The organism is Rhodococcus sp. UYP9 (assembly GCF_040547235.1).
Lineage (GTDB): Bacteria > Actinomycetota > Actinomycetes > Mycobacteriales > Mycobacteriaceae > Rhodococcoides.
The window spans coordinates 1-230,686 of record NZ_JBEPPH010000007.1 but is presented as its reverse complement, the minus strand read 5'-3'; the positions used below and the strand labels follow the sequence as shown (position 1 = coordinate 230,686).

210 protein-coding genes and 5 tRNA genes (1 of these 215 cut by a window edge) are annotated in these 230,686 nt (G+C 62.0%); 74 read left to right on the top strand and 141 right to left on the bottom strand.

Annotated features, from left to right (window positions below; genetic code table 11):
* Positions 1-878, bottom strand: partial view of a sensor histidine kinase gene (locus ABIB36_RS19270; RefSeq protein ID WP_084348916.1) — the 5' portion only. Its footprint begins 280 nt before the window's first position; only the first 878 of its 1,158 coding nucleotides appear in the window; its start codon is at positions 876-878; its stop codon lies beyond the left edge, outside the window.
* Positions 879-895: 17 nt separating this feature from the next.
* Here ABIB36_RS19270 and ABIB36_RS19265 point away from each other — a divergent pair, with 17 nt between their 5' ends.
* Genes ABIB36_RS19265 through ABIB36_RS19255 form a run of 3 tightly spaced genes read left to right on the top strand, consistent with a single transcriptional unit; the run spans position 896 to position 4,559 of the window.
* Positions 896-1,663 (top strand): TSUP family transporter, encoded by a 768-nt coding sequence (locus ABIB36_RS19265; RefSeq protein ID WP_084348915.1) that lies wholly within the window; start codon positions 896-898, stop codon positions 1,661-1,663.
* Positions 1,645-3,201 carry a TldD/PmbA family protein gene (locus ABIB36_RS19260; protein WP_354562320.1) on the top strand — a complete coding sequence of 519 codons (1,557 nt, stop codon included), beginning with the start codon at positions 1,645-1,647 and terminating at the stop codon, positions 3,199-3,201. Before ABIB36_RS19265 ends, ABIB36_RS19260 begins: the two co-directional genes overlap by 19 nt.
* Positions 3,198-4,559 carry a metallopeptidase TldD-related protein gene (locus tag ABIB36_RS19255; RefSeq protein ID WP_084348913.1) on the top strand — a complete coding sequence of 454 codons (1,362 nt, stop codon included), beginning with the start codon at positions 3,198-3,200 and terminating at the stop codon, positions 4,557-4,559. The genes ABIB36_RS19260 and ABIB36_RS19255 overlap by 4 nt, the downstream gene beginning before the upstream one ends.
* Here ABIB36_RS19255 and ABIB36_RS19250 read toward each other — a convergent pair whose 3' ends face one another.
* The 3 genes from ABIB36_RS19250 to cobN form a co-directional block, all read right to left on the bottom strand.
* On the bottom strand, positions 4,560-4,985 hold the full coding sequence (locus ABIB36_RS19250; RefSeq protein WP_084349020.1) for a VOC family protein: 426 nt from the start codon (positions 4,983-4,985) through the stop codon (positions 4,560-4,562).
* 159 nt (positions 4,986-5,144) lie between these two features.
* On the bottom strand, positions 5,145-5,522 hold the full coding sequence (locus ABIB36_RS19245) for a PPOX class F420-dependent oxidoreductase (protein ID WP_354562324.1): 378 nt from the start codon (positions 5,520-5,522) through the stop codon (positions 5,145-5,147).
* Positions 5,523-5,539: 17 nt separating this feature from the next.
* Complete coding sequence (gene cobN, locus ABIB36_RS19240; protein WP_354562327.1) at positions 5,540-9,148, bottom strand: cobaltochelatase subunit CobN; 3,609 nt, start codon at positions 9,146-9,148, stop codon at positions 5,540-5,542.
* Between the two features lie 212 nt (positions 9,149-9,360).
* Between cobN and cobG the strand changes: the two genes are divergently transcribed.
* Genes cobG through cobJ form a run of 3 tightly spaced genes read left to right on the top strand, consistent with a single transcriptional unit; the run spans position 9,361 to position 12,669 of the window.
* Positions 9,361-10,509 carry a precorrin-3B synthase gene (gene cobG, locus ABIB36_RS19235; RefSeq protein WP_354562558.1) on the top strand — a complete coding sequence of 383 codons (1,149 nt, stop codon included), beginning with the start codon at positions 9,361-9,363 and terminating at the stop codon, positions 10,507-10,509.
* Between the two features lie 31 nt (positions 10,510-10,540).
* The gene (locus ABIB36_RS19230; protein WP_084348909.1) at positions 10,541-11,167 is read left to right on the top strand and encodes a precorrin-8X methylmutase; all 627 of its coding nucleotides are present in this window, start codon (positions 10,541-10,543) and stop codon (positions 11,165-11,167) included.
* Positions 11,164-12,669, top strand: coding sequence for a precorrin-3B C(17)-methyltransferase (gene cobJ, locus ABIB36_RS19225; protein ID WP_354562328.1), 1,506 nt, complete (start codon positions 11,164-11,166; stop codon positions 12,667-12,669). Before ABIB36_RS19230 ends, cobJ begins: the two co-directional genes overlap by 4 nt.
* On the opposite strand, the gene ABIB36_RS19220 is transcribed toward cobJ, so the two are convergent.
* From ABIB36_RS19220 to dprE2, 3 genes are read right to left on the bottom strand one after another with little or no spacing between them, the layout of a single operon-like run.
* Positions 12,666-13,424 (bottom strand): cobalt-precorrin-6A reductase, encoded by a 759-nt coding sequence (locus ABIB36_RS19220; RefSeq protein WP_354562330.1) that lies wholly within the window; start codon positions 13,422-13,424, stop codon positions 12,666-12,668. The two genes, cobJ and ABIB36_RS19220, sit on opposite strands and share 4 nt — an antisense overlap.
* Entirely contained in the window at positions 13,403-14,635 is a 1,233-nt protein-coding gene (cbiE, locus tag ABIB36_RS19215; RefSeq protein WP_502944946.1) for a precorrin-6y C5,15-methyltransferase (decarboxylating) subunit CbiE, read from the bottom strand. The genes ABIB36_RS19220 and cbiE overlap by 22 nt, the downstream gene beginning before the upstream one ends.
* Positions 14,614-15,396: a decaprenylphospho-beta-D-erythro-pentofuranosid-2-ulose 2-reductase gene (dprE2, locus tag ABIB36_RS19210; RefSeq protein ID WP_502944947.1), complete on the bottom strand. Its 783-nt coding sequence runs from the start codon at positions 15,394-15,396 to the stop codon at positions 14,614-14,616. The genes cbiE and dprE2 overlap by 22 nt, the downstream gene beginning before the upstream one ends.
* 22 nt (positions 15,397-15,418) lie before the next feature.
* Here dprE2 and ABIB36_RS19205 point away from each other — a divergent pair, with 22 nt between their 5' ends.
* Positions 15,419-15,832 carry a pyridoxamine 5'-phosphate oxidase family protein gene (locus ABIB36_RS19205; RefSeq protein WP_084348905.1) on the top strand — a complete coding sequence of 138 codons (414 nt, stop codon included), beginning with the start codon at positions 15,419-15,421 and terminating at the stop codon, positions 15,830-15,832.
* Between the two features lies 1 nt (position 15,833).
* On the opposite strand, the gene ABIB36_RS19200 is transcribed toward ABIB36_RS19205, so the two are convergent.
* The gene (locus ABIB36_RS19200; protein ID WP_354562333.1) at positions 15,834-16,979 is read right to left on the bottom strand and encodes a M24 family metallopeptidase; all 1,146 of its coding nucleotides are present in this window, start codon (positions 16,977-16,979) and stop codon (positions 15,834-15,836) included.
* Between the two features lie 27 nt (positions 16,980-17,006).
* On the opposite strand from ABIB36_RS19200, the gene ABIB36_RS19195 reads away from it, so the two are divergent.
* Complete coding sequence (locus ABIB36_RS19195) at positions 17,007-17,981, top strand: 5'-3' exonuclease (RefSeq protein ID WP_084348903.1); 975 nt, start codon at positions 17,007-17,009, stop codon at positions 17,979-17,981.
* Between the two features lie 82 nt (positions 17,982-18,063).
* Here ABIB36_RS19195 and ABIB36_RS19190 read toward each other — a convergent pair whose 3' ends face one another.
* The 7 genes from ABIB36_RS19190 to pafA form a co-directional block, all read right to left on the bottom strand.
* A complete protein-coding gene (locus ABIB36_RS19190; protein WP_354562336.1) occupies positions 18,064-18,900 on the bottom strand; it encodes a DUF4333 domain-containing protein in 837 nt (278 codons plus the stop codon).
* 46 nt (positions 18,901-18,946) lie between these two features.
* The gene (locus ABIB36_RS19185; protein ID WP_084348901.1) at positions 18,947-21,670 is read right to left on the bottom strand and encodes a DEAD/DEAH box helicase; all 2,724 of its coding nucleotides are present in this window, start codon (positions 21,668-21,670) and stop codon (positions 18,947-18,949) included.
* 9 nt (positions 21,671-21,679) lie between these two features.
* Positions 21,680-22,642 carry a twin-arginine translocase subunit TatC gene (gene tatC, locus ABIB36_RS19180; protein WP_084348900.1) on the bottom strand — a complete coding sequence of 321 codons (963 nt, stop codon included), beginning with the start codon at positions 22,640-22,642 and terminating at the stop codon, positions 21,680-21,682.
* Between the two features lie 68 nt (positions 22,643-22,710).
* The gene (gene tatA / locus ABIB36_RS19175) at positions 22,711-22,992 is read right to left on the bottom strand and encodes a Sec-independent protein translocase subunit TatA (RefSeq protein ID WP_084348899.1); all 282 of its coding nucleotides are present in this window, start codon (positions 22,990-22,992) and stop codon (positions 22,711-22,713) included.
* A 122-nt stretch (positions 22,993-23,114) separates the two neighbouring features.
* Positions 23,115-24,086, bottom strand: coding sequence for a helix-turn-helix transcriptional regulator (locus ABIB36_RS19170; RefSeq protein ID WP_084348898.1), 972 nt, complete (start codon positions 24,084-24,086; stop codon positions 23,115-23,117).
* Positions 24,083-25,072: a helix-turn-helix transcriptional regulator gene (locus tag ABIB36_RS19165; RefSeq protein ID WP_084348897.1), complete on the bottom strand. Its 990-nt coding sequence runs from the start codon at positions 25,070-25,072 to the stop codon at positions 24,083-24,085. Before ABIB36_RS19165 ends, ABIB36_RS19170 begins: the two co-directional genes overlap by 4 nt.
* Before the next feature lie 31 nt (positions 25,073-25,103).
* Positions 25,104-26,462, bottom strand: coding sequence for a Pup--protein ligase (gene pafA / locus ABIB36_RS19160; protein WP_179142432.1), 1,359 nt, complete (start codon positions 26,460-26,462; stop codon positions 25,104-25,106).
* Between the two features lie 88 nt (positions 26,463-26,550).
* Between pafA and ABIB36_RS19155 the strand changes: the two genes are divergently transcribed.
* Positions 26,551-28,020, top strand: a complete 1,470-nt coding sequence (locus tag ABIB36_RS19155) for a bifunctional phosphatase PAP2/diacylglycerol kinase family protein (RefSeq protein WP_306294127.1) — start codon at positions 26,551-26,553, stop codon at positions 28,018-28,020.
* A 24-nt stretch (positions 28,021-28,044) separates the two neighbouring features.
* Here ABIB36_RS19155 and prcA read toward each other — a convergent pair whose 3' ends face one another.
* The 6 genes from prcA to ABIB36_RS19125 form a co-directional block, all read right to left on the bottom strand.
* On the bottom strand, positions 28,045-28,800 hold the full coding sequence (gene prcA / locus ABIB36_RS19150) for a proteasome subunit alpha (RefSeq protein WP_084348895.1): 756 nt from the start codon (positions 28,798-28,800) through the stop codon (positions 28,045-28,047).
* Positions 28,797-29,684 carry a proteasome subunit beta gene (prcB, locus tag ABIB36_RS19145; protein WP_084348894.1) on the bottom strand — a complete coding sequence of 296 codons (888 nt, stop codon included), beginning with the start codon at positions 29,682-29,684 and terminating at the stop codon, positions 28,797-28,799. Before prcB ends, prcA begins: the two co-directional genes overlap by 4 nt.
* Positions 29,681-29,875, bottom strand: a complete 195-nt coding sequence (locus ABIB36_RS19140; protein ID WP_084348893.1) for a ubiquitin-like protein Pup — start codon at positions 29,873-29,875, stop codon at positions 29,681-29,683. Before ABIB36_RS19140 ends, prcB begins: the two co-directional genes overlap by 4 nt.
* A gap of 282 nt (positions 29,876-30,157) precedes the next feature.
* Complete coding sequence (gene dop / locus ABIB36_RS19135; protein WP_084348892.1) at positions 30,158-31,657, bottom strand: depupylase/deamidase Dop; 1,500 nt, start codon at positions 31,655-31,657, stop codon at positions 30,158-30,160.
* Between the two features lie 203 nt (positions 31,658-31,860).
* A complete protein-coding gene (arc, locus tag ABIB36_RS19130; protein ID WP_084348891.1) occupies positions 31,861-33,633 on the bottom strand; it encodes a proteasome ATPase in 1,773 nt (590 codons plus the stop codon).
* Between the two features lie 383 nt (positions 33,634-34,016).
* A complete protein-coding gene (locus ABIB36_RS19125) occupies positions 34,017-34,994 on the bottom strand; it encodes a tRNA (adenine-N1)-methyltransferase (RefSeq protein ID WP_256895940.1) in 978 nt (325 codons plus the stop codon).
* Between the two features lie 151 nt (positions 34,995-35,145).
* On the opposite strand from ABIB36_RS19125, the gene ABIB36_RS19120 reads away from it, so the two are divergent.
* Both ABIB36_RS19120 and ABIB36_RS19115 read left to right on the top strand, forming a co-directional pair.
* The gene (locus ABIB36_RS19120; protein WP_084348890.1) at positions 35,146-36,018 is read left to right on the top strand and encodes a RecB family exonuclease; all 873 of its coding nucleotides are present in this window, start codon (positions 35,146-35,148) and stop codon (positions 36,016-36,018) included.
* Positions 36,015-36,902 carry a thioesterase family protein gene (locus ABIB36_RS19115; protein ID WP_084348889.1) on the top strand — a complete coding sequence of 296 codons (888 nt, stop codon included), beginning with the start codon at positions 36,015-36,017 and terminating at the stop codon, positions 36,900-36,902. The genes ABIB36_RS19120 and ABIB36_RS19115 overlap by 4 nt, the downstream gene beginning before the upstream one ends.
* 17 nt (positions 36,903-36,919) lie before the next feature.
* Here the strand turns inward: ABIB36_RS19115 and hisG are convergent, their stop codons facing one another.
* From hisG to metH, 4 genes are read right to left on the bottom strand one after another with little or no spacing between them, the layout of a single operon-like run.
* On the bottom strand, positions 36,920-37,771 hold the full coding sequence (gene hisG / locus ABIB36_RS19110; RefSeq protein ID WP_084348888.1) for an ATP phosphoribosyltransferase: 852 nt from the start codon (positions 37,769-37,771) through the stop codon (positions 36,920-36,922).
* Between the two features lie 48 nt (positions 37,772-37,819).
* Complete coding sequence (locus ABIB36_RS19105; RefSeq protein WP_179142431.1) at positions 37,820-38,101, bottom strand: phosphoribosyl-ATP diphosphatase; 282 nt, start codon at positions 38,099-38,101, stop codon at positions 37,820-37,822.
* Positions 38,098-38,796 (bottom strand): HAD family hydrolase, encoded by a 699-nt coding sequence (locus ABIB36_RS19100; RefSeq protein ID WP_084348887.1) that lies wholly within the window; start codon positions 38,794-38,796, stop codon positions 38,098-38,100. Before ABIB36_RS19100 ends, ABIB36_RS19105 begins: the two co-directional genes overlap by 4 nt.
* Positions 38,789-42,358 carry a methionine synthase gene (gene metH / locus ABIB36_RS19095; RefSeq protein ID WP_084348886.1) on the bottom strand — a complete coding sequence of 1,190 codons (3,570 nt, stop codon included), beginning with the start codon at positions 42,356-42,358 and terminating at the stop codon, positions 38,789-38,791. Before metH ends, ABIB36_RS19100 begins: the two co-directional genes overlap by 8 nt.
* A gap of 172 nt (positions 42,359-42,530) precedes the next feature.
* On the opposite strand from metH, the gene ABIB36_RS19090 reads away from it, so the two are divergent.
* From ABIB36_RS19090 to ABIB36_RS19070, 5 genes are all read left to right on the top strand, one after another.
* On the top strand, positions 42,531-43,445 hold the full coding sequence (locus ABIB36_RS19090; protein ID WP_354562562.1) for a PAC2 family protein: 915 nt from the start codon (positions 42,531-42,533) through the stop codon (positions 43,443-43,445).
* 135 nt (positions 43,446-43,580) lie between these two features.
* Positions 43,581-43,928: a molybdopterin oxidoreductase gene (locus ABIB36_RS19085; RefSeq protein WP_084348885.1), complete on the top strand. Its 348-nt coding sequence runs from the start codon at positions 43,581-43,583 to the stop codon at positions 43,926-43,928.
* Positions 43,929-43,942: 14 nt separating this feature from the next.
* On the top strand, positions 43,943-46,438 hold the full coding sequence (gene nirB / locus ABIB36_RS19080) for a nitrite reductase large subunit NirB (protein ID WP_084349015.1): 2,496 nt from the start codon (positions 43,943-43,945) through the stop codon (positions 46,436-46,438).
* The gene (locus ABIB36_RS19075) at positions 46,435-46,734 is read left to right on the top strand and encodes a Rieske (2Fe-2S) protein (RefSeq protein WP_354562352.1); all 300 of its coding nucleotides are present in this window, start codon (positions 46,435-46,437) and stop codon (positions 46,732-46,734) included. The genes nirB and ABIB36_RS19075 overlap by 4 nt, the downstream gene beginning before the upstream one ends.
* 271 nt (positions 46,735-47,005) lie before the next feature.
* Complete coding sequence (locus tag ABIB36_RS19070) at positions 47,006-47,272, top strand: hypothetical protein (RefSeq protein ID WP_354562354.1); 267 nt, start codon at positions 47,006-47,008, stop codon at positions 47,270-47,272.
* Positions 47,273-47,568: 296 nt separating this feature from the next.
* Here the strand turns inward: ABIB36_RS19070 and ABIB36_RS19065 are convergent, their stop codons facing one another.
* Together ABIB36_RS19065 and ABIB36_RS19060 are read right to left on the bottom strand one after the other, a co-directional pair.
* Positions 47,569-48,189, bottom strand: a complete 621-nt coding sequence (locus ABIB36_RS19065) for an RES family NAD+ phosphorylase (protein ID WP_354562356.1) — start codon at positions 48,187-48,189, stop codon at positions 47,569-47,571.
* A complete protein-coding gene (locus tag ABIB36_RS19060; protein WP_084348881.1) occupies positions 48,186-48,710 on the bottom strand; it encodes a hypothetical protein in 525 nt (174 codons plus the stop codon). The genes ABIB36_RS19065 and ABIB36_RS19060 overlap by 4 nt, the downstream gene beginning before the upstream one ends.
* 201 nt (positions 48,711-48,911) lie before the next feature.
* On the opposite strand from ABIB36_RS19060, the gene ABIB36_RS19055 reads away from it, so the two are divergent.
* The 4 genes from ABIB36_RS19055 to ABIB36_RS19040 are packed head-to-tail and all read left to right on the top strand — an operon-like array spanning position 48,912 to position 57,248.
* A complete protein-coding gene (locus ABIB36_RS19055) occupies positions 48,912-50,408 on the top strand; it encodes a TIGR02677 family protein (protein WP_354562564.1) in 1,497 nt (498 codons plus the stop codon).
* Entirely contained in the window at positions 50,405-51,847 is a 1,443-nt protein-coding gene (locus tag ABIB36_RS19050; protein WP_354562359.1) for a DUF2398 family protein, read from the top strand. The genes ABIB36_RS19055 and ABIB36_RS19050 overlap by 4 nt, the downstream gene beginning before the upstream one ends.
* Complete coding sequence (locus ABIB36_RS19045) at positions 51,848-56,029, top strand: TIGR02680 family protein (RefSeq protein WP_354562361.1); 4,182 nt, start codon at positions 51,848-51,850, stop codon at positions 56,027-56,029.
* Positions 56,019-57,248 (top strand): DUF2399 domain-containing protein, encoded by a 1,230-nt coding sequence (locus ABIB36_RS19040; RefSeq protein WP_354562363.1) that lies wholly within the window; start codon positions 56,019-56,021, stop codon positions 57,246-57,248. The genes ABIB36_RS19045 and ABIB36_RS19040 overlap by 11 nt, the downstream gene beginning before the upstream one ends.
* Positions 57,249-57,314: 66 nt before the next feature.
* Here the strand turns inward: ABIB36_RS19040 and mshC are convergent, their stop codons facing one another.
* The 5 genes from mshC to ABIB36_RS19015 form a co-directional block, all read right to left on the bottom strand.
* Positions 57,315-58,556 carry a cysteine--1-D-myo-inosityl 2-amino-2-deoxy-alpha-D-glucopyranoside ligase gene (gene mshC, locus ABIB36_RS19035; RefSeq protein WP_084348876.1) on the bottom strand — a complete coding sequence of 414 codons (1,242 nt, stop codon included), beginning with the start codon at positions 58,554-58,556 and terminating at the stop codon, positions 57,315-57,317.
* Between the two features lie 24 nt (positions 58,557-58,580).
* Positions 58,581-59,375 (bottom strand): SCO1664 family protein, encoded by a 795-nt coding sequence (locus ABIB36_RS19030; RefSeq protein ID WP_179142447.1) that lies wholly within the window; start codon positions 59,373-59,375, stop codon positions 58,581-58,583.
* A gap of 35 nt (positions 59,376-59,410) precedes the next feature.
* The gene (locus ABIB36_RS19025) at positions 59,411-60,004 is read right to left on the bottom strand and encodes a DUF3090 domain-containing protein (RefSeq protein ID WP_084348874.1); all 594 of its coding nucleotides are present in this window, start codon (positions 60,002-60,004) and stop codon (positions 59,411-59,413) included.
* A gap of 71 nt (positions 60,005-60,075) precedes the next feature.
* Entirely contained in the window at positions 60,076-60,765 is a 690-nt protein-coding gene (locus tag ABIB36_RS19020; protein WP_354562366.1) for a histidine phosphatase family protein, read from the bottom strand.
* Between the two features lie 26 nt (positions 60,766-60,791).
* Complete coding sequence (locus tag ABIB36_RS19015; protein ID WP_179142446.1) at positions 60,792-61,634, bottom strand: undecaprenyl-diphosphate phosphatase; 843 nt, start codon at positions 61,632-61,634, stop codon at positions 60,792-60,794.
* 215 nt (positions 61,635-61,849) lie between these two features.
* Here ABIB36_RS19015 and ABIB36_RS19010 point away from each other — a divergent pair, with 215 nt between their 5' ends.
* Positions 61,850-62,782, top strand: coding sequence for an aldo/keto reductase (locus ABIB36_RS19010; RefSeq protein WP_084348872.1), 933 nt, complete (start codon positions 61,850-61,852; stop codon positions 62,780-62,782).
* An 8-nt stretch (positions 62,783-62,790) separates the two neighbouring features.
* On the opposite strand, the gene ABIB36_RS19005 is transcribed toward ABIB36_RS19010, so the two are convergent.
* Positions 62,791-63,129 carry a hypothetical protein gene (locus ABIB36_RS19005; RefSeq protein ID WP_084349013.1) on the bottom strand — a complete coding sequence of 113 codons (339 nt, stop codon included), beginning with the start codon at positions 63,127-63,129 and terminating at the stop codon, positions 62,791-62,793.
* A gap of 330 nt (positions 63,130-63,459) precedes the next feature.
* On the opposite strand from ABIB36_RS19005, the gene ABIB36_RS19000 reads away from it, so the two are divergent.
* The 3 genes from ABIB36_RS19000 to ABIB36_RS18990 are packed head-to-tail and all read left to right on the top strand — an operon-like array spanning position 63,460 to position 65,880.
* A complete protein-coding gene (locus ABIB36_RS19000; protein WP_084348871.1) occupies positions 63,460-64,485 on the top strand; it encodes a YncE family protein in 1,026 nt (341 codons plus the stop codon).
* A gap of 30 nt (positions 64,486-64,515) precedes the next feature.
* Complete coding sequence (locus ABIB36_RS18995) at positions 64,516-64,764, top strand: DUF5703 family protein (protein WP_084348870.1); 249 nt, start codon at positions 64,516-64,518, stop codon at positions 64,762-64,764.
* Between the two features lie 42 nt (positions 64,765-64,806).
* Complete coding sequence (locus tag ABIB36_RS18990) at positions 64,807-65,880, top strand: quinone-dependent dihydroorotate dehydrogenase (protein WP_084349012.1); 1,074 nt, start codon at positions 64,807-64,809, stop codon at positions 65,878-65,880.
* Positions 65,881-65,943: 63 nt separating this feature from the next.
* Here ABIB36_RS18990 and ABIB36_RS18985 read toward each other — a convergent pair whose 3' ends face one another.
* Together ABIB36_RS18985 and ABIB36_RS18980 are read right to left on the bottom strand one after the other, a co-directional pair.
* Entirely contained in the window at positions 65,944-66,474 is a 531-nt protein-coding gene (locus ABIB36_RS18985; RefSeq protein WP_354562370.1) for a YbhB/YbcL family Raf kinase inhibitor-like protein, read from the bottom strand.
* A gap of 17 nt (positions 66,475-66,491) precedes the next feature.
* A complete protein-coding gene (locus ABIB36_RS18980; RefSeq protein WP_084348868.1) occupies positions 66,492-67,853 on the bottom strand; it encodes a M20/M25/M40 family metallo-hydrolase in 1,362 nt (453 codons plus the stop codon).
* Between the two features lie 155 nt (positions 67,854-68,008).
* On the opposite strand from ABIB36_RS18980, the gene ABIB36_RS18975 reads away from it, so the two are divergent.
* The 7 genes from ABIB36_RS18975 to ABIB36_RS18945 all read left to right on the top strand — a co-directional run bounded on the left by ABIB36_RS18975 (position 68,009) and on the right by ABIB36_RS18945 (position 75,470).
* Positions 68,009-68,097, top strand: a tRNA-Leu gene (locus tag ABIB36_RS18975).
* Between the two features lie 124 nt (positions 68,098-68,221).
* Positions 68,222-69,739, top strand: coding sequence for an SDR family oxidoreductase (locus tag ABIB36_RS18970; protein ID WP_179142430.1), 1,518 nt, complete (start codon positions 68,222-68,224; stop codon positions 69,737-69,739).
* 88 nt (positions 69,740-69,827) lie between these two features.
* Positions 69,828-71,324 (top strand): glutamate-cysteine ligase family protein, encoded by a 1,497-nt coding sequence (locus tag ABIB36_RS18965; protein ID WP_354562374.1) that lies wholly within the window; start codon positions 69,828-69,830, stop codon positions 71,322-71,324.
* A 25-nt stretch (positions 71,325-71,349) separates the two neighbouring features.
* Positions 71,350-71,724 carry a DUF2784 domain-containing protein gene (locus ABIB36_RS18960; protein ID WP_084348865.1) on the top strand — a complete coding sequence of 125 codons (375 nt, stop codon included), beginning with the start codon at positions 71,350-71,352 and terminating at the stop codon, positions 71,722-71,724.
* A 55-nt stretch (positions 71,725-71,779) separates the two neighbouring features.
* Entirely contained in the window at positions 71,780-73,051 is a 1,272-nt protein-coding gene (locus tag ABIB36_RS18955) for a saccharopine dehydrogenase family protein (RefSeq protein WP_354562376.1), read from the top strand.
* Positions 73,048-74,442, top strand: coding sequence for a CoA transferase (locus ABIB36_RS18950; protein ID WP_306294125.1), 1,395 nt, complete (start codon positions 73,048-73,050; stop codon positions 74,440-74,442). The genes ABIB36_RS18955 and ABIB36_RS18950 overlap by 4 nt, the downstream gene beginning before the upstream one ends.
* On the top strand, positions 74,439-75,470 hold the full coding sequence (locus ABIB36_RS18945) for a nucleoside hydrolase (protein ID WP_084348864.1): 1,032 nt from the start codon (positions 74,439-74,441) through the stop codon (positions 75,468-75,470). The genes ABIB36_RS18950 and ABIB36_RS18945 overlap by 4 nt, the downstream gene beginning before the upstream one ends.
* A gap of 49 nt (positions 75,471-75,519) precedes the next feature.
* Here ABIB36_RS18945 and meaB read toward each other — a convergent pair whose 3' ends face one another.
* From meaB to mutA, 3 genes are read right to left on the bottom strand one after another with little or no spacing between them, the layout of a single operon-like run.
* A complete protein-coding gene (gene meaB, locus ABIB36_RS18940; RefSeq protein ID WP_354562380.1) occupies positions 75,520-76,542 on the bottom strand; it encodes a methylmalonyl Co-A mutase-associated GTPase MeaB in 1,023 nt (340 codons plus the stop codon).
* Positions 76,543-76,557: 15 nt separating this feature from the next.
* Complete coding sequence (gene scpA / locus ABIB36_RS18935; RefSeq protein WP_084348862.1) at positions 76,558-78,846, bottom strand: methylmalonyl-CoA mutase; 2,289 nt, start codon at positions 78,844-78,846, stop codon at positions 76,558-76,560.
* Positions 78,847-78,849: 3 nt separating this feature from the next.
* Positions 78,850-80,724 carry a methylmalonyl-CoA mutase small subunit gene (gene mutA, locus ABIB36_RS18930; RefSeq protein WP_354562383.1) on the bottom strand — a complete coding sequence of 625 codons (1,875 nt, stop codon included), beginning with the start codon at positions 80,722-80,724 and terminating at the stop codon, positions 78,850-78,852.
* Between the two features lie 165 nt (positions 80,725-80,889).
* Between mutA and ABIB36_RS18925 the strand changes: the two genes are divergently transcribed.
* The 3 genes from ABIB36_RS18925 (at position 80,890) to ABIB36_RS18915 (ending at position 82,824) form a co-directional block, all read left to right on the top strand.
* Positions 80,890-81,567, top strand: a complete 678-nt coding sequence (locus ABIB36_RS18925) for a TVP38/TMEM64 family protein (RefSeq protein WP_179142429.1) — start codon at positions 80,890-80,892, stop codon at positions 81,565-81,567.
* 74 nt (positions 81,568-81,641) lie between these two features.
* Entirely contained in the window at positions 81,642-82,247 is a 606-nt protein-coding gene (locus ABIB36_RS18920; RefSeq protein WP_084348860.1) for a hypothetical protein, read from the top strand.
* Positions 82,248-82,305: 58 nt separating this feature from the next.
* Positions 82,306-82,824, top strand: a complete 519-nt coding sequence (locus tag ABIB36_RS18915; protein WP_084348859.1) for a hypothetical protein — start codon at positions 82,306-82,308, stop codon at positions 82,822-82,824.
* An 85-nt stretch (positions 82,825-82,909) separates the two neighbouring features.
* On the opposite strand, the gene ABIB36_RS18910 is transcribed toward ABIB36_RS18915, so the two are convergent.
* From ABIB36_RS18910 to ABIB36_RS18900, 3 genes are read right to left on the bottom strand one after another with little or no spacing between them, the layout of a single operon-like run.
* On the bottom strand, positions 82,910-84,103 hold the full coding sequence (locus ABIB36_RS18910; protein WP_084348858.1) for an SPFH domain-containing protein: 1,194 nt from the start codon (positions 84,101-84,103) through the stop codon (positions 82,910-82,912).
* A 4-nt stretch (positions 84,104-84,107) separates the two neighbouring features.
* Positions 84,108-84,539, bottom strand: coding sequence for an NfeD family protein (locus tag ABIB36_RS18905; RefSeq protein ID WP_084349008.1), 432 nt, complete (start codon positions 84,537-84,539; stop codon positions 84,108-84,110).
* Positions 84,540-84,580: 41 nt separating this feature from the next.
* Positions 84,581-85,390 (bottom strand): DUF3097 domain-containing protein, encoded by an 810-nt coding sequence (locus ABIB36_RS18900; RefSeq protein ID WP_354562567.1) that lies wholly within the window; start codon positions 85,388-85,390, stop codon positions 84,581-84,583.
* A gap of 75 nt (positions 85,391-85,465) precedes the next feature.
* On the opposite strand from ABIB36_RS18900, the gene ABIB36_RS18895 reads away from it, so the two are divergent.
* Positions 85,466-86,287 (top strand): Rv1486c family protein, encoded by an 822-nt coding sequence (locus tag ABIB36_RS18895; RefSeq protein WP_179142428.1) that lies wholly within the window; start codon positions 85,466-85,468, stop codon positions 86,285-86,287.
* Here the strand turns inward: ABIB36_RS18895 and ABIB36_RS18890 are convergent.
* The 8 genes from ABIB36_RS18890 to ABIB36_RS18855 form a co-directional block, all read right to left on the bottom strand.
* Positions 86,284-87,351, bottom strand: a complete 1,068-nt coding sequence (locus tag ABIB36_RS18890; protein ID WP_084348857.1) for a ferrochelatase — start codon at positions 87,349-87,351, stop codon at positions 86,284-86,286. The two genes, ABIB36_RS18895 and ABIB36_RS18890, sit on opposite strands and share 4 nt — an antisense overlap.
* A gap of 113 nt (positions 87,352-87,464) precedes the next feature.
* Entirely contained in the window at positions 87,465-88,289 is an 825-nt protein-coding gene (inhA, locus tag ABIB36_RS18885; protein ID WP_084348856.1) for an NADH-dependent enoyl-ACP reductase InhA, read from the bottom strand.
* A gap of 72 nt (positions 88,290-88,361) precedes the next feature.
* Entirely contained in the window at positions 88,362-89,084 is a 723-nt protein-coding gene (gene fabG1 / locus ABIB36_RS18880) for a 3-oxoacyl-ACP reductase FabG1 (protein WP_084348855.1), read from the bottom strand.
* Between the two features lie 66 nt (positions 89,085-89,150).
* Positions 89,151-90,143, bottom strand: a complete 993-nt coding sequence (locus ABIB36_RS18875; protein WP_354562391.1) for a VWA domain-containing protein — start codon at positions 90,141-90,143, stop codon at positions 89,151-89,153.
* Complete coding sequence (locus ABIB36_RS18870; protein ID WP_084348853.1) at positions 90,140-91,132, bottom strand: DUF58 domain-containing protein; 993 nt, start codon at positions 91,130-91,132, stop codon at positions 90,140-90,142. Before ABIB36_RS18870 ends, ABIB36_RS18875 begins: the two co-directional genes overlap by 4 nt.
* The gene (locus ABIB36_RS18865; RefSeq protein ID WP_143542252.1) at positions 91,129-92,373 is read right to left on the bottom strand and encodes an AAA family ATPase; all 1,245 of its coding nucleotides are present in this window, start codon (positions 92,371-92,373) and stop codon (positions 91,129-91,131) included. Before ABIB36_RS18865 ends, ABIB36_RS18870 begins: the two co-directional genes overlap by 4 nt.
* Before the next feature lie 224 nt (positions 92,374-92,597).
* Positions 92,598-94,070 (bottom strand): NlpC/P60 family protein, encoded by a 1,473-nt coding sequence (locus ABIB36_RS18860; RefSeq protein WP_354562569.1) that lies wholly within the window; start codon positions 94,068-94,070, stop codon positions 92,598-92,600.
* A 477-nt stretch (positions 94,071-94,547) separates the two neighbouring features.
* Positions 94,548-95,138, bottom strand: coding sequence for an Rv1476 family membrane protein (locus ABIB36_RS18855; protein WP_354562395.1), 591 nt, complete (start codon positions 95,136-95,138; stop codon positions 94,548-94,550).
* Positions 95,139-95,488: 350 nt separating this feature from the next.
* Between ABIB36_RS18855 and acnA the strand changes: the two genes are divergently transcribed.
* A complete protein-coding gene (acnA, locus tag ABIB36_RS18850; protein WP_084348851.1) occupies positions 95,489-98,299 on the top strand; it encodes an aconitate hydratase AcnA in 2,811 nt (936 codons plus the stop codon).
* Between the two features lie 157 nt (positions 98,300-98,456).
* On the top strand, positions 98,457-99,029 hold the full coding sequence (locus tag ABIB36_RS18845) for a TetR/AcrR family transcriptional regulator (protein WP_084349004.1): 573 nt from the start codon (positions 98,457-98,459) through the stop codon (positions 99,027-99,029).
* 12 nt (positions 99,030-99,041) lie between these two features.
* Here the strand turns inward: ABIB36_RS18845 and ABIB36_RS18840 are convergent, their stop codons facing one another.
* Positions 99,042-99,302, bottom strand: a complete 261-nt coding sequence (locus ABIB36_RS18840) for a helix-turn-helix domain-containing protein (protein WP_084348850.1) — start codon at positions 99,300-99,302, stop codon at positions 99,042-99,044.
* 93 nt (positions 99,303-99,395) lie between these two features.
* Positions 99,396-101,027: an ABC-F family ATP-binding cassette domain-containing protein gene (locus ABIB36_RS18835; RefSeq protein WP_084348849.1), complete on the bottom strand. Its 1,632-nt coding sequence runs from the start codon at positions 101,025-101,027 to the stop codon at positions 99,396-99,398.
* Positions 101,028-101,234: 207 nt separating this feature from the next.
* Here ABIB36_RS18835 and ABIB36_RS18830 point away from each other — a divergent pair, with 207 nt between their 5' ends.
* The 3 genes from ABIB36_RS18830 to ku are packed head-to-tail and all read left to right on the top strand — an operon-like array spanning position 101,235 to position 104,209.
* Positions 101,235-102,026 (top strand): SDR family oxidoreductase, encoded by a 792-nt coding sequence (locus ABIB36_RS18830; RefSeq protein ID WP_084348848.1) that lies wholly within the window; start codon positions 101,235-101,237, stop codon positions 102,024-102,026.
* Positions 102,023-103,189 carry a lycopene cyclase family protein gene (locus tag ABIB36_RS18825; protein ID WP_354562401.1) on the top strand — a complete coding sequence of 389 codons (1,167 nt, stop codon included), beginning with the start codon at positions 102,023-102,025 and terminating at the stop codon, positions 103,187-103,189. The genes ABIB36_RS18830 and ABIB36_RS18825 overlap by 4 nt, the downstream gene beginning before the upstream one ends.
* A gap of 45 nt (positions 103,190-103,234) precedes the next feature.
* Positions 103,235-104,209 (top strand): non-homologous end joining protein Ku, encoded by a 975-nt coding sequence (ku, locus tag ABIB36_RS18820; RefSeq protein WP_084349002.1) that lies wholly within the window; start codon positions 103,235-103,237, stop codon positions 104,207-104,209.
* A gap of 125 nt (positions 104,210-104,334) precedes the next feature.
* Here the strand turns inward: ku and ABIB36_RS18815 are convergent, their stop codons facing one another.
* The 7 genes from ABIB36_RS18815 to ABIB36_RS18785 all read right to left on the bottom strand — a co-directional run bounded on the left by ABIB36_RS18815 (position 104,335) and on the right by ABIB36_RS18785 (position 110,806).
* Entirely contained in the window at positions 104,335-104,649 is a 315-nt protein-coding gene (locus tag ABIB36_RS18815; protein ID WP_256895966.1) for a metal-sulfur cluster assembly factor, read from the bottom strand.
* A gap of 122 nt (positions 104,650-104,771) precedes the next feature.
* A complete protein-coding gene (sufU, locus tag ABIB36_RS18810; protein ID WP_354562404.1) occupies positions 104,772-105,248 on the bottom strand; it encodes a Fe-S cluster assembly sulfur transfer protein SufU in 477 nt (158 codons plus the stop codon).
* Position 105,249: 1 nt separating this feature from the next.
* Positions 105,250-106,524, bottom strand: coding sequence for a cysteine desulfurase (locus tag ABIB36_RS18805; RefSeq protein WP_354562407.1), 1,275 nt, complete (start codon positions 106,522-106,524; stop codon positions 105,250-105,252).
* Between the two features lie 2 nt (positions 106,525-106,526).
* Positions 106,527-107,303, bottom strand: coding sequence for a Fe-S cluster assembly ATPase SufC (gene sufC / locus ABIB36_RS18800; RefSeq protein WP_084348845.1), 777 nt, complete (start codon positions 107,301-107,303; stop codon positions 106,527-106,529).
* Positions 107,304-107,345: 42 nt separating this feature from the next.
* On the bottom strand, positions 107,346-108,569 hold the full coding sequence (gene sufD, locus ABIB36_RS18795; RefSeq protein WP_354562410.1) for a Fe-S cluster assembly protein SufD: 1,224 nt from the start codon (positions 108,567-108,569) through the stop codon (positions 107,346-107,348).
* The gene (sufB, locus tag ABIB36_RS18790) at positions 108,570-110,033 is read right to left on the bottom strand and encodes a Fe-S cluster assembly protein SufB (protein WP_084348843.1); all 1,464 of its coding nucleotides are present in this window, start codon (positions 110,031-110,033) and stop codon (positions 108,570-108,572) included.
* Entirely contained in the window at positions 110,030-110,806 is a 777-nt protein-coding gene (locus ABIB36_RS18785; RefSeq protein WP_256895963.1) for a helix-turn-helix transcriptional regulator, read from the bottom strand. Before ABIB36_RS18785 ends, sufB begins: the two co-directional genes overlap by 4 nt.
* 282 nt (positions 110,807-111,088) lie before the next feature.
* Here ABIB36_RS18785 and mptB point away from each other — a divergent pair, with 282 nt between their 5' ends.
* The 4 genes from mptB (at position 111,089) to ABIB36_RS18765 (ending at position 115,560) form a co-directional block, all read left to right on the top strand.
* Positions 111,089-112,744, top strand: a complete 1,656-nt coding sequence (gene mptB, locus ABIB36_RS18780; protein WP_256895962.1) for a polyprenol phosphomannose-dependent alpha 1,6 mannosyltransferase MptB — start codon at positions 111,089-111,091, stop codon at positions 112,742-112,744.
* Complete coding sequence (locus tag ABIB36_RS18775; RefSeq protein ID WP_373270569.1) at positions 112,735-113,685, top strand: ABC transporter ATP-binding protein; 951 nt, start codon at positions 112,735-112,737, stop codon at positions 113,683-113,685. The genes mptB and ABIB36_RS18775 overlap by 10 nt, the downstream gene beginning before the upstream one ends.
* On the top strand, positions 113,682-114,482 hold the full coding sequence (locus tag ABIB36_RS18770; protein ID WP_084348840.1) for an ABC transporter permease: 801 nt from the start codon (positions 113,682-113,684) through the stop codon (positions 114,480-114,482). Before ABIB36_RS18775 ends, ABIB36_RS18770 begins: the two co-directional genes overlap by 4 nt.
* A gap of 79 nt (positions 114,483-114,561) precedes the next feature.
* On the top strand, positions 114,562-115,560 hold the full coding sequence (locus ABIB36_RS18765; protein ID WP_354562572.1) for a COX15/CtaA family protein: 999 nt from the start codon (positions 114,562-114,564) through the stop codon (positions 115,558-115,560).
* 96 nt (positions 115,561-115,656) lie between these two features.
* Here ABIB36_RS18765 and ABIB36_RS18760 read toward each other — a convergent pair whose 3' ends face one another.
* Both ABIB36_RS18760 and ABIB36_RS18755 read right to left on the bottom strand, forming a co-directional pair.
* Entirely contained in the window at positions 115,657-116,052 is a 396-nt protein-coding gene (locus ABIB36_RS18760; protein ID WP_354562414.1) for a hypothetical protein, read from the bottom strand.
* A gap of 114 nt (positions 116,053-116,166) precedes the next feature.
* Positions 116,167-117,189 (bottom strand): heme o synthase, encoded by a 1,023-nt coding sequence (locus tag ABIB36_RS18755; RefSeq protein ID WP_354562416.1) that lies wholly within the window; start codon positions 117,187-117,189, stop codon positions 116,167-116,169.
* Positions 117,190-117,508: 319 nt separating this feature from the next.
* Between ABIB36_RS18755 and tkt the strand changes: the two genes are divergently transcribed.
* Genes tkt through pgl form a run of 5 tightly spaced genes read left to right on the top strand, consistent with a single transcriptional unit; the run spans position 117,509 to position 123,939 of the window.
* Positions 117,509-119,605 (top strand): transketolase, encoded by a 2,097-nt coding sequence (tkt, locus tag ABIB36_RS18750; RefSeq protein ID WP_354562418.1) that lies wholly within the window; start codon positions 117,509-117,511, stop codon positions 119,603-119,605.
* A 5-nt stretch (positions 119,606-119,610) separates the two neighbouring features.
* The gene (gene tal / locus ABIB36_RS18745; protein WP_084348999.1) at positions 119,611-120,735 is read left to right on the top strand and encodes a transaldolase; all 1,125 of its coding nucleotides are present in this window, start codon (positions 119,611-119,613) and stop codon (positions 120,733-120,735) included.
* Between the two features lie 3 nt (positions 120,736-120,738).
* Positions 120,739-122,295: a glucose-6-phosphate dehydrogenase gene (gene zwf, locus ABIB36_RS18740; protein ID WP_084348835.1), complete on the top strand. Its 1,557-nt coding sequence runs from the start codon at positions 120,739-120,741 to the stop codon at positions 122,293-122,295.
* Positions 122,292-123,200 carry a glucose-6-phosphate dehydrogenase assembly protein OpcA gene (gene opcA / locus ABIB36_RS18735; RefSeq protein WP_354562422.1) on the top strand — a complete coding sequence of 303 codons (909 nt, stop codon included), beginning with the start codon at positions 122,292-122,294 and terminating at the stop codon, positions 123,198-123,200. The genes zwf and opcA overlap by 4 nt, the downstream gene beginning before the upstream one ends.
* Positions 123,193-123,939, top strand: a complete 747-nt coding sequence (gene pgl / locus ABIB36_RS18730; RefSeq protein WP_354562424.1) for a 6-phosphogluconolactonase — start codon at positions 123,193-123,195, stop codon at positions 123,937-123,939. The genes opcA and pgl overlap by 8 nt, the downstream gene beginning before the upstream one ends.
* Before the next feature lie 356 nt (positions 123,940-124,295).
* Here pgl and ppc read toward each other — a convergent pair whose 3' ends face one another.
* The 18 genes from ppc to fmt all read right to left on the bottom strand — a co-directional run bounded on the left by ppc (position 124,296) and on the right by fmt (position 143,510).
* Positions 124,296-127,118 carry a phosphoenolpyruvate carboxylase gene (gene ppc, locus ABIB36_RS18725; RefSeq protein ID WP_084348832.1) on the bottom strand — a complete coding sequence of 941 codons (2,823 nt, stop codon included), beginning with the start codon at positions 127,116-127,118 and terminating at the stop codon, positions 124,296-124,298.
* A gap of 70 nt (positions 127,119-127,188) precedes the next feature.
* The gene (secG, locus tag ABIB36_RS18720) at positions 127,189-127,422 is read right to left on the bottom strand and encodes a preprotein translocase subunit SecG (RefSeq protein ID WP_084348831.1); all 234 of its coding nucleotides are present in this window, start codon (positions 127,420-127,422) and stop codon (positions 127,189-127,191) included.
* A gap of 180 nt (positions 127,423-127,602) precedes the next feature.
* Positions 127,603-128,388 carry a triose-phosphate isomerase gene (gene tpiA, locus ABIB36_RS18715; protein WP_084348830.1) on the bottom strand — a complete coding sequence of 262 codons (786 nt, stop codon included), beginning with the start codon at positions 128,386-128,388 and terminating at the stop codon, positions 127,603-127,605.
* A 3-nt stretch (positions 128,389-128,391) separates the two neighbouring features.
* Positions 128,392-129,603: a phosphoglycerate kinase gene (locus tag ABIB36_RS18710; protein WP_354562429.1), complete on the bottom strand. Its 1,212-nt coding sequence runs from the start codon at positions 129,601-129,603 to the stop codon at positions 128,392-128,394.
* 5 nt (positions 129,604-129,608) lie between these two features.
* Entirely contained in the window at positions 129,609-130,628 is a 1,020-nt protein-coding gene (gap, locus tag ABIB36_RS18705) for a type I glyceraldehyde-3-phosphate dehydrogenase (protein WP_084348828.1), read from the bottom strand.
* Between the two features lie 189 nt (positions 130,629-130,817).
* The gene (gene whiA / locus ABIB36_RS18700) at positions 130,818-131,801 is read right to left on the bottom strand and encodes a DNA-binding protein WhiA (protein WP_084348827.1); all 984 of its coding nucleotides are present in this window, start codon (positions 131,799-131,801) and stop codon (positions 130,818-130,820) included.
* Positions 131,792-132,817: a gluconeogenesis factor YvcK family protein gene (locus tag ABIB36_RS18695; RefSeq protein ID WP_084348826.1), complete on the bottom strand. Its 1,026-nt coding sequence runs from the start codon at positions 132,815-132,817 to the stop codon at positions 131,792-131,794. Before ABIB36_RS18695 ends, whiA begins: the two co-directional genes overlap by 10 nt.
* Complete coding sequence (gene rapZ / locus ABIB36_RS18690) at positions 132,814-133,797, bottom strand: RNase adapter RapZ (RefSeq protein ID WP_502944948.1); 984 nt, start codon at positions 133,795-133,797, stop codon at positions 132,814-132,816. The genes ABIB36_RS18695 and rapZ overlap by 4 nt, the downstream gene beginning before the upstream one ends.
* Positions 133,748-135,856 carry an excinuclease ABC subunit UvrC gene (gene uvrC, locus ABIB36_RS18685; RefSeq protein ID WP_084348824.1) on the bottom strand — a complete coding sequence of 703 codons (2,109 nt, stop codon included), beginning with the start codon at positions 135,854-135,856 and terminating at the stop codon, positions 133,748-133,750. Before uvrC ends, rapZ begins: the two co-directional genes overlap by 50 nt.
* 51 nt (positions 135,857-135,907) lie before the next feature.
* Complete coding sequence (locus ABIB36_RS18680; RefSeq protein ID WP_084348998.1) at positions 135,908-136,375, bottom strand: PH domain-containing protein; 468 nt, start codon at positions 136,373-136,375, stop codon at positions 135,908-135,910.
* Positions 136,372-136,869 carry a 6,7-dimethyl-8-ribityllumazine synthase gene (gene ribH, locus ABIB36_RS18675; protein WP_084348823.1) on the bottom strand — a complete coding sequence of 166 codons (498 nt, stop codon included), beginning with the start codon at positions 136,867-136,869 and terminating at the stop codon, positions 136,372-136,374. Before ribH ends, ABIB36_RS18680 begins: the two co-directional genes overlap by 4 nt.
* Positions 136,866-138,119 carry a bifunctional 3,4-dihydroxy-2-butanone-4-phosphate synthase/GTP cyclohydrolase II gene (locus tag ABIB36_RS18670; protein ID WP_084348997.1) on the bottom strand — a complete coding sequence of 418 codons (1,254 nt, stop codon included), beginning with the start codon at positions 138,117-138,119 and terminating at the stop codon, positions 136,866-136,868. Before ABIB36_RS18670 ends, ribH begins: the two co-directional genes overlap by 4 nt.
* 70 nt (positions 138,120-138,189) lie before the next feature.
* A complete protein-coding gene (locus tag ABIB36_RS18665; RefSeq protein WP_084348822.1) occupies positions 138,190-138,801 on the bottom strand; it encodes a riboflavin synthase in 612 nt (203 codons plus the stop codon).
* 73 nt (positions 138,802-138,874) lie between these two features.
* Complete coding sequence (ribD, locus tag ABIB36_RS18660) at positions 138,875-139,918, bottom strand: bifunctional diaminohydroxyphosphoribosylaminopyrimidine deaminase/5-amino-6-(5-phosphoribosylamino)uracil reductase RibD (protein WP_502944945.1); 1,044 nt, start codon at positions 139,916-139,918, stop codon at positions 138,875-138,877.
* Positions 139,915-140,595, bottom strand: coding sequence for a ribulose-phosphate 3-epimerase (gene rpe / locus ABIB36_RS18655; protein WP_084348821.1), 681 nt, complete (start codon positions 140,593-140,595; stop codon positions 139,915-139,917). The genes ribD and rpe overlap by 4 nt, the downstream gene beginning before the upstream one ends.
* Positions 140,596-140,605: 10 nt before the next feature.
* A complete protein-coding gene (locus ABIB36_RS18650; protein ID WP_084348820.1) occupies positions 140,606-140,989 on the bottom strand; it encodes an MmcQ/YjbR family DNA-binding protein in 384 nt (127 codons plus the stop codon).
* A gap of 65 nt (positions 140,990-141,054) precedes the next feature.
* Entirely contained in the window at positions 141,055-142,590 is a 1,536-nt protein-coding gene (locus ABIB36_RS18645) for an RsmB/NOP family class I SAM-dependent RNA methyltransferase (RefSeq protein ID WP_084348819.1), read from the bottom strand.
* The gene (gene fmt / locus ABIB36_RS18640; RefSeq protein WP_354562440.1) at positions 142,587-143,510 is read right to left on the bottom strand and encodes a methionyl-tRNA formyltransferase; all 924 of its coding nucleotides are present in this window, start codon (positions 143,508-143,510) and stop codon (positions 142,587-142,589) included. Before fmt ends, ABIB36_RS18645 begins: the two co-directional genes overlap by 4 nt.
* A 411-nt stretch (positions 143,511-143,921) precedes the next feature.
* Between fmt and ABIB36_RS18635 the strand changes: the two genes are divergently transcribed.
* On the top strand, positions 143,922-145,757 hold the full coding sequence (locus ABIB36_RS18635) for a diguanylate cyclase domain-containing protein (protein WP_354562442.1): 1,836 nt from the start codon (positions 143,922-143,924) through the stop codon (positions 145,755-145,757).
* Here ABIB36_RS18635 and ABIB36_RS18630 read toward each other — a convergent pair.
* The 17 genes from ABIB36_RS18630 to ABIB36_RS18550 form a co-directional block, all read right to left on the bottom strand.
* On the bottom strand, positions 145,673-146,524 hold the full coding sequence (locus tag ABIB36_RS18630; RefSeq protein ID WP_354562444.1) for a cyclase family protein: 852 nt from the start codon (positions 146,522-146,524) through the stop codon (positions 145,673-145,675). The genes ABIB36_RS18635 and ABIB36_RS18630 overlap by 85 nt on opposite strands.
* Positions 146,525-146,625: 101 nt before the next feature.
* The gene (locus ABIB36_RS18625) at positions 146,626-148,650 is read right to left on the bottom strand and encodes a primosomal protein N' (RefSeq protein WP_354562446.1); all 2,025 of its coding nucleotides are present in this window, start codon (positions 148,648-148,650) and stop codon (positions 146,626-146,628) included.
* A 48-nt stretch (positions 148,651-148,698) separates the two neighbouring features.
* Positions 148,699-149,913 (bottom strand): methionine adenosyltransferase, encoded by a 1,215-nt coding sequence (gene metK / locus ABIB36_RS18620; RefSeq protein WP_084348818.1) that lies wholly within the window; start codon positions 149,911-149,913, stop codon positions 148,699-148,701.
* Between the two features lie 227 nt (positions 149,914-150,140).
* Complete coding sequence (gene coaBC / locus ABIB36_RS18615; RefSeq protein WP_354562449.1) at positions 150,141-151,382, bottom strand: bifunctional phosphopantothenoylcysteine decarboxylase/phosphopantothenate--cysteine ligase CoaBC; 1,242 nt, start codon at positions 151,380-151,382, stop codon at positions 150,141-150,143.
* Between the two features lie 24 nt (positions 151,383-151,406).
* Positions 151,407-151,712 carry a DNA-directed RNA polymerase subunit omega gene (gene rpoZ, locus ABIB36_RS18610; protein WP_084348816.1) on the bottom strand — a complete coding sequence of 102 codons (306 nt, stop codon included), beginning with the start codon at positions 151,710-151,712 and terminating at the stop codon, positions 151,407-151,409.
* A 137-nt stretch (positions 151,713-151,849) separates the two neighbouring features.
* Positions 151,850-152,446 carry a guanylate kinase gene (gmk, locus tag ABIB36_RS18605; RefSeq protein ID WP_084348991.1) on the bottom strand — a complete coding sequence of 199 codons (597 nt, stop codon included), beginning with the start codon at positions 152,444-152,446 and terminating at the stop codon, positions 151,850-151,852.
* A 30-nt stretch (positions 152,447-152,476) separates the two neighbouring features.
* Positions 152,477-152,797: an integration host factor, actinobacterial type gene (mihF, locus tag ABIB36_RS18600; RefSeq protein WP_084348990.1), complete on the bottom strand. Its 321-nt coding sequence runs from the start codon at positions 152,795-152,797 to the stop codon at positions 152,477-152,479.
* Between the two features lie 154 nt (positions 152,798-152,951).
* Positions 152,952-153,776, bottom strand: coding sequence for an orotidine-5'-phosphate decarboxylase (gene pyrF, locus ABIB36_RS18595; RefSeq protein WP_084348815.1), 825 nt, complete (start codon positions 153,774-153,776; stop codon positions 152,952-152,954).
* Positions 153,773-157,138, bottom strand: coding sequence for a carbamoyl-phosphate synthase large subunit (gene carB, locus ABIB36_RS18590; protein ID WP_084348814.1), 3,366 nt, complete (start codon positions 157,136-157,138; stop codon positions 153,773-153,775). Before carB ends, pyrF begins: the two co-directional genes overlap by 4 nt.
* Positions 157,138-158,268, bottom strand: a complete 1,131-nt coding sequence (gene carA, locus ABIB36_RS18585; RefSeq protein WP_354562455.1) for a glutamine-hydrolyzing carbamoyl-phosphate synthase small subunit — start codon at positions 158,266-158,268, stop codon at positions 157,138-157,140. The genes carB and carA overlap by 1 nt, the downstream gene beginning before the upstream one ends.
* Positions 158,265-158,801 carry a PH-like domain-containing protein gene (locus ABIB36_RS18580; protein ID WP_354562457.1) on the bottom strand — a complete coding sequence of 179 codons (537 nt, stop codon included), beginning with the start codon at positions 158,799-158,801 and terminating at the stop codon, positions 158,265-158,267. Before ABIB36_RS18580 ends, carA begins: the two co-directional genes overlap by 4 nt.
* 5 nt (positions 158,802-158,806) lie before the next feature.
* A complete protein-coding gene (locus ABIB36_RS18575) occupies positions 158,807-160,108 on the bottom strand; it encodes a dihydroorotase (RefSeq protein ID WP_354562458.1) in 1,302 nt (433 codons plus the stop codon).
* Positions 160,105-161,052 carry an aspartate carbamoyltransferase catalytic subunit gene (locus ABIB36_RS18570; protein WP_084348810.1) on the bottom strand — a complete coding sequence of 316 codons (948 nt, stop codon included), beginning with the start codon at positions 161,050-161,052 and terminating at the stop codon, positions 160,105-160,107. Before ABIB36_RS18570 ends, ABIB36_RS18575 begins: the two co-directional genes overlap by 4 nt.
* On the bottom strand, positions 161,049-161,648 hold the full coding sequence (pyrR, locus tag ABIB36_RS18565; protein WP_084348809.1) for a bifunctional pyr operon transcriptional regulator/uracil phosphoribosyltransferase PyrR: 600 nt from the start codon (positions 161,646-161,648) through the stop codon (positions 161,049-161,051). Before pyrR ends, ABIB36_RS18570 begins: the two co-directional genes overlap by 4 nt.
* Positions 161,649-161,765: 117 nt before the next feature.
* On the bottom strand, positions 161,766-162,341 hold the full coding sequence (gene nusB, locus ABIB36_RS18560; protein WP_354562460.1) for a transcription antitermination factor NusB: 576 nt from the start codon (positions 162,339-162,341) through the stop codon (positions 161,766-161,768).
* Position 162,342: 1 nt separating this feature from the next.
* A complete protein-coding gene (gene efp / locus ABIB36_RS18555) occupies positions 162,343-162,906 on the bottom strand; it encodes an elongation factor P (protein ID WP_084348807.1) in 564 nt (187 codons plus the stop codon).
* Positions 162,907-162,960: 54 nt separating this feature from the next.
* Complete coding sequence (locus ABIB36_RS18550; protein ID WP_354562463.1) at positions 162,961-164,064, bottom strand: M24 family metallopeptidase; 1,104 nt, start codon at positions 164,062-164,064, stop codon at positions 162,961-162,963.
* Positions 164,065-164,169: 105 nt separating this feature from the next.
* Here ABIB36_RS18550 and ABIB36_RS18545 point away from each other — a divergent pair, with 105 nt between their 5' ends.
* Positions 164,170-164,808, top strand: a complete 639-nt coding sequence (locus ABIB36_RS18545) for a B-4DMT family transporter (protein ID WP_354562465.1) — start codon at positions 164,170-164,172, stop codon at positions 164,806-164,808.
* A gap of 85 nt (positions 164,809-164,893) precedes the next feature.
* On the opposite strand, the gene aroB is transcribed toward ABIB36_RS18545, so the two are convergent.
* The 10 genes from aroB to ABIB36_RS18495 all read right to left on the bottom strand — a co-directional run bounded on the left by aroB (position 164,894) and on the right by ABIB36_RS18495 (position 176,507).
* The gene (gene aroB / locus ABIB36_RS18540; protein ID WP_084348804.1) at positions 164,894-166,006 is read right to left on the bottom strand and encodes a 3-dehydroquinate synthase; all 1,113 of its coding nucleotides are present in this window, start codon (positions 166,004-166,006) and stop codon (positions 164,894-164,896) included.
* A gap of 10 nt (positions 166,007-166,016) precedes the next feature.
* The gene (locus tag ABIB36_RS18535; protein WP_354562468.1) at positions 166,017-166,580 is read right to left on the bottom strand and encodes a shikimate kinase; all 564 of its coding nucleotides are present in this window, start codon (positions 166,578-166,580) and stop codon (positions 166,017-166,019) included.
* Positions 166,577-167,764, bottom strand: a complete 1,188-nt coding sequence (gene aroC, locus ABIB36_RS18530; protein ID WP_354562470.1) for a chorismate synthase — start codon at positions 167,762-167,764, stop codon at positions 166,577-166,579. Before aroC ends, ABIB36_RS18535 begins: the two co-directional genes overlap by 4 nt.
* Positions 167,765-167,776: 12 nt before the next feature.
* On the bottom strand, positions 167,777-168,367 hold the full coding sequence (locus tag ABIB36_RS18525; RefSeq protein ID WP_354562472.1) for a prepilin peptidase: 591 nt from the start codon (positions 168,365-168,367) through the stop codon (positions 167,777-167,779).
* A gap of 95 nt (positions 168,368-168,462) precedes the next feature.
* Positions 168,463-169,272, bottom strand: a complete 810-nt coding sequence (locus tag ABIB36_RS18520) for a shikimate dehydrogenase (protein ID WP_084348800.1) — start codon at positions 169,270-169,272, stop codon at positions 168,463-168,465.
* Positions 169,273-169,278: 6 nt separating this feature from the next.
* Positions 169,279-170,613 carry an endolytic transglycosylase MltG gene (locus ABIB36_RS18515; protein WP_084348799.1) on the bottom strand — a complete coding sequence of 445 codons (1,335 nt, stop codon included), beginning with the start codon at positions 170,611-170,613 and terminating at the stop codon, positions 169,279-169,281.
* Positions 170,610-171,146 carry a Holliday junction resolvase RuvX gene (gene ruvX / locus ABIB36_RS18510; RefSeq protein ID WP_179142423.1) on the bottom strand — a complete coding sequence of 179 codons (537 nt, stop codon included), beginning with the start codon at positions 171,144-171,146 and terminating at the stop codon, positions 170,610-170,612. The genes ABIB36_RS18515 and ruvX overlap by 4 nt, the downstream gene beginning before the upstream one ends.
* Positions 171,147-171,148: 2 nt before the next feature.
* Positions 171,149-173,818, bottom strand: a complete 2,670-nt coding sequence (gene alaS, locus ABIB36_RS18505; protein ID WP_084348797.1) for an alanine--tRNA ligase — start codon at positions 173,816-173,818, stop codon at positions 171,149-171,151.
* A 69-nt stretch (positions 173,819-173,887) separates the two neighbouring features.
* Positions 173,888-175,306: a replication-associated recombination protein A gene (locus ABIB36_RS18500; protein WP_354562476.1), complete on the bottom strand. Its 1,419-nt coding sequence runs from the start codon at positions 175,304-175,306 to the stop codon at positions 173,888-173,890.
* A gap of 31 nt (positions 175,307-175,337) precedes the next feature.
* Positions 175,338-176,507, bottom strand: coding sequence for a protein kinase family protein (locus ABIB36_RS18495; protein WP_084348795.1), 1,170 nt, complete (start codon positions 176,505-176,507; stop codon positions 175,338-175,340).
* Between the two features lie 332 nt (positions 176,508-176,839).
* Here ABIB36_RS18495 and ABIB36_RS18490 point away from each other — a divergent pair, with 332 nt between their 5' ends.
* Together ABIB36_RS18490 and ABIB36_RS18485 are read left to right on the top strand one after the other, a co-directional pair.
* Positions 176,840-177,478, top strand: coding sequence for an RDD family protein (locus tag ABIB36_RS18490; protein ID WP_256895927.1), 639 nt, complete (start codon positions 176,840-176,842; stop codon positions 177,476-177,478).
* 153 nt (positions 177,479-177,631) lie between these two features.
* Positions 177,632-178,684, top strand: a complete 1,053-nt coding sequence (locus ABIB36_RS18485; protein WP_354562480.1) for a DUF2189 domain-containing protein — start codon at positions 177,632-177,634, stop codon at positions 178,682-178,684.
* Positions 178,685-178,756: 72 nt separating this feature from the next.
* Here ABIB36_RS18485 and aspS read toward each other — a convergent pair whose 3' ends face one another.
* On the bottom strand, positions 178,757-180,565 hold the full coding sequence (gene aspS, locus ABIB36_RS18480) for an aspartate--tRNA ligase (RefSeq protein WP_084348793.1): 1,809 nt from the start codon (positions 180,563-180,565) through the stop codon (positions 178,757-178,759).
* A gap of 161 nt (positions 180,566-180,726) precedes the next feature.
* On the opposite strand from aspS, the gene ypfJ reads away from it, so the two are divergent.
* Complete coding sequence (gene ypfJ / locus ABIB36_RS18475) at positions 180,727-181,656, top strand: KPN_02809 family neutral zinc metallopeptidase (protein ID WP_084348792.1); 930 nt, start codon at positions 180,727-180,729, stop codon at positions 181,654-181,656.
* A gap of 3 nt (positions 181,657-181,659) precedes the next feature.
* On the opposite strand, the gene ABIB36_RS18470 is transcribed toward ypfJ, so the two are convergent.
* Positions 181,660-182,691 (bottom strand): Rv2578c family radical SAM protein, encoded by a 1,032-nt coding sequence (locus tag ABIB36_RS18470; protein ID WP_084348791.1) that lies wholly within the window; start codon positions 182,689-182,691, stop codon positions 181,660-181,662.
* Positions 182,692-182,831: 140 nt separating this feature from the next.
* On the opposite strand from ABIB36_RS18470, the gene ABIB36_RS18465 reads away from it, so the two are divergent.
* Positions 182,832-183,299, top strand: coding sequence for a DUF3237 family protein (locus ABIB36_RS18465; protein ID WP_084348988.1), 468 nt, complete (start codon positions 182,832-182,834; stop codon positions 183,297-183,299).
* A gap of 4 nt (positions 183,300-183,303) precedes the next feature.
* Here ABIB36_RS18465 and ABIB36_RS18460 read toward each other — a convergent pair whose 3' ends face one another.
* Genes ABIB36_RS18460 through ABIB36_RS18450 form a run of 3 tightly spaced genes read right to left on the bottom strand, consistent with a single transcriptional unit; the run spans position 183,304 to position 185,892 of the window.
* Positions 183,304-183,867 carry a hypothetical protein gene (locus ABIB36_RS18460; protein ID WP_354562485.1) on the bottom strand — a complete coding sequence of 188 codons (564 nt, stop codon included), beginning with the start codon at positions 183,865-183,867 and terminating at the stop codon, positions 183,304-183,306.
* Between the two features lie 58 nt (positions 183,868-183,925).
* The gene (gene hisS, locus ABIB36_RS18455) at positions 183,926-185,197 is read right to left on the bottom strand and encodes a histidine--tRNA ligase (protein WP_354562487.1); all 1,272 of its coding nucleotides are present in this window, start codon (positions 185,195-185,197) and stop codon (positions 183,926-183,928) included.
* A complete protein-coding gene (locus ABIB36_RS18450) occupies positions 185,194-185,892 on the bottom strand; it encodes an MBL fold metallo-hydrolase (RefSeq protein WP_084348788.1) in 699 nt (232 codons plus the stop codon). Before ABIB36_RS18450 ends, hisS begins: the two co-directional genes overlap by 4 nt.
* 215 nt (positions 185,893-186,107) lie before the next feature.
* On the opposite strand from ABIB36_RS18450, the gene ABIB36_RS18445 reads away from it, so the two are divergent.
* Positions 186,108-186,965: a peptidylprolyl isomerase gene (locus tag ABIB36_RS18445; protein ID WP_354562490.1), complete on the top strand. Its 858-nt coding sequence runs from the start codon at positions 186,108-186,110 to the stop codon at positions 186,963-186,965.
* Positions 186,965-187,750 carry a peptidylprolyl isomerase gene (locus ABIB36_RS18440; RefSeq protein ID WP_256895959.1) on the top strand — a complete coding sequence of 262 codons (786 nt, stop codon included), beginning with the start codon at positions 186,965-186,967 and terminating at the stop codon, positions 187,748-187,750. Before ABIB36_RS18445 ends, ABIB36_RS18440 begins: the two co-directional genes overlap by 1 nt.
* A gap of 58 nt (positions 187,751-187,808) precedes the next feature.
* Here the strand turns inward: ABIB36_RS18440 and ABIB36_RS18435 are convergent, their stop codons facing one another.
* The 12 genes from ABIB36_RS18435 to ABIB36_RS18380 all read right to left on the bottom strand — a co-directional run bounded on the left by ABIB36_RS18435 (position 187,809) and on the right by ABIB36_RS18380 (position 201,079).
* Entirely contained in the window at positions 187,809-190,184 is a 2,376-nt protein-coding gene (locus tag ABIB36_RS18435; RefSeq protein ID WP_354562492.1) for a RelA/SpoT family protein, read from the bottom strand.
* Positions 190,185-190,264: 80 nt separating this feature from the next.
* Positions 190,265-190,828 carry an adenine phosphoribosyltransferase gene (locus tag ABIB36_RS18430; protein ID WP_373270564.1) on the bottom strand — a complete coding sequence of 188 codons (564 nt, stop codon included), beginning with the start codon at positions 190,826-190,828 and terminating at the stop codon, positions 190,265-190,267.
* Positions 190,825-192,507: an ABC transporter substrate-binding protein gene (locus tag ABIB36_RS18425; protein WP_354562494.1), complete on the bottom strand. Its 1,683-nt coding sequence runs from the start codon at positions 192,505-192,507 to the stop codon at positions 190,825-190,827. The genes ABIB36_RS18430 and ABIB36_RS18425 overlap by 4 nt, the downstream gene beginning before the upstream one ends.
* Before the next feature lie 37 nt (positions 192,508-192,544).
* Entirely contained in the window at positions 192,545-193,738 is a 1,194-nt protein-coding gene (secF, locus tag ABIB36_RS18420; RefSeq protein WP_354562496.1) for a protein translocase subunit SecF, read from the bottom strand.
* A gap of 1 nt (position 193,739) precedes the next feature.
* Positions 193,740-195,485, bottom strand: coding sequence for a protein translocase subunit SecD (gene secD, locus ABIB36_RS18415; RefSeq protein WP_354562499.1), 1,746 nt, complete (start codon positions 195,483-195,485; stop codon positions 193,740-193,742).
* Positions 195,486-195,661: 176 nt separating this feature from the next.
* Positions 195,662-196,078 carry a preprotein translocase subunit YajC gene (gene yajC, locus ABIB36_RS18410; RefSeq protein WP_354562501.1) on the bottom strand — a complete coding sequence of 139 codons (417 nt, stop codon included), beginning with the start codon at positions 196,076-196,078 and terminating at the stop codon, positions 195,662-195,664.
* A gap of 204 nt (positions 196,079-196,282) precedes the next feature.
* Positions 196,283-197,365: a Holliday junction branch migration DNA helicase RuvB gene (gene ruvB / locus ABIB36_RS18405; RefSeq protein WP_084348782.1), complete on the bottom strand. Its 1,083-nt coding sequence runs from the start codon at positions 197,363-197,365 to the stop codon at positions 196,283-196,285.
* The gene (gene ruvA / locus ABIB36_RS18400; protein WP_084348781.1) at positions 197,362-197,970 is read right to left on the bottom strand and encodes a Holliday junction branch migration protein RuvA; all 609 of its coding nucleotides are present in this window, start codon (positions 197,968-197,970) and stop codon (positions 197,362-197,364) included. The genes ruvB and ruvA overlap by 4 nt, the downstream gene beginning before the upstream one ends.
* Entirely contained in the window at positions 197,967-198,632 is a 666-nt protein-coding gene (ruvC, locus tag ABIB36_RS18395) for a crossover junction endodeoxyribonuclease RuvC (RefSeq protein WP_354562505.1), read from the bottom strand. Before ruvC ends, ruvA begins: the two co-directional genes overlap by 4 nt.
* A gap of 109 nt (positions 198,633-198,741) precedes the next feature.
* Positions 198,742-199,497 carry a YebC/PmpR family DNA-binding transcriptional regulator gene (locus tag ABIB36_RS18390; RefSeq protein WP_084348779.1) on the bottom strand — a complete coding sequence of 252 codons (756 nt, stop codon included), beginning with the start codon at positions 199,495-199,497 and terminating at the stop codon, positions 198,742-198,744.
* 131 nt (positions 199,498-199,628) lie between these two features.
* Entirely contained in the window at positions 199,629-200,231 is a 603-nt protein-coding gene (gene pdxT, locus ABIB36_RS18385) for a pyridoxal 5'-phosphate synthase glutaminase subunit PdxT (protein ID WP_354562508.1), read from the bottom strand.
* Positions 200,228-201,079, bottom strand: a complete 852-nt coding sequence (locus tag ABIB36_RS18380; RefSeq protein WP_084348777.1) for an acyl-CoA thioesterase — start codon at positions 201,077-201,079, stop codon at positions 200,228-200,230. The genes pdxT and ABIB36_RS18380 overlap by 4 nt, the downstream gene beginning before the upstream one ends.
* Positions 201,080-201,177: 98 nt before the next feature.
* Between ABIB36_RS18380 and ABIB36_RS18375 the strand changes: the two genes are divergently transcribed.
* Positions 201,178-201,813 carry a nucleoside/nucleotide kinase family protein gene (locus ABIB36_RS18375; protein WP_354562510.1) on the top strand — a complete coding sequence of 212 codons (636 nt, stop codon included), beginning with the start codon at positions 201,178-201,180 and terminating at the stop codon, positions 201,811-201,813.
* A gap of 31 nt (positions 201,814-201,844) precedes the next feature.
* Here ABIB36_RS18375 and pdxS read toward each other — a convergent pair whose 3' ends face one another.
* The 9 genes from pdxS to ABIB36_RS18330 all read right to left on the bottom strand — a co-directional run bounded on the left by pdxS (position 201,845) and on the right by ABIB36_RS18330 (position 210,106).
* Positions 201,845-202,780 (bottom strand): pyridoxal 5'-phosphate synthase lyase subunit PdxS, encoded by a 936-nt coding sequence (gene pdxS, locus ABIB36_RS18370; protein ID WP_084348775.1) that lies wholly within the window; start codon positions 202,778-202,780, stop codon positions 201,845-201,847.
* 205 nt (positions 202,781-202,985) lie between these two features.
* Positions 202,986-204,011 carry an NUDIX hydrolase gene (locus ABIB36_RS18365; RefSeq protein WP_084348774.1) on the bottom strand — a complete coding sequence of 342 codons (1,026 nt, stop codon included), beginning with the start codon at positions 204,009-204,011 and terminating at the stop codon, positions 202,986-202,988.
* Positions 204,011-205,135, bottom strand: coding sequence for a glycosyltransferase family 4 protein (locus ABIB36_RS18360; protein ID WP_354562513.1), 1,125 nt, complete (start codon positions 205,133-205,135; stop codon positions 204,011-204,013). Before ABIB36_RS18360 ends, ABIB36_RS18365 begins: the two co-directional genes overlap by 1 nt.
* Positions 205,132-206,037: a phosphatidylinositol mannoside acyltransferase gene (locus ABIB36_RS18355; protein ID WP_084348772.1), complete on the bottom strand. Its 906-nt coding sequence runs from the start codon at positions 206,035-206,037 to the stop codon at positions 205,132-205,134. Before ABIB36_RS18355 ends, ABIB36_RS18360 begins: the two co-directional genes overlap by 4 nt.
* A 2-nt stretch (positions 206,038-206,039) precedes the next feature.
* The gene (gene pgsA / locus ABIB36_RS18350) at positions 206,040-206,723 is read right to left on the bottom strand and encodes a phosphatidylinositol phosphate synthase (protein WP_084348771.1); all 684 of its coding nucleotides are present in this window, start codon (positions 206,721-206,723) and stop codon (positions 206,040-206,042) included.
* A 25-nt stretch (positions 206,724-206,748) separates the two neighbouring features.
* On the bottom strand, positions 206,749-207,291 hold the full coding sequence (locus ABIB36_RS18345; protein WP_084348770.1) for an ATP adenylyltransferase: 543 nt from the start codon (positions 207,289-207,291) through the stop codon (positions 206,749-206,751).
* A gap of 2 nt (positions 207,292-207,293) precedes the next feature.
* Positions 207,294-209,351 (bottom strand): threonine--tRNA ligase, encoded by a 2,058-nt coding sequence (gene thrS / locus ABIB36_RS18340; protein ID WP_143542246.1) that lies wholly within the window; start codon positions 209,349-209,351, stop codon positions 207,294-207,296.
* Between the two features lie 105 nt (positions 209,352-209,456).
* Positions 209,457-209,915, bottom strand: coding sequence for a TIGR02611 family protein (locus ABIB36_RS18335; protein ID WP_084348768.1), 459 nt, complete (start codon positions 209,913-209,915; stop codon positions 209,457-209,459).
* Positions 209,916-210,034: 119 nt separating this feature from the next.
* Positions 210,035-210,106 (bottom strand) — tRNA-Val (locus ABIB36_RS18330).
* Positions 210,107-210,333: 227 nt separating this feature from the next.
* On the opposite strand from ABIB36_RS18330, the gene ABIB36_RS18325 reads away from it, so the two are divergent.
* The 3 genes from ABIB36_RS18325 (at position 210,334) to ABIB36_RS18315 (ending at position 210,611) form a co-directional block, all read left to right on the top strand.
* A tRNA-Gly gene (locus ABIB36_RS18325) sits at positions 210,334-210,405 on the top strand.
* A 19-nt stretch (positions 210,406-210,424) separates the two neighbouring features.
* Positions 210,425-210,495 (top strand) — tRNA-Cys (locus ABIB36_RS18320).
* A gap of 41 nt (positions 210,496-210,536) precedes the next feature.
* A tRNA-Val gene (locus tag ABIB36_RS18315) sits at positions 210,537-210,611 on the top strand.
* 184 nt (positions 210,612-210,795) lie between these two features.
* Here ABIB36_RS18315 and ABIB36_RS18310 read toward each other — a convergent pair.
* On the bottom strand, positions 210,796-210,957 hold the full coding sequence (locus ABIB36_RS18310; protein ID WP_354562517.1) for a hypothetical protein: 162 nt from the start codon (positions 210,955-210,957) through the stop codon (positions 210,796-210,798).
* On the opposite strand from ABIB36_RS18310, the gene ABIB36_RS18305 reads away from it, so the two are divergent.
* On the top strand, positions 210,956-211,159 hold the full coding sequence (locus ABIB36_RS18305; protein ID WP_354562519.1) for a hypothetical protein: 204 nt from the start codon (positions 210,956-210,958) through the stop codon (positions 211,157-211,159). The two genes, ABIB36_RS18310 and ABIB36_RS18305, sit on opposite strands and share 2 nt — an antisense overlap.
* Before the next feature lie 309 nt (positions 211,160-211,468).
* Positions 211,469-211,819, top strand: coding sequence for a hypothetical protein (locus ABIB36_RS18300; RefSeq protein ID WP_354562521.1), 351 nt, complete (start codon positions 211,469-211,471; stop codon positions 211,817-211,819).
* 1,283 nt (positions 211,820-213,102) lie between these two features.
* On the opposite strand, the gene ABIB36_RS18295 is transcribed toward ABIB36_RS18300, so the two are convergent.
* Both ABIB36_RS18295 and ABIB36_RS18290 read right to left on the bottom strand, forming a co-directional pair.
* Positions 213,103-213,384 (bottom strand): hypothetical protein, encoded by a 282-nt coding sequence (locus tag ABIB36_RS18295; RefSeq protein WP_354562523.1) that lies wholly within the window; start codon positions 213,382-213,384, stop codon positions 213,103-213,105.
* Positions 213,384-213,710: a hypothetical protein gene (locus ABIB36_RS18290; RefSeq protein ID WP_354562526.1), complete on the bottom strand. Its 327-nt coding sequence runs from the start codon at positions 213,708-213,710 to the stop codon at positions 213,384-213,386. Before ABIB36_RS18290 ends, ABIB36_RS18295 begins: the two co-directional genes overlap by 1 nt.
* Before the next feature lie 395 nt (positions 213,711-214,105).
* On the opposite strand from ABIB36_RS18290, the gene ABIB36_RS18285 reads away from it, so the two are divergent.
* Both ABIB36_RS18285 and ABIB36_RS18280 read left to right on the top strand, forming a co-directional pair.
* Complete coding sequence (locus ABIB36_RS18285; RefSeq protein ID WP_354562528.1) at positions 214,106-214,372, top strand: hypothetical protein; 267 nt, start codon at positions 214,106-214,108, stop codon at positions 214,370-214,372.
* 108 nt (positions 214,373-214,480) lie between these two features.
* Complete coding sequence (locus tag ABIB36_RS18280) at positions 214,481-214,747, top strand: hypothetical protein (protein ID WP_354562530.1); 267 nt, start codon at positions 214,481-214,483, stop codon at positions 214,745-214,747.
* A gap of 50 nt (positions 214,748-214,797) precedes the next feature.
* On the opposite strand, the gene ABIB36_RS18275 is transcribed toward ABIB36_RS18280, so the two are convergent.
* The 6 genes from ABIB36_RS18275 to ABIB36_RS18250 all read right to left on the bottom strand — a co-directional run bounded on the left by ABIB36_RS18275 (position 214,798) and on the right by ABIB36_RS18250 (position 220,323).
* On the bottom strand, positions 214,798-215,634 hold the full coding sequence (locus ABIB36_RS18275) for a phage major capsid protein (RefSeq protein ID WP_354562532.1): 837 nt from the start codon (positions 215,632-215,634) through the stop codon (positions 214,798-214,800).
* Positions 215,635-215,895: 261 nt separating this feature from the next.
* Positions 215,896-216,402, bottom strand: a complete 507-nt coding sequence (locus ABIB36_RS18270) for a hypothetical protein (RefSeq protein WP_354562534.1) — start codon at positions 216,400-216,402, stop codon at positions 215,896-215,898.
* Entirely contained in the window at positions 216,399-216,752 is a 354-nt protein-coding gene (locus ABIB36_RS18265; protein ID WP_354562537.1) for a hypothetical protein, read from the bottom strand. Before ABIB36_RS18265 ends, ABIB36_RS18270 begins: the two co-directional genes overlap by 4 nt.
* Positions 216,749-217,048 (bottom strand): hypothetical protein, encoded by a 300-nt coding sequence (locus ABIB36_RS18260; RefSeq protein WP_354562539.1) that lies wholly within the window; start codon positions 217,046-217,048, stop codon positions 216,749-216,751. The genes ABIB36_RS18265 and ABIB36_RS18260 overlap by 4 nt, the downstream gene beginning before the upstream one ends.
* A gap of 253 nt (positions 217,049-217,301) precedes the next feature.
* Complete coding sequence (locus ABIB36_RS18255; RefSeq protein WP_354562541.1) at positions 217,302-218,126, bottom strand: helix-turn-helix domain-containing protein; 825 nt, start codon at positions 218,124-218,126, stop codon at positions 217,302-217,304.
* 1,072 nt (positions 218,127-219,198) lie between these two features.
* The gene (locus ABIB36_RS18250) at positions 219,199-220,323 is read right to left on the bottom strand and encodes a tyrosine-type recombinase/integrase (protein WP_354562543.1); all 1,125 of its coding nucleotides are present in this window, start codon (positions 220,321-220,323) and stop codon (positions 219,199-219,201) included.
* A gap of 324 nt (positions 220,324-220,647) precedes the next feature.
* Here ABIB36_RS18250 and ABIB36_RS18245 point away from each other — a divergent pair, with 324 nt between their 5' ends.
* The 4 genes from ABIB36_RS18245 to ABIB36_RS18230 all read left to right on the top strand — a co-directional run bounded on the left by ABIB36_RS18245 (position 220,648) and on the right by ABIB36_RS18230 (position 222,662).
* A complete protein-coding gene (locus ABIB36_RS18245) occupies positions 220,648-220,911 on the top strand; it encodes a hypothetical protein (RefSeq protein WP_354562545.1) in 264 nt (87 codons plus the stop codon).
* The gene (locus ABIB36_RS18240; RefSeq protein WP_354562548.1) at positions 220,908-221,582 is read left to right on the top strand and encodes an alpha/beta hydrolase family protein; all 675 of its coding nucleotides are present in this window, start codon (positions 220,908-220,910) and stop codon (positions 221,580-221,582) included. The genes ABIB36_RS18245 and ABIB36_RS18240 overlap by 4 nt, the downstream gene beginning before the upstream one ends.
* Positions 221,583-221,676: 94 nt before the next feature.
* Positions 221,677-222,129, top strand: a complete 453-nt coding sequence (locus ABIB36_RS18235) for a ribosomal protein L7/L12 (RefSeq protein WP_256895922.1) — start codon at positions 221,677-221,679, stop codon at positions 222,127-222,129.
* Complete coding sequence (locus tag ABIB36_RS18230) at positions 222,126-222,662, top strand: GNAT family N-acetyltransferase (RefSeq protein WP_084348765.1); 537 nt, start codon at positions 222,126-222,128, stop codon at positions 222,660-222,662. Before ABIB36_RS18235 ends, ABIB36_RS18230 begins: the two co-directional genes overlap by 4 nt.
* A 39-nt stretch (positions 222,663-222,701) precedes the next feature.
* Here the strand turns inward: ABIB36_RS18230 and zapE are convergent, their stop codons facing one another.
* Entirely contained in the window at positions 222,702-223,715 is a 1,014-nt protein-coding gene (zapE, locus tag ABIB36_RS18225) for a cell division protein ZapE (RefSeq protein ID WP_084348764.1), read from the bottom strand.
* Between the two features lie 34 nt (positions 223,716-223,749).
* Here zapE and ABIB36_RS18220 point away from each other — a divergent pair, with 34 nt between their 5' ends.
* The 5 genes from ABIB36_RS18220 (at position 223,750) to ABIB36_RS18200 (ending at position 230,385) form a co-directional block, all read left to right on the top strand.
* Complete coding sequence (locus ABIB36_RS18220) at positions 223,750-224,568, top strand: pyrimidine reductase family protein (RefSeq protein WP_354562552.1); 819 nt, start codon at positions 223,750-223,752, stop codon at positions 224,566-224,568.
* 13 nt (positions 224,569-224,581) lie between these two features.
* On the top strand, positions 224,582-226,144 hold the full coding sequence (locus tag ABIB36_RS18215) for an alpha/beta hydrolase (RefSeq protein ID WP_084348762.1): 1,563 nt from the start codon (positions 224,582-224,584) through the stop codon (positions 226,142-226,144).
* A 91-nt stretch (positions 226,145-226,235) separates the two neighbouring features.
* The gene (locus ABIB36_RS18210) at positions 226,236-227,492 is read left to right on the top strand and encodes a glycosyltransferase family 87 protein (RefSeq protein ID WP_084348761.1); all 1,257 of its coding nucleotides are present in this window, start codon (positions 226,236-226,238) and stop codon (positions 227,490-227,492) included.
* Between the two features lie 9 nt (positions 227,493-227,501).
* Positions 227,502-227,930 (top strand): peptide-methionine (R)-S-oxide reductase MsrB, encoded by a 429-nt coding sequence (gene msrB, locus ABIB36_RS18205; RefSeq protein WP_354562554.1) that lies wholly within the window; start codon positions 227,502-227,504, stop codon positions 227,928-227,930.
* 1,198 nt (positions 227,931-229,128) lie between these two features.
* Positions 229,129-230,385, top strand: coding sequence for a toll/interleukin-1 receptor domain-containing protein (locus ABIB36_RS18200; RefSeq protein ID WP_354562556.1), 1,257 nt, complete (start codon positions 229,129-229,131; stop codon positions 230,383-230,385).
* The last annotated feature ends 301 nt before the right edge of the window (positions 230,386-230,686 follow it).

Here is a 230,686-nt window from a genome sequence, read left to right as displayed (position 1 = left end):
GCGGGACTGATGTCGTCCAGATTCCCGGTTTGTTCGAGTTCTACGTTCAATCCGGCTCGCGACATCATGTCGACCACTTTGGCCAGCCCCGCAGTCCCGTACATGGGCATGTCCTCGGAATAGGGAGTGGTTCGGAGCAGTGCGACCGTGCGCCGTAGTTCCGCGAGCGCCTGCCTGCCGGTAGCAGAGATGTTCGCGACTGCTTCTTCTGCTCGATCCGGATCCCGCCGGATCGCATACGACGCCCCGTCGGCCTGAACGATCATCACGCTGACACCGTGTGCGATGACGTCGTGCAACTCCCGAGCGATGCGGGTGCGCTCGTGTGCAACGGCTTCCTCGGCGCGCCTGTCCCGATCATAGTCGGCGACAAGCAGTTTCGCCTCGACTGCCTCGTCGTACGCACGGCGAGCTCCGAGGAACTCGGCAGCGATCCAGGCGAATCCGTACAGCAGAACAGTGAACAGCATCGAAAGAACCGCATCGTCGTCCAGCGCCCATACCGCCAGACCTCCATCGAGCAGTACCCCGCCCAGATAGATCAGCCCTTCTCGGCGGCCCACGTACGCGATAAGTGTGTAGAGCATGATCGGCAAGGCCAGTGCAGCAGGATGAATGTCGGTTTGCTCCCCGACGGCAAGTCCGCCGAGCGTGATGAGCAGCGAACCTGCCAGCACCGCCCACGCCACGGTCCGCGGGTGCCGTCGTCGCCATGCGATCGGAGCACTCAACGCCGCCGCCCCGACGACGAACAACATCGGGCTTCTCATGTCGACGTTGCTGAAAAATGACACAACCTCGAAGGAGAACAGAGTGCCCGCTAGCAGCATGTCGGCGATGAAGGGCTTCCCCCTGAGCCACAAGCTGAATCTACGCATGTGATTGAGTTTGCCGCATGACTGCCGCCGACTGGGGATTGTTGATGGTCGCAGCGACAGCGGCAGGTTGGGTCGACGCCGTAGTCGGTGGTGGTGGTCTCATTCTCCTACCCGCTATCTTGCTCGTCGCGCCACAGCTGGCCCCACAGGCGGCGCTCGCCACGAACAAGATGACTGCCGTGTTCGGTACTTTCGCAGCCGTAGTCACCTTCTCCCGTCGAATCGCACTCGACTGGCGAATGCTCGTTCCCGCCGGAGCCCTCGCAGCCGTCGCGTCGGCGGCAGGTGCCGCGGCGGTGTCCTTGATCGACCGCGAGTTGTTCATCCCGATCATCATGGTCGTACTGATCGCGGTCGCGGCCCTGGTGACCGCTCGACCCACGATCGGCTCGGCTGCAGGCTCACACGCCCCGAGCAAGCGGAAGACGCTGACCGTCGTCTTCCTCGCAGCCGGCGGATTCGGGTTCTACGACGGCATACTCGGGCCAGGCACCGGGACGTTCTTCATCATCGCCTTTGCGACGTTGCTCGGAACCGAGTTCGTGCGCAGTGCAGCAATGGCGAAGGTGCTCAATCTCGGCTCCAATCTCGGCGCACTGGCGTTCTTCGCCGTCACCGGTCACGTGCTCTGGCAGCTGGGAGCAGCGATGGCTGTCTGTAATGTGATCGGCGCAGTATCGGGCTCACGCATAGCGCTCGCTCGTGGTTCCGGATTCGTGCGAGTGGTGTTGCTGGTGGTCGTGTTCGGGATGGTCATCCGACTCGGATGGCAACAGTTCGGCTAACCTCGATTCCTGTGACCCAGCAGCGGCAAAGACTTGTGGACCCGGACTTTCTCGAGCTCCCCCTGCGCGAACTTGCCGCGGCAGTACTCGATACCGCGCGGCGAGCGGGTGCCGTCCACGCCGATCTTCGCGTGCACCGGCTGACCACGCAGTCTCTCAATCTTCGCGACGGTGCGGTTCAATCCGCGGTCGACGGCTCCGAGATCGGTCTGGCAGTTCGCGTGGTGATCGACGGTACCTGGGGATTCGCCTCGCACAGCGACTTGTCCGTTGCCGCTGCTGTACGGACGACCAAGACGGCCGTCGACGTCGCCACTGCTCTGCGCGTCCTCAATCGTGAGCACGTCGAGTTGGCAGGCGAACCGATCTATGCGGACGCAACCTGGGTGTCGGACTACGAGGTGGATCCCTTCGACATCGCTACCCGTGACAAAGTCGAGCTCCTTGCCGAATACTCGACGCGACTGGCAGCGTCCGACGGCGTCGACCATGTGACGGCTTCGGTTCAACAGGTCAAAGAACAGACGTTCTACGCGGACTCGGCGGGCAGCTCGATCACCCAGCAACGCGTTCGACTGCATCCACAGTTCGAGGCGACCACGGTCGACTCCGACGCCGGTGCCTTCGAGACGATGCGGACTCTTGCGCCACCGGTCAGTCGTGGGTGGGAGTACCTGGCTGCGGACAGCACGTGGGACTGGGCCGACGAGCTCGCGCGCATACCCGACTGGCTCGGTGAGAAAGTGAAGTCCCCCTCGGTAGTAGCCGGTCCGACGGACCTCGTGATCGACCCGACCAACCTGTGGCTCACGATCCACGAATCGATCGGCCACGCTACGGAATACGACCGCGCCATCGGATACGAGGCAGCCTACGCCGGTACATCTTTCGCGACGCCGGACAAACTCGGCACACTGAAGTACGGCAGCGAATCCATGCATGTAACAGCCGACCGCACCGAAGTTCACGGGCTGGCAAGCACGGGTTACGACGACGAAGGTGTCGCCGCCCAGAAATGGGACCTGGTGCGCGACGGCGTACTGGTGGGGTACCAATTGGATCGCGTATTCGCACCACGACTCGGGCTTTCGAGGTCCAACGGGTGCTCGTACGCCGACTCCGCACACCACGTTCCGATTCAGCGCATGGCCAACGTCTCCTTGCAACCCGACCCGAATGTCGATCGCAGCATCGACGACCTGGTGGCGGCAGTCGAGGACGGACTCTATGTCGTCGGCGACAAGTCATGGTCGATCGACATGCAGCGGTACAACTTTCAGTTCACCGGTCAGCGGTTCTTCCGTATTCGACATGGACGACTCGTAGGCCAAGTACGCGATGTCGCCTATCAAGCGACCACCACCGACTTCTGGGGCTCGATGGACCTGCTGGGTGGTGAGTCGACCAGGCGGCTCGGTGGCGCATTCAATTGCGGCAAAGCGCAACCCGGTCAAGTTGCTGCGGTCAGCCATGGCTGTCCGGCAGCTCTCTTCCGAGGCGTCAATGTACTCAACACCCGATCGGAGGGGGTCCGATGATTCGAGCTCAGGACGTCGTCGAGCAGGTTCTACGTGCCGCCACAGTCGACGAGACCCTGGTGATCGTCACCGACTCAAGTGAGTCCTCACTCCGATGGGCCAACAATTCGATGACCACAAACGGCGTCGGAGTGTCCAGACGATGGACGGTCGTCTCCATCGTTCGCGGGGACGATGGCACGCGGGTTTCCACGTCTTCGTCCAGCAGCGTCGACCCGAAAGACATAGTAGTGACGGTCCGCGCCTCCGAAAATGCCGCTCGCACAGCTGAATCGGCCGAGGATGCAATGCCCCTCGTCGAGGGGGGCGCGGCGGCACCGGATTGGGATGCCGATCCCGCGCGGACCGACATCGGGGTGTTCGAGTCCCTCACCGGTCCCCTGTCGACCGGTTTCGACGGGCAGGACCAGCTCTACGGTTTCGCCCACCACCAGATCGAAACGGTGTGGCTCGGGTCGTCGACGGGCATCAGACGGCGATACACGCAGCCGACGGGATCGATCGAGATCAACGGAAAGCGTTCGGACGCCAGCGCGTGGGTCGGCGCGAGCACGAAGTACTTCGACGACGTATCGATCGAAAAGCTGCTCGAGAACCTGTCCACCAGGCTCGACTGGTCCAAGAACCGAATCGATCTACCCGCAGGTCGGTACGAGACTCTACTGCCGCCGTCCGCGGTTGCCGACATGATGATCTATCTGATGTGGTCCATGGAGGGACGTGGCGCACAGGAAGGACACACGGCGCTTTCTCGGGCGGGCGGAACTCGCCTAGGTGAGAAGCTGGGCCGGTTGCCGCTGACGTTGTTCTCGGACCCTCGGCAGGAGGGGCTCGAGTACTCGCCGTTCGTCGCAACGGGCTCTTCGAACGACTCGGTATCACTGTTCGACAACGGTGTGTCCACCTCGCGCGTCGAGTGGATCCGAAACGGAACGATCAACGCACTCACCTACCCGCGCTTTCTCGCGGAGAGATACGACACCGAGCTCACCGTCCCGGGCGACAACCTCGCCCTTACCGGTGGGTCGGACACCACCCTCGAAGAGATGGTCGCGCGAACTGAACGTGGATTGCTGCTGAGCACCCTCTGGTACATCCGCGAGGTGGACCCTGCAACTCTACTTCTGACGGGTTTGACTCGCGACGGCGTCTACCTGGTCGAAAACGGCAAGGTTGTCGGAGCGGTCAACAACTTCCGCTTCAACGAAAGCCCACTGGACCTGTTGCGCCGGGCCACGGAGGCCGGGGCAACGGAGAAAACGCTGCCCCGGGAATGGAAAGACTGGTTCACGCGAACGGCTATGCCGCCGTTGCGGATTCCGGATTTCCACATGTCCTCGGTGAGTGAAGCGCAGTAGCTACTCGCTGGGACCCGCGATTTCCAGGGCAATATTATCGGGGTCGCGGAACTCGAGAATCGACAAGCCAGGGCCACCGCTCTTGATCGGCTCGTGTGCGATGCCGAGCTTGTCCAGCGTCGCCACTGCGTCCTGCAAGTCCTGGTGCTTGTCGACACTGAAGGCCAGATGATCGAGTCCCGTTCGATTTTCGTCGAAGGAATCCCCCTCGGGTGCGACCGGGCGCAAGCCGAACAATCCGCCGGGAAACTTGTAGATCACTCCGCCGAAGAGAAACCACAGAGACTTCTTTGTTTCCTCGTCTGCATTGGGATCGAAGGCGAAAGCAACTTCGAAGCCGAACACCTCGTCGTAGAACTTGCGCGACACAGCGATGTCGCTGACCGTGAGGCGAACATGGTTGTAGTCGGATACTGAGATCGGCATTGTGAAATCTCCGTTCTGGCGACTCAACTCGTCACCGATTGTCGAGCACTCGTACAAACATTCGGAACTGGCGCCGCACACGATTGCCGGATGAGCAAAATCCGTATCGACCAGCGCACGACCGAAGGCGAAAGCATCGGTGGCTGCTGTGTTCGTCGACTATGCCGGCACGATCGAGATGCCGACCGTGCCGGATTTTCCTCGACGAAGCGAGCTTCCCTTCACCGTGAGCCAACCGAGAATGCCGTACTTGGACGATATTGCCGAGCGCGCCTTCTCGGTACCCGCGGCGTCCAGAACCTCGGCAACACCGTCGACTGCGTCGCCTTCGACCTTGCCCCGGGCCGAACACGGGGCGATGGTGACCGAGGGATTGCGCTTGATGCGCTTGACCTTCCACGAGTCGGTCGTCGTCCACACGAGCAGGCGATCGCCGTCGCGAGCACCCCACAACGGCGTCGCGACGGGAGTCCCGTCCTTCTTGAAGGTGGTCAGTGACACGTATTTTCCGTCGGCGATGTTCGCAAAGGTGGTCATGCCGATAAAGGGTACGGCTACTCCCCTTCCAGGTCGCCTTCGGTTTCGAGGTACACCTGGCGTAGACCGTCGAGGATTGCGGCGTCTGGCTCGGCCCACATCTTTCGTTCCGCTGCTTCGAGCAACCGCTCGGCGATCCCGTGCAGTGCCCACGGATTGGACTGCTGCATGAACTTCTGATTCTGCTCGTCCAGGACGTACGTCTCGGCCAGCTTTTCGTACATCCAGTCGGCGACGACATCTGTGGTGGCGTCGTACCCGAACAAGTAGTCGACCGTGGCCGCCATCTCGAACGCGCCCTTGTAGCCGTGTCTGCGCATCGCTTCGAGCCAGCGAGGATTGATCACCCGCGCGCGGAACACGCGGGCGGTCTCCTCGGACAGCGTTCTGGTCCGCACGGATTCCGGCCTCGTACTGTCACCGATGTACGCCTCGGGAGACTTACCCGTCAGGGCACGAACAGTTGCGACCATGCCGCCGTGATACTGGAAGTAGTCGTCCGAATCGGCGATGTCGTGCTCACGAGTATCGGTGTTCTTGGCGGCAACAGCGATGCGGCGGTACGCACTGCGCATATCGCCGGCAGCGGGTACTCCGTCGAGACCTCGCCCGTATGCGAAACCGCCCCACGTTGTGTAGACCTGCGCCAGATCCTCGTCGCTACGCCAGGTCTTGCTGTCGATCAGTTGCAGCAGCCCAGCGCCGTACGTTCCAGGCTTCGAGCCGAAGATACGGGTCGTCGAGCGACGCTCATCGCCATGCTCGGCGAGATCTGCCTGAGCGTGCGCGCGAACGTAGTTCTGATCGGCCGGTTCGTCCAATGCCGCAACGAGGCGCACCGCGTCGTCGAGCATCGCCAGCACGTGGGGAAAGGCGTCACGGAAGAAACCACTGATTCGCACCGTGACGTCGATACGTGGGCGTCCCAGTTCGGCCAGCTCGATGACCTCGAGCTTGGTGACGCGTCTGGAAGCCTCGTCCCACACCGGTGCGACGCCGAGAAGTGCGAAGACCTCTGCGACATCGTCACCCGAGGTCCGCATGGCTGAGGTGCCCCACACCGACAGACCCACGGACTTGGGCCACTCCCCGTGGTCCTTGCGGTAGCGCGCGAGAAGCGACTCGGCCATTGCCTGCCCGGTTTCCCACGCCAGGCGCGACGGCACTGCCTTGGGATCAACCGAGTAGAAGTTCCTGCCGGTGGGCAGAACGTTGATGAGTCCGCGCAGCGGGGACCCGCTCGGGCCGGCAGGAATAAACCCGCCGTCGAGTGCGTGGAGGATTTGATCGATCTCGCGAGAGGTTGCCCGGAGCCGGGGAACCACCTCGGTGGCCGCGAAGCGAAGGATCTCGGCGACGACCGGTCCGTGCTCTCCCGCCACCCGTTCGGCGGCGTCGGGTTCCCACTGCTCCGTCTGCATTTTCGCCACGAGAGCGTGCGCGATCGACTCGATGGCGTCGACTCGTGTTCGCTCCTCGTCCCCGTCTTCGCTCAGTCCCAACGCTTCGCGAAGTCCGGGCACGGTTTGTTCGCCGCCCCACATCTGACGTGCACGCAGCATGGCCAGCACCAACTCCACCTCGGCGTCGCCGACCGGTTCCTGGCCGAGGATGTGCAGACCGTCCCGGATCTGGACGTCCTTGATCTCGCAGAGCCAACCGTCGACGTGCAGCAGCATGTCGTCGAATACTTCTTCGTCGGGACGCTCCTCCAATCCGAGGTCCTGATGCATCTGGGCCGCGGTCATCAACGTCCAGATCTGCTGCCTGATAGCAGGCAGTTTGGCCGGGTCCAAAGCCGAAATGTTGGCGTGCTCGTCGAGCAACTGCTCGAGCCGGGAGATGTCGCCGTAGCTTTCGGCGCGGGCCATCGGCGGGATGAGGTGATCGACCAAGGTGGCGTGGGCACGACGCTTGGCCTGAGTTCCCTCGCCCGGATCGTTGACGAGGAACGGGTAGATCAGCGGCAGGTCGCCGAGCGCGGCATCGGTGCCGCACGAAGCGGACATCCCGAGGGTCTTACCTGGCAGCCACTCGAGGTTGCCGTGCTTTCCGAGGTGGACCATCGCGTCGGCACCGAAGCCGCCGTCCTGCCGTGAGGCCTGGATCCAGCGATACGCCGCGAGATAATGGTGACTGGGAGGCAGATCCGGATCGTGATAGATCGCGACGGGTCGCTCGCCGAATCCGCGAGGCGGCTGAACCATGATGACGACATTGCCGAACTGCATTGCTGCGATGACGATCTCGCCGTCGCGATCACTCGAACGGTCGACGTACAGATCACCGGGAGCCGGTCCCCAATGCTTCTCGACGGCGGACGTCAGATCCTCCGGAAGCTCGGCGAACCACGACCGGTACCGCGCCGCCGAGATGCGGATCGGATTGCCCTCGAGCTGTTCGTCGGTGAGCCAATCCGGGTCCTGTCCACCGCGCGCGATCAGTGCGTGAATGAGTGCGTCGCCATCGCGGGCGGTCAAGCCCGGAACGGCGTCGGGCCCGTCCTCGGGTCCGAGATCGTATCCCGCTGTGCGCATCTCGGTCATGAGCGAAATCGCGCTCGCCGGCGTATCGAGGCCGACGGCATTTCCGATGCGAGCATGTTTGGTCGGGTACGCCGAGAACATCAGGGCAATCCTGCGGTCCGATGCAGGAATATGGCGAAGTCGTGCATGACGCACCGCGATTCCGGCTACCCGAGCGGCACGTTCATGATCGGGTACGTAGGTGGTCAGACCGTCGCCGTCGATCTCTTTGAACGAAAACGGAACCGTGATGAGTCGACCGTCGAACTCGGGAACTGCAACCTGGGTCGCAACGTCGAGCGGCGACATGCCATCGTCGTTCGCGTCCCAGGTGGCCCGACTGCTGGTCAAGCAGAGCCCCTGCAGGATAGGAACGTCCAGTGCGGCTAGTTCGGCAACGTCCCAGGCTTCGTCGTCGCCGCCTGCGGACGCGCCTGCAGGCTTGGTTCCACCCGCGGCCAACACGGTCACGATCATCGCGTCGGCCGACTTCAAAGCGCCCAGTAGTTCCGGTTCCGCGGCGCGCAACGATGCGCAGAAGATCGGCAGCGCCTTTCCACCTTTCGCCTCGACGGCCGCGGCGAGAGCTTCGATGTAGGCAGTGTTTCCGGCCAGGTGCTGCGCTCGGTAGTAGAGGATCGCGATGGTCGGTCCATCTGCATCGGCGGGTGTCACCGAAGATTCCAGCACTCCCCACGTGGGGGTGTGGACGGGCGGAGCAAACCCATGACCGGTGAGCAGAACGGTGTCGGACAGGAAGCCGAAGAGTTCGGCAAGATTCTCCGGGCCACCTTCTGCCAGGTAATTATGAGCCTGAGCTGCGACATTGCCTGGAACGGTCGACAACTCCATCAACTCCGCGTCCGGCGCCTGCTCCCCACCGAGAACAACCACGGGAACGCCCGAGGCGAGTACCGCGTCGACGCCTTCTTCCCAGGACCGCTTCGACCCCAGTATCCGGAGGACGATCACATCGACGCCCTCGGCCAGCCCGGCGACATCGTCGGCGAGCAGGCGGGAGGGGTTTCCCCACTGGTAGTCGGCGCCGCTGGCACGCGCACTGAGCAGGTCGGTGTCCGATGTGGACAGAAGCAGGATCACGGGTACTGCCCTCCTCGGGGTTTTCGCGCCCCGCATTTGTCTTGCGTGTGGGCTCACGGGAGAGGGTCTGGCTTTCACAGTGGCGCGACCGCGCCGGACTTACACCGGCTTCCTCTCGGCCGAAGCCGTTCGAAGGGGATGCTACCGAAGAAACCTTCTGGCTCGTAACATCGGGAAACGCCGACAAGATGCACTTGTAGCCTGGACAGGTGATGTCGAGCGACCCGAGAACGACCCCCGACCGCTGCCCAGGCGCACTGACCTTGCACCAAGCAGCCGATGGCGCTCTGGCCAGGGTGCGGCTGCCCGGCGGAATGGTCAACCCTTCCCACATGCAGGTTCTCGCGAAGGCTGCCGGCGATCTCGGCAACGGGTCGATGCAGCTGACATCCCGCGGCAACATTCAATTCCGCGGGGTTCGGGACAGCACCGAGCTGGCTCGACGGCTCGCGGATGCCGGTATGTTGCCCTCCCCGTCGCACGAGCGTGTGCGCAACATTCTTGCCTCGCCTTTGACTGGTCGGGTCAATGGTGTCACCGATGTCCGAACCTTGATCACCGCACTCGACCGAGCCTTGTGCGCCCGTGCCGAGCTGGCGGATCTTCCCGGCCGCACACTGTTCGCCCTCGACGACGGCCGAGGCGATGTCACCGCTCTAAACCCGGACTTCGGTGTCCAAGCGCTCTCGCCCGAGTTGTTCGCCCTGATCCTCGGTGGCGCTGATACGGGTGTCCGGGTCTACCGCGACAGCGTCGTCGACGTTTTGGTGGACGCCGCCCGAATATTCGTCTCGTTGCGGGGCACGGAGTGGCGACTGACCGAGCTAGCCGACGGACCCGCACGAGTTCTCGCAACGCTGGGCCTCGATTCATCCGGTTACGACCCGACAAGTACGGGCCCACTGGCCACTCGACCGTCCGATACGCCCCCGATCGGGTGGCTGTCGCAGGGCGACGGACTCGTCGCGCTGGGCGGAGTTCTTGCGCTCGGAGTCCTCGACGCACGGCTCGCCGAGTTTCTCGCTGCAATCGGCAAGCCGCTCGTCGTCACGCCGTGGCGCGGGATCGTCGTGTGCGATCTCGACGAGGGCGCTGCCGAACAGGTGGTCCGAGTACTGGCTCCGATGGGCTTGATCTTCGATGCCGACTCACCCTGGGTGAACCTCAGCGCCTGCACCGGCGCACCTGGGTGCGAGAAGTCGAATGCCGACGTGCGGGGGGATCTACGTGACGCCGTGGCCGCCGGCCGAAATCTGGCTGACCAACGCGAACATTGGTCAGGATGCGAGCGTCGATGTGGCAGGCCGAAAGGCGAGATCGTGGACGTCGTCGCCACCGGCGCCGGATACCGGGTGTCATGAGGGGTCTCCGTTCTGACCTATCGTGAACTCCATGTACGACTACATCCGCGACGGTGCGGAGATCTATCGACAGTCCTTCGCGACTATTCGAGCCGAGGCGGATCTTTCGGCGTTCGCCCCTGACGTTGCGCAGGTCGTCGTTCGGATGATCCATGCCAGCGGTGAAGTCGACCTCACCGAAGTTGTCGGTGCCACACCGTCGGTTGTTTCCAACGCCCGCTCAGCCCTTGCTGCAGGTGCACCGGTTCTGTGCGATGTGAAAATGGTCGCAGCAGGTGTCACGCGCCGACGGTTGCCCGCCGACAACGAAGTGATCTGCATGCTGTCGGATCCGAGAGTGCGTGATCTCGCGGCCAAGATGGGTACGACTCGAACTGCAGCCGCGCTCGAATTGTGGGGAGATCGGCTCGATGGCGCCGTAGTTGCGATCGGTAATGCGCCGACAGCGCTGTTCCATTTACTCGAGATGCTGGCTGCAGGCGCGCCCAAACCCGCCGCGATCGTCGGGGGTCCGGTCGGTTTCATCGGTGCTGCCGAATCCAAGGAGGACCTCATCACCTCGAACTTCGGTCTCGAGTATCTGGTGGTTCGGGGGCGGCGTGGCGGTAGCGCCATCACAGCTGCCGCAGTCAATGCCATTGCAAGCGAGGAAGAATGAGCATAATTCCAGGCAAGTTGTGGGGCGTCGGCATCGGGCCCGGGGATCCCGAACTGGTGACGGTCAAAGCTGCGCGGGTCATCGGTGAAGCCGATGTCGTGGCATTCCACAGCGCCAAGCATGGCAAATCCATCTCACGCGGAGTCGCCGCCGGCTATATGCGCGAAGGTCAGATCGAAGAGCACCTGGTCTACCCGGTCACCACGGAGGCCACCGATCACCCAGGTGGCTATCAGGGAGCTATCGACGAGTTCTACGCCCAGGCAGCCGAACGCCTTGCCGCACATCTCGAGTCCGGACTCTCGGTGGTCCTTCTCGCCGAGGGCGACCCGCTCTTCTACAGCTCCTACATGCACATGCACAAGCGGCTCTGCGACCGATTCGACGTCGAGATCGTACCGGGTGTGACGTCGGTGAGCGCCGCCTCGGCCGCATTGAAGACACCACTGGTCGAGCGAGACGAAGTCTTCACGGTGCTACCCGGAACGCTGCCTGTCGCCGAGCTGACCAGACGGCTTCGAAACACCGATGCGGCCGCAATCATGAAGCTGGGGCGCACCTACCCCAATGTTGCAGCTGCACTGAAAGACTCAGGACGACTCGACGAAGCTTTCTACGTCGAACGCGCCAGTACCGGTAGCGAACGGGTCCTTGCCGCTGCCGACGTCGTCGCCGACGAGGTGCCGTACTTCTCCATCGCAGTCGTACCGAGCCCGGCGAACAATCCCGTCGAATCGCGCACGCTGGGTGAAGTGGTCGTCGTCGGGCTCGGTCCGGGCGCAGACAGGTGGACGACGGACGAGGTTCGTCATGAGCTTCGCGCTGCCACCGACCTCGTCGGTTATGTGACGTACCTCGATCGAGTCCCGTTGCAGGCCGGACAGATTCGGCATGCAAGCGACAACAAGGTCGAGTCCGAACGCGCTGCCTTCGCATTGGATCTCGCGAAGCGGGGTCGACGGGTTGCCGTGGTGTCCTCCGGCGATCCTGGAGTGTTCGCAATGGCCTCGGCGGTAGTGGAAATTGCCGCCGAAGATCAATGGTCTACCGTGCCGGTGCGGATCGTTCCCGGAATGACCGCCGCCAATGCGGTTGCAAGCCGCGTCGGTGCACCACTCGGACACGACTATGCCGTGATTTCGTTGTCGGATCGACTCAAACCCTGGGACGTCGTGGCCGCCCGCTTGTCGGCTGTGGCCGAAGCGGACATGGCGATTGCCATCTACAACCCCGCCTCGAAATCGAGGACATGGCAAATCTCGGCGACACGCGACATCCTCCTCGAGCATCGTGGACCCGACACCCCGGTGGTCATCGGCCGCGCGGTGGGAAGCGAAGACGAGTCGGTGACCACCGTACGGTTGGCCGATCTCGCCGAAGCGAGGATCGATATGCGATGCCTCCTCATCGTGGGATCCTCGCTTACCGAGATCATCGACACGGGAAGTGGCGCAATGATCTTCACGCCACGCAGGTATCCCGCGACAAAGGGACGGGCCTAGCCGGAGAGCGAACCCAGCCAGGTGACGACGTCGTCCACGGTGTGGACCACACGTCGATCGGGCGGCACTGTCGGCCGGGCGATCATGATCACTGGAATACCCAGTTCTCTCGCTGCGGTGATCTTCGCTTCGGTCATCACTCCGCCGCTGTTTTTGCTGATGACGGCGTCGATCCCACGGCGACGCATCAGTTCGATCTCGGAGTCGAGGTCGAACGGCCCTCGCGCGAGCAGTAATTCGTGATGGATAGGAAGTACCGGGTCCGGTCGATCGATACTACGAATCAGAAACCAGCTGGATTCGACCGCCGCGAATGCCGCTACCTCCTGACGCCCGATCGTCAGCAGGACGCGACCGACGTCGGCTGGAATCGCCGCCGCTGCTTCGCCTGGGGTGAATACCTCTATCCACTGGTCACCGGGCCTGCGGGACCATGGCGTGCGATGCAGTCCGAGAAGCGGGATGCGATGGTGTGCAACTGCGATGGCGGCGTTGTTCGAGATCGTGGAGGCGAAGGGATGCGTCGCGTCCACCATCGCGTCGATCTCGTGATCGTGCAGCCAACGGGTCAGCCCGTCGGCCCCGCCGAACCCGCCGACGCGCGAAGTGCCGAGCGGGAGTTTCGGGTCCCGGACGCGGCCGGCGAGAGAGGTGACGACGTCGAATCGATCGTCGCCGGACAACCGTGCGGCCAGCTCTCGCGACTCGGAGGTGCCTCCGAGTACCAGCACCCTCACTGCTTGATCGATATCCACTGCGCAACCGGAAGCTGCGGGCGCCAACTCGTGAACGAGCCCAACGGCTCTCCCCGGTAGATCTGGAACTTCCTCAACGACCCACCGTACCGATCCACGCAGTGGAGAAGAAGCGCCTCGGATTCGGCCGTCACCGCATTCGCGACGAGTCTCCCCCCTGCTCGCAGTTGTGACCAGCAGGCTTCGACCATCTCTCTCTGGGTCAGTCCGCCACCGATGAACACGGCATCGGGCTGCTCACCGTCGCCGAAGCAGTCGGGTGCAGCGCCTCGAACCTGAAGTCCCGGAACACCGAGCGCATGTGCGTTGACTTCGATCTGTGATCGCCGTGCCTCGAGAATCTCGAATGCGACTGCGGTGCACCGTGGATCCGTTCGCATCCATTCGATACCGATCGATCCGGACCCGCCTCCGACGTCGAACAACACTTCTCCCGGCGTCGGGGCAAGCGCGCTGACCGTCAAGGCGCGAACCTCGGATTTGGTCAGCTGACCGTCACCGGCGTAAACAGCGTCGGGCAGCCCTGGGATCCGACTGATCCGAGTCGAAGTGGGCGAGAACACGCACTCGACAGCGACGACGTTGAGCGGATCTCCGGGCGACTCGCCCCACGTGCGCGCAGTACCGGTCACGGACCGTTCGGCGTGTCCACCGAGTTGTTCGAAGACTGTGACAACCGAGTCCGCGAACCCCGATTCGCGCAGCAACGACACCACCTGAGCGGGGGTGTGCCGGTTTCGGGAAAGGACGATCACTCGGCTGCCGTGAGCCAAGGCGGGTAACAGCGTCGCGGCTTCGGAGTTGACGAGACTGACTGCGGTGGTGGTGTGCACCGCCCAGCCCAGCCGCGCACAGGCCAATGACATCGACGACGGGGCAGGCATCACATGCAACCGCTGGGCGCCGAATTCCCTCGCCAGCGTGACTCCGATGCCGTGGAACATGGGATCCCCGCTGGCGAGTACGCATACCCGCTTACCGTCGAACTCGTCGATCGAGGCTCGCAGGCCGGGCAACATCGGGGACGGCCACGGACGTACACGATCGTCCGGTATGGGAAGCGTCGCCAACTGCCGAGTCGAGCCGAAGACCACGTCCGAGGACAAGATCACAGCCCTGGCGGATTCGGCTACACCTTCCCAACCGTCCGCTCCGATACCGACGACGGCGATACGACCGACAGGGAGCATCAGCGAGGCATCTTTCGCCAGAGCCACGACGGCAGCAGCTTCAATCCGGCGTACAGGGGTCCGAGAATGCCGGGCACCCACACCCGAGACTTCTTTCGTGCCAGTGCATGCACGACGGCATCAGCAACTTGGTCCGGCGTACTGGAAAACGGTGCGGGAGACATCCCCTCGGTCATCGATCCGATGACGAATCCTGGGCGAACCAGTAGCAGTGATACCCCAGACCCATGCAGTGCATCCGCTAGACCGCCCGCGAAACCGTCGAGGCCGGCCTTGGCCGAGCCGTACACATAGTTGGCTTTGCGCACGCGAACGCCTGCCACGGAGGAGAACACTACAAGTTCGCCGCTCCCCTGTTGGCGCATCATCCGAGCCGTATGAGTGAGAACGGAAACCTGGGCGACGAAGTCGGTATGCACTATCGCCATCGCATGCTCGGCGTCCGATACCGCCCGTGAATGATCGCCGAGGATTCCGAATGCCAGAACAACGGTCGCCAACGGGCCGTACTCCTGCGCGACGGATTCGAGAAACTCGCCGTGCCGGCTCACGTCGTCGGCATCGAACTCCACCGTTGCGACGCTGTGTGCACCACCGGCCCGCAATCGCCCTACCTGCGAGGAAAGCTGGTCGCTCCGCCTCGCGGCAAGTACGACGGTCCGACCCGGTGCGAGCCGCGTCGCCACCTCCATACCGATCTCGCTGCGGCCCCCTAGAAGCAGGACTGTGCCGACATGGCGCGGAAAAGTGTCACTGGGTGGAGTGGACGTCACGACTGACAGTCTCGCCGATTACGGTCGTAGCATGGCCACCACCCCCGCAGACCCCGCAGCCCTCACCGCCGAGGCGACCGAATTTCTCACCCAACGTCATCTCGCCACGCTGACGACACTCCGCGCCGACGGCACTCCCCACGTCGTCGCTGTTGGGTTCACCTGGGATCCCGAAGCTCGCCTTGCGCGCGTGATCACCGGCCGAACGACACAGAAGGCGATCAACGCTGCACGAGGTGGATACGCAGCTGTCAGTCAGATCGAAGGACCGCGATGGCTGACTTTGGAAGGGCCGAGCACCGTGCTGACGGACCGAGACGACGTCCACGAGGCCGAGCGGAGATATGCCGAGCGCTACCGAGTCCCTCGGGAGAATCCAGAACGCGTCGTCATCACGATCGCCGTCCAACGGATACTCGGCTCCCGGTCACTGCTCGCGCGCTGATCTACGTGGTCGGCAATACCGCCAGCCCGTGCGGCCGAAGATTGACCGACTCACACCCGTCCGCGGTGACGATCACGATGTCCTCGATGCGCGCACCCCACTGGCCCCGAAAATAGATCCCGGGTTCGATGCTGAAGGCCATCCCCTCGACCAATTCGATGTCATTGCCTGCCACGATGTAAGGCTCCTCGTGAACCGACAGACCGATTCCGTGGCCGGTGCGGTGCAGGAACACATTTCCTAGTCCCTCGGCGGACAGCACGTCGCGCGCTGCCGCGTCGATGGTCTCGGCTCGCGCACCGGGCCTGACTGCGTCGACTGCCGCCTGTTGTGCTCGCTCGAGAACGGCGTACTGCTCGGCAACTTCGGCAGAGGGCTCGCCCAGAACGTAAGTCCGCGTCGAATCGGAGTTGTACCCCGGCGCGACGGGCCCGCCGATGTCGATCACAACGACATCTCCTGCCTCGATGATGCGCTCCGACACCTCGTGATGCGGATCCGCGCCGTGGGGACCGGAACCGACGATGATGAACGCTGCCTCGGTGTGTCCCTCCTCCACGATCGCGGCGCCGATGTCGTGCGCAACTGCAGCCTCAGTTCGGCCGACCCTGAGGAAGTCCCCCATTCGGGCGTGCACCCGGTCGATTGCATGGCCGGCGCGCCGAAGCGCCTCGATCTCGGCGCTGTCCTTCGACATTCGCAGTTGCCGCAACACCGCGGTCGCCAAAATCGGTGTCCGCCCCATTTTCTCGGCCAACGGCACGAAGTGCAATGCCGGCATGGCGTCGTCGACCGCGGTCTTCGCACCGGACGGCAAGATGGCGGCGACAAGTGCGTAGGGACTGACTCCATCCACCCAATCGGTAATGACGAGACCGAGATCACCGACCGCGGAATCCCGCAAGGCTGCCAACTCGATCCGCGGGACGATCAGGGTGGGGCTCGAGCCATCCGCAGGGATCACCAGGCAGATCAGCCGCTCGAACGAACTAGCCCGCGAACCGACCAGATATTGCAGATCTGGACCAGGGGTGACCAGCAAGGCATCCAGACCCGCCTGCCCGGCGTACTCGGCCGCGCGAGCCAGCCGCGAAGCATAGATTTCTGTCGCGAATCGGGTGGGTGACGACGTGGAATCGGAACTCATGACTTCAGGTTAACGGCGTTTGGCAAGATGATGTCCATGACAGCCCCGGGAACGTCACCTCTTCTCCTTCTCGACGGAGCCAGCCTGTGGTTTCGGGCCTACTACGCGCTACCCGAATCGATCACGGCCCCGGATGGGCGACCGGTCAACGCCGTGCGGGGATTCATCGACATGGTCGCCGCTCTGATGGCTCGAACCGAGCCGCGCCGTCTCGCCGTCTGCCTCGATCTCGATTGGCGCCCACAGTTTCGAGTGGATGCAGTGCCGTCGTACAAGGCGCATCGCGTCGCAGAAGTACTGCCCGACGCCGGATCGAGCGAGGAAGTACCCGAAACACTGACACCGCAGGTCGAGATGATCATGAACGTTCTCGCTGCCGCGGGGATCGCCACTGCCGGATCGGTCGGACTCGAAGCCGACGACGTACTCGGAACTCTGGCCGCGCGCGAGCGAGAAGATCCGGTCGTCGTCGTCAGCGGAGATCGAGATCTGCTGCAGGTTGCATCCGATGAACCCAACCAGGTCAGGGTGCTCTACGTCGGGCGGGGGTTGGCGAAGGCCGAGTTGTTCGGCCCCACGGAAGTGGCAGACAAGTACGGGGTTCCCCTGCACCGGGCGGGCGAAGCATATGCCGAACTCGCCCTTCTACGCGGTGATGCCTCGGACGGGCTCCCGGGCGTGAAAGGCGTCGGCGAGAAGACGGCGTCGACGCTCATGCTGCGCTACGGCTCGGTGGCCGACCTGCGCGCAGCGGTGAACGATCCAGCATCCGATCTAGCGAAGGGCATCCGAGCAAAACTGACCGCGGCGAGTGACTACCTGGACGCAGCACTGCCCGTAGTTCGCGTCGTCACCGATGCCGAGGTCGAGTTCTCACGGCCGGACATCATCCCAGCTGTGCCCGCCGACCCGGATCGGCTGTCGCAGCTGGCTTCCGAACTCGGAATCGGCAGCGCCGTGGATCGACTGACCTCGGCACTGGGCACCTACGGACGTTCCTGACGTACGAAACCCAGCTGCACTCCGTATCTCAGCTGGGTTTCGTACGTCAGTTGGTCCCAGTACGTCAGTTGGTCCCGGTATGTCAGCGCGGACGTGATACCTCGTAGGTTCCGGTGTCATCGGTGAACGTCAACGTCACCTTCTTGTCGATGCCATCGACTCGCACCGAGCAATCGAAGGATGCACCTTTTTCGACGGCCTGGCCGCTGGGGCAATCTACGTTCGAAACGCTTGTGGCGCCGTAGGTTCCGGAGACAATCTCTTCGATTCCGGCCTCGGCTGCGTCAGCATCGAGGGTCTTCGTTCCACCCAAGGTCGCAAAAAGCACCCCACCGATGAGAAGAATTGCGACGACCAACCCGCCGATCACGAACAGGGGTGTCTTCGACTTGGTGCCCTGAGGTGGTTGTTGACCTGGATTCCACTGCTGCTGACCGGGCTGCTGCTGACCTGGATACATGCTGCCGTACTGGGCCTGCGGGTTTTGACCTTGTAGATACTGCCCCTGCGGATACTGGCCCTGCGGGGACTGACCTTGCGGGAACTGACCCTGGGGAAATTGGCCTTGTGGGAACTGGCCTTGCGGGAACTGGCCCTGGGGAAATTGCCCCTGCGTGAACTGGCCCTGCTCGAAGGACTGAGTTGGATAGTTACCCTGCCCCTGGGGCTGCGCTGGGTATTGCCCCTGTGAATAGGGCGGCTGCTGCGGGTAGCCCTGAGTCGGTTGGCCAGATGTGGGTCCGGCTTGGCCCCATGCTTGCTGACCAGGTGCTTGCTGACTGGGTCCCTGTTGCTCCCATGGCTGACCGGTCGTCGGGAATTCAGAACCAGAATGGGTCTCCGACGCTGGTTCTTCCCGTTGCCCCTGATTACGCGACCACTGCTCATCAGGGTTGTTCGGACCGTAAGGGCCGGTCATCTCGCCTCCACTTGAATCGATGTCGTCACACCTTAACGGAATTACCTCAAGCCGCATCGACTGCGACAACACCACGTCGTAAGGCAGTAACTGCGCGAGCAGCCGTCTTGGATATCTCCGGATCCGGCGAAGCGAGACGTACTTGATCGAGTAGATCGATGACCTGTCGGCACCATCGAACGAAATCGCCCCCGGACAGAGCTTTTCCGTTGTCTCCTGCAGCTACGAGAGCATCTACGAGCGAGCTGTCGCTGGCCCAGCGATACACGGCTTTCACGAACCCCATATCGGGTTCACGTGTCGGCGGTAGAGAGTGTCGAATCTCGTCGGCGCGCAATTCCGTCCATACCCGGACCGTCTCGGTCAGCGCATGACGCACGGGTCCGGTTGGCCCCTGCGGAGTCGAGTCGCCTTCTTGTCGTGACTCGAACACGACCGAGGACACAACGGCTGCAAGTTCGGCGGGAGCAAGGCCGAGCCAGAGGCGTTGCCGCAGGCACTCGGCGACAAGCAGGTCCGATTCGGAGTAGATGCGGCTCAATCGCGAACCGTTGCCCGTCACCTCGGGTGTACGACCGGCAGTGATGTACTCCCTTTCGGCAAGCAGCGACAAAATCCGATCGAATGTACGCGCCAACGAATTGGTCGTGGCGGACACCTTGCGTCGCATCGATTCGTTCTCCCGAGCAAGCCTGTTGTACCGCTCGCCCACTCGGCCGAGTTCCTCACGATCGGACCTCGAATGAACTGGATGCGAACGTATGCTCCGCCTCAACGTGGCGAGTTCGCGGTCGTCGGCCGCCGTGGATTTACGGCGTCGGTGATCCGATGGCACGGAGATGCCGGTCGAACGCAACGCCGCCGCCAAATCACGCCGAGTCCTCGCTGTTCGATGATCGACGTAACGAGGCAAACGCATCGCGCCCAAGGAGTCTGCAGGAGAGGGGAAGTCGGCAGCCGACACTCGTCCGGCCCACTTGTCCTCGGTCAGAACCAGGGGCCGAGGATCGGTGAGGTCGTCATCGGGCTCGAGGACAACAGCCAACCCGCTGCGTTTGCCGCTGGGAACGGATACGACGTCGCCACGCTTGAGAGTTCGTAGCGATTCGACGGCATTGTCCCTTCGGTCCTGCCGTCCCTGACGCTCGAGGGTTTTCTCGCGGTCCTTCAGTCGTTCCCGCAGTTTGGCGTACTCGAAGTATTCGCCCTCCGGTCCACCCAGTCGCGCACCCAACTGGGTCAGAGTCACATCGTTGCGCTCGATGCCGCGAACGAGACCGACGACAGATCGGTCCGCTTGAAACTGGGCAAACGAGCGTTCCAGCAATGCGCGCGAGTCGGCAGCTCCGAACTGTTCGACCAGATTGATCGACATGTTGTAACCCGGGCGGAATGAACTCCGCAGCGGAAAGGTGCGGGTCGATGCCAGACCCGCTACTTCGGTCGGCTCGGTTCCCGGCTGCCACAACACGACCGCATGACCTTCGATATCGATGCCGCGGCGGCCCGCTCGACCCGTCAGCTGGGTGTACTCCCCCGGAGTCAACTCCGCATGAGTTTCGCCGTTGAACTTGACCAGCTTCTCGAGCACGACGGTGCGTGCAGGCATATTGATGCCCAGAGCCAAGGTTTCGGTGGCAAACACTGCCCGGACCAGGCCTTTGACGAACAGCTCTTCGACCGTATGTCGGAAGACCGGCAGCATGCCCGCATGATGGGCAGCGAGACCCCGCTCGAGGGCCTCGCGCCACTCCCAGAAGCCGAGTACTTCGAGATCCTGACGGGGAAGCTCGGAAGTGTGCTTTTCGACAATGTCGCGAATCTCTTCGACCTGCTCCGGCGTCGTGAGAACCAACCGGGAACGCAGACATTGCGTCAGCGCGGCGTCACAACCGGCACGGCTGAAGATGAAAGTGATCGCCGGGAGTAGACCTTCCTGATCTAGCCGAGCGATAACTTCGGGCCGCGGCAGAGGGCGATTGTTCGCACTCGCTCCGTGTCCACCACGCCCGCGCCCTCTTCCATGGGGCGCTTGCCATCTGTCGACGTAATCGAGTGACTGCCGTTCCTTCACATGGCGGACCAGATCGCGGTCGACGACAGGTTTTGCCGCACCCCCGCTGGAGTGAGAGCGATTGTCGAACAAATCGAACAACCGGCGGCCGACCATGATGTGCTGCGACAACGGCACCGGTCGATTCTCGTCCACCACGACGGTGGTATCTCCCCGGACCGTCTCCATCCACGCGCCGAACTCCTCGGCGTTGCTCACGGTCGCCGACAGGCTGACCAGTCGAACGTCCTGCGAGAGATGAAGAATCACCTCTTCCCACACCGCACCCCGGAACCGATCCGCGAGATAGTGAACCTCATCCATGACCACGTGGGACAGTCCCCGAAGGGCATTCGAGTTGGCATAGAGCATGTTTCGCAAGACTTCGGTCGTCATCACGACGATCGGAGCATCGGGATTGATGCTCGAGTCACCGGTCAACAGGCCGACAGTCGACCGGCCGTACCGTGCCGTCAGCTCGGCGAACTTCTGATTGCTCAGTGCTTTGATCGGAGTCGTATAGAAGCACTTGCGACCCGATGCGAGGGCGAGATGAACGGCGAACTCACCGATAATCGTTTTACCCGCACCGGTGGGAGCGCACACCAGCACGCCGTGGCCTGCCTCCAACGCCGTACAGGCATCGATTTGGAAACGATCGAGTGGAAAGCTCAGCTCACCGGCGAACTTCTGCAATTCGGACGTCGAGGCGCTCACTCGATCACGTCAGATCGTGTCGGTGAAGTCCTGCTGGGGTTGACGGGGTGCCTCGACCTTGCTCGGTGCCTCGACCTTGTTCGGTGATTCGATGGATCCAGTGAAATCGATCGACGATGCTTCGTCATCGGATACATCACCCCATTCCTCGCTACTCTTGCGCAATTTACGCCTGTCGTGAATGCGAGCGATCTGCACTGCCATCTCGAACAGGATCGTAAGTGCCAACGCCAATGCCAACATCGAGAACGGGTCTTGTCCGGGCGTTGCGATCGCAGCGAAGACGAACAGTCCGAAAATCAGTCCGCGGCGCCATGCTTTCAATCGTTCGTAGGTCAAGATGCCCACGAAATTCAACGCCACCACCAGAAGCGGAATCTCGAAGCTGACACCGAAAATGATCAGCAAATTGATCAAGAACCCGAAGTACTGGTCACCGCTGAGCGCCGTGATCTGAACGTTGTCACCGATGGACAACAAGAAGTGCAGGCCCTTGGCCACGACGAAGTACGCGAGAATCGCACCTGCGACGAACAGTGCAGCCGCGGACGACACGAACGCGATCGCATAACCGCGTTCCTTCGCGTAGAGACCTGGGGTGATGAAGGCCCACAGCTGGTAGAGCCATATAGGACATGCCAACACCACGCCGGCGGTGAACGCGACCTTGAATCGGAGGAGGAACTGATCGAATGGGCCGGTAGCCAGCAAGCGGCACGAATCGTCGTTGCTCAGATTCGCTCTCAAACTTGGATCGAGCGAGCAATAAGGACCGCGTAGGAGGTCACCGAGGCTCTCGAAGCCGAACAAGGTGTGCGAGTACCAGAAAAAGCCGAAGGCCGTCGTCACGGCAACGGCGAGCAGAGCCCACATCAACCGAGTCCGCAACTCGTACAAGTGATCGACCAACGACATCGTGCCGTCGGGATTCAGTCGGCGCTTGCTTCGCCTTGGGTCGAACGGGATTCGCATTCTCTGTCTTCGCTCAGCAGTGAACCGGGGTGCTGATCAGCACCCCGGTTAGCTACGTATCGTTCTTCTCAGGCCGACTTGGTGTCAGGTCGGCTGCTCACACCGTCGACGGGATGAGCGTCCACGGCGTGCGGGTCGACCGGCACCGCAGGATTGAGCTGCGTCGGCGCGGCAGGTTGAGCGGCAGGAGCTTCGGCCTTGCCGTCGTTCTGCATCTCCTTCACTTCGCTTTTGAAGATGCGCAGCGAGCGGCCCAGTCCCCGAGCTGCTTCGGGCAGCTTCTTGGAACCGAACAGAATTACGACGACCACCGCGACGATGGCCCAGTGCCACGGGCTCAAGGCTCCCATGTGTACCTCCCAGAATCAGATACCTCGAGCGTACCCGACATCAGACCTAGTCGGACCCGAAGAAACCGAGTGTTAACGGCAAGTTCATTGATATTGAGCAGTGCGAAACAACCTCGCTCGAATCATTCACCGAGCTCAGCATAAGCAGCCAGCGCGGTCTGGGCGCGTTCGTTGACGCTGCGCTGCAGTTCCGGCGGTCCGAGCACCGCGATACCCGTACCGAAACCAAGCGTCAAACGGGTCATCCACGCCAAGGTCGCGAATCGCATCGTCACCGTGATCGAGCCATCTGCCGCAGCACCTATCTGAGTCATCGGGTAGTAGTCCATCACCCACACGAAACTGGGTTGGATCTCGAGTAGAGCCTGTGGGAGCGAGGGGTCGTCATTGAAGATCTCGAAACTGTCGTCCTGTGGCACGCCCTCGGGAGGGCGCGACGGCTCGGAAAGCTCGACTGCGCTGTCGATTCGATCGAATCGAAACAGTCGCACTCCCTCGGCGCGACGGCACCAAGCCTGCAGGTAGCTGTGATCGTCGATCAGGACAGTTCGGATCGGATCGACGATTCGTTCGGACACGGCGTCACGCGAAGCGGAGTAATAGGTCAATTCGAGCGCATGTCGATTCCGAAGGGCAGAGCGGATGGCGGCCGCCGCCTCGCTCTCCGGTACCGATGTCGCCGTATCTTGCCCGGATGATCGGGGGACGTTGGCGGCAGCAGCTCCCGCCGCATCCTCGATCTTCGCGATCGCGCGCTGCGCAGCTGACGGATCCACCATCCCCGGCATCGAGGTCAATGAACGAAGTGCGACGAGCAGGGCCGTGGCTTCGGTCGACGTCAACCGCAGCGGACGATCGATTCCGGCAGAGAACGTCACCTCGATGCTCTCCTCGGAGAAGGACAGGTCGATGAGATCTCCGGGACCGTAGCCGGGCAATCCGCACATCCAGAGCTGATTCAGATCGGTCATCAGGGTCGTGGTGGATACGCCGAGCTCGCGCGCTGCTTCGGCTGCGCTCAGGCCCGGATTGGCCAGGAAGAAAGGCACCATGTTGAGGAGTCGGGCCAACCGCACCGACAGTCGCGCGCTCACCGTGACGCCGCGACCGCTGCGGAACGCAGCGCACGAATGACGTCGGCACGTAGCTCCGGCGGATCCAGTACCAAAGCATCACCCCCGTGCCCTGCCACGAGACGGGTCACCCATTCCCACGAACGTACCGGGATCTGTACGACCGATCCGCTTCTTCCGCCGACTGTGCGGTCCTCCAGCGCAGTTCCCAGTCTTCTGATCTCGAATGCGGCATCGTCGACAACCCAAACGGTTGCCGATCCGCTGACCTCCGCGGTTCCGGCAACTCGTTCGACAATGGACTGAAGATCGATGCCCTCGGGCTTACGGACACTTCCGGTGCGCCCGAACGTGGAAACGTCATCGCCGATCCGCGACAACCGGAACGTCCGAATGTCGTCGCGATCGACGTCGTGCCCCACCAGGTACCACCGTCCGCGAAACGTGACTACGCCCCACGGTTGCACGGTGCGAGTGACGTAAGGGTCTGTGGTCGAGCCTCGATGCTCGAAACGGACGGACCGCCCCGCGTCGATTGCCGAAAGCAAGGCACCGAGCGCAGGTTCGGAGCCTCTGGTCCGCGCTGGAACCGCGGTGACCGACGCCGCCGATTGGTCCTGATCGACCTGAATGCCGGCGGCACGTAGCTTGAGGAGCGCGCTTTGCGCTGCGGAAGTCAACTCTGGGGACTCCCACAACTGCACGGCGACTGCGACGGCGGCGGCTTCTTCTCGGCTGAGATCGATGGCCGGGAGCTCGTAGGCATCACGATTGATCCGATAGCCCTCGATCCCTCCCGAGCCGGCAGCCAGCCCGGTCTCCAACGGCACGCCGAGATCGCGGAGTTCGTTCTTGTCTCGCTCGAACATGCGACTGAACGCTTCGTCGGTCCCCGAGTCTCCGTACCCTGCGACGCTGTCTCGGATCCGCTCCGCGGTCACGAACTGCCGCGTCGACAGGAGACAGATGACCAGGTTCATCAATCGCTCGACTTTGGTGATCGCCACTATGGCAGCCTAATGGTCGATGCGTGACCCGCTACATCGAAGCGATCAGACGCTCCACGCGTTCGTCGACCGAACGGAACGGATCCTTGCACAGCACGGTGCGCTGTGCCTGGTCGTTCAGCTTGAGATGTACCCAGTCCACGGTGAAGTCGCGTCCTGCTTCCTGCGCGGCGGTGATGAATTCGCCTCGTAGCTTCGCGCGAGTCGTTTGCGGTGGCACATTGACCGCCTCGTCGATTTGTTCGTCTTCGGTGATGCGTTTGACCAAGCCTTTGCGTTGAAGAACGTCGAACACCCCGCGACCGCGCTTGATGTCGTGATACGCCAAGTCGAGCTGAGCGATCTTCGGATCCGACAGCTCCATCGAGTAGCGATCCTGGTAACGCTGGAACAGCTTGCGCTTGATCACCCAGTCGATCTCGGTATCGACCTTCGCAAAGTCCTGCGCTTCCACGGCGTCGAGAGTGCGGCCCCACAGATCGACCACTTGCTCCACCTGTGGATCGGGTTCTCGGGACTTCAGGTGTTCGACGGCTCGCGCGTGGTACTCACGCTGGATCTCCAGTGCACTGGCCTGACGGCCACCGGCCAGGCGGACAGGCTTCCTGCCGGTCAGATCGTGGCTTACCTCGCGAATCGCCCGAATCGGGTTGTCCAGAGCGAAGTCTCGGAAGGAGACGCCGGCCTCGATCATTTCCAGAACGAGCGCAGCGGTACCGACCTTGAGCATGGTGCTCGACTCGGACATGTTCGAGTCACCGACGATGACATGCAGACGCCGGTACTTCTCGGCATCGGCGTGTGGTTCGTCTCGGGTGTTGATGATCGGTCGAGAGCGCGTAGTCGCGGAGGACACACCTTCCCAGATGTGTTCGGCCCGCTGAGAGAGGCAGAACGTCGCAGCTTTGGGGGTCTGCAAAACCTTGCCGGCCCCACAGATCAATTGGCGAGTCACCAGGAAAGGCAGCAAGACGTCGGAGATTCGGGAGAACTCCCCTGCGCGTGCCACCAGAAAGTTCTCGTGGCAGCCGTAGGAGTTACCGGCCGAATCGGTGTTGTTCTTGAACAGGTAGATATCGCCGCCGATACCTTCTTCGGCGAGACGCTGTTCCGCATCGATCAGCAGGTCTTCGAGCACGCGCTCACCGGCTCGGTCGTGCGTGACGAGCTGCAGAAGGCTGTCGCACTCGGCCGTCGCGTACTCCGGATGCGAACCTACGTCGAGGTACAACCGCGCACCGTTACGAAGAAAAACGTTGGAGCTACGGCCCCAGGACACGACTCGGCGAAACAGGTAGCGGGCCACCTCGTCGGGACTCAGCCGCCTGTGCCCGTGAAATGTACATGTCACACCGAACTCGGTCTCGATGCCCATAATTCGTCGTTGCACACTTCGACAGTACAACGACCCAGCACCCACCTGGGGTCCGAACGTCCCGACTTCTGTCGTGTCACCTCGCTCCGCATAGGCTTGAACTGTGAAGCACAGGCCATCGCGACTACCCGACCTGATCCATACCTGGGACGTAAGAGTGTTCGATCGCATTGCTGTGAGCCGCGCGTCCGCTGCCGATCCACTGTTGCGCGAACTCAGTACGGCCGCGAATCACAGTCTTCTGTGGGCAGCCTCGGCAGGACTGCTCGCTGCCCGCCCCGGCCCGACGCGTCGTGGCGCTGTTCGCGGACTTCTTGCCGTCGCCGGCGCAAGTGCAGTCGCAAACGGCGTTCTCAAGCCACTCCTACCGCGTACCAGGCCAGGGTTCGAGCGGACTCCACTCGTCCGGCGCCTGCTGTCTCCACCCGAGTCTTCCTCATTCCCGTCCGGACACTCCGCGTCGGCGGCAGCATTCGTTGTCGGGGTTTCCCTCGAATCACCGCTCGCAGGAGCGCTTGTGGCTCCGCTCGCAGCCGCAGTCTGCTATTCAAGGGTGCACACGGGCGTCCATTGGCCATCCGACGTCGTCGCAGGCGCTGCTCTGGGTGCGGGTATCGCCCTGTCGACCAGGAGGTGGTGGGCGGTTCGCACAGAGGAAGCAGCAGAGCTCGGCACTTCCATCGAAGCACCCGCGTTGCCGAAGGGAAGAGGACTACTCATCCTCACCAATCCGGGTTCCGGGACGAACGACGACATGTCGGCCGTAATCAGCGAACTGCTCCCCGAGGCCGAACAATTCGCCCCGGATGTCGACACCGATTTCAACGAACAACTCGAGAAACGCATCAGCGAAGGCAGACCGCGAGCGCTGGGAGTGTGCGGAGGTGACGGCACGATCGTCAGTGTGGCGGAATCAGCTGTTGCACACGGACTCCCGCTTGCAGTGTTCCCTGGAGGAACGCTCAACCATTTTGCCAGAGACGCCGGGGTCGCCAGCGTCGAAGCGACAGTGCATGCCATCGAGAGTGGATACGCATCGCGGGTCGATCTCGCATCGGTGATCGTCGACGGTTCTCGGTCTGTTCATTTCGTCAATACGGCAACGTTCGGCGGGTATCCGGATTCCGTACGACTTCGAGAACGCTTGGAAGGCAAGATCGGTAAATGGCCGGCAGCGGCGGTAGCGATGATCCGTGTTCTGGCAGCGGCGGCACCCTTGAAGATTTCCCTCGACGGCCAGCCGAAATCGGTGTGGATGCTGTTCGTCGGCAACGGCCAGTACCACCCCAGTGATCAGGTTCCGATGTCTCGACGCTCCATCGGTTCTGGCACGCTCGATGTTCGGTATCTTCCATCGAAGCCGTTTCTGTCGCGCACGAGACTGCTGATCGCAGCGTTGACCGGCACGCTCGGAACTTCGGCAACCTATGTGCATTCCGTTACTAGAACGTTGAGTGTGAAGGTCACCGGCTCGGAGGTTGCACTCGCGACCGACGGCGAAGTAACCGCTGACGGTAGTGAATTCACGTTCTCCACCGACGACAATGGCCTCGTACTCTACCGCGACAGGTAGCGCACGAGGCCGGCCCGCAACAACTCAATCAGCCGTCGAGGACTCGGAAGTCGATGCGAGATTGGGCAACATTTCCTGCAACGCCGGGCCCGCTATGCGTCGAAACGCACGCCGGGGGCGAGCTTGGTCGAGAACGGCGACTTCGAGGGAACTGACTTCGAGAACTTTCTTCTCGGAGTCGACTCCGGTCGTAGTCGTCGACACCGTGCCCTGAGCAAGTGCGTCGACTGCGATATTCACCGCAGCGCTGAGGTCGAGCCCCCGCCGGTAGGACGTCCGAAGCGCGGTGACTATCGGTTCGGTAGTGCCGCCCATGACGACGAACTCCTTCTCGTCGACGATCGAACCGTCGTAGGTGATTCGGTACAGCTGCGTCGACGACGGCTCATCGGAGTGACCTACCTCGGCAACACAGATCTCCACCTCGTACGGCTTGAGTTGCTCGGTGAAGATCGTACCGAGCGCCTGGGCGTAGGTTTTGGCGAGAGAACGTCCGGTGACATCACGCCGGTCGTAGGTGTAGCCCTTGGTATCGGCGTGCAGAATCCCAGCCTTGCGGAGGTTTTCGAACTCGTTGTACTTGCCTACGGCTGCGAAACCGAGTCGGTCGTAGAGTTCGCTGACCTTGTGGAGTGCCGAAGAGCGGTTCTCGGCGACGAACAACACACCCTCGGCGAAGGTCAAGACGATGACACTTCGACCTCGTGCGATGCCTTTGCGTGCCAGCTCCGAGCGATCGCGCATGATCTGCTCGGCTGATGCGTAATACGGCATCGTCATGACGAAAGCCCCCCGTCCTGAGCGCGTTCGGCTATCACTGCCCGAGCGGCATCGGTAATTCGTGATTCGGCAACGTCGACCGCACCGACACTCGTGATGGTGACAGCGGTCGGATAGATGCCACGTGTCACATCCGGTCCACCAGTCGCGGAGTCGTCATCTGCTGCGTCGAAGAGGGACTCCACGGCTGCACGCAGCGCGGCTTCCTCGTCCATGCCCGGTGAAATCAGCTTCTTCAGTGCCGATTTCGCGAACAGCGATCCCGAACCCACCGAGTGATAACCGGATCGCTCTTCGTACCTGCCGCCGACCACGTCGTATGAGACGATGCGACCAGCAACCTCGGGATCGGCTGCGTCGACGTCGAATCCGACCAGCAGGGGCACTGCTGCCAGGCCCTGCATTGCGGCACCCAGGTTGCTACGGACCATCGAAGACAGCTTGCTCGCCTTACCGTTGAACGTTAGCGGAACGCCCTCGATCTTCTCGTAATGTTCGAGTTCGACGGTGAACAGACGCACGAGTTCGATTGCGATGCCTGCAGTCCCGGCAATGCCCGCCGCCGAGTATTCGTCGGTGACGAAGACTTTCTGCATGTCTCGGTTGGCAATGAGATTGCCCTGAGTCGCACGACGATCGCCGGCGATGAGAACGCCACCGGCGAAGGTGACCGCGACGATGGTCGTACCGTGGGGCGCCAGATCCGACATCGTCACGAAATCGCCTGCACTTCCGCGTGGATCCGCACCTGCTTCCGGCGAAAATCGATTTCCCGGAAGCAGGTGCGGCGCATGATCACGTAGGTGGTCGGTGAACGAAGAATGATGCGAGCCGAATGTCGGCAGCAGATCATCGAGCACAGACGCCGTCCGGTCCAACCTCACTGGCCGCCCTTCTGAACGTAAGCACGTACGAAGTCTTCGGCGTTTTCCTCGAGCACGTCGTCGATCTCGTCGAGTAGGTCGTCGGTTTCCTCTGCCAGCTTCTCGCGCCGTTCCTGACCACCGCCGGCCTCACCGGGGACCTCGTCGTCGCCGTCGCCACCGCCAGAGCGTCGTGTCTGCTCTCGAGCCATAGTCGCCGACCTCCTTACGTATTCGCAGTACCTGCTCGGACCTTCACCCTACCGATTCGGCGCTGAGACGGGTGGCAAGACACCAGATCAGGCAGGAGCGGAGCCCGCGGAGTGACCGACGTCAGGCAGGAGCGGAGCCCGCGGAGTGACCGACGTCAGGCAGGAGCGGAGCCCGCGGAGTGACCCAGGTCAGGCAGGAGCGGAGCCCACGGAGTGACCCAGGTCAGGCAGGAGCGGAGCCCGCGGAGTGACCGAGATGAACAGGAGTGAGAGCTGGGTGGATCAGGTGGTGAGTTGTTCGACGAGCTCTGCGGCGGTGTCGGCGGACTCGAGGAGTGCCCCTACATGCGCTTTGCTGCCCCGCAGCGGTTCCAGGGTCGGTATTCGTACCAAGGAATCGCCACCGAGGTCGAAGATCACCGAGTCCCAGCTTGCGGCTGCGATGTCGGCCCCGAATTTGCGGAGGACCTCTCCGCGGAAATAGGCCCTGGTGTCGGTCGGCGGGTTGGTCACTGCGTCGAGGATCTGCTGTTCGGTGACGAGACGCTGCATGGATCCGCGCGCCACGAGTCGGTTGTAGAGACCCTTGTCGAGCCGCACATCCGAGTACTGCAGATCCACGAGATGCAGTCGCGGCGCTGACCATCCGAGGCCTTCGCGCTGCCGAAACCCCTCGAGCAGGCGGAGTTTCGCCGGCCAGTCGAGCAGATCCGAGCATTCCATCGGGTCGCGTTCGAGTAGGTCGAGGACCATCGCCCATTTCTCGAGGATGTCCGCAACCCGTGGGTCGTCGTTGCCTTCTCCGGCTACGAACTTGGCGACGCGTTGATGGTAGATCCGCTGCAGTGCCAAGGCAGTCAGTTCTCGACCGTCTGTAAGTGCGACGGTCTGCCGCAATGTCGGGTCGTGGCTGATCTGATGAACTGCGGTGACGGGACGCGCCAGCTGAAGATCCGAGAGGTCGACGCCTGCCTCGATGATGTCGAGGACGAGCGCTGTCGTTCCGACCTTCAAATAGGTCGCCATCTCGGCAAGATTGGCGTCGCCGATGATGCAGTGAAGTCTCCGATACTTGTCTGCATCTGCATGCGGTTCGTCCCGGGTATTGATGATTCCGCGCTTGAGTGTCGTTTCGAGGCCGACTTCTACCTCGATGTAGTCGGCGCGCTGCGAGAGCTGGAAGCCTGCTTCGTCACCGGATTGACCTATTCCTACCCGGCCCGACCCGGTGAAGACCTGACGGGATGCGAAGAACGGAGACAGACCGGCTATGACAGCCGAGAAAGGTGTCGCGCGGGACATGAGGTAGTTCTCGTGAGTTCCGTACGAGGCGCCTTTGCCGTCGACGTTGTTCTTGTACAGCTGGAGTCGCGGGGCACCGGGCACGCTGGAGGCATGCCGTGCCGCGGCCTCCATCACCCTCTCGCCTGCCTTGTCCCAGATGACTGCATCGAGCGGATCGCGTACTTCTGGTGCCGAGTATTCCGGATGTGCGTGGTCGACGTACAGCCGTGCACCGTTGGTGAGAATCATGTTGGCGGCGCCGATCTCGTCGGCATCGATGATCGGTGCGGGTCCGCTGAAACGACCGAGATCGAACCCACGAGCGTCACGCAGGGGTGACTCGACCTCGTAGTCCCAGCGGGTTCGCTTCGCCCGAGGCACTCCGGCCGCGGCTGCATAGGCCAGCACTGCCTGAGTGGACGTGAGAATCGGGTTGGCCGTTGGATCGGTTGGGGAGGAGATTCCGTACTCGACCTCGATGCCAATGATGCGCTCCATACATCCGAGCCTAGGTGATGGCCGGATCTACAATCGAACGACCAGGCCGGTCCGGATCGATACCGTCGCATCATTGCGTCGTAGCACCGAGGGCGAAGTGCCGTTTCCTCGCGTAATCAGAACTGCTCGACGCACCTACCGAACGAGCGGCGTGTGCGTCGAGCAGTTCTGATTGACGATCTTGCTTTCGAGAAACTCGGTTGCTACAGGTACTGCCCCGTGTTCGATTCGGTGTCGATTGCGCGGGAAGCACTTGCGTTCTTGCCGGTGACCAGGGTGCGAATGTAGACGATGCGCTCGCCTTTCTTCCCCGAGATTCGAGCCCAGTCGTCCGGGTTGGTGGTGTTGGGCAAGTCCTCGTTCTCGGCGAACTCGTCGACGATCGAGTCGAAGAGATGCTGAACGCGAAGTCCGGGGGTCCCCGACTCGAGAACAGACTTGATCGCGTACTTCTTCGCACGGTCGACGATGTTCTGGATCATGGCACCGGAGTTGAAATCCTTGAAGTACAGGACTTCTTTGTCTCCATTGGCGTAGGTCACTTCGAGGAACCGATTGTCGTCGCTTTCCGCGTACATGCGGTCCACCACACGTTCGATCATCGCCCGAATGCAGGCAGTCCGATCTCCGCCGAATTCTGCGAGGTCATCGGCATTGACCGGGAGTGAATCGGTCAGGTACTTCGAGAAGATGTCCTGAGCCGACTCGGCGTCGGGGCGCTCGATCTTGATCTTCACATCGAGACGGCCGGGACGAAGAATTGCTGGATCGATCATGTCTTCACGGTTGGACGCACCGATGACGATGACGTTCTCGAGTCCCTCGACGCCGTCGATCTCGGCGAGAAGCTGTGGGACGACCGTTGTCTCGACATCCGAGGACACCCCAGAGCCGCGGGTACGGAAGATGGAATCCATCTCGTCGAAGAACACGATGACGGGCGTACCCTCCGAAGCCTTTTCACGGGCACGCTGGAAGATCATCCGGATATGACGCTCGGTTTCACCGACGAACTTGTTCAGCAGTTCGGGACCCTTGATGTTCAGGAAGAACGATTTTGCTTCCTTGGCATCCTGGCCGCGAGATTCGGCAATCTTCTTCGCGAGCGAGTTCGCGACGGCCTTGGCGATCAGAGTTTTACCGCAGCCGGGTGGGCCGTAGAGCAGTACTCCCTTGGGTGGCCGCAGGGAGTACTCGCGGAACAGATCCTTGTGAAGGAACGGAAGCTCCACCGCGTCGCGGATCTGCTCGATCTGGCGGCCGAGACCACCGATATCCTCGTATCCGACGTCCGGCACTTCTTCGAGCACCAAATCCTCGACCTCGGCCTTGGGTACACGCTCGAACGCGTACCCGGCTTTGGTATCGACCAGGAGCGAATCGCCGGGCCGCAGTTTGCGGGACGGCTCGTCCGGATCTTGGGGAAGGGTGTCGTTGACCATGTCGAACAGCGGCTTTGCGAGCCACACGACTCGCTCTTCGTCCGCGTGACCCACGACCAGAGCGCGGCTGCCGTCACCGAGCAACTCTCGGAGCGAACAAATCTCCCCGACTTGCTCGAACGATCCCGCCTCGACGATCGTCAGTGCCTCGTTCAACCTCACCGTCTGGCCGGGTGCGAGTAAGACTGCCTCGACGTTGGGCGAACACGTCAGCCGCATTTTGCGACCGGAAGTGAACACGTCCACCGTGTCGTCCTCGTGCACTGCCATCAAGATGCCGTAACCGCTGGGGGGTTGTCCGAGCCGATCGACTTCTTCGCGCAGCGCGATGAGTTGCTGACGCGCCTCCTTGAGGGTGTCCATCAATTTCGAGTTTCGTAGCGACAGCGAGTCGATACGGGTCTCGAGTTCGCGGACACGCTCCGGTGATTCCCCGAGTTGACCGAGTTGTCGCCGTAATGCCGCAGCCTCGGTACGTAGCTCGTCGAGTTCCGCCCGTGCCGCAGCCGATTCTGGATTGTCTGTTGAGCTCATGAGCGACTCCTCCCAGTCCGATCTTTCAACGCTACCGGCACAGCGACCAAAGCGCGTGTGGACGCGTTCGAGTGTTGTCGGCCGGGTGACGAATGGAGCCATCGAAGACTACGTAAAGCCATGTTAGCCTCGCCTGACCTCGTGACCCGAGAGCCCCGCCAGAAAGAGGCTCCACCAGTGCCGATGCGAGGTTTCGCGGTGCTGATTGCACCCGCACAACAGGGATGGCCGTTGCCGGTTCAGCGACAACGAAGGTTCCGATCACGCTGATCACAGTTCGGACTCCACCGTCGAGACACCCGACAACAGCATCCAGCGCGTGCGGCGCCGACAGTCACGCAACTTCGACCTGGCATTGGGCCAGGAGCCTTCACCGAGAGCCGTCAGCCCTTCCCGGATCGACGCTGCGGCTTCGGGGTAACGGTCCCGGCTGCCAGTTTGCGAGCACTGATCAAGAATGCGGTGTGCCCCTGCATACGATGCTCGGGCCGCACAGCCAATCCCACAACGTGCCAACCGCGGACGATGGACTCCCACGACTTCGGTTCGGTCCAGCATTCTTGGCCGCGCAGAGCTTCGACGACGCGTGAGAGCTGCGTTACCGTCGCGACGTAGACGATCAACACCCCGCCAGGGACGATCGCATCCGCGACGGCCGGCAGGGCATCCCACGGCGCGAGCATGTCGAGAATCGCGCGGTCCACCGTCTCACCTGGATGATCCGCGGCGAATTGATCGATGTCTGCCACCGTCAAATCCCAGTTCGACGGCCGCTCACCGAAGAAAGTTTCGACGTTCTTCACGGCATAGTCGGCGTGGTCCTGCCTGATCTCGTACGAGATGACGGTGCCCTCCGATCCGACCGCCCGAAGCAGCGAACACGTCAGTGCGCCGGAACCCGCTCCTGCCTCCAACACGCGTGCACCGGGAAACACATCGCCCTCGTGGACGATCTGCGCAGCATCCTTGGGGTAGATGACCTGTGCGCCGCGCGGCATCGATAGGACGTAGTCGGTCAACAGCGGGCGCAGCGCCAGGTATGGCGTGCCGTTCACGGACGTGACTACGCTGCCCTCGTCGGCACCGAGGAGCTTGTCGTGGGTGATTCCGCCGCGGTGAGTATGGAACTCCTTGCCGGGCTCGAGTACCACCGTGTAGTGCCTGCCCTTGCCGTCGGTCAGCTGGACTCTGTCGCCGGTGCGGAACGGTCCGCTCCTGGCGGGTCCGGCATTCTCGGTGGGCTCAGGAGCTGCATCGTGTGCGGGAGCTGGGTCGGATACAGGAGCTGGGTCGGATGCGAAAGCCTCCTCGGATGATTCGATTTCGCCCGAAGACACGCTCTCGTCCGAAGACACAGCCATTCCCACTTTCTAGTACTTGCACCTCAACCATCCGCCCGCGCGTAAATCTGCATGGGAAGGCGGCCGCCGATCCGAGAATTCGGAAGCGACTCGACCGCCCAGACTACGGCCTTCCCCGATTCTGTCGGGGCAGGGGCTTACCCTGCCCTATGTGAGTATTTTGGAATTGCCGGCGCAGCCACGTCCGCGTCGGAGTAGGCCCGCACTGTCGCCCTCCCGCGCGAACGACTTCAAACAGTGTCCTTTGCTCTACCGATTTCGAGCAGTGGATCGTCTTCCCGAGAAGTCCACCACAGCTCAAGTCAAAGGAACCGTCGTTCACGCTGCACTCGAAGCGCTGTACGCAATGCCCACCGAAACAAGGGATTCCGTCGCTGCGGTCGAGTTGGTGTCCCCCGCGTGGGATCGGGTGCTCGAAGAATCACCGGAACTCGACGCACTGTTCGAGGGTAAAGATCGCGAGGCACTCCTCGACCAAGCGCGGACGCTGGTGGCCGGGTACTACGAGATGGAAGATCCGACCAGATTCGATCCGGAGTCCTGCGAACAACGAGTGGAGATCGAACTGTCCGACGGCACTCCTCTTCGCGGATTCATCGATCGAATCGATGTTGCACCCAATGGCATGATCCGCGTCGTCGACTACAAGACCGGTAAGTCTCCTCGTGAGTTCACCGAGGCCAAGGCCCTCTTCCAGATGAAGTTCTACGCACTGGTGATCATGCGTATGCGCAGCGTAGTACCCTCCCAGCTCAAATTGATGTACCTGGGCGACAAGAAGTCGCTGACCTACACACCCGACGAGGAAGAATTGATTCGGTTCGAACGGATGCTGTCGGCGATATGGAAAGCAATTCTCGAGGCAGGGCAGTCCGGCGACTTTCGACCGAAAAAAACCAAACTGTGCGGGTGGTGCGATCACCAGGCCCTGTGTCCAGAGTTCGGTGGTACTCCCCCGGTCTATCCAGGGTGGCCTGACGAACTTCAGGACCGGAACTTGCTCGTGTCGGAGATGAGCCTGTGACCTCGAGCGAGCACACCCCGAACTCCGAGACCCCCGCTACCGAGACCGAGCCGGAGGCATTCTTCGTGCCCCTCGGTCTCAATGCCCGAGGCAACGAGGTGTTCTCCACGACTCGTCGTACGGTGAGCTTGTGGGCACCGACCATGCAGCACGGCGCACCCCCGTCAGCCTTGCTCGTTCGCGCTCTCGAGCGCGTCTCACCGCGCGAGGACGTACGCGTGAGCCGGGTCGTCGTCGAATTGCTCGGCCCGGTGCCCATCTCGGACATCGAGGTTCGTTCCTGGGTCGATCGACCGGGCGCGAACATCGAACTTGTCGTCGCCGAATTATGGGCTCGGTCTCCTGACCGTGTCGATCAGAACGGTGTCGTCCGCGAGGGTGTCGAACGCGCGGTTGCCCGGGGCACAGCGTGGCGCATGACCACCGTCGACACCTCGAGCGAGTCCCACCAAGCCGACGCGTCCTTGAAACCCCTGTCGGAGGGGACAAGTCACAACTGGGGAGGAATGTGGAAGTCCGGGTATCTCGACAATATCGAGATCTTCGCGCTCACCGAACTGGGCGGTAACGGACCGGGGCAGGTATGGGCAAGGCCTACACCGGCTTTGGTATTGGGCGAAGAGATGACGCCCCTCGAAAGACTGTTCTCGATTGCCGATATCGCAAACGGTATCGGTGCCAAACTCGACCTGAACCGGTGGACCTTCCTCAATACCGATCTCACCGTCCACATCTTCCGCGTACCGGAGGGTGATTGGGTCGGGATTTCGGCCGAGACGTCCACCGGACCAGATGGGTTCGCAATGTCTGCGGGTGTGCTGCACGACGAACGAGGGCCGATCGGACGTATCGCACAGACAGTGCTGGTCAGACCGCGCCCGTAGGGACGAGAGCCGACCGGTCAGAAGGCGCGGCAGGACCTGATGTCCGAAGCGAGAATAGCTTTGGCTCCCAGGTCCGCCAGCTCGTCCATGACGCTGTTGTGCACCTTGCGAGACACCATTGCCCGCACGGCTACCCAGTTGTCGTCGACCATCGGCGAAAGCGTCGGGGATTCGATGCCAGGCGTGATTTTCACGGCTTCGTCGAGGATGGACTTCGGGCAGTCGTAATCGAGCATGAGGTATTGCTGAGCGAACACGACACCCTGCACGCGAGCGATCAACTGCTTGCGAACCTTGTCGGTGTCCTCGCTACCTGCCCGCGAAATCAGCACACCTTCCGAATCGCACAGGGACTCACCGAACGCGACCAGATTGTGTTGCCGCAAGGTGCGACCGGAGCCCACGACGTCGGCGATGGCGTCGGCGACACCGAGCTGGATGGAGATCTCGACGGCGCCGTCGAGTCGAATGACCTCTGCCGTCAGTCCGCGACGAGCAAGGTCTGCACGTACGAGATTCGGGTACGAGGTTGCGATTCGGAGTCCGTCGAGGCTTTCCGCAGTCCACTCTTTTCCTGCCGGCGCAGCGTATCTGAAGCTGGATCGCCCGAAACCGAGGGCCAAACGCTCATCGACGGGTGCACCTGAATCGAGAGCGAGATCGCGGCCGGTGATGCCAAGGTCGAGTTCGCCGGAGCCGACGTAGATAGCGATATCTTTCGGGCGCAGAAAAAAGAACTCGACCTGGTTGGCTGGATCGAGGACCGTGAGATCACGAGCGTCGGTCCGGCGCCGATAGCCGGCCTCCGACAGAATCTCAGCGGCAGATTCGGAGAGCGAGCCTTTGTTGGGAACTGCTACACGCAACATGGAGTTTTCCTGTTCGGGGGTGTCGGTCGGGATTCGTCGGGGCGGAGCTCACAGATGTCGGTAGACATCTTCGAGTTCGAGGCCCTTACCCACCATCAACACCTGAACCCAATACAGAAGCTGAGAGATCTCCTCGGCGAGCGCTTCGTCGCTCTCGTGTTCTGCGGCGATCCACACTTCGCCTGCTTCTTCGAGGATCTTCTTTCCTTGCGCATGCACGCCTGCATCCAACGCAGCGACGGTGCCGGAACCCTCAGGACGTGTCGCGGCGCGATCGGTGAGCTCGGCGAACAGGGATTCGAAGGTCTTCACGGGTTGTGATTCTTTCATGACGAAGTAGTGGAACGCGCATCGCACCACGCCGACGAGAGTTCGTCGGCGGTGAGCCCGACGAGCGAGCTGCGTACGACATAGCCCGCACGAGGGGTTACTGCGAGTTCGGAGGGCACATAAAGCACGGAACAACCTGCGCGATGAGCGGACAACGATCCGGTCGGTGAGTCCTCGACAGCGAGACAGTCCTCCGGAGCGACACCGAGCAACGATGCCCCGCGGAGATAGGGCGCAGGATGCGGTTTGCCGGCCTCGACTTCGTCGCCGCTCACCGTGGCGTCGAAGTAGTCACGGCCGACGGTGTCCAATGCGTACTCGACCAGACCCCGCTCGGTGTTGGTCACCAGAGCAGACCCGAGACCGAGATCGCGGACCAGCGCAAGAGCGTCCTTGGCACCGGGGCGCCACGAGATTCCCTCGGCGAACAATACAGCGACACGGTCGGTGAGCCAGTTCCTTGCGGTGGCCAGCGACTGGTCGGTCACCTCGGTACCGGTGTGGGCGAACACTGTGCGAAGGGCGTCCTGCATCGAATTTCCGAGTGTGCTCTCGCGGACCTCCGGCGTCAGTTCACGCCCGAGTTCGAGGGACAGTTCCTCGACCGCGACGTCCCAGATCTTCTCGGAATCGAGCAAAGTTCCGTCCATGTCCCACAGCACAGCCCGCAGACGGCGGTCAGAAGAGTCAGACATTGAAATACTTGGCCTCCGGGTGATGAAGAACGAATGCGTCCGTGGACTGCTCTGGATGCAGTTGTAGTTCTTCCGACAGCTTGACGCCGATCCGTTCGGGTTCGAGAAGTGCAGCCAACTTGATACGATCCTCGAGGTCCGGGCACGCACCGTAGCCGAACGAGTAACGCGCACCACGGTATTCGAGCTTGAAATACCCCTCGGCCTCGGTCGGGTCCTCGGCCGCAACACTCGCGCCACTGGAAAGCTTCAGTTCTTCACGGACGCGGCGATGCCAATACTCGGCGAGTGCCTCGGTCAGCTGCACACCGATGCCATGCACTTCGAGGTAGTCACGGTAGGAGTCCGCAGCGAACAGTTCGTTGGCGAAATCCGCGATCGGCTGCCCCATCGTGACCAGATTCATCGGAAGGACATCCACCTGACCAGATTTCGTGGCGTCTTCCCGCGACCGAATGAAGTCGGCGATGCACAGGAATCGATCGCGATTCTGACGTGGGAAGGTGAACCGGAATCGTTCGGGCGCATCGACGCGCGGCTCGGTCAGTACGACGACGTCGTCACCTTCCGAGACCGCCGGGAAGTATCCATAGACGAGAGCGGCATGCGCGAGAATGCCGTCGGTGCTGAGCCGATCCAGCCAATACCGCAGTCGCGGTTTGCCTTCCGACTCGACGAGGTCCTCGTACGTTGCTCCTTCGCCCTTGCGTGCACCACGCAAACCCCACTGGCCGAGAAAGAGTGCACGCTCGTCGAGGAGTTCGGAGTAGTCGGACAACGACACGCCCTTGACGATGCGAGTCCCCCAGAACGGCGGAGTCGGAGTCTCGATATCCGTCGCGACGTCCGAACGCTCCGGCACCACGATAGGAACCTCGTTCGCCTTGCGCTGCTCGGCAATTCGACGTGAACGTTCGTGGCGGGCCTTGCGCTCTTCGGTTTTCGCCTTGGCCGCCAACGCCTCCGGGCTGTCCGGCGCCGGCCCACCTCCACGCTTGGTCGTCATGATGGTATCCATCAGGCTCAGACCCTCGAACGCGTCGCGGGCATAGTGGACGTCACCTTGGTAGACGTCCTGCAGATCGTTCTCGACATAGGAGCGCGTCAAGGCTGCGCCACCGAGCAGCACCGGAAACTTCTCGGCGACTCCCCTGTTGTTGAGCTCGATCAGGTTGTCCTTCATGACAACCGTGGATTTGACCAGCAGCCCCGACATACCGATGACGTCGGCACGCTTGTCGATCGCCGCTTCCAGAATAGTCGCGATCGGCTGTTTGATCCCAAGGTTGACGACCTCGTACCCATTGTTGCTGAGAATGATGTCGACGAGGTTCTTGCCGATGTCGTGAACGTCGCCCTTGACGGTGCCGAGGACGATCCGCCCCTTCCCGTCGTCGTCCGACGCTTCCATGTGGGGTTCGAGGTACGCGACAGCGGCCTTCATCACCTCAGCGGACGCCAACACGAACGGGAGTTGCATCTGACCGGAGCCGAACAACACACCCACGGTCTTCATGCCCGACAGGAGCGTTTCGTTGATGATCTCCAGCGGCGGCTTTTCCTTCATCCCCGCATCCAGATCTGCTTCGAGTCCGTTGCGTTCGCCGTCGACGATGCGCCGCTCGAGCCGCTCGAACAGCGGCAATCGGCCAAGTTCTTCGGCACGAGATTCCCGCGCCGACGCCGCCGAAACCCCTTCGAACAGCTGCATGAGCTTCTGCAGCGGGTCGTATCCCTCGGATCGACGGTCGTAGACCAGATCGAGTGCGATCTCGCGATGCTCGTCGGGGATCTTGTTCATCGGCAAAATCTTCGACGCGTGCACGATGGCCGTGTCCAACCCTGCCTGGGTGCACTCGTGCAGAAACACCGAGTTGAGGACCTGCCGTGCAGCGGGATTCAAACCGAAAGAGATGTTCGATAATCCGAGCGTGGTGTGAACCCGGGGATAGAGTTTCTTGAGCTGACGGATGGCCTCGATCGTTTCGATTCCATCGCGTCGAACTTCTTCCTGCCCCGTGGAAATCGGGAAGGTGAGGGTGTCGACAATGATGTCTTCCTGACGCAGACCCCAGTTGCCGGTGATGTCCTCGATCAGGCGTGCGGCGACGCGGACCTTCCACTCGGCGGTGCGTGCCTGACCTTCTTCATCGATGGTCAACGCGACGACAGCAGCGCCGTGCTCCTTGACGAGCCGCATGATCTTCTGAAAACGCGAGTCCGGGCCTGCTCCGTCTTCGTAGTTGACCGAGTTGACTGCGCTGCGGCCACCGAGATGCTCCAATCCGGCTTTCAGTACGGCAGGTTCGGTCGAGTCGAGCATGATCGGCAACGTGGATGCCGTCGCCAGCCGACTGGCGAGTGCAGCCATATCAGCGGCCCCGTCCCGGCCCACGTAGTCGACGTTCAGGTCGAGCATGTGTGCGCCGTCGCGAGTCTGGTCCTTGGCGATGTCGAGGCACTTCTCGTAGTCCTCGGCGAGCATCGCGTCGCGAAAAGCTCTGGAGCCGTTGGAATTAGTACGCTCGCCGATCACCAGGATGCTGGAATCCTGTTCGAAGGACACAGCCGAATAGAGTGAGGAAACTCCGGGTTCCGGGGTGGGCGTGCGCTCCGCCTGGCGGGTGCCGTGAACGAGATCGGCGACCTGACGAATGTGCTCGGGCGTCGTTCCGCAGCATCCGCCGACCAGCGACAGACCGTATTCGGAGACGAAGCCGCTCAGTGCGATCGCCAGCTCGGGTGCGGTCAGTGGATATTCGGCTCCCCTGGCTCCCAGAGTGGGCAGCCCGGCGTTCGGCATGACGGACACCGGCAACCGCGAGTGCTTCGACAGATGCCGAAGATGCTCACTCATCTCTGCGGGTCCAGTTGCGCAATTGAGCCCGATCATGTCGATACCGAGCGGCTCCAGCGCAGTCAGCGCGGCGCCGATCTCACTTCCGACGAGCATGGTGCCGGTGGTTTCGACGGTGACGTGCGTAATGATCGGAATGCGCGCACCCAGCTTGTCCATCGCGTGTTGGCTTCCGATGATCGCCGCTTTGACCTGTAGCAGGTCCTGGCAGGTTTCGATGAGAATTGCATCGGCACCGCCGTCGATCATGCCGAGCGCGGCCTCGGTGTATGCGTCACGTAGGCGCGCGAACGGCGCGTGACCCAGCGTGGGAAGTTTGGTACCCGGGCCCATCGAGCCCAGCACGAATCGGTCCATCCCGTCACGGCCGGGGCCCATCTCGTCGGCCGTTTCGCGCGCGAGGCGTGTCCCCTTCTCCGCCAGCTCGCGGATCCGATCCTCGATGTCGTAGTCCGCCAGGTTCGGAAGGTTGCAACCGAAGGTGTTGGTTTCGACGGCGTCTGCGCCCGCATCGAAGTAGGCGCGGTGGATCTCACGAAGTACATCGGGACGAGTGTCGTTGAGAATTTCGTTGCAGCCCTCGAGACCGATGAAGTCGTCGAGCGTCAATTCGGCGTCCTGCAACATAGTCCCCATCGCACCGTCGCCGATGACAACGCGCGAACGAATCGCTTCCAGCAGGCCGGTCTTATGTAGCGCAGGCATTGCTACAGCCTAGTGGTCACACAGCGATACCCAAGACGGGCCGGGCTGGTCGTAGGCTGTCGTGGTGAGTCCCCGAAACAGCGACGGCAATATTCCAGCTGACAACAACGTCACAGAACGCGACAATTCAGACAACGCTGCAGAAGCGCTGCTCGAAGCCGTCTCCGACGCTGTGTCCAATGCCACATCGTTTTCCGTCCCCGAAGACGAAAATTCGGACGTCGAGCCGGATCTTCCCACGCTGCGCGATCCGATCCTGGTGGCCGCATTCGAGGGCTGGAACGACGCGGGCGACGCAGCGAGTGGCGCCGTCGAGCATCTGGAATTGATCTGGGATGCCAGTCCGTTGGCTGAGCTGGACTCCGAGGACTACTACGACTACCAGGTGAACCGTCCGACGATTCGACAGGTCGAGGGTGTCACGAGAGAAATACAGTGGCCGTCGACGCGCTTGTCGGTGTGCTCGCCCCCCGGCAGCAGCAGGGACGTCGTGTTGCTGCGCGGTATCGAACCCAACATGCGCTGGCGGAGCTTTTGCGACGACCTGCTCGAGTTCATCGAGCAACTCGGCGTGGACACCGTGGTCATCCTCGGCGCTCTGCTCGCAGACACCCCGCACACCCGACCGGTACCGGTGACGGGAAGTGCGTACAGCGTCGAAGCCGCCGAACGTTTCAACCTCGAGCAAACTCGTTACGAGGGGCCGACCGGCATCACCGGTGTCCTACAGGACGAATGCGTCAAGGCAGGCGTTCCGGCCGTCTCGTTCTGGGCAGCCGTGCCGCACTACGTCTCGCAGCCACCCAACCCCAAGGCGACCGTGGCGTTACTCCAGCGCGTCGAGGACGTACTCGATATCGAAGTTCCGCTCGGTGAGCTCCCTTCCCAAGCCGAGGACTGGGAAGAAGCCGTCAACGAGATGACCGCGGAGGACGAGGAAATCAGCGAATACGTTCGAACGCTCGAAGAGCGCGGAGATGCCGAGGTGGACATCAGTGACGCGATCTCGAAGATCGACGGCGACGCCATCGCGGCCGAGTTCGAGCGTTACCTCCGACGTCGCGGACCCGGGAACTTCGGGCTCTAGCGGTAGTCGGTCCGGGGCGCAGTTGCAGGCCCGAGCACGACCGCACAGCGACAGAACGATCATCGTGAGATCTTTCTGACCCCTACGTAACGTCAACGCAGCGGGAGTGCAACCCCGACGCGGCACCGTGGCGTCATGGCCAGCACACCGCGATTTCTCCAGGGCGTCTTCCCGTTCACCGGGCACGGGCTGAACAAGCCCGAGTCGATAGATCCGTCGACCAAGTTCGTCGTTCCATCCGGAGCTACCGCTCAACCGCTGTATTTCCGTGGCGGTAATTCGAGCGAAGAGCTGGTGGTCGTGACCTTGCTGAGGGATGGGCAGCCCATGCGAATGTTCCCCATGGGCTCCAAGAGCGGGGTCAACATCGCGCTTCGTGTCGTCGAGGACGTCGATCCGGATTCCGTCCTCGAGCTCGTCGTCGCGGCGCCGGAAGGAACGACCGGTGAAGTCGTCGTCGACTTCGGTTTGGTGCTGATCTGATGAGTGCAGACGCGATGGGTGGAGAGTCCGGCGTGAGGAAGTTGGTCGTGGTCGGGAACGGTATGGCGGGCGCGCGCACAGTCGAGGAGATCCTCAAACGCGGCGGAAGCGCACTGTTCGACATCACGATGATCGGCGACGAGCCGTACGGCAACTACAACAGGATCATGCTGTCGCACGTGTTGTCCGGTGAAGCCGGCATCGACGACGAAGATCTGCTTCTCAATCCCATGAGCTGGTATCGCGAAAACGGTGTCACGCTCTATGCAGGCGACCGTGCCGTCTCGCTCGACCGGTTCGCCAAGTCCGTGGTGTGTGAAAGTGGCCGAACCGTCGCGTACGACGTCCTGATCATCGCCACCGGCAGCAACACGTTCTTTCCGAACATGGACGGGCTTCGTGAGAGCGACGGTCGCCTCGCCCGCGGTGTGTTCGGATTCCGGACCATCGCCGACACGAACGGAATGTTGCAGATGGCGGAGGCGCAGGACGACGTCGCCGCGGTCGTGATCGGCGGCGGTCTCCTGGGATTGGAAGCCGCGTACGGACTCCGAACGCAAGGCTTGGACGTCGATGTCGTGCACTCGCCCGGACACTTGATGAACCAGCAGTTGGACGAACGCGGTGGGCGCGTCCTCCGCAACAAGATCGAAGCACTCGGTGTCGGTGTGCACACCTCCAAACGCACGACTTCGGTGTTGCGTACCCGCGAGGGCGCAGTGGCCGGTGTGGGCTTCAACGACGGCACCTCACTTGCCGCCGACATGATCGTCGTGACCGCCGGAATCCGTCCCAATGTCGAATTCGCACGCGGGGGCGGATTGGTGATCGAACGCGGAATCGTGGTGGACGATCAACTGCGCTGCGAGGACGAGGGGTCGATCTTCGCCGTCGGTGAATGCTGCCAACATCGCGGCGAAGTGTACGGCCTCGTAGCGCCCCTGTGGGAACAGGCCGTCGTCCTCGCCGATCATCTGACAGATACGAATCCTACTGCGGCATATCATGGTTCACGTCTGACGACCAAGCTCAAAGTGGCCGGTGTCGACGTGGCAGCCATGGGAGTGAAGGGACCCGAGCGTGAGGACGACGAGTTCGTCCAGTTCTACGAACCACGCAGCGGAACGTACAAGAGCGTCGTCGTCCGCGACGGCAAACTCATCGGTGCCACGCTTCTCGGGGACATCAGCAAAGCAAACTTTCTGACGCAGGCGTTCGACGAGAAGGTTCCGCTCCCCGAAGAACGAATCAGCATGTTGTTCGACATGGGAACCCCGACGGCGGCAACCGGTGCAGCCGAACTCGCCGACGACGTCCAGGTGTGCAACTGCAACGGCGTCACCAAAGGTCAGATCGTCGACTGCGTTCACGCAGGTGCCACGACGATGAGCGACGTCACCGCCAAGACCCGCGCAGGTAAGGGGTGTGGTTCCTGCAAAGGACTTGTCGCCGATATCTTGGCCTGCGCTGCCGGAGGCGCGGTCGCACCCGACCCCGCCGCCGACTGGTATGTGCCGTCCATCCCGTTGGCCAAGCCGGCCTTGATCGAGATCATCCGCGAGCGCGACCTACGTTCGGTGTCGCAGGTTTTCAGCGAACTCGCTGCAGGTGGCCGTGAAGATGCGAGCGCGAAGATGCCACTCGCATCTTTGCTGCGAACGATCTGGGGACCGGACTGGGTAGACGAACGAGGTGCGCTCTTCATCAACGATCGCGTCCACGCCAACATTCAGCGTGACGGCACCTTCTCGGTCGTACCGCAGATGAAGGGCGGGGTCACTACCCCGGATCAGCTTCGCAAGATCGCCGACGTCGCCGACAAATATCACGTTCCGCTGGTCAAGGTTACCGGCGGGCAGCGCATAGATCTGCTCGGAATCAAGAAGGAAGATCTACCGAAGGTCTGGGGTGACCTCGACATGCCGTCCGGGTTCGCGTACGGCAAGAGCATGCGAACCGTGAAAACCTGTGTCGGCAGCGACTTCTGCCGCTTCGGACTCGGCGATTCGACGGCGCTGGGCATCGCACTCGAAGAGCGCTTCCAAGGGCTCGAGACCCCCGGCAAACTGAAGCTGGCCGTCGCCGGATGCCCACGAAACTGTTCCGAGGCACTGTGCAAGGACTTCGGTGTCGTGTCCGTCGGCGAGGACAAATGGGAGCTCTATGTCGGCGGTGCCGCAGGTGCCCACATCCGGAAGGGCGATCTACTGGCCACTGTCGTCGGCGGCGAGGAAGTTCTGCGCATGGCTGGGATATTCATCCAGCACTACCGCGAAACGGCGCAGTGGCTCGAGCGAACATACGCGTGGGTCCCCCGGGTCGGACTGGACGAGCTTCGACGAATTCTGGTCGAGGACGGTGACGGAATCGTCGCTGGACTCGAACAACGCATGCAAACTTCGGTGGACGGCTACCGGGATCCCTGGCAGGACCGGGCCGAACCCAAGTCGCCTGCGCAGTTCACACCGTCGTTGCCGCTCCTTCCGCTCCCCCAGGTACCGGTCCGATGAGCGTGCCCGTAGGTCCCGTCGAAGACCTGACACCGGGTGAGGGCCGCGCCTACGTCGTCGACGGCAGGCAGGTAGCGGTATTCCTCCTCCAGGATGGGAGTGTGCGCGCCATGGACGCAGTGTGCCCGCACAAGGGTGGGCCATTGGCGGACGGTCAGATCGACGGCTCGGTCGTGATGTGCCCGATGCATCAGTACGCGTTCTCTCTCGACGACGGCACCTGTCCGAGCGGAATCGCCTCCGTACGAACGTATCCCGCAGTCATCGTCGATGGAAAGGTCATGGTGGAGGTGTAGCTGGACTCGCTTTCTTTCGCGACCGGCCCCATACCGATCGCCGTCAGCCGATCGAGGTGCCGTCCGGCATGATCGCCCCGGTGAGATCGGCACCGTCCGAGTGATACATACCGTCGAAGAAAACGGACGAAACTGGCTGTTCGTCAGGTTCGAATCGTACGATTCGAACGTCGGTGTCGTTCGGCACGTTCGAGTACAAGATTTAGTTCTGGACGAACGACGCCGAGGGTAGGCCATATTTCTTCGTTTCGTGATTTCGGAAGGATCAACCATGCCATCGCCGTATTCGAACGAACGGCTCGCCGGCGTCGAGGCGGTCCTGTGGGCGATCGACAACCGCTGCGAGTTGCAAGATCTGGCCGTGGAGTCGGCCGATCAAGCAGAACTGATCGCATCGTTAATGCAGCATTACGGATTCGACGAAGATCAATGCAACTTCGTGATCTCGCTCTCCGCCGGGCACATGACGAAGAAGTATCGAGTTCATCTGTCCGAGGGGCGAAAACAACTGCGCAAAGAACTAGCAGATGGCCAGTGACTCCTCCATCATGCGAGAACCGACGCTGGCATAGAAGACCTTCGCGAGCCTCAGCCGAAATGGTTTCCGCCAGCCTTGTGGAGGCTGCGGTCAAGGACCCTGTCGCGGATCCTCGATGGAGCTAGTTCCGACCACCAACGGCGTCGCACTTGTGCTGTTGCACTTAGGCTTTGGTCAGTTCGTTCCATGAACACAAAGTGTCTGCTCGGGGAATGTTGAGTCGTTGGCGCGGGAGCGTGGCTCGAACGGTGATTTTCAAAGGCGCCCGCACCTTGTGGTGGGTGGTTCGGGCCGAATCAGTTCACGGGCGGCGGGACGATGCGTACCGATCGCGGCGGACTGGCAACGGTGAAGCCGCACCGACGAGCGGCCGCCACCAGCGGCTCGGGTTTCGCGTCGGTCGACCAGGTGGCCTCCCCCGCTTCCCCGAACAGTCCGACGGCGTTGGGGTTCGGCCCGGTGGTGAACCGTGTCTGGTAACGGATTCCGGCGAAGGTGGCCGAGAACGCTGCCGCCCATTCCTGCGGCACTCCGTACGGGGTCATGGACACAAGTTCTCTGGTCAGGCCGAAGTCTGCAGCGGTACCCGCGCACGTGTCGGCGAGCTGATGCTCGTGCGGCACGGTCAGGGTAGACAGGCATCGGGTGGCGGCGAACGCGTCACTGACGACCCCAATTCTCGCCAACGTCTCTCCGACGGTTTCCCGGATCGCGGTGAGTTCGTCGAATGCGAGGTAGCAGGTGCCGCGTGGCGGTGTCAGGTCGAAGCGGCCACCGCCGGAGGAGGCAAACCACCATGGTCCGTTCCCGGTGCTGTGTCCACGGATCAGTGGCTGCGCGGCGGTGAGCTCGCAGCCGGGGAACCCGAGCAGCGAGCGCAGCGGCGGGCCGAGAGCGACAGTGTCGCGGTGGCTCACGCAGCCCACCGTCGTGCGTCGGCGCTGGCAAGCGCCATGACGCTCTCGTGAGGGTGGCCGTCGGCGATCCACTCGGCTGCGCTGCGGCCATCGAGTTCGGGCTGCGGGCTGCGTAACCACACTGCGCAGGTCCAGGGGTCGGCGGCAGCACGCAGCGTCGACCACAGGGTGATCAGGCGCGGGTGCACAGTTCCCGAATCCGTGAACTGCCAGGTGGGATAGACCCATGAACCTCCGTCGAGTCGGCAGGCGATCACGGTGCCGGCGGCGACAGCCTTGTTGACTGCTTGGCGGCTTATGCCCCACCACTGGGTTAGGCCGGTGGTGTCGTAGAACGGGCCGACTAGCTGGTCGTAGGTACCGTTGGTGGGCAGTGCAGCGGTCATGGAGCGAGCGATCGATTCGACGTCGTCGAAGACGTCGGTGGGAACGCCGGCAGCGCGGGCCTCTGCAAATGTCTGGTGGACGCGGCGGGCGAGCAGGTCCATGAGCTTGCGTTCCTGCTCGACTAAGGTGTTCATACGAGGCCTCCTGGCGGTCAACCGTGACAACCTCATTGTTGTCATTGCCGTCAACCATGTCAACGACAAGGCGGTGTGGGATGCCTCAAAGGCAGCGAACTGCAGTACACGGCAACCCTCGATGCACGGCGCGCGCATTTCACTCACCCCCCGGCCAACGCCTACCCTGTTCCAGTGAGCGATTCAGACGACAACGCACGGCTGGGTGCCGCGACAGCGTTTTTGCAGGAAGATCGCCTCAAACTCTTCGCATTCACGGTCGCGGAGAAGCACAACGAGTACCTCTGGGTGCTTCGTGCCTTCGACATCGCCCGTGCCAACTACGTCGTTCTTCTACATGCGGCCGAGATTGCGGACACGCTGGCCAGGCATGCCCCCGAAGACGCATGGCTCACCCTGACCGACATCGCACCGCTGCTCGAGCAGCTTCACACCTGGGAGCTTCTCGAGCGCAGCTACGACGGCTCACGCGCGGCTACCTTGGCCGAGTACCGCAACCGCCATTACGTCTATCAATTCAGCCAGGCCGGTTACAAGGCGTTTCGTGCCGTCGAGGACGTGCTCGGTGCCAGGCTCGACGACGCATCCCTGTCTCGGCTCGTCCTTCCCGAGCTGCTCGCCGACATGCACGAGTTGGCCGAGGCGAACCGTCAGGCCGACGGCGACCGCATCTACCGCAAACTCAGCCGACTCGACTCGACCCTCTCCGAAATGGCCACTCGGGCGGCGCATTTCTATCTGGTCCTCGGCGACCTCGTCCGCACCACCGAGATCACACCCGAATCTTTTCTGGTCCACAAAGATGCACTTCTGACGCATATGCGTGAGTTCAGCTCGGACCTGACGCGTTACGCCCCGAAGTTGGCGGAGGCTATCGCCGTCGTCGAATCGACTTCCATCTCGACGCTGATCGAGCGCGCCGCGATCAGTGACGAGCGGGTCTTCCTGACCATCGACGAGCGTCGTGCCGACTGGCAGGCGCGGTGGTCGGGTCTATCTCATTGGTTCGTGGCTGCGGAGGCCGAACTCAGTGAGTCCGAACGGCTACGTGAAGGCACGATGAGCGCCATTGCCGCGGTGTTGTCGCTGCTTCGACGGGTAACCGAGACGCGCAGAGGTGGTGTGAGCCGCGAGAGTCAACTCCGTCACCTCGCAGGTTGGTTCGCCAACACTGCGACCGAGGACAGTGCGCACGCTCTTTTCCATGCCGTGTTCGGTCTCGGCAGACCGCGTCATCTGTCCATGGTCCACCCGGATGCGGACATCATTCCCGCATCTCGATCCTGGTGGGAAGCCTCTCCCGTCGAAATCTCTCGTACCTTGGCGGAAACCGGTCGCGCGCCGTCGCCCGGCCTGCCTGGCCGCGTTCAACGCAACGACGGCGGGATTCGTCGCCTCCGTGAACAGCAGCTCGCCGCGCAACGCACTCGCAGTGCCGCAGCTCGATCTTTGGCCTCGGTAGGTGTGTACGACCGGACGCTGAACGAGGAGGAGACCGAAGTGTTGCTGAGCTTGCTCAATGCGGCGCTCACCGCCCGGGTCCGGGTGAGTGGTCGTACGTCCGGTTCGACGGGTTCGGACAGTGGTGTGAAATTGACACTGACCGACTCCGAAATATCGACCGTCGTCCGGACGACGCGTGGACGGTTACATCTGGATCGGCTGCAACTCGAGGTTGCGGATGTGACCCGCCGGTGAGAGCACGCGAAATACCTTCTCTGGCACTCGATTCCTATCAGCGTGCGGCGCGCGTTGCGTTGGCGAACCATCTGGTGACGGCGACGTATCCGGACCGTATCGCTCTTCCGCTTCTCCGTAGATGGGCAACCGAGCTTCGCGAGGATCTACTCGACTTGTTCGGCTATCGCCTCGAGGTCACCGAAACGACAGCCCGCTTGTTTCCGGTTCTCGACGCGCTCGATTCGACCCAGCCTGCACGAACCGCCTCGGACCGCGTCTTCGATCGACGCAGATACGCCTACCTGGCGTTGTCCTTGGCTGCGCTCGGCCGAGCAGGCAATCAGATCACGCTCTCCGAACTCGCCGACCACGTAGCCGCCGAGGCAGGCCAGGTGGACGGGGTGGAACTTGCGACCGACCGCGCTGCGGACCGAGACGCGTTCGTCGACGCCGTCGGCTGGCTGGCCGCGCGGGGCGCAATATCGCTCGCCGATGGTGACGCCGGCGGCTGGGCGAACAATCCGGCTTCGGGTGAAGCTCTCTACGACATCGAGCGATCGGTGGTCGTGGCGATGTTCCGTCCACCCAGAGCCGTGCAGCACCTCCGTTCGGTCACCGGTCTGCTCGTGGGATCCGAGGTCCCGACCGAAGACAGCGAAGAGGACGGGGAATCGCAGCCGCCGATAGATCCCAAGGAGACTCTCAAAAAGGTGCGCCGTGCGTTGGTCGAGCATCCCGTCGTCTATTTCGACGATTTCGATCAGGACGGTCGCACCGCACTCGCTGCGGTACGGACAGTCGCCGACGTCGAACTTCTGACCGGTCTGATCGCCGAGCGTCGCGCCGAGGGCGTCACGTTGATCGATACATCCGGGCGGATGTCGGACCTCCGATTCCCCAGCACGGGAACGATCGCTCAAGTCGCGCTGCTTCTGGCAGGTGAGATATCCGACCGGGTGATCGACCCCGATGCCCTCGAATTGCCACGCCATCCGATTCCCGATGACGGCGACCTGATCGACCTCGTCGACTCGGCAATACCTGGAGGTGGGGTGTTCGACGACCTCGCCGAGTTCGGTGGGCGAGGTCGAACCGTCGAAAACTCTGCTACCGAGCTCTACCCTTTCGTCGAGAACAGTTGGGTGAACGGGGCGGTCTCAGACCTGGTCGAGAGGTACGGACGCACGTTCGCCGCCCAATGGCAGGCCGACCCGATCGGTCTCGGTGAGCGAGCGGTCGGCATACTCCATCGACTCCGGCTGGTGCACATCATGTCCGGCGGGATACTCGTTCTCCCCGTCATCGCTCGCTACCGCGATGTGGTGATCAGTGTGCGGGACCGGGTACCCCAGGATTCTCTCTTCGAGTCCATGGACTTGAACGGCACGGAAGTCAATGGCACAGAACCGAGTGACCCTGATTCGCATTCTCACACCACGGAAACCGAGGCGCACTAGATGACCGCACATGCTCAGCGCTTCCGCCCGACCCGCGCCGGAATCATCAATCTGTGGGACTACCGCGATCAGGAATTTTCCTTTGCCGACGGTCGCCTCGTATTGCGCGGACCGAACGGCTCGGGAAAGACCAAAGCACTCGAGGTTCTGTTTCCGTTCGTGCTCGACGGACGAATCGAGCCGAGGCGGTTGAACCCGTTCGCCGGTGAAGAGCGAACGATGAAGTCCAATCTTCTCTATCGCGGCCAGGAGAGCGCGCACTCCTACGTATGGATGGAGTTCGGGCGGGGCTCACGCGAAGATCCCGAGTCCGTCACCGTCGGTATCGGAATGCGCGCAAGCCGACAGAACGACAAGGTCACCCGCTGGTACTTTGTCGCCGACGGCCGTGTCGGCGTGGACTTTTCGCTCCTGGGATCCGACGATCGGCCGCTGACCAAGAAGCAGCTTGCCGATCGACTCGGCAGCGACGCGCTGACCGACCGGCCGGTCGACTACCGAGCGGCCATCGACGCTCGGATGTTCGGTCTCGGCGCGCAGCGTTACGACCAACTGATCAATCTGATCCTGACGTTGCGTCGTCCGCAACTGGCAAAGAACCTGGATCCGAAGGGGCTCTCCCAGGCACTGACCGACGGTCTGCGCCCGCTGGACGAGCAACTGGTTCTCGAAGCAGCGCGCTCGTTCAGTGACATGGAAGAGGTCGGTCGAGCGCTCGAAGGCTTGACTCGGGCAGATCACGCCGCCACAACCTTCGTCGGCGTGTACGCGAAATACCTTCGAGTGCAAGCTCGCTCGGACGTGGAACAGATCAGTCGCAGACTCGAGTCCGTTACCCATGCAACCACGGCGCACTTCGCGGCCGCGGCACTGAAGGAACGCCGACTGTCCGAGCGCACTGCAGCGGAGAAGCGATTCGACGACGCCGAACGAGGCCTGGACCAAGCTCTTGCCGACCGCGAAACACTGCAGCGATCGAGTGCCTACGAGGGCAAACAGCAACTCGACGATCTCGCCGAATCGGCAGCGAAGCTGAAGATCTCCGCCGCCCAGCAGTCCGAGCGTGCCGGTAAAGCGCAGGCGGATCTGGCACAGCGTTCCACCGAGGCCATCGACGCCGAAAGCTCGGTACGCGACTCGGTCGCCGCACTGACACGCGCCGAGGACGATCTCCAGATTGCGGCCGAGGATGCCGGCATCGCGTGGGCGTCGATGCCGGCCAGTGCGCGCACCGACCAGTTCAGCACGACACTGCGCGGTCATGCCGAGGAACGTGACGGTGATGTGCGTGCCGTCCGCGACGCTCTCAGCACCGTCGAGAAGGCTATGACCGAACGCGCCCGTGCAGACAGAAGTGCTTCTCGGGCAAGAGAATTGCTCGAAGCTGCTCGCGCGTCCGTTACCGAAGCCGAAGCTGCCGTGGAGTTGGCTCGTGCGCAGTATGCGTCGGGACTGCGGTCCTGGTGGGCCGAGAACTCGACCCAGTACTCGGCTGCCGGAATCACCGTCGCCGCATTCGATTCCCTCGACGCTGCTGTACCGCACATCGGCGAGGACGACGCACCGAGCCTCGATGCCATCCTTGCCGAGGCTTCGGCCGAGGGGCTCGAGAACGTGCGCGGACGACGGACGCAGGCGGGTGTGGCCGCTGCGGCACTGACCGAAGAGCTGGCATCGATGCGTGCCGAACACGATCTCGTCAGTGCTCAACGCGACGATGCTCCCCCACCGTTCGCCGCTCGCACGTCCTCGCGTGACGGGCTGGTCGGAGCGCCGCTGTGGCAGCTCGTCCGATTCGCCGACGGCGTGGAACCTGCTGTAGCTGCCGGTGTCGAAAGCGCATTGCAGGCCGCGAATCTTCTCGACGGTTGGATCTCGCCGACCGGCACTCTCGGGTCCATGGAGTCGGACCAATTTCTGGTCGGCGTACCGGAAGCCGAACGTCCGACGGGCCGCACGCTGGCTGACGTCCTCGAGGTCGAACCTGGAACCGATGTGCCAGAGGCTGTGGTGCGAGATGTACTGACCTCGATCGCACTGCTGGAGGACACTGGCGCATCGAAGAATGCGGTGACCTCGATCGGCATCGACGGGCGCTACTGGCAAGGCGTTCAACGGGGACGTCACGTCAAGCCGGATGCCGAGTACATCGGGGCTACTGCCCGTGCTCGTCGTCGGGCTACGCGGCTCGCCGAACTCGACGCGTCGATCGAAACAGCCGGCATGTCCTTGGCGGCCACCCGCGAGGAAGAGCAGTCGACGGCCGAACTCCTGCGCGGCCTCGTGGTTGCCGCGAAGAATTTGCCGAAGGTCTCCGGAATCGTCAAGGCGCAGAAGACGGTCACCGAGTCGGCGGGGGCCCTTCGTACCTCACAGGCTGGTTCCACGGCCGCGGACAGCGAGCTCGACCAGGCTATCGCGGAGCTCTCGGCAAAGGAGAGACATCTGCGGAGTACCGCAGTCGCCCACCGAACTCCCCATACTGCACGGGATATCGACTCACTCGCCGCAGCGATCCGGCACTTCGAGAATCAGGGCGGACTCGTCCTTCGTCGCCGAGGCGAACACGTTCGCGAAGCCGAGCGGGCACGCGAAGCACAGAACCGATTGGAAGAGACCACCGGCCTCGCCGAAGAGTTGGCCGAGGAGTCCGCGATCGCACAGGAAAACCATCTCCAGCAGGTTCAGCGGTTGGACATCCTCACCGAGAAACTCGGATCCACCGCCGAACAGATCAACGCCGACCTGGAGAAGGCACGCGAAAAGATCGAGGCATGCAAGGTCGAGCAACGCGCAGCACGCAAAGCGGACAAGGAAGCCGGAGAGGCGATCGGTAAGGCCGAAGGTGCATGCAACACAGCGCAGGAGGGTCTGCGCGCCGCACTCACCGAGACGCTCGACGACACTGCGCGCCTCGCCCCATATGCCCGCAAGGATCTACTCGCCATCCTTGGCGTGCACGAGCTCTATTCGTGGCCCTCGTCCGACTCCGCGTGGCTCACTGTCGAACAGATCCTTTACCGAATTCAGAGCGCCTCGTCCCCCGATGAAGAGATTTCGGTGCTGCCACCGGTGGTGCACCAACTCCACTCGGCGCTCGACGCCGCCACCGCGTCGGTCAAGGCCGGCGACTCCTATCGCAAGAGCACACGGACCGCGTTGACCGGTGCTCTGCAGGAATTCGACTCACAGCTGGCGTCGTCCGGGCAGGACTACCGGTTGCAGTGGGACGCACCAGACGGATTGACCATCGTTCGTGTGCAGGACGAGCAGGGATTCACCTCGGTCGGCGAGTTCGCGCACCGTATCGGTGACGCGCGGTCGAATCAGGAGACGTTGCTCACCGAACACGAGCGTCGGATTCTCGAGGATGCGCTGTTGACCGGCTTGGCGCAGCAGATCCACGAACGCACCGTAGATGCCCGCGAGCTCATCGCGCAGATGTCCTCCGAGATGAAGCAACGGAAGATGTCCTCTGGCAACACGATCGGTGTGCATTGGGTCCTCGCGGACAATCTGGACGAAGGCGCACGAGCAATCTCGAAGCTACTCGATCGTGACGCATCCGGACTGAATTCGGACGACCTCGCCTCCATGCGAGCACATTTCGCGTCCGAGATCAGAATCGCCCGCGCGGCACACCCGGAGCGTTCGTACCCCGAGATTCTGGCCTCCACGCTCGACTACCGTCGTTGGCGGGTCTTCTCGTTCACGCTCATTCGCGGTGACGGTACCGAGGATCGATTGACGGTCGCGCGACACAGCGCGTTGTCCGGCGGTGAGCAATCGGTGTCTCTACATCTGCCGTTGTTCGCGGCCGCGCACGTCATGCTGTCCTCGGCCGATCCGCACGCACCACGGTTGCTGGCACTCGACGAAGCCTTCGCCGGCGTCGATGACAACGGTCGTAGTGAACTGCTCGGGCTCAGCGTGCAGTTCGATCTGGATCTGTTCATGACGGGCTACGATCTGTGGATCACCTACTCCGATGTCCCCGGATGTGCGCACTACGACCTTGCGCATTCGACAGCGGAAAACACTGTCAGCGCAGCGTTACTCGTCTGGGAGAACGGTGAACTGTTCGCCGAACACGATGGTTCCGATCTAGCCGCCGCTCTGGGTTCGCCGTTGACACGACGCGTGCCCACTCACGCCGAAGGCGGTCTCGAATTTGTCCGGTAACGAAGAACTCGGATGGCGGAACACGCCGGAACTCGACGCACTCTTGGCCGCTGCGCGCAAGAAGTTGGAGTCGAACTACTTGTTGGTCGGTGGCAACATCACCGTCCACCTGGGTGAGCAGGCAGAGCTGTGGCGATTGTGCAGTGCAATCTCTCGATCCAGCACCGGCCTGCACAGCCGCGCCCAGACTACGAAACTCGATCTCGCCCGATTCGACGAATGGCTCGCCCACCCACGAAACGGTGGGATCGGCTTGATCGCAACTCTCGACGCCGTCGCTCCGCTACAGGACAGAAAACAGATCGCATCCGACAAGGCCGAGGTAAAGGCCACTGCACTCGCCGACGCGCGCGCTCTACTCGCCGAAACAACCGACGACGACTGGGCCGAGCATTGGTTGTCCTCGTTGCTGAATCAGGACGGCACACTCGGAGGACGCGTGGCCGTCGACGCCCTACGGGTGGCTGCACGGGTGTTGGCGATCCTTCCCGTCGACGGCTTGTCGTTGACCGAACTCGCCGAATACGCGTGCGGTGACACCAAGGCACTGTCCTCCGGTGGTGCACCCCGTCTTGTTCTCGACGCACTCTCGCTCCGCGAAGGAATACCCCGTCCAGTCGACCCCGTCGGCATTCGGTTGCTGTGGGAAACTGCCGGAGTCTCGGTCGACGCGCTGTCGAGCAGGGTTCTGGTGTTCGGGTATCGAGTCGACGAATCGCATACCGTCGGACGGTGGCTGAACGACGCTGCAGACGCCGGGATTCCGTTCCCACTCACCCTCGACATGGTCTCGCGCGGCCCGCTCACCAATGTCGCAGATCGAATCTACGTGTGCGAGAACGTCGCAGTCGTCGCGGCCGCCGCTCGATCGTTGGGAAGTCGTTCCGCAACTCTCGTCTGCACCGATGGCCAGCCGTCGGCTGCGCTGCACAAACTACTCTCGGGCGTGCGGGCAGGAACGGAACTCCTCTGGCGCAACGACTTCGATTGGCCAGGCCTGCAGATGACCGCCCGCGCCCGCTCGCGCTACAACGCCGTCCCCTGGCGGATGGATGCGCAGTCGTATGTTCGTGCGCTCGACGCACGAAATTCCGAACCACTGAAGGGCCATCCGGGGCCGAGTGAGTGGGATCCTGATCTTGCCGCGGCGATGCACGAGTCGGGCCGCGCGGTAATGGAAGAGCGTCTCGTGCCCGACCTTCTTCTCGACCTGGCGTAGTCCTGTGTGGACGGTTGATCCCGGGTGCCGAAACGCCCCAGGATCACTGCCAGTTCGAAAGATGTATCAGCGCAACGGCACGCCGAGGAGTGCGTCGACGGCGTCGGCGAATGCACCGGGAGCGGTAGTGTCCGATCCCCCGCGCTCGACGGCGAAACTTGCCCACGCATCAAGAGCATCGAGAGCCCTCGGTGTGTCCAGATCGTCGGCCAAGTGCTGACGTAGGCGAACTACTGCGTCGTCGGCGCTGGCGGCCGACTCCAGTGCAGCTGCCTTGCGCCACAACGCCAACCGGGTATGTGCACGTTCGAGAACTTCGTCCGTCCACGGGCGATCCTGACGGTAGTGCCCGGACAACAGACCCAACCGAACCGCAGCCGAATCGACGTTGTCGGCGCGGAGCTTCGACACGAACACGAGGTTGCCGCGACTCTTCGACATCTTCTCGCCGTCGAGACCGATCATCCCAGTGTGCACATAATGCCGAGCGAATCGGCCGCCACCGGACACTGCTTCGGCGTGCGCGGCCGAGAACTCGTGGTGCGGGAAGATGAGGTCGCTGCCGCCACCCTGTACGTCGAAACCGGTCCCGATGCGATTGAGAGCAATTGCCGAGCACTCGATGTGCCAGCCCGGGCGGCCAGGCCCGAACGGAGACGGCCACGACGGCTCACCCTTGCGCTCTGCACGCCACAGGAGAGCATCGATCGAGTCCTTTTTTCCTACTCGGTCCGGGTCGCCTCCACGCTCGGCGAAGAACGTGTCCATCGTCGCCCTGTCGTAACCGGACTCGTAGCCGAACTCGGACGTAGCGTCCGCACGGAAGTACACATCGGGATACTCGGCGTCGTCGACGACATACGCCGCACCCGACGCGACCAGCTTCTCGACCATGTCGATGACCTCGTCGATGGATTCGACAGCACCGATGTAATCGCGCGGCGGCAGGACTCGGAGAGCCTCCATGTCCTCACGGAACAAAGCGATCTCACGATTACCGAGCTCGATCCAGCTTTCGCCGTCGCGGTCGGCTCGTTCGAAAAGTGGGTCGTCCACATCAGTGACGTTCTGCACGTAATGCACCTCGTGACCCGCGTCGCGCCACAGTCGGTTGACCAGATCGAAAGTCAGATAGGTCGCGGCATGCCCGAGATGCGTCGCGTCGTACGGGGTGATTCCACACACGTACATCTTCGCCACTTTGCCGGGTGTGACCGGTCGCACTTGCCGATCTGCCGTGTCGTAGAGCCGGAGCGTAGGCCCCTGGCCGGGGATCGAGGGAACGGCTGGTTCGGACCAAGACTGCATGAAGACGAGCCTAACGGAGAGGCTTCAGAAGGCGGGCCACGGTATCGGCCTGCTCGATCGCGGCTCCGGCATCACCGGATGTGCCACGAGAGCACGGGCTCGGCCGAGCAGGGCATCGATCTCTTCATCGGTGATGTGCCCACGAATTCGTGGTTCGACGACAGTGGCGAACGACTCTACGAAAGCGACGACATCGGACATCGCAGCGTCGTCGATAGCGGTGCCGGCCCAACCCCACAGCACCGTCCGAAGCTTGTTCTGCGAGTGCAGGCAGATGCCGTGGTCGACGCCGTACACATATCCGTCCACGCCTTCGAGGGCGTGGCCGCCCTTCCGGTCCGCGTTGTTGATGAGTACATCCAGCACTGCCATCCGCTGCAGCCGAGGATCGTCGGCATGAATGAGCGAGACTTCCTCGCCATCGCCGTCGTAAGCCTGCATGACCGGTATCCATCCGGTGGGCACAAGGTCCGGCCTGCAGATATCGACCAGGTCGAGCGTGCGGCCGTGCTCCCCGTCGCGGTCCGGCGTGTCGATCCACCGCTGCACCATCCCCGGGCCGAACGGACCATCCCGAAGAATCGTGGTCGGAATCACATTCCAACCCAGAGAGTCCGACACCTCGTACGACGCGATCTCTCGCCCTGCCAAGGTCCCATCGGGAAAGTCCCAGAGCGGCACTTCTCCGCGAACAGGCTTGTAGACGCACCGAACCGTGGACGTCTCACCGTCGTCGCCGCTGCCCGTTGCCTCGCAGACCAACGTCGCGTTGCTGGCCGACACCACTCGACCGATGATGGTCAGCTCACCGGTTTCCATCACCTTGCGGCCCGCGAACGGCGGCCGGTCTTCGGTCAAAGCTCTTCGCCAAGTTCGCCGGCCGAGCCGAAGGTGGCATCTCGTTTGTATCCATTCGATCGAATACAGGTGTGTCCGTCCTGAGTCAGCGGCTCACCACACAAGGGGCACGGCGCACGGCCGGCAGCAATCACCCGCTCGGAACGAAGTGCGAACTCCCGGGCCGCGAGCGGCGTCAGGAAGACGCGGACTGCATCGGGACCTTCGTCGGTGTCATCGAGGACGACGGACTCGTCGACCTCGACCTCACTGATAGCCAGGAGTTCTACCACCACTGCGTTCGCATCCGCGTCCCAGCCCAGACCCATGGTCCCGACCCGAAACTCGGTATCGATCGGAGTCATCAACGGACTCGTGTCGCCCAGTTCGGTTTCCTCGGGCGGGAACTCCGCGCCGAACCGTCGTTGAACTTCGTCCAGCAGCAAACCTATCCGGTCTGCGAGAACCTGCACCTGCTGCTTTTCGAGCGCGACCGAGACGACGCGAGCGTCGTGGACTGCCTGCAGAAAGAACGAACGATCGCCTGGCTCTCCCACGGTTCCCGCGACAAAACGATCAGGGGTGCGGAAAACATGTATTGCGCGTGGCATTGCACCTCCTGGAGCTTCATTCTCGGATCCGAAAACTCGGACCCGAACTTCATTATCCGCTATCGGCGGGACTACGTTCCGGAACCGCCACCGGGCACCGCGTCGGAGTCCATGCTCGGGGCCGTCGGCACCGCAGGTACCAACGCCGTCAAGTCGAGACCGGTGTCGTTCGTCCGAAGCACGAACGGCCTGGTCGAGCTGTACCGCACGACACTGACAGAGGCAGGATCGGCAACGATACGTTGGAACGAATCCAAGTGGCAGCCCAAGGCGTCGGCGAGGATCGATTTGATGACGTCACCGTGTGAGCACGCCACCCAGAGGACATCGCGGCCGTACTCCTCCGCAAGACGCGCGTCGTGTTCCCGGATTGCGAACACCGCCCGCGACTGCACCTGAGCCAGTCCCTCGCCACCAGGGAACACCGCCGCGGACGGGTGTTGCTGGACCACCTTCCACAGCGGCTCCGTCACAAGATCCTTGATCGATCTTCCCGTCCACGACCCGTAATCGACCTCGATCAGCCGTTCGTCGACCCTCGGAGTCAGACCGCGCCGGGCGGCAAGAGGTGCCACCGTTTGCTCACACCGCTGCAGCGGTGAGTGCACGATCTCCTCGACCGGAAGCCCGCCCAATCTCTCCGCAACATGAGCGGCCTGTTCCAGTCCGCGGTCGTCGAGTGCGACACCGGCCGACCGCCCTGCCAGAGCGCCCGCAGTATTCGCCGTCGAGCGGCCATGTCGCAGCAAGATCACCGTCATGGAACCAGCCTAGGGCGTCTGGCGAATCAGGTGGCAGACACCACGCCCGCAGACAGCAGCGCCATCACGCCGATGCCGAGCACGATGCGATAGCCGACGAACCAGTACAGCGAGTGATTTGCAACGAACTTCAGCAGCCATGCAATCGAGGCGTAGCCGAGTGCGAACGCGACGACGGTCGCGACCAGCAACTGTGGGCCGGAGGCGTTGAGACCTTCACCGGCCGGCTCGAATGCATCGGGCAGCGAGAAGAGGCCGGACGCAGTCACAGCCGGTATGGCGAGCAGGAACGAGAACCGCACGGCTGCTTCGCGTTCGAGGCCCATGAACAGGCCTGCACTTGTGGTGGCACCCGACCGGGACACACCGGGAATCAACGCCAAACATTGTGCGGCACCCATCACGAGCCCGTCCCGTGTGGTGATTTTTTCGAGTGGTCGCTTCTTGGAACCGAGGTACTCGGCGACTGCGATGACGATGGCGAACACGATGAGCATCGTTGCGATGAGCCACAAATTACGTGCCCCGGTTCGGATCTGATCTTTGAACAAGATCCCCAACAGCCCGATCGGGATGGTGGCGATGATCACATACCAACCGAGCCGATAGTCGAGATCGCGCGCAGTCTTGTCACGTATGCCGCGGAACCATGCCTTGACGATTCTCACGATGTCGCGCCAAAAGAACACGAGCACTGCCGCTTCGGTTCCGAGCTGTGTGACCGCGGTGAACGAAGCTCCTGCATCGGACCCGAAAAAGACGCTCGAGACGATTCTCAGGTGTCCTGACGACGAGATCGGCAGGAACTCGGTCAGCCCCTGCACAGCGCCGAGGATGATTGACTGAAGCCAACTCATGGACTCACCGATCATCCTCGAACCTCCCCGAAGGTCGATGAGAGCAGAGGGGTTCGGCTGAGGAAAGGTGCGCGATTCACGGCCCGACGGTACCTGGCGCGGCTCGCCCGGATCGACCGACACTCGCACCGCTGCCACCGGCGCACTACTCTGCTCACCTGGCGCCGTTTTCGTGACCGACTCAGAAAACCGACACCATCACAATCGACAAGGAATGTTGAAAAACTATGAAGCAGCGATCAGTCGGCTCCAGTGGCCTGCGCGTGTCGAGGATCGGGCTCGGCACGCTCGGATGGGGCAGCGGCACCGACGGTGACGACGCGGCTGCCCAACTCGCTGCCTTTGCCGACGCCGGGGGAACCCTCGTCGACACCTCACCCGTTTACGGGGATGGACGAGCGCAACGTGTGCTCGCGGAGGTCCTCGACGACGTGGTCCCGCGTACGAACCTGATCGTGAGCAGTGCAGCCGGTATCGAAACCGCCAGCGGGCACTACCGCATCGACTGCTCTCGTCGCGCACTGCTCGGTCAACTCGATGCAACGTTGCGCGATTTGGGTACCGACTACCTCGATCTGTGGCAAGTGGCGGCATGGGATGCGAGCACGCCCGTGGACGAGATCGCGTCCACCCTGGACTACGCCGTATCGAGCGGGAAAGTCCGGTATGTCGGTGCACGTGGCTATCTCGGCTGGCAACTAGCGACTGCGGCTGGAGCTGCGGGCGCAGGCCGCATCGTCGCGACGCAGGCCGAGTACTCGCTTCTGGCTCGCGGCATCGAGGACGAATTGCTGCCGGCGGCGCGTCATCACGGTGTCGGCATCCTCGCTGCGGTCCCATTGGCCGGCGGGGTACTGACCGGAAAATACCGAAACGGCACGCCTGCGGACTCACGGGGTGCCGACGATCTCCACGCAGGATCGCTTTCCGGCTACCTCACCGACGCTGCCGTCAACGTCGTCGATGCAGCCGTCATGGCCGCAAGTGGCCTGCAGACTTCACCTCTGGCAGTGGCCTTGGCCTGGGCTCGCGATCGCCCGGGTGTGAGTTCGGCGATAGTCGGAGCCAGGGACCTCGCGCAATTGACCGGGGTACTCGTCGCGGAAGACCTCGAGTTGCCTGCCGCTATCACTTCGGCGTTGGACGACGTCAGTAGCTGACCGCGTGCCTACGCCGTCACGTTCTGCCGCGTGCGAATCCGGTCGAGGATCGACCCGGCGCGCTGCAGACACGACCGGACTCTCGACAACTCCGGCGAGTCCGGGATCAGCTCGTCAGCATCTGTCACCGCGTCGCGGACGGCAGCGACGATGCTGCGCTCATCGGTCACATCGATTTCGGTGACCGGTTGCTCCACGACGGCGATGACATCCGACTTGTCCGGAACCTGCTCGAGCAGGTCCTCGCGATATATTTCCACGGACAGCGTCGACTTGTGCACCCGAAAAGTAAACTGTCGGCCGTCCGCGTTTCGACCGAACCCATTCGCGTGTGCGCCGACGGTGATCTGTTCGACGACGAACCCGCTGTCGGCAGAGTCACAGGAAGTCCCTGTCCGCCCAGGAAGAACTGTCCGCCCGAAATCAACAGGACGACTCGCTGCAACGGGGCGATGAAAACCCTCCGGTCGAGTGAAATCCTCGGTAGTTACCATCTCGACTCCTCGTTCTTTGGTCGGAAAATACGGTACTGCCACCTCGCCTCGACCGCACTCGGGTAGTCCGAGAGTGTCGACTTCTGACCCATCAGGCAGGGTGGACTCGACACTTCGTTCCGCTACGCCACACCATGGCACCCCTCGAACGCACGAACACAGTATCCAGGAGCAGGCATTCCCATGAGAGACAGACGTTTGCGGTGGCGAACTCTCGCCGCGGTCGCGGCCACCTCGACGATCTTGTTGGCGGCCGGTTGTTCGGGCGACGGAGCCGACGAGCCCGATCAGGTGAGCATCGAGCCCCTGGCCGGGGTCAGCTCTCCAGAAACCTCGACTCCCCCAGTAGGAAGCATCACCGCGTCTCCATCGGGGATCCACTTCACCACGTTCGACACTTCCACGCGCAGCGTCCTCGCGCTCGACGACAGTTTTTCGAACCTGCTGGTGTTCGATACATCCGACGGCAACGCCGAACCTCGCGCAATATCGCTACCGGGCAAGGCAGCAACCATAGTGGCCCCCGGCGACGGCACAGTTGTGCTGCCGATGAATGGAAGCCTCGCACGCGTCGATATAGGCGACTCGAAGGTCACCTCGACGAAAGTCGCGGCGAATCTACTCAGCGCTGCTGTTCTCGAGGACGGCAGAACAGCAGCAGGAGATGATCGTGGCGCGGTCCACATTCTCGAGCAAGACGGGACCGAATCGAAGGTCATAGACGGGTTGACCTCGGTTGATGCGCTCGCCTCGACCATGTATGGGCTCACCGCTCTGGATCGCGATCAGACCTCCGTCACCGTCGTCGACATCGACGACGGTTCCCTCGGCATTGCCCTCCGCGCCGGCGAGGGTGCAGCCGAGCTGGACACCGACCGGTTCGGGCGAATCCTGGTGACCGATGCCACCGGAAAAGAACTTCTCGTGTTCTCCTCGGACGACTTGTTGTTGCGTCAGCGCTTTCCTGTCGATGCGCAGCCATGGGCTGTCACCTACGACGACGAGACCGACGTCGTCTGGATCAGCGTTCCCGCTCTCAACGAAGTTGTCGGATACACGCTCGACACGGGAATTCCTGTCGAGGTTTCCAGGTTCCCGACCGTAAGGCAGCCGGACTCTCTCGCGATCGACTCCGCGACGGGTGACTTGATTGTGGGGTCGGCTGCCGGTGAGGGATTACAGCGAATACCGGTTGGCGAGCCCCGGTAGAGGCAACGAGAGTCGAGGCGATAACCCACGGTGTCGAAGAACAGCTACGGGAGCGGGCGCTTCCCGCGAGAGTGGGACCTGACATCCGAGGAGTGGGAATACGTTCCACTCCGCCTACCGCCGGATGTCACACGGGTGACGGCCTCGATGCGGCTTGCGATCCAGGCCGAGTTCGGCGGTTGGGAACTCTCACGCATGCGCGTGTATACCGATGGAAGTCGGCGGGTGCTGCTCAAGCGAAAGAAATCTGCCCAGCACATACCCGATCCTGGAATATGAGACCCGAGTACCAAGACGGAAAGAAGAACCGTGGGCCAGACCTTGTACAGCGCACTGCTTCGGTTGATGTTTTTGCTGCAGCCGGAGCGAATCCACCATCTCGCGTTCGCGACCATGCGCACGCTGACGGCCTTCACACCGACGAGAAAGCTTCTCTCGCGAGTATTCGTCGTCGACGATCCACTACTTCGAAGCACAGTTTTCGGCGTGGACTTCCCCAGGCCACTCGGTCTTGCTGCCGGCTTCGACAAGAACGCGGACGGTGTGGATGCCTGGGGGCCACTGGGCTTCGGGTTCGCCGAGGTGGGCACGGTCACCGCACAACCGCAGCCCGGCAATCCGACTCCCCGGCTGTTTCGGCTGCCTGCGGACCGCGCTCTGATCAACCGAATGGGCTTCAACAACCACGGCGCCGGCAACGCCGCCAACGTGCTGCGGAACCGCCGAGGCGGTGTACCGATCGGCGCGAACATCGGGAAGACCAAGGTCACGCTCCCCGCCGACGCCGCTGCCGACTACACCGCAAGCGCAACGCTGCTCGGGCCACTGTCCGACTTCTTGGTGGTGAACGTCAGCTCGCCGAACACTCCAGGCTTGCGGGATCTTCAGGCTGTCGCGTCTCTACGGCCCATCCTCGAGGCTGTGCAAAGTGTCGTCACGGTTCCCATCCTGGTGAAGATCGCACCCGATCTGTCCGATGAGGACATAGACGCCGTCGCCGACCTTGCAGTCGAGTTGGGACTCGACGGGATCGTCGCGGCCAATACGACGATCGACAGGTCGGGTCTGCGCACTTCGGCCGAGGAAGTCGAGTCCATCGGGGCAGGTGGTTTGTCCGGAGCACCGTTGGCCGACCGCTCGCTCGAGGTTCTACGACGGCTGTACGCCCGAGTGGGGACACGCATTGCCATCATCTCGGTCGGTGGGATCGAGTCGGTGGATCAAGCGTGGGAACGCATCACCGCGGGCGCGTCACTGATCCAGGGTTACACCGGTTTCATCTATGGGGGCCCGTTCTGGATGCGTCGAATCAACAAGGGAATTGCCCTCCGATTGCGAGCGCACGGATTCACCTCGTTGTCGGACGCGGTCGGATCGGATCACCGCCGCAGCTGACACAGCAAAATGGCCGTGTTGTGCGACGATCCGCACAGCACGGCCTTTCTTGTGCACTGGGCCCTATCGAGCCTCGTAGACACCCGTCAGGACAGCTCGTCCGATCGCGTGTGAGAACAGGTTGAAACCGAGAAACGCCGGCGTTGCCGTTTCGTCCACTTCCAGTCGCTCGACGTCGACCGCATGGACCACGAACATGTAGCGGTGCGGTCCATGACCCGCTGGAGGTGCCGCACCGATGTACCGAAACAGACCCGCATCGTTCTTCAACGTGACAGCAGCACTAGGCACACCCGTACCGCCGTCGTCACCGGCACCCGCGACGAGCGAAGTCGTGTCGACTGGGATGTTCGCCACCGCCCAGTGCCAGAAACCCGAGGCCGTCGGTGCGTCCGGGTCGAAGACGGTGAGCGCAAAGCTTTTGGTGCCTTCGGGAAACCCGGACCAGGACAGTTGCGGTGAATTATCGTGGCCGCCGGCGCCCATGATTCCACTCAACTGCTGGCTATCGAGAGTTCCACCGTCCTCCACATCCTCCGAGGTGAGTTCGAAGGAAGGCAGTGCGGGAAGTGCGTCGTAAGGGTTGTACGCCATCAAAAGATCCTTTCGATTCAGCTGTGCAGCAGAAAGTGTTCCAACACCTGTGTACCGAACTCCAGTGAACTGACCGGTACCCTCTCGTCCACGCCGTGAAACAGGGCTGCGAAGTCGAGTTCGGGCGGCAATTTGAGCGGCGCAAAACCGAAGCATCGAATACCCAAGCGCGCGAAGGCCTTTGCATCCGTACCACCCGACAGCATGTACGGAACCGTACGTCCGTTCTCGTCGTGTGCAAGTATCGCGTCGTTCATGGCGTCGACAAGGTGCCCGTCGAATGTCGTCTCGTAGGAGTCGAGCTTGGTGACCCATTCGCGTTCGACGTTGGGCCCGATCAGTTCGTCCACTTCCCGCTCGAACGCGGCCTGACGCCCGGGGACCACCCGGCAATCGATCATCGCCTCGGCGGTCTGCGGAATCACGTTCGCCTTGTATCCAGCTTTGAGCATCGTCGGGTTGGCGGTATCTCGCAGCGTGGCGCCCACGATCCGCGCGATGCTGCCGAGTTTGAGCAAAGTGCCGTCGAGATCCGGGCTGGTCGGGTCGAAATCGAGTCCGGTTTCCTCGGCCACTGCTGCGAGGAACTCCGCTACCGAATCGGAGATCACCAACGGGAATGTGTGGTTGCCGAGCTTGGCCACAGCTTCTGCCAGATAGGTCACCGCATTCTCGTCGTGCAGAAACGACCCGTGTCCGGCTCGCGCCTTCGCAGTAAGTTTCATCCAGCCGAGACCCTTCTCTGCGGTCTCGACCATGTACAGCCGCTTCTCGGTGCCGTCAGGTCTGGCGACGGTCAACGAGAAGCCACCGACCTCGCCGACGGCTTCGGTGACACCTTCGAACAGGTCGGGACGATGCTCTACGAGCCACTGCGAGCCGTACTTCCCACCGTTCTCTTCGTCGGCCAGGAAGGCGAAGAGAATGTTTCGCGGCGGGACAGTGCCGTTGGATTTGAATTGTCGCGCCAGTGCCAGCGCCATGCCGACCATGTCTTTCATATCGATCGCGCCGCGACCCCACACGTACCCGTCTTCGACAGCGCCGGAGAACGGATGCACACTCCAATCCGCAGGCTCTGCCGGAACGACGTCGAGATGCCCGTGGATCAACAAGGTTCCGCGGCTCGGGTCCGAGCCCGGCAACGTGGCGAATACATTCCCACGACCGGGGGCACCGGATTCTACGTACTCGGTCTCGTAACCGACCTCGCGAAGTTTCTGCGCCACCCACTCGGCGCACTCCTTTTCCCCCTTGGTCGTTTCGAGTTCACCGGTGTTGGAGGTGTCGAATCTGATCAAAGAGCTGACGAGGTCGACGACCTCGTCGAGCGCGGTCGTCGGGACAGGGTCGGGATGGGGATGATCGGCGGAAGACACCCCACTTTCCTACCACCCGAGCCGCGGCTACGGGCGAACTGACGTGGGGATTTGGGCGATAGGCCACCCGTCGTATATCTTTGTCCAGCACGCAGCGAGCAGGCGTGCGAACAAGATGTGTACACCGTGTTGCTGGTAATTGCAGTGCACAACTGGTCCGAGTGGCGGAATGGCAGACGCGCTAGCTTGAGGTGCTAGTGTCCTATTAACGGACGTGGGGGTTCAAGTCCCCCCTCGGACACCAGGGAATTGCACAAGATCTTGTGTGCGAGTTCCAGAAGTTCTGCGTTGAGACAGACGACATAAGCCCCGATTCCCCGGAATCGGGGCTTATGTCGTTTTCGCACGTAGCAAGGAGAGGAAGACGGATGGTCGACGGGAACGCTGTTGTCGATTCGGAGTTGCTCGGCTCGTCGACCGAGTGCTCGGCGATCGAGCCGGCCGATCTCGCGATCTGCCTCCGTGTCATCGCCCAGGCTGGGTCGCTGGATAAGAATCATCCTGATTCGATCGCTGTGCAACGCGCCTCGGGGCAACTTTTCAAGGACCTGAAACGAGCACGCCGTGTCGCTGCACGTTCGGCCAAGTCGGATGCCGATCGGGCAGTTGTCGAAGCAACCGCCACCGGGTCACCGGATCGCATCGACGACGAGACCGCGGGCATATCTCTGACCTCGCGGACCGAAACCGAATTCGCAGGCACTTTGATTCGCCCTCGCCCTTGCTACATCTGCAAGCAGCGCTACACACTGGTCGACTCGTTCTATCATCAGCTTTGCCCGGACTGCGCAGCATTGAACCGGAGCAAACGTAATGCAACTACCGATCTGACCGGGCGCACCGCGCTTCTCACCGGCGGGCGAGCCAAGATCGGCATGTACATCGCGCTGCGCCTGCTGCGGGACGGCGCTCATACGACGATCACGACGCGTTTCCCCAATGATGCCGTCCGCAGATTCGCGGCGATGCCGGACAGTGACAAGTGGCTCCACCGGCTCCGTATCGTCGGAATCGATCTGCGTGACCCGGCTCAGGTTGTCGCACTTGCAGATTCGGTTGCCGCTCATGGACCACTCGACATCCTCGTCAACAACGCAGCGCAAACGGTGAAGCGCTCGGCAGGTGCATACAGTGCGCTCGCAGACGGTGAGTCGACACCGCTGTCCCTGGACTTCATCCCAGCCGGGTCTCGGCCGGAAGTAACCAAGTTCGGCACGACGAGTGATGCGCATCCCGCGTCGCTGGCGAGTTCGCTGCCGGAGACCGCTATCACGGCGGGCGGTCGAGAATCTCTCACCGCCGAGGCCGTCGCATCTCTTGCGTTGGTTGCGGGATCGGCGAGCGCTGATCGAATCGACCAGGGCATCGCTATCGACGCCGGTGGACTCGTGCCGGATCTGGCAGATACGAACAGTTGGATACACACCGTCGAGCAGGTCGATCCGGTGGAACTGCTCGAAGTTCAGCTCTGCAATTCGGTGGCACCGTTCATTTTGGTCTCCCGTCTGCGCGCAGCCATGGAAGCCTCGACTGCCCGCCGCAAGTACATCGTGAACGTCTCGGCGATGGAGGGGCAGTTCAGTCGGGCTTACAAGGGTCCCGGGCACCCGCACACCAACATGGCCAAGGCCGCACTCAATATGCTCACCCGAACTAGCGCCAAAGAAATGCTCGATCACGGAATCCTGATGAGCGCCGTCGATACCGGGTGGATCACCGACGAGCGACCCCACCCGACGAAGATGCGGTTGGCGGACGAGGGATTCCACGCGCCACTCGATCTTGTCGACGGTGCGGCACGTGTCTACGACCCAATCGTGCAAGGCGAGGCGGGTATCGATCTGTACGGCCAGTTCCTCAAGGACTACGGCCCCTCACCCTGGTGATGTCGACACGTTTGTGCTGCGACACTCGAGGGAATACCGGTTTGCGAAGATTCGGTCTCGGGCGTGGTGACGGATAGGTGGTTGGGGTATGGGCGACGATGTCGAACAGCGGAAGTTCACCAGGGAGGACCGTCATCGATTCCGACAGAAGGTTCAGGACTGCCTCGATGCACTCGCGACCATGCTCGCGGAGCAGACATTCGAGGTCGGGCAGCCGCAAATAGGGATGGAGATCGAACTCAATCTCGTCGACGACGCCATGGCACCTGCGATGGCCAACGCGACCGTCCTCGACGCGATTGCCGACCCGGACTATCAGACCGAACTCGGCCAGTTCAACATCGAAATCAATGTTGCACCACAGCCGTTGCGCGGCGCCAGCATCGAAGATCTCGAACGCAATCTGCGGACTTCACTCAATTCTGCTGACGAGCGTGCACGTTCCTCGGGTAGCAGACTCGCGATGATCGGGATGCTTCCGACGTTGACCGAGAAGCACTTCGAACATCGCTGGTTGTCGGCGAATCCCAGGTACGACCTGCTCAACCAACAGATCTTTGCTGCCCGCGGCGAGGATATCGAACTCGATATCCTCGGGGTCCGACTACCCGGAGCAGATTCTGCCGAGAATCTTTCGGCGATCACGGACACGATCCTGCCCGAAGCGGCCTGCACGTCGGTGCAACTCCACCTGCAGGTGGCCCCGGAGGAATTCGCCTCGCATTGGAATGCCGCGCAGGCGCTCGCCGGCGTACAGGTGGCGCTCGCGGCCAATTCACCGTTCCTTGCCGGCCGTGCACTGTGGCACGAGACGCGTATCCCGTTGTTCGAGCAGGCAACCGACACCCGGCCGAAGGAATTGGTGAATCAGGGAGTGCGGCCGAGGGTCTGGTTCGGTGAACGATGGATCACCTCGATCTTCGACCTGTTCGAGGAGAACTCACGATACTTCCCAGCGCTGCTGCCGGTCTGCAGCGACGAGGATCCACTGGCAGCGTTGGCCGAGGGCGTGACACCGAACCTGTCCGAGTTGCGCATGCACAACGGGACCGTCTACCGCTGGAATCGGCCTATCTACGATCGCTCTTCCGGCGGTCACCACATTCGCCTCGAGAACAGGGTGCTTCCCGCCGGCCCGTCGATCGTGGACACGCTGGCCGATGCCGCGTTCTACTACGGGACCGTCCGTTCGCTAGCTGACGCCGACAGGCCACTGTGGTCGCAGATGTCGTTCGATGCAGCTGAGGAAAACTTGCATTCAGCAGCTCGAAGTGGATTCGACTCTCGGCTCTACTGGCCGGAAGTAGGTTCGGTGAGTCCGCAGGAATTGGTCCTTCGACGGCTACTGCCGATGGCCGACGCCGGGCTCGCGTCCTACGGCGTGGATGTCACCGTGCGCGAAAAGTATCTCGGCATAATCGAGGGTCGCTGCTTGGCTCGACGTTCGGGCTCGGTCTGGCAACGCGAGGCAGTAGTGGCACGCGAGCGTGCCGGAGAGGACCGAGAGTCCGCGTTGGCCGGGATGCTCGGTGACTACATCACGTTGATGAACGAAGGCGAACCGGTCCACACCTGGTCTTTCTGACCAGCTGGGGGCATAGGATCGGTTCATGATGTTCCGGGCGCTGGCCGACATCACGGTAGCGGCGCACCTCGCGTTCGTCGTGTATGTCGTCGCGGGCGGGTTTCTCGCCTGGCGTTATCGACGCACGATCTGGCTCCACGGCGTCGCAGTGGCGTGGGGGTTCGTCTCGATAGTGATCGGCGTCGATTGCCCACTGACCCAACTCGAAAGCTGGGCCCGAGTGCGTTCGGGCGAATCTGCACTTCCCTCTACTGGTTTCATCGACTACTACCTCACCGGGGTCATTTACCCCGAAAGCATGCTCGGCGTGGTTCGGTTTGCGGCAATCTGCGCCGTCGCCATCTCGTGGGCAGGGTTTGTGCTGCTCCGATCACGGTCGCGGCACTTCAGCGCGAGCTGATCGAGGATGGTGGGCGTCGTCGACTCTTGCCGTGATGCACGTTACTGTCGAGTACATGACTTCGAGTGTTCCCGAACCCGCTGAGACTGCTGACACAACCCGCTTGTACGACATCGTCGTCTACGGCGCAACAGGCTTCGTCGGGCGTCTTACTGCCGACTATCTGGCCCGCCACGCACCGGAAGGTACGGCCGTAGCTCTTGCCGGCCGGTCTGCTTCCCGTGTCGAGGCGGTTCGACGCACTCTCCCCTCCGCTGCAGCGCAGTGGCCCATCGTCGAGGCCGACGCTGCGGACGAAGAGGCGCTCCAAGCTCTCGCCGAGTCCACTCGTGTCGTGATCACTACCGTCGGCCCCTACGCGAAGTTCGGACAGCCGCTGGCTGCCGCATGTGCTCTCGCCGGCACCGACTACGTCGATCTGACCGGTGAAGTGCTTTTCGCTCGTCAAAGTATCGACAAAAACCACGAGATCGCCCAGAAGTCGGGCGCCCGCATCGTCCATTCCTGTGGGTTCGACTCGATCCCCTCCGATATCGGTGTCCACGTCCTGCACGCAGCCGTCGTCGCCGATGGCGCCGGTGAACTGACCGACACCACCCTCGTGGTCTCCTCGATGCGCGGCGGCGTCAGCGGCGGTACCGTCGACTCGGTTCGGACACAACTCGCCGAGATGAAGAAAGACGGCAAACTTCGCAGGCTTGCCGCTCGCCCTTATTCTCTGAGTCCGGACCGTAGCCTCGAGACCGACTTCGGTCGCCAACTCGATGCCCAGGTCGTCAACGGCACCCAGATCTCCCCCAGCGTTCGAGGATGGAAAGCGCCGTTCTTCATGGCGTCGTACAACACCCGCGTCGTCCGGCGAAGCAATGCTCTTCGAGATTGGGCTTACGGCAAGCAGTTTCGTTACCGAGAGGTGATGAATGTCGGCACCTCGTTCGCGTCTCCCGTCGTTGCCGGTGCAGTCTCCGTCGGGCTCGGCGCCGCGTTGGTGGGAATGACAATTCTGCCCCGCAAGCTTCTCGACCGCATCCTGCCCGAGCCCGGCAAGGGGCCGAGCACCCAGGCGCAGGAGAACGGTCACTTCACGATGGACGTGTACACGACCACGACGTCCGGTGCTCGATACCGGTCGCGAGTGAAGGCCGACGGCGATCCAGGCTACAAGGCCACCGCGGTGATGCTCAGCGAGTCAGCACTCGCTCTTGTCCACAACCGCGACAGCCTGCCCGAGGCTGCTGGAGTACTCACTCCGGCAACAGGAATCGGTGATGCACTGGTGACTCGCCTCCAGGATGCGGGTCTGGAAATCTGGGCTCGCAAGGAGTGACGGTAGCGGACGGGACCGATGCCTACACCGATCTCGTGCGGGCGTACGAGAAATCGGTGGGGGTGTCCGGCCACGGCAGCGAGTTCGTGACGGCGCCGTGGGGCGATCGACTGTCGGCGGTCTTGCCGGTACGCGAACTCGCATCCGGTGCTGTCGCAGCGTTCGCGTCATCAGTGGATCGGTATCGGCGAAGCGTGGGACTCGATACCACTGCATGGAAACTCAGCCCTGATCGCATTTCCGCGTCCTTCAGCGGTGACCGCATGTACCGGGAAAACGGTGAGCCGGTACTCGCCTTTGCCGAACTCTCCGGGTTCTTCGAATGCGCGGACGGTTGGGTACGCACGCACGCCAACTATCCGCACCATCGACGTGCGCTGTTGCGGGCGATCGGCCTCGACGAAGCAGCCACCGTGGACGCAGCCCGGACACGCATCGGATCGCTCGACAGCGACATCATCGAGGGCAGATGCGCACGCGCCGGCGCGATAGCGGTCCGGGTCCGCACCGAGCAGGAGTGGGCCGAACACGAGGTAGGCGCAGCGGTTGCGTCCGAGCCTCTCGTTCGATCCATTCCTCGATCCGATGCCGCGCCACGCTTCAACTTCGCTGCGACACAACAGCATCCGCTGCGAGGACTTCGGGTACTCGACTCGACCCGCGTAATCGCAGGTCCCGTTGCATCGCGCGCCCTTGCGCTTCTCGGCGCGAGTGTTCTGCGCATCGACCCACCCGACCTGCCCGAGATCGGGTGGCAACACATGGAAAACGGCCAGGGCAAACGTAGCGCCCTACTCGATATGAAAACTGCTGAAGGATTGAATACGGCTCGACACTTGTGCGCCCAGTCCGATGTCTTTCTCTCAGGTTACCGACCGGGCGCCATCGAGAACTTCGGCTTCCTACCCAGCTCGTTTCGGCCGGGGATCGTGTGTGGATCGGTCTCGGCGTGGGGGCACGGTGCTAGGGAAAGCGCTTCGTGGCTCCAGCGTGGTTTCGACAGCATCGTCCAAGCCGCGAGCGGGATAGCGGTGATCGAGGGATCCGAGAACCATCCTGGCACCCTGCCCGCGCAGGCACTCGATCATGCCAGTGGTTACCTTCTGGCCGCGGGCATCGTGGATGCACTCACCGCGACACGCACGTCGGGATCAGGCTGCGATGTATCGGTGTCACTGGCGCGAACCGCGTCCTGGCTCACCTCCGCAGGAGGTCGGACCGAACACCCTGACGCTGCGTCGTTACCCGGACCGGACTCCACCGTCACACACGGATCTACGACGACGGCCTTACCTGCGCTCGCGGACTACAGCGACTACCCGTTTCCAGCACACCCGCTCGGTTCGCACGCCCCGAGCTTCGACGACGACAGAGGACCCACTTCCGCATGACCATTCCACTGATCGTCGACGTCGACACCGGAATCGACGACTCCCTGGCTCTGCTCTACCTGTTGGCCAGCCCCGAGGCCGAGATCCTGTCGATCGCATCGACCGCAGGCAACGTTTCGGTGAACCAGGTGGCTGCAAACAACTTGGCGTGGCTCGACCTGTGCAAGGCAACCAACATCGAGGTGACGCTGGGTGCACAGGTGCCGCTGGCTTCCCCGCTCATGACGACCGAAGAAACGCACGGCCCACGCGGCGTCGGGTACGCCGACCTTCCGGTTTCCGATCGCTCACTGTCGAACCGTGATGCAGCAACTGCCTGGGTGGAACTGGTACGCGAACGGCCAGGCGAGATCGTCGGATTGGTCACCGGGCCGATGACCAATCTCGCACAGGCTGTTCGCATCGATCCAGACCTCCCGCGACTGTTGAAGCGACTCGTGTTGATGGGTGGGGCATTTCAGCACCCCGGTAACACGACACCGACAAGCGAATGGAATATCGCAGTCGATCCGGAGGCAGCATCGGAAGTGTTCGCGGCATTCTCCGGCCTTCCAGAGGCACGTCTTCCCATCGTGTGTCCACTCGACATCACCGAAACCATCGAAATGCTCCCCCACCACATCGCGCGGTTGGCCGAACGCGCGGGAAGTACACCGCGCGAGATCATTTCGGAGACAGATGGATCCGATATCAGATCCACCGCGTCCAACGCGGTAGTGCGCCACCTTTCCGATGCAGTCCGCTTCTACATGAAGTTTCATCGCGATCACGACCAAGGATTCCTGGCGCACATGCACGATCCGTTCGTCGCTGCCGTAGCCCTGAATCCCGCGATCGCAACCCTGCGCACAGCCACCGTCGATATCGAACTGGACGGAACCCTCACCCGCGGAACAACGGTCGCGGACTGGAGAGGGATGTGGGGCCGCCCGCTCAACGCAGCCATCGCATCGACAACAGATCCGGAAGCATTCTTCGACGACCTGATCGAACGCATCGGAGCGATGGCCGCACGCCTGTACCCCTGAGCTACCGATTCCTCGGCACGGTCAGGGGTACAGGATGTTCACGGTCGAACTACGTCCACGCGGGCGGCGCGGCAGCATCGAAGGTATCGAGCAACTCCTGCGCTGCCAATGCCGCAGTCAAAGATCCGTCGCGAACACGCTCTTCGACGCCGAGACGAATAGCTTTCACCGCAGGATTCTGTGCGATCCGGCGCAGCATCTGATCGTTGACCATCGTCCACATCCAGTCGACCTGCTGGCGTCGACGCTTTTCGGCGAACTCACCGGCATCGGTGAGCACCTGCTGATGTCTGAGAACGGTGTTCCAGAAGTCGTCGAGCCCGGTCCCTTCCATCGCGCTGATAGTGAGAACCGGTGGCTTCCACATCGCATCGTGCGGATAGATCATCCGAAGCGCGCCGGCCAACTCCCTCGCCGCGCTCTTGGCCTCCATGATGTGTTTGCCGTCGGCCTTGTTCACTGCTACCAGATCGGCGAGCTCGAGGACACCCTTCTTGATGCCCTGCAACTGATCTCCGGTCCTGGCCAGAGTCAAGAACGCGAAGCAGTCCACCATGTTGGCAACCGACACCTCCGACTGACCGACACCGACGGTCTCGACGAGGATCACGTCGAATCCAGCGGCTTCGAGTAGCACGATGGTCTCGCGGGTCGCCCGCGTCACTCCCCCGAGAGTGCCGGACGTCGGAGAAGGCCGAATGTAGGCGTCCTTCTCCACCGACAGCCGAGCCATTCTGGTCTTGTCGCCCAGAATCGACCCACCGGTACGGGTGGACGAGGGATCGACGGCCAAGACCGCGACCCGATGACCCTGTTCGATCAACCGCATGCCGAGCGCGTCGATGAACGTCGACTTCCCTACCCCGGGAACTCCGGTGATGCCGACGCGATGCGCGCCACCGGCCTTCGGCAGCAGTTGCAGAAGCAGTTGCTGTGCCAGGTCGCGATGATTCGCTCGCGTCGACTCGACCAACGTGATCGCCCGAGCAAGCCCGGAACGATCATTGGCGAGGACCGACTTCGCCACTGCGTCGATATCGATATTCAGCGGCGTTCTGGTCGCGCTACTCATCCGAGTACGTCGCGATCACGCCGTCGCCTCTTGCGGCTCCGGCCCGTTGCCGTGACCGAGCTGTTCGGAGATCTTCTGGACAAGCCCGATAGCGGCATCGGCGATGACCGTCCCGGGCGGGAAGATCGCGGCAGCGCCTGCGGCATACAACTCCTCGAAGTCGCCGGGCGGGATGACGCCACCGACGACGATCATGATGTCGGGCCGATCGACTGCTGCGAGCGCTTCCCGAAGTGCAGGCACCAACGTCAAGTGGCCTGCGGCGAGTGAGGACACACCGACGACGTGTACGTCGTTGTCGGCCGCCTGCCGCGCAACCTCTTCAGGAGTCTGGAACAGCGGTCCGACGTCGACGTCGAATCCGATATCGGCGAACGCAGTCGCAATGACCTTCTGGCCACGATCGTGGCCGTCCTGGCCCATCTTGCACACCAGAACGCGGGGACGTCGACCTTCGTCCTCGGAGAACTTCTCCACCAACTCTGTCGCCTTGATCAGGTTCTCGGACTTTCCTGCTTCGTCGCGGTACACACCACTGATTGTCCGGATTTCGGCCTGATGCCGCCCGTAAACCTTCTCGAGTGCGTCGGAAATCTCTCCGACCGTGGCCATCTTGCGGGCAGCGTCGATCGCCAGATTCAGCAGGTTGTTTTCCATACCGGGCTCGTCGGACGCCGCTGCACGCGTCAGGTTCGCCAACGCAGCCTCCACCTCTTCGGTGTTTCTTTCCTCGCGCAGGCGCTTCAGTTTGTCGATCTGTTCTTTGCGGACCTTCGAGTTCTCGACCTTGAGAACCTCGATGGTGTCGGGCTCGTCCGGCACGTACTTGTTGACGCCGACGAGCGGCTGGCGCCCGGAGTCGATACGCGCTTGGGTTCGTGCAGCTGCTTCCTCGATCCGCAATTTCGGAATGCCTTCGCCGATAGCCTGCGCCATTCCTCCTGCGGCTTCGACCTCGGCGATGTGTGCCCGTGCGCGGTTCGCGAGCTGGTGAGTGAGCCATTCGACGTAGTGAGAGCCGCCCCACGGGTCGATCGGTCGTACCGTGTTCGACTCCTGCTGAATCAACAACTGCGTGTTACGGGCGATTCGAGCTGAGAAGTCAGTAGGCAGCGCCAGTGCTTCGTCGAGTGCGTTCGTGTGTAGCGACTGCGTGTGCCCCTGGGTTGCGGCCATCGCCTCCACACACGTGCGTGCGACGTTGTTGAACACGTCCTGGGCAGTCAGAGACCATCCTGAAGTCTGCGAATGTGTGCGCAGTGACAACGATTTGGCGCTCTTCGGCTCGAATTTCGCCACCAACTCTGCCCACAGCAACCGGCCTGCACGCAGCTTGGCAACCTCCATGAAGAAGTTCATCCCGATGGCCCAGAAGAAGGAAAGCCGAGGCGCGAACGTATCGATGTCCATTCCCGCGGCCAGTCCGGCGCGGATGTACTCGACGCCGTCGGCAAGGGTGTACGCCAATTCGAGATCGGCTGTCGCACCGGCCTCTTGGATGTGATAGCCCGAGATCGAGATCGAGTTGTACTTCGGCATATTCGCACTCGAATACGCGAAGATGTCCGAGATGATCCGCATCGACGGTTTCGGCGGATAGATATAGGTGTTGCGGACCATGAACTCTTTGAGGATGTCGTTCTGAATGGTCCCGGCAAGTTTCTCCGGCCCGACGCCCTGCTCCTCGGCCGCAGCGACGTACAGCGCGAGGATGGGAAGCACCGCACCGTTCATCGTCATCGATACCGAGACGCTGCCGAGATCGATACCGTCGAACAACTGCCGCATGTCGTAGATCGAATCGATCGCTACACCGGCCATACCCACATCGCCTTGTACGCGCGGATGATCCGAGTCGTACCCGCGGTGGGTCGCCAGATCGAACGCAACCGACAGACCCTTCTGTCCGGCTGCGAGATTTCGCCGATAGAACGCATTCGATTCCGCCGCAGTGGAGAATCCGGCGTACTGACGAATCGTCCACGGCTGGTTGACATACATCGTCGGGTAGGGCCCACGAATGAACGGCGGCGTGCCCGGATAGCTGTCGAGCGGGTAGCCCTCGGCTTCGGCGGCATCGCGATCGGCCTTGGTGAACACAGGCTTGACGTCGATACCTTCGGGAGTCGACCACACAACCTGCTCGGCGGCGTAGTTGTTTGCCTTTGCACCCGCCGCAATGTGCTCCGATGCTTCTTCGGCCGTGGGCGAGGACGGAGGCGGCGACTGCGGATCCTTCAGTGGAACATCGGCGAAACTACCGATGACATGAGTTACCCGTGGTTCGGCTTCGTTGGTGGTCATTTCTCAGGCCCCCAGATTGGTGAGAAGATCGGACAGAACTGCGATGGCGTCGACCTTGGCGGTCAAGAAATCGTCCGGCCGACCTTGGCCGGTGATATCGGTGAACAGCTTTTCGGGCCCGGCGAGAAGTACCCGTTCGATGCCGGCAGCGCGGAGCGCGCTCACTGCGGACGAGGCCTCTTCGGTGTATCGCTTGTCGGTGCCGCACACGACCGCGATACGAGCGCCGGCCGTGCGTACGGCTTCGGCGATGCTCGACTCGGTCAACGGCCCTGGATTCTGCGACTCGATTCCGCCCGAAGCCAATAGGTTCGCAGCGAAAGTCGTCCGTACGTTGTGCTCGGCTACCGAACCGAGCGGCACGAGCAGCGCCAGTGGCCGCGCATCGTGCTCGGCGAGATATGCATCCGAGCGGTCACGTAGAGCTTCGAAAGCAGCTCCGTACCGAGCAACCCGTGGCGCTGTGCCCGCCTGCTCCGGGCCTACCGGCGCAAGCGGCGCCTCGGCCAGGTTGGGGAACTCGTTGACACCCGTGAGCGGCGTCCGGCGGTGAGCGACATCGGAATCACGAGCGGCTTTGGTCTCCGCGATCGACGACGCGAGGGTCCCCGACTCGAGTGCAGCACGGTAACCACCGTCGGCTTCGATCTTCTGGGTGAAAGCCCATGCCTTCTCGGCGATGTCATCGGTGAGTTGCTCGATGTACCAAGAGCCGGCACCCGGGTCGAGAACGCGCCCGAGATGAGACTCCTCGAGGAGTAAAAGCTGCGTATTTCTTGCGATTCGCGCCGCGAAAGTCTTCGACACTCCGGCCGCTCCCCCCTCCAGCGCCACATCGAACGGAAGGACGGTGATCGCGTCGGCTCCGCCGATACCCGCGCCGAATGCCGCCAAAGTGGTGCGAAGCATGTTGACCCACGGATCGCGCTGCGACATCATCGCTTCCGATGTGACCGCATGCTGCGGAGCGCCGCCGGCGTCGGGCGCACCGGATACCTGCGCGACGCGTGACCACAACACGCGTGCCGCGCGGAACTTCGCGATCGTCTGGAACTGGTCGTCGGTCGCTGCAAAGCGGAACTCCAGTTGCCCGAGTGCATCTCCGATGGAGAGACCACTCGACGTCAGAGCACGGAGGTATTCGAGGCCGGCAGCAACTGCTGCACCGAGTTCCTGTGCATCGCCGGCTCCGGCGTTGTGGAACACGGTGCCGTCGACGGTGATCGCGCGAACGGTCTCTGCGCGGGCGTCCGACTGTGCGGCCAGGTCTACGAGTGTTGCGAGTTCGGGTGCGGGTGCCCCTGAGAACTGTGAGGTGAGCGTGGCACCACCCAATCGAATGTCCACCGCTTCCGTATTCTCGGCGGTGATCCGGTCGAGCAATTCGAACACTGCGTGAGCGGCTGCTTCGGTGGCGTTGCCGGCGTCCACGACCAACGGTGCGAGATCGAGCAGGACGCCGTCGACTGCTTCGGCGATCGAAGCTGCCGGAAGATCGCTCTCGCCGACGCGGAGCCAGAGTGCGCTGACACCGTTGTTCAAGCCGTCCAGTATCGACCGGTTGACCTTCGCTGCGTCCGACTCACCGACACCGAACCTGGCACTGACCTTCCACCCAGCGTTGACGTCTCGGGCCGCATCCCGGCCACGTACGAAAGGGAACACTCCAGGGAGTGCGTTCTCGGGGTGCTCGTCACGAGAACCGTAGAGAGGTGAGATCGTCACCCCGTCGTAGGTCGTGGTCTCGAGGAGACGCTCAGGATCCTCTGGCAGATCTGCGACGTCGACTCTGCGCGACTTCGCCAGAACTCCGGCAACCGCCTTCTGCCAGGCGGCATACGCAGTGCGTGAGGCGTCTTCTTGTGAAGCAATGGGCACGATGACTGCTCCCTCAACTCGATCGACGAGAGTCGGTCGACAATAGCGACTTTTGTGATGTGAAACCCGATCCCTCCGACAGTATCGTGAGGATCACCTCATGTTCGAATCGGAGGTAGTTTGGTCGCGGCGCGAAACGCTTCGACGCAGGTAGGCTCGTTGATCGTGACGAGGCGATTGCGAGATCCACGGTTGATCGGCATCCTGGTTCTTCTCGCAACCCTGGCAGTAGCAGCGGTGTCGGCACCTCATCTGTCGGCAGAACAGCTTCGGCACTGGGCGCTGTCGATCGGGCCCGTCTTTCCGCTCGTGTTCTTTCTCGTCCACGCGATCGTGACCATTCCGCCTGTGCCGCGAACGCTGTTCACCCTCACTGCCGGAGTTCTGTTCGGTCCGGTCACCGGCATCGCTGTCGCGGTGGGTGCGTCGACCCTCAGCGCCGTTCTTGCATTGTTACTCGTTCGGATAATCGGTCGAGAGTGGTTCGCCGCGAGGATGACCCATCCTGCCGTTCGCGCGATCGACGACAGTCTGATTCGACGCGGATGGCTGGCGGTGGGATCTCTCCGGCTGATCGCACCGGTTCCGTTTTCGGTCGTCAACTACTGCTGTGGCGTTTCTTCGATTCGGCTCGTACCGTTCGCCGTGGCCACCGCGATAGGCATGGCGCCGGGAACGGTGGGCATCGTCGTCCTCGGCGACGCCATCGGCGGACACACGAATGCAGTACTACTCGTGCTCTCCGGTGTGTGTATTGCTGCCGGGGTGAGCGGCCTCTACATCGATTGGCGCCTCTCGGCGTCGACTCGGTTGCCGAAAAGGAATTCCGAATCCTCCAAGTAAACTCCTGTAACTTGACTTTACTTAATCAACCTCTATACGTTGACTATCAGAAATCAAGCACCTAGGCTTGACTCATGTTCGTAATGACGGTGGATCAACGTCGAAGCCGACGCGATATCGACAGAGTTGAAGCCGTGCTGGAACTGACGCGAAACGCTCCCCTCCTTCGAGGTTTCGAACGTACTGCAGGCGATGAAATCCAGGCGGTGGCAACCGACGCGCACACTGTCGTGGACCTCACGCTGACACTGGTCAGACTGGGCACGTGGAGCGTCGGCATCGGCATCGGACAGGTCGAAGAGCCGCTGCCCGACTCGACACGCGCCGGCCGGGGCCCGGCTTTCGAGGCAGCACGTGACGCGGTCACCCGTGCCAAGAACGCTCCCGCCGCCGTCGCCGTCACGGCTGCGAATCGAGATCTCGATACGCCATGCCGAGATGCCGAGACCGCACTGACACTGATCGCACTACTCATCACCGACAGAACAGAACAAGGGCATGAGGCGACGGACCTGATGGCCCGCGGCCATACGCAGAAAAGCGCGGCGGAGACTCTCGGGATCACCAAGCAGGCCATATCTCAACGGTTGTCGGTAGCTCGGTGGAGTATCGAGGCGAGCGGCCGTGCCCTCGCCGAACGACTACTCACCGAACTGGACGTCACCATCGGAAACCACTGAATCTCCGGTCCGATCGATCGCACTCGGCAACACTGCACGGAATACCTAGGGGGAATTCATGATCGCGGTGACTCTGATACTTCTGGGGCTGTCGGCAACGGCCTCGGTCTTCCAGTCGAGAGCCTCGGTTCCGCGTTGGGCGCCTGCCGCACTATCTCTCACGTTGTTGGCCTCGGCGGCAGCGGTAGGCACGACCACCGATCCGGCCCGAGGATTCGCCCTGGCCGCCACCTACGTCGTTACCGTTCTGGCGGCCGTAGTGGGTGGGTCGCCGATAGTCGCCGAAGTCTTCCGCTTGGCGCGACGCGACCGGACACCGACTCCGGACACGCCCGTAGAACCACTACACGGCGGGCGCACGATCGGAGTGCTCGAGCGCACCGCAGTCGCAGCATCCATTCTGGCCGGATGGCCCGAGGGCATTGCAATCGTTCTGGCGGTCAAAGGCCTTGCCCGCTACCCCGAACTGCGAGGATCCCAGGCGTCCGCGGCGTCCGAGCAGTTCATCATCGGAACTTTCGCCAGCGTCATGTGGGCGGTTGCCGTCTGTGGCGTCGGACAGGCACTCGCCACCTGAACTGTGGGCACATACACATCATCCCTCGGCCGCCACCAAGTGACGTGCCGAGGGATGATTCGAGCCTGTTGAGTCTGTGTGGGGCCTAGTTCGGCTCTGCCGGTGGAGCCGACTCTGGCTGCGGTGCAGGAAGTTGTCCGACGTCAGTGCCCTTGGTCAGACTGGGGTCAGGCGCTAACGAGGTATCGACCGGTGTCCGGGCAACCGCCTCGGCAGCAGCGACCGCCTGGGCCACTGCGGGGTCCGTTTTCGTTTCGAACCACTCGGCAACCTCGTCGGAATCGTCTGCAGCCTTGGGCTCGTCGCCGGTACTCGAGCTGGGCTCATAACGGAAAACGCCGTCCTCGCCTGGTGTTCCGAGGGTCTTGGCAAAACCTTTCAACGCATCACCGAAGTCGCTCGGGATCATCCACACCTTGTTGGCGTCGCCCTGCGCCATCTGGGGAAGAGTCTGCATGTACTGGTAAGCAAGCAGTTCCGGAGTCGGCTTTCCTGCCTTGATGGCCGCAAATACCTTCTCGATTGCTTTTGCCTGACCCTGAGCCTGCAGATACTTCGCGGCCCGGTCGCCTTCTGCCCGCAGAATCCGAGACTGACGCTCGCCCTCGGCCGTGAGAATCGAGGCTTGCTTTCCGCCCTCGGCGGCAAGGATGCGGCTCTGTTTGTCGCCCTCCGCGGTCTTGATCGCGGACTCGCGGTGGCCTTCTGCCGTAAGAATGGTGGCCCGCTTCTCGCGGTCCGCCTTCATCTGCTTCTCCATCGACTCTTGGATCGACGGAGGCGGATCGATGCTCTTGAGTTCCACGCGTGCGACCCGCAGTCCCCATCGACCCGTCGCCTCGTCGAGGACGACCCGCAACTGGCCGTTGATCTGATCACGGGACGTCAGAGTTTCTTCCAGCGTCATGCCGCCGACGACGTTACGCAGCGTCGTGGTGGTCAACTGCTCGACGCCGACAATATAATTGTTGATTTCGTAGACCGCGGACTGCGGATTCGTGACCTGGAAATAGACAACGGTGTCGATCGAAACAGTCAGGTTGTCCTTGGTGATCACCGGTTGCGGCGGGAACGAGACGACACGCTCTCGCAGATCCACCTTCGCTCGAATCCGGTCGACGAACGGTACGAGGAAAGTCAGCTGCCCGGAAACGGTGCGAACGTACCGCCCGAGCCTCTCGATCACTGCTGCCTCGGCCTGCGGAATGATCGAGACGGATTTGGCCACGAGTATGACGACGAGAAGAACGATGACGCCGAGAACGATCAGTGCTGTCATAAAACTACGGTCCCCTCCACACGACGGCAGTAGCGCCGTCTATTTCCATCACGGTCACAGTCACTCCCGGTGCGTAGACCTCGGATTCGTCGAGGGGACGCGCAGTCCACACCTCGCCGCCGAGCTTCACCTGACCCTCGTGCGCCGAAACCTGTTCGAGCACAATCGCACTCTTGCCCGACAACGCGGCAGCGTTGGTGGCGAGCGCGGGCGGAGCGGCGAAGCGTCGCAACAACATCGGCCGTACACCCAGCACCAGCACCAAGGACACGAGTCCGAACACAACTGCATCGGCCCACACTGGGAAGTCCGTGACGGCCGAAATCCCGGCGGTCGCAAGAGCACCACCGGCGATCATGAGCAGAAAGAAATCTCCCGTCAGCGCTTCGGCCGCCGCGAGTGCAATTCCTGCAATGAGCCAAATTATCGCCGCCACAACCTCCATCTAACCAGAAATCGGACATCGGGCGGCGGATCTTACTCCGTTACGAAGTCGACCAGCTGTTCGACTGCTCCGATCAACGGCGCTTCGAGATCTCGGAACGACGAGACCGACGAATACACATGTCGCCAACCCTCCTTCGGAGTTCCCCACCCGAGCTCGCGACAGATACCCGTCTTCCAATCCTGACCGCGGGGAATCTTCGGCCACGCACTGATTCCGACAGCCTTCGGCCGGACGGCTTCCCACACATCGATGTACGGGTGGCCGGTGACAAGTACGTGTGGGCCGAGCGAGGCAGTCAATTTCGACTCCTTGGATCCCGTGACGAGGTGGTCGACCAGGACACCCACTCGCCGGCCAGGGCCTGGTTCGAATTCGGCCAGGCGCTCGCCCAGATTGTCCAGCCCCTCCAGGTGCTCGACGACGACTCCCTCTACCCGGAGGTCGTGGCCCCACACACTTTCCACGAGGGCCGCGTCGTGCACGCCCTCGACCCAGATCCGGCTGGCGCGAGCGGTACGAGCACGCAATCCCTCGACTTTGGTCGAGCCGGAAGCCGATCGCGTCGACTCGGCCTTCTTCGGAGATGCCGTCGCACGCACGAGGGTGACGCGCTTGCCGTCGATCAGAAATGCCGCTTCGCGCAACGCGAACAACCGCGTCGTGCGAGCCGAATCTTCGAGGCGTACGAAATCGCCGTCGTACGTACGCTCGAACCCGATCACCGCACCGCAATACCCGGTAGCAGAGTCCTCGACGACGAGTCCGCGCTCGGCCGACACCTGCGGGACAGGCACCTTTCGCATGCGGCTGTGTCCTGAAAGTATGTCTTCGCCGTACATGTTCGTCACGGCCGACAACGGTAGCCACCCCCACGCCCGAGCGCGCGTCGCCACGCCGACCTATGCTTGGAAGTCGTGAGTTCTCCAAGTGCAAGCCTTGCCGTGTGGGCCAGCTCGTGGCTGGCCGGTTTCAGCGCGCCCGACAACGTGATCGATTCGATGGCGGAGTGGGCACCGATGCATCTGGCGGTTGCCGGCGATCAAGAATCGGCGCTCGAGACCGGGCTGCCATGGCCGAGTCCTCGCGATGAGGGCGTGGCAGGCCTACTCACCCTCATTCGCGCTCAGGTACCGAGTGACCGCACCAACCCCGCAATCGAACTCCTCCTCCCCCATCCTGGTGCCACGTCGAACGTGTCACCGAAGAGTCCGTTCGGGCGCCTGGCCATTCAGACCGGAGAGGCCGTTTTGGTCGGCGATCCCGAGACCCGAGGACTGGGACTCGTACCAACCGCAGAGGGGCCGGACGTCCTCCGATGGACGGTGTTCTCGATCGTCCTGCCGCCGCGTGCCCAACGCGACTTCACCCTCGGAGAAGCCGAATACGCCATGCGGGAAGCGGTTCGTGGCGCTGTCGAAGCCCTCGGTTCGCTTCAATCGCTACCGACTCGAACCGAACTGGGAGACCCCCGAACCCGTATCGCCGCCGAGCTTGCCGATCTCGGCCGACACCGCTATCCGTCGGAAATGTCGGAGCGGGCACTTCGAGTGCTCGAGTCGGCAGATCGCGTGGCAGCCATTCTTTCGGTGGCACAACACTCTTCCCCGACCGAACCCGCCACGGCACTCGGAGCGGCCGCTCGTGAGGATTTGATCAGACCGTTGTGGGCTGCGGTGAGAAAAGCTCGTGCGATAGCACTCTCGACGAGTATCGAGTCCAGCGCGCCCGGCCGCTAGCTGGGGCGTGCCGGGCGAACGGGCTGCTCGCAGCATCGAATTGCGCACCGGCTGCCGTTGAGTGTCGAGCCATATTTCGGGACACTTCCGATTCCACGCGGCGTCGCGTCGCTGAGATGCTCTTCGACGAGTTCGAGGATCATCTGCGCGAACCGTGGGTCGGTTCCCGGTGTAGAGGCTCGCGCGAAAGCCATATTCAGCTCTCTGGCCTTCTCCTCGGCCTCGGTGTCGAGGTCCCAGACGACTTCGAGGTGATCGGAGACGAATCCCACGGGACAAACCACTACCGCTTCTACGCCCTTGCCCGACAGCGCATCCAAATGGTCGCAGATGTCCGGTTCCAGCCACGGCACCTGCGGCGGACCTGACCGCGACTGCCAGACGAGGTCGTAGTCGTCCACACCTACAGCTGCCGCAGCGAGCCTGGACGCTTCCTCCACCTGCCTGCTGTAGAGGTGGCCACCGTCCGCCGGAGGCCCGGCATTGGCGTCGGCGGCGCTCGGTATCGAATGTGCTGTGAACACCAATCTTGCCTTCGAGCGGCTCGCGGCCGAAAGCGAATCCATCGCGGCCGTAATCGAATCGGCGAAAGCAGCGATCAGCAAGGGATGGTCGTAATACTGTCTGATCTTCACCAGGTCGGGCGCGTCGGCACCGACAGCTTCCCTGGCTCTGGCCACATCCTCGTGGTACTGGCGACAACCCGAATACCCACCCCACGCCGACGTCGGAAAGACCAGCGCACGTTCGATACCGTCCGACTGCATTTGCGCGACGGTGTCCTCGACCATCGGATGCCAGTTCCTGTTACCGAAATAGATCGGCAGGTCGACACCGGCCGCGGCGAATACAGCTTCCAGCGCAGAGATGATGTCGCGATTGAGCGCATTGATCGGCGACACACCCCCGAAGTGCATGTAGTGCTCGACTACCTCGTCGAGCCGTTCGGGCGGGACCCCACGCCCGCGCGTCACATTTTCGAGAAACGGCCGAACATGGGCGGGCTCCTCCGGGCCGCCGAAGGAGAGAACCAGGATGGCATCGAAACCCGCAGACTCGGTCATGTCCCCATTGTGCGCGCTCGAAGACAACAGGTTCGCTCAGGTTGCCTCATGCAAGCATCGATCCACCATCTGGTAGGCCCCCACTCGTCGGTGCTTGCATGAGGCGAGACGGACTACATGTCGTCGGGCAACCAGGTGTTGTGGCTGGCACCGCCGTCGACGTACACGATCGAGCCGGTCGTACCCGGCAACCAATCCGACAACAAGGCCACGATCGACTTCGCGACCACTGTCGGGTTGTCGACATCCCAGCCGATAGGCGCCGAACCGGACCAGTAATCGTTGAGCTGATTCATCTTGGTTGCGTCCCCGGTAGCCGTTCCCGCGATGGCTTTGGCAGCAAGGGTTTTGATCGGCCCAGCGGCGACCAGATTGGACCTGATCTTCTTGGCTGCGCCTACTTCACGAGCCACGTACCGGTTGACCGACTCGAGTGCAGCCTTCGCCACGCCCATCCAGTTGTAGTACGGCATCGAGGTCCGTGGATCGAAGTCCATACCGACGATGGAACCGCCCTCGTTCATGACAGGCAGAACAGCCCGCGCCAGCGATGCGTAACTCCACGCCGATATTTCGAATGCGCGTGCCGCGTCGGGACCCGGCCCCTCGAGGAACGGCATCGCATCCGGGCCCATGAGCGTGCGGGGCGCAAAAGCGATCGAATGCAAGACGCCGTCGATGCCTTCGGGGGCCACTGCACGAATGCGATCAGCGAGGGCCGACAAATGCTCCTCGTTGGTGGCGTCGAGTTCGATCGCTGGGGGCACTTCCTCGGGCAGGCGCTTGGCGATGCGATCGATCAACCGAAGTCGATCGAAACCCGTGATGATGACCTTCGCGCCTTGCTCCTGTGCCATGGCTGCGGCGTGGAACGCGATCGAGGCATCGGTGATGATGCCGGTGATCAGGATGGTCTTTCCTTCGAGCAGTCCGCCCATGTTCTTCCTTACCGATCGAGTCGAAATGAGAAAAGAGGTGTACCAGTTGCGAAAACTCGGATAATCGAGAGGTCAGTGGCCCATGCCGAGGCCACCGTCGACGGGAATGACCGCACCCGAGACGTACGCGGCGTCCTCGGAGGCAAGCCAACTGACGACGCCGGCAACCTCATCCGTCTTACCCTTGCGGCCAAGCGGAATAGCGCTGACAGCCATCTCTTGGTACTTCTCGTCCAATGCCTGAGTCATCTCCGTGTCGATGAAGCCGGGAGCGACGACATTCGCCGTGATCGACCGGGACCCCAGCTCACGAGTGAGCGACCGAGCAAGCCCGATGACGCCGGCCTTCGACGCCGCGTAGTTGGCTTGGCCGGGAGTTCCTGCCAGAGCCACGACGGATCCAATGAAAATGAAGCGGCCGTAACGGGCACGGAGCATCGAGCGACTGGCGCGCTTGGCGACTCGGAAGGCACCGGTCAGGTTCGCGTCGATCACGCGAGAGAACTGATCCTCGCTCATTCTCATGATCAAGGTGTCGTCGGTGATGCCGGCGTTCGACACCAGAACCTCGACCGGCCCGTGCTTCGCTTCGACCTCTTTGAAGGCGGCGTCGATCGACTCGGAATCGGTGACGTCACAGACAACCCCGAACAGGCCGTCGGGCACCCCGGAACCGCGATGCGTCACGGCTACCTTGTGGCCGTCCTCCGAAAGTCTCTGAGCGATGGACAGACCGATACCTCGGTTCCCTCCGGTGACAAGTACCGATCGAGCAATGAAGTCTGGTTTGGACATGCCTGCAACCTATCTGTTCGTCCCGGAATGACAAAGCGAAACTTACTGGTGAGTAATAACAGCGAATCAGGGCAGTCGTTGCCGAAGAACCAAAGCCGTGCCCAAACCCAATGCGGTGAGTACAACTCCGAGAATCAACCACGGACGGCTGGCATCTCCACGGGTGATCTCGAACCCGATCTGCTCCTCCAGCGTGTCGTACACCGCGCGCAGTTCTTCGAGTGAGGACGCAGTGAAGAAGCTCCCACCGGAAAGATCGGCAATCTCCCGCAAGGACGGATCATCGACTGGAACCGGAACTCGTTCGACTCCCGACTCGTCTTCGATATCGACTGTCCCGTAGCTCGTTCCGAACGAGATTGTGGAAATCGGTACGTTCTTGTCCTTCGCGGCGCGCGCGGCAGTGTATCCACCCCGCGGATCGTCAGGGCTCTCCGGAACGGTCTGCTTGCCATCGGACAACAAGACGATTCGAGCGGGCGGGGCCGCATCGCCGCCACCGAGCACTGCTCCCAGTGTGTCGATCGACTGCAGCGAGGTGAAAATAGCCTCGCCAGTGGCCGTGCGCTCGCTCAATTGGAGTTTGTCGATGGCCGCCTTGGTCGCTTCTCGGTTAGCGGACGGAGATACGAGCACCGACGCCGTTCCAGCGAAAGCGACGAGCCCGAGGTTGATACCTGGAGTCAACCCTTCGGCGAACGACTTTCCTGCCTCCTGCGCGGCCGCCAAGCGAGACGGTTCGACGTCCGTTGCCTCCATCGACAACGACACGTCGATCACGAGTATCACCGTCGCGCGGTTTCGAGGCACCTTTTGATCAGCAGTCGGACCCGCCAAGGCAATTGTCAGTACGAGCAGACCGGCCAGGACCAGTGCCGTCGGCACGTGGCGCCAGTAACCCGGTCGCGTCGGCGCCACCTTCTCCAACAGTTCCATGTTCGAGAACCGCAAAGTGTGTTTGTGACGACGGCGCTGCGCCAATACGTAACCGACGACCAAACCGGCAACGACGAGGACGAACAGCAGCCACCACGGTGAGGTGAACTCGGACAGACTCACCGGCGACCTGCCCGAGCCGAATTGACTGCACTGGAACCGAGAGTGTGTCGGCGTGAAGAAACGAAACGGACGACGTCCGCTATCCAGTCGCCGTCGGTTCTAAGTGTCAAGCGCGGAGCGCCACATCGTCGAAGCGCACGCTCCACGTCCTCGCGATGCGACGCGGCGGCCTCGGCGAAATCGGCACGCAACTGCGGCGTCGTGCTGAATTCACGGGTGCGACCGGTTTCGGGGTCGTGGAGGACCACATCCCCGACATCTGGCAGTTCGACGTCCCGAGGATCGAGTATTTCCACTGCCAACACATCGTGCCGTGCAGAGATCGCTCGCAGCGATCGCTCCCAGTCGATCGGCCCGAGAAAATCACTGATCACCACTGCCATCCCCCGCCTGCGTTGGGGGCGGCGGAGCGCCTCGATTGCCTCGCGAAGATTTCCTCGCACACCGTCGGCGGCACTGGGTGTCGTCGCGATGGTCCGCAGCAACGTCTGCGAGTGGATCCGGCCACCCCTGGCCGGGATCCGAGTCGTCTGTGCTCCAGTAGCAACCACAGCACCGATGCGATTACCTCCACCGCTGGTCAAGTGCGTGATTGCCGCGGCAGCCGCGACAGCCAGATCTCGCTTCTCGCACCCCGTCGTACCGAAATCGAGACTGGCAGACAGATCGACGACCATCCAGGTTTCCAGCTCGCGATCGGCAACAGACTGACGAACGTGTGGGTGAGTCGTCCGAGCAGTCACCGACCAGTCCATCTGTCGGACGTCGTCGCCAGGCTGGTACTCCCGCGCGTCGCCGGGCTCGGAACCAGGTCCCGGAATCAATCCGAGATGGTCGCCGTGCAACACACCGTCGAGACGACGGCGGACTGTCAACTCCAAGGTGCGCAACGCCGCAGCGAGTGTGGGGTCACGTAGTTCACCGCTCCGGAAAGACGGGGGCCGCGAGTCGGGTGCTCGACCCGCCCCGCGGGCAAGTGCCCCGCTCACTGCTGCTGGCTACCCACGGCTGGGGAACTCCCCGCGGATTTGTCCAGGGACGGCCCTGGACCCGGATGCCCCTGTTGCACGCCTGGGTTGTATCCCTGCTGTGGCGCTCCCTGCTGCTGTGGCATTCCCTGTTGCGGGGGACGCTGCGGCGCCGCGCTTTGATTCGCCGGTTGCTGCGGGACGAACGGCGCTTGGGGGGCCTGCTGCGCACCGACCGCTTGAGGGGCCACCTGGGGAAGACCCACCGCCTGCAATACCCGAGTGATCACATCTTCCGGAGTCACCTCGTCGGCGAGTGCGTCGTAGGACAGGACGAGTCGGTGACGGAGAACGTCGGGGATCACTTCGAGAACGTCCTGCGGCACCACGTAGTCACGTCCTCGCACCAGAGCAAGGGCACGCGATGCCGCGATGATTCCGAGAGTTGCTCGCGGCGACGCGCCGTAAGCGATCCAACTTGCGACGTCGTCGAGACCGAGTTGTTCCGGCGTTCTCGTCGCAGCGATGACTCGGACGACGTAGTCGACGATTGCGTGATGAACGAACACCGAGCTCGCGACGTTTTGAAGTCGCACCAGCTCCTCGGGATCGAGGATCTGCTTCGGAGTCGGGACAGCGGTGCCCATCCGGTAGACGATTTCGCGTTCTTCCTCGACCGAGGGGTAGTCGACGACGATCTTGAACAAGAACCGGTCACGCTGAGCTTCAGGAAGGGGATAGACACCTTCGTTCTCGATCGGGTTCTGCGTCGCCATGACAAGAAATGGGTCGGGCATCGGGAACGTGTGACCACCGATGGATACTTGCCGCTCCGCCATAACTTCCAGCAATGCGGACTGCACTTTGGCGGGCGCGCGGTTGATCTCGTCGGCCAGCACGAAGTTGGCAACGACCGGGCCTAGTTCGGTGTCGAATTCTTCGCGACCCTGCCGGTAGATGCGGGTACCGATCAGGTCGGTGGGCACCAGGTCGGGCGTGAATTGAACGCGAGAGAAAGTTCCACCGACTACCTTGGCGAAAGTTTCCACGGCCAGGGTCTTCGCCACTCCAGGCACTCCTTCGAGGAGTACGTGACCGCGTGCAAGAAGCCCTACGAGGATCCTTTCGACCAATCGATCCTGGCCGACGATCACCCGCTTGACCTCGTATACGGCCTTCTCGAGGATCTGCACATCATGTGCGAGCCCCGCAGCATCGGTGCGGCCCGATCCATTCCCGCCCGAGACGCCGCCCTTGGACATGCTGCCGTTCGACCCGCTGTCCTGCGAGACGCTGCCGTTCGCTTCGGCGCCGTCACGTGATGTCACCAAGAATTCACCGCTTTCACTCGAATCACTTCTCGGGCACGTTCGGTATCGACCATCGACTATTTCAGACGATGACTGCTTGCGCCGTGGGGCCGCCCCCCAAGGCTACCGATGTCTCCTGTGGGGCGAGCCTACCGAGTGGCCCCCGAAGAATTCTGTCAGGACACCATACGTACTGCGTACGGCGTCATACCGTCGTATCGAACGGCCGAAACCTTCACGATGTCACCGGATTGAGGAGCTTCCAGCATCTTCCCGTCGCCCAGATACAACGCGACGTGCTGACTGGCATTCGGTCCATAGAAGATCATGTCCCCGCGCTTCATGTTGGAGGATGGGACCTGTTTGCCTGCCGTGTATTGGTAGCCCGTGTAGTGAGGCAGCGAGATGCCGAGTCCCCCGAACGCATAGATCATCAATCCGGAACAGTCGAAGCCGACCTTGTTGTAGTCGCCGTAGCTATCGGCCACTCCCCCGTCCCGGATACCTTTCGTCGGTCCGTTTTCGTCGCCGCCACCCCAGGAGTACGGGACGCCCAGCTGAGACATTCCGCGGTCTATGGCGAGTTCGACTGCTGCACTGCCGGTGAGCGACGGATTCGATTGACCTGAGCTTCGCGGCTTCTTCGGTGTCGTGGTTGTCGTGGTGCCCGTGCTGTCGGCAGAGTCGCCGCCGGTGGAGTCGCTACCTACCGAGTCCTGATCTTCGTCGATATCGGTGTGGGATCGTTGACCTGCTGCTGCGGCCGCTGCAGCCGCAGCAGCAGCCTGGTTCGCTGCAACCCTCGCAGCGGCTTGAACTGCCGCTTGCTTCGCTGCAGCCGCCGCGGCGGCAATGGCTGCATCCTCGGCTGCCTTCTGCGACTCCCAGGTCGAGTATGCGACGCGCTGATCGGCAAGTCCTGCCACGTTCGATCGTGCGGAATCGAGCTGACTCTGTGCGGAGTCGCGCTCGCTCTCGATCGCAGCCTTCTGTTCTGCCTGAGCTTGCAACGCGGCGCGGGCAGTCGCTATCGCTTCCTCGGCATCTGCTTTCTTGGACTCTGCTGTCGAGGCTGCGGCATCGGCTTGTTGTTTGGACTCGCGAGCCGCGGAGTCACGGTTGGCCTGTTCGGTCCTGGCTCGCTGAAGACCGTCGAGCACAGCGTTCTGACTGTTCGACAGAACCTTCAGCACCTGCGCACGGTCGAGAACGTCGTCCGGTCCACTCGATCCGAGGAACGAGGACACCGAGGCGACACCTGTGCCCTGGGTGTAACTCGACACGGCGAAGTTGTTGAACTTCTGCTGTGCCGCCTGGATTTGAACACCTGCATCGGTGAGAGCCTGCTGAGCAAAGACCACTAGTTGGGCAGCTACGTCAGCGGCGTCCCGAGCATTCTGAAGGTCGACGAGGGCCTTGTTGACATCCTCGCGTTTGATCGCCACATCGGCATCGAGTTGGGCGAGCTGTTGGTTTGCAGACGCGACTTGGTTGATCAACGAACCCACGGCACCGAGCTGTTGCTCTACCGCGGATCCCGCGGCGGCAAGGTCGGAGTCGGATGGATTGGGCGGCGGCGGCGGAACAGCGAGAGCCGTGCTGGACGCACCGCTGATCAACGCAACAACAATTCCGGCCCCAACGAACATTCTCGCCGTGTTGGAGAACGCGCAGCTGCGTGTTCCGCGGAATGCTCGTCGCCTCAAAGTTGTCTCCCTCTGGTCCGGCGCTCGCGACGTTCTATCGATCGTCGACGCCGGAAGAGAGGACCCGGCACCCACATCGGGTGCTGGAAATCACGCTCACCGGGCAGGGAGGAAGCACGCAGCATCAGCACAGGTGTAAACCACGTCGGTCCCACCCGAAGCAGGCGTCACCCGAGGTAACTCGGATAGACCTCTGCCCTCTGCGACACTCCTTCCCCAGCAGTGCCAATGGCACCGTACGACACTTTGCACACTAAAGAAACTCCAGTCTCAAAGAACACATATGTAATTCGACCAGCGCAAATACCCTGAACTCGGTATATACGCGAAACAGTTTTTTCGACTTTTTCCGACAGACGAAGAATGCCCCGACCAGAAGGTCGGGGCGTTCGTTTCTGTGGTCTCCAGCAGAGTCGATATTCAGCGGTCGGTGGCAGACTCACCAGAAGTGTTGCTCGGTTCGGACTCCGGCGTAAGCCGCTCCGTCTCGCGGGGCTCTGACGTCGAGATACTCCGCGCTTTGTGGCGCCGGATCTTCGCAACTGCCGTTACGGCTGCCGCCGCCGTCACGAGCACCAGGATCAGACCCGTGATCAAACCCCACGGTGTTTGCGGGCCGACCAGTGTGTCGACGAAGTTGTCGGCTCCGATGACGGGATTGCCCGTGTACGTGCGGTCTTGCCCAGCCTCGAGCGTGACTCGACTGACCGTGTCACTGAAGGACCCCACCTGACCCGGACTCAAGACCAGAATTGTGCCGCCGTCCTGGGTTCCGACCGCCGTCGCGAGGTCACGCAATTGAGAATCATGAACGGGGTCTTTTTCCATGACCACGATGCCGAGATCGACTCCGTGCTCTTCTGCACGCTGGACTACGGCCTGCAGATCGCTCCGAATTGCCGAAGGCGCACTGACACCGGACTCGGCGATGTCGGCCACGATCGAATCGATGTCGGTGCCGGGCGGGACTTCGGCGGCCAGCGGGACAACAGCAAGAATCGGATCAGGCATCTCTCGTCCAGTTGCAATAGCGGAGTCGGTGGGTGGCGGTCGTTACCGAAGAGTACGAGCGGACCGTCCGAACCCTACGTCACCGACACCTGCCCGGACCGCATTGGTCACTCACCGCATGGCCCGAAATGAGGTTGCCCTGCATTGCGAAGGTAGTGCCACTGCGTGAGGATTGTCGGTGCAGGGCACGCCGACGCACCATCAGGCCTGCCCTCAGGGTTTCACAGGACAAGCGTACTGTTAGACTTACAACGAGGCGTTCGGCGCACCGCTCGGTCGCGTAGAAGGTCTCGCTTCAACCGTCGACACAGCCCCGTCGGCGGTGTGCCTCATAGACGAGTGGAGCTGAAGTGACCGCTAGTAATAACTCATTCGGTGCAAAGGGCACCCTCGAGGTCGGAAAGAACTCCTACGAGATCTTCCGTCTGTCGGCCTTGCCCGGTGCCGAAAAGTTGCCATATGCACTGAAAGTCCTCGCGGAGAACCTCCTTCGCACCGAGGACGGTGCCAACATCACCGCCGACCATATCCGTTCGATCGCTTCGTGGGATCCGTCCGCGGACCCGAGCATCGAAATCCAGTTCACCCCAGCTCGTGTCATCATGCAGGACTTCACCGGCGTGCCATGCATCGTCGACCTGGCCACCATGCGCGAAGCCGTGACCACACTGGGCGGCGACCCGAGCAAGGTCAACCCGCTCTCTCCTGCCGACATGGTCATCGACCACTCGGTGATTCTCGACGTGTTCGGTCGCGCCGACGCCCTCGAGCGAAACGTCGACCTCGAGTACGAGCGCAACGGCGAGCGCTACCAGTTCCTTCGCTGGGGACAGGGCGCATTCGACGACTTCAAGGTAGTTCCCCCCGGCATGGGTATCGTGCACCAGGTCAATATCGAGTACCTGGCACCGACCGTCATGACCCGCAACGGCCAGGCGTATCCCGATACTTGCGTCGGCACCGATTCACACACCACCATGGTCAACGGCCTGGGAGTGTTGGGTTGGGGCGTCGGCGGGATCGAAGCCGAGGCAGCAATGCTCGGCCAGCCCGTCTCGATGCTCATCCCCCGCGTCGTCGGCTTCAAGCTCTCCGGCGAGATTCAGCCCGGCGTGACCGCGACCGACGTCGTCCTCACCGCGACCGAAATGCTGCGTAAGCACGGCGTCGTCGGCAAGTTCGTGGAGTTCTACGGCAAGGGCGTCGCAGAAGTACCTCTGGCCAACCGAGCAACGCTGGGCAACATGAGCCCCGAGTTCGGCTCCACCGCGGCGATCTTCCCGATCGACGAAGAGACCATCAACTACCTGCGCCTGACCGGCCGCAGCGACGAGCAGCTGGCGCTCGTCGAGGCGTACGCCAAGGAACAGGGCATGTGGCACGACCCGGAGAACGAGCCCGTGTACTCCGAGTACATCGAGCTCGACCTCAACACCGTCGTTCCGTCCATTGCCGGACCGAAGCGCCCGCAGGACCGAATCCTGTTGTCGGAGTCCAAGCCTGCGTTCCGCAGGGACATCCACAACTACGTCGATGAGAGCCACGCCGCACACGAAGGTGACAGCAAGCTCGACGAGGCACTCAACGAGTCCTTCCCGGCGAGCGACCCCGCTTCCCTGTCCTTCACCGAGGACGCAGCCGTCGCCGTCCAGTCCGCCGCATACGGCTCCGACGGTCGTCCGAGCAAGCCGATCACCGTCAAGTCCGAAGAGGGCGCCGAGTTCGTACTCGACCATGGCGCGGTCGTCGTCGCAGGCATCACCTCTTGCACCAACACCTCGAACCCGTCGGTCATGCTCGGCGCTGCACTGCTCGCACGCAATGCCGTCGACAAGGGCTTGACCACCAAGCCGTGGGTCAAGACCAACATGGCGCCCGGCTCGCAGGTAGTCACCGACTACTACGAGAAGGCCGGTCTGTGGCCGTACCTCGAGAAGCTCGGCTACTACCTCGGTGGCTACGGATGCACTACCTGCATCGGCAACACCGGTCCTCTCGCAGAGCCGATCTCGAAAGCGATCAACGACAACGACCTTTCGGTCACTGCAGTGCTCTCCGGTAACCGAAACTTCGAAGGCCGGATCTCCCCCGACGTAAAGATGAACTACTTGGCGTCTCCGCCGCTCGTCATCGCATACGGCCTCGCCGGCACGATGGACTTCGACTTCGAGACCGATTCGCTCGGAGACGATCACGACGGCAAGCCTGTCTACTTGAAGGACATCTGGCCGTCCGCACAGGAGATCGACGACACGATCAAGTCGTCCATCAGCCAGGACATGTTCCGCAAGTCGTACAAGACGATCTTCGACGGAGACAGTCGCTGGCAGAACCTCTCGACCCCCGAGGGCGACACGTTCGCGTGGGACGAGAAGTCCACTTACGTGCGCAAGCCCCCGTACTTCGACGGTATGACGATGGATCCGGAGCCGGTAAAGGACATCAAGGGCGCTCGCGTCCTTGCACTGCTGGGAGATTCGGTCACCACCGACCACATCAGCCCGGCCGGCCCGATCAAGGCTGGAACGCCTGCTGCCCAGTACTTGGACTCGCATGGCGTCGAGCGTAAGGACTACAACTCGCTGGGTTCGCGCCGCGGCAACCATGAGGTCATGATTCGTGGAACGTTCGCGAACATCCGCCTGAAGAACCAGCTCCTCGACGACGTCTCGGGCGGTTACACCCGTGACTTCACCCTGGAAGATGGACCGCAGGCATTCATCTACGATGCTTCGCAGAATTACCAGGCTGCGGGCATTCCGCTCGTGGTCCTCGGTGGCAAGGAGTACGGAAGCGGCTCCTCACGTGACTGGGCGGCCAAGGGAACCAGCCTGCTCGGCGTGAAGGCTGTCATCACGGAGTCCTTCGAGCGTATTCACCGCTCCAACCTCATCGGGATGGGCGTTGTTCCGCTTCAGTTCCCGGTTGGCGAGAGCGCAGCATCGCTGAAGCTCGACGGTACCGAGACATTCGATATCGTCGGCGTCGAGAAGTTGAACGAGGGTGTCACACCCAAGACGATGGCTGTCACTGCGACGAAGACCGACGGCACGAAGGTCGAATTCGACGCAGTGGTGCGCATCGACACCCCAGGTGAGGCGGACTACTACCGCAACGGCGGCATCCTGCAGTACGTCCTGCGCAACATGATCCGAGGCTAAGCACTTCTTTACAGCTCAGCGCTGGTGAGTGAACTCGACCAGTGAGCACGCAGAACGCGCACGACCACTTCGAGAACGGTTCAGACTCGAACAGACAGTGGGCGTGCGCGTTCTGCGCTCGAGGCGGGACGACGTATCAGCCGATGAAGGAGGCAGTGTGCCGAAGGTCAGCGAGGACCATTTGGCGGCACGACGTAGCGAGATTCTCGACGGCGCACGACGTTGCTTCGGTGAATTCGGCTACGAGGGTGCGACGGTCCGCCGCCTCGAGGAGACGACTGGCCTGTCCAGAGGCGCGATCTTTCACCACTTCAAGGACAAGGACGGGTTGTTTCTCGCGCTCGCGCAGGAAGATGCTCGGCGAATGGCAGAAGTGGCCGCTCGTCAAGGCTTGGTCCAGGTCATGCGGGATATTCTCGAGCAACCCGATCGCTTCGAGTGGCTCGGTACTCGGCTGGAAATAGCAAGGCGCTTACGCACCGACCCAGAATTCAGGAAGAGCTGGGCGGAGAAGTCCTCGGAACTCACCGATGCAACCCTTGCCCGTCTGGAACGTCAGAAAACGGCGGGCAAACTGCGTGAGGACGTTCCGAAGGATGTCATGCACGACTATCTCGATCTCGTGCTCGACGGTCTTGTCGCTCGCATCGCCTCCGGTCAGGGAGGGCCCAACCTCTCGGCGGTACTGGACCTTGTCGAGGCATCGGTTCGCAGGCCCGACAGCGCTTAGCTTGATGTACAGCTAATCGGTGCTGTGTGACTTCTGCCGATTAGGGCCACCCCTCGAACGTAACGCGACACCCGATTCGGCCAGAATCTTGTGCACGAATCCATAGGATCTGCCGAGATCGTGAGCGAGACTACGAATGCTGGCCCCTGCGGAGTACTGCTTCTGCAGTGAGGCACGCAGCCTCTCTCGCGATTCGCCGGTGATTCGTGCACCTTTACCGATGGGCGGACCCTCGGATTCGGCGAATGACCCACGGGCCGGTAGTGGTGGCATGGCGTTCCTCCAGTCAGCGACACTTCACTCACCGAACACCCCCGCACAACCAGGGTAGAGGACGCCACACTCCGGCCACGAGAAAACCGCGTATCAGGCCAGCTGAATCAGTTCCAGGTAGTCCTGTGACCAGTGGTCCTCGTTGCCGTCGGGCAGCAGGATGACCCGCTCGGGTGACAGGGCTTCGGCCGCACCCGGATCGTGAGTGACCAGCACCACGGCTCCCTTGTAACTGCGGAGAGCATCGAGCACCTGTTCACGTGAAATCGGGTCGAGGTTGTTCGTCGGCTCGTCGAGAAGCAGGACGTTGGCAGCAGAGGACACAAGCCCGGCAAGTGCAAGTCTGGTCTTCTCACCGCCCGACAGCGTGCCTGCCGGCTGTTCCAGCTGCGGTCCGGTGAACATGAACGCCCCCAGCAACGAGCGCAACTCCTGCTCCCCCGTGTCCGGAGCCGCATGACGAATGTTTTCCCACACCGAAGCGCGATCGTCGAGTGTGTCGTGCTCCTGTGCGAAGTATCCGACGCGTAGCCCGTGGCCGGCGAGGATCTCACCTGCGTCGGACTTTTCGGTACCCGCCAGAATCCGGAGCAAGGTTGTCTTGCCCGCACCGTTGAGTCCGAGCACTACGACGCGGCTGCCGCGGTCGATGGCCAGATCGACTCCGGCGAAGATTTCCAGTGACCCGTACATCTTGGTGAGGTTCTTCGCCATGAGGGGGGTCTTGCCGCAGGGTGCAGGCTCAGGGAAGCGGATGTGCGCAACCTTGTCCGAAACTCGCTCGGCGTCGAGGTTAGCCATGAGCTTGTCAGCACGCTTTGCCATGTTCTGCGCGGCAACAGCTTTCGTTGCTTTCGCGCCCATCTTCGCGGCCTGCACGCGCAACGCGCCTGCCTTCTTCTCCGCGTTGGCACGCTCACGCCGCCTGCGCTGCTCGTCGGTTGCCCGAGCATCGATGTACTTCTTCCAGTTCATGTTGTAGACATCGGCTTCGCCGCGTACCGCATCGAGGAACCACACGCGGTTGACCACGTCGCTCAGAAGGTCGACATCGTGGCTGATCACGATCAGTCCGCCATCGTGGTTCTGCAGGAACCCCCGGAGCCAGGTGATGGAGTCGGCGTCGAGGTGGTTGGTGGGTTCGTCGAGTAGCAGAGTCGTGTCGGAACGTCCGCCGCTCCCGTCGGAGGCCGCGAACAGAATGCGCGCCAACTCCACGCGCCGCCGTTGGCCACCGGACAGCGTGCGCAGTGCTTGCGCGAGGATGCGATCGGCAAGTCCCAGGCTGTTGCAGATTCGCGCTGCTTCGCTCTCTGCTTCGTAGCCGCCCAGCGATGCGAATCGCTCCTCGAGCTCGCCGTACTTGCGGACCGCCTTGTCGAGAAGCGCCTCGTCGGCGACCTCGGCCATCAACGCCTGCTGCTTCTCCATCTGATGCAACAAAGTGTCGAGTCCACGCGCGGAGAGAACTCGATCCCTGGCAAGCACATCGAGGTCACCCTCTTTCGGATCCTGTGGCAAGTATCCGAGATCGCCCGTACGAACGACGGTGCCCGCGTAGGGCTCGCCCTCACCCGCAAGAATCCTCAGCGTCGTGGTCTTGCCGGCTCCGTTACGCCCGACCAACCCGATACGGTCTCCGCCCTGTACGCGAAGTGCTGGTCCTTGAGTCGACAGCAACGTGCGGACACCGGCACGAACTTCCAAGTCGGTGGCGGTAATCACGCGGGTGCTCCTAGCTATAGCGGGCGAAGTTCGGCGTCTGGCCGTTTTCACGAGCGGTCGAGTCGCAGGCGGTAGCGAACGATGACTCGTCGAAGGTGCGCTGGGCCTGGCCCTGAAACCACTCATGGCCCATGAACCTCTCATTTTAACCCCTTGGGGGCCGTGCTACCGACCGTCCGAGCAGTGACACCGGTAACGTCTTGACTCATGACCGCCGCAAACACAGCCCGAGAACAGGATCTGACAGGCAAGGTGGCCCTCGTCACCGGTGCCAGCCGAGGAATCGGCAAGGCAATCGCCGCCGAACTGCTTGCTCGAGGCGCACGAGTAACGATCACCGCTCGCAAACCTGAACCGCTGGCCGAAGCCGCCCACCAACTCGGCGAAGCCACAGGTAGTGGAATCGACAGGGTCCTTGCCATTGCAGGCAACGCCAGTGATGCCGACTCTCGTCGCGACTCGGTGGACAAGACGATCGAGGTATTCGGTTCGCTCGACATCCTGATCAACAACACCGGTATCAATCCTGTCTACGGTTCGCTGATGGACGCCGATCTCGACGGCGTCAGAAAAATCTTCGACACCAATGTCGTCGCCACCTTGGGGTACATCCAGGAGGCCTACCGAGCCTGGATGGGAGCGCACGGTGGCGCCGTAGTGAACGTCGCGAGCGTCGCTGGCCTGCGCTCGACGGGCGTGATCGCTGCGTACGGCGCGTCCAAAGCGGCCCTGATCCGCTTGACCGAAGAACTCGCGTGGCAGCTGGGACCATCGATCCGAGTCAACGCGGTTGCACCGGGGGTGGTGAAGACGAAGTTCGCCGAGGCGCTGGTGGCTGGTGGCGAGGAGCAAGCTGCCGCGGCATATCCGATGAAGCGGCTCGGATCTCCGGAAGACGTCGCAAGCCTCGTGGGATTTCTCGTGTCCGACGCGTCGTGCTGGATCACCGGCGAAACTGTCCGAGTGGATGGCGGATTGCTGGCCACCGGCGGACTGTGAACGATTCAACGCTGTCCGAGGACGTCGCGGCGGACCTCGTCGTGGTCGGGCTCGGCCCGGCGGGTCGAGCCCTCTCACATCGAGCGTCCGCCGCTGGGGTCGACGTCGTAGCCATCGATCCTCATCCGAAGAGGCGCTGGACCCCGACATATTCGGCCTGGTCGGACGAGCTTCCCCACTGGCTCCCCGCCGCAGCCGTCGCGTCGACCATTGCTCGGCCGGCGGCGTGGACGGTCCGACGTCACACGATCGATCGGACGTATTGCGTTCTCGACACCGCTGCGCTGCAACAGGTGCTCAGCGAAGGATCAGCTCGCGTGCTCCGGGGGACAGCACTATCGGTGACCAAGGACGCCGTTCGTCTCGCCGACGGAAGAACGGTCACCGGACGTACGATTGTCGACGCGCGCGGATCCGCCGGCGTGGTTGGTCTTGCCGAACAGACGGCATACGGCATCATCGTCGATCGCTCTGCGGGCATAGCGCTTCTCGAGGACACCAATGCTTGGTTCATGGACTGGCGATACGACAACGGCACCTCGCCTGCGGAGGTACCGAGTTTTCTGTATGCGGTCCCGCTCGACGATGATCGAATCCTGCTCGAGGAGACCTGTCTCGTGGGGAGTCCGCCACTAGGTCTCGATGTTCTACGAGATCGCCTCGCGAAACGATTACACAACCGGGGCGCCCGACCCACGGGAACCGAGCCTATCGAACGCGTCCGGTTCCCGGTACAACCGCCGGTGCACCTGCGAGGTGAACGCGGCGCTGTGCGGTTCGGCGCGCGATCCAGTCTCATGCACCCGGCCACCGGATACAGCGTCGCAGCGTCACTCGCCGCGGCCGACACCGTTGTATCGACACTCCGCACCGGCAATTCCGTTCGCCCCCTTTCGGTTTGGGCGGTCCAACGTCTACGCAACCTCGGGCTACGGACTGCACTGAACCTCGAACCCGAGCTGATCCCCCACTTCTTCGCCAGTTTCTTCGAGCTTCCGGTCGCCCAGCAGACCGCTTACCTGTCCAACCGAGCGGATCCACTCGCAACGATGAACGCAATGATGCGAATGTTCCCGACGCTGCCACCACGAGCTCGCATGGCGATAGCGCGAACGGTAGTGAATCCGCGACGGGGAAACGGTCACTACATGTCGACTCGATAACGCAACTCTCGACACGACACCCTTGCCTCGTGAATCATGAACCGCATGCGTTCCATATGGAAGGGATCTATCGCCTTCGGGCTCGTCAATGTGCCGGTGAAGGTGTACTCGGCGACGGAGACACACGACATTCGGTTCCACCAAGTGCACGCGAAAGACGGAGGTCGGATCAAATATGATCGCGTCTGCTCCGAATGCGGCAAATCGGTGCAGTTTGCCGACATCGACAAGGCGTACGACTCACCCGACGGTGAACGCGTCATCCTGACGGACGAGGACTTCGACAAGCTTCCTTCCGCCGAAAAACACGAGATCCCGGTCCTGGAATTCGTCCCCACCGAACAAATCGATCCCATCCTGTACGACAAGAGCTATTTTCTCGAGCCCGACTCTTCGTCGCCGAAGGCATATGTGCTGTTGCGACAGACACTCCTGGATACAGAACGCACCGCGCTGGTGCATTTCACATTGCGGCAAAAGACCCGACTGGCCGCATTGCGGGTTCGCGACAACACTCTCGTCATCCAGACATTGCTGTGGCCGGACGAGGTGCGGGCCGCGGAGTTCCCCTCGCTGGACGACGCACCCGATGCACGACCGCAGGAAGTCAAGATGGCTACCTCGCTGGTGGAGAGTATGTCGGCAGATTTCGATCCCACGGAATACACCGACGATTATCAAATCGAATTACGCAAGCTGATCGACGATACGATCGAAAACGGCGGCGAGAAAGTCGTCCGTGTCGACGACGAGACCTCCAGCGATGGCGAAGACGCCGAGGTCGTCGATTTGGTCGCTGCACTCCAACGCAGCGTGGAAGCCGCGGGCAAGAACGCCAAGACCGCACACTCGTCGTCCAATACCAAGTCGGCCACAAGCAAGGATGCCTCGGAGAAGGATGCGTCGGAGACGAAAACTTCGCAGAAGAAGACGACTGCAAAGAAAGCACCCGCTAAAAAGGCTGCGCCGGCAAAGCGCGCTGCTGCCGACAAATCGACGCCGGCTCGAAAAGGCGCATAAGCGACCCGCATCAACCAGAACCCTGCAGCTTCGTCGAGCTAAGACGCATTCGAGCACTGCACGGTTCACCAGAAGGTCAAGGAAATACCGAACGAACTGGTGAACCTACGCGTCGCTAGGCGAGGTCACACGGTAAACCCGAGGGCCCTGAGCTGCTCACGTCCGTCGTCGGTGATCTTGTCCGGTCCCCAAGGCGGCATCCACACCCAATTGATCTTCAGGTCGGCGCACAGACCACTTCGCACAAGCGCGCCACGCGCCTGATCTTCGATGACGTCTGTCAGGGGGCACGCAGCCGAAGTCAACGTCATGTCGACCGTGACGATGTCGTCGGCGTCGATGTTGATGTCGTACACCAGACCGAGGTCGACGACGTTGATCCCCAGCTCGGGGTCGACCACATCACGCATTGCCTCTTCGAGGTCTTCGAGAACCTTCATCTCATCCGGGGTAAGCGATGCAGGCACTGCCGTTGGCGACGACTCGGCCACGGCCGATCCTGCCAAGTCGGTCTCCGGGGCGGCAGTGCCACCGTTCTGCGAATCGGTTGTCTGTGTCTGGGTCATACTTGTCCTCCGGATCGTGCGGGTACTGCGGGAGTATCTTCTACTATTCGAACAACCGCATCCTTGAAAGCCATCCATCCGAGCAGCGCACACTTGACGCGGGCCGGATATTTGGACACTCCGACGAACGCGATTCCATCACCGATGACATCCTCGTCGCCATCCACGGTACCCCTGCTGCCGACCATTTCACTGAAGGCATCCACGACTCTCAACGCATGCTCGACAGGTAGTCCGATGACCTGATCCGTCAGGACCGAAGTCGCAGCCTGACTGATCGAACAGCCCTGACCGTCGTAGGACACATCAGTAACGATGCCGCCATCATCGATGTTCACCCGCAACGTCACCTCGTCGCCGCAAGTTGGGTTCACGTGATGGACCTCGGCCCCGAACGGCTCGCGGAGACCGCGCCCGTGCGGATGTTTGTAGTGGTCGAGAATGACCTCTTGATACATCTGTTCCATACGCATATCAGGCAGCACCCTTGGTCCCGAAAAACTTCTGGGCGTGCTCGATCGCGGAACCGAGCGCTTGGACTTCGTCGAGCGTGTTGTACAGAGCAAACGAAGCCCTCGCAGTGGCTGCGACACCGAAACGACGGTGCAACGGCCACGCACAATGGTGCCCCACCCGAATAGCAACACCGTCGTCGTCGAGAATCTGACCGAGATCGTGTGCATGGACGCCGTCGACGACGAACGACACCGCTGACCCTCGATCGATGTTCTCGGTTGGTCCGATCACTCGAACACCCTCGATTCTCGCGAGCATGTCGAGTGTCGCGCCGACGAGTACGTGCTCGTGCGCCGCAATTGCGTCCATGCCGATGGACTCGAGATATGCGACCGCTGCGCCGAGGCCGACCACTTGAGAAGCCATCGGTACACCAGCTTCGAAACGCTGAGGTGGCGGCGCGTATGTAGTCTTCTCCATCGTCACTGTCTCGATCATCGAACCGCCCGTCACGAAGGGCGGCATCGAATCGAGGAGTTCGGCTTTGCCGAACAACACGCCGACGCCCGACGGCGCCAGCATCTTGTGACCAGAGAACGCCGCGTAGTCGACATCGAGGGCATGGAAGTCCACGCTCAGGTGAGGCACGGACTGGCATGCGTCGAGCACGACGAGCGCCCCGACCTCACGAGCACGTCGAACGAGCTCGGCGACAGGTGACACCGCGCCAGTCACATTCGACTGATGAGTGAACGCGACAACCTTGACTGCGTCGGTGAGCTGCAGGGAATCGAGATCGATCCGTCCCTCGTCGGTCACGCCGAACCAGCGCAGTGTGGCACCGGTTCGTCTGGCCAATTCCTGCCAGGGCACGAGGTTGGCATGGTGCTCGAGTTCCGTGATCACGATTTCGTCGCCAGGTCCGACGTGGCGATCGAATCGATCGTCACCGAGAACGTAGGTGACGAGATTGAGCGCCTCGGTGGCGTTCTTGGTGAACACGAGTTCATCGGCGTCCGCACCGACGAACGACGCGATGGCGGCGCGGGCGCCCTCGTACGCATCGGTCGCTTCTTCTGCGAGCTGATGTGCGCCGCGATGGACCGCGGCGTTGCACGTGAGCAGAAATTCACGTTCTGCGTCGAGAACCTGGACCGGGCGCTGAGAGGTCGCACCCGAGTCCAGGTACACCAACGGCTTACCGTCGCGAACCGTACGCGAGAGGATCGGAAAATCGGCACGGATCGAGCTGACATCCAATGCGCTGTTCGACAGAGCTGCTGGTGCAGCCATACTTACGCTCCTGTGGTCGCAGGCTGAGTGAAATCGGTGTAGCCGTCGGCCTCCAGCTCGTCTGCCAACTCTGCTCCACCGGACTTCACGATCTCGCCATCGACGAACACGTGAACGAAGTCGGGCTTGATGTAGCGAAGAATCCGCGTGTAGTGCGTGATCAGCAGAACGCCACCGTTCTCGCGTTCCTTGTACTTGTTGACACCCTCCGAAACGACTCGAAGCGCATCGACATCCAGGCCGGAGTCTGTCTCGTCGAGGATGGCGATCTTGGGCTTGAGCATTCCGAGCTGCAAGATCTCGTGGCGCTTCTTCTCACCACCGGAAAAGCCTTCGTTGACGTTCCGCTCGAGAAAAGCCGGATCGATTTCGAGTTCGGAGAGTGCAGTCTTGGCTTCCTTGACCCAGTGCCGGAGCTTCGGAGCCTCACCTCGGACCGCCGTCGCAGCAGTGCGGAGGAAGTTCGACATCGACACTCCGGGAACCTCGACCGGGTACTGCATCGCGAGGAACAGACCTGCGCGAGCCCGCTCGTCGACGGTCATGGCGAGCACGTCTTCGCCGTCGAGCGTGATGGTGCCCGAGGTCACTGCGTACTTCGGATGACCGGCGATGGCGTAGGACAACGTCGATTTGCCGGATCCGTTGGGGCCCATGATCGCGTGTGTCTCACCGGACTTCACGGTCAGGTTCACACCCTTGAGGATGTTGATGGGCTCTGCGGTGGTATCGGAGTTAGCGACGCTGACGTGCAGGTCGCGGATTTCGAGCGTGGACATGAAATTTTCCTTACGAATGTCGAGAAGTACGGGAGCCGTAATTTACGAGCCGACGAGGGCCAGTTCGGCCTCGATCGCGGCATCGAGTCGTTCACGAACCGCGGGGACCGGAATCTTGTCGATGACTTCGTGGAAGAAGCCGCGGACGACGAGTCGACGAGCCACTTCCTCGGAGATTCCTCTGGACCGGAGGTAGAAAAGCTGTTCGTCGTCGAACCTGCCGGTCGCACTTGCGTGGCCTGCGCCGACGATCTCGCCGGTCTCGATTTCGAGATTCGGCACCGAATCGGCGCGTGCGCCGTCTGTCAGAACCAAGTTCCGGTTCAATTCGAAAGTTTCGGTTCCCTCTGCTTCGGCGCGAATCAGAACGTCGCCGATCCATACCGTGTGTGCGTCGTGCTTGCCGACACCGACCTCACCCTGAAGAGCGCCCTTGTACATGACGTTCGACTTGCAACGCGGCGCTGAATGATCGACGAGCAGACGCTGCTCCAGATGCTGACCCGCATCGGCGAAGTAGACGCCGAGCAGGTTTGCATCGCCGCCGGGAGCGTCGTAATGCACGGTCGGGCTGATGCGAACCAGGTCGCCACCGAGACTGACGTTGAAGTGCCTCAGTGTCGCGTCGCGGCCGAGCCGAGCGTGGTGGGCTCCGACGTGCACTGCATCGGACTCCCATTCCTGGATCAGTACGACCGAGAGGTTGGCGCCGTCACCGATGACGAACTCGATATTCTCCGCATATGTGCCCGACCCGACCTGGTCGATCACCACCGTCGCCTTGGCGAACTTGTCGAGTCGAATCTGTAGGTGTCCGTATGAGACAGCGTCGATGCCAGGCCCGGTCACTGTGATCTGCACAGGCTCGGAGACCTCGTTCTCGGAGGCCACCGAGACGATCGTAGCCTCGGTGAATGCCGAGAATGCTTGCGCAGCAACGCGATCGGCGGGTACGCCGGCGACACCGATACGTGCATCGTCGCGGCCTACCGTCTCCACTGTCACACCCTCGGGTGCCTGTACGAGAACATCGGCCCCGGCGGTAGCCACGGCGGAACCGTCGTGCAGTCCCTTGAGTCGACGAATCGGCGTGAATCTCCACAGCTCGTCACGGCTGGAGGGGACCTCGAAAGCGTTCACATCGTACGAGGTGAACTGGGCACCCTTGTTCGCGACGATGACCGACTTGTCCTCGGCCGCTGAATTCTCCGACGCTACGGCGCCCTGAACTCCGGTGAGCGACTCTTCTGTATTCGGATTAGTCACTTATCCGACCGACCCTTCCATCTGAAGCTCGATGAGCCGGTTCAGCTCGAGGGCATACTCCATGGGAAGCTCACGCGCGATCGGTTCTACGAACCCGCGTACCACCATCGCCATGGCTTCGTCCTCGGTGAGGCCTCGGCTCATCAGGTAGAACAGTTGGTCGTCACTGACCTTCGAGACTGTTGCCTCATGGCCCATGGACACGTCGTCTTCGCGGATGTCGACGTACGGATATGTATCCGAGCGCGAAATATTGTCGACGAGAAGCGCGTCGCACTTGACGGTCGAGCGGGAACCGTAGGCTCCCTTGTTGATCTTGACCAATCCTCGGTACGAAGTCCGTCCACCACCGCGAGCGACGGACTTGCTCACGATATTCGACGACGTGTGCGGCGCGAGGTGCAGCATCTTCGAGCCGGTGTCCTGGTGCTGGTCGGGACCGGCGAACGCCACGGACAGGACCTCACCCTTGGCGTACTCCCCCGTCATCCAGACAGCGGGGTACTTCATGGTCACCTTGGAGCCGATGTTGCCGTCGACCCACTCCATCGTGGCGCCTGCTTCTGCCTTGGCGCGCTTGGTCACCAGGTTGTAGACATTGTTGGACCAGTTCTGGATAGTCGTGTAACGGCAGCGACCACCCTTCTTCACGATGATCTCCACGACGGCCGAGTGCAACGAATCCGACTTGTAGATGGGCGCAGTGCAGCCCTCGACGTAGTGCACGTAGGCGCCTTCGTCGACGATGATCAGAGTGCGCTCGAACTGCCCCATGTTCTCGGTATTGATCCGGAAGTAGGCCTGCAGTGGGATGTCCACATGGACGCCCGGCGGGATGTAGATGAAGGATCCACCCGACCAGACCGCGGCGTTCAGCGCAGAGAACTTGTTGTCCCCTGCCGGGATGACCGTGCCGAAGTACTCGCGGAAGAGCTCAGGCTGTTCCTTGAGCGCGGTGTCGGTGTCGAGGAAGAGCACGCCTTGCGCTTCCAGGTCCTCGCGGATCGAGTGATAGACGACCTCGGACTCGTACTGCGCGGCAACGCCGGAGACGAGGCGCTGCTTCTCGGCCTCCGGGATACCCAGCTTGTCGTAGGTATTCTTGATGTCCTCGGGAAGATCTTCCCAGGTCGCAGCTTGCTTCTCGCTGGAACGAACGAAGTACTTGATGTTGTCGAAGTGGATACCTTCGAGGTCCGCACCCCAGTTGGGCATGGGCTTACGGTCGAATGTCTTCAGTGCCTTCAGACGCGACTCCAGCATCCACTCGGGCTCGCTCTTCTTCGCCGAGATGTCACGCACCACCAACTCGGACAGTCCACGCTTGGCGCTGGCTCCGGCGACGTCGGAGTCCGACCAACCGAAACCGTAGGTGCCCAGCGACGCAATCGTCTCGTCCTGAGTAAGAGGAGCAACGGGGGTCAGCGGCGCAACGGGTGTCACCTGGTCTGGTGTGACGGTCATGCGAGCTCCTTCCGGGGGCTTGTGCGATCTCCGGTACTGGGCTGAGCACCGGAAGTTATGGATGAGGTGGGGTGGGGCATCGAATTCGACTTCTTCGAAATCTCGGGGCGGTTGCGACCGGTCAACGGAACATGCGTAGTGCAGGCGCAGTCGCCGTTCGCGATGGTCGCCAGACGTTGCACGTGAGTTCCGAGAAGATCGGAGAAGGCTTGACGCTCGGCGTCGCACAGCTCAGGAAACTCGGAGGCCACATGCGAGACGGGGCAGTGGTGTTGACAGATCTGCACGCCGTTGCCTACTTGACGAGTCGTCGCGGCAAATCCAGCAGCTGTGAACGCGTCGGCGATTCGGCCCGCTGCTTCTTCCACGTCTACAGGGCGACTCCCCACCGCCGGCTCGACGTCGGCCACGATGGCTTCGACTCGCTGGCGTGCGAAGGTCTCGATCGCGCGGTCCCCGCCGATCTTGCGCAACTGACGCATTGCTGCGCCTGCAAGATCGTCGTAGGTGTGTCCGAGTCTGCCGCGACCGACTGCCGTCAACTGAAAATACTTGGCCGGTCTTCCACGGCCTCGTTGGGCGACCACGGCAGAGGACGTTATTCGCGCCTCACCGTTGTCGATGAGTGCTTCGAGATGCCGTCTTACCCCAGCAGCGCTGAGGCCCAGACGGGTACCGATATCGGAGGCGGTGATCGGGCCCTCTTCGAGAAGTAGGGTGACAACAGCTCCCCGCGTCTGGCCTTCGTGACCGACAACAGCTGAACCCGTCACCGTGGAGGTGGTGCCGCGACGTGCGCGTTCTCCCCCATGCGTCGTACTCGCTGATGATTTCACAACACCAGTGTGACGGAATTAGCCAGGATGGTCCACCAAGGGTGCCCTACTTCACCAAAGGCCTTACCAGGGAATACTCGCGCGGTCTTCATCTGCTGCCGAATCTCCGCCGGATGCACTGCGATCAACGGGCTGTGCAGAGTCACAGTTACGCTGCCATTCGTGTCGACGACCCCAGCCGAGAAGCAAACCGCCGAAAAATCCGGCGTGCAACTTCGCATCGTCGACCCTCTTCGCAAACTGGTCGGCCTCGATACCGATCGGCCGGCATCGACCGTCGCTGCGTTACACGGCGACGAAGCCGAGGCGCCCGGTCTGAACAAGACCGAGACGGCACAGCTCCGCGGAGTCCGGCGATTCGGCGCAGTGGGTTCGATATTGATGGCGATCGGTGCACTCGGGGCAGGCGCCCAACCTGTTCTGCAGAACCCGGTCGTCGGTGTTCGCATTCTGAGTCTTCCCTCTCGCATGGCCACCTCCGCGCTGACCATCACCATGACGGGCACCGTCATGGTGGTCCTCGCCTGGCTCCTGCTCGGGCGATTCGCAGTCGGGCGTCTACGCGATGGAACTGTTCCGAGAAGACTGAGCAGATCACAGTTGGACCGCACGCTGCTGCTGTGGATCTTGCCACTGTGTGTGGCACCACCGATGTTCAGCAAAGACGTCTACTCCTACTTGGCACAAAGCGAGATCACCGCGCGGGGACTCGACCCCTACGAGATCGGGCCGGCAGGGGCCCTCGGCGTAGACAACGTCCTGACCCGGACCGTGCCGAACATCTGGCGTGAAACCCCGGCGCCATACGGTCCGCTGTTCTTGTGGATGGGTCGCGGCATCACGTGGTTGACCGGCGAGAACATCGTTGCCGGGATCTTCCTGCATCGACTTCTCGCGCTCGCTGGTGTTGCGATGATCGTGTGGGCACTCCCCCGGTTGGCGCGTCGATGCGGCGTCGCGGCGGTCAGTGCATTGTGGCTCGGAGCTGCCAACCCACTCCTGCTCTTCCACCTGGTCGCGGGCATTCACAACGAAGCGCTGATGATCGGTCTCATGCTCGCCGGGGTGGAGATCGCACTACGTGCAATCGAGCCCAGTTGTCCGATTCGCGGATCGTCCTTACTTCTACTGCTCTCCGGTTCTGCCTTGATTGCACTGTCGTCGACCGTGAAGATTCCGTCCTTGCTCGCGCTCGGTTTCGTCGGGATGGCATTGGCCCGAAGGTGGGGCGGGACAATCCGAGCGGTACTGAGTGCGGCCGCAGTCCTCGGGCTTGTCACCGTCGCGGTGCATGTCGGAGTCAGCCTGGGTAGCGGCCTGGGCTTCGGCTGGATCAACACACTCGACACCGCCAGCGTTGTGAGGAGTTGGATGTCGATTCCCACGATCCTGGGAATTGGGACCGGATTCGTCGGTGTATTGCTCGGACTCGGCGACCACACCACTGCGGTGCTCGGCCTCACTAGACCGATTGCAGCGGCCGTTGCCGCATTCGTTGCCCTTCGTATGCTCGTAGCCGTACTGAAGGGCCGGTTGCATCCGGTGGGCGCACTCGGTGTCGCACTCGGCGCTCTCGTTCTGCTGTTCCCCGTCGTCCAGCCGTGGTACCTGTTGTGGGCCGTGATACCCCTGGCCGCATGGGCGACCCGGCCGGCGTTCCGCGTTCCGGCAATTGTGTTTTCTTCCATTGTCAGCGTCATCTTGATGCCCAACGGCAGCGAGTATTTGCCGTTTCAAATCGTTCAGGCCGCCGTCATGACGATTCTGACCGTCGGTCTCATGTTCTTCGTCACCCGTAATCGACTTCCCTGGCGGTCGAACCTCGGACCGTCGGCAAACACCACTGCCGCCGGGGCATACGCTGGATCCTCGTGATCGTTAGCGCGTCGAATTCGACGCATCCTGCCGTGCAGCTCACGGGTGTACGAAAGTCGTACGACGGTGTCGCCGCCGTCGACGGACTCGACATCACCGTCGAGAGGGGCCAAGTTCTGGCGCTTCTCGGCCCGAACGGAGCGGGAAAGACCACCACGGTCGAGATGTGTGAAGGATTCGTCTCACCGGAATCCGGGTCCGTTCGGGTCCTCGGCCTCGATCCCATCGCACAATCAGCGCAGCTCAGACCACGTATCGGGGTCATGCTGCAGGGTGGCGGTGCGTATCCGGGCTCGAAAGCGGGCGAGATGCTCCGCCTGGTTGCGTCGTATTCCGCAAACCCGTTGGACCCTGACTGGCTTCTGGACTGTCTGGGACTCGACCACGCCGTGAAGACACCGTATCGACGCCTGTCCGGGGGGCAACAGCAACGGCTGGCCCTCGCTTGCGCCATCGTGGGCCGCCCCGAACTCGTATTTCTCGACGAACCGACGGCCGGACTCGACGCCCAGGCTCGACTACTCGTGTGGGAATTGATCGACGCACTACGTCGGGATGGAGTGAGCGTGCTGCTCACAACCCACCTGATGGACGAAGCAGAACAGCTCGCCGACGAACTGGTGATCATCGACCACGGCAAGATCGTCGCCTCGGGTACCGCTTCCGAGCTGACCAAACAGGGTGCAGAGGGGAGACTGCGATTCAGTGCGCCGGCCGGACTCGATCTGACCTCGCTCGCCGAGGTGCTACCGACCGAGTACAGCGCTCATGAGGAAGGACCAGGCTCTTATGTCGTGGTGGGCGTCATCGAACCCGGAATCCTCGTCATCGTCACCTCCTGGTGTGCTCGACAGGATGTGTTGGCCACCGAACTACAGGTGGACCAGCGCCGTTTGGAAGACGTCTTTCTGGAGCTGACCGGAAAAGAGTTGAGAAGATGACGATCCACGGTAACGACCGTCGTCCGGACAACCGATTCGACGTCGGATTGTTCAATCCGAATCCGACCCCCAATACTGCCGTTGCGATGCTCACTGCGCAGTCGGTTCTCGAGCTCAAACTGTTGCTACGCAATGGCGAGCAGTTGCTCCTGACGATGTTCATCCCGATCACCCTTTTGGTCGGGCTCACATTGCTGCCGCTGGGGGCGATGGGCGACCATCCGGTAGATCAGGTCGTCCCGGCCGTGATGATGGTGGCGATCATGTCCACCGCCTTCACCGGTCAGGCAATTGCCGTCGGCTTCGACCGCCGCTACGGCGCACTCAAACGTCTCGGTGCAACGGCACTCCCCCGGTGGGGAATCATCGGCGGTAAGAGCATCGCAGTGGTGATGGTGGTGATCCTGCAGACCGTCGTACTCGGCTCGATCGCGGTGGCGCTGGGTTGGCGTCCCGACATAGTCGGACTGGCGCTCGGAGCGGTGGTAATCGCACTAGGCACGGTTACATTCGCCACCATGGGGCTGCTGCTCGGAGGCACGCTACGAGCCGAAATCGTACTGGCTTTGGCAAATATCTTGTGGTTCATCATGCTGGGAATCGGCAGCCTCGTCGTTCTCTCCGACGACATGCCGACGGTATTGCACACCATCGCGCGATTGGTCCCGTCCGGCGCGCTGGCAGAGGCTTTGGGACAGGCAGTCGACGGATCATGGGATTGGTTCGGCGTTGCGGTACTCGCCGCGTGGGCCACAGTCTGCGCTTGGCTCTCGGTTCGCACCTTCAAGTTCACGTGAGGTGTAAACCCGGCGTGTGCCAGGCCTACAGCATGGGGTCAACGACGCTCTGTAGTTGACAGCCGTTTACGATCACATAGTGCTGTATCGAGCGTTTCTCCGCGTCGTGGACCTGCTACCTGTGCCTACCCTGCGGGTGCAGAAAATCGTGGCATTCATCGTCATTCTGACTCAGGGCGGAATTGCCGTCACCGGAGCCATCGTGCGGGTGACGGCCTCGGGACTCGGTTGCCCGACGTGGCCGCAGTGCTTCCCAGGCAGTTTCACGCCGGTCGGCGTCTCGGAAGTTCCGGTTCTGCACCAGGCAGTCGAGTTCGGCAACCGGTTGTTGACCTTCGCCGTGGTGTTTGTTGCAGCGTTGATAGTTCTCGCGGTCACACGTGCCCGTCGGCGTCGGGAAGTAATTCTTTTCGCCTGGCTCATGCCACTCGGAACCGTCGTACAAGCAGTGGTCGGCGGGTTCACGGTGCTGACAGGACTGCTGTGGTGGACGGTCGCCGTACACCTCGTCTTGTCCATGATCATGGTCTGGCTCGCAACGCTGCTGTACTTCAAAGTCGCCGACCCCGATCCTGCCGGACCTTCTGTCCCCACTGTCCCCGAACCGCTGCGATTGCTGACAGGCTTGTCTGCAATCGTGTTGGGAGGCGTTCTGGTGGCCGGGACGATGGTGACCGGTGCGGGCCCGCACGCGGGCGACAAAAGCATCGATGAACCTGTGCCGCGTCTCGGTGTCGAGATCGTGACCCTTGTGCATCTGCACGCTCAGCTGCTCGTGGGGTACTTGGCCCTTCTGGTTGGGCTGGGTTTCGCACTCTATGCGGTGAAAGCCCCGCTGAAGATCAAATTCCGGTTGAAGGTACTGGTCGGCATAGTTGTGGCGCAGGCTTTGGTGGGAGTCGTCCAGTACTTCACAGACGTGCCTGCCGTCCTGGTTGCAATCCACGTGGCAGGTGCAGGCGCGTGCACTGCGGCTACTGCCGCGGTCTGGGCGGCCTGTCGTAGCCGCAGTTCCCTCGATGACGTGTCGGCCGACAAGCTACCCGCCGCCCAGGCAGCAGCCACTACCAACGGATAGAAGAGGAGAGGTAGTCGGACTCCCCCTCAGACGACCGACTACCTCTCCTGCTTTCTTTGACGCACCCGATCGGTGAACGGTTCCGTCTGCTTCGAACTATTTTTCCATCGACGCGTTTCTGGCCTTCGGAAAGCGTGTCTGACGTGCGACCCACCCGGCCATTTTCCGGTAATGACCAGGTGCAGGGTTGACCGAACTGACGAGTTCGCGGTCCCACTCCGACTCGGTCAGATTGCTGGCGGCCTCGACCAATGCACGCGCGACCGCCGGGCTCTCTACAACCTGGTCGCCCAATATCCCGTCCGCGCCGACCATCGTCACACGTGTGCCTGCCCGTCCGACCGGCTGAATGACGACTTTGCCCGAACCACCGTGTTCGCCGACGAAGGATCGGACGGCCGACAACGCACCAGCAGGGACATCGATTGTCGGACCGGACTTGTTCTCGGAGGTCGAATCCTCGACGGGCGAGTTCTTTTCATCGGTTGCCATGGTTCGACAATACCGCTGGGTAACAGACATAGAGCAGACAGGTCGGCACCGGGCGCCACCCACGCATGTCGACAATCGAACCCGGGCGTCAGTACGAACACACGGGATTCGAACTCAGGACAACAGTTGAGCGAGCGTGTCCCAGCCGACGACGGAGTCCACTGCCAGGCCACAGAAAACCAGTGCCAGATATTCGTTCGAGAGGATGAAGAGCTTCATCGGCTTGACCGGAGTTCCCGCGCGGACTCCTGCGTAGAGATGATGAGCCACGGTGAGGAACCAAGCGCCGGCCGCCACGGCGATCACGGCATAGATGACGCCGGATCCGGGAGTGAGTGCCAACGTCGCAGCAACAGTGGCCCACGCGTACAAGACGATGTGCTTGGTCACCTTCTGCTCGGATGCCACCGCCGGTAACATCGGAACGTTCGCAGCTTGGTAGTCCTCCTTGTAACGAAGCATCAGAGCCCAGGTGTGTGGAGGGGTCCACAGGAAGATGACGAGGAACATCACCACGGCCTGCCAGCCGATCGTGCCGGTGACAGCCGACCAGCCGATCATGACGGGCATGCAACCAGCGGCACCGCCCCACACCACGTTCTGTGATGTCCGGCGTTTGAGGACCAGGGTGTAGACGAAGATGTAGAAACAGATCGTGACGACGGCAAGGATGCCGCTGAGCAAATTTGTGGTCGCCCACAACCAGAAGAACGAAATGACGCCGAGACTCACGCCGAACACGAAGGCGTGCGATACGGGCATCGCCCCGCGAGCAAGAGGCCTCTTGGCAGTGCGGGCCATGATCTTGTCGATGTCGGCATCAGCGACCATGTTCAAACTGTTCGCACTGGCTGCCGCGAGCATTCCGCCGAACAGAGTGCTCAGGATCAGCATGGGCTGAACGTGACCACGGTCGGCAAGCAACATCGCCGGAATCGTCGTCACCAACAGCAATTCGATCACTCGAGGCTTGGTCAGGGCGACATACGCCATGAACAATGCCAAAGCCCGACGGGGGGCCGAAGTGGGACGACTCGGATCGGCTTCGCTTCCAGCGTCGGTACCGAGGTCATTGCCCTCTGGATTGCTGGGACCGCTTGCGAATCCGTGGCCGCCGGACTGCTGCCCAATTCGCACTACGTCTCCTTGCACAGGCTCGAACACACATGAACATGCGTACGCGCGGTGATCACGGTCGGCGATTACCTACGTACTACTACAGGCGATGGTAGACGCCGAGCATCGCGGCTCCAATTCGCAGGCCCCCAAAGTGAGAAACATATCCCCTGCCGGGCAACTACGTCAGGCCCGGGCAGCGAGTGCAGCGGAGCCCGACGGGGGGAAGACACGACAATGAGGTGCCACGGAACTAGGCTGGTGGTCGGCGGCAATTCGATCGAACCAAGATCGAACGCACGTCGGCCTCAATTATACGAATGTCAGGAGATCTCTGCTCGTGTCGACCACAGACGATATTGACGTCCTCACCACGGCGCACCACCCCAGCGACTGGACGGACCTGGACACCAGGGCGGTCGATACCGTCAGAGTCCTCGCTGCGGACGCGGTTCAAAAGGTCGGAAACGGTCACCCCGGGACGGCGATGAGTCTCGCGCCACTCGCGTACACGCTGTTTCAGCGGACCATGCGCCACGATCCGACCGACACACACTGGATCGGTCGCGACCGCTTCGTGTTGTCCTGCGGACATTCGAGCCTGACGCTGTACTTGCAGCTCTACCTCGGCGGATTCGGACTCGAACTGATCGACATCGAATCCCTACGCACATTCGGGTCGAAGACACCCGGCCACCCCGAGTTCCGGCACACCGACGGCGTCGAGATCACCACCGGTCCGCTCGGTCAGGGACTGGCGTCGGCTGTCGGCATGTCCATGGCGTCGCGACGTGAGCGCGGATTGTTCGATCCAGAGCCTGCGCTCGGCGCAAGTCCGTTCGACCACTTCATCTACGTCATCGCTTCCGATGGCGACATCGAAGAAGGAATCACCTCCGAGGCGTCCTCTCTTGCCGGTACCCAGCAACTCGGCAACCTCATTCTCTTCTACGACGACAACAAGATTTCGATCGAGCACTCGACCGATATCGCATTGTCGGAAGACACCGCAGCACGCTACGAGGCTTACGGCTGGCACGTCCAGGTCGTCGAGGGCGGCGAGAACGTTCTGGCCATCGAGGCAGCCATCGAGGCAGCCAAGGCGGTGACCGACAAGCCGTCGATCATCGTTTTGCGCACCATCATCGGCTTCCCCGCGCCGACGATGATGAACACCGGCGCCGTTCACGGTGCGGCGCTCGGCGAAGAAGAGATCGTGAAGGTCAAGAAGGCTCTCGGTTTCGACTCGGAGAAGACGTTCGAGGTGACCGACGAGGTCATCGCGCACACGCGCAACCTGCAGGAACGCGGCCGCAAGGCGCACGAAGAGTGGAACCTCGAATTCGACGCCTGGGCAGCGCGTGAGCCCGAGCGCAAGAAATTGCTCGACCGACTCACCCAAGGGACTCTGCCCGAAGGATGGACCGATGTCCTCCCGACCTGGGAGCCCGGCAGCAAGGCCATCGCCACCCGAGCGGCCTCCGGCGAGGTTCTCAATGCGGTAGGACCCGTTCTCCCGGAACTGTGGGGCGGCTCGGCGGACCTCGCGGGCAGTAACAACACCACCATCAAGGGCGCCAAGTCGTTCGGCCCCACCTCGATCTCCACCGACGACTGGGATGCAGAGCCGTACGGTAGAACCCTGCACTTCGGCATCCGCGAGCATGCGATGGGCGCCATTCTGAGCGGTATCGTCATGCACGGACCTACGCGCGCATACGGCGGCACGTTCATGCAGTTCAGTGACTACATGCGTCCCGCTGTTCGGTTGGCGTCGCTGATGGACATCGATCCCATCTACGTGTGGACACACGATTCGATCGGTCTCGGCGAGGATGGCCCGACCCACCAGCCGGTCGAGCACCTCGCTGCTCTGCGTGCAATTCCGAATCTCTCGGTGGTCCGCCCAGGCGATGCCAACGAGACAGCCTTCGCATGGCAGGCCGTGCTCGCCAAGTCGAGTAGCAGTGGCCCGGTCGGGCTGGCGCTGACGCGTCAGGGCATCCCGGTCCTGGCGGGAACCAGCTACGAGGGTGTGTCCAAGGGCGGTTACATTCTGTCGGACTCCCCGACCGCACCCGACGTCATCCTCATCGGTACCGGCTCGGAACTCCAGTACGCAGTAGAGGCGCAGAAGCTGCTTGCAGAGCAGTCGATAGCCGCTCGCGTCGTGTCGATGCCGTGTGTGGAGTGGTTCGAAATCCAAGACCAGAACTACCGCGACCAGGTGATTCCACCCACGGTCAAAGCTCGCGTCTCGGTCGAGGCCGGAATCGCAATGCCGTGGTACAAGATCGTCGGAGGCTTCGGCGAGATCGTTTCGCTCGAACACTACGGCGAGTCGGCGGACGCCAAAACACTGTTCCGCGAGTACGGATTCACAGCCGAGGCCGTCACCGCCGCCGCACAGCGCTCGATCACCAACGTGAAGGGATGACAGACATGACCCAGAACAAGAATCTCGCCGCTCTATCGGCCGCTGGAGTATCGGTGTGGCTCGACGACCTGTCGCGTGACCGTATCTCCTCGGGCAACTTGCAGGAACTGATCGACAGCAAGAGTGTCGTCGGCGTGACGACCAATCCGTCGATCTTCCAAGCAGCTCTCAGCAAGGGCAACGCCTACGACGCTCAGGTGACCGAACTGGCCGAACGCGGTGCCGATGTCGACGCCACCATCCGCACCGTCACCACAGACGACGTACGAAACGCGTGCGACATCTTCACTCCGGTCTTCGAAGCGACTGCCGGAGTCGACGGACGCGTTTCCATCGAGGTCGATCCACGACTGGCACACGACACCGAGAAGACGATCGCTCAGGCGGTCGAACTGTGGAAGATCGTCGACCGGCCGAACGTCCTGATCAAGATCCCGGCAACTGAGGCAGGCATCCCCGCCATCGCCAAGGTCATCGGTGAGGGCATCAGCGTCAACGTGACGCTGATCTTCTCCGTCGAACGCTACGAACTGGTCATCGGCGCATACCTCGAGGGCCTCGAAGCTGCTCGCGCCGCAGGGCACGACCTGTCGAAGATCCACTCGGTCGCGTCGTTCTTCGTCTCTCGCGTCGACACCGAGATCGATGCGCGCCTGGACAAGATCGGCACCCCTGCCGCGACGGACCTCCAGGGTAAGGCAGCACTGGCCAACGCGCGGCTCGCTTACGTGGCCTACCAGCAGGCGTTCGAGGTGGGCTCACGGTTCCACGATCTCGCTGGGTCCGGTGCTCGCCCGCAGCGTCCGCTGTGGGCGTCGACCGGGGTCAAGAATCCGGCATACCCGGACACCTTGTACGTCACCGATCTGGTCTCCCCCAACACTGTGAACACGATGCCGGAAAAGACCATGGACGCGGTCGCCGATCATGGTGAGGTCACAGGCGACACTATTTCCGGCAAGGGCCCCGAATCCCAGGAAGTGTTCGACAAGCTTTCCGCAATCGGGATCGATATCTCGGACGTGTTCCTCACTCTCGAGAACGAGGGCGTCGAAAAGTTCGAGGCATCGTGGAACGAACTGCTCGAAGCCACCGGTGAGCAGCTTCGCCAAGCGGGCCAGAAGAGCTGATACGTGGCCACCGCAGACACCGACCCGAAGAGCAATGCGGAGTGGCAGAACCCACTTCGCGATCCTCGCGATAAACGCCTTCCTCGTATCGCCGGCCCGTGCAGCCTGGTGATATTCGGCGTCACGGGCGATCTCGCTCGAAAGAAGCTCATGCCTGCGGTGTACGACCTGGCGAACCGGGGGCTACTCCCCCCCGGTTTCGCTTTGGTCGGCTTCGCTCGTCGCGAGTGGGGCAACGAAGATTTCGCGAAAATCGTGCACGATGCAGTTCGCGATCACGCACGAACTCCCTTCATCGAAGAAGTATGGAACACGCTCGCCGAAGGATTCCGATTCGTACAGGGTTCCTTCGACGACGACGCCGCCTTCGACGAATTGGCCCGCACGCTGGGCGAATTGGATGCAACACGTGGAACCGCCGGCAACCATGCCTTCTACCTTTCTGTTCCTCCCAGCGCGTTTCCGGTTGTGCTCGAACAACTCTCGCGATCCGGGTTGGCGCAGAGCACGGACGACAATTGGCGTCGCGTCGTCATCGAGAAGCCTTTCGGACACGATCTGGCGAGCGCCAAGGAACTGAACGCCGTCGTGAACCGGGTGTTTCCCGAGGACACCGTTTTCCGCATCGACCACTATCTCGGCAAGGAAACAGTTCAGAACATTCTGGCGCTCCGGTTCGCGAATCAGCTCTTCGACCCGATCTGGAACGCGCACTACGTCGATCACGTCCAGATCACGATGGCCGAGGACATCGGCCTCGGTGGGCGGGCCGGTTACTACGACGGCATCGGCGCAGCACGTGACGTGATCCAGAATCACCTGCTGCAACTGTTGGCCATCACTGCCATGGAGGAGCCGGTCAGTTTCAGTCCCACCGAATTGCAGTCGGAGAAGATCAAAGTTCTCTCGGCAACGAAACTGGCGGAACCGCTGGCCCAGACTTCGGCGCGTGGGCAATACAGCGCGGGCTGGCAGGGCAGTCAGAAGGTGAAGGGCCTGAAGGAAGAAGAAGGTTTCGACACCGAGTCCAATACCGAGACCTACGCTGCCATCACGCTCGAGGTCGACACGCGTCGATGGGGTGGAGTTCCTTTCTATCTCAGGACAGGTAAGGCTCTCGGTCGCCGGGTTACCGAAATCGCGATGGTGTTCAAACGTGCGCCGCATCTTCCTTTCGACGAGACGATGACAGAAGAACTCGGTCAGAATGCACTCGTCATCAGGGTTCAACCCGATGAGGGTGTGACGATGCGTTTCGGGTCCAAGGTGCCTGGCTCGAGCATGCAGGTTCGAGATGTCAGCATGGACTTCAGCTACGGCCAGGCATTCACGGAGTCTTCACCGGAGGCCTACGAGCGGCTCATCCTCGATGTGCTGCTCGGTGAGCCTTCACTGTTCCCAGTCAACGCCGAGGTCGAGCTTTCGTGGCAGATTCTGGATCCGATTCTCGACTTCTGGGCTGCGGGTGGAACAGCCGAGCCGTACGAAGCGGGTACGTGGGGTCCGACATCGGGCGATGAAATGATGCACCGCACCGGACGCGAATGGAGAAGGCCGTGATCGTCGATATCCCCGCCACGACGACGAGGGCGGTGGGCAAGAAGCTGATCGAGCTTCGTGAATCCGGTGGCGCTGTCACCATCGGACGGGTGCTCACGCTCATCGTCGCCAGCCGTGACGGCGAGCAAGCCGAGACTGCCATCGAGGCAGCCAACGAAGCGAGCCGAGAGCATCCGTGTCGCGTCATCGTCCTCATTCGAGGAGACCGCTCTGCCGAATCCGGGCTGGATGCCCAGATTCGGGTGGGTGGCGACGCGGGAGCATCCGAGGTAGTGGTGCTCAGGCTGCACGGTGAACTTGCCGAGCACGAGCACAGTGTCGTCATTCCTTTTCTGCTGCCGGACACCCCGATCGTAGTCTGGTGGCCGAACGAAGCGCCCAAGATCCCCGCGCAGGATCCGTTGGGCAAGTTGGCAATTCGGAGGATTACCGATGCCACGAAGTCGCCGGATCCGACGTCGACGATCAAGTCACGGCTCGACAGTTACTCCCAGGGCGACTCGGATCTGTCGTGGAGCCGAGTCACCTACTGGCGTGGGTTGCTCGCCACCGCACTGGATCAGGCTCCACACGAGAAGGTCGTGGACGTCACTGTTTCCGGCCTCGCAGAGGAGCCTGCGCTCGACATCCTCGCCGGGTGGCTCGCAGCGAAACTCAAGGTTCCGGTGCACCGTAGGACCGGTGAACTGAAAGTCGAACTGAAGCGCGAGAACAGCGCGATCAGCATCGTTAGACCCCAGACCGGAAAGACGGCAACACTGTCGAGAACAGGTCAACCCGACGCCGAGGTCGCACTCGCGCGCCGTGAGACTCGTGAGTGCCTTGCCGAAGAATTGCGCCGACTCGATACCGATGAAATCTATGAACTCGCATTGAAAGGGCTGTCCAAGGTGAGCTATGAGTGAGACATCGGTTCTGCAATTCCTGGACGCACAAGCACTGGTCGACGCTGCGCGGTCCCGGTTCGTCGAAGTGGTTGTCGCCGCCCAGGCCGATCGTGGTTCTGCCTCGGTGGTACTGACGGGGGGCGGCACCGGAATCGCCTTGCTCGAAGCCCTGCGAGAAGACTCCGGCGCAATCGACTGGTCGCAAGTGGATGTCTACTTCGGTGACGAACGCTTCCTTCCATCGGGCGATCCGGAGCGCAACGAAGTGCAAGCCAGGAACGCTCTGCTCGACCACGTCCCGGTTCACCCGGACCGTGTGTTCCCGATGGCCGCGTCCGACGGGCCGCACGGGAGCGATGCACGACTCGCCGCCGTGAGCTATGCCCAGATTCTGGCGTCGCATTCGGAGGGGAACCACACTCCTGCGTTCGACATCCATCTGCTCGGTATGGGCGGTGAGGGCCACATCAATTCGCTCTTCCCGCACACCGATGCAGTGCGCGAGAAGACTCACTACGTCGTTGCTGTCGAGGACTCCCCCAAGCCACCGCCGGTTCGAATCACGTTGACACTACCGGCAATTCAACGTGCCAAGCATGTGTGGTTGCTGGTGTCCGGTGCCGCGAAGGCCCAAGCGGTATCCGATGCCGTAGGTGGCGCCGACCCAGTCGACATACCGTCTGCCGGCGCGCTCGGTTCCACCTCGACCGTATGGTTCCTCGACGCGGATGCAGCATCGGGACTTGCCACCGACTGAAGGCACTGTAGACGGCGCCGATCCTTGTCTTGTCATTTCAGACAGGCTCGGCGCCGTGCGTGCCGGATTCGAGTGCCTGTTCGGTGTCGACCGGGGTCTGGCTGATCGGGGTTTGCCTTGCCGGCAGCTGGACTCGACGTCCCCCGTGCCCGACCGAACGGTAAGCCCTTCCGTCGCGCCATGATTCGATGCTTTCTCTGCATTGTGACATTTCTGCCTCCTTGGTCCGCGGTCCCGTCCCCCTACCTCTTATGACGCGCCGACAACGGGACCGGTTCCACCGACGCCCCTATTCGTTCGATCGTGCCGAACCGCTCGCCGCCCGGGACCGATCGGGACCCCGGGCGAACGAAACCTCAGCCGCTGTTGCGAAGTGCGGTGGCGAGACCGTTCATCGTCAACAGGATTCCGCGTTTGACGCGTTCATCCGTGTCGCCTGCGCGGAACCTGCGCAGCATTTCCACCTGCATCTGGTTCAGCGGTTCGAGGTACGGGAACCTGTTGTGAACCGAGCGCTCCAATGCCGGGTTGTCCTCGAGCAGTCGGGTGTGGCCGGTGATCCGCAGATACATGCGCACCGTCTTCGCATGCTCGGTCTCGATCATGCCGAAGATCCGTCCGCGTAACTCACGGTCGGGGACGAGCTCTGCGTAGCGCGCGGCAATACCCAAGTCGGACTTGGCCATCACCTGGGCAAGGTTGGACAACACGGTCTGGAAGAACGGCCATGTCCGATACAGATCGGTGAGAGAGGCAAATTTGTCCTCGTCCCCGCCGACCCACTCTTCTATCGCAGTTCCTGTTCCGTACCAGCCCGGAAGCATGACTCGACACTGACTCCACGACATGACCCACGGGATCGCGCGAAGGTCGCTCACCGAATTGGTCGGCTTCCGCGAGGCGGGACGGCTTCCGATGTTCAATTCACCGACCTCTGCTACCGGCGTCGCCATCGAAAAGTACTCGACGAACCCAGGCTCGTCATGGACCAGTCGGCCGTATGCCGCACGAGCTCGCTGGGCTAGATCGTCGAGTACTGCGTATGCAGGCTCCGCATCCTCGCCCAGGCCTTCGACATCCAATAACGTCGACTCGAGCGTTCCTGCTACCAGCGACTCCAGGTTCCGTCGAGCCCTGGAAGGCTCGGCATACTTGGCGGCGATGATCTCGCCCTGCTCGGTCAGTCGAAGTGAGCCCTGGACGACCCCTGGCGGCTGCGCCAGTATCGCGTCGTAGCTCGGGCCACCACCGCGACCGATAGTGCCTCCCCGGCCGTGGAAGAGCCGCAACCTGATCCCGGTCTTGCGCGAGGCCTCGAGTAGATCGAGTTCAGCTCGATACAGCGCCCAGTTGGCGGCCAGATATCCGCCGTCCTTGTTGGAGTCCGAGTAACCCAGCATCACTTCCTGGTTCATGCCGCGACCAGCGATCAACGCTCGGTACACGGGAACTTCGAGAGTGGCGATCAGCGTTGCCGCGCCCTGTTGCAGGTCCTCGATTGTCTCGAACAACGGCACTACGCCCACGGACGACGTCGGTGCCGACCCGTCGACTCCGGGGTCGAAGATGCCCGCCTCTTTGAGCAACAAGGCCGCCTCGAGCATGTCACTGACGGACTCGCACATGCTGATGATGTAGTTCTGGATCGTGTCGGGACCCAGATGATCGATCGCTTCCTTGGCAGCTCGAACGATGCCCAGTTCCTTCGTCGCGAGCTCGCTGAGCTCGGCGGTCGGACCGATCAATGGGCGCCGGGTCATCAGTTCACGAGAGAGGACTGCCACCCGGTCCGCCTCGGCGAGTGACAGGTAGTCCTGGTGGACGCCGGCCCACGCGAGCAGCTCGGCGACCACAACTTCGTGCGTCTCGGAATTCTGTCGCATGTCCAACGCTTGCAGATGAAAGCCGAAAGTCTCGACGGACTGGCGCAACTTCTGAAGACGATCATCGGCGATCAGTGCGTCTCCGTCTGCACGCAAAGCACGATCGACCGTGTCCAAATCGTCGAGAACATCCTGTGGCCGAGAGTACGGCGCGGCCCCACGGTCGAGCGCCGAGACCGGTACCGAGTCGAGGACCGCAGCCGCCGTGGCCGACAGTCGTGCACGAATACCGGCAATGGCCACTCGATACGGCTCATCGGACCGACGATCATCCGATTCACCGGAGGTGGAAGCGAGGGTAAGCAGGTCCTCGGTGACGGCCACCAGCCTGGCAGACATCGACAGTTCCTTCTCGAGGGAGACCAATTCGTCCAAGTAGTACGCAAACGCGACGTACCCGGCTTGGTGCGTGGCGGTATGTACCACCTCTGCGGTGACGTTCGGATTTCCGTCGCGATCTCCACCGATCCACGAACCGGGACGCAGGATGGGTCGTGCCAGCAGATTGCTGTCCGGCCACCGAAGCCGCAGTGCGCTTCGCACATCGGCGTTCAGTGCGGGGATGACATCGAACAACGAGGATTCGAAATAGCGAAGACCGACCTCGATCTCGTCTTGAATACGCAAGCGCGACAAACGAATCAGAGCTGTTTCCCACAGTGTCAGCACTTGACGTCGGATCTGGGTGTCGATGGAAGTCAATTCCTGCGCGGAACTCGAGACCTTGGCAGTCGAGACGACCTGGCGTCGACGCATGAGGTCGGTGATTTTCGCCTGGACGTCGAATACGGTACGTCGACGGGTCTCGGTGGGATGCGCTGTGATCACCGGCGAGACCAATGCGTCCGCCAACGCCGCAGTCACCCGCGACTGTGTGAGGCCCGCTGCGTCGAGTGCGAGCCACGTTGCATCGAGACTGCTGGCCTGCGGCGGATCGTTTCTGTCGACGTGGATGGCGCGACGTCGCTCGCGGTGTAGGTCTTCCGCAAGATTGGCAAGGAGCGAGAAGTGACTGAACGCTCGAATCAATGGAATCGCTTGGGCCACATCGGCATCGGCATAGAAGCCGGCAGAATCTTCGCGCTCCACCTCGGATCGGCGAACAGCGAAAGATTCGAGTCGCGCTCGTTCGACGAGATCGAACACGTCAGAACCTTCGTGTTCGCGAATGATGTCGCCGAGGATTCCACCGAGATAGCGGATGTCCTCGCGGAGGGGCTCGGTCAACTCACGGCCCTGAGTGGTCGGTGTGACGAAGGCGGGTGAACCGACCGACTCGAAGGAGGATTCGCTCATTCCCCCAGTATCGCCGAGTCGAGCCGCGTGTGCAGCCCAAGACCGGATCGATACCGCGGTCAGCCGAATGTCAGGAGTACTTGATCTCCAGACCGATTCCGAGAATCGCGATGAGCCACACCACTCCGGTGAAAATCGTCAAACGATCGAGGTTCTTCTCGACCACAGTCGAGCTGGACAAGCTCGACTGGACGCCGCCACCGAACAGACTGGACAGACCGCCGCCCTTACCGCGATGCAGCAGGATCAACAAAATCAGCGCCAGACTGGTGATAACCAGCAGGATATCCAGAAACAGATCCATGTCCACCTCAAAATCGATTGGATGCCTTTGGCAGCTTACCTGCCTTACGAACAGGTTCGGACACCGTGCCCGAAGAGCACGGTGTCCGAACTGTTCGAATCTGTCACGATCGCGTCAACTGCCCGACGACCCTTCGTACTCTCGTGCGTGTAAACCGAGGCGCGATGCAAAAACTCCGGATCAGGGAAGCGGCCCACCGGCGGCGATGGCCGACAGTGTGGCAAATTCGTCCGCCTTGAGTGAGGCCCCACCGACGAGTGCCCCATCGACGTCGGCCTGTCCGACGATCTCGCCGACGTTCTTGGCGTTGACCGACCCTCCGTAGAGAACTCGAACCACAGCGGCAACTTCGTCGGAAGCCAGGGTCTTCAGTTCCTCACGGATCGCGCCGCACACTTCCTGAGCATCGGACGCGCTGGCCACTCGACCTGTACCAATGGCCCAGACCGGCTCGTAGGCGATGACCACCTTCGAGATTTCCTCGGCCGACAGTCCATTCAGCGAGCCGCGCAGTTGCTTGACGTTGTACGACACGTGCTCACCGGCCTCCCTGATGTTCAAGCCCTCTCCGATGCAGACGATCGGGGTGAGCCCGTTCTTCAGAGCAGCCTTGGTCTTGGCCAACACTGTCGCGTCGTCCTCGCTGTGTAGCGTGCGACGCTCGGAGTGGCCGACGACCACGAAGGTGACACCCAGCTTCGCCAGCATCGAGCCGCTGATTTCGCCTGTGTATGCGCCCGAGTCGTGTGCCGACACGTCCTGCGCACCGAAGGTGAGAAGGAGTTTGTCACCCTCGATGAGGGTCTGCACGCTCCGGATGTCGGTGAACGGCGGGATGACCGTCACATCGACCTTGTCGAAGTACTTTGCCGGCAGCGAGAACGCGATCTTCTGCACCAGCGAAATCGCTTCGAGGTGGTTCAGATTCATTTTCCAGTTGCCTGCGATAAGCGGCTTGCGTGACACGAGTCAGACCTCCAACGCTGCGAGTCCGGGAAGGTGCTTACCCTCGAGGTACTCCAGGGACGCTCCACCCCCGGTCGAGATGTGCGAAAAACCATCGTCCGGCAACCCGAGGGCACGAACGGCTGCAGCGGAATCACCACCGCCGACGACGCTGAATGCACCGTTGGCAGTAGCCGATCCGATTGCCTCGGCCAAGCCCTTGGTCCCGGCTGCGAACTTCTCGAATTCGAACACGCCCATCGGACCGTTCCAGAACACTGTCTTGGCCGCGCGTAGGACCGCTCCGAAGCGTTCCACCGACTCAGGTCCGATATCGAGCCCCATCCAGCCGTCCGGAATCTCGTAGGACTGAACGATCTTCGATTCGGCAGAAGCAGAGAACGAATCGGCGACGACGACATCCTTGGGAAGATGGATGACGTCTCCGAATCGCTCGAGCAGGTCCTTGCAGGTCTCGATCATATCCTCCTGCAGAAGCGAGGTGCCTACCGAAACACCCTGAGCAGCGAGGAATGTGAAACACATGCCGCCGCCGATCACCAGAGTGTCGACCTTCGGTGCAAGTGCCTCGATCACCGCGAGCTTGTCCGTCACCTTCGAACCACCCAGGACCACTGCGTACGGGCGTTTCGGGGTCTCGGTCAGTGTCTTCAAGACCTCGACCTCGGTGGCCACCAGATTGCCCGCATAAGACGGCAGGAGTGCGGCAACATCGAAAACCGAAGCCTGCTTGCGATGAACCACCCCGAACCCGTCGGATACGAAAGCGCCCTCGCCATCGGTCAAGGCAACCAGTTCGGCAGCCAAGCTCGCGCGCTCGGCGTCGTCCTTGCTGGTTTCACGCGGGTCGAAGCGAATGTTCTCCAGCAGGAGTACATCGCCGTCCGTCAAACCCTCGGCACGTGCCTGTGCATCCTGGCCGACGACGTCGCCCGCGAGTTGAACATGGCGCCCGAGCAGCTCACCCAGTTTCGCCGCGACCGGAGCCAGCGAGTACTTCGCGTCCGGTTTGCCGTCGGGTCGGCCGAGGTGAGCTGTGATGATCAGCTTCGCGTCGGCGTCGAGCAGCGCTTTCAGCGTGGGCAGCGACGCAACGATCCGACCGGGATCGGTGATGACACCGTTCTCGATCGGAACGTTGAAGTCGGCGCGCACGAGCACTGCGCGGCCGGACACGCCGGCCGATAGCAGATCCTGCAGTGTCTTGACGGCCATGTTGATCAGAGAGACTTTCCGACGAGACCGATGAGGTCGACGAGACGGTTGGAGTAACCCCACTCGTTGTCGTACCAGGAAACGATCTTGACCTGGTCGTCGATGACCTTCGTCAGCGGGGCGTCGAAGACGCTCGAGTGCGGGTCGGTGACGATGTCCGAGGAGACGATCGGGTCGGTGTTGTACTTGAGGATGCCCTTGAGCGGTCCCTCTGCTGCAACACGCATAGCCTCGTTGATCTCCTCGACGCTCGCCTTCTTGGCGAGGTGAGCGGTGAGGTCGGTGACCGAGCCGGTTGGGATCGGAACGCGAAGTGCGTAGCCGTCGAGCTTGCCGAGCAGCTGCGGGAGAACCAGGCCGATAGCCTTCGCTGCGCCGGTACCGGTCGGAACGACGTTCAGCGCGGCTGCGCGTGCACGACGGAGGTCCGAATGCGGACCGTCCTGCAGGTTCTGATCCTGTGTGTACGCGTGGATGGTCGTCATGAGGCCCTTGACGATGCCGAAGTTGTCGTCGAGGACCTTCGCGATGGGGCCGAGGCAGTTGGTGGTGCACGACGCGTTGGAGATGATGTTCTGGCTGCCGTCGTACTTGTCGTCGTTGACGCCCATGACGATCGTGATGTCCTCACCCTTGGCGGGAGCGGAGATGATGACCTTCTTCGCGCCGGCGTCGAGGTGTCCCTTTGCCTTGGCAGCGTCGGTGAAGATACCGGTGGACTCCACGACCACGTCGACACCCAGATCGCCCCATGGGAGCGCCGAAGGTCCCTCGCGAAGCGACAGAACCTTGATCTTCTGGTTCCCGACAACGATCGTGTCGTCACCCTCGAGGCTCACCTCGTGGGGCAGGCGCCCAAGGATGGAGTCGTACTTCAGGAGGTGAGCGAGGCTCGCATTGTCCGTGAGGTCATTGACGGCGACGATCTCGATATCGGTTGTGCCCAAAGCCTTCTGCGCATCTACCGCCCTGAAGAAGTTACGTCCGATACGGCCGAAACCGTTAACGCCTACCCGGATCGTCACTGTTCGCTCCTAAGTTGTTGAATCGATGTCGTTGCACCGATGTTGTCGAACGATGTTGTCGAACGATGTCTTCGAACCGGTGCTGTTGCACCGGTTCTTCGTGGTCTGCGCATGCGAACTTCCGCACGCGCAGATTCCACCCTAGTGTGCGGGCACCGCTTGCGCGCGCGACACCCAGCACCGAACCGTTCAGGCCTCGTCGAGTAATTCCGCTGTGACGGCTGACTCGGTGTCCGGAATGCCGGTGTCCTTGGCTTTACGGTCCGCCATCGACAACAGTCGACGGATTCGTCCGGCGACGGCGTCCTTCGTCATCGGCGGATCGGCGAGCTGACCGAGTTCTTCCAGCGACGCCTGGCGATGCTGTACGCGGAGAGCACCTGCGTCTGCCAGATGGTCCGGCACCTCGTCCCCGAGAATGTTCAAGGCTCGCTCCACCCGCGCCGCAGCTGCGACGGCAGCTCGAGCCGACCTCCGGAGGTTGGCGTCGTCGAAGTTCGCGAGGCGGTTTGCGGTGGCCCGCACTTCCCTGCGCATCCGACGCTCTTCCCACACCAACCGGGTGTCCTGAGCGCCCATTCGGGTCAAGAGTGCGCCGATCGCTTCACCGTCACGAACGACGACCCGGTCGGTACCGCGAACTTCGCGTGCTTTTGCTGCGACACCGAGTCGTCTGGCAGCGCCGACCAAGGCCAACGCCGCTTCGGGTCCTGGGCAACTGATCTCGAGCGCCGATGAGCGGCCCGGCTCGGTGAGTGATCCATGGGCGAGGAACGCACCCCGCCACGCAGCTTCGGCATCGCCGATCGTTCCGCCGACGACCTGTGCTGGGAGACCTCGGACGGGACGGCCCCGCATATCGAGCAGTCCAGTTTGTCTGGCCAACGCCTCTCCGTCCTTGGCAACCCGGACGACGTAGCGCGAGGTCTTACGCAACCCGCCGGCACTCAGGACGTGGACGTCGGACGAGTAGCCGTAGAGTTCGAAAATTTCGCGTCGCAGACGCCGAGCGATCGATCCGAGATCGACCTCCGCTTCCACGACGACTCTTCCTGCAACGATGTGAAGCCCACCGGCGAATCGCAGCAGGGCCGATACTTCGGCTCGCCTGCAGCTCACCTGGGTAATCGCGAGCCTGCTGAGCTCGTCCTTCACCTCCGCTGTCATGGCCACGAAGTGTTCCCCTCTCTGCGTGCGGAACCCACCGGTGCCTCGTCCCGCGACGAGACGATGTTACCGAGGGCAGCAGCCAACTTGCCGAAATGATGCGCGTGAGTTCCTGATTCGGCGACGTCTACGTACACGACGTCGGCCCCGAGCCTTGCGGCAGCTCGAGCTACGTGGTCGCGTTCCGCGCCGTCCGGGACGAAGGCCGAATCCACCACGACGTAGTCCACGGAGAAATCAGGTGCGTGTTGGGAGAGTACGTGCAGATGACGCTCGGCAGAGAATCCTGTGGTCTCCCCGAGCTCCGGTGCCAGGTTCAGAATCAGAACCTTTTGCGCTGCTGTCGTCTCGAGCGCCGTCAGCAGATCCGGAACCAAGACATGGGGAATGACACTCGAGAACCACGATCCCGGCCCGAGTACGACAAGGTCGGCCGCCTCGATTGCCGCTATCGCCTCGGGCGTCGCCGGCGGACCGGGTGGCGTCAGCCGCACCCTTCTCACTTTGCCTGGTGTGGTGGCGACAGCGACCTGACCACGAATGACTCTGCTCACACGCGGGTCGTCTTCGAGACCTGACACGTCGGCTTCGATGTCGAGCGGCACCAGTGCCATCGGCACTACTTGTCCCTCGATGCCGAGCAGCGATCCGATCTCTTCCAATGCCGACACCGGATCACCGATAACTTCGGTGAGCCCGGCGAGGATCAAGTTCCCGACCGAGTGTCCCGCCAGCGCGCCGGAACCACCGAACCTGTGTTGGAGAACCTCCGCCCATCGCTGAGTTCGCGGATCCTCGGCAGCCAGAGCAGTGAGCGCCATGCGTAGATCCCCTGGCGGCAGTACGCCGAGTTCGGCGCGAAGTCGACCGGAGGATCCGCCGTCATCGGCCACGGTGACCACCGCGGTCACATCCGACGCCAGTCTGCGTGCGGCACTGAGCGTCGCGTACAGGCCATGTCCCCCACCGAGAGCCACGATCTTCAGCGAAGACCCGACACCGCCGCCGTCTTTCGCACTCATTCGCGACCCGCATCGCGATGCTGAACCCGCACCGACAGATCATCGTGCCGACCCAGAAGTATCGCCAAAGCCTCCGACATCGCCACGCTTCGATGTTTGCCGCCCGTGCAACCGACCGCGACCGTCATGTACTGCTTACCCTCTCGCCGATAGCCGTTGACCGTCAGCAGCAACAGGTGATGGAACGTCTGCAGATAGTCCTGAGCGCCTTCCTGACTCAGGACGTACTCGCTCACTGCGGGGTTACGACCTGTGTGCTCGCGTAGCTCTGGAATCCAATGCGGATTGGGGAGGAACCGTACGTCGCAGACCACATCAGCGTCCATGGGTAGTCCGTATTTGAACCCGAACGACTGCACGGTCACACCGATCAGATCTGCGTCGACACCGCTGAAGGCCGTCTCGATCTTTCGCCGCAGTTGATGCACCGACAGTGAAGTGGTGTCGATGGTGACGTCGGCGGCAGCTTTCACCTGCGCCAACCGAATCCGCTCCGCCGCGATGCCCTCGGTGAGGGTGCCGTCCTGACCGTCGTTCTGCAGCGGATGACTCCGACGATTCGATTCGAATCGTTGGATCAGGGCGGCATCGGTAGCGTCGAGGAACAGCACACGATTGCGGACGCCCTTGGTATCGAGTTCTCGCACCACCCAGTCGAGGTCCCCCGTGAACAATCGACTTCGAACATCCATCACCAACGCAAGACGATCGATCCGCGGTTCCGACTCGAGACCGAGATCGACCATCTGCGATATCAGCTCGGGTGGAAGATTGTCGGCGACGTACCAACCGAGATCTTCGAGAACTTTTGCGGCAGTCCGAAGCCCTGCGCCGGACAACCCGGTGACCAGCGCCACTTCGATGCCGTCACCTCGACCGACCAGCCTGTCCGGCTGGTCGGTGGCATGCTGGATATTGGGTTCGCTCACGTCATGCCTGCCCTGTCGAAGTTGCTTCCTGACGACTGCGTTCGCCCCCATCGAACGTGTCGCCACCGGGGACATCATCCCCCACCTCGACGCCGGGCGCGCTGGAAGCCGTTTCGCCGCTGAGTGCCGTGAGCACAGCTTTGGCCGTCATCTCACCGATACCGGGCACCTCGATGATGTCGGCAACGGTCGCTTCTTTGAGTTTCGCGACCGAACCGAAGTGCCCCACGAGTGCGTTTCGCCGACTCTCCCCCAGTCCTTTGACCGAGTCGAGAGCCGATGCGGTCATGCGTCTGGATCGCTTACTGCGGTGGAACGTGATCGCAAAACGGTGCGCCTCGTCTCGCACACGTTGCAGCAGATACAGAGATTCGCTGGTACGCGGCAGGATCACCGGGTCCGCCTCACCCGGCACCCACACTTCTTCGAGTCGTTTCGCCAAGCCGACGACGGCCACATCGGTGATTCCGAGCTCATCGAGAACCTCGGCCGCTGCAGCGACCTGAGGTGCACCGCCGTCGACCACGAAAAGATTGGGAGGGTACGCGAATCGCCGGGGCCGTCCGGTCTGCGGGTCGAGCGCCGCCTCGGGCGCGAGATCTCCACCTGAACCAGCTCCGCTCGCATCGGAGCTGTGACGCAGGAACCTACGGCGCGTCACCTCCGCAATACTCGCCACGTCGTCGGAATGCCCATCTCCGGCCGCTTCCTTGATGGAATAGTGCCGATAGTCGCTCTTGCGGGGAAGCCCGTCCTCGAACACCACCAACGACGCGACGACATCGGTCCCTTGCACGTGGGAGATATCGATGCACTCGATACGAAGCGGCGCCGAATCCAGATCCAGGGCCTCCTGAATTCCTTGCAAGGCGGCGGATCGCGAGGTGAAATCGCCTGCACGCTTGAGTTTGTGTTGCTGCAGCGCTTCCTTTGCGTTGCGCTCCACCGTCTCGGCGAGGGCCTTCTTGTCCCCACGTTGCGGTACTCGGAGCGTCACATTGGATCCGCGAAGTGAACTGAGCCACAGCTGCACTTCGGCTGCGTTGGCGGGTAACACCGGCACGAGAACCTCACGCGGAACCGCGTTGGCACTGCCGTCGTCGTTCTGGCTGTCTCGGTTGCCCGGCACGTGTGACGACAGCGCTGCTTGCTCACCGTAGAACTGGGTGAGAAATTGCTCGACCAATGCTGGTAGGTCGGATTGATCGGCGGCCTGCTGCTCGATCACCTCGCCTGCCTTCTCGACGACCCAGCCGCGCTGGCCTCGCACACGTCCGCCGCGAACGTGAAATACCTGCACCGCGGCCTCGAGTGCATCGGTGGCGAAAGCGACGAGATCGGCATCGGTGCCGTCACCGAGCACCACCGCCTGCTTCTCGAGCGCGCGACGCAGTGCGCCGACGTCGTCGCGCAGTCGTGCAGCGGTTTCGAAGTCCAGATCATCGGACGCCGTCTGCATCTGCTTCTCGATCTGACGAACCAGTCTGTCGGTCTTACCGGAGAGAAAGTCGCAGAAGTCTTCGACGATCGTGCGATGCTCGTCCGCCGATACACGACCTACGCACGGCGCAGAACACTTGTCGATGTACCCGAGTAGGCAAGGTCGACCGATCTGCTTGTGCCTCTTGAACACTCCGGCCGAACAGGTACGTGCTGGAAATACCCGCAACAGCAGATCGAGGGTTTCCCGGATGGCCCAAGCATGGGCGTACGGACCGAAATACCGCACGCCCTTGCGCCGTGGACCCCGGTAGACGAACAGGCGTGGATACTCTTCGTTCATCGTGACCGCGAGCATCGGATAGCTCTTGTCGTCGCGATAGCGAACATTGAACCGAGGATCGAATTCTTTGATCCAGTTGTATTCGAGCTGGAGCGCCTCGACCTCGGTCGTCACGACGGTCCACTCGACCGAGGCCGCGGTGGTCACCATCTGTCGGGTGCGGGGATGAAGAGAGGCGACGTCGGCGAAATACGAGTTCAGGCGACTGCGGAGGCTTTTTGCTTTTCCGACATAGATGACGCGTCCATGCGGATCGCGAAATTTGTACACACCGGGCTCGACCGGAACAGTCCCGGTTGCAGGGCGGTACGTAGCTGGATCGGACACGTATCCCAGGCTAGTCGCAGCTACCGACGAACCAGGCCCAGCGCTGCTCGCTCACTCTTCCGTCACCCTGTCGGCGCCCGTGTACTTTGCTTCGAGCGAACGGAACGCCCGCACCGCGTCGACGGCGTGGCCTCGGTCGTTGGACTGAATTGCCATCACCGGGATGAACTCGTCGTCGGGGATGTCCACTCGAGCCCACATCGCACCGTCGGGAAACGACAGGCCGCGCACCAGATCCCATTCGATCAAGCGCTCGGACAAAATGTTGCGAACGGCGACGCCTTCTCTACCGACCCGCACGCGCGGTCGTGTCAGCAACAGTGCGATCCCGGCTAGCAGGACACCGATTCCGGCGAGTGCAAGCTGATCGGCAGTGCGAAAGTAGACCCCGGTTGGGGACACGCGCAGAAGAATCGCCACGGTGGTGTGCGACACCAGCAGCACGACCGCCGCTGCTATCGCGAACCGGGCGGACTTGATCGAACGCACCTCGAGTTCCCAACGAGCGTCGTCGGTCATCGGAACGCCTCGTCGGTCCACGGCTGACGTAGGTGCTTGAGTGTCAGCGCGGTGTCGACAGCAGCTGCTACCGCTTGCGCACCCTTGTCCTCTTTCGATTCCGGGAGACCGGCCCGATCGAGTGCCTGTGCTTCGTCGTTCGTGGTGAGCACTCCGTTGGTGACGGGTGTGCTCTCGTCGAGCGAAACCCTGGTCAGACCGGCGGTGACAGCGTCGCAGACGTACTCGAAATGCGGAGTACCGCCACGGATGACCACCCCGAGTGCGACCACTGCGTCATGCGACTTGGCCAGAGCCTGGGCAACTACCGGCAGTTCGATCGCACCGGCGACACGCACCACGGTGACGTCGGTGATACCGACCTCTTCGGCCTTCCGCTTGGCACCAGCCAGCAGCGCCTCGGAAATCGTCCTGTGCCACTGGCCCGCAACGATAGCCAGCTTCAGGTCCTCTGCACCGGACAGCTGCAGTTCGGGTTCGCCGCCGCCGCTCATCGGTTGGTCCCTGCTTCGTACTCGTCCAAACCGACCAGGTCGTGTCCCATGCGGTCTCGTTTGGTGCGAAGGTACGTCAGATTCTCGGCATTCGCGCGGAGCGGCATCGGAACCCGCTCTGTCACGTGGAGTCCGTACCCGTCCAACCCGACTCGCTTCGCCGGATTGTTGGTGAGCAACCGCATGGACGAGATTCCGAGGTCCACCAGAATTTGGGCACCGATCCCGTAGTCCCTGGAATCTGCTGGAAGCCCCAACTGCAGGTTTGCGTCGACGGTGTCCGAACCTGCGTCCTGGAGCTGGTAGGCCTGCAGCTTGTGCAGCAAACCGATGCCGCGACCCTCGTGACCGCGCATGTAGAGCACAACGCCCCGACCCTCTGCGGCAATCATGTCCATCGCAGCATCGAGCTGGGGTCCACAATCGCATCGGAGCGATCCGAATACATCGCCGGTGAGGCACTCCGAGTGGACGCGAACGAGAACGTCGCTTCCATCGCCGTCCGGGCCTGCGATATCGCCCATGACGAGCGCAACGTGCTCCACCTCGTCGTACACGCTTTGGTAGCCGACGGCACGGAATGTCCCGTGCCTGGTCGGAATGCGTGCATCGGCCACGCGGACCACATGCTTCTCGTGCTTACGACGCCACGCGATGAGGTCGGCAATAGAGATCAGAGCCAGGTTGTGTTCGTCTGCAAAAACCCGCAGTTCGTCGGTTTGGGCCATCGCGCCCTCGTCCTTCTGGCTGACTATTTCGCAGATGACGCCCGCCGGTCGCAGATCGGCCATGCGTGCGAGGTCGACGGCGGCTTCGGTGTGGCCGGGGCGACGCAGAACGCCGCCTTCTTTCGCACGGAGTGGTACCACGTGACCAGGGCGTGTGAAGTCGTTGGCACCTGTATCCGGGTCTGCCAACAACCGCATGGTCGCTGCACGATCGGATGCGGAAATGCCGGTGCCGATGCCCTCGCGCGCATCGACTGTCACCGTGTATGCAGTGCCGTGTTTGTCCTGGTTGGTGGCGAACATCGGCGGCAGCCCGAGTCGATCACAGTCCTCACCGGCGAGCGGCACACACAGATATCCGGAGGTGTACCGCACCATGAACGCGACGAGTTCGGGCGTCGCCTTCTCGGCGGCGAAGATGAGATCGCCTTCGTTCTCGCGATCCTCGTCATCGACTACCACAACTGCTTTGCCCGCGGCGATGTCAGCGACCGCACGCTCGATACTGTCGAACCTTGTCACGTCCTGCGCTCCATACTTGTCATACCCCACCATGCATCCGAGGGTGCGGGTGCACCTTCGAGCGTACTTTCTAGGCGCCTACGGTCTGCAGGCGCTCCACATACTTGGCGATGACGTCCACTTCGAGGTTGACGGGCGCACCGACCTCGGCACTTCCCAACGTCGTCATGTCGAGTGTGGTCGGGATCAACGAGATCTCGAACCAGTGCTCGCCACCTTCGTCCTTGCCGAGCGCCGACACGGTCAACGACACTCCGTCGACTGTGATCGAGCCCTTTTCCACGACGTATCGAGCGACCGATGTGGGCATCGATACGCGCACCACGGTCCAGTTCTCCGACGGTGAACGATGAACGACGGATCCGGTCCCGTCGACGTGGCCCTGCACCAGGTGCCCGCCGAGGCGCTTGCCCATCGCCATGGCACGTTCCAAGTTGACTCGGCTGCCTACCTCGAGCCGCTGCAACGAAGACCTGTCGAGCGTCTCCTGCATGACATCAGCGGTGAATGCGCCTTCTGCCAGCACGTCCACGACGGTCAGGCACACCCCGTTCACTGCGATGGAGTCGCCGTGACCTGCGTCCGAGGTCACGATCGGCCCCTTGACGGTGAAGCGGGCCGCGTCGACCAGGTCTTCCCTGCCGATGATCTCGCCGAGTTCCTCGACGATTCCGGTGAACACTTCGTACTCACTCCTGTCCGGTCGATCTTTTTGTCGTTCCGCTACTACGGCGGATGCTGCGTGTACGTGCGGTTCAGGCGTTTCGGTTCGGAACGGCGCTGAGAAAGATGTCGGCTCCGATCGGCTGCACACTCTCGATAGAAAACCTCAAGGCGTCGGTGATTGTTCCGACACCTGCATTCTCCACTGCCGCCGGGCCGGATCCCAGCACGAGAGGAGCGATATACGCCACGATTCTGTCGACCAGCCCCGCGGCCAGAAACGCGCCGGCCAGTGTCGGTCCACCTTCGATCAGTACATCGGTGTGCTCGGCCAGCGCGTGCATCACCTCGGCCGGCTCGCGGCTCCGCACGAACAACGTCGGAGCTTCGGAGCTTCGGACTTGCGCAGTCGGGGCTGTCTCCCGAAGTCCCACGACGACTCGTGTGGGCTGATGCGGCGAGTCGGTGCCGTCGGGCAACCGAGCGGTCAGTCTCGGATCATCGGCCGCTACCGTGCCGGTACCGACGACGATGGCGTCGAGTGTGGATCGTTGCGCGTGGACGTGGGCACGCGCCGCAGGACCCGTGATCCACTGACTGGAGCCGTCGGCCGCAGCACTTCGGCCGTCCAGACTTGCGGCGTACTTCAGGGTCACGTGTGGACGGCCGGTCCGCTGCTTGTGCAACCACGCACGCAGTGGCCCTTTGGCCACGGTCTCGGCGCCTGTTCCGGACTCTACGAGCACGCCTGCTTCGATCAAAGTCTGGGCGCCGCCCTGTGCCAACGGAGTGGGATCGGTAACGGCGAACACCACTTTGGCGACGCCGGCTTCGATGAGTGCCCGCGAGCACGGACCAGTTCTGCCAGTGTGATTGCACGGCTCCAGGGTGACCACCGCAGTGCCCCCGCGCGCCTTCTCGCCTGCTTCCCGCAACGCCACGACCTCGGCATGTGGACCACCCGGAGGTTGGGTCGACCCCACGCCGACGACTACGCCGTCGACGTCGAGAATGATCGCACCCACGGGTGGATTGGGGCTCGTTCGGCCTCTGGCTGCGTCGGCTTCGTCGACGGCCATCCGCATCGCCTCGTCGATGGAGGTGTAACCGCCACCAGCCATCCGGGCGACACTCATCCGTGCAACAGGTGCTTCGAGGCCCGGGCTGCTTGCGCGCGTAGACCTCGGACCGCGCCTGCTGGATCGGAAGTGCCGTAGACTGCCGAACCTGCCACGAAGCAGTCGATCCCGGCCGCCGCGGCCTGTTCGATCGTGTCGACGTTGATGCCTCCGTCAATTTCCACGATCAGCTTCAGCTCTCCCGAATCGACGAGCGAGCGAACGATCGCAGCCTTGCTCAGCACCTCGGGCATGAACGACTGCCCGCCGAATCCAGGCTCCACGCTCATGACGAGAAGGGTGTCGAACGAACGAAGGATCTCGAGGTACGGCTCGATGGGGGTGCCGGGCTTGACGGCGAGGCCGGCTTTCCCACCCGCCGCACGAATGTCTTTGGCGACCGCGATCGGATCGTCGGTTGCCTCGGCGTGAAACGTGACGTTGAAGGCGCCCGCCTCCGCGTACGACGGCGCCCAGCGAGCCGGATCCTCGATCATCAGGTGGCAGTCCAACGGAATGTCGGTGGCCTTCGACAACGACTGAACCACCGGTAGCCCCAAGGTCAGATTGGGTACGAAATGGGCGTCCATGACATCGACGTGCAACCAGTCGGAGCCCTCGACTGCATCGGCTTCTTCACCCAAACGGGCGAAGTCGGCGGAAAGGATGGACGGTGCGATCATCGGAGCTGACACACCACTGATCCTAGTCGGTACCGTCGTACTGCTTTCTCGCAGTCGGGGTTGCCTTGTCGCGCCACGCGGCGACGATCATCTCCCGCAGTTCGTCACGGTCGAGAAGATCGAGATCGACGATGATGTAGCCGTACCCGTCATAGTGCGGGGTCGTGTAGAAGGCCGGACTCCCGCCAGAGAGAAGCGCTTGTTTCTCGTCCAGGCGGCACACCAGAAGCAGCCCACCTTCCGCCTCGGTGCGCAGCCTGGCGAACAGCTTTCCAGCAACCTTCAAAGCGGGAGTTCCGTACGACGTCGACAGCGCCACTTTCGGCAGCGTCTCCGCGAATTCGACGACGCTCGTCCACGTGGTAGCGCCGTCTTCGGCGCTACCACCACCAGTACCGATGCTCATGGTTCGTAAGTCTCCTCCGCTGATCGCAGCGGCGCTTGGACGAATGCGTACCGAAGTCCGTGGAGTCAGAGAGGTTTGCGCAACGCAGCCATGAACATCGCGTCGGTACCGTGCCGGTGTGGCCATAGCTGCACCGAGGGACCGTCGCCGATCAGAGGAACATCCGGAAGCAACTCCCGCGTGTCCAGTTGCTCGACGCCATGGCGTCGCACGGCATCGGCGACGACAGCGGTCGTTTCCGACAGATGCGGCGAACACGTGGAGTAGACGACGACGCCGCCCGGCCGCACGAGTGAGATCGCCGATGCGAGAAGCTCCCTCTGCAGAGTGACCAGGGCCGCAACGTCCTTGGGTGAGCGACGCCACCGTGCTTCCGGACGGCGACGCAGCGCGCCGAGTCCGGTGCAGGGGGCGTCGACGAGAACACGATCGAATCCGGGGTCGAGGCCGGAGTCTCGGCCGTCGACGACGTGGACGGTGACCGGGAGTGATGCGGTGGTCTTTCGGACCAGTTCGGCGCGATGAGGAGTCGGTTCCACTGCGTCGACCCGTGCACCGTCGATTTCGGCGAGCGCACCGAGCAGCGCGGCCTTGCCTCCCGGCCCAGCGCACAGGTCGAGCCATCGACCGCCGTCCGGACCTTCGAGCGGCGCTAGCGTCAGCGCCCTGGCAACAAGCTGACTACCTTCGTCCTGGACTCCTGCCAGACCCTCGCGAACTGCGTCGAGCTTGCCTGGATCCCCTCCGTCGAGGTGCACCGCGTACGGCGAATACGGACCTTCTTCGCCACCGGTGACGAGAGCGAGCTCCTCCGCCGAGATTTCACCCGGACGCGCGACGAGATGCACGGCAGGACGCGCGTCGTCGGCGGCCAGAACGTCCGCGAGTTCACCGGCGTCGGCTCCGAGCGCATCAGCGAACGCCTGGGCGATCCACTTGGGATGTGCATATTCGAATGCCAAGTGTCCGACAGGATCCTGTTCTGCGGATGGACCGAGCTCCTCCACCCATTGCGCCTCGGTCTTCTCCGAGACTCGTCGCAGCACAGCGTTGACGAAGCCGGCTTGGCCGCTGCCGAACTCCGCTCGGGCGAAATCGACGGACGTTGCTACTGCAGCGTGCGGCGCAACTCTGGTGCGAAGTAGTTGATACGCCCCGAGCCGCAGAATGTCGAGCAATCCACCGTCGATATCGGCGATGGACCGGCCCGAGCCACTCTCGATGACGGCGTCGAGCAGCCCGCGAGCACGGGATGCTCCGTAGGCGAGTTCGGTTGCCAGGGCTGCGTCTCGAGTATCGAGTTTGCGCTCGCGTAACAGTCCGGGCAGCACCAAGTTGGCATAAGCATCGCGCACCCGAACAGCTTTGAGAACGTCGCGAGCTGCCAGACGGGCAGCGTCGACCGCACCGGCAGCGGCCGGGCCATTACCTCGCGGCGGCCGGTTGGTGCCCGTTCCGCGCGATGTCCCCTGCGGGCGTCGGGACGCACCTTTGGTGCCGGACGACTCCGTAGATGTCGGCCGACGCTTTCCTGGGCGGCCACCGTGTTCGTTTCGGCCGCCTCCCGCGTTGCCGCGACTGGACTTGTCTTCCGAACTCATTGCGCCACTGCCGTTTCCGTAAGCCGGGCTCCACGAGCCCAGTCGAGTGCCTTCATCGGCTTCTTACCCTGCGGCACTATGTCACCGAGGACGACGGCTGTGCTTGCCGTACCTACGTACACACCGTCCTTTCGTACCACGATGTGCCCGGGTTCTATTCTCTCGGTCGATACGGTCACCGGGAGGACCTTCATACGAATATCGCCAACCGTCGTCCACGCGCCGGGGTTGGGCGTGACTGCACGAATCTGGCGGTCGACTGCTGCTGCCGAACGCGTCCAGTCGATGCGCGCAGCATCGACGGTCACCTTCTTGGCGTACGAGACGCCCTCCACGCTTTGTGGCAGCGCGGAAGCCTCCCCCGCGTCGATGGCATCCAAGGTGGCTTCCAACAACTCGGCGCCGCTGATAGCCAGCCTGGAGAGCAGGTCGCCAGCAGTATCCGAGGGCCGAACGACTTCGGTTACGACACCGAGTATCGGCCCCGTGTCCATGCCTTCCTCGAGCAGGAAGGTCGATGCACCTGTCACGTCGTCACCGGCAGCGATAGCCGCCTGCACGGGTGCGGCGCCACGCCAGGCAGGTAACAGTGAGAAGTGAAGGTTGATCCAACCGAACCGGGGAATGTTCAACACCGGCCGAGGTAGTAAGGCGCCGTAGGCCACGACGGGGCAGACGTCGGGCTCCAATGCCGCCAATGCGTCGAGAAATTCAGGATCGGAGGGGCTCGCAGGCGTCAGCACTGGGATGCCGTGTGAGTCGGCCAGCACACCGATCGGCGAGCGAACCTGTTTGCGTCCACGGCCCGCCGCTGCATCGGGTCGGGTGACTACCGCTATCACCTCGTGCTTGTCCGAAGCTATCAGACGTTCCAGCGAAGGAACCGCCGGTTCAGGCGTCCCTGCAAACACAACACGCACCAGTGGGCTCCCACGAATAGGCAATACGACTCTTACGACGAACTCCCTATTCTAGGGACCATCTGCTCGCTTCCCGACAAACCGCCGCTCCTACGCCGGTAGGTCGTGCATCGTAGCCGCGCGGTACTGCCCCTACTCGGCACTATTCGGTCCGAGCAGACCTCTCGACCGCGATCACCCGCTAGCCTGGTCGGGCAAGCGAGCGTCGACTCGACCATCTCGATGTCGCGCAGGTCTCGCGCGCAGTGGCAGCGCGCCGGACCGAGGAACCCGACGAACCGAAACGCGGGCAACAAGCCCAGTCGGCCCTGGCATATTCGAACCAGCCGACAAGATCAACACACGAAAAGCACCCAGCCGATGCGCATCACCGCCTCGGCCGATAAATTGGCGCGTACGAGAGGAGGGAGCTTGGCCATCACCAGCCCCTCGGCCTCGGCCGAGTCCGAATACTCGGTACTCCGACGAACAGCGGCCTACCTCGGTGTCGTTGCCGTCCTAGTCGCCATCGTCTCGTCCGGAATTCTGCCGAAAGAGCTCTCCGTCGTCCTGGACGACCTCGCGCAGCTGATCTGCGGAGCCGCAGCAGCTTCAATCTGTTGGTACACGGCCAGACATCGCACCGGAGCCGAGCGAAGGTGGCGGGTTCTGATGGCTGCGGGTATGGCCTGCTGGTCGGCCGGGATGCTGACGTGGGCCCTGTACCGTTCCGTTTTTCACACCGCATTGCCGTCGCCGTCCTATGCAGACATCGGATTCTTTCTACTTCCGATTTTCTCCGTCTCAGCACTGCTCGCGGTCGTCGGAAAGTCACCGCGCCGCACCGGGGTCGGCTCAACTCATGCTTGGATCACCTCGGTTCTCGACGGTATGGTGATCGTCGGCTCACTGTTCGTCCTGTCGTGGTCCACCGCGTTGGGACACGTCGTACGATCCGAGGAAACGAATTCCCTGCGATTCCTCGTCGCATTGATGTACCCGATCACCGACCTCGTACTCGTCGTCATGGTCAGTCTGCTCGCCGTGCTATCCGACATTCCCCGCCGCTACCGCGCACAACTGTCTCTGCTCGGCGCCGGACTCGTGTGTGTGGCCATCTCGGACAGTCTGTACGCCTATCTCGTCGCCGTCGGCGCCGAAGAAATGCCATTGGTCGCCGACGCGGGCTTCATCGCGGGACCCGTTCTGGTTGCTCTCGCCGCATCCGTACCGAACGGCAGACCCCCCGACGGTGTCGTTCGGATCGAACATTCGAACGGTGGACAGAGCACTCGGTCCGCATCGCCCCGGCTGTCGCCGGTTTACCCCCCGTCGTCGCTCGTTTCGTTGGCCAGTGATCGAACGCAACTGTTGCTGCCCTACGCATTGGTAGTGCTGATCGGCACGTTCCTCGGGGTGCAATGGGCGGCCCACGGTTCCGTCGACACCGTGGTGCTCGCACTGTTCTTTGCCGTGGTGGTGCTCTCACTGGCCCGTCAGGTAATGACATTGCTGCAAAACGACGCACTCCTCCGACGCCTGTCCGAAGCGCAAGCCGAGCTCAGCTATCGAGCACATCACGACGGGTTGACCGGCCTGCTCAACCGATCCGCATTCGACGAGCACCTGAGCGCAGCGATCGACCTTCACAACGCGAGCGGACGGCTCGGTGTATTGCTCTTGATCGACCTGGACAACTTCAAGGCCGTCAACGATCGCCTTGGCCACGGTGCCGGCGACCGTTTGCTCGAGCTTCTCTCGAAACGGTTGGCGGACACTGTCGAAGGCGGTGAACACGGTGGCGTCGTCGCCCGATTCGGCGGCGACGAATTCACCGTACTCATCCCCGCGGGTATCGACGCCGGTTGCCGGGCCGCGAAAAAGATTGTCGACGCACTTCGTGAGCCGCAAGAAGTCGAGGGCTACAAGGTGTCGATCGGCGCAAGCGTGGGAGTGGTCGAATTGACAGTTTTCGACGGCGACGTGACGGCCGATGCCGTAGTTCGCAGTGCGGATCGGGCCATGTACGAGGCGAAAAAGAGTGGCAAGGCAGGGGTCTTCACCTACGATTGCGACGGCGCACTGCGGATGGTCTACAACCTGAACGACATTGCTGCGGCGTTCGACTGGTGGCCGAATCACCGCAGCCCTGACATCCAGCGGACTCCGATCGGTTCAGGTGATCAGGAAACCCTGGGGATCAGTCCGAATATCGTTGCGGGTGAACCCGACCCGGCTCGGTTGATCGGACCCCCGACCAAAACATAGGCCCCGGTGGTCGGCAACGAACCCAGGTTGGTGAGATTTTCCAAACTGATTCTGCGCCGGTCGTACAGTTTGACCGACACCGGATAGGTCTCGTCGTTGCCGAGATCGGGACCGAACGTGTCGGTTCCCAACGCTCCTCGATCAGCCAGTCGGCCCGTATCGATGAGCCATTGTGCCGCGTCCGCAGAGAAACCGGGTTGATGGCTCACGCCCTGCGCATCGGCGTTGGCGTACGTAGCCGAGCCCCACCGCTCATCCCATCCCGTCCACAACAGGACTGCTGCGCCCGACGGGATGCGGCCATTGACCGTCTCCCATTCCTGCAGGTCCGTGACCGTGACCGCGTAATCTGCGTTCGCGGCCGATTTCTCACGAATATCGATCTTCACTGCAGGCAGGAACAGATCTTCCGGGGCGAGTTGGTCGGCAGTGAGCCCGCCCTCTTGGAAGTGCGCCGGTGCGCCCCAATGTGAACCCGTGTGCTCACCTTCTCTGACATTCTGGATGTAGAAACCGTCCTCGGCTACGGTCGCGGCAGTCTCCAGAACGAACTCTGGATCGCCCGGGAAGATCGGTGTCGTGGCCGGGTCGTTGATGTGGGAAAGCGACACGATCTTCAGCAGGCGATCCAGCGGGATCCCGATCCCAGGAAAATCCGCCGACCCCGTTCCCGGCGCCGCTTGCGCAAGCGTGGGCCCCGCCAAACGTGCTCCCGCAACTACTGCCAAACCTGTTGCCACGCGTCGAATCAGCTGTCGTCTTTTCATCGAATGAACCTTCGCTTCTCCCAGGGCCCGAACTGCACCCTTGCTCGGTGTCGTAAGAAACAGACTCTATTCGCTCGAAGTCTTACTCCCGCACCGACTACTCAACCGATTCTGATGGGATCGATCTGCACTCGAACCGAAGACGTACTCTTCCTTGCACTCCTGGCCGCCTGCGCTTCTGCGAGTGAACGGGCAAGGGCCCCACCGGCGTTACGAGGCACTCGAACCAAAAGTCGTTGGACGTCGCCCGGCAGGACCTCTTCTCCCCCGCCGGCGGGAGCACGCTGACCATCAGGGAGATCTACCGGCCCGAGTACCTCCACCTCCTCCGACAACCCAGCCGCTTCGACGAGCGCAGTGATCGATGCCGTCGTCCCGTCGATTGCCGCAACGTGGACCGCCGGCGGGAAACGCACCTCTATTCGCTCCTCCAGCTGACTTCGCGCGTGCCCGACCGGATCCCAACGCACGAGTGCCTGCACCGTCGGAATTTCCGATTCCGCCACCACGACCACACGGCCGTTCTCGGTACCGGGCCGCACCAAGGCTGCGGCCGTCATCCATCGGCGAAGTGTCTCCTCTGCTGCCCGCAAATCGGCGCGACCGAGCAATGCCCACCCGTCGAGCAGCAGGGCGGCACCGAACCCACCGGGCGTGGTCGGTTCGGCTCCCACCGTGGATATGACCAGTCTTGGGCCGGAAGCAACGGAGTCGAGCACCGATGCTCCCCCGGAGGTCTGGACCGGCACTCCAGGAAATGCGCGTCCCAGCTCTTCTGCTGTTCGATGCGCACCGATGACAACTGCCCGCAAGGTTCGAGACCCGCAGACGGTGCAGCGATGGTTGGTATCGGCGACGCCGCACCAACTGCAGGTGGGACTGCCTGCGCCGTCCGCTCCCGGAGCTGACGGCAAGGACAACGGTCCGTTGCAGCGACGGCATCTCGCAGGATTTCGACACTTGCCGCACGCCAGCGATGGAACGTATCCACCGCGTGGAACCTGAACCAGCACAACAAGATTCGAGGCCAATGCTGTTCTTGCCGCATCGAATGCGATGGCAGGCAATCGCGCTGCACGTGCTCCCGGGTCTCGGGCCAACGCATGATCACTGTCCGCCAGCGCGACGACGTGTGGTTGCCGAGCCCGGACCACCTCTCGGGGCGCGAGAAGGTCGTGTGCCCAACCGGAATCCACGAGTGCCTCGGCTTCTGCCGTTCTGGCATGCCCAGCCAAGACGACCGCACATCCGCACTCGTGCGCCCGCAACAACGCCACCTCACGGGCATGCGGATAGGGCGATCGAGGTTCGGCATAACCGTCGTCACCGTCATCCCACATGAGCAGCAAACCCAGATTTCGTACGGGAGCGAACACCGCGCTCCTGGTGCCGACGACGATCGACACATCGCGTCGCAGCGCCGCCAACCAGCGTCGGTAGCGTTTCGCAGGTCCGAGACCTGCGGACAATGCGATCACCGCGTCCGAGCCGGCCACGGACTCGCAGGCGGTCGCGACACGATCCAAGTCGCGTTGATCCGGCACCACCACTACGACACTTCGCCCACTCGCCGCCGTGACTGCGGCGAGTTCGGCGATGCGATGAGCCCAATCCTCGCCCGGAAGTGCTTGCCAGATCGCCCGCGGGCTCCTCGATGCCCGCAGTGCATCGAGAAAGGCCTCGCCGTGGGTGTACGACGACCACGCACTCGAATCGATCGCGGGACCGACAATGACCGGCATGTCGCCGGACGGCTCCCCTTCGACCTTGGCATGTCGCGGCGGAACAGCAAGACGCAGGACATCGGCTCTCGTACCGGCATATCTAGCGGCCACGGCAGTGACCAACGCACTGATCTCGGGTGTCAGGACCCTCTCGGGAGAGACGACACGGTCGAGCCAGCCGAGCTTTCCCGTGTGATCGCTGGACTCGACCCGCTCGACGACGTATCCGTCGACCAACCTGCCTGCGAACCGAATTCGAACCCGCACCCCGGGCTGAGCGCTGTCGGCGAACTCGGCCGGTACGAGATAATCGAATTCCCGGTCGAGGTGAGCGAGCGGCAGCAGCGGCAGCACCCGCGCTATGGGACGCTCCTCGGCTGCCGTTCTCGCTGCGCCGCTCACCTCACTCCGTTCGTGAACTGCTTCCCCTCGAGGTACCCGAAACCGATATCAAAGACCGGCGGCAGCGCGCAGCTTGTCAGCACGATCGGTCGACTCCCACGGCAGCGAAATGTCCGTTCGGCCGAAGTGACCGTATGCGGCGGTCGGTGCATAGATCGGACGAAGCAGATCGAGGTCACGAATGATTGCACCGGGGCGTAGATCGAACACCTCGGAGATCGCAGCCTGAATCCGCACTGGATCGGTCTTCTCGGTTCCGAAGGTCTCCACGAACAGACCGACCGGCGCCGATTTACCGATCGCGTACGCAACCTGAACCTCGATGCGATCGGCTAGACCCGCCGCCACCGCATTCTTCGCAACCCACCGCATCGCGTAGGCGGCGCTACGGTCGACCTTGGACGGGTCCTTACCGGAGAAGGCGCCGCCACCATGACGGGCCATGCCGCCGTAGGTATCGACGATGATCTTGCGGCCGGTCAGTCCGGCATCGCCCATCGGTCCGCCGAGAACGAACTTTCCGGTCGGATTGACGAGCAGTCTGATGTTGGAAGTGTCGAGCGTGGGGATGTTCAGATCTGCGAGCACGGCGCCGAGGACCTTGTCGCGGATGTCCGGCGTCAGCAGATTGTCCAGGTCGATATCGGCCGCGTGCTGGGTGGAGACGACAACCGTGTCCAGTCGCACTGCCTGATCACCGTCGTACTCGATGGTGACCTGGGTCTTGCCATCCGGACGCAGATACGGCAGGGTGCCGTTCTTGCGAACCTCGGTCAATCGACGAGCGAGGCGGTGGGCCAATGCGATAGGAAGCGGCATCAGCTCTGGGGTATCGGTATTCGCGTACCCGAACATCAGCCCTTGGTCGCCTGCACCCTGGCGGTCGATCTCGTCCTCGGAGAGTCCTTCGACGCGCGACTCGTGTGAATTATCCACTCCCTGAGCAATTTCCGGAGACTGAGCACCGATCGCAACGTTCACGCCACACGAGTTGCCGTCGAAGCCTTTGGCAGAGGAGTCGTAACCGATCTCGAGGACCTTCTCGCGGACGATCCTCGGAATGTCCGCATAGGCGGTGGTATTCACTTCACCGGCGACATGGACCTGGCCGGTAGTGACCAATGTCTCCACTGCCACGCGTGCACGAGGATCCTCGGTGAGAAGTGCATCGAGGATCGAGTCGCTGATCGCGTCACAAATTTTGTCTGGGTGACCCTCTGTCACGGACTCACTGGTGAAGAGCCGACTGCCGGACTTGCTCACGGATTTCCTCTCGACGCGTACTTTCGGCCGGCCAGGAGCATTGCTCCCTGTCGGCCATCACATTCATTCGATTCGAGCACATACCTGGTGAAGCACTCTGAACTACAGCTCACTGTGAACTACAACTCACTCTGAACTACAACTATGGGTTCGACACTCCGAGACGGATTCCGACACGAAGCGCACGTCACTTTAGTCGGGCGGACGCGTGCTGTGCACCCTTCGAATCACCGGTGATCCGAAGGCTGGATCGCGAGCATGCCGACAACTGCATCGACGACGCGGCTCGCAAGCAAAGCTTTCGAACCCTCTCCGAGCGCCGATTCCGAACCATCGGATCCCAACAGCCACCCGTCGTTGTCGTCGACCTCGAACGCTTTTCCCTCGCCTACCGCGTTGACGACGAGCAGATCGCATCCCTTACGTTCGAGCTTCGCTCGCGCATAGGTGAGTACATCTCCGTGCTCGTCACCGGTCTCGGCAGCAAAACCTACGATCACAGTGGCTTGTGCAATGTCCCCGTTACGACGCGATTCGACCAGTCCTGCCAAGATGTCGTCGTTTCGAACCAGCGGGATCGAATCCGGTTCGTCGGCGCCCTTCTTGATCTTGCTCGCGGCGATGGTTGCCGGACGGAAGTCGGCGACAGCTGCCGCCATCACGATCACGTCGGAATCCGGGGCGAACTTGCGCACCGCCTCCTGCATCTGCCGCGCCGTCTTCACATGCACGACGTCCACAGCTGCGGGATCGGGAAGTTCGGTGGTGAAACCAGCGATGAGGGTGACATCGGCGCCACGTTGAGCTGCCACCCGAGCCAACGCATATCCCTGCTTACCGGAACTACGGTTGCCCAGGAATCGGACGGGGTCCAACGGTTCGCGGGTTCCGCCGGCGGTCACGACGACTCGGCGACCGGAAAGATCTTGCGGGAGTGCATCCGATCGCTCGGCCAGCAGCATCGCAAGTGCAAATATCTCGGAGGGTTCCGGAAGGCGACCCGCACCGGTGTCGCGGCCCGTCAGACGACCGGACGCAGGTTCGACGACGGTGACACCGCGACCACGCACGGTGGCGACGTTAGCAACCGTCGCCGGGTGCTCCCACATCTCGGTGTGCATCGCCGGAGCGAGAACGACCGGGCATCGCGCGGTCAGAAGTGTGGCGGTCAGGAGATCGTCCGCACGCCCGCCTGCGATCCGGGCCAGCAGGTCTGCCGTGGCAGGTGCGACGACCACGAGGTCGGCTTCCTGCCCCAGCCGAACGTGTGGGACCTCGGGCACGTCGGAAAAGACTCCGGTGTGGACGGGGTTACCGGACAGCGCTTCGAACGTTGCCCGCCCCACGAACTCGAGCGCCGACTCCGTGGGGATCACCCGAACGTGGTGTCCCCCCTCGGTGAAGCTGCGAATGAGGGAACAGCTCTTGTAGGCGGCGATCCCGCCACCTACTCCGATGACTACGCGCAACGGCTGCTTCCTTACCGGCGGTTCTTATTCGCCTTCGGAATGCTCGAGGAGATCGGCATGGATCTCCCGGAGTGCGATCGAGAGCGGCTTCTCCTGCAGACCCGGCTCGACCAAGGGTCCGACGTACTCGAGGATGCCGTCGCCGAGCTGGTTGTAGTAATCGTTGATCTGACGGGCCCGCTTGGCCGCATAGATCACGAGAGCGTACTTCGACGACGTGCGCGCCAGAAGTTCGTCGATGGGGGGATTCGTGATGCCGAGCGGCGTGTCGTAGGCCGGCAGAACGCTGGATCCATCGAAATCGGACACGGCCGCTGAAGTGCTGCTCACTATTGATCTCCTGAAAGTGCATCGGTACTGCTGCGAAAAATGCTGGTGCTGTCTGCTGGTCGAAGCCACACTGCTGGTACTGCAAGACTGCTGAAGCTGGCGAAAATCGGCTCTACATCGCCCGGAGTACGCCGGAATCAACCGACCGAAGACCTACCGACCAACAAGGATACCAACTCATCGCACGAATGGTCGACATCGGCATTGACAATGATCGTGTCGAACTCGCTCTGTGCCGCCAATTCGACCCGCGCCGTCTGAAGTCGCCGCTCGGTAGCATCCGATTCTTCAGTGGCCCTGGACGTCAGGCGCTGCACGAGATCTTCCCAGGTAGGTGGTGCCATGAACACCAACAGAGCTTCGGGCTTGGACACTCGCACGGCACGTGCACCGGCGAGATCGAGTTCGAGTAGCACCGGATGTCCTCGCTCCAAGGCTTCCTCTACCGGGGCGGCCGGCGTACCGGAGCGGTGCAGACCACCGTGCACACTCGCCCACTCGAGCAATTCGTCTGCCTCGACCATGCGATCGAACTCATCGGCAGTAACGAAGTGATAATCCTCGCCGTCGACCTCGCCGGGTCGCGGCGCCCGGGTGGTCACGGACACGCTGAACCACAGCTCGGGCAGGGTCCGTCGTACAACTCGAACGACGCTGGACTTACCGACGCCGGAGGGACCGGACAACACGATGAGCCGACCCCTCCCGCTCGGTGACGCGTCACTGTCGGACACGGTCGATACCTCCGCCACTAGTCGAACCTCTCAGGCTTCGAAATCGAATTTCGTCAACAGCGCCTTACGCTGTCGGTCACCGAGACCACGTAGACGACGAGTCGGTGCAATCTCCAACTCGGTCATCAATTCCTGGGCCTTGACCTTGCCGACCTTGGGAAGTGCTTCCAAAAGTGCCGACACCTTCATCTTGCCGAGAATCTCGTCGGTTTCGGCATCCTTCAGCACTTGCTGCAGATCGGTGCCGCCACGCTTGAGACGCTCTTTGAGCTCAGCTCTTGTTTTACGGGCGAAAGCCGCCTTCTCCAAAGCGGCTGCTCGCTGCTCTGCGGTCAACTGGGGAAGGGCCACGTTTCCTCCGTCACATCGAAAGGTGAACAGTGCACGGGTCTTGCTTGCACTTGGCTGCGGTATACCAGCGGTAACCTGCAACGACAGCGACGGTACCCACGCTCGACGGAGTTCGCGAACCCACCCCCACCGCCGAGCGCTTTCGGCCGGTGAGCTAAGCCAAGGCAGTCTCGATCTCATCGCGCAGCGTTCGAGCGGCGTCCTGGAGGGCGCCGACCGTCGGCCCAGCAGCAAGCACTCCGCGGGACGAACTGGGCAGCAGCAGATCCTTGCAATCCCCGAAGATGTGCCTCAAGTCGCCGACCTCGGCGCCCTGGGCACCGAGACCCGGCGCGAGAATCGGTCCGCCGAAGCCCTCGAGGTCCAGACCGTGATCTCGGGTGGCACCGACCACGAGGCCTACCGTGCCGAGACCGTCACGACCGACGGTTCGTGCTCCGTCGACGACCGCCTGCGCAACCGATCGCTCGTTGCTTTCGGCCAACTGCACCGAAGAACCTTCCGGATTCGACGTCCGAGCGAGAACGAAGACGCCTCGCCCGTGAGCCGAGGCCACGTCGAACGTCTCGGTCAAGGAGTCGAATCCCAGATACGGCGACACCGTCACCGCATCCGAGGACAACGGGCTCTCCTCCCCCAGCCATGTCTGCGCATACGCGCGCATGGTGGTACCGATATCCCCACGCTTCGCGTCGGCGATCACCATCGTGCCGGCGTCCCGCAACACCGTGATCGTGCGTTCCAACACTGCGAAGCCTGCGCTGCCGTAGGCCTCGAAGAAAGCGACTTGAGGCTTCACGACGGCGATCTCACCAACGAAGGCCTCGACGCATATCTCCGCGAATGCCTCCAGCCCGTCGGCGTTCCTGGGCAGACCCCACGCGTCGAGCAGTGCCGGATGCGGATCGATGCCGACACAGAGTCGACCCCGTGAGGCGGTCGCGGTGCGGAGTCGATCCAACCACCCGCCCACGGTCATGCCTGACCGCGTCCGGCCATTGCGGCATGCAGATCCTGAAGCGAACGAACTCCGATGCCGCCTGCGATGGAGGCTTCGATACCTTGCACGGCTGCCGATGCACCCTGGACCGTCGTAATGCACGGGATGTTCTGTGCCACGGCCGCACTTCGAATTTCGTACCCGTCGACGCGCGGACCCGAGTTGCCGTAAGGCGTGTTGATCACCATCGCGATGTCGCCGGCGAGTATGCGAGCGACGATCGTCGTTTTGCCTTCTGGGACTTCCTCGCCGGACTGCTTGAACACCTGCTCGCAGGTGATCCCGTTGCGCCGCAAAACCTCTGCGGTTCCCTCGGTCGCGAGAATTGTGAACCCCAGGTCGGCAAGGCGTTTGACGGGAAAGATCAGGGACCGCTTGTCCTTGTTGGCGACGGATACGAACACTGCACCGGAGAGTGGAAGCGATCCGTATGCCGCGGTCTGACTTTTGGCGAACGCAGTGCCGAAATCAGCGTCGATTCCCATCACCTCGCCGGTGGACTTCATCTCCGGACTCAGCAGAGTGTCGACGCCCGTGCCGTCGGCGCGACGGAATCGGTTGAACGGCAACACCGCTTCCTTGACGGCGATCGGTGCATCGAGAGGTGTGGTCCCGCCGTCACCGACCGCAGGAAGCATGCCGCTCGCGCGTAGATCGGCAATCGACTCGCCCATCATGACCCGAGCACATGCTTTCGCGAGTTGCACTGCCGTCGCCTTCGAGACGAACGGCACGGTGCGACTGGCACGCGGATTCGCTTCCAGGACATACAGAATGTCGTCCTTGAGTGCGTACTGAACGTTGAGAAGTCCCTTGACACCGATCCCCTTCGCGAGAAGTTCGGTCGAGCGACGAACGTTCTCGATATCGGCTCTGCCGAGCGTGATCGGTGGAAGCGCACAGGCCGAGTCGCCGGAGTGGATACCGGCTTCCTCTATGTGTTCCATCACCCCACCGAGGTACACCTCGGTGCCGTCGCACAACGCATCGACATCGATTTCGACGGCATCTTCGAGGAAGCGATCGACGAGAACGGGCCTGTCGTGCGAGATCTCGGTCGCTCGGTCGATGTACCCGGCCAGTGACGGCTCGTCGTACACGATTTCCATCCCGCGCCCTCCGAGAACGTACGAGGGACGTACGAGCACGGGGTATCCGATGCGTGCCGCGATGTCGCGCGCGCCGTCGAAGGTCGTTGCAGTTCCGAATTTCGGTGCAGGCAACCCGGCTTCGTTCAGGACTCGGCCGAATTCACCGCGGTCCTCCGCGAGGTCGATCGCTTCGGGGCTGGTACCGACGATCGGAACGCCCGCTGCTTTCAGCCGTTTCGCCAGGCCGAGTGGAGTCTGGCCACCGAGCTGAACGATGACGCCCGCTACCGTGCCCGATTGTGCCTCGGCTCGGTAGACCTCAAGCACGTCCTCGAAGGTGAGCGGTTCGAAGTACAGGCGGTCGGCCGTGTCGTAGTCGGTGGAGACGGTTTCGGGGTTGCAGTTGATCATGACCGTCTCGTACCCGGCTTCGGACAATGTCTGCGCCGCGTGGACACACGAGTAGTCGAATTCGATGCCCTGGCCGATGCGGTTCGGTCCCGATCCGAGGATGAGGACTTTGTCGCGTTCTCGTTGCTCGGTGACCTCGGACTCGGCTTCGGGATCGAGTTCGTAGGTGCCGTAGTGATACGGCGTTTTCGCTTCGAATTCAGCGGCACAGGTGTCGACCGTCTTGTAGACCGGGTGGACTCCGAGTTCGCCTCGTAGAGCCCGGACACCGTCTTCGTCGCCGAGTTCGGGTCGGAGCGCGGCGATCTGACGATCGGAGAGTCCGTGGTACTTCGCCTGACGCAGAAGGGCTTCGTCGAACTCTGCCGCACCGCGGATGTCGTTGCCGAGCTCGTGGATCAGCTGGAATTGATCGAGGAACCACGGATCGATCTTGGTGGACTCGAACAATTGCTCGACCGTTGCGCCGAGAGCAAATGCCTTCTCGATGCCGTACATGCGGCCGTCCTGCGGAACGGCCAGATCAGCGAGCAGTCCCTCCAGATCCTCGGCAGGATCGCCTTCGGCATCGCTCGGCCAGGTCACTTCCGGGCCTGTCCAGTAACCCGCGCGCTTGGTTTCGAGCGAACGCATGACCTTGCCGAACGCCTCGGTGAAGTTGCGTCCGATCGACATCGCCTCACCGACGGACTTCATCGTGGTGGTGAGGGTGCCGTCCGCGCCCGGGAACTTCTCGAATGCGAACCTCGGCGCCTTGACCACGACGTAGTCGAGAGTGGGCTCGAAGCACGCAGGCGTTTCCCTGGTGATGTCGTTGACGATCTCGTCGAGCGTGTAACCGATGGCGAGCTTGGCAGCCATCTTGGCGATCGGATACCCCGTCGCCTTCGATGCGAGTGCCGAAGACCGCGACACCCGCGGATTCATTTCGATGACCACGAGCCGGCCATCGGCAGGGTCCATCGCGAACTGAATGTTGCAGCCGCCGGTATCGACGCCCACCTCACGCAGAATGTCGATCGAGAGGTCGCGCATGGCCTGGTATTCGCGGTCGGTGAGTGTCATCGCCGGGGCTACGGTCACCGAGTCACCGGTGTGCACACCGACTGGATCGACGTTCTCGATGGAGCAGACGATCACGACGTTGTCGCGACTGTCCCGCATGAGTTCGAGTTCGTACTCTTTCCAGCCGAGGATCGACTCCTCGATGAGGACGTTCGCGGTCGGCGAGGCGGACAGACCGCCACCGGCGATACGCGTCAGATCGGTGTCGTTGTATGCCATTCCGGAACCGAGCCCGCCCATGGTGAACGACGGGCGGACGACGACAGGAAAACCGAGTTCTTCGACGGCAGCTCGTGCCTCGTCCATCGTGTAGCAGACAGCCGACTTCGCGGACTCGCCGCCGACTTTGGCGACGATGTCCTTGAACTTCTGTCGATCTTCGCCGCGCTGGATGGCGTCGAAATCGGCGCCGATCAGCTCGACACCGTACTTGGTCAGAATTCCCTGCTCGTGCAACGCGACGGCCGCGTTGAGGGCGGTCTGACCGCCGAGAGTCGCGAGAACAGCTTCGATCGGGTGACCCTGTTCGGCCTCACGGGCGAAGATCTTTTCGATGAACTCGGCAGTGATCGGCTCGACGTAGGTCGCGTCGGCGAATTCCGGGTCGGTCATGATCGTCGCCGGGTTGGAGTTGACCAGGCTGACACGCAGGCCCTCTTCGCGCAGTACGCGACAAGCCTGGGTTCCCGAATAGTCGAACTCGCAGGCCTGACCGATCACGATCGGCCCCGATCCGATGACCAGTACATGGCTCAGGTCTGTGCGGCGTGGCATTACTTCTTCTCCTGAAGGACGCTGGTGAAACGATCGAAGAGGTATGCGGCGTCATGTGGACCGGCCGCGGCCTCGGGGTGGTACTGGACGGAGAACGCCCGCCCGCTCAACAGTTCGACGCCTTCGACGGTGCCGTCGTTGGCGCACGTGTGACTGACACGCGCTCGGCCGAAGTCGGTGTCGAATTCTTCGCCCGCCTCGCCTTCGAGTGCGAAACCGTGGTTCTGCGCAGTGATAGCGATCCGGCCCGTGGTGTGTTCGATAACCGGGATGTTCATTCCGCGATGGCCGAATTTCATCTTGTAGGTAGAGCGCCCGAGAGCACGTCCGAGGATCTGGTTGCCGAAGCAGATGCCGAAGAGTGGCAGATCCCGCTCGAGAACGCTACGGGTGAGGGCAACACTGGAGTCCGCAGTCGCTGGGTCCCCGGGTCCGTTCGATAGAAAGACGCCGTCCGGATTCAATTCCAGAATCTGCTCGATGCTCGTCGTCGAGGGCACTACGTGCACTCGGACACCGCGCTCGGCAAACATGCGAGGAGTGTTCGTCTTGATCCCGAGATCGACTGCGACGACGGTGAATCGAGTCTCGCCTGCAGGCTCGATCGTGTAGTTCGAAGTCGTTGTCACTTCGCCGGCGAGGTCGGCTCCGAGCATCGACGGCTGACCGAGTACTTGCTCGAGCATCTCGTCTGTGCTTCCGAGCGCATCTCCGGAGAACACGCCTGCGCGCATGGATCCGCGGGTGCGGAGGTGACGTACCAGCGCGCGGGTGTCGATGCCCGCTATGCCGACGACATTCTGTTTCTCGAGCTCGTCCTGAAGCGTGCCGGTCGAACGCCAGCTCGACGGACGGCGCGCTGGATCGCGAACGACGTAGCCTGCCACCCAGATTTTGTTGGGGTCGCTTGCGCTGGAGGCTTCACCGTCCTCTTGGTTCCAGCCCGTGTTGCCGATTTGGGGCGCGGTGGCCACCACGATCTGGCGGTGGTAACTGGGATCGGTGAGGGTTTCCTGATAGCCGGTCATTCCGGTGCAGAACACTGCCTCGCCGAGAGTTCTACCTTCGGCTCCGAAAGCTGTGCCGCGAAACGTCCGGCCGTCCTCCAGAACAAGAACTGCGCTGCTCACGCGGGTGTCTCCTTCGAATCATCTGTACCGGCACTCGAGCCGGAATCAGTATTTGTGTCTGTCTCGACCCACGCCGGGTAGACAAATTTGTCGTCGGCGCGAAATCCGGTGTCTATTTCGGTGCCCGTGGGCAATTCCCAACGGATCACCAGAAGCCCGTCCTTGCTCATGACCTTGCCTGCGAGTCCGCGCTCGGTTCGGATTGCGCGAATCGACTCCTCGGGAATCCAGATAGTGGATTCGCCGGTTCGTACCAACAAGATGCCGTGCTGGTGCCGGGAGAGTTCGGCGGTGGCCCGATGGCCGATGTCGCCGACCGCGATTCGGTCCTGCCAGCTCGGCGCTATGGTGCTGCCGACATAGAGACCCGTCGACGGCTCGAGCACCGTGCTACCGACATCCGACGGCACCTCCGGGAAAGTGCCGATTCGATCTGCCTGTCGTTTCTGCCGTCCGCGCCAGCCCCAGAAGATCAACGCGATCATCAGGACCCAGAACACGACGAACGCGACGACGATGAGAACTCTGTCCATGTCCCTTACGCTCCTGTCGGCGTTCGGATCACACCGTCGCGTGCGGTGATTCGCCCGCGTAGCAGCGTGGTGGTCACTTTTGCCGAGAACGTCATCGATTCGAACGGTGTGTTGTCGGCGACACTCGCCAAGTTCTTTCCCGTGACGGTCCAGCTTGCTTTCGGATCCACGACGGTGAGATTTGCGATCTCACCGACCTCGATAGGCCGGCCCTGATCCGGCAATCCCACGATCTCCGCCGGCCGCTCGCTCATGACTCGGGCAACTCCGCGCCAGTCGAGTAGTCCCGGCTCGACCATCGTCTGCACGACAATGGACAGTGCGGTCTCCAACCCGAGCATCCCAGGCTTTGCCTGCGCGAACTCGCAGCACTTGTCCTGTTCGGCGTGAGGCGCGTGGTCGGTCGCCACGCAGTCGATCGTGCCGTCGGCCAGACCGCGCCGTAGGGCCTCGACATCGGATGTCTCACGCAAAGGCGGATTCACCCGGTTGATCGCGTCGTACGTTTCGAGCCGAGAGTCGTCGAGAAGCAAGTGATGCGGGGTCACCTCGGCGGTGATGGAAATGCCCTGACTGCGTGCCCACGCGAGCAGGGCGACGGTTCCCGCAGTGGATGCGTGGCAAATGTGGACCCTCGCACCGGCGTCCCGCGCGAGAAGAGCGTCGCGGGCGACGATCGACTCTTCCGCTGCTCGCGGCCAGCCTGCCAGTCCCAGTCGCGCGGCCGTCGGGCCTTCGTGCGCGATGGACCCGACCGTCAGCCGCGGCTCCTCCGCGTGTTGTGCAATCAGCACTCCGAGCGAACTCGAATACTCGAGCGCGCGCCGCATGATCAAAGGATCGTCGACGCAATGCCCGTCGTCGGAGAACATGCGTACCTTGCCTACGCCCGCGGCCATGATCGCCATCTCGGCGAGTTGCTTTCCTTCGAGTCCGACGGTGACGGCACCTACCGGATGCACGTCCACGAGGCCGACCTCTTGACCGCGCCGCCACACGTAATCGGTCACCACCACCGAGTCGGCGACCGGGGCCGTGTTCGCCATCGCGAACACAGCGGTGTAGCCGCCGAGCGCGGCAGCAGCCGAACCGGTTTCGATGGTCTCGGTGTCTTCGCGGCCGGGTTCACGCAGGTGCGTGTGCAGGTCGACGAAACCGGGCAGAACGATCTGTCCGCGCGCATCGACGACCTCGGCGTCACCGGCATCGAGATCTGTCCCGATCGCCACGATCTGACCGTCTTCGATCAGTATGTCTGTTTCCGGACCCTCGCCGTAGACGAGCACACCGGTGAGTACAACGCTCATTCCGCTCCTCCATCCGAGCCGACGAGCAACCGAAACAGCACAGCCATGCGCACGTGAACTCCATTCGTAACCTGTTGCAGCACAGCAGTTCTCGGAGAATCAGCCACCGAGGATGCGATCTCCATGCCGCGAAGCATCGGACCTGGATGCAATACGATCGCGTGCTCGGGCAGCAGATCCATACGCTTCTGCGACAACCCGTACGTGATCGAGTATTCGCGAGCCGAGGGAAAGAACCCCCCGTTCATTCGTTCAGCCTGCACTCGAAGCATCAGTACGGCGTCGAGGCCTGGCAATTCGGCATCGATATTGTGCGATATCCGAACCGGCCAGCTCGAAGCTCCTACCGGCATGAGCGTCGGAGGTGCGATCAGCACCACTTCGGCTCCGAGCATCGACAGCAGGAGCGCGTTGGACCGTGCGACTCGGCTGTGCAGGATGTCACCGACGATGGCGACTCGTTTTCCTGCGATGGTCCCGAGACGCTGTCTCAGGGTCAACGCGTCGAGAAGCGCCTGGGTGGGATGCTCGTGCGTTCCATCTCCCGCGTTGATCACCGCCGGACCAGTGCCTTCACCCTGCCCCGCCGTCCACGACGCGATCTGGTGTGCGGCGCCCGATGCCGGGTGCCGCACTATCAGTGCGTCGGCTCCTGCGGCACGCAGCGTCATCGCCGTATCGCGGAGTGATTCACCTTTGGAAACCGATGAGCTGCTTGCACTGACGTTGATGACATCGGCGCTCATCCACTTTCCAGCGACCTCGAACGAGACGCGGGTCCTGGTCGAGTTCTCGAAGAACACCGTCATGATGGTGCGGCCGCGGAGGGTCGGAAGCTTCTTGACCTCACGGCCGAGCAACGCCTGCTCGAAACGATCGGCCTCGTCCAACAGCTGTGTTGCAGACTCGACGGTCAGGTCGGCCACGGAGAGAAGATGCTTCATGAGACCGCGCTCCCGTCGGACAAGCTGACCCCATCTCGACCATCACGTTCGGTGAACAGGACTTTCACGTCCTCCGATCGCGCCGTCGGGACGTTCTTTCCTACATAGTCGGCGCGCAGCGGCAACTCGCGGTGTCCGCGGTCGATCAGGACTGCGAGTTGGACGGCACGTGGGCGTCCGAGGTCGCGAAGAGCATCCAACGCCGATCGGACCGTGCGACCGGAGAACAGTACGTCGTCGACGAGGACCACCAGGGCACCGTCGACGCCGCCGGCGGGAACGGAGGTGCGTTCGAGTGGCCGGTGCGGCTTGTTTCGGAGATCGTCGCGATACAGGGTGATGTCGAGCGAACCCAGCGGCGGACGGACACCAGAGAACGCCTCGATACGTTCGGCGAGCCGATCCGCGAGGATGGTGCCCCGGGTCGGGATCCCGAGCAACACGACCCGCGGAGCATCGACGGAGTCGAGTGCTGTCTTCTCGATGATCTGATGTGCAATTCGCGCGATGGTCCGGCCGACATCGGCAGCGGACAACAGTTCTCGCGCGGACTCCGACTCTTCGGGCGGAGGTAACGGGCTTTCGGGCGCAGGCAAACTACGACCTCCTTCTCCGCCTCTCTGGACGGATCGTTAAAGGATGTCTGACAAATGGACAGCCTAGCAATGCATCATGCCCTCGAGCACTGCCGGGGCAGCCTGGCGTGACGGACATTACTCGTCGGAAGCGTGCTCGCGGTTTTCGACCGATGCGGAGTCTTCGCCAGTGCCATCCGGCTGAGAACTGGCTGTTGCAACGCGCGAAGACACCGCCGCTGCTGCCGCGCGAACCTGCGGCGCGACGAGGACGATTTGGCCTAGCACACCGTTGACGAACGACGGTGAATCGTCGGTGGACAACTGCTTGGCGAGTTCGACCGCTTCGTCCACAGCAACGACGGGGGGAACGTCGACAGCGTGGAACAACTCCCATACCGCAACGCGCAGAATCGCACGATCCACCGCGGGCAGCCGCTTGAGTGTCCAGTCGTTGAGATGATCCGAGATCACACCATCGAGTCGATCCAAGTTCTCGGCCACACCGACCACCAAGGTCTCGGTGTACTCACTCACGGGGGCGATCGAATCGTCCGCGCGAGCAAGCTCGATGCGTTCTTTGGCGAGGTCCACCGGATCGGTGTCCCGTGCCTCTGCCTCGAACAGGAAATCTACAGCGCGCTTGCGGGCCTTGTGGCGCGCACCGAGCTTCTTCACAGGCTCGGTGCGCGCTGCTGCCTTCTTGGACGACACGTTAGGAATTCACACGCCCAAGGTAGTTTCCGTCGCGCGAATCGACCTTCAGCTTGTCACCGGTGTTGATGAACAGCGGAACCGAGATCTCGGCGCCGGTCTCCAAAGTGGCCGGCTTCGTGCCTCCGGTCGACCGGTCGCCCTGCAGGCCCGGATCGGTGTGCTTGACCTCGAGTTCGACCGTCACAGGTAGCTCCACGTAAAGCGGTGCCCCCTCGTGCATCGCGATCTGAACCCGAAGGTTCTCGAGCAGGAAACGAGCGCCGTCGCCGACCGTTGCCTCCGGGATGGCGAGCTGGTCGAAGGTGTCACCGTCCATGAAGACGTAATCGGTGCCGTCGTGGTACAGGTACGTCATGTCACGACGATCGACCGTGGCCGTCTCGACCTTGACGCCGGCATTGAAGGTCTTGTCGACAACTTTGCCGGACAGGACGTTCTTGAGTTTGGTGCGCACGAACGCGGGGCCCTTACCCGGCTTCACATGCTGAAATTCGGTGATCGTCCACAACTGGTTATCGATGCTGAGGACGAGACCATTCTTGAAATCGCTGGTGGAAGCCACTGGCTTTTATGTCTCCTCGTGTTCGCGTGTTCTTATCTCGCAGTGACCGTGATGTCACACGAGAGTGAGTTGCTTGCTGGTCATGGTGAGAAGCTCAGGACCGCCGGGGCGGACGATGAGTGTGTCTTCGATCCGAACGCCTCCGCGCCCTGAGAAGTACACACCCGGTTCTACAGTCACAGCAGCACCGCACTGCAGTGTACCGGTGCTCGTGCGTGCGATTCCCGGCGCTTCGTGGATCTCCAATCCGACGCCGTGGCCGAGTCCGTGCAGAAACAGTTCGCCATACCCGGCTTCTTCGATGACCGATCGCGCAGCAGCGTCCACAGATGCAGTGCTCACACCAGGGACGAGCGCATTCCTTCCAGCCGTCTGAGCGCGCAGAACCAACTCGTACACATCTCGCTGCCAATCCGCTGGGCTCCCGATAGCCACCGTTCGGGTCATATCCGAGTGATATCCACCGACGAGCGCGCCGAAATCGAACTTCACGAAGTCGCCCGATTCCAGGATTGCTGCAGTGGGTCGGTGATGCGGCACCGCGGAATGCGCACCCGTCGCCACGATCGTCTCGAAGGAAATCCCGTCCGCGCCGTGTTCGACCATCAGCGACTCCAGTTCACGTGCCACGGCAAGTTCGGTACGGCCAGGCCGAATCGAACCACGCTCGACGAGCACGGCAAAAGCGTCGTCGGCCGCGCGGCAGGCCTCGCGTAGCAAGCCGATTTCGTACTCGTCCTTCACCATTCGAAGTTCTTCGACGAGACCGGGACTGCACACCAGATCGAGCGAGGCATTTCCCTCACTCCATCCTCGATGCTGATCGACGGTCACGACATGGCTCTCGAATCCGATGGCAGCGCCCCGCGGCGCATATTCGCTCGCCAGCAGATGTGCCGCCGAAGACCGGTCGATCACTGCACGAAGATCGGGGACTTGCTCGGCGACTTGACTGAGATATCGGCCGTCCGTGCAGATGACGGTCCTGCTTTCATTCGGTGAAGAATCACCGGTTCCGACGATCAACGCTGCGTTCGATCCAGTGAACCCGGTGAGATACCGAATGTTCAGCAGGTCTGTGACCAGAAGAGAGTCGAGTTCCTTCGCGATCAAGGACTGTCGAAGAGCCGAGCGACGGGCAGCGAAATCTGCAGGCATTCCTACAACGTACCGCCGTCGCACGTTCGACCTTTGGGCGACGCGAAGACGCAGTTTGTGTGGGGCGCGCCACAGTGCCGCCCCGAAGCGGATACGCTGTCCCCCATGACAGGGTGGGTGGTACGCGGAATCGGAATGGGACTGATCAACGTCGGAGTGCGAATTCTGCTGGGTTTGGCAGTAGCGCAGTGGCCGTTGCATGGTTCGCAGCTTCGATGGTTGGGCTTGGCTGTGGTCTTGCTCGCAGTCATCGTGTGGGCTGGTATCGACGGTATTCGTGACCGTCGCGCAAACCCGGACCCGGATTACGGCGCCGATCTGACGATGCTGTGGCTCAAGGCAGCAATCGTCGGCGGTCTGCTCGCTGGACTGCTCGCATGGCTGATCGGGCTGATAGTGGACTTCAGTCTCGGCCAGAACTCACTGTTCTTCGAGATGACCTCGGGTGCAGCGTTCACCATTCTTCTGATCTTCATCCCGGCGACCATCTCGGTGTTCCTGGGCCGCCTGCTCGTCGGACGCGAGGCGAAGAAGAAGCTCGCCGCATCCGATGCCGAACACGAACAGGAACGCCACGATCGTCATCTGGTCGGCGCAGGGACTACCGCCTCGAACCAGAGTTCGGTAGCCGACCAGAATCGATGGGCCGACGACAACGCGGACACCGAGGTGTTCCAGGCTGTGCAGCCCGACGCCGAGGACCCGAAGGGCACTTCACACGGCGAGCATCGTTCCGAACGCTGACTCTCGAACACAAGGAATCCCCCCTGTATTTTCGACCCATGGGCCGAAAATACAGGGGGGATTTTCCATTCGGATCGCGCCTCGATCAGAGCAAAATGCCCGAACTACCCGGTCCCGGGTCTTCCTTGGCGACTACCGAATATGCAGCGACGAGAAGAGCCGGATCAGGCCCTTCGAGCCTCCCCGGTTTCGCCAATCCGTCGAGCACGACAAATCTGAGCATCCCGGCGCGATTCTTCTTGTCGGTTTGCATTCCCTTGAGAAGATCACCGAATGCGTCGCCGTCATATCCGACGGGAAGACCGACCGACTGGAGAATGCTGCGGTGGCGGTCGGCAGTGGCGTCGTCGAGGCGGCCCGCAAGCCGTCCCAACTCTGCCGCGAACACCAGACCTACCGACACGGCTGCGCCGTGACGCCAGCGGTACCGCTCGCGTCGCTCGATGGCATGGGCGAGAGTGTGGCCGTAGTTGAGTATCTCCCGAAGGTCGGACTCACGTAGATCAGCAGCAACGACTCGGGCCTTGACTTCGACGGACCGTCGAATGAGCTCGGGTAGAACCGACCCAGTCGGGTCCATTGCTGCTTCGGGATCGGCTTCGATCAAGTCGAGAATGACCGGGTCCTCGATGAAACCGGTCTTGATGACCTCTGCCAGGCCGGAGACGATCTCGTACTTCGGGACCGTCTCCAACGTCGCGAGATCGATCAACACTGCCGAAGGCTCGTGGAACGAGCCCACAAGGTTCTTTCCCGCCTCGGTGTTGATGCCAGTCTTGCCACCGACTGCCGCGTCGACCATCGCCAACAGCGTCGTCGGCACGTGGACCACTTTGACGCCACGCATCCACGTCGCGGCAACGAAGCCTGCGAGGTCGGTAGCCGCTCCCCCACCGATACTCACCACGGCATCGCTTCGGGTCAGTCCGATTCTGCCGAGAACCTCCCAGCAAAAACCGGCGACCGCGAGTTCTTTGCCGTCCTCTGCATCCGGGATCTCGATGCGGTGTGCATCGATTCCCTTCGCCGCCAACACCTCTCGGACGGCCTCGGCCGTCTCGGCAAGCGGCGGCTGATGGAAGATCGCAACAGTCTTCGTACCGAGGAGTTGATCGACCAGGTCGGTCAACAATCCTCTGCCGATGATCACCGGATACGGCGCTGCAGTATTGACCATTACGCGTACGGGGTCGGTCATCCGTTCACCTTCATCCACTCGACGTCTCGTTGTGCACTGTTGATGGCGTAGTGCCTTCCTGGGCATGATGTTGCTTCAGCTTCGCCACGACCTGTCCGACCACTCGGGCCGGGCTTCGCCCGTCCGTGCGAACGCGAATGGTGGCAACCGAACGATAGAGCGGACGCCGTGTGCGCATCAAAGCCTGGTATGTGGCGCGTGCATCCGGACCCGCCAGCAGCGGGCGGGATGTATTGGCCCCGGTTCGACGCAACCCCTCCGCCACACTGATTTCGAGGTAGACCACTGTCTGCGACGCCAGCGATGCGCGCGTGCGATCGGAGAGAATCGATCCGCCTCCGAGCGAGACGATGCCCTCATGGGTGGCAAGCGCGTCGGCAACGACCTGCTCCTCGATCACTCGAAACGCCTGCTCACCGTCCTGCGCGAAGATCTCTGGAATTGTACGACCGGTGCGGCGCTCGATCGCTGCGTCCGTGTCGAGCAGCTCCAACTCGAGCGCCTGAGACACGCGCCTACCGATGGTGGACTTCCCTGCGCCGGGAGGCCCCACCAGCACCGCATAGGGAGTCATCGTGGTGGTCGGGCGGCGTTGCCCTTCAGGTAATGCGCTACGTTGCTCGCCGTCTCCGCCAACGAATCGCCACCGAACTTCTCGAGCACTGCCTGCGCTACGACGAGAGCCACCATCGTCTCGGCTACGACACCCGCAGCGGGTACCGCACATACATCGGAGCGTTGATGGATCGCGACCGCTTCTTCGCCGGTCGACATGTCTACCGTTGCGAGCGCGCGAGGGACAGTAGAGATCGGCTTCATCGCTGCCCGGACACGAAGAGGCTCTCCGTTGGTCATGCCACCTTCGATACCACCTGCACGGTTGGTCGATCGCAGGATCCCGTCCGGGCCCGGGGTGATCTCGTCGTGCGCGGCGCTGCCACGACGACGGGCCGTTTCGAAACCGTCACCTACCTCGACGCCCTTGATCGCCTGAATTCCCATGAGCGCTGCAGCAAGTCGCGCATCGAGCTTACGATCTCCGCTGACGAACGATCCGAGCCCGACAGGAAGGCCATGTACAACGACCTCGACGACGCCGCCGAGGGTGTCGCCGTCTCGCTTCGCAGCCTCGATCTCGGCGATCATCGACTCACCGGAAGCTGCATCGAAGGCTCGCACCGGGCTCGCATCGATCGCGTCGAGATCGTTACCGGACGGTGGTGGACCGACGTAGGGGTCCGATGCGCCGATGGAGATGACGTGGGAGACGACATCGACGCCGAGTGCCTGTTTCAAGAAGCTGCGCGCAACAGTGCCGATCGCAACCCGCGCGGCAGTTTCACGGGCACTCGCCCGTTCGAGAACCGGCCTGGCGTCGTCGAACCCGTATTTCAACATTCCCGAGTAATCGGCATGCCCGGGACGGGGCCTGGTCAACGGAGCGTTCCGCGCCAACGCGTCGAGAACCGAAGGGTCCACCGGGTCCGCGGACATGACCTGTTCCCATTTGGGCCACTCGGTGTTGCCTACTTCGATGGCAATCGGGCCACCGATGGTCCGACCATGACGCACACCACCGGTGATCGTCACCTTGTCGGCCTCGAACTTCATCCGGGCACCGCGTCCGTAGCCCAGTCGGCGGCGAGCCAACTGATCGGCAATGTCGTCCGAGGTCACTTCGACACCCGCGACCATTCCTTCGAGGATGGACACGAGGGCAGGGCCGTGAGATTCTCCGGCAGTTATCCAGCGCAGCACGGCCTCATCTTTTCACGTCGGTGCAGCCGCGAGTGCCAGCAGGGTAGACACGCACATGGATGGGCCATGGGGAACGGTGCAATCTCTGCGGCCGAGTGCCGTCATCGTCACCCCCACCAGCCCGGTCAGCAGCGGCGGAAGAATCGCAACCAACGCCCACGTGTCGAGACCTGCCATCGCCGCAACACCGCCGAGTGGCCACGCCAGTTTGACGTCACCAGCACCGAACACCATGGGCAGGCACACATGAACGAGGAGATAGCTGCCGAACAGCGCCGCCGCACCGACAAGCATCGGCGCGATGTCACCGGAGAAAGCTCCGAGCAACAGGACAACGAACGCTCCAGCGCCTGTCAGCGGATTCGGTAATCGCCTGCACCCGACGTCGATGCACGCCAGCACCGAACACCACCAACTCAACAGCCCGAGCGTGATACCGCAACCGAGGAGCGATCCCGCCGACCACACCGCACCGAGCGCCAACGGAAGTCCGACGGCCTTCCACGACGGTGCCAGCTCTGTCACTGTTCGCTCGGTGACGAGTCCTACGCCCCATCCGATCGAACCGAACGCGAGTGCCCATCCCAGAGATGATGTGGTCATTGGGCAAGTGTGGAACTACTCCCGACCTACTCCGCGTCGGATTCCCAGGTGGACAACTGCCCTGTGTATCGGCGAGCCACCTGTGGATGAAACCGTCAGTAGGCTTCGATCACTGCCGTCATCGCCGCGCGCGGAGCGGATAGACCCGTGAATTGCTCGACCTGCCCGAAGGCTTGATTGAGCAACATCGACAGGCCCGAGACGATGATGCCACCGGCCGACTCCACCGCGGTCGCCAACGGCGTCGGCCATGGATCGTAAATCGCGTCGAGGACGATCGGCGCATGCGCAAGGGCCGCTGACACCGGTGAAGCGCCCTCTGCAGGCACGGTACTGACAACAACGGCCGCCGCGGCGGCTGCGCCGGGCAACGATCCGTCGGACATACCAAGGAACGCGGTCCTCAAGCCCGCCGCTTCGCCGCATGCGAGGGTCTCGCGGGCTCGATCTGCCGATCGTGCGACAACTGTCGCCGATCGTGCCCCCATTTCGGCGAGCGCGACGAGAGCCGGCCTCGATGTTCCGCCGGCTCCGACGACCATGACTGCCCGACCGGCGAGATCGACGACACCGGCCTCGCGCAGCGCCCCCTTCACCCCATCGACATCTGTGCAGTCGGCTCGCCATCCGGTCTTGGTGCGCAGCAGGGTGTTCGCCGAGCCTGCGAGAACCGCGCGATCGGTTCTCGTGTCGGCGAACTCCAACGCCGCAACCTTGTTCGGCATCGTCACCGACAGGCCGACCCAGTCCGGACCCAGACAGCCCACGAGCCCGGGCAGTTGATCGGCAGAACACTCGATTCGTTCGTAGGTCCAATCGCTCAGGCCCAACGCACGGTAGGCAGCGAGATGCAACTGGGGCGATTTCGAATGGATGACCGGATTACCCAGAACGGCGGCGCGCATCGGTTTCTACCGTCCGCTGTCGAGGAATCCGTCCTCGACCTTTCCGATATTTGCGAGGTGCTCGTCGTAGTCGCGCGTGAACAACGTCTCACCAACCTGGTTGATGGTCACGAAGTACAACCAATCGCCATCTGCGGGTGCCTCGACCGCTTCCACTGCACCGATGCTCGGCGCCGCGATCGGGGTCGCCGGGAGTCCCTCCATGGCGTAGGTGTTCCACGGCGTCACTGTCGCTCGGTCCTCGTCGGTCGTGGCGACCTCGGTTGTGTCGAGGGAGTAATTCACCGTCGAGTCGAATTCGAGCTTCTGCGGTGCGGCCAGCCGATTGATGATGACGCGCGCTACCTTGCTGAAATCCGACGGAAGCGATTCACGCTCGACGAGAGACGCTGCCACCAACGTCTGATACGGGCTGAGCCCCGAGCTGGTGCCTGCGGTCAGTATCCCGGTGTTCTCGTAGGTTGCCGCACTTTCTTCCACGAGCTGTCGGAGAATCTCACCCGGTGCTGCGGTCGGATCGAAGTCCCACGTGCCGGCAGCAATGAGTCCTTCCAGCTGACGGTCTCGATCGGGGACCACACTCACCTCGGCCCGCGCCCATTCCGGAACACCCAACGCCATCGGCTCGGCGAGCCCACCTGCGGTGTTGAAGTCGGCGTAGGAAATACACGTCGGCGTGCCTGCACCTGTCGTGTCGATGCAGCTTGCTTCCGACAAGAGCGTGTAGATGCCCCTTTTGACAGCATCGGTATTGACGTCACGTGAATCGTGAAGTTGACGGCCCTCGGAAATCACGACGTTGCCGACTCGAGCGGACGGATCGACGAGTGCTGTCACTGCATCCTGAGCAGGTACGTGACTTTCGAGCAGGTAGTAGCCGGGCTGCACCGACGACATTGCCGGGTTGACGACGGCAGCTTCCATGAAGGCACCCGAACTCGCCACGATGCCTTTCTCGGTCGCCTCGACACCGATCTGATCTGCAGTGTCACCCGGCTGCACTCGCAGCACCACCGACGGCCCCGAACTACCAGCCGTGAAGTCCTCAGGGGCCACCGGGCCACCGACAAACCGGTCGTACACGAGGAAACCTCCCACTGCGATAACGATGACGAGGATCATCCCCAGCGCCAGCCCGACCTTGCGGCCGCGTCGCTTGCGCTTTCGGGCCGACCGGTCCTGCCGAACCTCCGCTCGTGAACGTCCCACCTCCTGCGGACCGCCACGAGTCACAGCGTGATGAAATTCGCTGCCTTCGTCGACCTGATACCCGATCGGATCCGTCAGCGCTTCGTCGTCGTACTCGTACTTCCCCCGGTCCGTGGACCTTTGGTTGTTCACTCGACCTCCGGCGTTGGATCGGTCTCTGCCGATTTCAGCCGCGCGGACCGCTCATCCAGCCACCCCTGCAGGATTGCGACCGCAGCAGCTTGATCGATGACCGAGCGCTGTGATTTCCCCCGCACACCACTGTCTCGAAGTGCACGCGTCGCAGTTACCGTAGTCAATCGCTCGTCCGACATCCGAATCGGCACGCCGGGCAGTCGCCGCGACAATACTCGTGCAAAACCCTCAGCTGCCTTGACCGCGGATCCACTCTCTCCTCGCAGAGTGCGTGGGAGTCCGATAACCACCTCGACCGCCTCGTACTCGGTGACGATCTCGACGACACGCGCGACGTCGGATGCGTCCGATCCTTTGGGCTTGGACCGCACGACAGTCTCCACCGGGGTCGCGAGTACGCACCGTGGGTCGCTGACTGCAACACCGACACGTACGCTTCCGACGTCGATTCCGATTCGACGTCCGAGGCCGGGATCGTCCGCTCCTGGACGGTCCGGAAGGCCGGGAGGTCGACGAGAGGGATCCGGCACGATCAAGCGCCGACGAGTTCTGCGATCCGGGCACGCACAGCGGCCAATCCATCGGCAATACCGCTTGGATTCGATCCGGATCCCTGTGCGGATTCGGCTTTACCGCCGCCGCGTCCACCGATGGCCGGGCCGAAGCTGGCCACCAGTTCCCCTGCTTTCACACCCGCTTCCTGTGCGCCGGCGTTTGCGGTCACCACGAAGGGGACCTTCCCATCGACATCACCGATAAGGACCACAACCGCAGGTTCGGACCCGAGACGTCCGCGGACGTCGGCAGCGAGACCGCGGAGATCGTTGCCGCCAACGCCGTCGGGGGCGCGCGCTATGACTGCTCGAATGGGTCCCAGTCGTTCGGCACCTGCAGCGAGGCCGCCTGCCGAAGCGAGCACGGAAGCTGCCTTCACAGCCTCCAGTTCCTTCTCCGCCACTCGCAGCTTCTCCACCAGTGTTTCGATCCGGCCTGGCACTTCCTCGGTCGGAACCTTCAGTGAGGACGCGATCCCGGCGAGCAGGGCGCGTTCTTTCGCCAGGTAACGGTACGAATCCAGGCCGACGAATGCTTCGACTCTGCGCACCCCGGAACCCACCGACGACTCGCCGAGCAACGTGACCGGCCCGATCTGCGAGGTGTGTTGTACGTGCGTTCCTCCGCACAGTTCCATGCTGAACGGTCCACCGATGTCTACGACGCGAACCTCGTCCCCGTAGTTTTCCCCGAACAGCGCCATCGCGCCCATGGCCTTGGCGCTGTCGAGGTCGGTAACCAAGGTGTTGACAGCGAGGTCGGCACCGATCGCGTCGTTCGCGACAGCTTCGATGTCGTGTCGCTGAGCCTCGGACAGTGCGCCCTGCCAGGAGAAGTCGAATCTGAGGTACCCGGGCTTGTTCAGCGATCCAGCCTGCGTCGCATTGGGGCCGAGGACCTGCCGCAGTGCCGCGTGCACCATGTGGGTTCCAGAGTGCCCCTGCGTTGCGCCCTTACGCCACGATGGGTCCACGTCGACGCGCACGACGTCGCCTTCGGTGATCTGACCCGATTGGACCGTGACCTTGTGCGTCCATACCTTCTTCGCGATCTTTTGGACGTCTTCCACGTCAGCGCTGAAACCCGGGCCACTGATCGTTCCGATATCGGCGATCTGTCCGCCCGATTCCGCATACAGCGGGCTGCGATCGAGAATGACCTCGACGGACTCCCCCGCTGTAGCCGTCGGGACGCGAACTCCGCCCGAGATCAGGGCAAGCACATTCGCCTCCGAGGACAACTCCTCGAAGCCGGTGAACTCCGTTGCCCCGAGGTCGACGAAGTCCTTGTAGACGGACAGGTCGGCGTGAGCATGCTTACGTGAACGTGCATCTTCCTTCGCGCGCTGACGCTGTTCGGCCATCAGCGACCGGAAGCCGTCCTCGTCTACGTTCAAACCTGCCTCCGACGCCATTTCGAGCGTCAGATCGATCGGGAATCCGTAAGTGTCGTGCAACGCGAACGCCTCGGCGCCGCCGATTGTCTTCTTTCCTGTCGACTTCACCGACTCCGCCGCTGTGTCGAACAGCTTGGAACCGGAAGTGAGGGTCTTGAGAAAGGCAGACTCCTCGCCGACCGAGACAGTGAGGATGCGATCGAAGCCGGTGACGAGCTCCGGGTACGACTGAGCCATTGTGTCGCGGACGACGGTGATGAACTGGCCCATGGTCCGGTCCGGCGCACCGAGCAGACGAGCCGAGCGCACAATTCTGCGCAACAGACGACGCAGCACGTATCCGCGCCCATCGTTGCCCGGGTTGACGCCGTCGGAGATGAGCAGCGCGGCGGTGCGCGCATGGTCTGCGATGACACGGAACCGGATGTCGTCCTCGTGGTTCTTGCCGTACGCCCGGCCGCTCAGTTCCTCGGCTTTGGCAATGACCGGACGAACCAGGTCGGTCTCGTAGACGTTGTCGACGCCCTGAAGCAGGAAAGCCACGCGCTCGACGCCCATGCCGGTATCGATATTCTGCTTCGGCAGCGGCCCGAGGATCTCGAAATCGTCCTTGCTGATTCCCTGACCGCGCTCGTTCTGCATGAAGACGAGATTCCAGATCTCGATATAACGATCCTCGTCGGCCTCCGGCCCACCGTCGACACCGTATTCGGGCCCGCGGTCGTAATAGATCTCCGAGCACGGTCCACAAGGACCGGGAATTCCCATCGACCAGTAATTGTCGGCCATCCCTCGACGTTGAATCCGCTCGTCAGGTATCCCGGCAAGTTCTTTCCACAGCGAAATTGCCTCGTCGTCATCCAGATAGACCGTCACCCAGATCCGCTCAGGATCGAATCCGTATCCGCCGTCGGCCACACTGCCGGTCAGGAGCGTCCAGGCATAGTGGATCGCTTCGCGTTTGAAATAGTCACCGAAGGAGAAGTTGCCGGCCATCTGAAAGAACGTGTTGTGCCGCGTGGTGATGCCGACGTTCTCGATATCGAGTGTGCGGACACACTTCTGAACACTCGTCGCCGTAGCGAACGGAGGTGTCTGCTGGCCCAGGAAGTAAGGAACGAACTGCACCATTCCTGCATTGACGAATAACAGGTTGGGATCGTCGAGCACCAACGAGGCACTGGCCACCTCGGTGTGGCCTGCCTTTACGAAGTGGTCGAGGAAACGCCTGCGAATGTCGTGGGTTTGCACCGGTACAGGTTAACGCGCCGCCGGTGCACCCCGTGTCATCACCACCATTTGCACGTCAACGCGTGCATGTCAGCGGCCACGCACGATGCGGCGTAGCTTGCCTACGCGAGTCGCGATCTCACGCTCCACACCATGATCAGTGGGCGCGTAGTAGTCCACACCCACCAATTCGTCCGGTGGGTACTGTTGCCGGAGAACTCCGCCTGAGTTGCTGTGCGGATACTTGTAACCCACCGCACTCCCGAGCGCTTCCGCCCCTTTGTAGTGCCCGTCCCGCAGGTGGGTGGGTACCTGTCCGGACTTGCCTGCTGCGACATCGGCCATCGCCGCACCGAGCGCAGCGATGACCGCACCGGACTTCGGTGCGGTAGCAAGGTGAATTGTGGCCTGCGCCAACGCCAATCGCGCCTCCGGCATGCCGATGAGCTGCACCGCCGTGGCAGCAGCCATCGCCGTCTGCAACGCAGTGGGATCCGCCATTCCGACGTCCTCGCTCGCATGCACGACAAGTCTGCGTGCGATGAATCGCGGATCCTCTCCGGCTGTGATCATCCGCGCCAGGTAGTGCAGTGCGGCATCGACATCGGATCCCCTGATCGACTTGATGAACGCACTGATGACGTCGTAATGCTGGTCGCCGTCGCGGTCGTACCGCACTGCCGCCTTGTCGACACTCGCTTCGACGGTGGCGAGGTCGAGTGTCGGTCCGGTAGCTGCCCCTGCCGCCGCCTCGAGCGCAGTCAACGCACGACGTGCATCGCCTGCTGCCAACCGGACCAGATGAGCCATCGCGTCGGCGTCGATCGAGACGGTTCCGTCCAGTCCCCGCGGATCGTCAGCGGCGCGAGTGAGCAGCAGTTCGATGTCTGCAGAACTCAACGGGTGCAGTTGGAGCACGAGGGAGCGGGACAGCAACGGTGAGACCACAGAGAAAGACGGATTTTCCGTGGTCGCGGCCACCAGAAGTACGATCCGGTTTTCCACGGCGGCCAGCAGAGCATCCTGCTGGGTTTTGGAGAACCGATGAACCTCGTCGATGAACAGGACGGTTTGCTCACCTGCCGTCAACCGGCGACGAGCCAGGTCGATGACTACTCGAACCTCTTTGACGCCTGCCGACAACGCTGACAATGCCTCGAACCTGCGACCCGTTGCTCCGGAGATGAGCGAGGCCAGCGTGGTCTTGCCGGTGCCGGGTGGGCCGTACAACATCACCGAAGATGCGCCTGAACCTTCGACGAGGCGTCGCAACGGGGCGCCCGGCGCAAGGAGATGCCCCTGTCCGACGACCTCGTCCAAATTCTTGGGGCGCATCCGCACAGCCAACGGAGCGTCCGGTCGGGCGTAGGACCGGCTCGGACGCGGCTCTTCGGCTGCGTCGATGTTCGCCGGACCTCGCTCACCGGGGTCAGGTTCAGCGGAGTCGAAGGTCTCGAACAGACCGCTTTCTTCTCCCTCGTCGAATCCAGCTCCGAAACTCATGCTCACCAGTCGAACGCTACCGAACTACGGGCGGAGTTCAGCGGTCCCACTTCGACCTCAGAGACGCCAGAACTTTCTCGGCGAAATCGGTCACTTCATGGTCGCCGGTACGTTGCGCCTGTTCGAAAAGGATTCGCCAACGCGATATGAGTGCCTCGGACCGTGGAACGGAGAGGTGATGCCGGCGCGCGGCGGCGATCCGCGTGTGGTCGTCGGGCAGAAACCAGTAAGTCGACATCCAGACCCAGATGAGCTGAGCATCGAGGATTTTCGATGCAAGGACCCGGTCGTCGGACAGCTGCGGCCAAATTCCGACAACCTCGGCTCGCCATGCGTCGACCATGGCTTGTGCACGCTCTGCCGAGAGGTCGAAATGGCACAGGCATCCGGGAGAGGACGCCAACGCGTACGTGATGTCGAGGGTGGCGTCTCGAAAGCCACCCCACTCGTAGTCGAGGAAGCGCACACCCTCCCCGTTGACGATTATGTTGTCCGGGCACAGGTCGGACGGGCTGAAGGCACGAAGCGCACCGTGCGCGAACAACCGCCCGCTTCGCTCCACCCGGTCCAGGACCCGTTGCGGAGTGTCCGTCATGCCGAGTTCTTCGGCGAGCATCTTGGGCACGGCAACAAGCGCTTTCGGTATCTGCTCCGAAATGCCATCAGCCGAATGCGGCAGCCCAACACGCCTGAGCAGCGCTGCGAAGTCGTCCTCTCGCCCAGCGGTGGCGGCGTGCATACGTCCGAGTGCTTGCGCCATGGCCATCAGCGAGTTGGTGACCGATGCCGAGTCTGAATGTTTGAGCAATGCAGTGATCGAACTGGCATCGCCTAGATCACTGAGAACGAGCAATCTTGCCCCCAGGTCGTAGGCCAGCAGGGCCGGCCCTGGCCGACTGTCGGTCGCGAGAGCCGTGGTGAATTGATACGACGCCGCCTCACGGAGAAAGGCCGACCTACCGCCGACCGTCTCGGCTTCACTGTGGAGTTCGGTGTCGGTTGCGGTATCTCGAACCTGCTTGATCACCAGGGTTCGAGGCAACTGAAAAGGATTCTCGGAAACTCGAACGCGAAGGACGATTGCCTGTCCACTGCCTCCGAGGTCGACGGGATCGACCAGGGTGACATGTGCACCGGTACGTCGGGTAAGCAGCTGCTCTGCAGCTGCTACCACCTCTGAGACAGGATCTGCCAATGTTGCGGTCATCGCGTACCAAGGTACCCGGTCTGTATGACAAACTATGGCGGCTCCGAGACGTCGAATCAGCTTGTTTCGGACTGACCTGGGGAATCGCCCGATACCAATTTCATCACGACAGGCATCGAACCGGACAGACCGGAAACAAGGGTATCGACACAGGTGGAACTTCCGGCGGTAGTACCTGGATCTTCGGAAAGAGCGATTCGCTTCGACATGTGCACTGCTCGACGCCACGTCAGGCTTGACACATCACAGCCGGTGGGGTTCGCTCACCCTGAAATTGCGTCAGTACGCGACGGCGCGTTCATGGATGAACAACGACTCGAGGGGGATATTTCGTGACCAACCCGCCCAATGATCCGCAGTACGGCGGCGTAGACCCGAATCAGCCGCAGTATCCGCAGAATCCGGGCAACAACTACCCACCGCCCGGCAACTACCCACCGCCCGGCAACTACCCGCCATCGGGGAACTACCCGCCACCCGGCAGTTACCCACCGCCGCCCGCCTCGGGTAATGCCGGGTACGGCCTCGGTTCTCAGTTGCCAGGAGGCGGCCGGCCAGGGGGCTTGGGAGCGCGGTTCGCCGCTCGCTTCATCGACGGCATCATCGTGGCCGTAGTGGCGCTCATCGTCTATGCAATCTCGCCGGACGGGTTCGTCGGGCAGTTCATTCTCGGCCTCGTCACCGCGGTTCTGGGATTCGCTTACTTCACGCTTCTCGAGTCGAGCCGCGGGCAAACGCTGGGCAAGCAACTGCTGGGTCTTCGCACCCTCGGCGCTGCAGGCGGCAACCCCACGCAAGCCGAAGCTGCGAAGCGCAATGCGTTTCTGCTGCTGAACATCGTTCCGGTTCTTGGTGGCTTGCTCGTTTTCGTCGCGTACATCGTCATTGCTGTGACGATCAACTCGAGCCCCATCAAGCAGGGCAAGCACGACGAGCTCGCCGGCGGCACTCAGGTGATCACGCTCAACTGAGCCGAGCCTGGATACAGAGGGAGCTGGCAAGGCGGATCCATCGGGAGAGTCCAGATGGATCCGCTTTCCAGTTTCACCGACCGACGGATACGGGTGTTCAGCCGACTCGAACGGCGCACAATGACCTGAAGTCCCTGAACAAGGAGAAATACCGTGAGCGAGAACCCACCGAACGGCCCGCAGTACGGCAGCACTCCCGACCCCGAACGACCAGACCTGGGGAAGTCTTCACAGCCAGGAGGCGGCAGCGACACCCCACCCGGCAGCACCCCGCCTGGCAATTACCCACCTCAGGGTAACTATCCACCCCCCGGTAACTACCCACCTCCCGGTAACTATCCACCCCCCGGTGGGTACCCGCCTGGGGGCTATCCGCCACCGTCCGGTAACTACCCACCCCCAGCGGGTAACTACCCACCCGGGAACTATCCCCCGCCTCCCGGCAACTATCCCCCGCCTCCCGGCAACTATCCCCCGCCTCCCGGCAACTATCCCCCGCCTCCCGGCAACTACCCCCCGCCACCCGGAAACTACGGGTCGCACGGGTCCGGATTCGGCGGTGGACTGCCCCCGACGCTCGACATCGGCGGGGCGATTTCCTTCGGCTGGAACAAGTTCAAGGACAACGCAGGCGTGTGGGTCGGTATCGTCCTCATCGCGGCAGTCCTTCAGCTGGTTATCAATCTGATCTTCGGCGGATTCGACACGTCCGGGGACTTCTCGTCGAGTTTCGATGTTCTGGGAATCATCGGCACGCTCGTCGGTGCGGTCGTGACATACCTGATCCAGGCTGCGATGGTTCGCGGTGCATTGCACGAGGTCGACGGAACCAAGCCCACGATCGGATCGTTCTTCCAGTTCGCCAATGTGGCAGCGATCATCATCGCCAGCGTGCTGATCGGGGTCATGACGACGATCGGTTTCGTGCTTTTGATCATCCCGGGCATCATCGTGGTGTTTCTGACCTGGTGGACTCTTCAGTTCGTGGTCGACCGCAACGAAGATTCGATCACAGCCATCAAGTCGAGTTTCAGGGCCATTTCGTCGAACGCGGGCCAGTTGTTCTTGCTTGCACTCGCACTCGTCGGAATCAACATTCTCGGCGCGATCCCATGCGGGCTAGGACTACTGGTGACCATTCCGATCACCATCATTGCCTCGACGTACGCCTACCGCATCGTGACGAGCGGACAATCGATCGCCTGAGCTTTCGGTAGAACAAGTAGAAGGACCCCGATTCTCTCGAGAGAATCGGGGCCCTTCTACTTGTGAATTCGACTATCGAGCAGCCGAAGGCTCATCCTTTTCGACCTGCGCGGATTCTTTCTTCTCCGGCTTGGCATCTATGCCGGATTCCTTACGCTGTTGCGGCGTGATCGGCGCCGGTGCGTCGGTCAACGGGTCGACGCCGCCGCCGGACTTGGGGAATGCGATGACCTCGCGGATCGAGTCGACTCCGGCCAGTAGTGCAGTGATCCGGTCCCAACCGAAGGCGATTCCACCGTGCGGTGGCGCTCCGTAGCTGAAAGCGTCGAGCAGGAATCCGAACTTCTCCTGTGCCTCGGCTTCTCCGATTCCCATCACCGCGAACACGCGTTCCTGAATGTCCTTGCGGTGGATACGAATACTGCCGCCACCGATTTCGTTGCCGTTGCAGACGATGTCGTATGCGTAGGCGAGCGCCGAACCTGGGTCGGTGTCGAAGGTCGCCATCGAGTCCGGCTTCGGCGAAGTGAAGGCATGGTGCACGGCCGTCCACGCCCCGGAGCCGACGGCAACGTCACCGCTGGCCGTCGCGTCGGACGTCGGCTCGAACAGTGGCGCATCGACGACCCAGACGAAGGCCCAAGCCTTCGGGTCGATCAAGTCGAGTTTGCGCGCGATCTCACCACGGACTGCACCGAGTAGTCCGCGCGAGCCTTTGATCGGTCCCGCGGAGAAGAAGATTGCATCACCGGGCTTGGCACCGACGTGAGCTGCGAGGCCGTCGCGCTCGGTATCGGTGAGATTCTTCGCTACCGGTCCACCGAGGCTTCCGTCCTCGCCGACGAGTACGTAGGCAAGTCCCTTATGCCCGCGCTGCTTGGCGAATTCCTGCCATTTGTCGAGCTGCTTGCGCGGCTGTGATGCGCCACCCGGCATCACTACCGCTCCGACGTACGGCGCCTGGAATACCCGGAAAGTCGTGTCGGCGAAGAAGTCGGTGCATTCGACGAGTTCGATCTCGAACCGAAGGTCCGGCTTGTCGGATCCGTAACGCCTCATCGACTCGGCGTACGTGATCCGAGGAATCTTGTCGACGATCTCGTAGCCGACCAGTTTCCACAAGGCCGCGAGGATCTCTTCGGCCAGCAGAATGACGTCTTCCTGGGTGACAAAGCTCATTTCGACGTCGAGCTGGGTGAACTCGGGCTGACGATCGGCTCGGAAATCTTCGTCTCGGTAGCAGCGCGCGATCTGGTAGTACCGCTCGATTCCACCGACCATCAGCAGCTGCTTGAACAGCTGAGGACTCTGAGGAAGCGCGTAGAAGCTACCGGGCTGCAAACGTGCAGGCACGAGGAAATCCCGTGCACCTTCCGGCGTGGACCGCGTCAAAGTGGGTGTCTCGACCTCGACGAACTCATGGTGCGCAAGCACACTGCGCGCTGCAGCATTGACATGCGATCGCAGACGGATGGCGCTTCCCGGGCCCTGGCGACGCAGATCGAGGTACCGGTACTTCAGACGAGCTTCCTCGCCCGGCTGCTCATCGAGCTGGAACGGGAGCGGCGCACTCTCGGCGAGAACTTCGATCGCGGATGCGTCGACCTCGACGGCGCCGGTCGGAATCTCGAAATTCTGGTTACCGTCCGGCCTGGTCTCGACCTTGCCGGTCACCTTCACCACGTACTCCGCCCGTAGACGGTGGGCCTGTTCGGCAACGGCGCCTTCACGGAAGACGACCTGAGCGACGCCGGACGCGTCACGAAGGTCGATGAAAATGACACCGCCGTGATCGCGTCGCCGAGCAACCCAACCCGTCAGGGTGACTGTTCGGTCGACGTGCTCGGGTCGAAGTGAGCCGGCGAGGTGGGTGCGCAGCACGGGTTTCCTTTCACAAAATTTCACAAAGCGTGTTCGTCGGTAACCAATCCTACGGAGACACCTACGCCGACCGGAAACGCGATCCCACCACGGCGTGCGAAGCTAGTGCCCGACCACGACCGACAGCCCACAGAATTGACCCCGAAGAGAGGATTTCGGCGATGACCTTCAACGAGGGCGCTCGTATGCAACCTGGCCGGGTGTCGACCGGCGGGGGCGGTGGCGGGCGAGGCGGCAAGCTCGCTCTGGGCGGCGGCGCAGGAGGCCTGGTCATTCTGGTCTTGGCCCTGCTGTTCGGAGGAGATCCGGGGTCCGTTCTCGGTCAACTCAGCGGCTCTACCGACAATGCAGGTCAGTCGCAGGCAGGCGGCACAGTGGAGAACTGCGAGACGGGCGCCGACGCGAATGCCGCTATCGACTGCCGCGTGAGTTTTACCGTTGGCAGTCTCGACACGGTATGGGAATCCGAACTCCAGTCGCAGACCGGGGTTGCGTATGTTCAGCCGGCCGTTGAGCTGTTCACCGGTTCGATCAGCACGGGCTGTGGCAACGCGACCAGTGCCGTCGGCCCGTTCTACTGCCCGGCCGACTCGACGGCCTATTTCGACTCGAGCTTCTTTCAGGTTCTCGTCGATCAGTTCGGATCCAGCGGGGGGCCTCTGGCAGAGGAATACGTGGTGGCACACGAGGTCGGCCACCATATTCAGAATCAGCTCGGCGACATCGGCCGCGCGCAGGCGGATCCACAGGGCCCGCAATCAGGTGCTGTCCGGGTCGAGCTGCAAGCGGACTGTTACGCAGGGGTCTGGGCGAATCATGCTGCGACGATTCCCGCGCAGGACACCGGTGTTCCCTTCCTTGCTCCGTTGACCGACACCGATATTCGCGACGCCTTGTCCGCAGCGTCCTCGGTCGGCGACGATCGGATACAGCAGGCGTCGAGTGGGCGGGTCAATCCGGAGGGTTGGACTCATGGGTCGTCCGAGCAACGACAGAAATGGTTCCTCGCGGGTTATCGGACGGGCGAGGTCGCGGCCTGCGATACGTTTTCGGCGCGAGATCTGCTCAACCCTCCCGCGCTCACCCGGTGACGATCAGAACAACGTGAGGGCAGCGACCGGTACGGATAGTTTCGATACTGTCCCTGCCGGAGTGTTCTCCGGCAGGGATCGAGTGTCCTCGGGTGCAAATCCGTGTCGGACGAGCAGCGGGTCGATTCGTTCGCGAAACCATCTCGTGTATTCGGGTGTGACGTACGCACCGCGACCGTATAGCTGCCGATATCGCCGGACCAAGGCAGGGTGTTGCTCGGCCAGCCAGGACATGAACCAATCCTTGGTCGTGGACCGCAAGTGCATCGGCATCGCGGTCACCGAAGTGGCGCCTGCCTCTGCCAACGCCTCGAGCAGTCCGTCGAGCTGCTTGGCTCCGTCGGTCAGGAACGGGATGACCGGTGCCACCATTACGGCACACGGCAAACCTGCCTCCCGAATCGAACGGATCAGATCCAGCCGGGCCCGCGGACTCGGAGTCCCTGGTTCCAATTGCTTCTGCAGATCCGGGTCGTGGATAGCGAGGCTGATACTGATGCGCACGTCCACCTCCCGAGCCGCGAGCGTCAGCAGTGGTAAGTCACGCCTCAGCAACGTGCCTTTGGTCAGAATCGAGAACGGTGTACCGGACTCCGTCAGCGCTCGGATGATGCCCGGCATCAGCCGGTAGCGGCCCTCTGCGCGCTGATAGGGATCGGTATTGGTTCCCAGCGCAACCGGTTCACACTTCCACGATCTGCGGGAGAGTTCCTTGCGGAGCACCGCAGCAATGTTGGTCTTGACGACGATCTGCGAATCGAAATCGTTGCCGGAGTCCAGTCCGAGATATTCGTGGGTGGGGCGGGCGAAGCAGTAGCGGCACGCATGCGAACAACCGCGGGCAGGGTTGATCGTCCAGGTGAACGGTAGCGAGGCATCACCGGAAATCTTGTTCAATGCGCTCTTGCACAGCACCTCGTGGAAGGTGATGCCGTCGAACTCCGGCGTTTGCACACTGCGCACCAGGCCTGCACGTTCCAAACCCGGTAGCGCGTCCGCGTCGGCAGCGTCGAGTGTCTGTCCTGCCCATCGCATGCACATAGTCGAACATTTGTTCTAGAACATGTCAAGATGCAACGAGGCGAATGACTTTCACGCTGCGGCACAGCGCATACGCACAAGCGCCGAAGGATAGCGTGTACCCACTGCCCGAATCAGAAGGAGCGTTCCTCGACGTGACTGCACCGAATATCCCGACCCTCGAACCGATCCTGCGACTCGGTGTGACTCTCGGAGTTCCGATCGACATCGGTGGTGTACCCACGGGAGAACGAGTCGTCATCCCCGTTCTCGGCGGCGCGGCGCCCGGACCGGACATCGAAGGCACACTGGCAGGCACTTCGTCCGTCTTCGGGTTGACACGATCGGATGGCTGCACCGAGTTCAGCGCCGAGCTCACACTCGAACTGACGATGGGAGGATATCTTTCGCTGTCGTACCGTGGGCTTCAGTTCGGCCCGGCCGACGTCATCGAGGCCTTGGGAGGGACCGAGGAAGTCGATCCGGCCACGTACTACTTCCGCGGAACTCTGAGCATCGCGACCTCGGTGCCGCAGTTCACCTATCTCAACCGTGCACTGGTGGTGACATCCGGCTCACGATCGGCCGAAGCTGTTGTGCTCGACGCATTCCTGGTGACCTGACCCGTCAGCTCGGCAATTCGGCGACTTCGCGATCGGTCAAAGTGGCTAGCGGAGTTCTTCCCGTCGAGCGGACCAGCTCGATGGCTCGAAACAGGGGCCGCTCGTGCAGGCCCGCGTCGCGCGCTTCTGCCTTGAGCTGATCGACCAGAACCGATGCGATCGCCGCCGCCGGTACCAACTCGGTTGTCCAGAGCGCGTCGGCGAGCTTGCGCAAGGACAGGATCGGCAGCTCTCGGCCACCGCCCTGGGTGTAGAGCGCGAGCGCGATCGTGACGCGAGAGTTGCCGTCGTACAACCGGAGAGAGACGTTGTCGATCCGAGCGGTCCGCACCTGAATCTCGGCTGTGACGACCTTCGGCACCGACAGCTGCTTCGTCCCGAATCCGCCGCGGACATGAATAGTATTGCCGCTCAACCATGTTCTACGCCGCAGCACTATCCACGTCGAGACCACCGTCGGCACCAAGACAATGGCTCCGAGTACGACTGCCACAACCACGGGCAGGAAGAAGCTCGCGATGATCGCGAGCAGGATCGCGACTACTACCGCGCCGGCCATGATTTTCATCAGCCGTGGTCTGATGAATTCGACTGGGACCAAATCGAGATCGACGTGATCCGAGCCGTCAGTCGGCAAGACGGACCTCGAGATGATCGACGACGCCGTCCAGCGAAACCTGCTGCTGTTCACCGGTGGCAAGTTCTTTGACAACGATGGACGTCTCGGCAAGCTCTTTGTCGCCGAGTACCAAAGCGAAGCGCGCTCCCGACCGATCCGCTGCCTTCATTGCTCCCTTCACGCCACGATTTCCGTAGGCCAGGTCGACGCTGATTCCCTTTTTCCGCAACTCCCCCGCAATGGCTACGATCTTCGCTTTCGCTTCCAGACCGAGCGGAACTCCGAAGACTGCGCATCGGGCGGAAGCACCTGCCGATTTGCCCTCGGCTGCGAGCGCGAGCATCGTACGGTCGACGCCGAGCCCGAATCCGATACCTGAAAGCTCCTGGCCACCCAGCTGCGCCATGAGGCCGTCGTAGCGGCCCCCGCCGCCGATTCCGGACTGGGCACCGAGGCCGTCGTGCACGAATTCGAATGTGGTCTTCGTGTAGTAGTCGAGCCCTCGCACCATGCGCGGATTGACCACGTAGGTAACTTTCATCGCGTCGAGGTGGGCGAGCACCTCATCGAAGTGCGCCTTGGCGGAATCGGAAAGATGATCGAGCATCAGCGGCGCGTCGGCGGTCATCTCGCGGACTTCCGGCCGCTTGTCGTCCAGCACACGTAGCGGGTTGATCTCCGCGCGGCGTCTAGTGTCCTCGTCGAGCGGCAGGGCGAACAAGAACTGCTGCAGCAGCTCTCGGTATTGCGGGCGACAGGTGTCGTCACCGAGAGAGGTGATCTCGAGCCTGAAGTCGGTCAACCCGACACTACGAAACCCGGTGTCGGCGACGGCGATCACTTCGGCGTCCAGAGCTGGATCGTCGACACCGATCGCCTCGACTCCCACTTGTTGCAGTTGACGGTAGCGACCGGCCTGCGGCCGCTCGTAGCGGAAGAAGGGTCCGGCATATGCCAGCTTCACCGGAAGTGCCCCTCGATCGAGGCCGTGTTCGATGACCGCGCGCATCACCCCGGCAGTGCCTTCCGGCCGCAGGGTGACCGATCGGTCCCCTCGATCGGCGAAGGTGTACATCTCCTTGCTGACCACATCGGTCGACTCGCCGACGCCGCGGGCGAAGAGGCCGGTGTCCTCGAATATCGGCAGTTCGATGTGCCCGTACCCCGCATTTCGCGCTGCGGTCAGTAGCCCCTCTCGAACAGCGACGAACTCGGCGGAGTTCGGCGGAAAGTAGTCGGGAACACCCTTGGGTGCAGAGAAGGTCGTCGGCTTGCTCACGAGTGCATATTTCCTTGTTCGGGACCGGACAGTCCAACGAGAAACGGATTGGACGCGCGTTCTTGGCCGATGGAGCTCTGGCCGCCATGTCCGGGAAGGATCACGGTGTCGTCGGCCAGCGGTAGCAGAGACCGGCCTATCGAGCGGAGTAGCTGATCATGATCACCACCGGGGAGGTCGCTGCGGCCGATCGAACCGGCGAAGAGAGTGTCCCCGGTCAAAGCAATGGACACATCCCCGTCCGGCGCATCGATCGTTGTCGTGAATACCACCGAACCCTGAGTGTGGCCCGGCGTCCGCAGTACGCCGAACGTGATTCCTGCGAGTTCGAGAGTCATTCCGTCCTCGAGATCGAGCACCTCGTCCGGCTCGTGGAACTCGGCGTCACCCAACATTGCAGCCAACGCCGGCCCGGTCCCTCGAATCGGATCCGAGAGCATGTAGCGGTCCTCTGCCTGGATGTATGCGGGGATCCCGAACTTTCTGCAGACGGGTTCCACGGACCAAGTGTGATCGAGGTGTCCATGGGTGAGGAGCACGGCGACCGGCGTCGTATTCGAGGAGTTCAGAAACTCGAACAGGGGCTCTGCCGCATCCTGACCGGGATCGACGACGACGCATTCTTTTGCCCCGTCCTGGGCGAGGATGTAGCAGTTGGTCTGAAACATTCCCGCCGGGAATCCGGTGACGAGCACAGCTGTAGCTCCTAGATCGGTCTGGCACGGTCTTTTCTCCAGCCTAGTTGCACGGCGTCCACACTGGCATCGCCAGTGCCTGGCGCTGCGCGCCTGCGGTGCCCGTCAGAGTGTTCTCAGGATGTAATGGCACACTCACTGACGGCCGGTTTCGGCTCCGAACAGCCGGATCGAGCGCCGGTAATCGATCGAGGACAAGCGGGAGGACAGGCGAATTGCCCAGCAACGAGCAACGGCGTGAGGCAGCGAAAAGAAAGCTCGAGCGACAACTCGAACACCGAGCAGAGCGAGCCAAGAAGCGTAAACAGCTGACGATCGCCGGGTCGGTTCTGGGCGTGGCCGTCGTAGTCGGCGCGGTCGCAGTCGTTTTCGCGATCACCCGAGGTGGCGACGAACCCGAGACGACTGCATCGGACACTCCTTCGGCAGACACGCTCATCACCGACGGCCGCTCCGAGCCGCTTCCGGAGACCGTGAACTGCGCGTATCCGGCGGCACAGGCACCGGCGGCGAAGCCGAACACACCACCACGCACCGACGCGATTCCGACGAGCGACGAGCCCCTGAGCTACAGCATGGAAACCTCGCAGGGCAACATTGGACTCACGCTGAACAACCCGCAGGCACCGTGCACTGTCAACAGCTTCGTTTCACTGGCAAACCAGGGATACTTCGACGGAACCACCTGCCACCGTCTCACGACGTCTGCAGGGTTGCAGGTGCTCCAGTGCGGCGATCCTGCGGGCACGGGTCAAGGCGGACCCGGTTACGAGTTCGCGGACGAGTTCCCGGTCGACCAATACAACGTCGGCGACCCTGCAGCCGGCCAGCCGATCTCCTATCCCCGCGGCACCCTTGCGATGGCAAACGCCGGGCCCGGAACCAATGGAAGCCAGTTCTTCCTCGTCTTCGGTGATTCGAAGCTGCCTCCCGCGTACACGGCGTTCGGAACCATCGACGAGACGGGTCTGCAGACTCTGGACAAGGTCGCAGCAGGCGGGGTCGAAGGCGGCGCCCAGGATGGAAAACCGGCCCTTCCCGTCGACATCACGAACGTGGTGAGCGACCTGTGATCACACGCTCGGCTCTGTTCGTGGCTGCCGGCGCGGTAGCCATGCTCGTGGCCGGGTGCTCTTCGGACACATCGGGCACCGCGACATCCACGACGACGGCAGCATCGACGCCGAAGGCGACCAGCGCCGCACCCGAGCCGGAGTTGGACCTGAGCCAATTCGGGGTGCTACCTGCGGTCCCTACGCCCCAAGCGCCGACAACCACCTGTGACTATCCCGCGGCGACGCCTGCCGTCCGAGACAACACCCCTCCGCCGACGGCCGATGTGCCCACACAAGGGACAGTCGAGGTAGCGATGACGACGAGCCAGGGGCCGATCGGATTGACCTTGGACCGGGCCGAAGCACCCTGCACTGTCAACAGCTTCACCAACTTGGCCGCTCAGGGGTATTTCGACGACACCCCGTGCCATCGTCTGACCACCTCCCCTGGTTTGAAGGTTCTCCAGTGTGGTGATCCCTCGGGCAAGGGAAGCAGGGGTCCGGGTTACGAATATCCGAACGAATACCCGACCACGGCGTTCCCCGCCGATGATCCCGCCGCGTCGACGCCGGTTGTGTACCCACGCGGAACGGTCGCGATGGCGAATGCCGGACCCGACACGAACGGCAGCCAGTTCTTCCTCGTCTACGAGGACTCGGTGCTGCCTCCGCAGTACACCGTCTTCGGGACGATTTCTGCCGAGGGACTCGCTACGCTCGACAAGGTCGCTGCAGCAGGGGTGGCAACTCCCGGTGGCGACGGCGCCCCGAACGCAGCTGTGACGATACAAACCGTCACCTAGAACCTCCACCGGCTCGGTCGAGCGCGCGTACACGCCGCTCGACCGCGCCCGTGGAGCCTCAGGCCGCCGAGGTCAGGCGGTAGACGTCGTAGACGCCTTCGACGTTGCGGACGACGTTGAGAACGTGTCCCAAATGCTTCGGGTCGCCCATCTCGAAAGTGAACTTGCTGATGGCGACTCGATCCCCTGAGGTCGCCACCGATGCCGACAGAATGTTGACTTTCTCGTCAGCCAGAGCCTTCGTGACATCGGAAAGCAGTCGGTGCCGATCAAGGGCCTCGATCTGGATGGCAACCAGGAAGACGGACGACGCCGAAGGCGCCCACTGCACATCGACGAACCGTTCGGACTGCTCCTCCAGCGACTTGGCGTTGGTGCAGTCGGTTCGGTGCACGCTGACCGATCCTCCGCGGGTGACGAATCCGAGGATCTCGTCACCCGGAACCGGAGTACAGCATTTCGCCAACTTCGCCACGATGCCTTCCGAGCCCGAGACGAGCACGCCGGCGTCACCGACCGGTCGGGCCCGAGTGGGAATCGTCGACGGTGTCGAACGTTCGGCAAGCTCTTCCTCGACGTCGCCCACCCCGCCCAGGTGAGCAACCAGGCGTTGTACGACGTGCTGGGCAGATACGTGGCTTTCACCGACCGCCGTGTACAGCGCGGAGACATCCACATAACGCAATTCGTGCGCGATGGTGGACATCGATTCCGCGTTCATCAGACGCTGAAGCGGTAGACCTCCGCGACGGACTTCCTTGGCGATCGAGTCCTTACCCGCTTCCAGTGCCTCCTCTCGGCGTTCCTTGGCGAACCACTGTCGGATCTTCGATTTGGCACGCGGAGAGACTACGAAACCTTGCCAATCACGGCTGGGACCCGCGGTGACGGCCTTGGAGGTGAAAACCTCGACCACCTCGCCGTTGTCCAAGGTGCGTTCCAGTGCGACGAGCCTGCCGTTGACGCGTGCTCCTATGCAACGGTGCCCGACTTCGGTGTGGACCGCGTATGCGAAGTCGACCGGGCACGAACCCGCAGGCAGGGTTACAACGTCACCCTTCGGGGTGAACACGAAGATCTCTTTGACTGCGAGGTCGTACCGCAAAGATTCGAGGAACTCCCCCGGATCCGCTGCCTCACGCTGCCAGTCGAGCAGTTGACGCATCCAGGCCATGTCGTCGACCTCGGCGTTGTCGTTGCCGTGCTTGCCTCGGGTCTCCTTGTATCGCCAGTGCGCGGCAATACCGAACTCCGCTGTCCTGTGCATCTCCCGGGTGCGGATCTGCACCTCGAGCGGTTTTCCTTCGGGCCCGACCACAGTCGTGTGAAGCGATTGGTAGACGCCGTATCGGGGCTGGGCGATGTAGTCCTTGAATCGCCCGGCCATCGGCTGCCACAACGAGTGCACGACGCCGACAGCCGCGTAGCAATCACGAATCTCGTCGCACAGAATACGAACGCCGACGAGGTCGTGAATATCGTCGAAGTCGCGGCCTTTGACGATCATCTTCTGATAGATCGACCAGTAGTGTTTCGGGCGCCCCTCCACCACGGCGCTGATGCGCGACGCCGACAACGATGCGTTGATCTCCGCTCGAACCTTCTCGAGGTACGTGTCACGGGACGGCGCTCGGTCCGCGACCAGTCGGACGATCTCGTCGTACTTCTTCGGGTGCAGGATTGCGAACGCCAAGTCTTCGAGCTCCCACTTGACCGTCGCCATCCCCAACCGATGAGCAAGCGGCGCAATAACTTCCAAGGTCTCCTTGGCCTTACGCGCCTGCTTTTCCGGCGGGAGAAACCTCATCGTCCGCATATTGTGGAGTCGGTCGGCGACCTTGATCACCAACACGCGGGGATCGCGTGCCATGGCAATGATCATCTTGCGAATGGTCTCGCCTTCGGCCGCGCTGCCGAGCGCTACTTTGTCGAGTTTGGTGACCCCATCGACGAGATGCGCGACCTCCTCACCGAACTCCTCGGTGAGTTGCGCGAGCGAGTATCCCGTGTCCTCGACAGTGTCGTGCAGCAGAGCAGCGACAAGCGTGGTCGTATCCATCCCGAGCTCCGCGAGAATGTTCGCCACTGCAAGCGGATGCGTGATGTAGGGGTCGCCCGACTTGCGCATCTGCGTGGCGTGCCGCTCGTCAGCGACATCGTAGGCACGTTGCAGCAACGCGAGATCGGCCTTCGGGTACAGGTCCCGATGCAGACTGACAAGAGGCTCGAGAACCGGTTTGACGGCAGCCGAGCGACCAGCGGTGATCCGGCGGGCCAGACGAGCGCGAACCCTTCTCGATGCCGACGTAGGAACAGCCGCCACAGACCCGCGTCCGGCTGTCGGCGGGACGGCTGGAACGGCCGTATTCGATTCGGGCGTCGCGGAATCCGAAGCGGGCCGTTCGGGCGAGGGTTGGTCGAGGTAACTGGTCACGCTGATCGCCTCCTGCCGCGTTTGAGTTCATGGCCTGGTCTTGCACCGGGCACACACGCTCCGTGGTCCGACTTTAGTCCTCACACATTTTTCAAGGAGGTGAGCGGGTACCCATCGCACCTGGAGCGGCCTTGAAGCTCCGCTATCTCCAGTACGACGGCAGCTCCTACGACCTGTGCCCCACGTGCGCGCAACAATGTCGCCGTCGCGGCGATCGTGCCCCCGGTCGCCAGCACATCGTCGACGACGAGGACACGCCTACCTACCAAGTCGATGGATTCGGGGATCTCCAGTTGGGCGGATCCATATTCGAGCTCGTACCGCTGCGATACGACGGGCGGAGGAAGCTTGCCGGCTTTGCGCACCGCGAGTACACCGGATCCGAGCGCAAGCGCTACGCCGGCACCGAGCAGAAATCCGCGAGCGTCGATACCTGCCACGAGATCCGCGCCCGTTCCAGCCACTGCCAGCGCTTCGATGACCGCCGAGAGTCCGTCCGCATCGGCGAACACCGGTGTCAGATCGGCGAAACGTACGCCCTGGACCGGGAAGTCGTCCGCCCAGCGGACCAATCGGTCGATGTTTGCCGAGGCGGTCTCGGCCAACGCGTTCACGTTGAAAGTTGTCTCACTGTGTTTGCTCACCGGAGGAGTATCCACCGATCCATATTCCAGCCCGCACCCGCCGCGGTCGGATTGGCGACGACGTTCTTCATCCCGTCCGATACGAGGAGCGTCCTCGGCTGGTTGAACAGCGGCAACGACGGCATATCGTTCCACAGGATGCTCTCGCCCTCCGTCGCTACCGCGAGAGAAGTTGCGTCGGATGTATCGACGGCAAGCTGATCCACGATCGCATTCACCCGACTGTTGTCGTAGCCGCCCACGTTGCTACCGACGCCACCACGCAGGCTGTACCGGGCAGCCGCGTCGGACACGGCGCCAGCCGCTCCCGACGCCGACGCGGTCGATCCGAGTACCACGTCGACTTCGCCACGCTGGAGGGCGGAGGGCGAGAACTGAGCGGACGATGCGTCGACAACGTTGATTCCTGCTGGACCGCACGAGGCAGCGATAGTGGACACAATGTCCCCGCGACGTGCATCCGGAGCGAGGTAACCGATCCGGATTGTCGGGTTGGTCACACCGGCGGCCCGAAGTTCGGACGACGATGCGGTCGTGTCCGGCTGGCGATAACGCCCGGCCGCAGTAGCCGACACCGGCGGGTAGAGCAGGGTATCGGACTGCACAAGTCTGGCGTCGACGACGCCGGATCCGATCCCGACACTCTTGTCGTATCCGGAATGCCCTACCTCGTCGAACAGCTGCTGACGAGGAATGCACGAGGCAAGCGCTCGCCGCACCGCCGGCGAAGAAAGGGTTCCTCCGGTAGCCAACGTCAACTGTTCGACACCCTTGGAGGGAAAGTCGGTGCGGTCGAAGCCGTCGGTGGGTTCCTCTCCCCCGGCACCGGAGTCGACGACCTCGAGATCGCCTGCTTCGCTGCGCGCCGGGATGTCGGTTCCCTTGGGCCAGATGATGATTCGTTCCGTCTCGGGTGGGACGCCCCACCACTTGTCATTGGCTACCAAAACCAGCCCACCGTCGGCGGTATAGGAATCGACACGGTACGGGCCGTTGGACGGCATCAGGGATGTATCGATCGCGTCGGGAGCGAAGTTCCAGCCGGTGTTCCAGAAATCGGCGATCCGGCCCACCGCGTCCAAATCCCCACTGTCGATCGGGTCGACGATGTTGGGGACGTTCGCTGCACGCGCGACGACGTGTGCCGGGAGCAGCGATGTCGCACCGAACAAGCTGCGCCAGTCCAGGTAGGACCGCCCCGGCGCAAAGGTCACGGTGGCTTCCTTCGTACCGGTCACACAGTCGACTTTGTCGATGTCGGAGTACCCCGCAGTCGACGCAGCGTCGAACAGCGAAGAATTGCCCTCACCGGAGGTGAAACGGCCGCTCTGGGCAGCCCAGGCCAACACGAGGTCGTCGCAGGTCATCGGGACGCCGTCGGAGTAGACAGCCTGTGGAGCGATCACGTAGCGAACGGTCAGCGCAGCGGCGGGCACCACCGCCGCGCTTCCGATGTCGTTGTCGGACAGCGCCTCTCCCTCGGGTCCGAGATAGGTGAATCCGGTCTGGACGCGCGGGAACGCCTGGCGCGCCCCGGACGCGGCGCCGTCCACAGTTCGAGCGTTGTACGTGGACACGACGTTGTCGACGGCGTACCCGATGGACGGAACTGGATCCTCGGACGCCGAGCACCCCGCGGCCGTAGCCACGGTGACGGTGGCAGCCAGTCCAGCCGCCACCGCCTTTGCGACAGTTGTTCGACAGACTCGCACGTGATCAACGCCTCTTCTTGTTGCGCTTTCCTGTAGGCCTCGAGCCTGGCTGCGGTGTGGCCGGCGCGGGCACGGTAGCGGCCGAGGACTCGACCATGCCGACGACGCCTCCGCGCTGTGCAACCTCAGCTCGTTTGGCCATCACCTTCTTGGTATGACCGGCGACCGGCCCCCACTTTTCCTTGATGGTCACGAGCAGCGGTGTTGCGAAGAAGATAGACGAGTACGCGCCCACGATCATGCCCACCAACTGTACGAGTGCGAGGTCCTTCAGCGTTCCGACTCCGAGCAGCCATACGGCGACGACCATCAAAGCCAGCACCGGCAGTACGCCGATCACCGTCGTGTTGATCGAGCGCATGAGCGTCTGGTTGACAGCCAGGTTCGCCTGTTCCGCATAGGTCTTGCGCCTGAGATTGAGAATCCCCCTCGTGTTCTCTTCGACCTTGTCGAACACCACCACGGAGTCGTAGAGCGAGAAGCCGAGGATGGTCAACAAACCGATCACTGTCGCGGGTGTGACCTCGAACCCGACCAGCGAATAGACACCGGCCGTGACGAACAGATCGAACACCAGTGCCGCGAGGGCAGCAATCGCCATGTCCCGCTCGTACCTGATGGAGATATAGATACTGACGATGACGAGGAACACCAGCAGCGCGATCAGTGCTTTCTGGGTGATCTGTCCGCCCCAGGTTTCGCTCACATCGGAGATGCTGATCGCATTCGGGGACGCAACTCCGTTCCCGTCGACCGGTTCGAAAGAATCGAACAGAGCGGTCTTGACCGAATTCACTTCGGCAGCATCGAGCGCCTCGGAACGAACCTGCACGGTGGCAGCGGCACCGGAACCGACGGTCTGTACCGACACCGGATCGAATCCGAGGGTGTCGGCGAATACTTTCTCGACCTGCTCGGTACTGACGTTGTCGGCGGCCGGGATCTGAATCCGGGTACCGCCTTCGAAATCGATTCCAAGGGTGAATCCACGGACGGCGATGCTCAACAGGCAGATCAAGACGATCGTTCCGGTCAAGATGTAATAGAAGCGACGTCGACCGACAATCTCGAAGGCTCCAGTGCCCGTGTACAGACGATTCATCCAACTGTGCTGCGGCTGATCCATCTGCTCGGCACCGGAATCCGTCAGCAGTGTCGAGGTCGGTTCTGAAGTGTTCTTCTCCGGTGAATCGGACATATCACGCCCCCTTGGTCGACGCGTCGGCCGAGACCGTACTCGATGTCGTTCGGGCAGCCGCCCGCTTGCGTTCTTGCGCGACCTCTGCCACTGCACCGAGGCCGTTGACACCTGGTTTCGACCAGAATTTCGACTTCGTGCACAGGTAGACCAGCGGCCAGGTCACCAGGAAGACGACCACTACGTCGAGGATCGTCGTCAGGCCGAGAGTGAAAGCGAAACCTCGAACCTGCCCGACAGCAAGTGCATAGAGCACCGCAGCGGCGATGAAGCTGACCGCGTTTCCGGACAGGACTGTCTTTCGCGCACGTGCCCAGCCTCGCGGCACCGCAGATCTGAAGCTTCGACCCTCACGAATCTCGTCCTTGATTCGTTCGAAGAACACGACGAACGAGTCCGCTGTCATGCCGATACCGATGATCAACCCGGCAATGCCTGCCAAGTCGAGGGTGAAGTTGATCCACCGCCCGAGCAAAACCAGAATTCCGTAGACCATCAGGCCTGCCAGCACCAGCGACAGTGCCGTCAACAGGCCCAACGCGCGGTAGTAGACGAGGCAGTAGAGCAGGACCAGCACCAGACCGATGGCGCCGGCGATCAAACCTGCCTCCAACGACGCAAGCCCAAGCGTCGCGGACACTGTTTCTGCTTCCGACGAGGCAAAGGACAGCGGCAGTGAACCGTATTTCAGGGTGTTCGCCAACTCCGAGGCGCTCTGCGCGGTGAACTGGCCGGTAATCGAGGTGGCGCTCCCGGCAGGTGTCGCACCCTGGATCTGCGGTGCACTGACGACCTTCGAGTCGAGTGTGAACGCCGCCTGCTTGCCGATGTTGGCGCCGGTGAACTTCGCCCAGGTGTTACTACCTTCCGAGTCGAAACTCAGACTGACCTCGTGGCGTGACTGTTGGCTGTTGAAGCCCGACGTAGCATCGTCGATCTGCTGACCGTCGATGATGCTCGGCCCGAGTACATACACGGAGGTGCCGTCGGTCGAGCACGCGACGAGGGGCAATGCGGGATCGTCGTTGCCTTGCAGTGGATCGGGTGCATTGCAATCGATCGTTGCGAGGGCGGCCTGCTGAACCTGAGGGTCCTCGCTCTGCCGTAGCGCCTTCGCCTCGGTGATCTGATTGGCTGCCTGATCGGCTTCGGAGACCTCCGTGGGTGTCACTGCCGCCGGAGCGTCGGGGCTGCCTTGATCGCCGGTGGCAGGGGCCGCCGGGACCGGATCGACCGCGCTCGGGTCCTGTGCCGGGAACGGACGGCCCTGAGGTACCGACTCGCCGACCGGGGCCTGCTCGCCCGCCGCGGGCGCAGGTGTTCCGTTCGCAGGGGCTTGCTCTCCTGGCGCCGGCTGTCCTGCCGCCGGTTGCGCTGCGGTCAACACTGGACGAATGAAGAGCCGTGCGGTCTGGCCGAGCGAACGTGCCTGCGAACTGTCGTCACCGGGAACGGTGATAACGAGATTGTCGCCGTCGATCACCACTTCGGACCCGGACACACCGAGCCCGTTCACGCGAGTCTCGATGATCTGCTGCGCCTGCTTCAGAGAGTCCTGACTCGGCTGACTGCCGTCAGGTGTCCTGGCGGTAAGCGTGACACGCGTGCCACCCTGCAGGTCGATTCCCAACTTGGGAGTTGGCGACTTGTCTCCGGTGAAAAAGACCAGCGCATACACAGCGGCCATCAATACCGCGAAGACGGCGAGATAGCGGGCTGGATGCACCGATCCGCTGGAAGGTGCCACGGTGTGTGATTCTCCTCTTGGCGTGGGACAACATGCGGTCGATCAGGGGACGCAAGCGGTCTGATGTCGGGTGATACGCGTCGGAACAGGTGATTCCAGACGAGCTGGGCAGCATGTGCGCGGCAAGCGAAACCGCTGCCGGAGTTTCTCCGGCAGCGGTTTCGTTCACAGGTCGATCACTCTTTTTCGAGACGACGTGCGCTCTGCTCCACGGTCTCTTCCGAAGACGACGGGGATACGTCCTTCTCGAGTGTCGTGCTTTTCTCGAGCGACGGAGTCGCATCGTCGGACTCGATGACGTCCGCGGATCCGGCGACGTCGGAATCGAGATCGTCGACATCAGGGGGCAAGACCTCTTTCACGACGGCGCGCGACCATGTCGTCACGATGCCGTCGGCGATCTCGAGGTCCACTGTGTCGTCTTCGACCAGCACCACCCGGGCGTACAGACCGGCTGTGGTGACCACTTCGTCACCGATCTTCAGCGAATCCTGCAGAGTCTGAGTCTGGGCAAGAGCCTTCTTCTGGCGCCGGACGTTCAGGAACATCGGCACGAGCAGAGCCACGATGAGAAGGGGGAATAGCAGTTCCATCTTTTACGTCAGTCCTCGAAGTTTCGGTTGTCTATCGGTTTCGGCTTTCATGCCCACGGTGTCTTCATGGTGGTTTCTTACGTTCGCGTACAGCCGAAGTAGGCGACAATTCGGTCACCACGGCTGTACTGAAGAACCACGCAAAGGACCAGTGTGCCATTACCGGACCCACGATCCGGTCAGCTCCCACCGATTATCAGCAGATTATTCGGATAACTCCTGCTGAGCCTCGTTGGTTCGAACGGAAATTCCGCCGATGGCCAGATCGGGCGGCGGTACGAGTCCAAGGTGTAGCCATGCCGCAGCAGTGGCGACTCGACCACGGGGTGTGCGGGCGACCATCCCTGCGCGAACCAGAAAGGGCTCGCATACTTCCTCGACGGTTGCCGGTTCTTCCCCGACGGCCACAGCAAGAGTGGACACTCCCACCGGTCCGCCGCCGAAACTACGAATCAGCGCGCTGAGCACCGCTCTGTCCAACCGGTCGAGACCGAGTTGGTCGACGTCGTAGACGACGAGAGCCGCGCGGGCTGTGGCCTTGGTGATGGTGCCGTCACCGCGTACTTCCGCGTAGTCACGAACTCGGCGCAGAAGCCGGTTGGCGATGCGCGGTGTGCCTCGCGAGCGGCCAGCGATCTCGGTGCACGCAGCCTTGTCTATCGGAACACCGAGTATGCCCGCCGATCGCTGGAGAATCAGTTCCAATTCCGCAGGTTCGTAGAAGTCCATGTGCGCGACGAACCCGAAACGATCACGTAGCGGTCCGGTCAGCGCTCCCGATCGAGTAGTTGCCCCTACCAGGGTGAACGGTGCTACTTCGAGGGGAATCGACGTTGCTCCCGGACCCTTTCCCACCACGACGTCGACCCGAAAGTCCTCCATGGCCAGGTAGAGCATTTCCTCTGCCGGTCGCGCAATCCGATGTATTTCGTCGATGAAGAGGACATCACCCTCGACGAGATTGCTGAGCATCGCCGCTAGATCGCCTGCTCGCTCGAGCGCCGGTCCCGACGTGAGACGCAACGAGGTGTTCAACTCTTGCGCGATGATCATGGCCATCGAGGTCTTACCCAGGCCCGGCGGACCGGACATCAAAATGTGATCGGGGGTACTGCCGCGCAGCTTGGCGCCTGTCAACACCAACTGCAGTTGCTCACGCACGCGTGGTTGGCCGATGAAATCGGTGAGGGTCTTGGGCCTCAGGCTCGTCTCGACATCTGCGTCGTCCGCGATCAATCCGGCCGCGAGCTGAGAGTCTGCGAATTCCTCTTCCGGATCTCCGGTCATCTGCTCTTACCCAGATAGGCCAGCGCGGATCTTAGAGCCGCCGACGTGGACGCATCCGGACTCTCGACCAAAACCGAATCCGTCGCGTCCTCGGCCTGCTTGGCCGGGAAGCCGAGTCCGGTGAGCGCCTCGACGATCTGGTCACGAACGGAGTTGACCGTTCCGGGTCCGGACTGCACGATCGTGGTGTTCCCTGCTGCCACGATCGCATCGACCTTGTCACGCAATTCCACGATCATGCGCTCGGCGCCTCGTTTGCCGATTCCCGGAACTCTGGTCAGCGCGGCCACGTTGCTGTCTGCCAGCGCGGTCCGCAACGACTGAGGATCGAGTACCGCCAATGTCGCCATGGCAATGCGGGGGCCTACGCCGGAGACCGACAACAAGAGCGAGAACAGCTCACGCGATTCACTGTCCGAAAAGCCGTAGAGGGTCATCGAGTCCTCGCGGACGATCATCGTCGTCAGCAATCTCGACGCCGATCCTCGGCTCAACGTGCCGAGTGTGTCGGGCGTCGCATTGATTCGGTATCCGACACCCGACGCCTCGATGACCACGTGATCGAGGGCGATGTCGAGGACCTCGCCGCTGATCGAGGAGATCATCGTGTCCCTACCTCTCCTGCGGCACGAACCTGTCCTGCGGCACGAACCGGAGCGGCGGTGGATGCAAGCCTGGCGCGTTCGACCTTCCGCGCTGCCTGTGCCCGCGATTTACGTTCCTCGGCGAGCCGATTCTCGTACTTCCTCTTCTGCTGCGCGGCCATTGCTTCGGCCTGCGCCATTCTGGCCATCATCGGCGCCCGCCAACAATGGCAAATACCCAGTGCCAGCGCATCCGCGGCATCGGCAGGCGTAGGGGCGGTCTGCATACCGAGAATTCTCATGACCATCGCGGTGACCTGCGCTTTGTCGGCGCTACCGTTGCCGGTAACTGCAGCCTTGACCTCGCTCGGAGTGTGAAAACAGACGTCGATACCGCGACGAGCTGCCGCAAGCGCGATGACTCCCCCAGCCTGGGCGGTACCCATGGCCGTACGCACGTTGTGCTGCGAAAAAACGCGCTCGATCGCGACCACCGTCGGCTTGTGCGTATCCAACCAGTACTCCGCGGCCTCGGATATCAGGAGTAGACGCTGTGCCAGATCCATATCGGGCGGCGTTCGCACCACGTCTACATCGAGTGCCACGACACTGCGACCGGCCCCGCCTTCGATCAAGCTCAGACCGCACCTGGTCAAACCTGGATCGACGCCCATCACTCGCACACTGACACCTTCCGCTTACGAACTGTTGTTCGATAGCGTATCGGAGCGGTGCGACCTATCGGGTGCGCGACACCCGTAAGCGAGGTCCGTCTTCCCGCCCCGACCGGTTTCACTCCTCGTCGAGTGCAGCCATCACTTCATCGGACAGTTCGACGTTCGAGTACACGTTCTGCACGTCGTCGCTCTCTTCCAGTGCGTCGATGAGCTTGAACACCTTGCGGGCGCCGTCTACGTCCACGGGAACGGACACCGACGCCTGGAAGGTGGCCTCCGCCGAGTCGTACTCGATGCCTGCTTCCTGCAGTGCAGTGCGGACCGCAACGAGGTCGGTTGGTTCACTGACAATTTCGAAGGTATCTCCGTTGTCGGTGATCTCCTCTGCACCTGCATCGAGGACGGCCATCAGCACGTCGTCCTCGCTTTGCCCGTTCTTCTCCAACGTGACAAGTCCCTTGCGGGTGAACAGGTAGGACACCGAGCCCGGATCGGCCATGTTGCCGCCGTTGCGCGTCATGGCGACGCGAACTTCTCCGGCAGCCCGATTGCGGTTGTCGGTCAGGCACTCGATGAGCATCGCCACCCCGCTGGGGCCGTATCCCTCGTACATGATCGTCTGCCAGTCGGCGCCACCGGCTTCTTCACCTGCGCCGCGCTTGCGAGCACGCTCGATGTTGTCGTTGGGAACCGACGTGCGCTTCGCCTTTTGAATGGCATCGAACAGGGTGGGGTTACCCACTGGATCGCCACCACCGGTGCGGGCCGCCACCTCGATATTCTTGACGAGTTTGGCGAAGGACTTACCTCGACGCGCGTCGATTACCGCCTTCTTGTGCTTGGTGGTGGCCCATTTGGAGTGGCCGCTCATGCGATGGAGCCCCTTTCCTGCTTCAGCTAAGTGTTGTGTACTTTACGCATGTGCTCGGGTGAGAGGGATCCACTATCTCGGTTCGACCATCCGGCAACTGCCCTGCATGTACTACTGGGCCCTGCGTTCCACTAGGTCTTGCGTACCAAGTCTACGAACAGTTCGTGGACTCGGCGGTCACCGGTGACTTCCGGATGGAAGCTCGTCGCCATCACGGCGCCCTGCCGGACTGCAACGATCCGACCAGCGGCCGGGCCATCGGGAACTTCGGCCAGCACCTCGACGTCGTTCCCGACCCGTTCCACCCACGGCGCACGAATGAACACCGCGCGCACTTTCTCACCTTCGATTCCCGCGAACGTCAGGTCCGTTTCGAACGAGTCGACCTGCCTGCCGAACGCATTGCGCCGCACAGTGATGTCCAGTGCGTCGAGATGCTGGGCGTCGGGACGAGTATCGAGAATCTCCGACGCAAGCAAGATCATCCCCGCGCAGGACCCGTAGGCGGGTAACCCGTCCTTCAGCTTCGCTTTGAGGGGTTCGAGCAGGTCGAAGACGGACAGCAAAGTACTCATCGTCGTCGATTCCCCACCGGGAATCACCAATCCATCTACCTCGTCCAGTTCGCGCGGCCTGCGAACCGGCGTTGCGGTGGCACCACAAGAATTCAGGGCGGCGAGGTGCTCGCGGACGTCCCCCTGCAGCGCAAGGACACCGATCCTGGGACCACTCACTGGGGCCTGGCCAAGTCTTTGTTCACCCGGTCGGGGTTGCGATCGAAACGCATGAGCCCCTCCTGAACAACGGCAGCGACCATCCGCCCCTGCCGGTCGAAGATTCGTCCCTGCGTCAGCGCCCGACCGAAATCCGCGGACGGCGAAGTCTGGTCGTACAGCAACCACTCGTCGGCCCGGAACGGCCGCAGGAACCACAGGGCGTGGTCGAGCGAGGCGGTCTGTGTCGACACGTCGGGATGCGGCACCAATGCCGACCCGAGAAGCGTCATATCGCTCATGTAGGCGAGGGTGCAGACGTGGAACACCTGATTGTCCGGCAGCTTGTCTCGGTACCGAAACCACACGCGCTGTTGGGCGGCAAAATCCGGATGCTTCTCGGTCTGCTCACCCGGAACCAGCCTGACGTCCCATTCTTTCCATTCGCGAAAGAACGGACTTCCCCCATCCGGGAGATCACGCGAGTCGGGCAGAGACTCGGGGTCGACGACCTTGGGCATCGTGTCCTGATGTGAAATTCCCTCGTCGTCGACGTGAAAGGACGCGGACATGGTGAAGATCGGCTTACCAGCCTGAATACCCGTGACCCGACGCGTACTGAACGACCTCCCGTCGCGGAGGCGGTCCACCAGATAGATCGTCGGCTCGGTCGGGTTGCCCGGCCGAATGAAGTATCCGTGCAACGAGTGGACGCGATACTGCTCGCCAACCGTTCGGACGGCAGAAACCAGCGCCTGTCCGGCAACCTGTCCCCCGAATGTCCGCTGCAGCAGACTGGGAAATGTTCGACCGCGAAAGATGTCGTCCTCGATGCGCTCGAGCTCGAGAATGTCTTCGATACTCGCCATGATCCACCTTTCTGTACCAGCTGCCTGAAGGCTAACAAGGAGACGAACGCGATCTGCGGCCACCGCGACCTGAGCCCGTGCAGGGCAGGATGCTCTGTATGCCCCAACTCGAACCGATCTCGCCGGCCCGACTCGTCGAGACGTTCAGCGCGTTGCTTCCGTCGGGCCGTCGCTGCGTCGCGGTTGTCGACGGGCCGGACGGCGCTGACCCTGTCGACTTCGCCTATCGGACAAGCGCTTTCGTTTCCAGTACCGGTCGCCCGTGCGAAGTGGTGGACCTTCACGACTTCGTTCGCCCTGCCTCGCTTCGATTCGAGTACTCCAGAACAGACGAAATAACTTATCGCACAAGCTGGTTCGACTTCGACGCGATCGAACGCGAAGTGATCGCCCCACTGCGTCCCGGCGGTCGAGGACAGTTCCTACCCCGCTTGTGGGACGAGAAGAGCGATCGCTCGGCACGCGCTACGTTGCGCGAGGCAGCACAGACGCACGTAGTGATCCTTGCCGGACCGATGCTGCTCGGCCGAGGGCTAGACGTCGACGCGACGATCCGACTCGACCTCTCGGCAGGAGCATTGCGTCGTCGGACACGGCCCGAGGAACAGTGGACAATAGAGCCACTACTCACCTACTACCGTGAGATGGACCTACGCCGGGGCACTGAGTCCGCGGGACCGGCGCTCTGTGTTCGCTGGGACCATCCCGATCGGCCTGCGGTCCGGCTTCGGTGACGAACCCGGTGGATCCGTCACCGAAGAAAGTTCACCAGCCGCGCTCGGACAACCTGTGCCCAACCGGGAGATCGTCCACGTTGATTCCGACCATTGCTTCGCCGAGACCGCGCGACACCTTGGCCAGCACGTCTGGGTCGTCGAAGAAGGTGGTCGCCTTCACGATCGCCTCTGCGCGCTGTTGGGGGTTGCCCGACTTGAAGATTCCCGAACCGACGAACACGCCCTCCGCACCGAGTTGCATCATCATCGCCGCGTCGGCGGGCGTTGCAATGCCGCCTGCGGTGAAGAGCGTGACCGGGAGTTTCCCCGCGCGTGCAACTTCCACGACGAGATCGTAAGGTGCCTGCAATTCCTTTGCCGCGACGTACAACTCGTCCTCGGGAAGTGAGGTGAGGCGACGAATTTCGTCGCGAATCTTACGCATGTGCGTTGTTGCGTTCGATACGTCTCCGGTGCCTGCCTCGCCCTTGGAGCGAATCATTGCAGCGCCCTCGGTGATGCGACGCAGGGCTTCGCCCAGGTTGGTCGCGCCACACACGAACGGGGCGGTGAAGTTCCACTTGTCGATGTGGTTCGCGTAGTCGGCGGGAGTAAGGACCTCGGACTCGTCGATGTAGTCGACGCCGAGACTTTGCAGGATCTGAGCCTCTACGAAGTGGCCGATCCGTGCCTTGGCCATCACCGGAATGCTCACGGTGGCCATGATGCTGTCGATCATGTCGGGATCGCTCATTCGAGACACGCCGCCCTGCGCACGAATGTCTGCCGGGACGCGCTCGAGTGCCATCACTGCGACCGCGCCTGCGTCTTCGGCGATCTTGGCCTGCTCAGCGGTGACGACGTCCATGATCACGCCGCCCTTGAGCATTTCGGCCATGCCGCGCTTGACGCGGGAGGTTCCGATTCCGGGCTTGGAAACCTTCTCCTCGGAGCCGCTGGTGTCGGTCTCGGTGGGGGTACTCACGGTAAACTCCTGTGTTTGATCGAATGCGTTCTCGATGTCGAATCGTCCTTCAACGGCAGCGGGCGCATGTGCCCGCGGATCCGAAAGGACGTATTTGTTCGAGGTCGATTCTAGGCTGGCCTTCGATCACCACCTATAACCACTCGGCGATTGCTGGACTGGTAGCCCTCGATCACCGAGCAGGCGATCTTCTCGCCCGAAGGAGTCAGCGAATGGCTCGGACGTCCGGTTCGACTCGGCGGGCGAGCACGATGTTGACTTCGTCGAGTAGCTCGGCGAGTTCGAGGGGGTAGACGGTTTCGCCTGTCGCACCCAAAGCTCGGATGTCGTCCTCCTCACACCAACGGTGACCGGTGACGGTTCGTCGTTCGAAATCGGTGAAGCCACCGTGCTGAGGTTCGAACTCCTGAGTGCGGTACGCAAAGAACAGCTCTTCCGACCGAATCAGCGTTCCATTGAAAGGGAACGTGGCTACCCGCCGCCACATCGGGCCCTTGAGATCGGCCGCATCGACTTCGAGTCCGGTTTCCTCGTAGACCTCACGCACCGCTGCATCACGCAGACTCTCACCGGATTCGACCGCGCCGCCGATCGTGAACCAGAAGAAGACTTCGGGAACGATCGGGTCATGTCCTCGCAACAACAGAACCCGCCCGCGTTCGTCGACGAGAACCACTCTCGCCGAGGTCCGCTGCACGGCTCGTTCCTTGTGACCGAAGGTCTCCGACGCCGATCTTTCGGCAATTTCGAAGTACGTCGGCAAGGGCGCGGTACCGCCCAGATGCAAGATCCGCACCGGAGTGGTCGTTCGCAGCGCCAAGGTGTCCCGCACCGCGTCGTTGTGGAAACGCCTCGCGATCAATACGCGCGCTTCGGAATCTGCCAATTCGGCGACAAGTTGCGGCGGAAGATCAGCCGGATCGAGAGCCGCGAGTGCCCCGGACACAGCATTCTCGGCGTCCTCACGTCGCGATCTCTCTGCCCTTTCGGCGGTGTCGGCCAACGCTGCGAGCCGTTTGCTGTCTTCGAGCTGATCGCGAGTCGCTGCCGATACTGCACGGGCCACCACGGCACGTCTGGCCAATGCCGAATCCAGTGATTGCCATGCGAGGTCCGACCGGACATGAAGGCGATCCAAACGATTGGCCGTGGCGTAGGCCCACAGGCCGATGATCAGTATCACCACCGAGACCAAGCCCACTACGAGAATCGTCAATGCAGACAACGTCATCAGCTCGCGGCCCGCACCTTCTGGCCTCCGACGGTGATGGTCTCGTAGACGCGCATGATCTGTTCGGCGACTACCGGCCAGTCGTAGTCGACGACGGCTCTACCTGCGGCTTCGACCAATCCGACCCGTAGTCTCTCCGAGGACAACAAGGAGTCGACAGCGGTCGCCAGCGCCTCGGAGTCGCCGATCGGAACGAGAAGCCCGGCGGCACCGTCGCGAAGCACTCGACGAAACGCATCGAGCTCACTGGCAACGACCGCTGTTCCCGACGCCATCGCTTCGACGAGCACGATTCCGAAACTCTCACCACCGAGGTTCGGCGCGCAGTAGACGTCTGCACTTCGCATCGCAGAGGCCTTTTCCGCGTCGTCGACCTGTCCGAGGAATCTCAGATGATGGCCTAGCGCCCCTGCTTCGTTCCGCAGCTTGTCCTCGTCACCGCGACCGACGACGAGAATCTCGATATCGGGATGCCGCGCTACGAGCGACGGGAGGGCACCGAGGAGCACCCCCATCCCTTTACGCGGTTCGTCGAAACGCCCGAGAAACAGCACGGTTTTCCCCGCTCGCGGATAACCGAGCAGAAGCGGGGCGTGCGCGAACGCGGCGACGTCGACGCCATTGGGGATCTCGACGGCATCGCCACCGAGGGCTTCGACCTGCCACCGTCGAGCAAGCTCGGATACCGCAATTCTGCCGCTGATCTTCTCGTGGTAGGGCCGAAGCACCCCTTGGAAAGTGCTCAGTATCAACGACTTCGTGGTCGAGGTATGAAAAGTGGCGACGATCGGCCCCTCGGCGGCTTTGAGGGCGAGCATCGACAGACTCGGCGCATTGGGCTCATGAATGTGCAGAACATCGAAATCGTTCTCGCCGATCCATCGACGGATTCTCGAATATGTCACGGGTCCGAAACGCAGGCGGGCAACAGAGCCGTTGTACGGAATCGCCAATGCCTCACCGGCCGAGACGACGAAGTCCGGGAGCAAAGTCTCCTCCGATGCCGGTGCCAACACGCTGACCCGGTGTCCACGCTCGATGAACACTTCGGCAAGTTGTTGTACGTGCGCTTGCACTCCACCCGGAACGTCGAAGGAGTACGGGCAGACCATCCCGATCTTCACGACTCCTCGATTCGTGCTCTTCGCTTCTCCGAAAGGTCGGACATCCACAGGGGTTGCAACATGTGCCAGTCCGCTGGGTGCTCGGCGATCTGCGAGGCGAACGAATCGGCGAGCGCCTGAGTGGCAGCGGAGACACCCTCGCTGACGTCGATGCGAGGTGAGATGGTGAAACCCCAGCCGTCACCGTCGAAGTAACCGTGTACCGGCAGCAGGTGTGCCCCGGTATCGACGGCGAGCTTCGCAGGCCCGGCTGCCATCCGGGTCTGTTCTCCGAAGAACGAGACCGGCACACCATGTTTCGCCAGGTCTCGTTCACTGAGCAAGCAGACGACCCCGTTGGCTCGAAGCCGCTCCGACAATGCAGCGAAGGGTGGGGTTTCTCCCCCGCTGAGCGGAAATATCTCGAATCCGAGGCCTTCGCGGTAGTCGACGAACCGCTGATACAGCGATTCTGGCTTCAGTCGTTCCGCGACAGTGGCGAAACGACCATACGTGCGGACCAACCACATCCCTGCCATGTCCCAATTCCCACTGTGCGGCAGAGCGAGCACCGCCCCGGAACCCGCACTCAGTGCGGCATCGAGATGCTCGCGCCCGTAAACACATTTGTCGATGACCGCGGCCTGGGAGTTCAAATCCATCGACGGCAGCCGAAACGCTTCACGCCAGTAACGGGCATACGATCGGACGCTGTCACGAATCAACTCGTCCGGCACCAGGTTCGGGTGCACACCGAGCACTCGGCCCAGGTTTTTTCGCAGTTGCTCCGGGCCACCGCCGCGACGTGCAGCGACATCGGCACCCTTGTCGAACAGCTTCCGAGCCAACGGGTCCGGAAGCGCTCGAACTACTCGCCACCCTGCGGCATACCCGGCATCGGTGGCGCGCTCGACGAGCGTCATCTCTATTCGGCCTTCCCATCGGATCCGGCTTCGGGCGGCGTGGTCGGCGGGAAGATGATCTCGCGTGCGCCCTCGGAACGCCGTACGGCGAGTACTCGCTGAAAGACTGTCACCACACTCGCCACTGCGAGAATCCACATCGCTGGATAGATAAGGCTCTGTAGCCAAGGAATGTCGAAATGGCGACCGACACCGGTCAATCCGGCGCCGACGAGCACGATCACCAGACGGTCCGGGCGTTCTATCCAACCACCGTCGGCAGACAGACCTGATGCTTCGGCGCGCGCCTTGGCGTAGGAGATGACCTGCGAAGTCACGAGGCAGATCAGCGTTGCGATCAGCAATGGCTTGTCGTTCTCGGTGAACACCGCCCACCACGCAAGTCCACCGAAAATGGCACCATCGGCGACCCGGTCGCAGGTGGCGTCGAGAACCGCACCGTACTTGGTGCCACCGCCTCTGGCCCGAGCCATTGCACCGTCGAGCATGTCGAACAAGACGAACAACGTGATGACGACTGATCCCCACCACAGGTAGCCGCCCGGGAAGAGCGTCACCGCGGCCGTCACTGTCGCGACCGTTCCGATCAGCGTCACGGAGTTGGGTGTCAGCCCGGTGCTGTTCAGCGCCTTACCCAGCGGGGCGGTCAGCTTCGATACCGACGCCCGTCCGAAGACACTCAGCATGACGACGTCCCGTCGCCGCGCCGACTCATTCGTTCCATGCCGATGCCAGCAGAGCACGAGTCTCGCGTAGCAACTGAGGCATCACCTTGGTGCCGCCGATCACGGTGATGAAGTTCGCATCGCCTCCCCATCGGGGAACGATGTGCTGATGCAGATGCTCGGACAACGAACCGCCGGCAGCAGCACCCAGGTTGAGACCCACGTTGAAGCCGTGTGGCCGCGACACCCTTTTGATCACGCGAATGGTGTGCTGAGTGAACTCCATCAATTCGGCGCTCTCGGCGGAGGTGAGATCCTCGAGTGCGGCCACACGCCGGTACGGCACGACCATCGTGTGCCCGGGGTTGTACGGATAGAGATTGAGCACGGCATAGACCTGCTCACCCCGCGCCACGACAAGACCATCCTCGTCACTCATCTGCGGAATGTCGGAGAACGGTTCGCTCGACTGATTTTTCGCCCCGGGTGCCTCGGCTATGTACGACATCCGATGCGGCGTCCACAACCGTTGCAGACGATCGGGATGACCGAGACCGGTGTCGACGATCGCCGCATCGTGTTCGGGCATTGTCAGCTCACTCCTGAAGTGTCGGGAAGAAAGAGCGCGGCAGTAGGAGATGTGTTGGTGCGTGCGGTGATCCAGTCGGCAATCAGCGTTACCGCATCAGCTGTCGGGACACCGTTGACCTGGGTGCCGTCACGGAATCGGAAACTGACAGCGCCTGCCTCGACGTCGCGCTCCCCTGCCAGAAGCATGAAAGGAACCTTCTGCGCGGTCTGGTTGAAGATCTTCTTCTGCATCCGGTCGTCGCTCGCGTCGACCTCCGCACGAATCCCGAGCTTCTTCAAGTCGGCAACCACGGAGAACAAATGGTCTTGATGGACTTCGGCGACGGGGATGCCGACGACCTGTACCGGTGACAGCCACGCTGGGAACGCGCCAGCGTAATGCTCTGTCAGAAGGCCGAAGAATCGCTCGATAGAGCCGAACAGAGCCCGGTGAATCATGACCGGACGCTCTTTGGCGCCACCGGACGCGGTGTACTCGAGCTCGAACCTCTCGGGCAAGTTGAAATCGAGTTGGATGGTCGACATCTGCCAGGTTCGACCGAGAGCGTCCCTGGCCTGCACCGAGATCTTCGGGCCGTAGAACGCGGCACCGCCTGGATCCGGCACCAAGTCCAGGCCCGATGCGGCCGCGACCTCGGCGAGAGTGTTAGTTGCCTCCTCCCACACCTCGTCGCTTCCCACGGACTTCTCCGGGTTACGGGTCGACAGTTCGAGATAGAACTCGTCGAGCCCGTAGTCCTTCAGGAGGCCGAGCACGAATTCAAGTGCCCGAGTAAGCTCTTCGTGCATCTGATCCCGTGTGCAGAAGATGTGAGCATCATCCTGGGTCATTCCGCGCACTCGAGTGAGTCCGTGAATCACACCGGACTTCTCGTAGCGATACACCGACCCGAATTCGAACATGCGCAGTGGCAATTCCCGATACGACCGACCACGCGAGCGGAAGATCAAGTTGTGCATCGGGCAATTCATCGGCTTGAGGTAGTAATCCTGGCCGGGCTTGCGCACCTCGCCGTCCTCATCGAGTTCGGCGTCGAGATGCATCGCGGGGAACATGCCGTCGCGGTACCAATCCAAATGGCCGGAAACCTCGTACAGATGTCCCTTGGTGATGTGCGGAGTGTTGACGAACTCGTAGCCCTCTTCGATATGACGTTGACGTGAGTAGTTCTCGAGCTCGTTCCTGATCACGCCACCCTTCGGGTGGAATACCGGAAGACCGGAGCCCAGCTCGTCCGGGAAGCTGAACAAGTCGAGCTCCGAACCCAACTTTCGGTGGTCTCGGCGCTCGGCTTCCGCCAGCAACTCGAGGTGCTTGTCCAGCGCCTCGGTCGACTCCCAGGCAGTGCCGTAGATCCGCTGCAGGTCCGCGTTGTCCTGGTTTCCGCGCCAGTATGCGGCGGAGCTACGAGTCAATTTGAACGCCGGCACGTATTTGGTCGTCGGGATATGCGGCCCGCGGCACAAATCCCCCCAGATGCGTTCTCCGGTTCGGGGATTCAAGTTGTCGTACGCGGTGAGTTCACCGCCGCCGATTTCCATGATCTCGGGATCGTCGATGCCGGACTTGTCGTTCACGAGCTCGAGCTTGTACGGCTCGTCTGCGAGTTCTTCGCGTGCCTGCTCGATCGACTCGTACAACCGCCGCGAGAATCGCTGGCCGGCCTTGACGATCTGCTTCATCTTCTTCTCGAGAGCAGTCAGATCTTCGGGAGTGAAAGGAGTCTTCACGTCGAAGTCGTAGTAGAAGCCGTCCTTGATGAACGGACCGATTCCGAGTTTGGCGTCCGGAAAGAGCTCTTGGACGGCCTGCGCGAGGACGTGTGCGGCCGAATGACGAATGACGCTTCGACCGTCTTCGGTGTTCGCGGCCACCGGCTCGACCTCGGCATCACCCTCAGGAGCCCACGACAGATCACGAAGGCGACCTTCGGCATCTCGGACCACCACGATGGCGTCGGGCCCCTTGTTGGGGAGACCTGTGTCCCGTAACGCCGTTCCAGCGGTCGTTCCAGCCGGCACCATGATGCGGGCGGGTGAGACGTCTGTTACGGGCATGGTCACGGTGATGTACTCCTCGATAGGTCATATCGGTCTGGTGAGACCGAAGGACAGCCTATCGGGAACTCACTTCGGACTCTTAACTCACTCCGGCCTGCATGGTCAGAGTGGGCTCGCCAGCCATTGCCAGTCCGGCCCGACCCAACCGGCGACCAGATACAGACCACCGATCAACCACAGCGTCGCAAGGACCACACCTGCGGTGAACAGCACCCCAGCTGCCCTGGTTGCGATCGGCTGTCGCGAGAACCAATCCATGAACGCGTCGTACTTCCCGCGGGCGAACTGTAGGAGCCGATGCGCCCAGGTGAATTCGGATGCGAGGATCCCCAACCCGGCGAAGACGATCAGCCAGCCCGGGCCCGGATACGGGATCGCAATGATGCCGAGAACCAGGACTGCAAGCCCGACGACACCGACCACGATGCGATAGGTCAGGTCGAGCGCCGCATTCGACCCGATCTTGTCGCGAAGTCGCTGCCTCCGTTGGGAAAGTCGGTCGAGAACACTGCCCTCGTTATCGATCTCCGCCTGATCGGTGCGAACGTCGTCGGCTGCCACCGTCCCAGATTAGACGAATCCGGAACTCGCGCTCGGAACATACGACTCCGGAACATGAAACGCCCCGAACATGCAACAAGCCCCCAACCCGTAAGGGCAGGGGGCTTGTTGCAATCTTGTGGTCCCGGCTGGGATCGAACCAGCGACCTTCCGCGTGTGAAGCGGACGCTCTCCCACTGAGCCACGGGACCGTGTTTCGACTCTCGCCGAACGAGGCAGAACATTAACAGAAGCCCCCAATGAATCCCGAATCGCCCTGACTTCATCCGGAGGACGTCGTCCACTGAGCCCTTCATGACCGTTCCACGCAGCTCGACCCACTCAAACCGGCCTCTGACCACGTGATTTGTGAGTTCGTCTGCCGTTGGTCTAATGTTTTGACCGCACCGCAGAGAGAGCAACTGCCTCTGAGGAGCATGCGGATGTGGCGCAGTGGTAGCGCATCACCTTGCCAAGGTGAGGGTCGCGGGTTCGAATCCCGTCATCCGCTCGAGGGACTAGGGCCCGTTGGTGGAGTGGCCGAGTGGTGAGGCAACGGCCTGCAAAGCCGTGCACACGGGTTCGATTCCCGTCTCCACCTCGTAACGAAGCGAAGGTTCCCGACCTTCAACTTCTGATCTTGCGCGATTAGCTCAGCGGGAGAGCGCTTCCCTGACACGGAAGAGGTCACTGGTTCAATCCCAGTATCGCGCACCATAGTAAGCGCAGGTCAGGCACCCTTTCGAGGGTGCCTTTTCTGTTTGCAGGCAAGATACAGGCAAGTTGACTAGCCGGACTGGCCACGCGGTAGCCGCAAAAAAACGGTCTCAGTAGGTGCTCCAACACCCACCAAGACCTGCGGCCCGAACGGAAGCTGACTCCGTTGCACCGTCCCATAAGTCTATCCCCCGCCAGGAACAACGACTCCCTTTGCCGCCGGCGCGCAGTCGCCGCGAGCCGCGAGTCGATAGCCGGGCTCCTCGCCTTGCTCGGAATCATCGGTGCGTATGCGCTCGTCGTCGTTTTGTTGCGCGTCGTTTTCACTCTCGGCTGGTACGTCCATGCCTGACACGAATGTTGTCGCGGAATCACTACGTCTCACAACAGCCGAGTGCGCCCCGCGCCTTCGAGTTGTCTACGTCGGCATCTCGGGACGCCACCGCACACCCTGCACTGTCTTGGAACTGCGCGGCGTCCTCGTCGCCGTCTGCTGGGCTGACGGCGGCATCGAGACCGTCCACCCCAGCAATCTGACTCGCCCGTAGCGACGCTCCACGTCGCTATCTGGCGGGTCAGACGGTAAACGACCGCTCTAGTCACTGTGATCCCTTACGAAGCTCGGCAGAACTAGCTGCCGGGACCCCTCGGGCGACTGATCCCCGCCCCAGGGGTAATACCTCGACGCCTTGCGGCCAACTCGCCGCAGGGCCAGAGGCGTTGGCGCGGACAAACGGGGATCGGAAATTTGGGAGGTTGCTTGGGAGGTCCCAAGCTTTGGCCTTTAGTCTGCGCACTTCATCCCTAGGCACTTAATCTCTAGCGCCTATACCATCCACTACAGGAGGAACCGCATCATGAAGGCCGTTTTGAACAGCATGGGTGATCTGGTCGAGGTCCGCGAAGCTCACGCAGCGGACATGCACTTCGTAGCCGTCGCCTGGACCGGTGACTACGCCACCCAGACCATGCAGGAATGCCCCGACGCTCTCATTCTGGCTGACGCGCTCCGATCTGCAGCCGCCGCACCGGGGTTCGACCAGCTAGTCCCCGCCATGCAGGCAACACTCCGAGTGAGCAGTGCTGTGCTGGAAGAGATCCACGACGTAATTATCGAATGGTCGGACTCGTGCGTCGATCTGGTCGAACTGTCCCCGGAGCGGGCGTTAGTGCTCGCTGACTACATCACGGCGGCAGCACAGCAGTGAAGATGGTTGAGCGGGGCACGCAAGCTCTCGAACGTTGGGCATGGCCATTGCTTGCCGCACTTCTCGCAATAACTGTCCCATCCATCGGTGGGCACATGGCTACCGAGAGGCAACCCGTACAGCGCGTGACCAGCGAATATCAACGTTGTCGTCCCCGAGGACCGTTCGGCTTTCGAGTTGAGCGGAAACCGCATAGGTTAATCATGCAGCCGAGAGCCCTCAAACCGCCTACGTCTGATTGGGAGTCAACGTTTCCCATGAAACGCCCAAAAATGCGCCTGCGGGGCATTCAGAGGGGGTTCTGGACGTCTTGCGGGCGCGCTGACAGGGTGTACCGCTATACTCTTTAGAGGTTGAGAAGCCACAATGCGACCCAACGCCTGAACTACTGAAACGTGAGGTACCGAGACGAAGTGATGACACAACATGTTGTGTCCTATCAAATAGGGAGACACTAGGTGTAGTGTCATATCGCAAAAGAAAAGCCCGGTCTGTTGGCGCAGACCGAGCTTTCTAATCTTCAGCACAACCAAGACCGGCGACTAACCAGAACTAGGCAGGTGCGATGCATCCACTCTATCGACGCGACCGTCTGTTATCAAGTCCTACCGGCGCATATCCGCAACACGACCAGTCGTTTCCTTTGTTAACTTTCAGTCTGTCCGCACTCTGCGCATACCGGCGTTCCGAAGTATCCGGAGACCCGCCCTGCGAGGTCTATCGCGACCGCGCCATGTGCGAGGTGGTCAGGAGCCGTGGCCCCCCCGGACAAGACGAACCACTCCGAACCGCATTTGCATCGGTGAGGTTCCGTGTCTGCCACGGGTGCCGACTTCCGTCGGCTCTCAAGATCAACGACCTGAAAGTTGGAAACAACCATGAGTTCTACTCTCCACCGCCCGTACTCGGGCGACACCTGGAAGACCGGGCAGCGAGTACCTACGACCGGTAATTACCGCGATCAGTATGGGGTCGTGACCCACCATGAGGCCCACCGTACCTTTCCTCCCTGCATCGGGAGGAAGGGTACGGCTGCATATCGGACAATGGACCGCGCAGCTGCAACTGCGTAAGTCCGGCACTCTGCTGATCTTCTAACAGCGAGCAGGTGACTCGGAATACTCGGGTCACCTGCTCGTCGGGCAAGAAACAAGCCCCACTGAGTCGCAGCATCTTTCTACCAACTTCAGAAACATACCTCTTCGGCGGGGAGCTACAAATGTATGCCCGGTCACGGTCCAAGGCTAGCGCCCTATCCCCAGTCGTGCAGCGGGTCCACGTAATTATGGCCAGAACGGGCGGCAGTGCGTGACGGCTCGATGCGCGGTGAGACGGTCCAGGTCGGCGTCGGACGCCCAGCGGGCGACGGCCCGAGTCCATGCCCCGCGAGCGGACAGCATCGCCGCGCCGTACCGCTCGTGCCACTCGGGATGCGCCTCGGTAATCATCGCGAGCTGCGCCAGCACCTCGGCGTCGGCCCAAACCGGAATCGACGGCCCAGCAGCGAGTTCAGGGGGTGCTGTGACCCTGCCAGCCGACCTGCCACGGCTAACTCGGCCAGCCACTATGCACCACCAACACTGCGCAGGTGCGGCGCGTCGGTCGGTGCATACGATGTGCCTGAGTAGGACCCGCGAGCTGCGCCCCGTTTCTGTGGCCGCGACGGGGCGGCATCGTTGCTCGGAGCCGAGACAGCGTCGTCGGGGATTCGTAGGGACGCGACGAGTCGGGCCGCGAGCGTTGCCAGTTGCCGGGCCTCGACCAACAACGGGTTCGTCATCGGCCCGGTCTTGCCAGGCACGACGAGCGGTTCGGTCGCGGCAGCGGCCTGGAGCCGGTCGAGCCGGGTTACCACTCGGCACAACTCCTTCAAAAGGAGTAGTTCAGCCACGTTAAAGGTGTACTCGCGGGTGGTTGAGCGCCAGAACTGAGCCGCTTCAGGCGACCAATCTTCTGCAGGTAGAGCCTTTGACCTGGGCATATGTGGGGTCCTCTCACAGATCCGTCGGTTTTTATGGAACATTTCAGGTTGCGAATGTTGCGTGCATCAGAGCGCTGCGTGGTGAGGAATCGCCTGGGGGGAGGGGTCCTCCCCCACCCTCTATAGATGCCAGATTTGAACGATCTAGATACGGCTTTAGATGCAGCATTTTGGCAAAATTCTGATTGTCCGGCGTCGCTGTGAAGTTGCATCAACTTCCGGCTGTGCTGTTCTGAGTTGGCGTCATGGGCGCGAAACGACCCTTCTTCAAACATCATTCGACCCAACTTTAAGAGGACATCATCATGGACGGATTGTTGGATTTCTACCGCAGGCGTCGCTCTGACCGGCGCGATCAGCGCACACAGGAGCGTCGACTCGGATACGCCCGCGAGGGCCGCGAGCTGATGAAGACGCGCTCGGAAGAGCATCGCGAAGAGGCAAGGCTGGCTGAGCTTGCCGGCGACTGGCAGCACGCTCAGATTGCGTGGATGTTGGCCGGCGCTGCCGACATTGCCGGCGCGAACGCGAGCGTTGAAGTAATGGAGCGTGCCGACAAGTTGCGCCGCTGACCAGTAGATATAGGTGAAGCCTCGACCCGATACAGGATTACGGGTCGAGGCTTCTGTGCTGTCCTGCGCCCGGATAAGTCGCGGACAGCGGTCCCGCGTCCTGCCCGCATGAGCAACAGGTGGGACGCGGAAATTCTGGGGTTACTCGGCAGCTTGAGCATTCCTGTTTGCTCGCCGCCGTGGCGCGGTTGGCTTCTTCGTGACGGTCTCGGCGTCCTGGTCGGTGTCGACCGGGGCGTCGTCGTCGTCGGTGTCAGCGAGTTCGATCCACCCGTTCCGTACCCACCCGCGAACTGTGCCGGGGTGGACCAGAACGATCGAGCCGGGGCCGACCTGCCGCTGTGTCACTTGGTCGAAGATCAAGTAGGGCCGTAGGACTCGGCACCTGACAGCGTCGGCGGCGGGCACCGCTTGGGATCTGGGGGTCACGGGGTAGCCGAGACCTTAATGACCGCCTGAGGATGTGGGAAGCCGATACCCACGCGGGTCTTGCAGCGCACTGCGGTGCGGTCGGAGGTAAACGCGACACTCTTGTCGGTCTCGACAGTCGCGTCTTCCCTGAGGGTGACGATTGCTCGCTCACTCGGCACGGCCCAGACGGTGCCTGCGCCTACTGCCGCCGAGACGTATAGCGGGACGCCGGAGATGAGTCGCTTGGTCGGTGCGGTTGGGTCCGATCCGAGGAGCTTGACGTTCGATCCTGCGCCAGCCTTGAGCTTGGCGAGCTTCAATGCCACGGCAGGCGAAGTAACGAACGCGCCGACCGTGGCCCCGACAGTCTCAGCCCGCATTAGAGCCTCGTCACTCCAATCGAGTCCGTCGAAGTCGCCGCCCGCATCGACTGTCTGGACACCGGACAGGCTCGCGAGACCCGAAGGTCCGTTGGTGACCGATGCCCCAAAGTAGGCCGCGTCGATCTTCTTCGCGATGTCGCGTGCGATACCGCGCCCAACCTCGGCGGCGGCGTCAGGTCCCGAGTCGGCCAACAATTCGTTCGTGACGAACGACAGTCCAATTAGCTTGTGCGCCTCGATGATCAGCTCGTCCACGCCGAGGTCATCTATCGGCACTTCCGCACCTTCAGCGACCCACGATGCGGCGGGGTCATCGGTGATGATGGGTACCCGATACTCAGCAGTATTGGTGAGAACAACGCGGGAGACCTGAGCCGCGATGGACTCGGCCAGAACAGGCTGCAAGAGCAGTTCGTGGACCTGGGCCGCAGTGAGCAGCGGTGCGCCGGAGACAGTGGTATTGACCATGGAATTTCCCTAATTAGTTATGAGACAACGGATTTCGAACTTCTCCGTTACCCATCTAGGGATTCCCGGTTGCGCCTCTAGCGCGTATGAAGTTGTGGTGTCGAGCCGGATCGGACGCCTATCGAGTGACGACGCCCGGTCCGATTCGGGAGTTACAGCGGGTACGTTGTGTTCCCCACAAGGTTAGTTTCGGATGTTCTTCCCGACACCCCCGCTGTACCTATCTAATTATCCCGAACGTGCGCTCGGATTGCCAGAGGTTCAGCGACCACGCAATACGCCACCCCATGTGGCTCGACTGCCCCCGCGCCCAGTCGCCGGTCCGGTGGCCGCCTGTCCGAACTGGTGATGGGTAGCCCCTATTCCGTGCCGGGATAGACCTGGGCGGGCGAGCTGCAATTCTTTCGACAGTTCGGTTACTCGCGCGGCGTCGACTGCCCCGTCCTCGGTGAGCACATCTGCGATGTCGTAGCCGCCGAAGTCGAACAGGTCTGTGCCCTGGGCGAGCACAGCGCTAGCGACTCGGGTTACCTCAGCGCGCCGCAGACTGTCCAGTGTTGCCGAGAGTGAATCGCGTTCGGCCTCTGCCTCGCGCAGTTTCGTGCGCCACTTGGCCGATTCGGCGTTGCCACCCTTGCCTGCCGGTGCGTCGGCGTCCTGGGTTTCTGGGGCTTCCGGGGACACGAGCGTCACCTCGGTGTCGACGGGTGCGGTTTCGTCAGCCGTAGCGTCGACTGGGGGCGTGGTTTCGATCGTCGTGGTGCTCATGCGATGAGTACTCCTGTAGTCGGGATCTGATCTTTGAGTGACGGGAAGGACCGGGAGCGAACGACATTCCCGAGAAAATGGATATGGCAGTACAGAGGCGGTCCGGAATATCCTGGCGTGTCATCGGGTATCTCGAAGCCAAGTAGCCGAAGCAACACCTTCTCGGTGTCCGTTGCGTAGCGTCTGCGGTTGCGTGGTCGAGCTGCGAAGTCGGCATGCAGGGTGGCATCCTCGGCGTTCTGCAGTTCGTTCGGCAGGGGCCGTAGGAATGTGATCCATCCTCGGATGTCGTGGCTGCCGTCCGGCTTCGTGAGCCTCGGCGGGAGGTCGGCAGCGGTCAGCTCAGTCACAGCTTGCCCCCGAGGAGGCGGTACACATCGTAAGTGTCGGCCAGGAACGGCTTGCGAGACACGATCTTCTCCACCCAGCCGGTCATCTGGAGATCGTGCAGCCCGCGAATGACAACCCACTCCTTTGAGTCGGTCGCCGCCCGAAGGGCCGCAATCCCGGGCGCGGCTGCCAGGTCCTCGTCGGCGCGGTCTGCAAGTGCGTACCCGACTGCCTTCACGTCTACTGGTAGCCGGGAGTTCGCGAGGGCCGCGAGCCAGCCGTGAACCGTGCGGGGTGGGATCGTAATTGTGGTCAAGGGATTTCTCCTACGAGAGTTGTGAGCGTGAATCTGGGCCGGTGCAACCCGATCCCCGCCCGAATGGATTACGTCGCCCCCTGCCCCCGCTGGAGGGGGTCGCAATCGACCTCGCAGCGGGGAAGGAAGGGGCTGGGGATGGTTGGGGTTCTTGGTCGAGCGAAGCGAGATGCTTGTGCCTCGATAACCCAGTGGTTGAAAAGATGGCTGGGGATGTGGGTACGACAGTCGGTCGATTATTTGCAGTCTGTCGTCAGTAGCTACCGTAGGGAAGTGCTTCTGCATCTTCGAGCTTTCCCTTGATGTATCGACCGAATGCTTTATCCCAGTTGCTTCGAGCATGTCCTGCCGATGCCCACTCGCGAAATTCTTCGTCTATTGGATCAATGTCGAGTCCAGCATCGGTTGCGGACTTTCGGTGCGTTGTGTTCGGTTGCCACTTCTCCGGTAGCGGGTGGGGCGCGCTCTCTACGTGCAACGTGGAGAGATCTCTTAATCTCTTAGGATTTGATAGAGGATCTGATAGCCCCCCAAATTTTGGTACCCCTTCGGTCAAATTTTGGTACCCCTTTTTGGTCGACGGCGCTACTTTGTCGGCGTTTTGATGTAAATTGTCAGCGCCTTTTCCATCGAATACGGCTTCTACCAGCTGTTTCTCGGATTCGGTGACTACAGCAGCGCAAGCACTTGCTTCGAGTTTGCTTCGATCTGCGCTCGTTCGGTCATTCTTTCGCAACTCCAGCAACCTGGCGCGTTCTTCGGCCCAGCCTGCCGGTATGGCGACCTGGTACCTGTTCGCCATTCCTGGCCCGGTACTGCGCTGGGTGACGATCAACCACCCCTTGGCGAGTAAGACCCGGATAGCTGAATGCACGGTATTTTTCGACAAGCCCGTTTCCCAGAGCAGCGTGTCGAAACTCGGGTAAGCCCCGCGCCCTCGCTCATTGGTGAAGTTCGCAATTGTCGACAATACTGCGCGTTGTGAGGCGTTGAGGTCCGATCCTCCAATCGACTTGAAGAACGTCAATTTGGAGAAGTTTGGACTGCTGACTTCGGGGACTGTCGTGGTACTATTCATAGGAACTTGCCGTTCATCTCTTCGAATGCCACCCCATCGTCAGTGGGGTGGCATTCCTCGTATGTAGTTATGGGTGTTGCTCGACTCGAATTATCGGTTCGCGAGTTCGTGCCGTCGTGTCATTTCGCCCGCTACCCGCTCGGATGCTGCACGGTTGCTTCGACTCCACGCGTCGTCAGCGTCACCGTCGTACCCGTGCCAGTTAAGGTTTTTCGGATCGCGAGTATTCATGTCGGCGTCCGCGAGCAGCCACAAGAGCAGTGACTCCGGATGCGGACCAGGACACTGCAAATCGGTATGCGACGACACGTGCGGATAGGCACTCCAGTCGGCCCGTACCTTCATGTCAGGCTTACTGCATATCGGGCAATAGCTCAGTGTGGCAAGCACTTTGGAGTTGGGTGCCAAGACCTTTACGATGAGCGGCATACGGGATGCGCGCAAAGCGGTTTGCTTGGTGGCGTCGGTAGCCATGGATGACCTCTGGGGGTGTGCGGGCCGCGAATAGTTGCACGGCGAGTGTGTGGGATTTAGGCGGTGAGTCCGTGCGCTTCGATATAGGCGCTGAGGGATTCCTGGTTCACGTGGTAATCGCAACCAAACTGAAATCCGTCTACCCGACGCCCGAGAACAAGTCGGACAATATCGGTGCGGGTCATTCCAGTTGTGTCGGCCAAAATGCTTGCGGGGGAGCAGTTATCGTCGTACGCATTCATATCAGTCCTATATTCAGTTGTTAGTCGAGCTACGAAGCGCGCAGAACGGGTTCTGCCGACTTGTATAGCTCGTCGCGGTCTACCCTCAATGCACGGGTTTTCGGAAGCCGATAACCCGTGAGTGTTCCATCCGCAATTCGACGGCGGATGGTCTGCACCTCTACGCCCCAAATCTGGGCAGCCTCTTCGAGGTTTACAAAGTCTGGTCGTGCGGCCATATTTGATTGTCTCCGGTGTGTGATTGATTCGAACTATCTCTTGTGTTCTCTAATCATCCCCGACACCGCGCAACTTATCCAGATCTTCTGTTCAGTTTCGGTTCATCAGCACGTCGATTCGGCGTGTCGAGTGTCTTACTAAATTTGTCTAATTGCGCTTTCCTGCAGTTCACTCAGTCGTCGGGCGATCTCCTTCCCTCTCCCCTGGGCCACATGTTGATACCGCTGAGCTGCACCCGCTGAGCTATGCCCAAGACGCTCCATCAGCTCCGCCGTCGTGGCACCGACTTGAGCGGCCATCGTCGCTCCGGTGTGCCTCAGATCGTGAAAAGTTAGGTCGGCGCGATTCGCCGCCTCCCGCGCTCGGTCGTAGTCCCGCGCGAAGGCCCCCTGCGCAAGATGGACCGTAGGGTTTGTCTTGCGGGGAAAAAGCAGCGCATTTGCACCGCTGGCCACATGCTCAGCCATGTGCGCCCTCACGGCACTCATCAGGTGCGGCGGAATCGTAACGTCGCGTAGGCCCGCTGAGCTCTTGGGTTGACCAACCACGAAGCCTGTCTTCGGTATGTAAGTCACACCACGCCGAACGCGGATGGTCTCGCCGTCTATGTCGATGTCTTTCCGGCGCAATTCTGTGACCTCGCCGTAGCGAAGCGCGCACCACGCCGATAGTCCGATCATCAACCGGTATGGAGTGGGCATAGCCTCGGTGATCTGAGTCAATTCGAGCGGTGTGGCAGGACGGATTTTGTGCACCCGCCGCACGCTCGCTGCCCCGTCGATTGTGCAGGGGTTGCCGGCGATTAGCTCGTCCTTAACCGCTTGGTTCAGAACCGTTTTCAGTAGCTGATAGACACGCGTCCGGTAGGTTGCACGATCTACCAGAGTGGTCGAATGCCAGCGTCGGACTGAAGCGGGCTTGATTGCGCTGACCAACTGGTCCTTGAATGTAGGCAGGATGAAGTTATCAAGGTACTTCTCGTATTCGTGCCTAGTTCTCGGCTTCAGCGAGGAATGATGCGCCATCCAGTCGCCTGCATACTCGCCGAAGGTGACGGGTTTACTGTCCTCCTCGACGGGTGGCGACCAAAGTTCTCGGTCTATCTCCCGCCTCCGGTCGGTCAGCCATCCCTCGGCATCGACGCGGGCAGCGAAGGTCTGGGGCGCTGAATACATCTGACCGTCGGGACCGGAATATTTGGCCTGATATCGACCTGATGGAGTCAACTTCTTAATCCGGCCCCAGCTACGTTTACGCGCCATGGGCGCTAGTCCGACGCAGGCAACATACAGGCAACATGAGACCAGTCTAGTGAATATTTGGGATACATCCAGATCATGTGTACTGTGTTGCATATCGCCACGTCAGAGGCATTCTGGCGCTGGTCGGAAGCAATATCACGTGTCCTGACATGTGCTGGTTCAATCCCAGTATCGCGCACCATACGAATAGACCCCGGCCGATGCGGCCGGGGTCTTTTTTGTGTCTTCAGGTCTGCCGAGATGTTTACCGCCGATCGCGAGTGGTGATGCACGTCATAGACGTGCACTCTGGATTTCCAGCCCGCGATCGAAAGGACGCCTGCGATGGCCGACGACAACCAACCGAGCACCGAGGGTAGCGAACCTCAGGTCAGTTCCGACGCGCACAAGCGTGCGGAAGAGGAGGTGGCCGGCATCGATGCCAAGTACGACCCGGGTTCGAGACCGACGGTTGTTCTTCCTGGCACCAACGGAATGGTGTCGGGTACGGCCTTCGCTGACATGGTCGATGACGAGGGAAACTTGAAAGAAGACCATTCCGAGGACACCGCCGACAGCACGTCGACGGCCGACGACCGGAACGAATGACCGAAGAATCCGACGATGTCGACGTGCCCGAGTTCGTCGATGAAGCCGAGGTGCGCGGCTTCCTGCACACGCCGTCGGGACGCTCGGTGGGTTCTCTCGCACTCACTCACGGCGCAGGTGGAAACTTCGATGCTCCGCTCCTTGCTGCTTCAGCCGATGCGTGGTCGGCGCGAGGATTCACTGTTCTACGCTTCGATCTGGCGTTCCGACGGCGAAAGCCGTCCGGTCCCCCGCATCCGTCGAAGGCCGATGCGGACCGCGCGTCGATCGAAACAGCTGTGACGTACCTCCGCAGGCTGCGCCGCGGCCCCATTCTGCTCGGTGGCCATTCGTACGGGGGTCGGCAGGCATCGATGCTCGTCGCCGAACAGCCAGAACTGGTCGATGGGCTGATTCTGATGTCGTATCCGTTGCACCCGCCCGGAAAACCGGAGAAGGCACGCACTGCGCATCTCCCCCAGCTGCGCACTCGAACGATGTTCGTACACGGCACAAAGGACCCGTTCGGTTCACCCGCCGAGCTATCCGATGCAATCGCGTTGGTGCCTGCTCATACCGCCACGATCGAGATTTCCGGTGCAGGCCACGATCTGTCGGCCAAAAAGTACGGAGTCGCCGGCCTGGTTCTCGAGAACGCACTCGAATTCTTCGACGCGGGGTCCTGGAGTTAGGGCGCATGGCCGCCCGGGCGCGCTCGCGCTCGTCGTTATGCAATCGTCATGCCGCCTACTGTCGACTTTCAGATGAGGTGTTCTACTTAGAACCATGCCCACCTGGGGATGGTTCATCGTCGCATTGGTCCTCATCGATGCCGCAGTGCTCGCGGTGTGGCTCCTCGCGCGCAAGAGTCCAGCCAAGAACGCCGCTGCCACAACACAATTGATGCTCGCCGGTTTGGACCACTCGGCGCGCGAAGACATATATCGCCTCGTGGGGGAAAAGAAGAAGATCCACGCGATCAAGTTGTTCCGCGAAAGAACCGGCGCAGGACTCCAAGAAGCCAAGGATGTAGTCGAGTCCGTCGGGCGAGGAAACCCTATCCCCACGCTCGGCGCCACGACTGATGCATCAGGAGTGGATAGCTCTGCTTGGGCGGACATCATCCCCAGGCTGCGCACTCTCAAGGCCGAAGGCAACACAATTTCCGCCATCAAGCTTTTGCGCGCTCGATCCGAGCTTTCGTTGCGTGAGGCGAAGGCAGCGGTCGATCGCCTGTGACTGTCACCGTAACCACCGCAGGCCTGTGGGACGCCGAACAGCTAGCCGATGTCGCGGCCGTCACCTTTCCGCTGGCATGCCCGCCTGGTTCGTCCAGAGCAGCAATAGCGGCGTTCATAGACGGCGTTCTCTCGCATGAGCGGTTCGGTGAGTACCTGGCGGATCCGCAGCGCACGATTCTGGCGGCGACCGAGGATGATTCCATGGTCGGTTACGCCATGCTCGTGTCCGGACCACCATCGGATCCGGACGTCGCGCGAGTGCTGACGTACGCACCGACGATGGAAATCTCCAAGATGTACGTGCTTCCCGACCATCACGGGAGCGACGTGGCGGCGGCCCTGATGGCCGAATCGCTGGCCCGAGCGACCCTCGGCCGCTGCGCAGGTATCTGGCTGGGCGTCAACCAACAGAACCTGCGCGCTCAACGCTTCTATGCCAAACAGGGATTCGAGATCGTCGGAACCAAGACCTTCACACTCGGCTCCGAGATCCACGACGATTTCGTCATGGAGCGAGCACTACGGTCGTGAATCTGCGCCGACCCGACCGTCACCCGACTGACCTGAGCGTCATCCGACGGCGGCGAAACGAGACAAGGCAAGCAGACGAGACGTCGCACGGAGGTACTTCTTGCGGTAACCACCGGCCAGCATCTCCTCGGTGAAAATCTCGTCGAGCTTGCTGCCCGATCCGGTCACCGGAATACCTGCGTCGTACAGGCGGTCGGCGAGCACCACGAGTCGAAGCGCGACGGCCTGATCCGAAGCGGGGTGCACGTTCTTCCAGAACACCGCCTGCACACCGTCGAGCAGCTTTCCGTATCGCGACGGATGCAGTGTGCTCAGATGTGCCAACAACTCGTCGAAGTCATCGAGGGTCGCATCGGCCACGGAGTCCGCCCGTTCGATCAGTTCGGCCTCGGACGTCGGATCGGGGGCCGGGGGCAGGTCACGGTGTCGGTAGTCGGGCCCGTCCACCCTGATGGACTCGAAGATGGATCCGAGCTTCTTGATTTCTCGCATGAAGTCCTCGGCTGCAAATCTTCCTTCGCCGAGCTGACCGGGCAAGGTGTTGGACGTTGCCACGATGGACACGCCGCGCTGGGACAACTCGGACAGCAATCGCGACACGAGCATCGTGTCGCCTGGATCGTCGAGTTCGAACTCGTCGATACACAGGACGCTGTGACCCGACAACTCCTCGAGCGCTTTGTTGAAGCCGAGCGCGCCCACGACGTGAGTCAATTCGACGAACGTACCGAATGCCTTCGGTTCGGGGACGCTGTGAAAGATCGACGCAAGGAGGTGGGTCTTACCGACACCGAAACCGCCGTCGAGGTACAAGCCTGCACCGGTAGAGGGCGCCTTCTTGCCGAAAAGTCCGCGTTTTCCCTTCCCGCGAATCTTGGTCACCTTCTCCGCGAACGACTCGGCTTTGGCGACTGCCTCTGCCTGGCTGGGTTCATTCGGATCCGGGATGTACGAGGCGAAACTGACTTCGTCGAACATGGCCGGGGGGACCATCTGCGCGATCAACTGATCGGAGGGAACGACAGGATTACGATCGACAAGACGTCCAGGCATCTAGTAAGCGTAACGAGGTGGTCTTATCTACAATGTGCGCCTACTCGATATTGCGACCTACTTCACACCAGGCTCCGGCACCTCGTACCCGGCCGACGGCGTCGTCGGCCGGGCCGAACTACGCCGGTTGTACGCCTATCCGGACAACCTGACCGCGCCGTGGATCCGAGCGAACTTCGTCTCCAGCATCGACGGAGCCGTCAGCGCCGACGGTGTCTCCTCGGGTCTCGGGACACCCTCCGACAAGGCCGTGTTCGATATGCTTCGGACCCTGGCGGATGCGGTTCTCGTGGGGGCCGGGACGGTCCGAAGCGAGAATTACGGGGGTGTCCGGCTGACGGAGTCACAACAGAACCAACGAATCGGCGCAGGCCTGGCACCAGTTCCCCCGGTAGTGGTCGTCACTGCCTCGGCGTCGATCGATCCGACATCGCGGCTTCTCACCGACACCGAAGTGCCGCCGACGATCATCACGACGGCCTCCGCATCGGCCGAGCCACGTTCGACGCTTCGCGAAGCAGGTGCGCGCGTGATCGAAGTCGAGGGAACGACCGTTCCGACCTCCGCTGTCCTGGCGGCCTTGGACGAACTGGGTCTGAGGCGAGTCCTATGCGAGGGCGGCCCAGGCCTGTTCGGAACGCTGCTTGCAGACGATGGCGTCGACGAACTATGCCTGACGACTTCGCCGAACCTGCTTGCGGGAAAGTCGGGGCGCATTGCGCACTCGAACGCCGCAGTACTGCACCGGATGAAACGTATTCACGTGCTCGCCGACGACGACGGAACTCTGCTGACCAGATGGGTCCGAGTGCGTCCGGCCGGTACCGGTGAAGTTCCGGGTGCGGAAAAGTAGATAGCCTCGCAGCGTGACGCAGAAAAGATCGTTGCTCGTAGTTCTTCTCTCGGTCTCGATGTTGGGGGCAGCATGCAGTGCTGGGCCGTCCGGACGCCCGGACGTCGCCGTCGAGCAGAACTCCCCCGGGCTACCCGACAAGTCGACTGCCGATCCGGAACCGGAGAATCCAGAATTACAGGCTCCGGTGGACGATCTTGCGTGGATCGACTGCACGCAAAGCACCCTCGATCTCTACGGCCTCACCTCTCGCACACCCGGGGTTGTCCTCGAATGCGCAGACTTCGACGCGCCCGTCGACCCATCCGGTCAGATGTTCGGGTCCTTCTCCGTCGGCGCACTGCGTGCGAAACTGGACAGGACGCCGCCCGATGCCGCACCCCTGGTCTTCACCTCTGGGTCCGACCGTGCGTCGATCGCCACACTTGCCGACCTCGCGGCCGGCAACAGCACGACGATGCTGGAGGCTCACCCGCTCGTCGCCATCGATCGGCGCGGAATCGGTAGGTCGACAGCCATCGATTGTGTCAAAGCCGACACTCGCGAGACGCTGGCGAACCTGGGGCAATTCGCGGTGTCCGACGGTGACGCCGTGGACCGCGCCGTCGCCGTCGGACGCCAGGCGACTATCGAATGCACCGATCTACTGCAGCCGCAGGAGATCGCTTTCGCTACCAGTTATGCCGCAGGCGATCTGGAACAGCTTCGAATCGCCTGGGGAATCGATGCGCTCGGCATCATCGGCACCGGGAACGGTGCATCCACTGCGTTGGCGTATGCGGCCCAGTACCCGGACCGAGTGGCGCGGTTGATTCTCGATTCGCCCACCGGAATGAACGTAGATCAAATGACCGTGGCCCAGCAGAAAACGGAAGGACGAGAAGCTGCGTTCACTGCGTTCGTGCAGCGGTGCCAGGCCCTCCAGTGCTCGCTCGGATCCGACCCCAAGGCCGCGGTATCCGAACTACTGACACAGGTGGCAAGCGGAGCCTTGGCACCTCTGTCGACCCACTCTGTGCTCGACGGGATCGCCTATGCACTCGCCTCGTCCTCCGGCGACCCGTCGAGACGGACACTCGAGCTTGCCGATGCACTATCCGCAGCCAGGTCCGGCGATCCGTCCGCACTGAGCCGGTTGTCCTCGCGCGGTGCAGTTGCCTACGGAACGGACGGTCAGTTCGTCGCACGGTGCATCGACGGCCGGCAGTGGCCGTCCCCGCAGGCCGTGCGGGATGCCGGCGCAAGTTGGAGCGAGCAGTACCCCATCTTCGGCACCGACGCCGCCCTGACAGCACTCACGTGCTCGTCGTGGCCGACTGCACCCGCTCCGCCCCTGCCGACGTCGCTGTCGGTGCCAGTTCTCGAACTCAGTGGCGCCGGTGACCCGGTCGTCGGCAACGGGGGGTTCGCCGGTGTGACCGGGCTTGTTGCCGCCACCGGCGCGCGTTCGGCCGCAATGACGTGGCAGGGTGCCGGCCACCCGGTGATCGGCGGGTCCGTGTGCGGCCAGGCCGCGGCCGCTGCGTATGCGACCGACGCGTCGCTTCCTCCCGATGGCAGCGTCTGTCCCGCATGACACGTCTGGTGCCGATCCACGGAGTGGTACCGAACACACCCAACGGGTGTCGACGGTCATTGCCCGAGCCCGGTCAAGGTACCGTTCCCACGTGTCACTTAGCTTCCTCGAGCCCCGCAACGGCCGGACGACCGCGGATGTAGTCCGGTTCGCGCTATGGCCGATCGCCATCATGACTGTTCTCAACCGGGCGATCGTACGGGCGGTCAACGGTGACTTCACCAATGATTTCATCCCCGTCTACCGGGCTGCTCTCGCGTTTCTCAATCGCGAGCCGGTGTACACGGCGAACTTCGACTCGGTCGATCCGCATTATCTCTATCAGCCGAGCGCGACGATGCTGTTGTCGCCTCTCGCAATCATCGATCCCGAACGCTCTCGCTGGTTGTTCATCTTGGCGAGCACGATTGCCATCGTTCTTGCGTTGTACATCTTGCTCAAGATCTTCGGCTTCGGACTGAACTCTGTCGCAGCGCCTGCACTTCTCCTCGCTGCCTTCGCGAGTGAAACAGTGACCAACACTTTGGTGTTCACCAACTTCAACGGTTTCGTTCTGTTGGGTGAGGTTGCATTCATCTACTGGCTGCTCCAGCGAAAAGACTTGTCCGCCGGTGTGGCGATGGGGCTGACACTAGCCATCAAACCGATCCTCGCACCGCTGTTGATCATTCCGCTGATGACCAAGCAGTGGAAAGTTTTCATCACCGCAATCGCAATTCCGGTCGTGTTGCTCGTGATCGCCTGGCCGCTGTCGGTGGACCCGATGGAGTTCATCGACCGCACCCTCCCCTATCTCCTCGAGTCGCGCGATTACTTCAACAGCGCGATTGTCGGCAACGGCCGCTACTACGGATTGCCGGAGCTCCTGATCTACGGAATCCGCGGGGTTCTCGGCATGATGGTTCTGGTGTCGCTGTGGTTGCTCTACCGCTACTGTCGCGAGGACCGCCTGTTCTTCATAGCGACAACTTCGGGCCTGGTACTGACTGCACATTGGCTACTCGGGTCACTCGGCCAGATGTACTACTCGATGCTGCTCTTCCCACTGTTGATGACGGTCGTTCTCAAGAACTCGGTTCTCCGAAATTGGCCGGCGTGGCTCGCAATCTATGGATTCATGAGCTACGACCGCTGGTTGTCCGGTCGATTCCCGACGGGAGGTCGAGCAATGGACTACATGCGCACTACATTCGGCTGGAGCTTGCTGATCATCGTGATCTTCTCGGTTCTGATCGGACGGTACTTCGCTGCTCGCAGTGACGGCCGCCTCGACGACGGAATCGAACCCGAGTACCTTCTTCCGGAGAGCTCACCTGCGCAAACAACGAAGCAGCTCGAGAAGTATTAGCGTGGTGTCATGAGTTCAGCGACCGAAAAAAATTCTGTTCCCGCCGTTCAGCTCACCGACGCACAATGGCGCGAGAAGCTCACCCCCGAGGAGTACGCAGTCCTGCGTCAGGCGGGCACCGAGCGTCCGTTCGTCGGGGAGTACACCGACACCAAAACCGATGGTGTGTACAGCTGCCGCGCATGCGGAGCCGAACTGTTTCGCAGTACCGAGAAGTTCGAGTCACACTGCGGTTGGCCGTCCTTCTTCGATCCTGCAGACAGTGACGCAGTCATCCTCAACGAGGACACCACGCTCGGGATGCGACGCGTGGAAGTCATCTGCAAGAACTGCCACAGCCACCTCGGCCATGTCTTCGAGGGAGAGGGCTACCCGACGCCCACAGATCAGCGGTACTGCATCAACTCGATAAGTCTCGTTTTACACCCGTTGCCGTGACAGAAGTGCCCCGGTTCGGATGAACCGGGGCACTGTCGGTCTAGCGCCTACTTGCGCTTCTTGCCTGCATCGCTACATTTATCACGCCAGCTACCGTCATTGTTCTGCGAACGGTCCTTCGTAAGGCCACCACTCTTAGGGACCTGTGGAGGCTGGTGCTTAGCCGCGCTCATCGCACAGGCTTAATTGTGATGGTGCGCGTGACTCGCACACGACGGACAGGTACGGACACGGTCCGTCGTACAGTTTGACGAACTACTGAAACCGAGTGCGCCATTTGGCTTACTCCGATCCCCAAGAGATTACAGTGCCGATGAGATCGCACACTCTGGTGTGTGCCGATCCCGTAGACGGGGTACTGTCGGATTCGCAGCCGCCAAGTTGCAAATCAGACAAGCCCCAACTCGGTTACCCCGTTTGGGGTTTTTCTGCGTTATGGCCTCTCGGTATCCCAAACACTACAGCTAGTGTCCGACTTATAGCTAGAACACGAGATGTTGCGAACAACATCAATGACATTCGCTGGTCACGGTCTTGGGATGGACCAGAAGACAGCGTCGGTGCGCCGTGTCGCGCATCACACTTTAACTAGGTGCAAGCAAAACCGTTCGCTACTGAGCGGCGGCGTAGGCCTCATTCACTGGCGCAGCAATGCCGCGTTCGGTGGCCTGAATCTTGTCGTAGTTGCCGTCGCCGCGCTGCTTTCGAACTGGGTTTGTCGTCAGCCAGTCTTCAAGCGTGTTGGCGAACTCAGCGTTGGTTGTACCTGCTGGTTTCAGCTCCTAAACCTTGGCCCATGCCTCACGCTGCTTGTCACTGATCGGCGGGGTGCTCGCTGAGCTGCTACGTGTCGCTGGCTTGGCTGGCTGTGATCTAGTGATGATCGGCTGGCCTGATTCAATGTTGTCTACTAGCTCAGCAGCTCGGACTCAGACATGTATAGCTCAAATGTCGTTGCATCCTTGACGGTTGTGCCGGCTGACTGAATCGTGATTTTCGTCGGCTTGGTTTTATCGGGCAGCTTTTCGCCTGAGTAGTCGCTGACAACAATGGTACGAACGCCCAGTGACGATTCCTTTGTGCAGAATGATATAAGCGAAGCACCATATCATTTCATCAAAAATATTACCTGCATCAGGCTGAGAAAATATTCGACGGCAGCATCAAACTGTTGGACACTGTCCGGTACGGTTTTCGTATGGCACTCGATGACGACAGCGTGGTACACCCGACAGGATTTTGGAGCTATGTCCACAAGGACAACGACTCACAGCACGGGCGGATCCTCAACCTGGCTCGGCTGTTAAAGGAGGAATTCGAATTCCTTACAGCATCCAGTTTGGAACTATTTGTCGACCGTGAGGATCTGGCATGGGGCGCAAAGTGGAGGGTAACCATCGATGATGCACTCACCGCGACCTCGTTTTTCATCGCAATCATCACGCCTAGGTTCATGCTTAGCCACGAATGCCGCCGCGAGCTTCTAATCTTTGCCGCTAATGCGAAGGCCCGCGAAGTTCCCGAACTTCTACTCCCGATCCTCTATGCACCTGTGGATGATCTAGCGGAAGACTCAACCGATGACGTCAGGCGAGTAATAGCAGGCAGTCAATACGAAGACTTCACAAAGCTCCGTATCAAAGATCAGCAGAGTGAAGAGTACCTGACCGCAGTAGCGAAGCTTGCGCATCGGCTTGTCGAAATCTCTCAAGAAGTTGCAAAACGTCCCGAATACTTGCTTGCCAAGATCGACAAAGAGCCGAAGAATCTAGATGAACTGGGTGATGACGATGATGAAGACGATGATTCTCTGGGCGTCTTGGATGCTATCGCCGCACAAGAGGAGCTATTCCCGGAGTGGCAGAAGACGATTGAAAACTATGGGACGTTGATGACCAAGGTCACCGAAGTTACCAACATTTACAATCCTAAGATGACCGCGGCAGCAAAAAAGAACGCAGCAGCAAGACTTTTTGTAGCAAAACAATACGCAAATGATCTGATACCCGTCTCAGAAGAATTCAAACAAAACGGCATCAGATACGCCGATCAAGCTTTCAACATGAATGACCTAATGACGGTGATTCTCACTAACATTGCGGAACGTGGCGCTGATGAGCGTCAAGACACACAAGTAAAAGGCTTCCTCAGCAGCGTCCGCGAGATGGCTTCTGCTGGTCGCGTATCCATCGACTCCATAAAAGGATTTCAAGAAACAATCAAAGATGTTGCAAAAGTGAGCAGGGACGTAAGAAAGCCGCTCAAAACTCTATCCCAGGGGGCGCAAAGTTTCCTTGATGGCCAACAACTCTTTGAGGATTGGGTTCGACGCATAGATGAGATCGAATTGCGTGATGAACAAGCTCAGGTGATCGACGAGCATGAAGCACTGCCACATTCATCCGAATCCAATCCCCAAGACAACGCGAAGGACGAAGAAAAGTGCGATAACTGAAAGGAACACTTATTTCCTTTCTAAAGTACTTCTTCGACGCGCATGGGCATGAGTCCAGCAGAAACCCTAGGCGGCAGACGTAGCCGGGGACTCCCCGTATTCTTTGCTGGTCTTGACGGAATGGTGAGAGCGGGTGGCGGCTACGGCTATATCTCTGTGTCGCACACGGGTTATGTCAGCGATGAGTTCGGCACTGTCAGCACGTTTGGCGTGTCCCCGGCGAACGGGGCCATCATGTTTTAGAGTCTTGTTGCCCATGAGCTGGGCGGATAGGACTATGGAGAACATGGCTGGACGGAAG

Excerpts from the sequence above, each read along its gene's own strand:
- ABIB36_RS18860 (WP_354562569.1), bottom strand. The coding sequence starts at position 94,070 with ATGTTCGTTGGGGCCGGAATTGTTGTTGCGTTGATCAGCGGTGCGTCC.
- ABIB36_RS18255 (WP_354562541.1), bottom strand. The coding sequence starts at position 218,126 with ATGAATAGTACCACGACAGTCCCCGAAGTCAGCAGTCCAAACTTCTCC.
- sufB (WP_084348843.1), bottom strand. The coding sequence starts at position 110,033 with ATGACCGTCACACCAGACCAGGTGACACCCGTTGCGCCGCTGACCCCC.
- ABIB36_RS18365 (WP_084348774.1), bottom strand. The coding sequence starts at position 204,011 with ATGACGTTGTCTGCATTGACGATTCTCGTAGTGGGCTTGGTCTCGGTG.
- ABIB36_RS18460 (WP_354562485.1), bottom strand. The coding sequence starts at position 183,867 with ATGAAAATCATGGCCGGCGCGGTAGTAGTCGCGATCCTGCTCGCGATC.
- ABIB36_RS19230 (WP_084348909.1), top strand. The coding sequence starts at position 10,541 with ATGTACGACTACATCCGCGACGGTGCGGAGATCTATCGACAGTCCTTC.
- pyrF (WP_084348815.1), bottom strand. The coding sequence starts at position 153,776 with ATGACCGTGGGCGGGTGGTTGGATCGACTCCGCACCGCGACCGCCTCA.
- ABIB36_RS19260 (WP_354562320.1), top strand. The coding sequence starts at position 1,645 with ATGGCAACAGTTCGGCTAACCTCGATTCCTGTGACCCAGCAGCGGCAA.
- fabG1 (WP_084348855.1), bottom strand. The coding sequence starts at position 89,084 with ATGTCCAAACCAGACTTCATTGCTCGATCGGTACTTGTCACCGGAGGG.
- nirB (WP_084349015.1), top strand. The coding sequence starts at position 43,943 with ATGGGTGGAGAGTCCGGCGTGAGGAAGTTGGTCGTGGTCGGGAACGGT.
- ABIB36_RS19255 (WP_084348913.1), top strand. The coding sequence starts at position 3,198 with ATGATTCGAGCTCAGGACGTCGTCGAGCAGGTTCTACGTGCCGCCACA.
- ABIB36_RS18890 (WP_084348857.1), bottom strand. The coding sequence starts at position 87,351 with ATGACCGAGTCTGCGGGTTTCGATGCCATCCTGGTTCTCTCCTTCGGC.
- ABIB36_RS18550 (WP_354562463.1), bottom strand. The coding sequence starts at position 164,064 with ATGCCTGCAGATTTCGCTGCCCGTCGCTCGGCTCTTCGACAGTCCTTG.
- prcA (WP_084348895.1), bottom strand. The coding sequence starts at position 28,800 with ATGACGATGCCGTATTACGCATCAGCCGAGCAGATCATGCGCGATCGC.
- metH (WP_084348886.1), bottom strand. The coding sequence starts at position 42,358 with ATGCCTGCGCTACATAAGACCGGCCTGCTGGAAGCGATTCGTTCGCGC.
- ABIB36_RS18570 (WP_084348810.1), bottom strand. The coding sequence starts at position 161,052 with ATGAAGCATCTTCTCTCCGTGGCCGACCTGACCGTCGAGTCTGCAACA.
- secF (WP_354562496.1), bottom strand. The coding sequence starts at position 193,738 with ATGTCCGATTCACCGGAGAAGAACACTTCAGAACCGACCTCGACACTG.
- ABIB36_RS18200 (WP_354562556.1), top strand. The coding sequence starts at position 229,129 with ATGGCACTCGATGACGACAGCGTGGTACACCCGACAGGATTTTGGAGC.
- ABIB36_RS18470 (WP_084348791.1), bottom strand. The coding sequence starts at position 182,691 with ATGCGATGGGCAGGACAGACACTCGACGCTGCCGACGCGGACGCGCTA.
- ku (WP_084349002.1), top strand. The coding sequence starts at position 103,235 with ATGCGTTCCATATGGAAGGGATCTATCGCCTTCGGGCTCGTCAATGTG.
- ABIB36_RS18580 (WP_354562457.1), bottom strand. The coding sequence starts at position 158,801 with ATGGACAGAGTTCTCATCGTCGTCGCGTTCGTCGTGTTCTGGGTCCTG.
- ppc (WP_084348832.1), bottom strand. The coding sequence starts at position 127,118 with ATGAGCGAATCCTCCTTCGAGTCGGTCGGTTCACCCGCCTTCGTCACA.
- ABIB36_RS19140 (WP_084348893.1), bottom strand. The coding sequence starts at position 29,875 with ATGGCTCGAGAGCAGACACGACGCTCTGGCGGTGGCGACGGCGACGAC.
- ABIB36_RS18355 (WP_084348772.1), bottom strand. The coding sequence starts at position 206,037 with ATGACGCTCGTCGAGCGCGCCACCGATGCCGGGTATGCCGCAGGGTGG.
- dop (WP_084348892.1), bottom strand. The coding sequence starts at position 31,657 with ATGGAGCGCATCATTGGCATCGAGGTCGAGTACGGAATCTCCTCCCCA.
- ABIB36_RS18310 (WP_354562517.1), bottom strand. The coding sequence starts at position 210,957 with ATGGACGTACCAGCCGAGAGTGAAAACGACGCGCAACAAAACGACGAC.
- zapE (WP_084348764.1), bottom strand. The coding sequence starts at position 223,715 with ATGCCTGGACGTCTTGTCGATCGTAATCCTGTCGTTCCCTCCGATCAG.
- pgsA (WP_084348771.1), bottom strand. The coding sequence starts at position 206,723 with ATGCTGAGTGTCTTCGGACGGGCGTCGGTATCGAAGCTGACCGCCCCG.
- aroB (WP_084348804.1), bottom strand. The coding sequence starts at position 166,006 with ATGACCGACCCCGTACGCGTAATGGTCAATACTGCAGCGCCGTATCCG.
- ABIB36_RS18545 (WP_354562465.1), top strand. The coding sequence starts at position 164,170 with ATGACAGGGTGGGTGGTACGCGGAATCGGAATGGGACTGATCAACGTC.
- pgl (WP_354562424.1), top strand. The coding sequence starts at position 123,193 with ATGAGTGAGACATCGGTTCTGCAATTCCTGGACGCACAAGCACTGGTC.
- ABIB36_RS19075 (WP_354562352.1), top strand. The coding sequence starts at position 46,435 with ATGAGCGTGCCCGTAGGTCCCGTCGAAGACCTGACACCGGGTGAGGGC.
- ABIB36_RS18840 (WP_084348850.1), bottom strand. The coding sequence starts at position 99,302 with ATGCCACCACTACCGGCCCGTGGGTCATTCGCCGAATCCGAGGGTCCG.
- ABIB36_RS18300 (WP_354562521.1), top strand. The coding sequence starts at position 211,469 with ATGAAGGCCGTTTTGAACAGCATGGGTGATCTGGTCGAGGTCCGCGAA.
- ABIB36_RS18680 (WP_084348998.1), bottom strand. The coding sequence starts at position 136,375 with ATGACCGACGACGCTCGTTGGGAACTCGAGGTGCGTTCGATCAAGTCC.
- ABIB36_RS19025 (WP_084348874.1), bottom strand. The coding sequence starts at position 60,004 with ATGCCACGCGCAATACATGTTTTCCGCACCCCTGATCGTTTTGTCGCG.
- ribD (WP_502944945.1), bottom strand. The coding sequence starts at position 139,918 with ATGAGTGTCGCCCGGATGGCTGGTGGCGGTTACACCTCCATCGACGAG.
- ABIB36_RS18525 (WP_354562472.1), bottom strand. The coding sequence starts at position 168,367 with ATGACCACATCATCTCTGGGATGGGCACTCGCGTTCGGTTCGATCGGA.
- ABIB36_RS19085 (WP_084348885.1), top strand. The coding sequence starts at position 43,581 with ATGGCCAGCACACCGCGATTTCTCCAGGGCGTCTTCCCGTTCACCGGG.
- tatA (WP_084348899.1), bottom strand. The coding sequence starts at position 22,992 with ATGGGAGCCTTGAGCCCGTGGCACTGGGCCATCGTCGCGGTGGTCGTC.
- ABIB36_RS18760 (WP_354562414.1), bottom strand. The coding sequence starts at position 116,052 with ATGGCAACCGATGAAAAGAACTCGCCCGTCGAGGATTCGACCTCCGAG.
- hisG (WP_084348888.1), bottom strand. The coding sequence starts at position 37,771 with ATGTTGCGTGTAGCAGTTCCCAACAAAGGCTCGCTCTCCGAATCTGCC.
- ABIB36_RS18575 (WP_354562458.1), bottom strand. The coding sequence starts at position 160,108 with ATGAGCGTTGTACTCACCGGTGTGCTCGTCTACGGCGAGGGTCCGGAA.
- ABIB36_RS18285 (WP_354562528.1), top strand. The coding sequence starts at position 214,106 with ATGGACGGATTGTTGGATTTCTACCGCAGGCGTCGCTCTGACCGGCGC.
- ABIB36_RS18495 (WP_084348795.1), bottom strand. The coding sequence starts at position 176,507 with ATGACCGCAACATTGGCAGATCCTGTCTCAGAGGTGGTAGCAGCTGCA.
- ABIB36_RS18250 (WP_354562543.1), bottom strand. The coding sequence starts at position 220,323 with ATGGCGCGTAAACGTAGCTGGGGCCGGATTAAGAAGTTGACTCCATCA.
- ABIB36_RS19265 (WP_084348915.1), top strand. The coding sequence starts at position 896 with ATGACTGCCGCCGACTGGGGATTGTTGATGGTCGCAGCGACAGCGGCA.
- tatC (WP_084348900.1), bottom strand. The coding sequence starts at position 22,642 with ATGCGAATCCCGTTCGACCCAAGGCGAAGCAAGCGCCGACTGAATCCC.
- ABIB36_RS18275 (WP_354562532.1), bottom strand. The coding sequence starts at position 215,634 with ATGGTCAATACCACTGTCTCCGGCGCACCGCTGCTCACTGCGGCCCAG.
- ABIB36_RS19030 (WP_179142447.1), bottom strand. The coding sequence starts at position 59,375 with ATGGAAACCGGTGAGCTGACCATCATCGGTCGAGTGGTGTCGGCCAGC.
- ABIB36_RS19070 (WP_354562354.1), top strand. The coding sequence starts at position 47,006 with ATGCCATCGCCGTATTCGAACGAACGGCTCGCCGGCGTCGAGGCGGTC.
- ABIB36_RS18520 (WP_084348800.1), bottom strand. The coding sequence starts at position 169,272 with ATGCGCGCCGCCGTTCTGGGTAATCCGGTCATCCATTCGAAATCGCCC.
- ABIB36_RS19190 (WP_354562336.1), bottom strand. The coding sequence starts at position 18,900 with ATGACCGGCCCTTACGGTCCGAACAACCCTGATGAGCAGTGGTCGCGT.
- ABIB36_RS18390 (WP_084348779.1), bottom strand. The coding sequence starts at position 199,497 with ATGAGCGGCCACTCCAAATGGGCCACCACCAAGCACAAGAAGGCGGTA.
- ABIB36_RS18280 (WP_354562530.1), top strand. The coding sequence starts at position 214,481 with ATGAGCAACAGGTGGGACGCGGAAATTCTGGGGTTACTCGGCAGCTTG.
- ABIB36_RS18985 (WP_354562370.1), bottom strand. The coding sequence starts at position 66,474 with ATGGCGTACAACCCTTACGACGCACTTCCCGCACTGCCTTCCTTCGAA.
- ypfJ (WP_084348792.1), top strand. The coding sequence starts at position 180,727 with ATGACCTTCAACGAGGGCGCTCGTATGCAACCTGGCCGGGTGTCGACC.
- ABIB36_RS18235 (WP_256895922.1), top strand. The coding sequence starts at position 221,677 with ATGCCCACCTGGGGATGGTTCATCGTCGCATTGGTCCTCATCGATGCC.
- ABIB36_RS19250 (WP_084349020.1), bottom strand. The coding sequence starts at position 4,985 with ATGCCGATCTCAGTATCCGACTACAACCATGTTCGCCTCACGGTCAGC.
- sufU (WP_354562404.1), bottom strand. The coding sequence starts at position 105,248 with ATGCGTATGGAACAGATGTATCAAGAGGTCATTCTCGACCACTACAAA.
- cobJ (WP_354562328.1), top strand. The coding sequence starts at position 11,164 with ATGAGCATAATTCCAGGCAAGTTGTGGGGCGTCGGCATCGGGCCCGGG.
- ABIB36_RS18305 (WP_354562519.1), top strand. The coding sequence starts at position 210,956 with ATGCCTGACACGAATGTTGTCGCGGAATCACTACGTCTCACAACAGCC.
- ruvB (WP_084348782.1), bottom strand. The coding sequence starts at position 197,365 with ATGACCGGAGATCCGGAAGAGGAATTCGCAGACTCTCAGCTCGCGGCC.
- scpA (WP_084348862.1), bottom strand. The coding sequence starts at position 78,846 with ATGACCACCAACGAAGCCGAACCACGGGTAACTCATGTCATCGGTAGT.
- ABIB36_RS18865 (WP_143542252.1), bottom strand. The coding sequence starts at position 92,373 with ATGTCCAAGGGCGGCGTCTCGGGCGGGAATGGATCGGGCCGCACCGAT.
- ABIB36_RS18830 (WP_084348848.1), top strand. The coding sequence starts at position 101,235 with ATGACCGCCGCAAACACAGCCCGAGAACAGGATCTGACAGGCAAGGTG.
- ABIB36_RS18855 (WP_354562395.1), bottom strand. The coding sequence starts at position 95,138 with ATGCCTGATCCGATTCTTGCTGTTGTCCCGCTGGCCGCCGAAGTCCCG.
- ABIB36_RS18915 (WP_084348859.1), top strand. The coding sequence starts at position 82,306 with ATGATCGCGGTGACTCTGATACTTCTGGGGCTGTCGGCAACGGCCTCG.
- ABIB36_RS18970 (WP_179142430.1), top strand. The coding sequence starts at position 68,222 with ATGGTCGACGGGAACGCTGTTGTCGATTCGGAGTTGCTCGGCTCGTCG.
- carB (WP_084348814.1), bottom strand. The coding sequence starts at position 157,138 with ATGCCACGCCGCACAGACCTGAGCCATGTACTGGTCATCGGATCGGGG.
- ribH (WP_084348823.1), bottom strand. The coding sequence starts at position 136,869 with ATGAGCGGCGGCGGCGAACCCGAACTGCAGCTGTCCGGTGCAGAGGAC.
- inhA (WP_084348856.1), bottom strand. The coding sequence starts at position 88,289 with ATGGGCGGACTGCTCGAAGGAAAGACCATCCTGATCACCGGCATCATC.
- yajC (WP_354562501.1), bottom strand. The coding sequence starts at position 196,078 with ATGGAACTGCTATTCCCCCTTCTCATCGTGGCTCTGCTCGTGCCGATG.
- ruvA (WP_084348781.1), bottom strand. The coding sequence starts at position 197,970 with ATGATCTCCTCGATCAGCGGCGAGGTCCTCGACATCGCCCTCGATCAC.
- sufC (WP_084348845.1), bottom strand. The coding sequence starts at position 107,303 with ATGTCCACGCTCGAAATCCGCGACCTGCACGTCAGCGTCGCTAACTCC.
- ABIB36_RS19000 (WP_084348871.1), top strand. The coding sequence starts at position 63,460 with ATGAGAGACAGACGTTTGCGGTGGCGAACTCTCGCCGCGGTCGCGGCC.
- ABIB36_RS18770 (WP_084348840.1), top strand. The coding sequence starts at position 113,682 with ATGACGATCCACGGTAACGACCGTCGTCCGGACAACCGATTCGACGTC.
- ABIB36_RS18960 (WP_084348865.1), top strand. The coding sequence starts at position 71,350 with ATGATGTTCCGGGCGCTGGCCGACATCACGGTAGCGGCGCACCTCGCG.
- ABIB36_RS19045 (WP_354562361.1), top strand. The coding sequence starts at position 51,848 with ATGACCGCACATGCTCAGCGCTTCCGCCCGACCCGCGCCGGAATCATC.
- ABIB36_RS18375 (WP_354562510.1), top strand. The coding sequence starts at position 201,178 with ATGCCCCAACTCGAACCGATCTCGCCGGCCCGACTCGTCGAGACGTTC.
- ABIB36_RS19125 (WP_256895940.1), bottom strand. The coding sequence starts at position 34,994 with ATGGCTGTGTCTTCGGACGAGAGCGTGTCTTCGGGCGAAATCGAATCA.
- ABIB36_RS18965 (WP_354562374.1), top strand. The coding sequence starts at position 69,828 with ATGGGCGACGATGTCGAACAGCGGAAGTTCACCAGGGAGGACCGTCAT.
- meaB (WP_354562380.1), bottom strand. The coding sequence starts at position 76,542 with ATGAGTAGCGCGACCAGAACGCCGCTGAATATCGATATCGACGCAGTG.
- ABIB36_RS19060 (WP_084348881.1), bottom strand. The coding sequence starts at position 48,710 with ATGAACACCTTAGTCGAGCAGGAACGCAAGCTCATGGACCTGCTCGCC.
- thrS (WP_143542246.1), bottom strand. The coding sequence starts at position 209,351 with ATGCCCGTAACAGACGTCTCACCCGCCCGCATCATGGTGCCGGCTGGA.
- arc (WP_084348891.1), bottom strand. The coding sequence starts at position 33,633 with ATGAGCTCAACAGACAATCCAGAATCGGCTGCGGCACGGGCGGAACTC.
- ABIB36_RS18240 (WP_354562548.1), top strand. The coding sequence starts at position 220,908 with ATGACCGAAGAATCCGACGATGTCGACGTGCCCGAGTTCGTCGATGAA.
- ABIB36_RS19245 (WP_354562324.1), bottom strand. The coding sequence starts at position 5,522 with ATGACCACCTTTGCGAACATCGCCGACGGAAAATACGTGTCACTGACC.
- ABIB36_RS18695 (WP_084348826.1), bottom strand. The coding sequence starts at position 132,817 with ATGAGTGCGAAAGACGGCGGCGGTGTCGGGTCTTCGCTGAAGATCGTG.
- ABIB36_RS18650 (WP_084348820.1), bottom strand. The coding sequence starts at position 140,989 with ATGAGCATCGGTACTGGTGGTGGTAGCGCCGAAGACGGCGCTACCACG.
- ABIB36_RS18815 (WP_256895966.1), bottom strand. The coding sequence starts at position 104,649 with ATGAAGGTTCTCGAAGACCTCGAAGAGGCAATGCGTGATGTGGTCGAC.
- cobG (WP_354562558.1), top strand. The coding sequence starts at position 9,361 with ATGTCGAGCGACCCGAGAACGACCCCCGACCGCTGCCCAGGCGCACTG.
- ABIB36_RS18955 (WP_354562376.1), top strand. The coding sequence starts at position 71,780 with ATGACTTCGAGTGTTCCCGAACCCGCTGAGACTGCTGACACAACCCGC.
- ABIB36_RS18945 (WP_084348864.1), top strand. The coding sequence starts at position 74,439 with ATGACCATTCCACTGATCGTCGACGTCGACACCGGAATCGACGACTCC.
- rapZ (WP_502944948.1), bottom strand. The coding sequence starts at position 133,797 with ATGGGGGCGAACGCAGTCGTCAGGAAGCAACTTCGACAGGGCAGGCAT.
- ABIB36_RS18380 (WP_084348777.1), bottom strand. The coding sequence starts at position 201,079 with ATGGCGAGTATCGAAGACATTCTCGAGCTCGAGCGCATCGAGGACGAC.
- ABIB36_RS18910 (WP_084348858.1), bottom strand. The coding sequence starts at position 84,103 with ATGACAGCACTGATCGTTCTCGGCGTCATCGTTCTTCTCGTCGTCATA.
- ABIB36_RS18630 (WP_354562444.1), bottom strand. The coding sequence starts at position 146,524 with ATGAAAAGACGACAGCTGATTCGACGCGTGGCAACAGGTTTGGCAGTA.
- ABIB36_RS18345 (WP_084348770.1), bottom strand. The coding sequence starts at position 207,291 with ATGCCCGAACACGATGCGGCGATCGTCGACACCGGTCTCGGTCATCCC.
- secG (WP_084348831.1), bottom strand. The coding sequence starts at position 127,422 with ATGGATCTGTTTCTGGATATCCTGCTGGTTATCACCAGTCTGGCGCTG.
- ABIB36_RS19200 (WP_354562333.1), bottom strand. The coding sequence starts at position 16,979 with ATGAGTTCCGATTCCACGTCGTCACCCACCCGATTCGCGACAGAAATC.
- ABIB36_RS19010 (WP_084348872.1), top strand. The coding sequence starts at position 61,850 with ATGAAGCAGCGATCAGTCGGCTCCAGTGGCCTGCGCGTGTCGAGGATC.
- ABIB36_RS19020 (WP_354562366.1), bottom strand. The coding sequence starts at position 60,765 with ATGACGGTGATCTTGCTGCGACATGGCCGCTCGACGGCGAATACTGCG.
- ABIB36_RS18535 (WP_354562468.1), bottom strand. The coding sequence starts at position 166,580 with ATGACTCCCTATGCGGTGCTGGTGGGGCCTCCCGGCGCAGGGAAGTCC.
- ABIB36_RS18645 (WP_084348819.1), bottom strand. The coding sequence starts at position 142,590 with ATGAGTTCGGAAGACAAGTCCAGTCGCGGCAACGCGGGAGGCGGCCGA.
- mshC (WP_084348876.1), bottom strand. The coding sequence starts at position 58,556 with ATGCAGTCTTGGTCCGAACCAGCCGTTCCCTCGATCCCCGGCCAGGGG.
- ABIB36_RS18270 (WP_354562534.1), bottom strand. The coding sequence starts at position 216,402 with ATGAGCACCACGACGATCGAAACCACGCCCCCAGTCGACGCTACGGCT.
- ABIB36_RS18920 (WP_084348860.1), top strand. The coding sequence starts at position 81,642 with ATGTTCGTAATGACGGTGGATCAACGTCGAAGCCGACGCGATATCGAC.
- tal (WP_084348999.1), top strand. The coding sequence starts at position 119,611 with ATGACCCAGAACAAGAATCTCGCCGCTCTATCGGCCGCTGGAGTATCG.
- ABIB36_RS18900 (WP_354562567.1), bottom strand. The coding sequence starts at position 85,390 with ATGTACGGCGAAGACATACTTTCAGGACACAGCCGCATGCGAAAGGTG.
- ABIB36_RS18245 (WP_354562545.1), top strand. The coding sequence starts at position 220,648 with ATGGCCGACGACAACCAACCGAGCACCGAGGGTAGCGAACCTCAGGTC.
- ABIB36_RS19100 (WP_084348887.1), bottom strand. The coding sequence starts at position 38,796 with ATGTCTGACTCTTCTGACCGCCGTCTGCGGGCTGTGCTGTGGGACATG.
- ABIB36_RS19105 (WP_179142431.1), bottom strand. The coding sequence starts at position 38,101 with ATGAAAGAATCACAACCCGTGAAGACCTTCGAATCCCTGTTCGCCGAG.
- msrB (WP_354562554.1), top strand. The coding sequence starts at position 227,502 with ATGAGTTCAGCGACCGAAAAAAATTCTGTTCCCGCCGTTCAGCTCACC.
- ABIB36_RS18805 (WP_354562407.1), bottom strand. The coding sequence starts at position 106,524 with ATGGCTGCACCAGCAGCTCTGTCGAACAGCGCATTGGATGTCAGCTCG.
- ABIB36_RS18710 (WP_354562429.1), bottom strand. The coding sequence starts at position 129,603 with ATGGCCGTCAAGACACTGCAGGATCTGCTATCGGCCGGCGTGTCCGGC.
- ABIB36_RS19205 (WP_084348905.1), top strand. The coding sequence starts at position 15,419 with ATGGCCACCACCCCCGCAGACCCCGCAGCCCTCACCGCCGAGGCGACC.
- ABIB36_RS19195 (WP_084348903.1), top strand. The coding sequence starts at position 17,007 with ATGATGTCCATGACAGCCCCGGGAACGTCACCTCTTCTCCTTCTCGAC.